We start from the raw sequence: 195,361 nt of genomic DNA, 5'->3' as shown, positions 1-195,361 counted from the left end.
CCGGAGCAATCCGGGAGGAGTCGCGTGAACGAGTTGAAAGCACCGGGCAAGTCGTTTGAGATTTCGAAACGTGCTGTCCAGATGGCGTGGGAGAAAGTCAAGGCGAACAAGGGCGCGTCCGGGATGGACGGAATGTCCATCGGGGAATTCGAGAAAGATCCGAAAGGCAACCTGTACAAGATCTGGAATCGGATGTCCTCGGGGACCTACTTTCCGCCTCCGGTTCAGGCTGTGGAGATTCCCAAGGCCCACGGCGGTGGCACGAGAACGCTCGGCGTGCCGACCGTGGCCGGCCGGATCGCGCAGACGGTGGTGGCCGGGGTCCTGGAGGCGAAGGTCGAGCCGATCTTCCATCCGGACTCCTATGGCTATCGTCCGGGCCGCTCGGCGCTGAGGCGGTCGAGGCCTGTCGGCAGCGGTGCTGGAAGTTCGACTGGGTGGTCGAGTTCGACATCCGCACGTTCTTCGACTCCGTGCCGTGGGACCTGATCGTCAAAGCGGTCCAGGCGCACTGTGACCTGCCGTGGGTGGTTCCGAACACGACCTCGCGCGGCTGATCAACCCGGTCGTGCGGGGCTGGATGCGGTATTACGGGGCGTTCTACCGTTCCGCGCTGTATCCCCTCCTGGCCCGCATCAACGCCTACCTGATGCGGTGGTCGCGCAACAAGTACAAACGGCTCCGGGGCCGCAGGAAAGCCCGGGCCCAATGGGAGATGGTCGTGAAGTCACGGCCGAAGTTCTTCGCCCACTGGATCTGGGTGAACACGGTCCCGACAGTCTGGTGACCAGGACGACAAGAGCCGTGTAACGAGAGATTGTTACGCACGGTTCTGTGGGAGCCCCGGGCTGAGACGCCCGGGGCGACCCGACCGGTGGCGTCCCTTCAGTGAGGTCGCGGAAAAGCGAAAGCCCTCCGGATTAGGCCCGGCGCTCGGGTCCGTCAGACCAGCGCCTGATCCCGGCCTACGGGTGCCGGACGATGAGGACTCTACGTAGATCAGGGGCGACCACAAGAGAGGCCCGGTTACTCGCCCGCTTCCCCACTTGACCTCATATGCCAGACTTCCTCCCGTATATGGCACAGATAGGCGAAATGGGCTTATGGAGCTACGGGACATCGAGATCTTCCTGACCTTGGCTGAGGAGCTGCACTTCGGCCGCGCCGCCGAGCGGCTGCATGTCTCTGTGGCCCGAGTCAGCCAGGCGATCAAGAAGCAGGAACGCGCCATCGGTGCCGAGCTTTTCGCGAGGAACAGCCACAGCGTCCGGCTCGCCCCGCTGGGCGAGCAGCTGCGGGACGATCTGCGCCAGCTGCACCAGGGCCTGGCGCAGAGTCTGGAGCGGGCACGGCTGGCCGCTCGCGGCAAGACCGGCACGCTCCGGGTGAGCCTGTTCCCCCTCAACGTCCAGGAGCTGCGCCGCTACTGGGAGACCTTCCGCACCCGGCACCCGCAGTGGGAGTTGCGTCTGCGGCAGTCGCCATTCCAGGATCCGTTCGCCCAGCTACGCAACGGTGAGGTCGACATCCTGGTCACCTGGCTGCCGGTCGAGGAGCCCGACCTCACGATGGGTCCGCTGCTGTTCGCCGACCCGAGGGTGCTGGCCGTGGCCGACGACCATGCGCTCACCCGATGGTCGTCGGTCTCCCTGGAGGCGGTCAGCGACTTCCGGCACGTGATGGCCGATCCTGCGCCCGGCTACTGGAAAGACCGCTACGTCCCGGAATTCACCCCCAAGGGCCGGTCGATCGATCGCACCGCCGTGGTGAACAGCCTCCAGGACATCTTCATGCACACGGCCCTGGGGGAGACCGTCACCCTCTTCCCGGTCCACGTGACCCGGTACTTCCCCCGCCCCGACATCGCCTATCTGCCCGTCAATGACATGGATGCGCTGCCGTACGGGCCGGTGTGGCTCAGCGCCGCGGAGAACGACATGATCCGCGCCTTCGCCCGCGTCGTCGGCGACCTGGGACCGCTGCCCGGCTGAGACCGTCCACAGTCCTCGTCAACAGTCGTGTTGTTGCCGACCATGCTGATGCGCGGCACGTCGGTCTTCCCCTGAGCGGCTGATCGGGCGAGATCCATGCTGAGGCGAAGCCCTTCGTAGACCGGCCGGAGGTCCTGGCGAAGGTGTTCGCCGACTGGTGTGAGCCGTACGGCCGGCATGCGGCTCCTCGGCGGGCGTCAGGAAGCTCTCGATGTCGCGGATCTCCAGCGTGTCCTGCCCGGCGTGAAGTCTGCGGTTAACGCAGCGTTGCAAGATCCGGCGTTGCCCCGGCCAGGCCATACCGGCAACCTTGATCCAGGACGAATCAGCGCATAGGAGGGAAGCCGTGGAAGAAAATCGCATACGAGCAGAATCATGAACATAGTCGCCTCAACGGTCGTCTTCACCGTCGACGATCCGGCAGGCTCCCGCCGCTTCTTCACCACCCATCTGGGCTTCCGCGAGGTGCTCGACACCCCGGATTTCACCTGGCTGAGCCGCGACGACGCGGTCGCCGACATCCTGCTGCACCAGCGCGACCTCGAACGGCCGCAAGAGCGGATCGCCCAGCCGGTGATGACGTTCGCGGTCACCGATCTGGCCAAGGAATACACGCGCCTGCGCGCCGAAAGCGCACCCATCACCGGGCAGTTGTGGCGCAACCCGTGGGGTGAGCGGCTGGTGCGCCTGACCGACCCCAACGGCATCGTGGTCGAGCTGACCGAATGGATCGCGCCCAGCGGCGCCTGATCCACCCTCCTTCGGGATGGCGCTTGGACCGCGCCGCCCACAATCGATCACTTTCTGTGCATGAATGGAAGCTAGAAGTATGCAGCCGCATCCCCGTCGGTGGCTGATCCTGATCGTGCTCTGTCTGAGCACGCTGGTGCTGATCATCGACAACATGGCACTCACCGTCGCCGTGCCCTCCCTGGCCGCCGATCTGGGCGCGACCTCGCAGGACATCCAGTGGATCCTGGAGTCATACATGCTGGTCTTCGCCGGCCTGCTGCTCACCGCCGGATCCCTGTCCGACCGGTACGGCAGACGCAAGCTCATGGTCATCGGCCTGGTGCTGTTCGGCGTCGCCTCCGCGGCCGCCACCCTCGCCACCGACCCCGGCCAGCTGATCGCCGCCCGCGTGGCGATGGGCGTCGGCGGCGCGATGATCATGCCCAGCACCCTGTCGCTCCTGATCGTCGTCTTCCCCGACGAGGCCGAGCGGCGCAAGGCGATGGCCGCCGGGGCCGCCTTCGCCGTGCTCGGCCTGGTCGGCGGCCCCGTCGCCGGCGGCGCCCTGATCGCCTCCCTCGGCTGGGAAGCGGTCTTCTGGATCAACGTCCCGATCGCGGCGCTGGCCATCCTGGCCGCCCTGACCCTGATGCCCGAATCCAAGGGCCCCGCGACCAAGCCCGACCCCCTCGGCGCCGTCCTGTCCATGATCGGTATGACCGCCCTCGTGTGGACGATCAACGAGCTCGCGCACGGCATCGCCTGGACCCCGCTGGCCATCGCCGTCATCGCCCTGGCCGCCTTCATCGGCTGGGAACTGCGCACCGAGCACCCGATGGTGCCGCTCCACCTCTTCCGCGACCGCGACTTCGCCGGCGGCAGCCTGTCGCTCACCCTGGTCCAGGTCGGCAACGGCGGCCTGCTGCTGGTGCTGACTCAGTACATGCAGTTCGTCCTCGGCTACACCCCCACCCAGGCTGGACTGGCCTTCATCCCGATGTTCATCGCCTCGGTGATCTTCAACGGCGTCGGCGCGGGCCTGGGCGCCAAGCTCGGCAACCGCACCACCGCGGTTCTCGGCATGATCGTGATGGCCGCCGGGTTGGCCCTGCTCGGCTTCTCCTCCCCCGACAGCTTCCTGGCCCTGGCCATCGCGCAGGTCGTGCTGGGCGCCGGTGGCGGCCTGGCCGGGCCCACGGCGATCGCCGCGCTGATGAGCGCCATCCCGACCGAGCAGGCCGGTGTCGGTTCGGCTTTGAACGACACCATCCAGCAGGCCGGCGCCGCCCTCGGCGTGGCCATCCTGGGCAGCCTGGCCAGCAGCAGCTACGCCTCGGCCATGCCGGCCACCGCGTCGGAGGAGGCTCGCCGGTCGGTCGCCGCCGCCGTGGCAGACCCGTCCCTGGCCGCGATCGCCCGCGAGGCCTACGACGCGGCCATGTCGACGACCTTCCTCGGCGCCACCGTCGGCGTGGTCGCCGCAGCCGTGGTGGCCCTGCTCCTGCTGCGCGGCCGCAAGACCGGCGCGCCTGCCGCCAGCGAGCCCCGGACCCTCGTCAACGCTTAGAAAGGAACCGCTCTGGCCTCTGGTGCGGTGTCGTGTCAGCGGCGACGTCAGGAAGGCAACGGCCCGGTATCAGAGCGGTCGGCGACGGTAGATGCCATGAACGGTTCAGCGATCACGGCCTCAGGGCTGCGAACCGGGCCACGCCGAGCTCACCCCCGGCCCTCGTGCGTCGCTCATGGAAGCCCATGAGCGCCACGCCGGGACGGGCTTTCGCAAGATCGAACACTGAAGGTAAGGAAATTGATAATGGGAACTGGCAACAGCGGCTTCTCCGCAACGGGGCTGCGCAGACTGCGTGAGGTGCTGGCTCGGCATGTCGAGTCCGGGAAGATCCCCGGGCTTGTCGCGCTGGTCGGCCGGGGCGAGGAGACGCATGTCGAGGCGATCGGGACGCTGCGCCATGACGGTGGCGCGCCGATGCGCCGGGACACCATCTTTCGGATGGCCTCCACGTCCAAGCCGGTCACGATGGCGGCGGCGATGGTCCTGCTGGATGAGTGCCGGCTGCGGCTGGATGACCCGGTCGATGAGTGGCTGCCGGAGCTGGCCGACCGGCAGGTGCTGGCGCGGGCCGATGGCCCGCTGGACGACACCGTGCCGGCGCGGCGGCCGATCACCGTGCGGGACCTGCTGACCTCCACGTTCGGGCTCGGGGTGGACCTGACGTTGATGGGCTCCCCGATCATGGCCGCGGTCCTGGAGCGGGCCAACTACAGCGGGGGAACCGGGCCGGCGCCCGAGCCGGATGAGTGGATGCGCCGCCTGGGCGAGCTGCCGCTGTCCTACCAGCCCGGGGAGCGCTGGCAGTACGACATCAGCCACGATGTCCTCGCCGTACTGGTCGCCCGGGTCACCGGCCAGTCGTTTGAGAAGTTTCTGCGCGATCGCGTCTTCGATCCGCTGGGGATGACGGACACCGCCTTCCACGTGCCCGCAGACAAGATCGACCGGCTGCCGCCCAGCTACGCCCCCGACCCGCAGACCGGAGAATTCCACGTGTGGGACGAGGCGGCGAGCGGACGCTACAGTCAGCCTCCGGCCTTCCAGCATGGCGGCGGCGGGCTGGTCTCCACCGTCGACGACTACCACGCCTACTTCCGGATGCTGCTGAATGGCGGGATGCACGGCAGCGAGCGGATCCTGTCGCGGCCCGCGGTCGAGTTGATGACCACCAACCGGCTGACGCCCGAGCAGAACGCCGCCCGCAACGCCCTGGCCACCAACAACGTCCACATCTCCTTCGGCCAGGGGCAACAGGGCGGCTGGGGCTTCGGGATGGCGGTGCGCACCTACCGCGGCGACTACGCGCCCATCGGCCAGTTCGGCTGGGACGGCGGAACCGGCACCACGGCCTACGCCGACCCGGCCAACCGGCTCACCGGAATCCTGCTCACCCAGGTCGGGCTGTCCATTCCGGATCCGGCGCGGCTGATCCACGACTTCTGGACCACGGCCTACCAGGCGATCGACGCCTGACACCGAGCCCGCGCCCGGTACGCCCGCGCCCTCGGGCGACCCCGGCCTCAGCCATCGAGATATCCCGGGCACCAGCAGGACCGCAGTCCACCCTCCGCCCGTTCAACTGCATTTCGTAACAGATGTATAGGAGCACACCACCATGTCCGTCACCCTTGCCGACCAGGACAAGACCACCCTGCGTACCGCCGCCTACGGCGCCGTCTCGCTGATGTCCGCCGCCGGTGCCGCCGGCTCGGCGCATAAGGTCGCCACCGAGGGCTCCATCGCGCTGACCTCCGCGACCGGTCTGGTCGGGCACGTGCTCGCCGCAAAGAGCAGGGACATCAAGCTGAACGGCAAGTCCACAGCTGACCTTGCCGACCAGGTGCTGCCGGCCCTGACGGCGGCCATGAGCCTGCTCAAGCAGCAGGAGCCGGCCGAGGCCGACAACTTCCGCAGCACCGTCATCGTCGCCATCGACGCCGCCGCCCGCACCCACCAGGGTGAGCCCAGCCCCACCCTGGCCGACATGGCCCGCAAGATCACCGAAGCCCTCGACGCCGCCTGAGGAGATCTCGACCTGCGCAGCTACCGCGTGTCACGGGGGTCTGTCCGGCCCCCGGTGACGCGGCGGCGAGGGCGGGTCAAGCAAGGGGTCGAGCCCTGCCAAGGAGGCCAAGCCGGGTCGTAGCCACCGTCCTGCACCGGACCGGCCGCCAGGCCCGGGCACGCGACCTTGGCCTGAACGCCGCTCACAAGATCCAGCCGGGCGCAGCTCAATCTGGCCTATCCCGACAGTTCTCTGTCGCAAGGGCCGCGCGGCGGGCAGCGGGCGGCTGTTCGACGCGATGCGAGGGCCCACTTCACGAAGGCCTGACCACCTATCTCAAGCGTGTTGTGTTGTCGACGAAAGACTGTGAGGGGAATAGCCAGTGATGGACGCCGATGTAGTTATTGTGGGTGCCGGCCCGACCGGTCTCATGCTGGCTGCTGAACTGCGTTTGGCCGGGGTGCGGCCGCTGGTGCTGGAGCGGAAGCCGAAGCGCCGAGACACTCCCAAGGCCGGCGGTCTCGGCGGCCAGATCCTCGAACTGCTGCGCTGCCGAGGCTTGCTGGAACGATTCGAAGCAGCCTGTACCGACCCTGTCCCGGCTCCCCGGTTCCCGTTCGGCGGTGTGCATCTGGACTTCACCCAGCTGGCGGACCCCCCGATGCACGCCCTGCCGCTCCCGCAGCCACGGCTTGAGCGGCTGCTCGACGAACGCACCGACGAACTCGGCGTCGACATCCGCCGCGGACACGAGGTGATCGGGGTGAGCCAGGACGATGCCGCGGTGACCGTGGACGTGCGGGGCCCGGACGGGCCGTACCGGATGAGCACCCGCTACCTCGTGGGTTGCGACGGCGCGCGCAGCCAGATCCGTGACCGGGCCGGCATCGGTTTCCATGGCACCACCTATCCGGAGGTCAACCGGCTGGCTCAGGTCACCTTGCCCGAAACGGTGACCATACTCGGCAACGGCGATCTCGACGTCCCCGGCTTCGGCACGATCCGCGCGGGTTTCACCCGGACGGATCATGGTCTCCTCGGAGTCGGCGCGTCGCCCACCTCCAAGGTCGTCTCCCTCTACACCATCGAAGACGAGACCACCGAATACGACGACGACACACCGATGACCGTGACCGAACTCCAGGGCAGCCTCCGCCGCGTGCTCGGCGTGCATCTGCCGGTGGGAGAACCGATCCGGCTGTCGCGGTTCACCTTCAAGGCTCGGCAGGCCGAGCGCTACCGCCATGGGCGGATCCTGCTGGCCGGTGATGCGGCGCATCTGTTCCCGGCCACCGGTGTGGCACTCAATGCCGGCATGCTCGACGCGGTCAACCTGGCCTGGAAGCTGGCCGCCGACGTCCACGGCCGGGCGCCGGCCGGCTTGCTGGACACCTACCATGACGAACGCCACCTCGCAGGCGCCCGCACCATGCTGCACACTCGAGCCCAGGTGGCATTGCGGCGCGGGCACGACCCGGCCGCCGAAGCGCTCCGGGAGGTCTTCCAGGAACTGCTCGCCGACGAGCAGCCGTTGCGCCGCATGGGAGCCCTTGTCGCCGGCACTGACATCCGCTACCCGATGCCCGGCACGAGCCACCACCCGTTGGCCGGCACCTTCGCCCCCGACCTCACCCTGCACACCGACCACGGCATGACCAGTGTCGCGGAACTCATGCACACCGCACGGCCCATCCTCCTCGACCTCGCCGACCGCCCAGAGCTCCGCCAGACCGCCCGAGACTGGCGGCATCGCGTCGATGTCCACACCGCCAAAACCGATGATCGGCCGGCCGACGCCCTACTGATCCGCCCGGATGCCCACATCGCCTGGGCCGCGACCATCGATGAACCCGCCGACAGCGCCGTGCCCGCGCTGCGAGAAGCACTCACCGGTTGGTTCGGCACACCCTGAAACCGACGCCGGATCGCCACGCCGATGTGTGCGGCTGGAATGGCCGGCCGACGCCGCCAAGGACGCCTCCGCCGCCTCGGGAGCGGTCCGCGACGGTGATGACTTCACCGTTCTTGGGGTTGACAGCGTCGACCGGGCTACTCGCGTTAAGCAAGGTGTCGTGTCGGTCGAGGCACGCGGACAAATAGCTCCGAAGATTCTCGGCCATTTGCCGCCCAAACTCACACCTCGACCTAGCCGGCCGGCCCTCGCGCTCGCCGTCGGCCATGCGGTGTCGTGTCAGCGGCCGCGTCAGGACGGCGACGGCCCGGTATCAGAGCGGTCGGCGATCGTGGACGCCATGAACGGTTCAGCGACTGCGGCCTCAAGGCCGGGTGAGATCCCCTCGGGCGACCCGACCTGAGCAATCCAGATACCCCGGTCGCCAACAGGACCGCAGTCCACCATCCGTCCATTCAATTTGAATTTCGTAACAGATGTATAGGAGCTCACCGTCATGTCCGTCACCCTTACCGATCAGGACAAGCTCACCCTGCGGATCGCCGCGTGGGGCGCCGTCTCGCTGATGTCCGCCGCTGGTGCCGCCGGTTCGGCCCACAAGGCCGCCACCGAGGGCTCCATCGCTCTGACCTCCGCGACCGGCCTGGTCGGGCACGTGCTCACCAAGGCGCCCAAGGGCGTGAAGTACGGCAAGTCCACAGCCGCACTCGCCGACCAGGTGCTGCCGGCCCTGACCGCGGCCATGAGCCTGCTCAAGCAGCAGGAGCCGGCCGAGGCCGACAACTTCCGCCGCACCGTCATCGTCGCCGTCGAGGCATCCGCCCGCACCCACCAGGGCGAGCCCAGCCCCACCATGGCGGAGATGGCCCGCAAGATCACCGAAGCCCTCGACGCCGCCTGATCAGATGTCGACCTGCGCAGCCGTAGCCGGTCACCGGGGTCATGTCCGGCCCCGGTGACACGGCGGCGTGCCGGCCCCCATCCCCTGTCGGCCCCGAGTTGCTCGGCGAGCTGTTCGCCTGAGCGCGACACCAGAGACGAAGGAACCATGAAAACCCAATCCCCACCCGTGATCACGCGCACCTACGGCGTGCACCAGCGCCCGGTCATCCTTGGCAAGGTCTTGCGGCGAGTGGCGGTGCCGGCGCTGGCGGCCGCGCTGCTGGCCGGGGCGGCCGCACCCGGGGCGGCCGCCGCGGACAGCGGGGCCGTGTCGAAGGCCACTGCCGGGCAGGATCGCCCGGAGCTGCAGAAGGCCGTCCAGGCGTTCGTCGATGCCGGTTTCGCCGGGGTGCAGGTGCGCGTGCACGATGAGCGGGGCGAGTGGGTCGGCAGCGCCGGGGTGCGCAAGCTGGGCCAGAGTGCGAAGCCGCCGACGAACGGGCGGTTCTGGACGGGCAGCGTCATCAAGCCCTTCACCGCGACCCTGGTGTTGCAGCTGGTGGCCGAGGGCAAGATCGGGCTGGACACGCCGGTGGCCGACTACCTGCCCGCCTACAAGCTGGACCGGCGGATCACGGTGCGGATGCTGCTGCAGCACACCAGCGGGTTGTTCAACTACACCGGCGAGTACTACCCCGACGGGAAGTTCGTGCCGGGGATCCCCGCCGCCGGCGACGCATGGCTGAACAACCGGTTCCACAGCTACCGGCCGGAGGAGCTGGTACGGCTGGCGTTGTCCAAGCCGGCGCGGTTCGAGCCGGGGACGGACCAGCTCTACTCCAACACCAACTACACGCTGGCCTTGCTGCTGATCGAGAAGGTCACCGGCCGCTCGTACGCCGAGGAGATGCAGCGGCGGATCTTGGGGCCGCTTGGGATGCGGGGCACCATGGTGCCGGGCACCCGGACGCAGCTGCCCGGGCCGCACGCCCACGGCTACTACCGCATCCAGGACGCCGGCCAGTGGAAGACGGTCGACGTCTCCCGCCAGAACCTCTCGCTGCTGGCCGGCGCCGGGGACCTGATCTCGACCACCGAGGATCTCCAGACGTTCTTCTCCGCGCTGATGGGCGGCAAGCTCCTGCCGGCCCCGCTGCTGGCCGAGATGCGCAAGCCGCACCCGAAGATGGGCTACGGCCTCGGGCTGTTCGTGCAGGACCTGGGCTCGAACTGCGGCACCGTCTACCAGCACAACGGCAGCCCCCCGCACGCCTACGGGGCGCTGATGTACAGCTCGCCCGACGGCAAGACGACCCTGACCGGCTCGGTGACCTGGGTGGACGAGGCCACCAGGGGCCCGGCAAAGAATTTCCAGAAGCTGCTGGACGGGCTCGTCAAGGAGGTGTTCTGCGACGGGCAGGCCGGATCGGCCGACGAGGAGGCCGAGCCGGCTCAGTAGACGGCGATGTCGCGCAGGCTGACGTCACGGTCGCGCAGGTGCAGGGCCATGGAGAGCATGGCCTCATCGGTGCCCGTCACGTCCAGGTGAGCCGCGATCTCGGCCAGCAGTTCGTCCATGGCTCCCGACTATCGACGGCCCGCTCGGTGCGGATCAAGGCTTCGCGGCCGGGACCCGTCTTTCGCCACGGAGGTTCCTCCTTTCGTACGGTCGCCGGCCGTACCGTCGTCGGAAGGCGGGACCGCCGCGAGGCTCCGGAACGGCGCCGCGGGAGGGCCGGAAACGGGGGGCGGCACTTCGAAGCCGGCTCTCCCGGATGACTCAGCGTCCGTTCCCGGGAATCGGCCGGTGCCATTGGGGGAGTTCCTGGACCGGGTCGGGTGTGGAGAGGGATTTCCACATCCGGAAGCCGGTGGTGGGGGTAAACCCCAGCAGTTGCTTCTGCATCACCGGGCTCAGCCATGACGCCTGGGGCACGAGCCCGACCAGCGTGTTCCGGGTCGCCACGAAGCCACCGAACCACGCGGCGGACTCGGCGACATCCCACCCCGATTTCACCAGGGTCGCCGCCCAGGCCGAGCCGGAACTCCCCTGAAGGACGCCGGAGCCGAGGTTCCACAGATGCTTGTGGTTCTTGACGAAGGCCAGGCCGCTCTGCCCGGCGACACCGACCGAGGCGGCCGCCGTGGAAATGCGTGCCGCCTGGGCGAACGTGGTGATGTCGAAGTTGAAGATGCTGTTTCCGGACAGCCCCTGGGCGGTCATCTGGGTGCCCATGACCGCCGGCCCGAACGCGACGAGCCAGGTCTTCTTGTATGACGCGAGCGTCGAGACGAAGCGCGTGTTGAACACGTCGTCGAAGTTCTTGAGCGACTTCGTCAGGGCGGGGCTGCGCGTGAGCGCGGGGCCGCTCCGCGTGGCGAGCTTGGCCAGCGGGCTCAGGATCCGGCTGATCCTCGGCAGGTTGTTGATGGCGAGCCCGAGGCTCCTGAAGGTGAGCATGATCCACCGGAGCAGCCCGACCGCCGTTCCGGCGGCTTTGATCGCCCGGTAGTAGGCGAACGCCGCGGACAGGCCGGCCGACACCCAGGAGAGCGCGATACCGGTGCCGATCGCGATGACGATGCTGCGGATCAGCTCGTACAGTCCCCTTTTGGTCTCGCGTGACGCGTCCACGCAGGCGTCGAGGATCTCCGCGACCTTCTCGCAGCTTTCGATGAGCTCCTCTCGTGCCTGCTCGTCGACGACATCGCCCCATTTCTTCCGGAACGCCTCCGCGGTCTGTCCTTGCCAGTCCCGGAGGACATGGGAGACATATGGATCGATGGCCTTGTGGAGCTGCCTCAGGTCCCGGGCGAGCTGCCGGTGTGCTTCCGCCATGCCTCTGAGGCGCTGTTCGTCGGAGTCGTCGCCCAGGCTCAGCAGCGCGTTCTTGAGCGTGACGACGAAGTCCAGCAGAGGCCGCGGGTCGAAGGTGTTCAGTTCGACCGGCCAATCGTGCTGGCGTGCTGCGCGTCGGCATAGTTGCGCTTGGAGGCCCGCAGCGCCGCGCCCGCCTCGGCGAGGGCCGTGGCCAGATCCTCGAGATACAGGCGGACCTCGTTGTAACGGCCGTCGTCGTGGCCCGCCTGCCCCGGGTGAGCACCGCCGTACGCGGCGGCCAGTTCGTCCGATCCGGGAACGAGACCGAAGCAGGTGGAGGTGGGGCTCGCGTTCTGCGCGAAGGCCGTCGCCATCCTCCGGACCGTTTCGGCCTCGTCGTCGCAGGCGGCCATGGCCCGGCGCAACCCTTCGGATATGTAGGCGGTTTCGTCACGGGGACTCCGTGCCGCCATGTGATCGCCTCCCTTCTCGTACCGTGTGATCAGTTCGGCCGAGGCGAGGCAGACACCCGCGAAAGACGCCCGCGAACCGGCGTCCGCGAACCGGTGCCTGCCTCGCCGGCCGTTCACGACGCGGTAGTCGCCTTCGAGTGCTGGCGGTCGATGTGGGAGCTCCGGGAGGTCTCCCACATCCGGACGTACACGATGAGGGAGATCAGCACGCACCCGGCGACGTACCAGAAGAACAAGGACTCGTTGCCGGCCTGCTTGAACCACAGGGCCACGTATTCGGCGGTGCCGCCGAAGAGCGCCACCGTGACCGCGTACGGCAGGCCGACCCCCAGCGCCCGGACGTGGGTGGGGAACATCTCCGCCTTCACCACGGCGTTGATCGAGGTGTATCCGGTCACGAAGAACAGGGCCGCCAGCATCAGGAAGAACGCGCCCACCGGGCTCTTGGTGCCGGACAGGAACGTGAGGATCGGCACGGTGAGCAGCGTCCCGCCGACGCCGAAGAACATCAGCAGCGCGCGGCGTCCGATTCGGTCGGACAGCGCCCCGGCGATCGGCTGCAGGCAGATGAAGACGAGCAGGGCCAGGAAGTTGATCCAGGAGACCGTCTCCTTCTCTATGCCCGCCGTGTTCACCATGAACTTCTGCATGTAGGTGGTGTAGGTGTAGAAGGCGACGGTCCCGCCGAGCGTCAGGCCGACGACGGTGAAGACCTCCTTCGGATACTTCATCAGGGTGCGGAGCGTGCCCTGCCCCTGTGTGGGCTCTCCGGCCTGATTCTGGTTGGTGAAGCTCTCCGACTCCTCCATGCCGCGGCGCAGCCACATGACCGCCAGCGCCCCGAGCGTGCCGATGCCGAAGGCGATGCGCCAGCCCCAGTCCTGCAACTGCTCGGCGGTGAGCACCTGCTGCAGGATGATCTGGATGGTGAGCGCGACCAGCTGTCCCGCGACGAGCGTGACGTACTGGAAGCTGGAGTAGAAGCCGCGCTTGCCCGGGGTGGCGACCTCGGACAGGTAGGTGGCGGAGGTGGAGTACTCCCCTCCGACGGACAGGCCCTGCAGCAGCCGGGCGGCCACGAGGAGCACCGGGGCGAGGATGCCGACGGAGGCGTGGCCGGGAGCCACCGTGATGATCAGTGATCCGGCCGCCATCATGAGGACCGAGAGCGTCAGCCCGTTGCGGCGGCCGTAGCGGTCGGCGTACCGGCCGAGCAGCCATCCGCCCAGCGGTCGCATGAGGAAGCCGACCGCGAAGATGGCGGCGGTGTTCAGCAGCTGCGCCGTCGAGTCCCCCTTGGGGAAGAAGACGGGCGCGAAGTAGATCGCGAAGGCGGCGTAGGTGTACCAGTCGTACCACTCGATGAGGTTGCCGACGGATCCTCTGAGGATGTTGGCGACGACCCGCCGCTCTCCCGACGACCGCTCCGACGGTCCAACCCTGCCGAGGTGAGGACCCGTATCCATCGTGCTCACAGTCCATCTCCTTCGTTGTGATCGGGGGGTTGCCGTGACCTTATGGACGGCGCCGCGATCGGGCGAGAGGGAGGGACGCAGATCTGAGCTACTGTTGAGCATTCGCTTTCCCCTGGAGATAAGACATGCGGGTCCTGCTCGTCGAGGACGACGACAGGTTCGCCGACGCGCTGATGACGGCTCTGCGGCGGCACGGTTACCAGGTCGAACGGGCCCGGTCGGGCGGTGAGGCGCTGGCCGCGGGCGCGGCGGAGGTGGTGCTCCTGGATCTCGGCCTGCCCGACATGGACGGCGTCGACGTGCTGCGCCAGGTCCGCGCGGACTCCCAGATCGGGATCATCGTCGTGACGGCGCGCGGGGAGGAGGCGCAGCGGGTTCGCGGTCTGCGCGCGGGCGCGGACGACTACATCGTCAAGCCGTTCGGGATCGCCGAGCTGGAGGCGCGCATCGAGGCGGTCATGCGGCGGGTCAGGAGCCATCGCCACGCGCCGGCCGAGTCCGCCTGCGTCGGCCCCCTGGAGGTGGATCACGTCCGCCGTTCGGTCTGCCGGGACGGTGTGGAGATCCCGCTGACGCGCAAGGAGTTCGACCTGCTGGCGACCCTGGTCCGGGCGGAGGGGGCGGTGGTCACCCGGGAGAGCCTCCTCGCGGAGGTGTGGCACACCACCTGGGGCGGCACCATGCGCTCCCTGGAGGTGCACGTCGCCAGCCTCCGCGCGAAGCTGAACGAGCCGGGGCTGATCGAAACCGTGCGGGGGATCGGCTACCGCATGCGGAAGTCCTGACAGTGCGCCGCCGCCTGCTGATCATCTACATGTCGCTGCTGGCTCTGTCGCTGGTCGCGCTCACGGTTCCGCTGGCGGCCAACGTGGCGGCCCGCTACACCCAGACCGCGTTCATCGAGCAGCAGGGTGACACCCTGCGGTTCGCCTCGCTGGCCGAGCCCGCGCTGAGCACGGGGCAGACCGAACGGCTGAGCGCCGAACTCACCCGCTATCACGAACTGTTCGGCATCGGCGCCGCGGTGGTGGACCGGGACGGGCGGGCGGTCACGGTCTCGCCGCGCGCCCTGTCCCTCACCGGCGCGCGGACCCGGAAGCTGATCGAGCGGGGGCTCTCCGCCGACCGTCCCGAGCTCGGGACCATCTGGCCGTGGCGGAACGAGCAGCTGGTGATCGTCGAGCCGGTGATCCGTGAGGGGGAGGTGGTGGGGGCGGCGGTCACCGCCGGACCCACCGATCGGCTACGCCGCCGGATCGCCGAGATCTGGGTGATGATCGCGCTCGGGTGCCTGGTCGCGCTCAGCCTGACCTGGCTGGCGGCCAGGCGTCTGGCGCGCTGGACGCTCCGCCCCGTGCACGAGCTCGACGCGGTCACGCACGACATCACCGAAGGACGGCTGGACGCCCGGGTCGCCCCCACCACCGGGCCGCCGGAACTGCGGCGCCTGGCGGTCTCCTTCAACGTGATGGCGGACACCGTGACCGACATGCTCGACCGGCAGCGGGCCTTCGTCGCCCAGGCCAGCCACCAGTTGCGCACCCCGCTCGGCGCGCTCCGGCTGCGGGTGGAGAACCTCACGGACCATCTGGACGAGAGCGGACGGCGCGAGCATGAGCTCACCCTCGAAGAGACCGACCGCCTCACCCGCACACTGGAGGGGCTCCTCGCGCTCGCCCGTGCGGAGAAGCACGAGAACGAGACGGCCGGGGCCGGTGTGGTCGCGGTCGACGCCGACGACATCGCCGACCGGCGGGTGGACGTCTGGCGTCCCCGGGCGGCGGAGCTCGGGGCGACGCTCCGCCGTACCGGCGCCGTCGGCAGGCATGTCCTGACGGTGCCCGAGACGCTTGACCAGCTGCTGGACGCTCTGATCGACAACTCGCTGAAGTTCGGGGCCGACGAGGTGACGGTGCACGTCGAGCGGGTGGGCGATCTCGCGGAGATCCACGTCGTCGACAACGGCCCGGGCCTTGCGGCAGAGGACCGGACGCGGGCACTGGAGCGGTTCTGGCGATCTCCCGCCCACCAGAACGTGGACGGCTCGGGACTCGGCCTGTCGGTCGTCGCGGTGCTGGTCGCGGCGTCCGGCGGCTTCGTCGACCTGCTCGCGCGGGAGCCGCGCGGCCTGGACGTCAGGGTACGGCTGCGCCTGGAGCCTCAGGACCGGGTGTCGCGGTAGTAGCGGACCGCCCCGGGGTGCAGGATGACCGGATCCGTCGAGAACGCGGCGCGCACGTTGAGCCTGCGAGCCTCCGGATGCGCCAGCTCCAGGGCCTCACGATGGGTGAACAGCAGCTCGGTCAGGTCGTGGGCGAGCGCGTCGTCCATGTCCTGCCGCACGATCAGGTAGTCGGGCACGCCGATCGTCCCGCTTTCCGGCAGGCCGTAGGTGGAGGCCGGGATGGTGCGCTCGCTGTAGAACTCGCCGTAGCGCCGCCTCATCGGGCTCGCGTAGGACCGCAGATCGACGAGGCGGATGAGCTTCTGGCCCGCGAGCTCGCTGATCGTCTTGGTGGGCAGCCCCCCGGAGAAGAAGAACGCGTCGATCGCTCCCGCGCGCAGCGCCTCCGCGGAGGTCCCCAGGTCCATGCTGCGAACCGTCAGATCCCGGTCCGGGTCGAGGCCCGTGACGCCCAGCAGCCGCTTCGCGATGACCTCCGTTCCCGACCCGGCCGCACCGCCGGAGATCACCCTGCCACGCAGATGGGCCGGCGATGTGATGCCCGAATTGGCCCGGACGACCAGATGAACATAGTTGTCGTACAGCCGGGCGAGCGCTCGCACCGGCTGGGGGCGGTCGAAGGGCGGCTCACCCCGTACGGCGAGTGCCGCCGAGTCGGCCAGGGTGAACGCGACGTCGGCCCGCCCGGAGGCGATCATCCGCAGGTTGTCCACCGACGCGCCGGTGGTGAGCACCTGCGGGCGGACACCGGGGAGTTCGGCGGAGATCGCCTTGGCGAGACCGGTGCCGTAGTCGAAGTAGACGCCCCCGCGCTGGCCTGTGGCGATCAGCAAGGGTGACGACCGGGGCGCGTCGGCGCCGCACGCGACCAGGACGGCCATCAGTGCGGACAGGACCGTCAATGCCCTGACCGCGGTCAGACGACACCGCATGCGCGTAAGCTCCCGTGACTGGTAGTGAAGCAGCCTACCGAGAGTGATCGACGGAGTCGACCGTCATGCGCCGGCGTTCAGCTCCTCCCGCGGAGATAGCCGAGCTGGGGAAGTTCGCGCTCGTAACGCCCCAGCAGCCGTCTGGCGAGCGTGACGGAGTCAATGAGCGGGTGGACGGCCAGGGCGAGCAGCGCGGCCCGCCGGGAACCGGTGGTGGCCGCCTCGATCACCGCGCGGTCGGTCGCTTTGATGCCGGTGACCAGGCTCCGGGCGTGGCTGGGGAGGGGCTCCGCGGCCAGCGGCCGTGCGCCGCCGGCGCCGACGGAGCAGGGCACCTCCACGACGGCGTCGTCGTCGAGGGCGGCGATGGAGCCGCGGTTGCGGACGTTGAGGATGAGCGTCGCGCGCTCGTCCAGCGTGATCGCGCGCATGAGGGCGAGGGCGACCTGCTCGTATCCGCCGGCATCCAGGTCGCGGGACTCGCGCTCTCCGGCGCCGGCCGCCTCGCGGTTCTCCGCCATGTAGGTGCTCTCCCGCGCGAGAAGGGCGCTGTTCCACAGGGCCAGCGCGGAACCGCCCGGGTGCGCGTAGAAGCGTCGCTGCTGCTCGGCGAGGAAGGCTCCCCGGGTCTGCCGCGCCGCTCGCGCGGCGGCCACCGTCTCGTCGTGGAAGTAGTAGTAGTGCAGATATTCGTTGGGGATCGCGCCGATCGCGCGCAGCCGTTCGGCGCCGAAGAGCCGGCCCTCCTCGAAGGAGACCAGCGCGGCGTCGTCGTGAAGCAGGCCGGGCAGCAGATCGCGGCCGTCCACGCGTACGGCGCACAGCCAGCCCAGGTGGTTGAGGCCCGCGTAGCCGAGCGAGACGGCCGCCGGGTCCACCCCGAGCACCCGCGCCACCCGGCGGCCGAGCCCGGCCGGGGTGTCGCAGATGCCGATGACCCGGTCGCCGAGGTGGCGGGACATCGCCTCGGTGACCATGCCGGCGGGGTTGGTGAAGTTGATGACCCAGGCGCCGGGGGCGAGCGCGGCCACCCTGCGGGCGATGTGGTCGGCGACCGGAACCGTGCGCAGGCCGTAGGCGATGCCGCCGGCGCCCACGGTCTCCTGGCCCAGCACGCCCTCCTCAAGGGCCACCCGCTCGTCGACGGCACGGCCCTCCAGCCCGCCGACGCGGATGGCGGAGAAGACGAAGTCGGCCCCGGTGAGGGCCTCGTCGAGGTCGGTGGTGACGCTCACCCCCGGGGCGTCCGGAACGCCCGCCGCCTGCTCGGCGAGGACCCGGGTGATCGTCGCCATCCGGGAGGCGTCCAGGTCGTGCAGGGTGACGTGGGTGACGCGGCCCTCACCCCGGTCGTCCAGCAGTGCCCGGTAGATCAGCGGGATCCGGAACCCTCCGCCGCCGAGAACGGTCAGCCTCATACGTCGATTCTCGCCGTCTTCTCGCGGTCTTCTCGCCGTCTTTTCGCCGTCAGGAGCCGAGCGCGTGCCCTGTCGTCGCGTCGATGTGGCCGGGGATCTCATCGTGGCGGTCGCCGACCGTCGGTGTCCCGGTGGGCTCGAACATGAGGATCGCGGCACCGGTGGGAGCGTACGGCCTGTGCTCCGTACCTCGGGGGACGGTGAACACCGCGCCCTGAGGGAGCCGGACCGTGCGCTCCCCGCCGGGCTCCCGCAGGGAGATGTGCAGTTCCCCGTCGAGCACCAGGAAGAACTCGTCGGTGTCGTCGTGGACGTGCCAGATGTGCTCGCCCTCGACCTTGGCGACGCGTACGTCGTAGTCGTTGACCCGCGTGACGATGCGGGGGCTCCACAGGGCGTCGAAGGAGGCCAGGGCTTCGCTGAGGGCGATGGGTTCGTTACTCATGGGTGAATTCTCACCCGTTGAGCCTGGCCGGTGTGAGTGCTAGAAATCGCACATGGCGAAAGAATCCTCGCATTCTGTTCAGGGGGCGGGCCCGCACCGGGTCGTCGTGATCGTGGACGAGAATTCCAACCCCTTCGAGCTCGGCTGCGCGACCGAGGTCTTCGGCCTGCGCAGACCCGAGATCGGGCGCGTTCTCTACGACTTCCGCCTCTGCTCTCCCGAGCCGCGCACGCTGATGCGGGACGGGTTCTTCACGCTCACGGGGGTCGCCGGCCTGGAGGCGGCCGAATCGGCGGACACCCTGATCGTTCCCAACCGTCCCGACGTGGAGGTGCCGCGCCGCCCGGCCGTACTCGACGCCGTACGGCGGGCGCACGCTCGCGGTGCCCGCCTGGTCGGCTTCTGCAGCGGTGCTTTCACCCTGGCCGAGGCCGGGGTCCTCGACGGGCGCCGCGCCACCGCGCACTGGCAGTGGGCGGACTCCTTCCGTGCCCGCTTCCCTTCCGTCCACCTCGAATCGGACGTGCTGTTCGTGGACGACGGTGACATCCTCACGGCCGCGGGGAGCGCGGCCGCGCTCGACCTCGGGTTGCACATCGTCCGCCGCGACCACGGCGCGGAGGTCGCCAACTCCGTGAGCCGGCGGCTCGTCTTCGCCGCGCACCGGGACGGCGGGCAGCGGCAGTTCGTGGAGCGGCCCGTGCCCGACGTGCCGGACGAGTCCTTGGCGCCCGTCCTGGCATGGGCTCAGGAGCGGCTGGACACCCCGCTCACGGTGTCCGACCTCGCGGCGCGCGCCACGGTCAGCCCGGCGACACTGCATCGCCGCTTCCGGGCACAACTGGGCACGACACCGCTGGCCTGGCTCACGGGTGAACGGCTCGCCCTGGCATGCCGGCTGATCGAGCGAGGCGAGTCGCGCTTCGAGACGGTCGCACGGCACAGCGGGCTGGGCACCGCCGCCAACCTGCGTGCGCTGATGCGCCGCGAGACCGGGCTCACTCCGTTGGCGTACCGGCGCCGGTTCGGCCCGGAGACAGGCCAGGAACCGGTCTCCCCGGGCCGCCCGGACGAGCGCACGATCCCGAGTCCTTGACCGATGCGGACCTGGTTGAGGTTCTTCATCGGCCTCAAGTGGTTAGGAAAGCCTTATGAGAGATGCCGACGTGGATGTGTTCCTGTCCGGGTTGATCTTCTTCGACCTGGTCTTCACCGGCCTGGAAGACGCGCCGAAGCCGGGGAGCGAGACCTGGACCAAGGGCATGGGATCGGGTCCCGGCGGCATCGCCAACTTCGCCGTCACCCTTGGCCGGCTCGGCTTACGCACCTGCCTGGGAGCCGCCTTCGGCGACGACTTCTACGGCCGGTACTGCTGGGACGTCCTCGAATCCGAGGGCGTCGACCTCTCCCCGTCGCGGCGCCTGGCGGGGTGGAGCACGCCGGTGACCGTGTCGCTGGCCTACCAGGACGACCGGGCCCTGGTGACCCACGGGACGGAACCGCCGGTAAGCCCCGCCGAGCTGATCGGGGAGCCGCCGCGAGCCCGCGCGTCGATCGTGCACCTCGAAGCCGGGCCTGCCCGGGGCAGCGGCCTGATCTTCGCGGACCTCGGCTGGGACCCGTCGCAGGAATGGTCGGCCGAGGTGCTGCACCGGCTCGCCGGATGCCACGCCTTCATGCCCAACGCCTACGAGGCCATGAGCTACACCCGCACCGACACCCCCGAAGCCGCGCTGTCGCGCCTGGCCGAGCTGGTGCCGCTGGCGGTCGTCACCTGCGGCGTCGACGGGGTGATCGCCGTCGACGCCACCACGGGGGAGACCGCCCGGGTCCGGGGGCTCGCCGTGGACGCGGTCGACCCGACCGGGGCAGGCGACGTGTTCGGGGCGAGCCTGGTCGCCGCCACGCTCGCCGGATGGCCGCTCGCCGAGCGGCTGCGGTTCGCCAACCTGTCGGCCGCGCTGTCGGTGCAGGGCGTCGGCGGATCGCTGTCGGCCCCCGGCTGGGCCGGAATCACCCGCTGGTGGCGCATGGTCAGCGATCCGGACCTCCGCCGCGACTACGCCTTCCTCTCCGAGATCATCCCTTTCGCCGATTCTTAGTGTTTCTCTGTGAGTTGCCGGGCGCGGTGTCCCCCGAGGGGAGATGGAGTGCCACAAAGTCGATCTGACCTCGATCTTTCTCGATCTTGATGTGGTCGGTTGAAGGTTTCGGCTGGAGGACGTTTCCTCGCAGTGGCCAGCGCGGGTGCCCGGCTGTCGCGTCGGGCGGGCGGGGTTCCGCGATCGCCCGGGCCGACCTATAGGGCCCGTAACGGATGGGGCCTATTTACCTATGCGCTGACGGATTCCCTGTCCGGGAATCGTGCGTAGCGTCTTGATCGATGACAGCGGAGACTCGGCGGCGAGTGGAGACATGAAGATGACTGCCTTTGAGGGACAGGTTGAGATCCGGGGCACCAAACTGGCCTACGACGACGCGGGCCAGGGTGCGCTGACCGTCTATGCCCACGGCATGATGCAGAGCCGGCGTAATGAGGACCGGCTGGGGCTGTTCGACTGGACGCCGCTGGTCGCCGCCGGGCGGCTGGTCCGCTATGACGCGCGCGGTCACGGGCTCTCCGGGGGCCGGCCGGACGAGGGCGACTACACCTGGGCGAACCTCGCCGGAGATCTGCTCGCGGTGGCAGACCACTTCGGCTCCGGGCTGCCGGTCAACGCGGTGGGCGCGTCCATGGGATGCGGCACGCTGCTCCATGCGGCGGTCACGGCGCCCGATCGCTTCAACAAGCTGGCGCTGGTGATCCCGCCCACGGCGTGGGAGACCCGGGCCGCGCAGGGTGCGACGTACCGCGGGGGCGCCGACCTGGTGGAGAGCAAGGGCAAGCAGGCGTTGCTTGAGCTCATGGGCGGTGCCGCCACCTCGGCGATCTTCGCTGACAGCTCACTGACCATGGATCTCGACGTCACCGAGGAACTCCTGCCTTCGGTGCTGCGCGGGGCGGGCTCCTCCAACCTTCCCGAGCCGGAGGCGATCGCCAAGCTGGAGCACCAGGTGCTGGTCCTGGCCTGGGACGCCGACCCGATCCACCCGCTGTCGACCGCGGAGCGCTTGGCCGGGCTGCTGCCCAATGCGGAACTGCACGTCGCCCGGACCAGGGAGGAGATCGCCACATGGGGGGATCGGATCGCCGCCTTCCTCTGATCCCACCCAATGTGCACAGACGAAAGCAGCGCCGGTTGTGGGGCGCGAACACGTCAGGCAGCCGGGCGGGGGAGGAACCGACACATGGCGGCTGACGGTCGACGTCTCCCGACCCGAGATCAACATGCAGTGGACGGATAGCGGGGACGTTCATGCGGATTCTCGCCCTCACTCCCACCCAGGTCGCACTCCCCTCGGACGCCTTCGCCCGGTTCATGAAGGCATGTGCCCTTCTGGACGGCAATGGACAGCGGGAGGCAAGCAGGAGGTTCAGCTTCTACGGGACATGGCGCTGAGTCGTCTGGGATCTAGCACCACGATGACGCCGGGCTCGATACGGATGGCGCCTGCCTCGGCGAGAACTCGCAGGGCGCGGTTGACCGTGACCCGCGACAGACCGATCTCCTCGCCGAGTCCTTGTTGCGCCCCTGGCAGCGTGATCCGGCTCCCTTGTTCACGCATGGACTCGGCGACCCAGCCTGCGATCTGGACGACCGGCCGCGGCGCGGCCCGGCGGACGTGGGCCCGCCGGTCACGGTTCACCTGCCCCGACAGATGGCGCAGTACGTGGTCGCGTAGCGTCGGCACTTCATCGATGAGACCTCGAAGGAGGCTTACCGGCAGGAAGCGAACCCGGCAGGCGGCCGAGGCGGTCCAGGTGGCCGTGTGCGCTCCGCCGTCCAGCACCGCGGCTTTGTCGATCACGCAGGGCCCCGTCACCGTCGCGAATCGAACCCTCGAGCCGTCACCAGTGTCGTAAGTGGCAGACAGGGTCCCCCCCTCAAGAATGACCAGATGCTGAGCCGGGTCACCGAAACGCGCGACAGTGGCGCCCGCGGGGACTTCCCGCGGCGGGCACTGCTCGGCGAGCCGCTCGAGGCGCGCATCCTCGAGCATGGAGAACAGAGGCACCGCCGCCAGTTTCCCCTTGTCCACATCTGGGAGAGTATCTCGCGATACAGACGCGCGGGCGAGGAGTCCGTACCGTTCCCCTCCATGATCTGCGTAGAACTGTCCTTCACCAACGACCGCGCGCGTCTGGCGGCGCGGCCCGCTCACCGGGAACGGTTGCGCGCGCTGCACGAGCAGGGTGCGCTGCTTCTGGCCGGCCCTTGGGAGGACGACTCGGGAGCATTGCTGGTCTTCACCGTTGACCGTGCGCGGGTGGATCGGATTATGGCCGAGGACCCGTACTACACCACGGCGGGTGTCGACGTCGTCTCGCTGCGCGTGTGGTGTCCCATTCTGAAGCCTGAACATGGTTGAAAAGAACTGATCTGGTGATATCCGCAGATCTTCTGGCAATGCCGGTGATTGTCATGGTGGCGGCCTTCGCTCAGGGAATCACGGGGTTTGGGTTCGCACTGGTCGCTGCGCCCCTGCTCGCGGTGGTCGCGGGCCCCAAGGAGTCGGTGGTGGCGCTGTGCCTGATCGCCCTGCCGATAAACGCCTGGTCGTCGCTACGTCACCGCCAGGTCGCCTGCCGCGGTGTCGCGGTCCGGATGGTGGCGGCTGCCGCGACAGCCGCGCCAGCCGGGGTGTGGTTGCTGTCGGTGCTGAGTGACCGGGTCTTGCAGGGGGTCGTTGGGGTCGTGGTCCTCTGCCTGACGGTGATGCTGATCAAGGGCATCAGGGTCAGCCGTCGTGGACGTCTCCTCGATCTGCTCGGCGGTGCCTGTGCAGGAATCCTGTCGACGAGCACGGGAACGAACGGGCCTCCGCTGGTGATCGCAATGCAGATGCGAGGCATTTCCGGGCCTCGACTGCGAGCGACTCTCGCGTGGGTGTTCTTCGCCAGCGGGCTCGTCAGCCTGGCCCTGCTCAACGCTGCCGGGTCGGTGAACACGGAGTCCCTGATCAGTGCCGGAATCGGCTGGCCGTTCGCCTTCGTTGGCCGTCAGACCGGTGAGCGAGTAGCTGGACTACTGGCCCCTCGTTGGGGCGAAGGTTTCGTGGCCATCCTGCTGTTCGCCAGTGCTGCCACCGCGATCGTCACTGCGATGAAGAGCTGACAGCGTGGGTCACGTCCAGCGGAGTGGTGTATGAGTTGATCTCCGCGTGATCCTGTTTCTGCAGGTTAAGTGGTAAGTGTCTGCCGAAGTGGGTTGTGCTGCGGTGTGTCGCCCACGATGACCCGCATCCGGGCCTTGGCGAGGATGTCCAGGCCCATGTAACGGCGAGCCCCGGTCCACTCGTCGGTCTGCTCGGCCAAAACCGCACCGACGAGCCGGACAATGGAACCACGATCGGGGAAGATCCCGACCACGTCGGTACGGCGGCGGATCCCCTTGTTCAACCGCTCTTGCGGGTTGTTGGACCAAACCTGCTTAAGAGGTTCGACTGTGCCGAACAATGGTGGGGTGGCCGAGGGGTGAGATTCCTCCCGGCCGCCCCGACCACTGGGCTGGCTGCGATCCCTTCGGCCCGCGGCGCCTACAGCCGGAAATCTCAGAGGTTCGGGTCGGTGTGGACGGCCTCGCCCTCGACGTACGTCGCGAGCACCCGGGTCGTGTGGATCTCCTCGGTGGGCAGGCCGTACGGGTCGCGGTCGAGCACCACCAGGTCGGCGAGCTTTCCGGTCTCGACGGTGCCGGTCTCGTGGTCTTGGTGGTTCAGGTAGGCGGTGCCGACGGTGTAGGCGGCCAGTGCGGCGGTGAGGTCGAGACGCTGCTCGGGGATGAAGACCTCCCGCGCGGGCTCGCCCGGGTGCTGGAACGCGCGGTTGACCGCGACGTGGATTCCCCACAGCGGGTCAGGGCTGCTGACCGGCCAGTCGCTGCCTGCGGCGAGAACGGCGCCGCTGCGCAGCAGGCTGCCGAAGGGGTACTGCCAGCCTGCCAGCCGCGGGCCGAGGAAGGGGATGGTGAGGTCGTCCATCTGGGGTTCGTGGGCGGCCCACAGCGGCTGCATGTTGGCGGTGACCTGCAACTGAGCGAACCGCGGGACGTCGTCGGGGTGCACGACCTGCAGGTGGGCGATGTGGTGCCGGTGGTCGCCGGGCCCGTTGGCCGCGAGCGCCTGGGCGAACGCGTCGAGCGCCTCGCGCGCCGCGCGGTCGCCGACGGCGTGCACGTGCACCTGGAAGCCTTCCGCGTCCAGGAGCGTCACGTATGAGCGCAGCGCCTGGGGGTCGACGAAGCTCAGGCCGCTGTTCTCGGTGGGGCACCCGCAGCCGTTGAGGTAGGGCTCGGTGAGGGCGGCGGTGAAGTTCTCCGCCACGCCGTCCTGCATGATCTTCACGCTGGTGGCGCGGAACCGGCCGACGCGGCAGCGCTCACGCCGCTCCACCAGCTCGGGCACCTGCTCGGCGCCGCGATCGCGGTCCCACCACAGGGCGCCGACCACGCGGGCGGTGAGCCGGCCGGACTGGGCGGCGGCGAGATAGGAGTCGAGAGGGTCGAAACCGCCGTGCGGGGAACCGACCATGGCGTCCTGCCAGGAGGTGACGCCGAGGGAGTGCATGCGCTGCTGCCCGGCGAGCAGGGCGCGCAGCCCGTCCTCGGCGGTCGGGGCCGGCAGGTGGCGGCCCACCAGGTCGGTCGCGCCCTCGTGCAGGGTGCCCTGCGGCGTGCCATCCGCCTCACGCTCGATGCGGCCGTCGGCCGGGTCGGGGGTCGAGGCGTCGATGCCGCACATCCGCAACGCACAGCTGTTCACCCACGCGCCGTGGCCGTCGGCGTTGACGAGGTAGACCGGGCGATCGGGCACGACGGCGTCGAGCAGGTCGCGGCTTGGGGTGCCACCGGGAAACCACTCCATGGACCAGCCCCCGCCGCTGATCCACTCCAGGTCGGGGTGCGCGTCGGCGTAGGCGCGGACTCGCGCCACCGCGTCCTCGGCGCCGGTGGCCTCGGACAGGTCACAGCTGATCAGGGTGAGCCCGGCGAAGGCCGGGTGCACGTGGGCGTCCTGGAATCCGGGAAGCAGCGCCCGGCCGCTCAGGTCGACGACCTCGGTGCGCGGACCGGCGAGATCGCGAACGTCGGCGTCGTGCCCGACCGCGATGATGCGCCCGTCGCGCACGGCCACGGCGGTGGCCCGTCGGCGGACGGCGTCGAGGGTGTACACCGGGCCGTTGCGGAATATCAGGTCGGCAGGGGCTGACATGGAGTTCCTTGGAAATCGTGGGGCGGCCGATGAGGCGGCGGGCCCCGGGTCATGGGGAGGGCGAAAAGCGAGCGGGTGAAACCGGCCGGCCCGAGTCACGGGGACGTGAATCGGGCAGGAGGAATCGACCGGTCCCGAACCGTGGGGGCGGGGGAAACCGGTCGGTCTTCAGCCGAACGGGAGAAACCGGCCCGGCCCGGGGTTACGGCAGCGGCCGGTTCTGCGCGGTGAACTCCCACGGCCGCACCCGCTCCAGAGCGGAGGCCACCCGGAAAACGGTCGCGTCGTCATAGGTGCGGCCGACGATCTGCACGCCCGTCGGCACCCCGCTCGTGGAACGGCCGGACGGCACGCTGAGCACCGGGCAGCGGCTGGCGATGTTGAAGACGGTGGTCAGGACGGCCTCCATGTAGTCGTCGAGCTCGACCCCGTTCACGGTGATCTTTGTGGTGGTGTAGTCGTCGTCGGCGCGGAAGGCCGGGATGGCGGTGGTCGGGCACAGCAGGACGTCGTAGCGGTCCAGCAGTGTCCCGATCTGGGCCTGGATCGCGGCCTCGTGCTCAAGCCCTTCGAGGAAGCTGCCCGTGCCGGCGGAGGCCAGGGCCCGTTCGGCGAACCTGTGCGCGTACGGCGTGAGCTGGTCGGGATACTCGGCGGCGATCGCGGCGACCGAGGGACCGAAGATCGCGCCGAAGTGGATCCAGGCCGTCTCCATGACGTCCTGGCGCCGCAGGCCGACCTCGACCTCCTCGACGATCGCCCCCGCCTCGCGCAGCGCCTCGGCCGCGGCCCGGGTGTTGGCCTCGACCTCGGGATCGATGGGCCAGTCTCCGAGGTTCACGGACAGCGCGACGCGCATGCCCTCGACGCTCTGCGGGTGCTCGGGGATGATCACATGGGGGCGCAGCGAGACGGCGTCGAGCGGGTGCGGTCCGGAGATGACGTTCTGCAGCAGCGCGCAGTCGGCGACGGTGCGGGCCATCGGGCCGTCATGGCAGTAGGTGTCGAGGTTGAACGGCGGCAGCGCCGGGACCCGGCCGTAGGGCGGCTTGAAGCCGACCGTGCCGGTGAAGGACGCCGGGATGCGGATGGAGCCGCCGATGTCGGAGCCGGTGGCCAGGGTGGCGGTGCCCGCGGCGAGCGCGGCGGCGGATCCGCCGGAGGACCCGCCGGGCGAGTAGTCGAGGTTCCACGGGTTGCGGGTGATGCCCCACAGCCGCGACTGGGTGAAACCGGCGCAGGAGAACTCCGGGGTCGTGGTGCGGGCGTGAATGATCCCCCCGGCGGCCAGGATGCGGTCGATGATGGGGTGGGTGACGCTGGAGATGGTGTCGGCGTAGGGGAGTGAGCCCTCGGAGTGGGTACGGCCGGCGATCGGCTGCTCTTCCTTCGCCGCCACGGCCAGGCCTTCCAGGGGGCGCGGCGGTTCGCCCTTGCCGGCGTAGCGGTCCTCGGCCTGGCGCGCCGCGGCCAGCGCCTCGTCGAACATGCGCTCCGTGAAGGCGTTGACGTGCGGCTCGACCGCCTCGGTTCGCTTGATCACCTCTGTCATCAGCTCGACGGGTGACAGCGTGCGGTCACGGAAGCGCCGGAGCGCCTCGGTGGCGGGAAGGTAGGCGAGGTCGGTCATCGGTATGTCACTTCCTGGCGTGCGTGAGCGATCGGAGCGAAGGCTGGGGTGTTCATGCGGGTGTGTCGGAGGCCGCCAGCGCGCGGCGATCCTCGGCGATCCGCGCGGGGTCCCACCCGGGGCGGGGAACGGAGTCGAGCAGCAGCCGGGTGTAGGCGTGCCGGGGCTCGGCCAGCACCTGTGCCGTGGGACCGGATTCGACGACGCGCCCGCGATTCAGGACGACCACGTCGTCGGTGATGTGCCGGATGACGGCGAGGTCGTGGCTGACGAAGAGGAAACCGACGCCGGCGTCGCGGCGGATGGCGGCGAGCAGGTCGAGGATCTGGGCCTGGATCGACACGTCCAGCGCGGCCACGGCCTCGTCGAGGATGAGCACGGTCGGCTCGGCGGCGAGCGCCCGGGCGATGGCGACGCGCTGGCGCTGGCCGCCGGACAGTTGCTTGGGCAGGGCCGAGGCCTCGCGCGTGCCGAGGCCGACCTGGTCCAGCAGTTCCTCCACCCGGCGTCGCCGGTCGGCGGCGCCGAGCGGGAAGTGCAGGCTCAGGACCTCTTCGATGCAGCCGCGGACGGTGATGCGGGGATCGAGCGAGAGATACGGGTCCTGGAAGACCATCTGGATCTCGCGGGCGCGGGAGAGCCGTTCGCGCCTGCCACGCGGGCGCCGGGCCCGCTCGTGGCCGCCGACGCGGATGCTGCCGGCGTCGGGGGTCTCAAGACCGACGATCATGCGTGCGGTGGTGGTCTTGCCGCAGCCGGACTCCCCGACGATGCCGAGGGAGGCTCCGGCCCGCAGGCTGAACGACACGTCGTCGACCGCCACGTTGTCGCCGAAGACCTTGCGCAGGCCCTCGACCTGCAGAGCGGTCTGCGCCGCCGGTGAGTTCACAGGAGGACCTCCTCGTCGGCGCGCAGGCACGCGGCGAGGCCGTCGCCGTACTCCCGCAAGGTGGGCGTCTGGGCGGAGCACTGAGGTTCGGCGAGAGGGCATCGAGCGGCGAACGCGCACCCCGACGGCGCCTCGGCCAGCGAGAGGGGCTGGCCCGGTATCGGCCGGGGCGGTGCGGCGCCGGGTTCCAGCCGGGGTGTCGAGGCGAGCAGACCGGCCGTGTACGGGTGGCGCGGGTTCTCGAAGAGCCGCGTGGCCGGCTGTGCCTCGACGATGCGCCCGGCGTACATGACGTAGATCCGGTCGCAGATCGCGGCGGCCAGTTCCAGGTCGTGGGTGACGAAGAGCAGTCCCGTGCCGCGCTCGGCCTGCAGGCGGGTGAGGATCGAGATCACCTCGGCCTGGGTGGTGACGTCCAGGGCGGTGGTCGGTTCGTCGGCCAGCAGCAGCTCCGGTTCCCCGGCCAGGGCTCCGGCGATGACGACGCGCTGGAGCATGCCGCCGGAGAACTGGTGCGGGTAACGGCGCAACGCGCCTCGCGGATCGCGGATGCCGACCGCCTCAAGGAGTTCCTCGGCGCGGGTTCCGGCGGCGGCGGACGGCACCCCGGCCGCCCGCAGGCCCTCGGTGAGGAAGTCCCCGATGCGGCGCATCGGGTTGAGCGAGGCCCGCGGGTCCTGGAAGATCATGGACACCTGGTGGGAGCGGAGCCGGCGCAGCTGCGCGCGGCTCGCCGTGAGCACGTTGGTCCCGGCGACGTTCACCTCCCCGTCCGCGCGGGAACGCTCGGGCAGCAGTCCGAGCACCGACCGGCAGGCGACCGACTTGCCGGAGCCGGACTCGCCGACGAGGCCGACGGTTTCGCCGCGGTCCACGCGCAGCGAGACGGAGTCGAGGATCGGGCGGGCGGCGTGCCCGTCGGGAAGGCGGATGCTCAGGTCTTTGATCTCCAAAATCGCCATGTCTACCGCTCCCGCTTCGCGACCCGGTCGGCGAATCCCTCGCCGACGACACTGAACGCCACGACGGCGACGACGATGCACGCGCCCGGCGCGAGCGCCGGCAGCAGGTCGCCCTGGAGCAGCGCCGACTGGCCTTCGTTGATCATCGCCCCCCAGTCCGCGGTCGGGGGTTGCACGCCGAATCCGAGGAAGGAAAGCGCCGCCAGGTCCATCAGCGCGTACCCGAAGTTGATCGCCGACTGGGCGAGCACGACCGGGGCGATGTTCGGCACCAGGTGGCGAAGGCAGATCGTCCAGCCCGACCAGCCCTGCACCCGGTACGCCTCGATGTACGGCCGGGCCTTCTCCTGCAGGGCGATGTTGCGCACAAGCCGGCCGACGTAGGGCGTGTACGCGATGACCATCGCGATCACCGGGGCCAGCAGGCCGGGGCCGAACGTGGCGACGAGCAGGATCGCCAGTAGCAGGCCCGGCAGGGCGAACACCATGTCCATGGACCTGGACAGCAGGGCGTCCGCCCAGCCGCCGCGCCAGGCGGCGGCCACCCCGACGACGATGCCGAGCAGGGTGGAGCAGCCGACGACGGCGAGCGGGCCGAGCAGACCGGTCCGCGCGCCGAACAGCAGCCGGGAGAGGATGTCACGCCCGGACTGGTCGACGCCGAGCGGATGGGCGGGTCCGGCCCCGGCGAGGGTGGCCGACAGATCGACCGCGTCGGGATCGTAGGGGGCCAGCAGCGGCGCGAGGAGTGCCACGACGACGAACACCCCCAGTACGGCGAGGGCCGCGAGAAACAGCGGGCCCTGGCCGAGGACGCGCATGCCGCGCATTCCGGGACGGCGCCGGAGCCCGGCGACCACCGCGGGAGAGGTCACGACGCACCTCGCTTCATCAGGGACAGGCGGGGGTCGATGAGCGGCTGGACGAGGTCGACGACGAGGTTGGCGAGGACGAACGCCGCGACCGTCAGCAGGGTGACGGCCTGGACCACGGGGAAGTCCTTCACGGTCACGGACTGCACCAGCAGCGAGCCGACGCCCGCGGCGCCGAAGGCCGTCTCGACGATCGACGTGGTCACCAGCAGGCCGGCGAACATGGTGCCGCCCACGGTGGCGATGGGGCCGAGCGCGTTGCGCAGCACGTGCTTGCGCACGAGCGTGCCCTCGGGCACACCCCGGGACCGGGCCACCTCGACGTGTTCCCGGGACAGCTCGTCGAGCATGGCCGACCGGGTGACGCGGGCGAGCAGACCGGCGAGGGTCACCGCCAGCGCGATCGCGGGCAGGGTGAGGTGGTGCAGCCGGTCGGTGAAGCCCTGGCCGCCGCCGAAGGCCGGGAACCAGCCGAGCTTGACCGAGAACAGGGAGATCAGCCCGATGGCGGCCACGAACGACGGGGTGGCCGTCGCGACTCCCGTCCCGAGCAGCACGAGCCGGTCGACGACGCCGGGGCGCAGCGCGGCCAGCACGCCGAGGAGGATTCCGCCCACGGTGATGAGCAGCGCGGCATAGCCGACGAGGAAGGCGGTCGTCGGCAGCCGTGCGACGATCAGGGAGCCGACGTCCTGCCGGAACTGCACGGACCGGCCGAAGTTCCCCGAGGCGACGTCGACGAGCCACTTGCCGTACTGGGTGAGGAACGGGTCGTCCAGGTGATACTGGGCCCGGATGGCGGCCATGGCCTCAGGAGTGGCCGGGCGTCCCTTGAGCAGGAACGTCGCGGGATCTCCCGGGGCCATGTGCACGGCGCTGAAGACCACGAACGAGGTGACCAGCAGGACCAGGACCAACCCCAGGAGACGACCGGCGACGAAGCGCCCCATCAGCCTGCCGATCCGATCGTGGCGGCCCACGGCCAGTACAGCTGGGTGATGCTGGTCGGCGCGCCGGTGATCCGCTGGTTGAGGAACATGGTGTGCGGCATCTCGTACAGCGGGATCCACGGCAGGTCGCGAACGGCGATCTCCTGCAGCTGGGCGGTGACGTCGGCGCGGGCGGCGGGGTCGGCGGTCTGGAGTGCCCGCTCGACGATGGCGTCGTACTCGGGGTTGGAGTAGCCGCCGTAGTTGGCGAACTCGCCGGTCAGCAGGTTCGCGTAGAACTCCAGCGGGTCAGGGGTGTTGTTGTACCAGTTGGTGATCATGAGGTCGAGGCCCTGGCGCGCGCCCGGGTCGGAGAACAGGGCCGAGTAGGCGTCCGGGGCGACGCTCTTCAGCTCGACGTCGAGGCCGATCTCCTTGCCCGCGGCCTGGACGGCGTTGGCGACGACGCTGATCTCCGGCCCCAGGGAGCTGGTCGCCATGACGACCTTCTTGCCCTTGGCGCCGGCCTCTCCGATGAGCTTCTTCGCCGCTTCCACGTCACGGGTCAGGGCGGGGAGCTTGGCGTAGTAGCCGGCTGTCTTGTCCGGGACGGTGGCCCACGCGCCGGTGGCGGCCGGTGCCTTGGCCGGGACGCCCGCACCACCGGCGGCGGCCTTGATGATGCCTTCGCGGTCGAGCGCCAGGGACAGTGCCTGACGCACCTTCAGATCGCCGAGGGTTCCCTTGAGGTTGGTGACGATGAGGGACGAGGCGGTGGTGTTGGGACCGAAGTAGAGCTTGCCGGCAGGATTCGATCGCAGCCGGGCGTAGGAGTTCGTCGGCAGCATGTAACCGCCGTCGACCGAGCCGGACAGCATGGCGTTGACGCGCGCGGCCGGGTCCTGGATGAAGACGACCTTGAGGGTGTCGGCCTTGGGCGTCAGGGCGGTGTCCCAGTAGCGGTCGTTCTTCTTCAGCGTGATCGAGTCGCCCTGGGACCACTGCTGCATCGAGAAGGGCCCGGTGCAGTTGACCCCGCCCTTCGGGCTGCCGTAGTCGCGCCCGGCCTTCTTCAGGAAAGCGGCGCTCTCAATGGTGCCGGGGGAGGCCGCGAGGAGCTGGTTGACCAGGGCGTTCGGCTTGGAGAGCCGGATGGTGACCTCCATCGGCCCGGTCTTGTCGATGGACTTCACGTCGCGGAAGGCCGTGGCCCAGTATGAGCCGATCTTGGAGTCCATGTGGCGCCGGAGGCTCGCGACGACGTCGGCGGCGGTCAGCGGTGTCCCGTCGTGGAAGCTCACGCCTTCGCGGATGGTGTAGACCCAGGTCCGCGGGTCGGGGTTGGCGAACTTCGTGGCGAGTCCCGGCTCGATCTTCATATCCGGCGTGATCCGCAGCAACTGCTCGCAGATGTTCGCGAGCACGGTGTTGGGCGGGTAGTCGTAGGCGTAGACGTAGTCGAGTGACTGCGGCTCGGCAAACAGCGACCAGGTGAGCGACGGTACCGGGCCTTTGGCCTGGGGTGTGTCCTTGGAGATCTCGTAGGCGGCGCCGGGACTCTTGCTTCCTTGGCCGGAACCGGAAGCGGAGCAGCCCGCGGCTGTGACGGCAAGAACGGTCAACAGGGCAGCGGATCGGAGCAAGTTCAGCAGACCCACCCCTTTCAAAAGTGTTAACGGGGCGTTTCCTTTTGGGCGAGTATCAGTGAAGGAACGTTCCCGCACAAGGGTTTGCGGGAACGATTTTCTGCAGGTCAAAGCCTCGTGACGACCGGGCCGTCACCATGGCAACATCGAGTCCATGAATGAATCACTGTGGCAAGGCGACCGCAGCCGCCCTGCCCAGCCCCGGGTGCGTCTGGTCGATGTGGCCCGCGAGGCGGGCCTGTCGAAAACCACCATCTCGGCGGCGCTGAACGGCACCGGCCGCCTGTCTCCCGCCGTGCGGGAGCGGGCGCGGGAGACCGCCCGCAGGCTCGGCTACCGCCCGAACGCCACCGCCCGGATGCTCCGGGCCGGGCACGCGAGGCTGATCGGCTACGCGGTTCGCGAATATGTCGAGGCCCCCTGGGCGTACACCGAGTTCGCCTACTACGCCCAGCTCACCAGCGCGGCCTGCACCACCGCGCTGGCCCACGGCTACGCCATCGTCATCCTGCCCACGCGCACCCCGCGCGACGCGTGGCTCGACCTCCCGCTCGACGCCGCCGTGGTCGCCGACCCGGTCGCGGACGACCCCCTGGTGGACGACTTCCTCGCGGCCGGCATCCCGGTGGTCTCCGACCGGCGGGTGAAGGGGCGCCCGGACGCCTTCTGGGTGGACAACGACCATGACGCGGCGACCCGCGAGGTCCTGGACCACCTCGCGGACGCGGGCGCCCGGCGCATCGGCCTGCTGACGGCCAGCTCCACCGCGCTGTTCTACGAGCAGGTCATGGAGGCCTACCTCCGCTGGTGCGCCGAGCACGACATGGCCCCTCATGTCACTCTCAACGAACGCCCCGGAAACGGTCCCGCCGTGGAGGCCGTCCAGCGGGCGCTCGGCGGCCCGGACCGGCCCGACGCGCTGATCACCCTCGTCGACGTGAGCCCGCCACTGCTGATCGACGCCGCCCGGCGGCTCGGGCTGTCGGTGCCCGAGGACCTTCTGCTCGTCTGCGTGACCGAGGATTCCGCGGCGGAGTTCTCCGACCCGCCCATCACCACCCTGAGCCTGCGGCCCCGAGCCATCGCCACGGCAGGCATCGAACTGCTGGTCAACGCCCTGGAAGGGGAAGACAGCCGGCCGTCCGGCCTTGTCGTGCCCACTCACCTCGAGATCCGCGCCTCCTCTCGGCGGTGTTCCCCCGTGCCTTCTTCCCGGCGGTGATCCGCTCCTAGCGGTCGGCGGTCTTTCGCGGCGCAGGGAAGCGCGGCCCTTCCGCCGTGTCAACCCGGCGGATCAGCCCGCGTTCTCCGGGCGGGCGGCGACGACGTGGGTGAGCAGATCCGTGAGCCGTTGCCTTTCGGAGGCTTCCAACGCGGCGAACCATTCCTGCTCCCGGAGGGTCTGCTCGGTGAAGGCCTCCCGGACCATCCGCTCGCCCTTGGCCGTCAGCGCCACGGCCACCGCGCGCTTGTCGTCCGGCACGGCCCTCCGCTCGACCAGGCCGTCGCGCTCCAGGGTGTTGACCGCGTTGGTCATCGCCGAGCGGGACATCGCGGAGATCTCCGCGAGCCGGACCGGCTGGGTGGGTCCGAGCAGCCAGAGCTTGAACATCAGCCGGAAGCCGGCGAGCGTCCACCCGCGTGGCCGGTGGATGCGCGTCTCCAGGTCGGTGACCAGCAGATAGGCGAGATGGAGCAGGTTGTAGGCGAGCGCGAAGGCCTCCGGATCGGCCGGTGGCGGCATCTCCGCCACCCGTTCCCGCGCGTACGCGGCGTATCGGAGGTCCGCTCTGTCCATGCCCCAAGGAAACCAGAGTCTTGTGTCCTCGCGGTCCGGGCGCCATATTGTTATGGCCATAACAATATTGGGAGGGATCGTGCGGATTACCATCGCGGGCGCCGGCATCGGCGGACTGGCCGCGGCGCTGAGCCTGCACGCCGCAGGATTCGACGACGTCGTCGTCCATGAGTCCACCCCGGAGATCCGCCCTCTCGGGGTGGGCATCAACCTGCTGCCGCACGCCGTGCGCGAGCTCACCGAGCTCGGCCTGGGGGACCGGCTGGCGGAGATCGGTGTGGCCACGGCCGAGCTGGCCTATTTCAACCGGTACGGCACGGCCATCTGGTCAGAACCCCGGGGACGTGACGCGGGATATCACTGGCCGCAATACTCGGTGCACCGTGGACACCTCCAGATGCTGCTCCTCTCGGCGGTCGTCGAGCGGCTCGGGGCGCGGGCCGTACGGACCGGGGAGCGCGTGACCGGGTTCACCCCGGAAAGCGTCCTGGTGAACGGCGCCGAGGCCACCGGATACGACCTGCTGATCGGTGCCGACGGCATTCACTCCGCGGTGCGGGCGCAGCTGTTCCCCGATGAAGGGCCGCCGCCGTGGAACGGGCTGGTGCTGTGGCGCGGGACGACCTACGGCCCGTCGTTCCTGACCGGGCGATCAATGATCATGGCCGGTGACGGGACGCAGAAGTTCGTGGCCTATCCGATCGCGCGCGACGGAGACCGGACGCTGATCAACTGGATCGCCGAGCGGCCGCTGGACGGCGACGCCCCGGACCGGGGGAACTGGAACCGGCCCGCCGACCTCGGGGAGATCGGCAGGCACTTCGCCGACTGGCGGTTCGACTGGCTGGACGTGCCGTCGATCATCGCCGGGGCCGAGGCGGCCTACGAATACCCGATGGTCGACCGGGAGCCGCTGCCGTACTGGAGTCAGGGGAAGGTCACCCTCCTCGGGGACGCCGCGCACGCGATGTATCCGATCGGCTCCAACGGCGCCTCGCAGGCCATCCTTGACGCCCGGGTGCTGGCCCACGCGCTGGCCACCGCCGACCTGGCCGCCTACGAGCAGGCCAGACGGCCCGCCACGACCGCCTTGCAGCTGTCCAACCGGCGGATGGGCCCGGAAGTCGTGATGAGGCTCGCCCACGAGCGCGCGCCGGACGGCTTCACCGACATCGAGCAGATCGTTCCGTACGAGGAGCGGGCCGCCATCGCCGCCGAGTACAAGCGCACGGCGGGCTTCGACCCGGTATCGCTCAACGAGCGCGAATCATGGAGCGTGCGATGAGCACCGGCACATCATTCACGGAACGCGGGACGAGTTCGGGCGTCCCCGCGGAACCGGCCATGAGACTGGAGCCGCTGGCATCGTTTCACGTGAAACTCAGCCCGATCCTGGACCTGGGCGACTCCCACTGGGGGCGTCGCCGGATCATCGACATCGCCGGGGGCTCGTTCGAGGGCCCCCGGCTGTCCGGAGACATCCTGCCCGGCGGGGCGGACTGGCAGGTGCTGCACGCCGACGGCATGGCCAGCATCGACACCCGCTACACCCTGCGCACCCACGACGGCGCGCACCTCTACATCTCCACCAGCGGAGTACGGCACGGCCCGCCGGAGGTGCTCGCCCGCCTGGCGGCCGGGGAGGTCGTGGACCCCTCGGCCTACTACTTCCGGCTGTTCTGCCGGTTCGAGACCGGCGACGAGCGCTACCTGTGGCTGAACCGCACTCTCGCCGTGGCCTCGGGAGCCCGTACGGCCGACGCCGTCCGCTACGACGCCTACGCCCTGACGTAGGAGCCCTGCCGCTCACTCCGATCGACGCGCGCGCCGGATCCCTGACCGGACCGGCGCAGTGCGGATCATTTCGCCATGGGCCGGTGATATCCGGAGGACTCATGACACCTATCCAGTAGACGGTGCAAGTCGCGCCGGGGCGCTGATAGGAGATGGAGCTTGAGTGATGAAGCGAACTTCACCCGCATGTTCCACGAGCATTACGAGTCGGTTCTGCGGTACGCGTGGCGGCGGGTCGGTCCCGCGGACGCCCCGGACATAGCCGCCGAGACATTCAAGATCGCCTGGGAGAAGTACGGCCGGTTTCCCCCCGATCGGCCGTTGCCCTGGCTGTACGTCACCGCTCGGAATCTCGCGTTGAACCTGATCAGAAGGGAGAAGCGCCGAGACGGGCTCGTCGACTGGCTGAGCGAGGACATGGCGTGTCACGGCGTCGAAGACGACCACGCCGGTGCCGTCGCCGCTCGCCACGTGGCGCTGGCCGCGCTGAACGGCCTCAGCGAGGACGACCGGGAACTGGTGCTCCTGGTGTGCTGGGAGGGACTCGACCTCCGCCAGGCCGCGGCGGTCGTCGGCTGTTCAAGGCCCGTGGCGACGATGCGACTGCACCGCGCACGCAAACGACTCCGGCACCTGTTCGCCGACGAACCGCAGCCCGCCGTCACCCGCAGTCCGTCCTATGGGAAGAGCGTCATATGAACAACGATCTCAAGCAGCTCAAGATCATGCTCGAAGCGCACGACCCGGCCAGGCAGGTGCGCGCGGACCCGTCGACGCTGTCCGCCACCCTGCAGAAGATCATCGACGACACCCCGCGATCGTCCCCGGCGGTCACCCGGCGGCAGCGGCGGTGGTCCCGGCCGCGGTGGCTCATCACCATTCCGGCCGTCGCCATCCTGGCGGGTGCGGCGCTCGCCGTGACGGTCGTCGTACGGCCCGGCGCCGTCGGCCCCGTCCACGTGGGGCCGGCCGAAGCGCTGGCGTTCACCAGGAACGGCGACTACATCGACGTCCGGATCATCGACCCGGACGCCGACCCCGAGCGCTACCGCAGGGAATTCGCCGCGCACGGCCTGAACGTCGACTTGAAGATGGAGCCCGCGTCACCGAGCCTCGTCGGCAGGATGATGCACGTGTCGATCGAGGGGGAAACGACCGTCATATCCAACGGAAGCCTCGCCTCGAAGGTCAAAGAGATCGACGACGAGTCCGACTGCGGCGACGTGCGGTGCAAGGCCGGGGTGAGCATTCCCGTCGATCTGAAAAAGCGTGTCGAGGTCATCTTCGGCCGGGCTCCCCGGCCCGGCGAACGGTATGAAATGGGGGGTGACCCGACCGCGCGCGGCGAGGTTCTCGAGGGAATGAGCCTGAAGAACAAAACGGTCGGCGAGGTCAAGCGCATGGCGCAGGAACGGCACGCCATGATCCAGGGTTATTACGGCGCCGACCCCGGGGATCAGCCCGGGGCGCCCCGAAGCTCCGGCTGGGATTACAGCGAGCATGTCCTGCGGCCGGAGAGCGTCCCCGACACCTGGTACGTGCACGAGGCGTGGGGCGGCCACGACAAGAACACGATAGAGCTGGTCGTGGCCTCCTGGCCTTCGCCGTTCTGACCGGCCCGATCTCGCAGTGAAGTGTGCCCAGCGGCCGGGTTCCGGTGGCGGCAAATAACGATCACTCGGGGGTCGCCGGCCGGTGCGTGGAGCGGTATCGGCCGGGAGGCATGCCGTGACACCGGGAGAAGGCCCGGGAGAAGGCGAACTCCGAGGCGTACCCGACGCTTCTGGCGATGACCGCCACCGGCTCACCGGTGGTGCGCAGCCGCTGGGCGGCCAGTCCCATCCTCCACCGTGTCAGGTAGGCGAGAGGGGCCTCGCCGACGAGGGCGGTGAACCGCCGGGCGAAGGCCGCACGCGACAACCCCGCGGTGAGGGCCAGCTCGTCGACCGTCCACGCTCGTCCGGGATCGCCGTGCAGATGCGAGATCGCCGTCGCGATCGGGGGATCGCGGAGTGCCGCCAGCCACGAGGCCCGCTGCTCCGCGTGGGAGTCCAGCCATTCGCGGACGATGTGGACGAACAATACGTCGACCAGCCGGTCGACCACGGTTCGCGCGCCCGGCCGCCCGCCGTCGAGCTCGGCGGCCAGCATCTCCAGGGTCGCGCTCAGGGCACCGTGTTCCCGGGACCGGTCGGCGGGCAGATGCAGCACCGGCGGCAGGACCGCCAGCACCGGATGCGCCACCGAATCCTCGTACGGATAGGCACCGCAGATCAGCCGGGTTCGCGGTCCGGCCCCGGCCAGCTCCACGTAGGCGCCCGGCATGCTCGCGCCGCTCGCTTTGAGGATGTCGTCGTAGGAGACGAGCGGGCCGGAGGGGTCGCTGGCCAGCGCGTGGCCTCCGCCCATCGGCAGCAGCACGATGTCACCGGCGACCAGCCGGAGCGGCTCGGCGTCCGGGCGGCGCAGCCAGCACTCTCCCCGGGTCACCGCGTGGAAGGCCGCGAAGGGAACCTGATCCAGCCTGAAGCCCCAGGGCGCGTCGGCCCGGAGGTGCGAGGTCAGCACGCCACCGATCTTGGCGGCGGCCAGCACGTCGGTGAGCACGTCCATGGAGGCAGCCTATTCACCTCGCCCCGCCGGGCCCGAGGACGAGCGGCCGGGTCCGAGGACGAGCGGCCGGGTCCGAGGACGAGCGGCCGGGTCCGAGGACGAGCGGCCGGGAAACCGGGAAAGACGAACGGGCAGGAAATGGAGATGAGCGGTCATGGAGCCGGGCCGGCGGCGCCCATAGCGTCGGCCATGTCGATATTCCTCCGCTGACTTGGGAAATCTCCATGAAGATCAATGACTCTGTCGTTCTCGTGACCGGTGCGAACCGTGGGATCGGCGCCCGGCTCGTCGATGAGCTCCTGCGTCGCGGAGCCGCCAAGGTGTACGCCGCCGCGCGGCGCCCGGAGTCACTCGGCGTTCACGACGATCGCGTCGTCCCGGTCGAGCTGGACATCACCGACGACGTTCAGATCGCCGCCGCCGCGAAGCTCGCCGGGGACGTGGACCTCCTGGTCAACAATGCCGGAGTGCTGGGGTTCGGCGGGATCCTGGACATCGGCCTGGACGTGCTCGAACGTGACCTGGCCGTCAACTATCTCGGCACGCTGAAGACCACCCGGGCCTTCGTCCCGGTGATCGAGGGCAACGGCGGCGGGGCCATCGTCAACGTGCTCACCATCATCGCGCTGGCGCCGATGCGGGCGATGGCGGGTTACTGCGCGTCCAAGGCCGCCGCCGACTCCATGACGCGGGCGCTGCGAGCCGAGGTGACCGGGCGGGGCATCGCCGTCCACGGCGTCTATCCGGCAGGGGTGGACACCGAGATGCTCGCCGGGGTGGTCGGCCCCAAGGCGGATCCCGCCGAGGTGGCCCGGCTGATTCTCGACGGGGTCGAGGCCGGAGCCGAGGACATCACTCCCGACCCGGTCTCCCAGGCCGCGTGGGCGACCTGGGCCGCCGAGCCCAAGGCGCTGGAGCGGCAGCTCGCGGAGGTGTGAGCGGACCCTGATCATTCTCGGGACACCTCGCCGGGCACTCGCCGAGACCGCTCGGCGAGGCAGCCCCGGTCCGCGGAAAGATCCGGGTGGTGTCCCACTCTCCACAGTGGTCAGGCCAGGGACGGCGTCGCGGTTGATGTCCGGTCAGTCACAACAATGGGGAATTTCCCCATGCGTAACTATCTGTCACTACGATTTCCGCCTGTGAACGACAGGCAACACCCCACCGGCACCGCTGTGTTCGTTGATCAGACGGGCAGACGCAGACAACTTCTGAAGATCACCGGGATCGTCGTCGGCACGTTGGTGCTCGTGTCGGTGGTCACCGTGGTCGGCGGGTTGTTCACCGGCACGCCGCTGTCGGTGGTCGGCTGGCCCGGCGACACTCCCTCGCGGCCGGTCCCCGCCACCACCACGACCAGACCCTCGAAGTCGGCGAAGCCCACTCCGACCGTGGAGGCCACCACGGTTCCCGCCCGGCAGAGCCCGGCGCCGGAGGCCCGCCGTACACCTCGGCCGACGACGTCCTCCTCGTTCCAGGTGTCGCCCTCGCCCGCGCGCCCGCGGAAGCCGAGCGCGTCGCCGACCAAGGCCCCTTCGGCCACCCCCGCGCCGTCGCAGAGGCCGACGGGGTCCGAGCCGTCCTCCGAGCCGACCTCCGAACTGACCCAGCCGCCGGGTCTGGGCAAGACCCCGCCCGGCCATGATCCGAACAAGAAGCCGGGGCCGAAGAATTGAGCCCGCAGGAAGTCCCCGGGACACGGGTGTGGCCGCCGGCTCCGGCGGCGGGGGAGACGGGACCCGGCACCGCAGGCACCGCCACCCTCACCGACCTGACGCTGCCCCTTCCCGAGCAGCCCGGGGGCGGAGAGAACCGCCCGGTCATCTGGCGTCGCCGGCGCCAGGCCGACCCGCGAGGGCACTGGTTCCTGGTCGCGGTCGGTCTCGTGCTGATGGCCGGGGCGCTGGTGCTCAACGGGTACGCCACCAACGTGGTGGGAGAGACGCACGCCGTCCCGGCCCCGGCCGACCCGCCCTCCGCCGAGCTCGACCGCGTACGGCGCGGCGGCCCGGTGCTCAACCTCACCGGTGACAAGCCGGACAGCGCCCGCCTCCCGGCCCGAACGGTGGCACTCACCTTCGACGACGGCCCGGACCCGCGCTGGACCCCCCAGCTGCTCGACGTGCTCGCCAGGCACGGAGCCAAGGCGACGTTCTTCACCGTCGGCACGCGGATCGCCGAGAACCCCGAGCTGACCCGGCGGATCATCGCCGAGGGGCACGAGATCGGCAACCACACCTACGCCCACGCCGATCTCTCCGCCGTGCCGGACTGGCGGCTACGGCTGGAGCTGTCACTGACCCAGAAGGCGCTGGCCGGCGTGGCGGGCGTGCACACGCGCCTGGTGCGCCCGCCGTACTCCTCCTCGCCGGCGGCCGTCACCGGTCCCCAACTGCGGGCGCTGCACACCATGGCGAAGGAGGGCTATCTCGTCGCGCTCACCGATCTGGACACCAAGGACTGGGCCAGGCCCGGCATCGAGCAGATCGTCCGAGGCGCTCTTCCCCGCGGGGGCAGAGGCGCGGTGATCATGATGCACGACTCCGGGGGCGACCGCGGTCAGACGGTCGCCGCGGTGGACCGGCTGCTCACCCAGCTCGCCGGCCAGAAGTATCGGGCGACGACGCTCACCTCCGCGCTCGGCATGCCCTCGGCGCACACTCCGGCCGGAGGGCTGGACCGCTTCGTCGGCACCGGGCTGAGCCTCGCCCAGCGTGGAGCGAGCGGCTTCACCGTGGTGATGTCATGGGTCCTGGCCGCCGCCGGAGTGCTCACCCTGCTGCGGCTCGTCTTCTTCCTCGTCCTGGCCTGGGTGCACGCCCAGCGCGTGCGGGGCGGTAAGAGGCGTGCCGGGCGCGCTCCGGCCTGGCCCGCGCCGCCCGCCGTCACCGTGATCGTCCCGGCCTACAACGAGGAAGCCGGAATCGAGGCCACCGTACGCTCGCTGGTGAACACCGACTACCCCGGTGCGCTGGAGGTGATCGTCGTGGACGACGGCTCCTCCGACGGCACCGCCGCCATCGCCGCCTCTCTCGGCCTGCCCGGGGTGCGGGTGATCCGCCAGGAGAACGGCGGCAAGCCCGCCGCGCTCAACACGGGCATCGCCCACGCCTCGCACGACATCCTGATCATGGTGGACGGCGACACCGTCTTCGAGCCCGCCACCATCGGGCACCTGGTCCGGCCGCTCGCCGATCCGGCCGTGGGCGCGGTCAGCGGCAACACCAAGGTCGGCAACCGGCGCGGCATGATCGGCCGCTGGCAGCACATCGAGTACGTCATCGGTTTCAACCTCGACCGCCGGGCCTTCGACCTGCTGGGCTGCATGCCCACCGTGCCGGGGGCGATCGGGGCCTTCCGGCGCTCGGCGCTCCAGGCGCTCGGTGGGGTCAGCATCGACACCCTGGCCGAGGACACCGACCTGACCATGGCGATGTGCCGGGACGGCTGGCGGGTGGTCTACGAGGAGAACGCGCTGGCCTGGACCGAGGCGCCCACCTCGCTCAGGCAGCTGTGGCGCCAGCGTTACCGGTGGTGCTACGGCACGCTGCAGGCGATGTGGAAGCATCGCCGCGCGATCGTGGAGCCGGGCCCGTTCGGCCGCCGCTGCCTGGGGTACCTGACGCTCTTCCAGGTGCTGCTGCCACTGCTCGCTCCCGTCGTGGACATCATGGCCGTCTACAGCGTGGCGGTGGGAGATCCGCTGCCGGTGGTGGCCGTCTGGGCGGGGTTCGTGCTGATCCAGGCGTTCACCGGCTGGTACGCGCTGCGGCTGGACCGCGAGCGGGCTTCGGTGCTGTGGGTCCTGCCGTTGCAGCAGTTCGTCTACCGGCAGCTGATGTATCTGGTGGTGATCCAGTCGGTGGCGACCGCCGTGCTCGGGGTGCGCCTGCGCTGGCAGACGATCCGCCGGGAGGGCACTTTCGCGGCTTGAGGCGGTCTTCCGGGGCCGTCCGGCTGAAGCAGGGGCCGACGCCATCCGTGTCGGCCCCGGCTTCACCGGGCGAAGCGCGCCGCCACCTGCTCTTCGGCGGACGCCCTTGAAGGGCCATCGGCCCTTACCTCGTCGGCCGCCGGGCACCCGTACCCGCGCCCGGGGCCGGATCCACGCCCGCACCCGTGCCCGCACCCGCACCCGTGCCCGTGCCCGTGCCCGCGTCCGCGCCCGTGCCCACGGTCGGGGCTGGAGCCGGAGCCGGGGCTGTCTCCGGTGAGAGCAGCCGGTCGGCGAGTACGGCCAGGCAGAGCGCCCAGCCGCTCCAGGCCAGGTAGCCGACGAAGTTGACCAGATCCGCGCCGGGCAGCTCCAGCGGCACCAGCAGCCCGGCCAGGATGGCCAGTGCCGCGCCGGTGCCCAGTGCCCTGAACCAGAGCGGCGGCGCGGGCAGGGCCGCCAGGAGCAGGAGGGTCCAGGCGGCGGTGAACAGGTAGCCGAGAGTTTCGCCGACTCCGGTGCCGAGATAGCCGTGCAGGACGGCGAAGACGGTCTCGGCCGTCGCCCGATCGCTCGCGTGGGCCAGCGCGGGCACCGCGAACGGCCAGCGGATCAGGCCGATGATCTGGACCAGCCCGGCCAGCACCCCGGCCTGCGTCGCCAGCGCGGCGACCGGCCGGTCCGGCAGGCGGCGGCCGAGCAGCACCGCGACCGGGATCAGCGAGCCGGCGCCGAGCGCCAGCAGCAGGAACCAGGCGGAGACGGCCGTCTGGTTGGCGGCGAACCTGGCCAGGATCATCGCGGGCGGTTCGGCGAGCACGTCCGGATAGCCGAAGACGGCGCCCAGGCCGATGAAGGCCGCGTTGGCCGCGATCACACCCAGGGCGAGGATCGATCTCATGGGACTCCTTAACTCTGAACGGTGTTTAATATTAAACACCGTTCAGAGTTCTTTGGGAAGACTAGAGTTTCCCCCGTGAAGAGAGGACCTCAGCGCTCGGTCGATCCGCGAGCCGTGCTGGATGCGGCGCTAGAGCTGGTCGACGGCGGAGGGCTGACCATGCGGGCGCTGGCCGCGCGGGTGGGCCTGACCCCCGGTGCGCTTTACACCTACTTCCCCGACCGGGCCGCCATCATGAACGCGCTGGCCGACCGGCTGCTCGCCGAGGCCGACCTGGGTGTGCTGGAGGACCGCGCCAGGCCGCCGCACCAGCGGATCGAAGACTTCGCGCTGACGCTGCGCGAGGTACTGCTGCGCCACCCGGCGGCGGTGCCCGTGATCCTCGGCGCCGCCTACAGCGGGCCGGTCGCGCTGCGGGTCGGTGAGAGCATGCTCGGCGTGCTGCCGGACCCGCGCGCCTGCTACGCCGTGATGGTCTACGTGCTGGGCGCCATCGCCCTGGAGGCGGCCGAGCTGGTGGACTCCGGGGGCAAGGACGGCAAGGACGGCAAGGACGGCAAGGACGGCAAGGACGGCAAGGAAAGCAAGGAAAGCAAGGACAGCAAGAGCGGCAAGGACGGCAAGAGCGCGGAGGCACGGGGGGCCCTCCCCTCCGAGGCCGAGCGGATCGCCGTGCGCAGGGCGGCTCTCGTCGTCGATCCCGAGGCCTTCCCCCGAACCCATGCCGCGGCCGACGCCATCGCCGCCTACATCTCGACCGACCAGTTCCGCTGGGGACTGCGCCGCCTCCTGGCGGGTCTGTAGCGGTCGCCGACGCGACACTGCGCGAAGCGGACGCGTCCCCCTGTCGCATTGCGTCGCGTGTACTTCGTGGCAGCCTCGTTTGCCCTCTGACAGGCACACGAGATTCGTGTTAGTGCGCCATCAGAGTGCTGTCAGCGGCGATGGCCATTGTCCGTGTGCAACGCCAGATGCACGAGGCCGCCGAATCCGCGACCTCGGCATCACGCCCGAAGAAAACGCGAAAGGGGAAATGAGATGTCGCACGAGACGCTGCCCGAACTGGTCGACGCCCGTATCAAGCAGGTGCGATCGAAGGCAGAGCAGGCCATGACCGCGGCAAGCCAAGCCTGCGAGCAGGCGGCTCTCAGGGGGGCTGAGGCCGAGCGCGGCGCTGCCCTCGCCAAGCAGGTTGACACCAAAGCGTTGGTCGAGCAGATGCGAGCCGGCGCGTTCGCGCAGGGGCAGGCGCTCGCCGATGACCTCACCGCCAAGGCGGATGCGATCAAGGCCTGGGCCGCCGGCGCCGGGTACTAGTGGGCCGTCCACCGGCGATCAGTGAGCAGGTGCGCGAGCGCATCCGCCTCATCGCCAAGACGGTCCCCGCCGAGTGGGGCATCACCGGGCACTCCACGTGGAGCCTGCGCACCCCGGCGGGCACCGCATCACCCGAGGGGTGGTGGCGGCGATCGCGCTGGCACCAGTGGAGATCCTCGGCCGCCGTGGACGTCGCCCGGACGGCCGTTGACCGCCTGCTGGATCCACAGGCCGACTGGCGCTGGTCGTGGTGCCAGATGGCCGGAGGGGTAGGCCTTGTCGTGATCTCCTACGTGGTCGGCTGGTAGTCGTAATATGCCAGGAACATGTCCACGCCGGTGTTGATGAGGGCGTCGGTCGTCGCCGGGGGCAGGGTTACGCCGTAGGCGCTGTGGATCAGGTGCGGGTACAGCACGAGGGCGTAGAACTGGATGATGGCGAGGTCGACGTCGGGTATCTCCAGTCGGCCTTCGGCGTTGAGCTTGCGGAACGTGTCGCTCAGTGCGGGCTTGGCGCGGTCGGGCCCGTGAAGCTGCCAGGCTCGGCCCAGTTCGGGGAAGCGGCGGACCTCGTTCACCACCAGGTGGCGTAGCGAGAGCACGTCCGGTTGGATCATGCCCTTCACCCAGGATCGTGCGGTCCAGGCCAGGGCGGTGCGCAGGTCGTCTGTGCTGCTGAGCCGTGTGGTGGTGCCCTCGACCGCCGCGCCGAGCGCGTCTTCGAGCGCGTCCCCGATGACCTCCAGGAACAGTGTTTCCTTGTTGCCGAAGTGGTTGTAAACCGTCACCTTGGACACGCCGGCCTCGGCGGCGATCGTGTCCATGCCGACGGTGAAGCCGTCGCGCACGAAGGCCGCCCGTGCGGCCCGAATGATCGCCAGCCGCTTGCGGGCGGCCCGCTCGCCTGTCGGCACCCGTGATTCCATGCTGCCCCTCCCGGTCGATGTCAGCCTAGCAAATCACTGAACTGCACAGTTGAGTTCATGTGTACAGGTCTGTACAGTTCGACTTGCGGCGATGCCCGATCTGGGCAGAGAGTCGCATTTCCACTGTTCAACGGCCCTCGTAGCGCGGGGCCGCTGCCGACCATCCTCGATTCGGCTCGAGGAAGGAGGGGACCATGACTGAAACCGACACCGGTCTCCACGGCATCGACGTCACAGCACTCGTCGGGGCCGCAGAGCCGCCTTCCCCGGTTGGTTTCACCCGGTCGTCATCACGCGCTTCGTCCTGACGACCACAGGATCCCCGCTCACGCTTCCTGCGGGTGCCGCCCGGCCCGCACCATCAACAAGCCGTTCGGCCCGGTATCACGATGAGCCCGATCCGAACGGCTCCAGGTGAAACTGGAAGGTCATTTTGATGCGAATTATTCTGCTTGGTCCTGTTGAGGCTTTTGCCGACGACGCCACACCGATGGAGATCAGCGGTGTCCGGCTGCGGATGTTGCTGGCCAGGCTCGCCCTTGAGGCGGGTCGTCCGGTCTCCGCCGACTCGCTGATCGATGACCTGTGGGGCGAGGAAGCGCCGTCGGGAGCCACCAGTGCGTTGCAGGGGTTGGTGTCCCGGCTGCGCAAGGCGCTGGCCGGGGCGGCGACGTTGGACCTGGTGGCGGGGGGCTACCGGCTGTCGGTGCGCGCCGAGGATGTGGACGTGCATCGGTTCGAGGAACTGGCCGGGCAGGGGCGGCGCGAGCTGGCGGCGGGCCGGCCCAAGGAGGCGGCTGCGATGCTGGGCGCCGCGTTGGGGCTGTGGCGGGGCGCGGCACTGGCCGACGTATTGGAGGCACCGTTCGCCCGCCCGACCGCCACGAAGCTGGACAACGTGCGGGCCGCGGCCGCCGAGGACCGCTTCGAGGCGGAACTGCGGCTGGGCCGGCACGCCGAGGTGCTGGCCGACCTGAGTACGGCCGGCGCCGCACATCCGCTGAGCGAGCGGCTGGCCGAGCTGCGGATGCGGGCGCTGGCGGCGGCCGGACGTCAGTCCGACGCGCTGGCGGTGTACGAGGAGATCCGCGGCAGGCTGGGCGAGGAGCTGGGGGTCGACCCCTCGGCCGAGTTGCAGCAGGTTCACCTGGCGCTGCTGCGCGGGGAACTGGAACGGTCCTCTCCACAGGCCGAGCAGGCCGCGCCGAGCCGGCTGCCGGCGCGGCTGACCAGTTTCGTCGGCCGCGAATCCGAGCTGGACCAGCTCGCCGAGCTGATGGCCGCTTCTCGGCTGGTCACCATCGTGGGACCGGGCGGCGCGGGTAAGACCAGGCTGTCGTTGGAGGCGGCGATCCGGGATCGGGCTTACCCGCGGGGCCGGGTGTGGCTCGTGCCACTGGCCGGAGTGAGTGCACCGGACCAGCTGGCCGACGCGGTACTCGGGGCGCTCAGCGCCAGCGACGGTCGTCTGTATGACGGCAGTCAGCAGGCCGCACCGGTGGATCGGATGGCCGAACTGCTCGACGTCGGTGATGCGGTGCTGCTGCTGGACAACTGCGAGCATCTGGTCGAGGCGGCCGCAGAGCTGGCCGATCAGCTGCTGGAGCGGCTGCCGCAGCTGAGGATCCTGGCCACCAGCAGGGAACCGCTGGCGATCACCGGGGAGGCGTTGTGCCATCTCGGCCCGCTCGAGGTGCCCCAAGGATCACCGGATCCCACCGAGGCGGCCGAGGCGGCCGCGGTGCGACTGTTCGTCGACCGGGCCGCCGGTGTCCGGCCGGGCTTCGCGCTCGACGACTCCACGGTGGACGCCGTGGTGGAGATCTGCTGGCGGCTGGACGGGATGCCGCTGGCCCTGGAACTGGCCGCGGCCCGGCTTCGCTCGATGAGCGTGGAGCAGATCGCGCGGCGGCTGGACGACCGGTTCCGGCTGCTGACCTCGGGCAGCAGGATCGCGCTGCCGCGCCAGCGCACACTGCTGGCGGTGGTGGAGTGGAGCTGGGACCTGCTGGACGAGCCCGAGCGGGTGCTGGCGCGCCGGTTGTCGGCCTTCCCCGGCGGGGCGACGCTGGCCGCGCTGGAGGCGGTCTGCGCGGACGGGTCGCTGCCGGCCGAGGACGTGTTGTATGTGCTCGGCTCCCTGGTCGAGAAGTCCATCGTCCAGCAGGCCGATGACCGGTATCGGATGCTGGAGACGATCCGCGCGTACGCGGCCTCCCGGCTCGCCGCGTCCGGGGACGACGTCTCCACGGGGTTCGCGGACTACTTCCTCGCGTTGGCCGAGGAGCACGAACCGCTGCTGCGCACTCGTGCGCAGTTGGAGGCGATCGCGCTGTTCGACGCCGAGCACGACAACATGGTCTTCGCGCTGCGGGCGGTCCTGAACGCCGGGGACGCGCTCAGGGCGTCCCGGTTCGCCAGGGCGATGTTCTGGTACTGGGGCATCAGAGGGATGAGCACCCAGTTCCAGACATACCTGACCGAGGTGCTCGCGTTCGGCGATGCTCTGCCCGACCAGGCCCGCGCCGCCTTCCGCGTGGTGCGACTCGCCGCGGCCAAGTCGGCCTCCCCGGCCGAACCCGCGGACGTCGACCCCGCGGGAGCGATGGAGTTCCATCCTGCGCTGCCGTTGCTGCGCATGTCGCAGCTGGCGGGCAACCTTGAGGAAGGGCCGCTCCAGCAGGCGTTGAACTCGCCCGACCCTTGGGTGCGGGCCAGCGCGCACTGGGCGCAGGACTTCGTTCTCACCGAACAGGGCGACCTGCAGACCGGCGTCCACTCACGGCGGGAGGCGTTGCGCGGATTCGAGGAGGTGGGCGACCGCTGGGGGCTGGTGATGAGCCTGCTCCCCCTCGGCCGGGATCATTCCCTGCGAGGTGAGTACGGCCAAGCCATCGCCGCCTTCGAGCGGGCGGTCGCGATCGCCTCCGAGCTCGGCACCGAGGAGCACCTGTATTACACCAAGGCCGCCCTCGCGGCGGTGCGGAGGCGCAGCGGCGACTTTGACGGAGCTCTGCGGGACATCCTGGCCGCACAACGCCAGGCCAGGGAGCGGGGCCACCGGCGCCTGGAGACCGACATGCTGGGCTACCTCTCCGGCGTGCACCGCTGCTCCGGCGACATCGAGCAGGCCGACCAGGTCCTGGATCGGATGGAAGCACTCGTCCACCGCCTGCCGTACCCCGAGGAGATGGCCAGGGACCTGGTCTCGGGCTACCGGATGGCCAACCGGCTCGCGGAGGGAGCGCCCGAGCAGGCACGGGAGCTCCTGCCCCGGGCCGTGCGCGGCTTGTTCGCCTACGGCAACGCCAACGGCGTGGCCTGGGCCGCGGAACTGCTGGCCAGGCTGCTCGAGCTGGAGGAGGACCCGGTCGGCGCCGCCCACGCGCTGGGGATGAGCCATGTGATCCGCGGGGCGTTCTACCACGGCGACCCGGACCTGCGTGAGCTCGCCGCCAGGCTCACCGAGCGACTCGGCGAGGACGGCTATCGCGAGGCCTATCGCCGGGGCGCGGAGCTGCCGAGGCAGGACGCGCTGAACCGGCTGGCCGAGATATCCGGCCAGCCGGTGGGCTCGTGAGCGCGACTCAGGCCGCGTTCTTGGGTGAAGCGAGGCTCCGCCGCGTTCTCTCGGGGCGTGTGCCTCAGGCCGCGTTCTTGCGGTAGGCGCGCATGGCCAGCGGGAAGAACACCGCGACCACGCCGACCATCCAGGCCAGGCTGCCGAGCAGCGGTCCGGCGACCGGACCGCCGTTCAGCAGGCCGCGCACCGTGTCGGCCATCAGGCTGACGGGGTTGATCTCGGACCAGACCTGCAGCCAGCCCGGCATGGTCTGGGAGGGGACGAACACGTTGCTGGCGAAGGTGAGCGGGAGGACCAGGATCGTCATCAGGCCCTGGACCGAGCCGGGCGTCTTGACCAGCATGCCGACGTAGACCGACATCCAGGAGAAGCTGAGCGCGAAGCCGACCAGCAGCGCGAGCGCGGCCAGGGCGGCCACCGGACCGGTTCCGATCCGGTAGCCCATGACCGTCGCGAGCGTCACCAGCACCGCCAGGCTGACGACATAGCGGACGAAGTCTGCCAGTACGGCGCCGACCAGCGGCGCGGACCGGGCGATCGGCATGCTGCGGAACCGGTCGAACACGCCCGTGCTCGCATCGGCGTTCAGGGAGACGCCGATGCCGATGCTGGCCTGGAAGACCGTCATCACCATGATCCCCGGCGTGACCATCTGCAAGTAGCCGTCGACGTCCCCGCCGGCGATGGCGCCTCCGAACAGATAGACGAACATCAGCAGGAACACGACCGGAGTCAGGATGACGTCCGTGAGCTGAGCCGGAGACTTGCCGATCTTGATGATGCCGCGCCGGGCCAGGGCCAGCCCGTGCCGGAAGGCCTTGGCCGGGCCGACGCGTAGCGGGGACGGCTGCCTGTGGGTGGTGGTCGGGACAGTACGGGGGATGGTGGTGGTGCTCATGCCACGTTCCTCTCGGCAACGATGTCCTGCTTGGCCTGTGCGGCGGGCCGTCCGGTCAGCGCCAGGAAGACCTCATCCAGGCTGGGCAGGCGCAAGCCCAGTTCATCGGCGGCGATACCGGCCCCGTCCAGCCTTCGCACCAGCGCGGACACCAGCATCGGGTCGGCGGCCGGTACGGTCAGCAGGCCGGTGTTCACATCACGGGCCGGGGTGAGGCCGGTCAGCTCGAACAGGATCCGGCCCACCTCGTCCAGATCGGCGGGAAGGGTCGGGCGTACGTGCAGGATCTGGCCGCCGACTCTCCGCTTCAACTCTCCGGGCCTGCCTTCGGCGACCACGCGGCCGTGGTCGATCACTGTGATCCGGTCGGCCAGTTGGTCGGCCTCCTCCAGGTACTGCGTGGTGAGCAGGACCGTGGAGCCGTCGGCCACCAGCCGCCGGACCACCTCCCACATCTCGTTGCGGGTATGCGGGTCGAGCCCGGTGGTCGGTTCGTCCAGATACAGCACCTGCGGCCTGCCGACCAGGCTGGCGGCCAGGTCGAGCCTGCGGCGCATGCCCCCGGAGAAGGTGCTGATCGGGCGCGTGGCGGCGTCGGTGAGCTCGAACCGCTCCAGCAGTTCGGCGGCTCGCGCCTTGGCGTCCCGCTTCGACAGGTCGAGCAGACGGCCCAGCAGCACCAGGTTCTCGGTGCCGGACAGGGTCTCGTCCACCGAGGCGTACTGTCCGGTGATCCCGATCAGGCCGCGGACCCGCACCGGGTCCCTCACCACGTCATGGCCCCCCACCGTGGCCCGGCCCCCGTCGGGCCGCAGCAGGGTCGCCAGGATCCGCACGGTGGTGGTCTTGCCCGCGCCGTTCGGGCCGAGCACACCGACCACCTTGCCCGCAGGCACCTCCAGGTCGACGCCGTTCAGCGCGACCATGTCCCCGTACCGCTTGACCAGCCCCTCGGCCCGGATCGCGTACGACACCGTGTTCCTCCCGCCCTCGCCGTTCTCGATGACGACAACGATGCCGACCACCGCTAACAGCACGCAGATCGCACGCTGACAGTGCCTCACAACGGCTGTCAGCCCGGATCAGCGGCGATCATCCGTGGAGGTCCGATGCTCGGGTCGGAACCACCGCTCGCTCGGCTCTGCGTTGACAAAACTAATACGGTCGTCCATATTGAATTCATGGCAAGAGCTTCCAACAAAGAGCAGATCCTTCGCGAAGGACTCGAAGTAGTACGAAAGCGAGGGTTCAACGCGGCCGGGGTCCGTGACATCACCGCCGCCGCGGGGGTGCCGCAGGGATCCTTCTCCAACCACTTCGCCTCGAAGGAGGCGTTCGGACTGGAGATCCTCGACCGCTACTTCACGGACGTGGGCTCCGTGATCGACGCGACGCTGCGCAACGGCGAACTGCCGCCGCTGGACCGGCTGCGGGCATACTTCGACGCCATCGGCGACCGCTTCGAGGGGCGTGGCTGGCACGACGGATGCCTGATCGGCAACCTGAGCCTGGAGACGGTCGAGCAGAGCGATGCCCTGCGCACGCGCCTCGCGGAGGTCTTCGCCCAGTGGCGCAAGCCGTTCGCCGACTGCCTCGACGAGGCCGCCGCGGCCGGGCAGATCCGCCTCGTCCTGCCCTCGCTCGACCTCGCCGACTTCCTGCTCGCCTCATGGCAGGGCGCGATCCTGCGAATGAAGATCGAGCGCAGCGCGGAACCGCTGGAGCGGTGCAAGACGGTCATCTTCTCGACCGTCCTGGCCTGAGACCCGGACCCGCATCCCCCGGGGCAGCCCTGCCCCTCCGAACAACCTGAGGAGATCCCCGCCATGACGCACACCGACGTCCAGCCGTCCCCCGCGATTTCGGCCTCGGACCCGCACCCGCGTAAGCGGATCGCCGTGTCCGGCACGGAGATGAGCTACGTCGACACCGGCACCGGAGACCCGATCGTCTTCCTGCACGGCAACCCCACCTCGTCCTACCTGTGGCGCAACGTCATCCCGCACGTCGCCGACCTCGGCCGCTGTCTCGCCCCCGACCTCGTGGGGATGGGCGCCTCGGGTGCGGCGCCGGACGGGGCCTACCGGTTCGCCGACCACGCGCGCCGCCTCGACGAGTGGTTCGACGCCCTGGACCTCGACCGCGACGTCACCCTCGTCCTGCACGACTGGGGCTCGGCCCTCGGTTTCCACTGGGCCGAGCGGCACCGCGAGCGGGTCAAGGCGATCGCCTACATGGAGGCCATCGTCCAGCCCCGGCGCTGGACCGACTTCCCTCCCGGCAGGGACACGCTCTTCCGCGCGATGCGCTCTCCCGAAGGGGAACGGCTCATCCTGGAGGAGAACTTCTTCATCGAGACCGTCCTGCCCAAGAGCGTGCTCCGCCCGCTGAGCGACGCCGAGATGGACGTCTACCGGGCCCCGTTCCCCACCCGCGAGTCCCGGATGCCGACCCTGCTGTTCCCCCGTGAGCTACCGATCGACGGCACCCCCGAGGACGTCGCCGAGATCGTCGAGACCTACGGGCAGTGGCTCGCCGGAAGCCCGCTGCCCAAGCTCCTCATCTCCGCCGAACCCGGCGCCCTGCTGGTGGGCCGCGCCCTGGAGTTCGCGCGCACCTGGCCCAACCAGCACGAGGTCACCGTGGCAGGCAGCCACTACATCCAGGAGGACTCACCGCACGAGATCGGCGCGGCCCTGCGCGACTTCGTGCTCGGCCTTTGAACCGGCCTGTGAGGCCGGCCGGTCAGGAACCCGGCGCGGTCCGGTGGTCGACCAGCATGGCGATCCACACGGTCAGCAGGCAGGCGAGGGTGGTCATCGGCGCGATGCCGAGGCGGTCGGGATCGGGTGAGAGCGCCGAGAGCCCGAGCGACACCGCGATCGCGCCGACGAGTAGAACCGTCCAGCCGTGCAGGATACGGCGGGCTCGCGACTTGGCGCGGCCGGCCTCCTGGATCGGCGTCACAAGCGCGAGCGTGGCGACCCCGGCGGCGCCGACCTCGGGTTGACCGAGAACGACGCCGAGCACCAGGATCACCAGGCCGGCTCCGAGCGTCCCGGCGCAGACCCGTGCCGCTTGGAGGGCGTCCCGGCGCAGCAGCAGCCGGTGGTAGGAATCGCGGGACAGCCGGAGCGTCAGCAGCGCGTCGGCCACCCAGAGCATCCAGAACCCCACCAAGATCACCAGGAAGAGAAGGAACCGGAAGGCGAGCGGAAGCCGCACCCTCCGCTTTCCGAACCCCTTGAGCCCCCGGAACAGCACCCGGTAGATCGGGTTGCGGTGCTTGAGCGCCTCCACGAGCAGCTCACCGGCCTGATCCATGTTCGGTTCGAGCCGGAGCGTCTCGCGAAAGGCCTGTACGGCGGTCGCGGGGTCGCCGGTGGCCAGCGCGGCGTAGCCGTACGCCAGGTGGGCGAGCGGTTCCTCGGGGCCGAGCCGTACGGCCTGCGCGGCGTTGACCAGCGCGTCGGGGGCTCCGGCGATCTCCGACAGGGCGAGGGAGAGCAGGCTGGCCAGGTCGCTGTCGTTCGGGTCGAGGGTCAGCCCCTGCCGGGCGGCCTGCGCGGCCGGCCACCACTCGTTGCGGGCGAAGTGGGCGCGGGCGAGCTGCTCCCACGGCCCGGGAACGCTCGGGTCGCACGCGATCGCGGCCGAGGCCGCCCGTATGGCCTCGGCGTTCCGGCCCGCCTTGCGCAGCGCCCAGGCGGCGGCGTAGTGGGGGAGCCAGTGGTCGGGGGCCAGGCGTACGGCCTCGTTGGCCTCGGCGATGGCCTCGGCCTCGTCGTCGAGGACCGTGGCGAGCAGCGCGTGCGCCATCGTGTGCTCGGGGGAGCGGGCCAGCACACCGCGCAGTTCCCGCTCGGCTGCGTCGGGGCGTCGCAGCTGTATCAGCGTGCGGGCCCGCGCGACGGCCGCGTCCAGCTCGGCGTCCGAATCCGGGATGCTCATCGCAGGTCGCGCAGCCACGGCAGGAGCTCGTCCCAGACACCGCTCTCGTTGGAGTGCAGCACGTAGTTTCGGGCGGTGCCCAGCCACTCCCGCACGGCGGTCGGCCTGATCGTCTGCGCGGCCGTCATCAGATCCCAGGTGCCCAGCGGGACCGGGCGGCCCGCGCGGATCGACTCGTGCAGCTTGGCCTCGACGGCCCGGTCCACCAGTCCCTTGAGATCGGCGCCAACGAACCCCTCGGTGGCCTTCGCCACCTGCGCGAAGTCCACCTCGCCCAGCGGCTTGTCCCGGCACAGGAGGAACAGGATCGCCGCTCGCGCCGTGGCGTCCGGCGGAGGGACGAACACCAGCTGGTCGAATCGGCCGGGACGGCGGAAAGCCACGTCGACGTACCAGGGCGCGTTGGTGGCGGCCAGCACCAGCACACCCTCATTGGCGTGCTGGTCCACCCCGTCCAGCTCGGCGAGGAACTGGTTGACGATCTGGCGGCTGTGCGCCTGGCGCATGTCGGAACGGCGGGCGGCCAGCGCGTCGACCTCGTCGAAGAACAGGATGCACGGCCGGTTGCGACGGGCCAGATCGAACGTCGCCCGCAGGTTGCGCTCGCTGGAGCCGGTCCACATGTCCAGGATGTCGGCCAGGCCCACGTTGATGAACGCCGCGCCCAGCTCCCCGGCCGTCGCCCGCGCCAGGTGCGTCTTGCCCGATCCCGGCGGGCCGTACAGCAGCATCCCGCCGCCGGAGCGCTTGCCGAACGCCTTGAACAGCTCCGGCTGCTGGATCGGAAGGAGCAGCTTCATCCGCAGCGCCTCCTTGACCGAGTCCATCCCCGCGACGTCGGCGAAGGTCGTCCTGGCCCGCTCGACCTCGGCGGTCGGTTCGGCGGACGCGGGACCGTGCCCCCAGCCACCGGCGGGTTGCGGCGGGGCGGCCGGTCCGGGGTAGGCGGGTCCCGGGGTGCCACCGCCTGATGGGGTGGCGGGTCCCGGGTAGGCGGCGGGTCCGGGGTAGTAGGTGGGTCCCGGGGCGCCACCGCCTGGAGGGGTGGCCGGTCCGGGGTAGGCGGGTTCCGGGGCGCTACCGGTGAGCCGGGCGGCCAGTTCGGGGTCGGCGAGAGCGGGATCGCGGACGATCGCGTCGCGATAGTGCCGGGCGGCGGCCTGCAGGTCACCGTCACCGAGCAGTGCCCTGGCGGCGATCACCGACGCCTTCGGCGGGTATCCAGGGGTGGCCAAAATCCTGTCCAGCGCGGCCATCGCCGCGCCGTTCTTGCCCTGCCGGACGAACGTCTCGGCCAGGCCGATGCCGGTTCCCGGGTCGCCGGGGGCGAGCAGCAGCGTCGCCTGGTACTCCGCCTCGGCCTCGGCCAGGCGCCCGGCCGCCAGCAGCAGGTCCGCCAGATGCCGTCGCAGCGGGAGGTTGTCAGGCGAAAGGCGAGCCGCCTCGCGCAGCGCATTGAGCGCAGCCTCGTCAACCATGGGTAGGCCCCTTTCTACCGCCGGACAGATCGCCGGATAAGGCTACAGAAAATGGCATCCCGGCCTGATCTCTCGCGCCGCCCTCCTCAGAGGAGCTGTGTCCGTAGCCTCGTGACCAGCTCGTCGTCGACGCCGAGCCGACTGGCGGCGTAGCCGCGCACGGAGCCGTACCCGGTGGTCAGATCGGCCAGGAAAAGCCGCATGACCTCGGCCGGAGCCCGGCCGTACGCGGGCCACCGCGGCGACCGCCCGTCATGGTCGGCCCGCCAGTCGGCGACCAGCCGGTCTGCCGCCAGATCGGTGAGGGCGAAGTCGGCGACGATCTCCTCTTCCGACACACCGAGCAGAGACAGGACGAGCGCGGCCAGCAATCCGGTGCGGTCCTTGCCCGAAGCGCAGTGGAACACGACCGGGGCACTGCTGTCAGCGGCGATGACCTCCAGCGCCTGCTGGAGCTCCTTGGCCCCATCAAAGGCGACCTCGGCGTACCGGTCGGCGAGAAACCGCCCGGGCTCGACGCTCGGGTCGAGCTCCGCCTGCCGGTAGGGCCGATGCTCGACGCTGAGGTTGTGGTAGACCAGCCCGTCGCTCTCGGGTACCCGGCCTTTGGCGTCGATCTCCCAGGGATAACGCAGGTCGATCACGGTGCGCACGCCGAGCGCGAGGAATCGGTCCAAGTCCTCACCCCGGAGCTTGGAGAGCGAATCGGACCGGTACAGCCGGCCCCACCGCACCGTGCGGCCGTCGTCGGTGAGGTAGCCGCCCAAGTCACGAAAATTGTGCACACGGGTGAACTCGATATGTCTTGTCACGAGGGCAACTCTACGATCATGGTCTTGGTGGAGGGGATCTTGCTGCCTGCGGCCGTGCTTCTCGCCCCCGGCCGTTCTTCGTGACCGGCATCTTTACACATTCACTCCCGCGAATCATCGCCTGTAATTCTTTTTCCGTATACGTACGGATATCAATACGGATGTTCATCGTCCAGTTATGGATCTAGCGTCACGGGACAGGTCTGTTCACATTCATACGGTCATCGCGGGGAGATCGGCGCGCTCTCCGGAAGCGGAGACATCTGGATGCGAACCGGCCGCGGTCGGTAGCCCGGGAAATACCCACCGCGCTCGCGCAGAGTAAGGAGCACAATGCAGCGACCTCCCGCCTTCCCTCCCTAATCCCACTGCGCCGGTGGTGACATCGGCACCGTCGACCGTGACCGCAACGGCAGCTCGAATGTGAGCATCCGGTCACGGTGCGCGCTTTTCGCCCCGGCTGGAAAAGCCATGCCGAGCCGGTGGCCGAGGGCGCTCCTCGCCATGGGAACCATTTCTGCCGGACGACGAGGCGGCTTTTCCGGGCCCATTTTCCGCCCTCTTCCGGTGAACTCCGCCATTCATTTCTCCCATCACCCCCCAATTCCCGCTGTGCCCGCTTCCGGGTGATCCTCGGTGGCGCGGCCGCCGCCGCTCGCGCACATGGCGAAACGCGGCGTGGGAGACCAATGAAAGGAACACGTGTGAGACGCAGAGCTGTACTCGCGGCGGCCTTGGGTTTGGCCGTCGTGACCGCGGTGGCGCCTTCCTCGCCCGCGATCGCGAAACCTCCGCCCGGATCCGCGGGCTACGACAAACCTCCCGCTGACCCGTCCGCGCTGGTCGCGGCCGCCGCCGACCAGGCTGTCGCGAGCGGTCTGGATGATCTGCGGAAAAGCCCGGACGAGACGTACCGGCGCGCCGCGGTGACCGCGGGTGCCGGAGGCATGTACTACGTCGCCTACGAGCGCACCTACAAGGGACTGCCCGTGGTGGGCGGCGACGCGGTCGTGGTCACCGACGCCGCCGGGAACGTACGCGACACCGCGGCGGCGACGACCGGTATCACCCAGAACGTCTCGACCTCGCCGACGGTGACCGCCGACGCCGCCCGCACGAAGGCGAAGACCCGGCTGTCCCGGGTCGACGACAGCGCGGATCCGCGCCTGGTGGTCCTGGCCTGGGGTGAGAAGCCACGCCTCGCATGGGAGGCGCTGGTCTCCGGCATCGCCAACGGCAAGCCGAGCAAGCAGCACGTGTTCGTCGACGCGCGCACCGGAAAAATCGCCGACTCCTACGACGAGGTCCGGGCGGGCACCGGGAACGGCTTCTACTACGGCCAGGTCACCATCAACACGAGCGGCTCCGGCAGCTCGTTCTCGATGGCCGACCCGACCCGTAACGGCCTCCGCTGCGGCGGGCAGAACGGCGCCACGTTCACCGGCCCCGACGACGCATGGGGAAACGGCTCCGGGACGAACCTGGAGACCGCCTGCGTGGACGCGCTCTACTCGGTCCAGAAGGAATGGGACATGCTGCGCGACTGGCTCGGTCGCAACGGCATCAACGGCAGCGGCGGCGGCTTCCCGGCCAGGGTCGGGCTCAACGACGTCAACGCCTACTGGGACGGCAGCATCACCAACTTCGGCCACTCCCAGGACAACCAGCGCCAGGCCACGCCGATCGACGTGGTGGGACACGAGTTCGGCCACGCCATCTTCCAGACCACGCCCGGCGGCGCCGGTTCCGGCAACGAGAACGGCGGCATCAACGAGTCCACCGGTGACATCTTCGGCGCGCTCACCGAGGCCTACGCCAACAACCCGAACGACCCGCCGGACTACGAGGTCGGCGAAGAGGTGAACCTCGTCGGCGACGGCCCGATCCGGTTCATGTACGACCCGTCCCGCGTGGGCGACCCCAACTGCTGGTCCACCTCGATCCCGAACACCGAGGTGCACGCCGCGGCCGGTCCGCTCAACCACTGGTTCTACCTGCTGTCTGAGGGTTCCTCGCCGGGCGGAGGCAAGCCGAACAGCCCGATCTGCAGCGGCGGCCCCTCCTCGGTGTCCGGCCTCGGCGTCCAGAAGGCCGGCCGGATCTTCATGGGCGCGCTGATGCGCAAGACCTCGTCCTGGCGGTACGCCAACGTCCGGTCGGCGTCGCTGGCGGCGGCCGTGGAACTGTACGGCGCGGGCAGCGTCGAGTGCGCCACCACCAAGGCGGCCTGGAACGCGATCAGCGTACCGGTGCAGTCCGGCGAGCCGACCTGCGCCGCGACGGGCAACGACTTCTCCGTGACGCTGAACCCCACTGCGGGCACGGTGCAGCCCGGCCAGCAGGCCACCTCGACCGTCGGCACGCAGACCACCTCGGGCAGCGCGCAGACGATCACCTTCACGGCCTCCGGCCTGCCGTCCGGCGCCACCGCGAGCTTCAACCCGTCCTCGGTGACCTCGGGCAACTCCTCCACCCTGACCATCAGCACCGCCGGGTCGACGCCGGCCGGGACCTACACCGTCACGGTGACCGGCTCCGCCACCTCCGGCACGCACACGGCGGCATACACCCTGACGGTCGGCGGCGGACCCAACCCGGGTGACCCGCCGAACATCAACGTCGACAACGTCAAGGCTCACCTGCAGCAGCTGCAGAGCATCGCTACCGCCAACGGCGGCACCCGCAGGTCCACGGGCGCCGGTTACACCGGGTCGGTGTCGTACATCGAGCAGCGGCTCACCGCCGCCGGTTACACCGTGGTGCGGCAGCCCTGCACCTCGGGCTGCACCAGCGGGGCCGGGCCGAACCTGATCGCCGACTGGCCGGGAGGCGACACCAACCAGGTCGTCATGGCCGGTGCCCACCTGGACAGCGTCTCGGCCGGTCCGGGCATCAACGACAACGGCTCGGGCTCGTCGGCGCTGCTGGAGGTCGCGCTGACGCTGGCGGCGAGGAACCCGACGATGGCCCGGCACGTACGGTTCGGCTGGTGGACCGACGAGGAGCAGGGCCTCAACGGCTCGCGGTTCTACGTCAACTCGCTCAGCTCCACCGAACGAAGCAGGATCACGGTCTACCACAACTACGACATGGTGGGCTCGCCCAACGGCGGCTACTTCATCAACAACATCACCACCGCGGCGGCCACGCATCTCAAGGCCTTCTACGACAGCCTGAACCTCCAGCCTGAGGAGAACACCGAGGGCGCCAACCGGTCCGACGACGCGTCGTTCCGCAACGCGGGCATCGCCACCTCGGGTGTGGCGGCCGGCGCCAGCGCCACCAAGACCTCGGCACAGGCCGCCAAGTGGGGCGGTACGGCAGGCCAGGCATATGACTCCTGCTACCACCGGGCATGCGACACCACGAGCAACATCAACGACACCGTCCTGGACCGCGCCGCCGACGCCTCGGCGTACGCGATCTGGAGACTCGCGGTAGGCACGCCCACAAGCCGGGACTTCTCCATCTCCACGAACCCGACGTCGGGGACGGTCCAGGCGGGCCAGTCGGCGACCTCCACGGTCGCCACCGCCACCACGGCGGGCACCGCGCAGAGGGTCAACCTGTCCGCGTCGGGTCTGCCCAGCGGCGCCACGGCCGGGTTCAACCCGTCCTCGGTGACCTCGGGCGGCTCGTCCACGCTGACCATCGCCACCACGGCCTCGACACCGGCCGGCACCTACCAGGTGACGATCACCGGCACCGGCGAAACCGCCACCCACACCGCGGTGTACACGTTGACCGTGCAGGGCACCTCGCCCAACCGCACGTTCCGCAACGACACCAACTACACCATCAACGACTTCGACACGATCCAGAGCCCGATCAACTCCACCGCGACGGGCCCGGCGGTATCGCCCGTCAAGCTGACGGTCACGATCAACCACACCTGCGCCGAGGACCTGGAGATCTGGCTCCGCGGCCCGAACGGCCAGTGGTACTTCCTCGACAGCAGCGGCGGATCCACCTGCACGTCGTACGGCACGCGGACCTACACGGTCCCGGTCACCCAGCAAGCAGCCGGCCAGTGGCTGCTGGAAGTCACCGACAACTACTCCATCGACACCGGCTACCTCGACTGGTGGAGCATCACCGTCTGAGCACGAGCCAGGCCCCGTCCCTGAAGGACAGGCCTGAACGCTAGACGCCCCCGGGACCGCTTGACCGCGGCCCCGGGGGTTCGTCGTATGACGGAACCGCTGAAAGACGGGCTGCGCCAGGTTGGCCACTTCCGGCCCACCCGTGAAGCGAGTGCTTCGGCAGAGCACCTGATGCCCACCCAACCCCGCACTCGGCCCGCTCCCCATGAATCAAAAGACCACCACCAGGCCGCATCCGTATACGCGATCTTCCAAACTGATGCTGTACAGCAGCGGAGTACGGCAATCACCATGACCGCATCCGGCGCCCACGTCGACCATGGGGCGGAAGCGCTCGACCATAGCGGCACGCACGGCGAAGACGCGTACCGCGTCCTACCTGTCGTCTTCGTCCCGGCCGTCCTCGAAGACGAAGAGCGGTTTTGCGCCATGTGCGGGTGCTTCGGCGAACGAGATGGCTTCAGTGAAGCGTTCGAGCGGGAACGGCTCGCCTTGGGGGATGCTCAGCACTTCATCAGCGACGAGACTGCGAACCTCGGACAGCGCGCGCAGCGCATCCGCAGGTGAGGTGGTGCCGAACCAGCGGTTCAGCCAGAAGCCACGGACTGCTTTGGCCTCGTAGATAACCGAGCGTGCCAGCAGTGGGATCGTCAGCGCTGCCGGGTCGGTCTGCCGATGGGTAGAGAGCGCGCCGTAGATCACGAGCTCTCCTCCCGGAGCCAATGCCTGGGATACCTGGGCACCCACGTGGCCCGCGACACAGTCGATGGCCTTACGCACGCCAGCCGATCCTGCAATCTCGGCCACACGCTGCAACAGGTCCTCGTCCTCAGTGCAAATGACCTCGTCACCACCAAGCGCCTTGATCTCCTCGACGGCATCGCGCCGCCGCACGACATTGATCGTGCGAATACCCAGATGTCTGGCCAGCTGAATGACAAGCCGGCCGACGGTGGAGCCCGCGGCCGTCTGCAACAACCATTCACTCGGCTGTACGTCGAGTTCACGAGACACGAGGAGCAGCGCGGTCAACGGGTTGACGGCGAGTTGACAGGCGCTGGAGTCGCTCAGACGGTCGGGGACCGGCAGGAGCCTTCGGGTGTCGGCAACAAGGTATTCCTGCCAAGTGCCGGCCACATGCGGCCCGGGTACAGCCGGGACGGCAACAACCACCACGCGCTCGCCGATCTTCAGTCCCTCGGTATCCGGGCCCAGGGCCTCAATACGGCCCACGCATTCCATGTGACCCCCGACAGCGGGAAACTCGGGGGAGAAACCGTAGCGGCCACGCAGCATGTGCAGATCACTGGCGTGAATCGGAGTCGCCTTCACGCGGATCAACGCCTGACCGGCCTCTGGCGTGGGAATAGGCCGGGGTTCCAGCCGCAGGACATCGGCCGGCTCGCCGACCTTTCCGGCTACGAGCGCGCGCATGGATTGTGGCATGGGCATGAGATCCCTCCTTCAGCCGCGCTCAGTGTCGCCTTGTCAGTCATTTTCCAGCCGTTCCAGTAGAGAATCACCTCCTGCGAGCGGCCCCAACGAGTCCGATGAAATAACCGTAACGCGTTTACCTATGTTTCTTCTTGACTTTGCGACGATTATCGAACATTCATTCGAAGTCACCGCGTTCACTGTGTGCAGCCTCGTCGGCGCCCTGCCTGTCTGGAAGGCCTGGTGGCGAATCGGCACGGCCGGGCGGTGTCGAAGTCGCCCGGCCGGCTGGAGTTGGGTCAGTCGGTCTTGAGCGCCTTCCTGAGCACGTGGATGGCCTGCTCGATCGCGCCCGTTGCTGCCTGCGTGGGCCGAACGGGGTTGAGCATCATGAAGTCGTGGATGATGCCGTTGTACCGGACGCTGGTCGTGGGAACACCGGCCTGGGTCAGCCGGCGTGCGTAGGCTTCGCCCTCGTCACGCAGAACGTCGTTCTCGTCCACGATTAAGAACGCCGGGGGTAGTCCGCGCAGATCGTCCAGTGTGGCGCGCAGCGGCGACGCCGTGATCTCGTTGCGCTGCTCGCCGTTGTCGGGGATGTAGGCGTCCCAGAACCACGCCATGGCGTTCGCTGTGAGGAACGGACCGTCGGCGAACTCCCGGTAGCTCTCGGTGTCCTGGGCGGCATCCGTGACCGGGTAGTACATCGACTGGTGCACGAAGCTCACGTCGCCCCGCCGCTTGGCCATGATCGCGACGGCGGCCGTCATGTTGCCTCCGACCGAGTCGCCGGCCACCGACATGCGGCTCGCGTCGAGGCCTTCGCTCGCCCCATTCTTGGTGATCCACTGCGCGGTCGCGTACGCCTGCTCGATCGCCACGGGATAGCGGGCCTCCGGGGAGCGGTCGTACTCGACGAAAGCGACTGCGGCCTTCGCGCCGTCGCACAACTCGCGGATGAGCCGGTCGTGCGTGCCCGAGTTGCCGAGAATCCACCCACCTCCGTGGATGTAGAGGATCACCGGCAGAGGGCCTGTAGCTCCCACCGGCTTGATCAGGCGGACCCGGACGTCACCTACGTCGGCCGGCACCGTGATCCACTTGTCTTCTCCGACCTCGGCCTTCTCGACCGGGGCGGCCTGAATGTCGTCGAGCACCTTTCGGGCGCCCTCCGGACCCAGTTCGTACAGGAAGGGCGGCCTCGCAGTCGCATCCGCGATTTCCTGCGCCTCTGGCTCAAGGACGTTCTTTCCCATTTCTTTCCCCTTTCGGCAGTGGAGTTTCGCACTCACTTGAAACCGAGCTTTTCAGTCAGGGTGAGTTGCACCATGGTGGACACTCCACAGTTCCTTCCGCATCCACGTGGGGTTTTCCGCACACGGCTGGCCGGAAAACCATCGACCATTCCGCTCGGCCGTATCGCGGTCACCGCCACTGCGCCCGACCATGGCGCGTATTGACAGCCACTCCGCGCGTCATCGGCTGAGAATTGATTGCCGCGCCACGTGAATGTATGGCAACGGTGGATCAGCAAATCAAAAAGTGGTGGTCAGCTATTGAGGGGTTCCCCCACAGCTCTTGATGTCACCCAGCGGCGGTCGACCAATCAACCCAGTCCACGTCGAACTGGTCCGGCCCAAGGCAAGCAAGCCCATCGCCGCCGGAGGCCCGAAGGACGAGCGCCCTGCCTCGCTGGAGATCTGCTCCAAGATCGCACTCGGCCCCGCGCAGAGACCTGTGACGGCCTCATCGGTCGCTTCCCGGGTAAGGCCGCCTAAAACCTGTCTACCAGGGGAAACGTCTCAGATGGCGGCTGATGGTGCCAACCTTTCCGACACCCCGGCTGGAGCGACGCCCTGAGGATGGTCACTCCACTCGCCCCGACCTGGACAGTCTGAAATACAGCTAACGAATGGCGGCTGCCGTACTAGATCGCTTCGGCGCCGTGACCGGTAGCGATCGCATCAATGTGGTGCGCGAGCTCGAAGTCCTTGGCCGTGAGGCGGTCTCCGGCGTCGTGAGTGGTGCTCACGAAGCGGATCCGTTGCCAGGTGATGTGAACGTCGGGATGGTGGCCGATCTCTCGAGCCTTGGCCGCGACATACATCGCCATGTGCACACACTCGTGATACGTGTGCTTGAAGGTGCGGGCAATGGTGTGGTCCTTGCGCTCCCATCCCGGTAGCTCGGCCAGATGAGCGGTGATCTCCTCTTCGGGCAACGGCTGAGGGGGCATCGGCATCTCCACGTCGATGGGTCAGGCGATCTAAGCGATGATTTCAGTCAGCGAACTTTGGATCGTCGTCGATGAACCCGACATGCGGCACTCGAACGCCTCCATGGCTTGCTCCGGTCACCAGGGGTTCTTCCCTGTGGGCATCGGCCCTGGCTGTTCACGATCGCCACTAAGACCTTGTAGAACACGGTCGAGTGTGACCGCAAGTCTCCTGCTCAGCAGTCCTACGGGCAGTTGTCACGCCCGCGCTACGAACGGCAACGAACTGGCTTACTCTCCCAAGTGTGGTTAAGACCGTGGTGTTCGATATAGGGGAGACTCTGGTCCGCGATGACCGGTACTGGGGCTCATGGGCGGATTGGCTGAACATTCCCCGCCACACCTTGTCCGCTTTGGTGGGGGCAGTGACAGCCCTAGGTATGGATAACGCAGAGGCGATACGCCTCCTCCGGCCGGGCATCGATCCGCACGCGGCACGTCGGGCCCGTGAGGAAGCCGGCCAGGGCGAGTACCTCGAGGAGACCGACCTGTATCCCGACGTCCGGCTCGGATTGCAGGCCCTGCGCGACACAGGATTTCGCGTCTGCGTCGCAGGGAACCAGACACGCAAAGCCGGTGATCTCCTGCGAGGACTGTCGATTCCCGCCGACGCAATCGCTACGTCAGAAGAATGGAACATCGCGAAACCCGACCCTGGATTCTTCAGCAAAGTCATCCAGCTTGCCGAGGCCTCTGCTCACGAAACGGTTTATGTAGGCGATCACCCTGCAAACGACATCATCCCCGCAAAAGCTTCCGGCCTGCGCACCTGCATAATCCGGCGAGGCCCCTGGGGGTACCTGTGGGGAAACGATGCGGCCATTCTGAATGCAGTTGATTGGCATATTGACAGCATCACGGAGTTGCCTTCTCTTCTGTCAGGAAGTTAATCGGAGCCGACATGCCCCGTGAAACCCTCAGGAACGGCCTCGGAGGTCGCGTAGCCGCAATTCGCGGCGCGCGCCGTATGACTCAGGGTGATCTCGCCCAAGCGGCCAATGTCTCCCCCAGTATGCTCCGAAAGATCGAGCAGGGTGCGCGTATGCCCAGTGACCGCGTTCTGGACGCCATCGCCACGGCCCTGGGCGTAGATCCGTCTCGTCTCCTGGGGAACTCCGGTCGTCTCGACGGCCGCGTCCACGACGCAATCCCTGCACTGCGTGAGGTCATCGCCGCCTACGATGTTCCCGACGAGGGCCCGGTGCGTCCAATGCCCGAGCTTCGAGCATCCGTTACCGGCGCGATCCAAAAGCGCCTGAGCGCCCAATACATGCGATTAGCGCAGACCCTGCCCGATCTACTCGGCGAACTCATCCGCGGGGTCCACACAGCGGCCAATCCTGACGACATCGCGGCGTTGCTCGTGGCCGCCTACCGCGCAGCCGACGCGGTCGCCTACAAGTACGGCTACCTGGATTTGTCGGCCCGGCTGATTGAACTGATGCGTCAAACCTCAGCCACCACAGAGGATCCCCTTCTCAGCGCATCAACGGCGTATGTGCGAACCGAAGTATTCTTCGCGGCACACGCATACCACGCAGGTTTACGCGCAATCGAATCTGCGATCGACCGCCTACCGGAAAAAGCAGAGCGCTTGCCTCTGGGCGTCCTGGGATCTCTGCATATGCGGGCGGCCGTCATCGCAGCACGAGCGGCCAACGCCGACGCCGCCATGAATCATCTGAGTGAGGCACGGCGGCTCGGTGACCTGGTTCCCGAGGACATCTACTATGGGACCGCGTTCGGCCCCTGCTCAGTCCGTGTCCACGAGATGTCCGTCGCTATCGGCCTCGGAGGCTGTCACCTCCAGTTCGCCCTCGCCCTGGGCGAGAACTGGTCACCGCCTCCCGAGATGCCAGCCGAGCGCAGGTCCGGCTTCTTCATCGATTTGGCCAGGGCGCAACTGTGGACTGGCCTGAAGGACGCAGCTTTCGAGTCGCTGAAGACAGCTCGCCGGATCGCGCCGCAGCACACACGAGAGCACCCGTGGGTTCGTGAAGACGCCGAGACTCTGCTGCGCCTGCACCGTGCCAACAGTGAAAGCCTGATCAGCTTTGCCGAATGGGTCGGCGTGGTCTGACGACCACTCTGGAGTGACACAGCGTGTGTCACTTTCCCGATGCTCCGCGAAGCACCATGGCATCGTCCGAATCACAGCGTAGGCGAACGGTGACGATCCGCTTCGTCGCGCAAAGGGCAGGACCCGTAGGCGCTGTCACGCCGTACGGGCCCCTTGATCAGGAAGTGAGTCCTGACCCATGACCAACCCTAGTGCTCCGGCCCTCGACCGGATCACAGCGAGCGGCTGTGGCTGCTTCGCCGACACAGCACCGATGCCGATGGGCTGCGCTGTTTGCGGACACGCGCCCTACGCGCACGGCTGCCCTGACCGGCCCGCCGATCACGAGTACGCACAGCCCTCTGGCCCGCTGATGGCCGCGCGCCTGGAGGCCTGCCGTACCGGGTCGCGCCACCTGGCCGTCTTCGAGTCGCCCGTCACCGTGGCCCCGGCTGAGACGATTCCGCTGGTGCCCGCACAGCACCACCCCGAGCAAGCCCTGATCACCGTGCCCGCCGTACCGGCGCCGCTGCCTCGGAGGGTGCCGCGTCCCACACGACGCCCGGCATCTACGCCCCGGCCCGTCGCCACCTCCCGGCACAAAGACAAGCGACGACCGACACCCTGTGGTGCGCATGGCCTCGGCGCCGCTACACCCCTACGGCGGTCCGCCTCGTACGGCGGGCTCCAGAAACCTCTTCCTCATCACATAAGGCGGACCCGTCCGGTCGTTCTCGGCGACGGACGGGTCCTTGATCGGATGGAGGTCCGATCCATGGAGGATGGTAAATCCGCAATGCCCGACTCCGCGATCCCCGGCTGGCGGGTGATCCGCAGCGACGCCGGACGCTACTGGGCCAGCCGCGAAGAGCCTTTCCCCGGCAGTTCGGTGAAAGATACGGGCCTGAAACAACCGCCCTACCGCACGGTGGACGCCGACACTCTCGACGAACTCCGGGCCGAGGTCGAGCGGCAGGAGAGCGTCGCCCGGGAGACGGCCGAAACCGGCCTCCCGTGAGCAGGCGCGGCGGCACCGCTTCCCAGGCGCGCGCCGTCGTGCCGCAATTAGCGCACGGCATGGCGCGGAGGGGCGCCGGTGTTGTGCGTGACGCGGGCGGGCGGAGTCGTTACCCGGCCCGCCCGCGTCGTCCAGATGGGAGCGCGCGATGACCGATCCCGAGACGGACGCCGGGGTCGAGCGGGTCCTCATCCGTCCCTCGCCCGAAGCGCTCGCCTCGACGATGGCCGTCCAGGTCGAGCTGACGCACAGGTCGCGAGCCCGGCAGACCTTCACCCCATGAGCTGGCGCGGCGGCACGGTGGCCCCCGTCCCGCGCTGCCGCGCCGTCCCATCCCTCGGGCGGCTCCCACTTCCCAGAGCCGCCCGAGGGGCAGACGCGATCGCACGACCCTGTGGGCGAAGGGGGTCGATGCCTGTCGGTCGCGGCGGTGCCCCCGCTTGACGTCTTCCATCCTCAGGCGAGGGCACCGCAACGGCCGGTACGGCATCCGCGAGCTGGGCGATATCTGCCTCGTCGCCCAGCTTGAGCTGTGCCGCAACGCCCGGCAGACCCCTGACCTTGCTTACGTCACCAGCCAGGCACGCGCCCTCGGCGCGGTCGGCGAGGCGGAAATCACCGAGCGAGCCATCATTGTCGAGGGCCTGGACGAGCCGCCGCGCTCCTTCCTGCAACACACCCACGGCCATCAGATCCGCGACCGCGGCAAGCCCCACCACTACCGTCGGCACGGCAGGGCAGACATCGGCCGGCCGGTCACCTAGGAGGACCCGTGGACTTCGGCGCCTGGCCTCGTCTGCTCGTCATCGACGTGGAGAGCAACGGGGCCAACCCGCCCGACCTGGTAGAGGTCGCCGCCATCCCCATCGTCGCCGGTCGGCCGGTGCCGCAGTCCGCGCGATCCACCCTGGTCCGGCCCCCGCAGCCGATCAGCGCGTTCGCCACCCGTGTCCACCACATCACCAACCGGGCCGTAGCCGACGCCCCCCGATGGGAGTCGATCGCCTCAGCCGTCCATGCACACCTTCACGGGGCCTGGATCGCCGCTCACAATGCGCACGTGGACTACAAGGTGCTGCGCCGCCACCTTCCGGCCTGGCAGCCCGCCGGAGTCATCGACACCCTGCGCCTGGCCCGCGCCACCTACCCTGACGCCCCCGGCTACAACCTGGACGTCCTGCTGGCCTACGCCGCCGTCCCTCTGACCGGCATCAGCGGCCAGCGCCACCGGGCGGGATTCGACGCCCATGCCGCCGCGCTGTTCCTACTCGACCTCGCCGGTCACTACCCGACCTGGAAAACCCTCACCGCAGCGGCGGTCCCGCCGGGTCTGCTCGGTGGGACCGCCCTCGACCACGAAGAACGAACCCTATGGTGACCACCCCCGTGGACCCGGTCGGTTGGTGGGGCGGGCATCGGTCGCATCACCGAAGCGCGTGCCTCACGGCGGGCGGGAAATGGCCCACCTCGCGCAGCTCGTCATGGCATGGACCGGGAACGGACGGCCCCGCACCGGGCCGGTGCATCCAGCGCGTCCCCGCCAAGCGTGATGGCGCAGGTCAGATAGAGAGCTCGTGGCCCTGGTAGGGGCGGCTGTCCAGGCAGCAACGGACGAAGTTCTGGATGACGGGGTCACTGCCGGTGGTGGCGGGCCAGGCGACGCCGACGTGGCTGGGACTGAGGCCGGTGACAGGCCGGTAGGTGACGCCGGGGCGGCGGTAGAAACGAGCAGAGGCCGCCGGGGTGAGGCTGACTCCGTATCCGCCGGCGATCGCGATCAGCCATTCATCGGTGTTGCGGGCGACGGCGCCGATACGTGCGGGGCGGCCCTCGCGTTCGTCGTTGCCCATCCAGTAGTCCCGCCACGAGCCCGTTTCGGGTGGGGCTGCCACGAATGGCTCATCCCACAGGTCCTGGAACGGGACCTGTGGGAGCGTGGCCAGGGGGTGTGCGTCGCAGAGCGCGACCCAGCGGGGCTCGGTGAACAACACCTCCACACAGAAAGCCTCCTGACCTGGGAACGGCAGGCGCACCAACGCGGCGTCCACGTCGCCGTCGGCGAGACCGGCGGTGGGATCGGTCCAATCGGTGTGTCGCATGGCGACCTGCCAGCCGGGGCAACGCTGTGCGAATGCGGCGATGATGCGTTGTGTGGACTCGTTGGCGGCACTGGCAACGAATCCGATCCGCAGCACTTGGGTTTCCCGGCTCGCCGTGTTTCGGGTCTCCCGCAGCACCCGGTCCCAGTCGGATAGCAAGGTGACCGCCTGGCCCGCCAGGACCCGGCCTGCTTCGGTGATGGTCATTCCGGCCCGGGACCGTACGAACAACTCCACCCCCAGCTGGCTCTCCAACTGCTTGATCTGCTTGGTCAAGGTCGGCTGAGCCACGAAGAGCCGCTGTGCGGCGCGGGTCAAGTTTCCCTCTTCGGCCACCGCGGCGAAATAGCGCAACAACCGAGTGTCGATGTCCATGCCGTCAGGCTATGGAAGCAGCTATTGGACGGGGAAACGGGGCTTGCGCAAAGGTTGACCGTGCGTGAGAAACACCAGCTCATGGTCTTCCTCGTGTGCCTCCGCGACAGTAACCCATGATCACGGAAGTGTTCCCATGTTCACGGCCTACCTCGTTGTCACCCTCCTGGCCGCTGCGGCCAGCGCCTACTCAGCCACCAACCATTACACCCGCCCCAAGTGGATCCTCGACAGTCTGACCAAGTACGGCGTGTCGCATTCGTGGCTGCCCTGGCTGGGCGCCCTCAAAGCGGCCGGTGTGCTGGGGCTGCTGGTGGGCATCGGCGTGCCCGCGATCGCGGTTGCGGCCTCGGCCGGTCTCATCCTGTACTACGTCGGCGCCGTCGGCACCATTCTGCGCGCTCGCTGCTACTCGCACCTCCTTGCCCCGATGCCGTTTCTCCTGCTGGTCGTGGGCTCCCTTGTGCTGCGGCTCGCCTCGTCCTGAGCGGGGTCTTCACGCCACCCGGGACGCGCCGCGGCGCCGTCCCCCTCCCTCTTCTGTGAGGCTTTGCGGACACGGTCGGGCGGTGGGCGAGCATCGGTCGCATCACCGAAGCGCGTGCCTCATGGGTGGGTCACTTCCAGCCCACCCCGCGCAGCTCGCCATCGGCGCCACCGTCGCCTGGTGAGTTCGTGACCCGTGATCAGGCGGGCAGGCTTCCGGCCTTACTCGCGTCACGAGGGCAGGAGGTATCAGGCCAGGACGGAGGAGAAGCTGTCCAGCTGGACCCAGGTGATCTTGCTGGTCGGCGTGGCTCCCAGGACGATGACCTGTCCATGGATGTCCGCCTCCACCCGGCAGGCGGTGACGCCGTTGACGTTGTTGCGCGGGCAGACTCCGCGGGTGAGCTTCGGAACGGCCAGCCCGGCGGGCAGCGAGCCCAGCGGTGCGTCGCCGGTGAAGCTGCACCCGGCGCCGCCCCGCATTTGCAGGAAGTCCGTCCCGGCGATTCTGACGACGCGTGCCTGGGGCACGTCGTCGGGGAAGGCTTTGACACCGGGTCGCAGGGTGAGGGGGCGCCAGTCGTACACAACATTGAATCCGCCGGCGCTTTCGGCCGCGGCGGCCGGGGCGGTGAGAAGGGGAGCGGCGGCGGCCGAGACCGGTAGGGCGACGGCCGCGGTGAGGAGTGAGCGGCGGCCGGGCTGGGGGGTGGGCATGGCTGATTGCTTTCGGGTGGGGCGGAGCGGGGGTGTGGCTGATTGCTTTCGGGTAGGGCGGAACGGGGCGTGGTCGTCAGCGCCAGGCGGCTGAGAAGCTGTCGAGGTCGATCCAGGAGATGACGCTGCCGGCGGCGGCGCCGAACGCCCACAGCGCGCCTTCGGCGTTCACCTCCACCCGGCACGTGCCACGGCCGTTGTACATGCTGCAGGGCACGTTCGCCCTGATCGTGCGGCTGGGTGTCAGCGCGGGTGGAAGCTGGGCGATCTGGCCGTCACCGGACAGGTCGCAGGTGAGGGTGCCGCGAAGCTGGAGCAGGGCTGAGCCGGCGACGCTGACAACGCGTCCGCGCGGGCGCCGCTGTCCCGACGCCATGGTGACGCCCGGGCCGGGAGTGAGGTCGATCCAGTCCGACAGGACCTTGACCCCCTGGACCGGTTCGTCCGTCGAGAAGAAGCAGACGGTCGCCCTGCGCGGGCTGGTGGCGCTGCCGCTGAACCCGAACAGCAGCCGAGCCTCGCCCGCCACGGGCTCGACGGCCAGGCCTTCCGGCTCCCGGCGTTCCAGCCCGGAGACCGCGGTGATCGGCGTCGGCCCGGCGATCACCCTGCCATCTGCCCATGAGACGGCCGTGATGTGGGTGTTGCTGTCGGCAGGGGATTCCTGCGGGTCTCCCGTATACAAGTAGAGGACCTCTCCGAGCGAGGCGAAGCCCTGGAAGGTGTCCCACGCCCGGGGGGCCTGCGCCCTGGACGGGTGCGGGATCGTTTTCGCCGCCGTCCCGGTGACCTTCCCTGTCTGGCTGTCGATGGGGTACCGGCTGTAGAAGTATCCCTGGGCGGTGCGGTACCTGATGGTGACCCAGTGGTGGATCGGATCGACGTTCGGCGCGCAGTTGTCCGCGTCGGGCCCGGGTTGGAACGGCCGGGAGAGCACGGCGGAGGTCATGTCGATCGTCTGGCCTGCGAGGAAGGGGAATCGGGTGACATGGGTGCCGAATCCCCCGCGAACGGGGCCGGCTTCCGTCCACAGGTACGTCTTGCCGTTGATGTGCTGCGCGCCGATCTGATACCCGTGGCCGAAGCCGTCCAGATGCATGTACTCGCTGGACAACCCGGTCTTCTGGCTGACCCGGTTCACGCACAGGTTTCCCTCGGCCGGCGCCGTCGTCGCGTCCCTGAGCTGGATGACGAAGAGATCGCGCGTGACAGGGTCCACCGCCATCGCCTGCATCGCCTGAGGGTGATGCAACCGGGTCCCGCTGAGCACCCGCCCCCAGGGACCCGACAGATCAACAAGCTCTGAGCCCGCCATGGGTCCCCTTCCATTTTTTGATCTAGAAACTCTAACGTTCCTCAAGGCCGGATCAACTGGCGAATTCCAGACCATGTGGTCGTACGGCATCAGCCTGTGCTGGCCGATGGCCAAGATGCGGCGCACGCCGCACCTGTCGAGGGCTCGCGCGGGTGAGGTGCGTCCCCCTGGGCGAACCTAAAAAGTGCGTGACACGAAAGATTGCGTATCACGCACTTTTCTGTAGAGTGGTCTCATGGGGTTGAGAGAGCGCAAGAAAGAAGAGCTACGCATCGCGCTCAGCTGGGCGGCGATCCGGCTGACCGTCGAGCGCGGCTTCGACAACGTCAAGGTGGAGGACATCGCCGCCGAGGCAGGCGTCTCGCCCCGCACGTTCAACAACTACTTCTCAAGCAAGGCGGAGGCGATCGCCGCGCGGCAGTATGAGCGGTTCGCCCAGATCGCGCAGGAGTTGCGTGCCAGGCCAGACGACGAGCCACTGTGGGAAGCCATCGGCCACGCCGTCCAGGCCCGCTTCGCCCTCGGCATGACCGAAGACGAGGCGCCCTTCGACGAACGCTGGAGCGCCGGGGTCAAGCTGATGCTGCAGCACCCGGCGATCCAAGGGGAGCTCCTGCGGGCCGGCCGGACCGCGCAGGAGGAACTGGCCGCCGCCGTGGCCGAGCGAACCGGCACCGATCTCGACCGTGATCTCTACCCGCACCTGGTCGCCGGGTCGGTCACCGCCGCTCTGTCGGCGGTGGCGGAACTGCTGCTGCGTGCCGACTCGCGGCCCCCGGCCGCCGACCTGCTGCGCGACGCCTTCCACCAGGTCACCGCGGGCCTCCCCACGCTCTGACCCCAACAGGAGAGATCAACCGGCCGCGCGCCGGTCGATCCGTCATGCCCTCAAACACCCGAAGACCCTCAAACACCCGAAGACCCTCAAACACCCGAGGAGAGGTGTCATGGTCACAGATGTCGTCATCTCCGGAGCAGGCCCGAACGGTCTGATGCTGGCCTGCGAGCTCAGCCTGGCCGGAGCACACCCGCTGGTCGTGGAACGGCTCCCCGAGCGCGCCCTGGAGAACCGGGCCAACGGACTGGTCGGTCAGGTGGTGCGGATGCTCGACCGGCGCGGCCTGTACGAGCGGCTCACCGGAACCACGGACCCGCCCGCGCCGACCCCTGGTTTCGTGTTCGGTGCGATGCCGCTGAACCTGAGCGCGCTTGAGAACAACCCGCTCCACACCCTGCTGGTCCCACAGCGCAGGATCGAGCAGGTGCTGGAGGAACGGGCGATCGAGCTCGGCGTGGAGATTCGCCGGGGCCAGGAGGTCACCGGCTTCACCCAGCACGAGGACCGCGTCGTCATTGAGGTCTCCGGTACGGCCGGGCCGTACCAGATCGAAGCCCGCTACCTGGTCGGCGCGGACGGCGGGCACAGCATCACGCGCAAGCTCGCCCAGATCGCCTTCCCCGGGGTGACCACCGACCACACGATCTCGCGCACCGCCCACGCCAAGGTGCCCGCCGAGCTCGTCGACCCGGTCGGCGGCGGGCTGAACGTCCCCGGATACGGCCCGATCCCGCCGATGGTGCATCAGCGCACCGAGCGCGGCATGTTCGTTTACGCGCCACTGCCCTCCAGCCCGTGGCCGCTGGTCACGACCATCGAATGGGGCCAGGAGGACGCAGAAGGGCCGCTGACCATCCCTGAGCTGCGGGCCAGCATCCGCCGGGTGCTCGGCGCCGACATCGAGCTCGGTCGGCCCGAGGGGGAAGGGCCGCACCTGCTGCGCAAACTCACCGGCGGCAACACCCGGCTGGCCGAGCGCTTCCGCGACCGGCGTGTGCTCCTGGTCGGGGACGCCGCCCACGTGCACTCCGCGATCGGCGGCCCCGGGCTCAATCTCGGCCTGCAGGACGCGATCAACCTCGGCTGGAAGCTGGCCGCGGTCATCAACGGCCGGGCCGGGGAGGACCTGCTGGACACCTACGAGACCGAGCGCCGCCCGGTCGCCGAGCGAGTGATCATGTCCACGCGAGCCCAGGCCGCCCTCGTCGCCCCCGGCAGCGAGGTCACCGGGCTGCGTGCGCTCTTCGCCGAACTACTCGCCGACCCGGGCAACCTCCGGCGCATCGCCGATCTCATGTCGGGCAACGACATCCGCTACGCCGCAGGAGACCATCCACTGGTGGGCCGATGGGCACCCGATCTGATCCTCGACGACGGAGTACGGCTGGCCGAGCTGACCAGAGACGCCAGGCCCCTACTGATCGACTTCACCGGTGAGGACTGGGGGTATCCCCAGACGCAGGGCCGTTCCGCCGTACCGTGCACGGCCCTGCTGGTGCGGCCCGACGGGTATGTGGCCTGGGCGACCGATGCGCCACAGCCGGACGAGAAGTCGCGCGCATCGCTTGAGGCCGCCCTCGCCCGATGGGCACTGACGCTCGCCGTCACCTGGTGAGTTCGCGGCCGGTGGTCAGACAGGCGGGGCGATCTCGGTCCGGGACCGGACGCCGAGTTTGCGCAGCACGGTGGCGACGTGGGTTTCGACCGTGCGCGTCGACAGGAACAGCACGTCGGCGATCTCCCGGTTGGTACGGCCGAGCGTGACGAGCCGGGCCACTTCCTTCTCCCGCGGAGACAGCGCGCCGGAGTGGCCCTTCCGGCCGCGTGGCAGGGGGAGCTCCGCGCCGATGTCGCGCAGCGCGCGACGGCAACGAGCGGCGTCGTAGGTGGCGCCGAGCGAGGCGAACCGCTCCGCCAGCTCGGCGAGGGCCGGGGCGGCGGTGCGGTCGCCGAGGGCGAGCCTGGCCCGTGCCTCGCCCTCGCGGGCCCGCGCCGCCGCGTAGGGCTGGGGCAGCGCGGCGTACGCCTCGCAGGAGCGGGCGAAGAAGGCGGAGGCGTCAGCGTGCCGCTGGGCCGCCGCGGCCAGCGCGCCCCGGGCGGCGTCGAGGGCGGCATGGGCGGCAGGTGCGAGCCGATCCGCGATCCCGTCGGCGAATTCGGCCACCAGGCCGGCCGCCTCGTCCACGCGTCCGGCCTGGGCGATCGCGGTGACGGCGGACGGGACCAGATAGGCACCCCACACCCATACGCCCTTGTGGCGCAGCCGGGCCACCGCCTGCTCGGCCTCCTTGACCGCGTCCTCCACGGTGCCGCGAGCGAGATGCAGCTCGATCAGACCGCCCGAGGCCGCCGTCACGATCGGGAGGAAGCGGGCGTCCGGTGCGTCCAGTCCCGCGTCGTAGAGGTGCCCGGCCGCCTCCTGCCACTCACCGGTGGCCAGGGCGAGCAGTCCCAGCACCAGCCAGACGTCCACCGCGATCAGCGGTGTCTCCGTGGCCAGCTCCGCCAGGGCGGTCGCCCGGTCGCGGAGCCCGTCCCATCGCCCGGTCAGCCACTCCCTGCGGATCGCCGAGACCTCGATGAGGTAGGCCGGGTACAACGCGCCGGTCTCCGCCGCCAGCCGCAGGCCCTCCCGGCCGAACTTCTCGGCCGCGGCGTAGTCGCCCAGCGTGATCGCCGAGTCGTGCAGGTTGCAGTACGCCCGGGCGGCTTCGCGCCGGACCGCCGTGGAGGGGTCGGCGACCGGCAGCGCGGCGGCGACGGCGAACGCGTCCGGGGAGCCGATCATCATCTCGAACGAGGCCCGGTTGGCGAGGACCGCGGCGGCCGGCTCCGGGCTGTCGGCGGTCGCGACGAGTGCCTCGGCGCGGGCCATCCACTCCCCGTGCGTCGCCAGCGGCTCGGTGCTCCACCCCGGCATCGCGAGGCTGGCCCAGCCGCGGGCGGCCAGCGTCGGCCGGTCGTCCAGCTCGGCGACGGCGGCCATGATCTCGGAGCGTCCGGCGGCGATGTCGCCCGCCTGGTTGCACAGGACCATGCCGAGGTTGAGCCGTGCCTCGCCGCGCACGCCGCGGGAGAGGAAATCGTCTTTCAGCAGACGGCGCAGCAGCCGTACCACGCGCTGGTGCGACAGCCCGGTCGCCGCGAGGCGGCTCAGCATGAGCACGAGGGGTCCGCGGTCCGGCGCCGGCAGGTCGGGGTCGGCGAGCATGCTCTCCAGCACCTCGACCGCCAGGGCGGTGTCGCCGAGCGCGGCGGCGCGGTCGGCGGCGGCCGTACCATGACGCAGCCAGGCGTCCGTGTCACCGGCCTGGCGGGCGTGGAAGGCGAGCTGGACCAGCGGCGGGGGGTCCATCGCGGCGAGCGCGGTCATCGCGTGCTCGTGCGTCAGCCGCCGGTCCGGGCCCGGGATCGCGTCGTACACGGCCTGCTGGGCCAGGGCGTGGCGGAAGCCGTACCGGCCGCCGGGGTGCTCGTGGAGCACACCCGCGCGCAGCGCCTCGCCCAGCCCCGCGGAGTCACCGCCGACCGCGGTGATCAGCCGTTCGCTCATGGGGAGCCGCAACACCGCGGCCGCCTGTACGGCGCTCACCGCCGCCGCGGACAGACCGGCCATCTGTTCGGCCATCGCCTCGCGCAGCAGCAGCGGCACCCCGACGCGGTCCAGGGCGTCGGGTCCTTCCTCGTCGGGGAGGGACCGGATCACCTCCTCCACCACAAAAGGGATGCCTGCCGTGCGCTCGTGGAGTCGTGTGATGAATGCGGGCGACAGCTCGGACCGGTTCAGCAGCGCGTCGGCCAGGCTCCGCACGTCCGGCACGTCCAATGGCGTCAGCGGTATCACCACGCTGGTCGTGCCCGGCGGATGCCGGTAGGCGCGGCCCAGCGGCAACCCGGCCGCGCCCAGGTTCTCCCGCCGGTACGTCGCCACCATCGTCAGCCCCTCGGGCGGCTGATCGCTCAGGAAGCGCAGCAGATCCCGGGTTCCGTCATCGGCCCAGTGCAGGTCCTCGATCACGAGTACGGCCGGCCCGACGGCCGCCAGCAGGGCGTGCACCGCGCGGAACACCCGGTGCCGCTCGGCTCGCGGATCGTCCAGCGGCTGCGGTGACGGCGGCAGCGCGCAGGCCAGCTCGGGAAGGTAGCCGCGGAGCGCGCCGGTGACGGGGTTGAGGGCTTTGACCGTGGGTAATCGGCCCGCGATCTCCCGTAGCGCCTCGAACACGGGCCCGTACGGAAAGGGTTCGCGGATCTGGTGGCAACAGCCGAGAAGGACGGACCTGTCGCCGGACGGAAGACGACCGAGGGCGGCGCGGACGAGCCGGGTCTTCCCTATGCCCGCCTCTCCCTCCACCAGCACCACCGCCGGTGGGTGGGTCATCGCGTCGATCAGAACCTGTAGCTCTGAGGCGCGTCCGACCAGTACAGGCGAGGCCACGCTGCTCATCGGCGGCTCCGAAGGGTTCGGGTTGCGGGACCCCCAACGGACAGTTATCCACATACCTCCACACAAGGTCAACCCTTGGGCATAACAGGCTTGTTGCGGCTCAGAGTCAAGCGTGCGCGTCAGATAGATATGATCTTTTGGATCCGGCGGCTCTCATGGAGTCAGGAATTCCGTGCGGCGGTGATGAACTGGGGCTTCTGAGCAGGTTCGTCGGCGAACGGCGAGATTGTGATGATCCGGTTCGCCCCGGCGTCCGGCGATATTCTGAGGCCCGTGGGAAGGCCGCCTCAGCATGACGTCGATCGACTCCTCGACGCCGCCGCGCGACTGGCCGCCGAGGCCGGACCGCGAAACGTCACCGTGACGGCGGTCGCCCGTGAGGCCGGTGCTCCGAGCGGCTCGGTCTACCATCGGTTCCCGAGCCGCTCCGCTCTGCTCTCCGGGCTGTGGCTGCGCACCGTCGAGCGGTTCCAGGAAGGCTTTCTGGCCGCCGCGAGCGAGGAACCGCCCGCGCAGGCCGCCCTGGCCGCGGCCGGTCACGCCGTCGGCTGGTGCCGCGAGAACCCGGTCGAGGCGCGAATCCTGCTGTACGGCCCGAAGGACTTCGACGAGCCCAACTGGCCGGCCGAAGCCCGCGAGCGGCTGAAGCAGAGCAACCGCCGGATCGAGGACGCCATCCACGAGCTGGCCGGGCGTCTCGGGCGAGACACGCCGAGAGACGTGGAACTGCTGGTCCTCGCGATCGTGGACCTGCCGTACGCCACGGTGCGCCGCCACTGTCGAGCCGGAACGCCGATCCCCGGCTACGTCGAGGATCTCGTCGCGCAGTGCGCCGCCACCCTGATCGCCCAGCTGACGGTGGCCGGCCGGTAGAACCGTCGCCGCCGAGTTCCTGACCGCGACTCCACTGCGGGCGGTTTCACCTGTCCACCATGGAGTCCTCGAAAAGCGTCGGGGTGGTGGCCTCGCTCGCCCGTTTCAACTCGCCGGGCTCGAAGAACCGGATCACGCCGTACTCGCCGTCATATCCGGGATCCCGGATCACCTCGCCCCGGCGCAGCCGGTCGATGGCCTCCCCGAGCAGTGGCGAGCGGGCCGCGATGTCGCCGATCGGTACGGTCTCCAGGATCGCCAGCTCGGGCCCCAGGGCGGCGATGAGCTTGTCGATCTCCCCGAGGACCTTTTTGCTCTTCGGCCCCGTGTCGAGGACCTCGCTCATGATCTCCGGTAGAGGGACGAGGTTGCGGAATCCGGCGGCGCCGTCCGGCCGGACGCCTTCCGGCCGGTCGGCCAGCTCCTCGACCCGGCTCAGCACGCCGACGGTGAGCGGTTTCCCGCACACGGGGCAGATCCCGTCGTGCTTGCGTGTCTCCTGTGGTTCCATCCGGACGCCGCACCTGCGATGCCCGTCGACGTGGTATTTGCCCTCCTCGGGGAAGAACTCGACCGTCCCCGCGTGCCCGGCGCCGGTCTGAAGCGCCCGCAGAACCGCGAAATAGTCCACATCGGTCTCGAACATCGTGGTCTCACGACCCAGCATGGGCGGCGAGTGCGCGTCGGAATGGCTGACCAGACGGTAACGGTCGAGGCCGGAGACCCGCCAGTTCATGGCCGGGTCGCTGGACAGCCCGGTCTCCAGCGCGAAGATGCGGTCGGCGAGGTCGCCGTAGCACTCCTCGATCGTGTCGAACCCGGACTTGGAGCCGAAGACGCCGAACCACGGCGTCCAGACGTGGGCGGGCACCAGATAGGCGCCGTCGCCGCTGTCCAGGGTGATCTCCAGCAGGTCGCGGGAGTCGATGTTGAGGATGGGCCGGCCGTCCGAGCTCAGGTTGCCGAGCTGCCCGAGCCTGCGGTTGAACGCCGCGGCCGCGTCGAAGTCCGGCATGTACACCAGATGGTGAAGCTTGCGGGTGCGCCCGCCGCGGCTGTAGATCGTGGAGATCTCCACGGAAAGCATGAACCGCACCCGGCTGGAGGCCACGCTGGACGGCAGCATGCGGACGATGTCCCGGTCCAGCTCTTCGCGCAGCCGGAACAGCCCCGGCTCCGACTCCGACGGCAGGAGTTTCTCGCGCAGCTGGTCGAACCACAGCGGATGCGTGAAGTCGCCGGTGCCCACCACCGTGATGCCCTTGCGCCGCGCCCACCACGTCAGATGCTCCAGATCGCTGTCCTTGCTACAGGCCCTGGAGTATTTCGAATGGATGTGCAGATCGGCATGGAAACGCACCTCTACCATTTTGCCACAGGCCCGATCGGATCAAGGGAGGCCCGAGGGGTGCCCGGCTCGCACCTCGGCCGAGGACCCTGCGGGGAAGGTCAGAACACCGACCAGCCCGTGAGCGAGGTGAACGCGTCGAGTGCGGCGACCCCGGCGACCGAATTGCCCTTGGCGTCGAGCCCGGGGCTCCAGACGCAGAGCGTGCAGCGGCCCGGGATGACGGCGAGAATGCCGCCGCCCACCCCGCTCTTCCCCGGAAGGCCGACGCGGTAGGCGAACTCGCCGGCCTCGTCGTACGTTCCGCACGTGAGCATCACCGCGTTGATCCGCTTCGCCTCGCTGCGCGAGATGAGGCGCGAGCCGTCGGCGAGCAGGCCGTGGCGGGCCAGAAAACCGGCCGCGAGGGCCAGATCAGCGCAGTTCATCGTGAGCGAGCACTGCCTCACGTAGTGGTGCAGGAGATCCTGGACGGGATTGTCGATGTTGCCGTAGCCCGCCATGAAATGGGCGAGGGCGGCGTTGCGATGCGAATGGGCCTCCTCGGAGGCGGCCACCTCGGTGTCGACGTCGACGGCCGGGTTCCCGCTCGCCTCGCGCAGGAACGAGCGCAGCTCGCCGCTGGAGTCCCCGGTCAGGGTGAGCAGCCGGTCGGTGACGACGAGCGCCCCGGCGTTGACGAACGGATTGCGGGGGATCCCGTTCTCGTACTCCAGCTGGACCAGGGAGTTGAACGGGTTGCCGGACGGTTCCCTGCCGACGCGGCGCCAGATCGTGTCGCCGTCGCGCGCGAGCACCAGGGCGAGCGTGAACACCTTGGAGACGCTCTGCACCGAGAACGGGGTCCGCCAATCTCCGACGCCGTGGACCTCACCGTCGCAGGTGGCCAGCGCCAGGCCGAACCGGCCGGGGTCGACCCTGGACAGCGCGGGGATGTAGTCGGCCACCCGGCCCCGGCCGATGTGATCTTTAACGAGGTCGTGGACCTGGGCGAGAACCCGGGCGTGGTCCACGGTCGTTACCTGGCCTGCCCTGCGGGACGGGCGCCACGTGCCCACGCGGTGGCCGCGCTTCCCGCTCCCGCCTCCGTGAGCAGCCACTGCACCTCACTGGGGTGGTAGAGGGCGACCACCGGATCGCCGTGGACGTGGTCCACGATCGGGGCGAGGCCGAGGCGCCTGGCGGCCGTCGCCAGCATCTCGGCCACCATGGGCGTGCCGGTGTGCAGGTAGATCATGTTCTGGCTGGGACCGAGCCCGGCGACGAGGATGCCCATGCGCCACAGGGCGACGGCCGCGTCGGCGCTCATCCTGGTGTTCGGGGTCTGCGGATCGAACTGCCGGCGGGCGTCACGCCACGCGGTCGTCAGCGCCCGCAGAACCCGGCGGTGCAGCGTCGTCGGCACCTCGACGCGTGCGGCCGGCGGCTGCCCGAGGCCGGCGCCGGCCTCGCACGGGGTGACGATGGCCCAGGCCAGCCCCGACAGCAGCCGGGCGATCCGTGCCGCCACCGCCTCGCTGTGCGTCTCCACGATGGGCAGATGGCGCGGCGCCGGGGTGCACGCGTCCTCGCCGGTGTTCCCGCGCTCGGTGGGCCGCAGGTGCTGCCAGGCGAGCGCGGCTTCCAGCATGGCGTGCCCGCCGATCGGAGCCTCCGCGAGCGTGCGGTGGATGGTGCCGCTCATGTAGTCGGAGCGCCCGGCGGACGGTGATCGCGTCGGTGCCGCGGGTGCGCGTGAGGTGTTCCTGTGAGGGGTACGGCTGGCGGTCTGAATGGTCGTCATGGTCTTGATCTCCTGGACGGTCAGTTTCTGGGAATGGGCCTGTCGTCGGCGACGATCTGGCCGCCGCGGACGCGATAGGCCCACACCGCGACCGATGAGTTGACAAGCTCGCCGTTGCCGGTGAACTGGATTTGCGTGGTGATGCCGGTACCGGAGTAGTCGTCGACGAACTTCTCCATGTCGGGACGCCGTGTCCGGCCCGCGGCGATGCCGCGGAGGAAGACGGCCGCGGAGTCGTAGGCCTCCGCGCTGTAGGTGCCCGGCTCGTGGCCGAAACGGGCCCGGTACCGCCGGGAGAACTCGGGATCCTGCTTCGGCGGCCGGCACGGGCAGGTGAGGACCGCGCCCTCGGCGGCCTTGGCCCCCGCCGTACGGACGAACCCGTCCTCCTTGACCGCGTCACCCGAGACGAACGTGGCGGTCACGCCCGCGGCGCGCAGCTCGCGCAGCAACCGGCCGGCCTGGGCGTAGTAGCCGCCGAAGAACACCACGTCGGGTGCGGCCGACTCGACCTCGGCGACCACGCCGTGGAAGTCGGTCATATTCGGCTGGGCCGAGGCGCTCTGCGCCACCAGCGGGCCGAGCTCCTTCATGACCAGCTCGCTGAGGCCGCGCCCGTAGGAGCTGGTGTCGTCGATGACGAACACCTTCCGCGCGCGCAGCGTCTCCCTGATGTACCGGGCCGCGGCCGGCCCCTGGGCGGCGTCACTGCCCAGCATGCGGTGGAACGTCGACGGTCCCCCGCCGCTGAGGCTGGGGTCGGTGGCCGCGGGGGTGATGGTGCTGACCCCGCCCTGGTTCAGGATCGGATTGCCTGCCTGCGACTCGCCGGAGAACGCCGGGCCGACGACGCCGATGATCGTCGGGTCGGCGACGACCTGCTGGGCGAGCTCGGGCGCCTGTTTCGGGTCGCCCTGGGAATCGAAGTCGACGAACCCGACGGTGCAGGCCGGGTTCCTGGCGTTGTGCTCCTCGATGGCGAGCAGCGCGCCCTCGTGCATGTTGCGCCCGAGGTTCATCGACTCGCCGGTGAGCGACCCGAAGAACGCGACGCGCAGGCCGCAGCGGCCCGGGTCGGGGCCGTGCGCGTCGGTGCCGGCGCAGCCTGGCGTCGTTGCCAGCAGAGCCGTCATGGTGAGGGCGGTCAACCAGCGGGCGCTACGCATCGATCACCTCCGGGCGCCTGATCTATCCGGTCACCATCTGTCCGGTCACCGCGTGAGGGGTGCCGCGGTGGCGGGGTGCGCGTCGCACTGCGGGCACCCTGAGACGGATTCTGCGATGATGATCATGAGGATTCGATGAAGATTGGGTGAAGAGCGGGAAGATGGCGCGCGAGGGGCGGAAACGAACTCGATCTACGAATGGGAGTTCGCCACTTCATGGGCCCCGCGCGAACTTTACGATACTTCATGGTTACATGTGGTAATCGAGTATGGTGAACGATGGTCGATGTACGGCTGGGCGGCGAGGCACCCGCCCGATTTATCTCGCATGTGCTGGTTGAATCTTGTGACGGGTCGCTACCCTCACCCCATGCGCGTCATCGTCGTCGAGGATGATCCTGACGTACGCGGTGCCGTCGTCGCCGCGCTACGTTCGGCCGGCTTTGCCGTCGACGAGGTGGCCAACTGGAGCCAGGCCGATCTCAGCATGAGCGTCAACGACTACGACTGCCTGATCCTCGACCGGGTGCTCCCGGAAGGTGACTCGGCCGACCATCTCTACCAGCGCCGCCAGGCGGGCATGGCCGTACCCGCGATCATGCTGACCGCGCTCGACGACATCAGCCACCGGGTGGAGGGTCTGGAGGCCGGCGCCGACGACTACCTGACCAAGCCGTTCTCCACGGACGAGCTGGTTTTGCGGGTGCGCGCGTTGTGCCGGCGCCGTACCACGATGGTGCCGCCGATCCTGCGCGTCGATGACGTCACGCTCGACGTGGCCCGCCGGGAGGTCCGCCGCGCCGGGGTGTTGCAGATGCTCACGCCCAAGGAGTTCGCGGTCCTTGAGACCCTGCTGTCCCGCCAGCCGGCCGTCGTCACCCGCACCGAGCTGATCGAGCACTGCTGGGACGAGCGGGCCGATCCGGCGTCGAACGTGGTGGACGTCGTCGTCAACCAGCTGAGACGTAAGCTCGGCGAGCCCGCTGTGATCTTCACGACGCGGGGCACCGGCTACTGGATCGGGCCCCCGGCCGGGCCTCCGTAACCGTGAACCCGCTACGTCTCCGCGGCCGGGATTCCGGCGCCAGAGGCCAGAACCGGACGCAGCCCGCGCAGTTGCAGACGGCCGGACGCCTCAGCGCGCTGCGGGTGCGCCTGACCCTGCTGCTGATCGCCCTCAACGTGGTCGGCCTGGTCGGCATGGGAGCCGTCGCGATGGTCGTCGACCAGCAGCAGCGTGACGGCCTCGTCCAGGCCGAACTGGATCGCACCGCCCGGACCGCGAAAGCCCTGCTGTACTACGAGTCCGGCGCGCTGCGGCTGGACCGCCTCTTCGCCGACCCGGCGGCGAAGGGCCCGACCGCGGTGCACGTGTACGAGGGCACCCGCACCAGTGTCCGCCTCGTTTTCGCGCACCCGTCGAGCCTGCCGGTGATCGCGCCGGAGAACCTGCGCGGCCTCGCCCGGCTCGTGTGGCAGGGCCAAGGCGAACTCGCCACGACCATCACCACCGAGGGGCGTCACGCGCGGTTGCTCGCGGTTCCGTTCACACATGCCGTCACCGGCGCCGTGTCGGGCACGGTCGTGGTCTCGGTCGATCTCGGGCCCGTGCAGCAGGCCCACTGGCGGCTGGGGTGGACCCTGTTCGCCGGGGGAGCGGTGTTCACGCTCCTCGTCGGCCTGGGCGGGCACCTGCTGGCCCGCCGGGGCACCCAACCCGCCGTCGAGGCGTTCGGCCAGCAGGAGCGGTTCGTCGCCGACGCGGCGCACGAGCTGCGCACCCCCCTGACGGTCATCCGCGCGCTGTCGGAGGGCGCGCTCAAGGATCCGAGCCAGCAGCCCCAGGCGTTACGGCAGGTGCTGCGCTCCGCCGAACGGCTGGCCGACTCGGTCGAGGCGCTGCTCATGCGGGCACGGCTCGTGGCCGGACTGCGGGAGCTGCAACGGCAGCCGTTCCGCCTCGACCAGCTGGCCGAGGAGGTGGTGGCCGAGACCGTGCAGCCGCCGCACACGACGACGGTGTCGGTCTCACCCACGGTGGTGAGCGGCGACCCGACCCTGGTCCGCATCGCCATCCGCAACCTCGCCCACAACGCCGTACGGCACGGCCGGATCGGCACCGAGCCCGCGGCGATCACCCTCGTCGTCGAGACCGGCAAGATCATGATCAAGGATGCCGGTCCGGGCCTCGGCGACCAGCCCGCGCAGCGTTTTCGCAGCAATGCGGCGGACGGCACCGGCCTCGGGCTGACCATCGCGCAGTGGGTGGCGGAGCTGCACGGCGGAGAGCTGCAGCTTTACCCGGACCCCGAAGGGGGCACCGCCGCGGTCATGACCCTGCCCGACCCGCCGCCGGACGGGCGGTGATCTTCGGGCCTCAGGGCCTGGAGCGACCGGCCTTGGCGCCGGCGGGGGAGATCGCGGACCAGCCGTCCAGGCCGTGTCCGTTGGTGTCGCCGGGCATGAGGTCACCGCTGTAGCCGTACAGCGGCCACCCCGAAAGGGTGAGCTGCTCGGTGCCGTCGGGTCTGACGACCTTGCCGACCTTTGCCCGGTCTATGCCGACGATCCGCAGGTTCGTGATGTTGCCGGCCGGTATCGGGCGCCATGTCTTGGCGCATCCGCCGACGCAGGCGGAGCGCGACGGGTGCGCGTCGTCGGCGTCACTGCGATAGAGAACGTATCCCTGGACGTCGATGACGATGGGACCACCGAGCCGCTGCGAGTTGACGGCGAACAGGCCGGGATCGCGCGCGGGATCGGTGGGACCCGACACGCTGGTCACCTTCTCGTCGGGCTCGTCGAGCCGGGAGGTTCCGTCGCCGGCGGTGCAGCCCGTCGCCATCACCAGGGCGGCGACGGGCCCCGCCAGGAGTGCCGCTCGCCGCGACCGTCGACTCATGGGCACAGTGTGCCTGGTCAGTACGACGGTCGCGAATTTCGGGCTTTCATATGAACCATTTGAGGTCGCGACAGTATGTACCGGGGTGGTCTATGCGGTGAGGTCCGGGCCGGGGTGGGTTTGCGCGGTGAGGTCCGGTGCCGCGGCGGCGATCCGTTCTCGCATGGGACGCCGGCGCAGGGCGTCGAGTGCCTCGTCGACGAGCCGGCTCAGGGGGAACGACAGCTCGGCCTCGAGCGCGGTGGCCGCGGCGGTGGTGGCCGTCCATTCCGCTTCCAGCGGCGGCAGGAGCGATTCGGCCTTCGGGGTGAGGTGGACGATCCGCTGGCGTGCGTCCTCTCCCGGGGTGAGGGTGACCAGGCCCTCCTTGGCCATCTGGGCCACCGTCTGGCTCGCCGCGGAGTGGGTCACCCCGAGCGCGTGCGCCAGGTCGCGGATGGAACCGGGGCCGGAGATGGCCAGCACCCGGACGACCGGGGTGAACCTCGGGCGGAACCCGTGCAGCCCGAGGTCGGTGTAGACGGCCGCGATGTCCGCGTCCAGCAGTTCGAGCAGGTGCCGCAGCCGCGTGCCGAGCAGTCCTGGTCCAGATGTGGGAAAGCTCATGCCCATAACATAACAGCACTGTTAGATCTTCGGCCAAAGGAAACGCGACGTGGTCGTACGGCTCCGCCGGTCAGTACTCCCAGGTGTCGGTGCGGTTCTCCCCGCCGATGCAGAAGACGGCGGAGCCGTGCCCGCCCTGGACCAGGTCCACCCGGATCCAGCCGTCGGCCTGGGAGACCTTGGTCTCGTAGCCCGCATTGGGTGCGGCGGTGACCAGGCGGCAGGCGCCGCCCTCGATGACGAACGAGGCCGAGCCGCCCTTGACGCGCACCACCCGCACATCCTCCCCGGCTTCCGGCACCTGGGTCGAGGAAGGGACGGGGCCGGTGGAGTTCTCCGGCGGGGCCGGGGTGCGGGTGGTCTTCGACGGGGAACGGGCCGGCTCCGGCTCGGCGGTGGTGCGCGCGGGCTCGGGGGTGGCCGTACGGTGGGCTCGCCCGCGCTTGTCCGGCGCGGCCGGTGTGCTTGGCAGGCCTGATGGGCCGGACGGCGCCCCGGAGGGAAGCGGCGCGGCTCCCGTCCGGGTGATCGCGGCGCTGAGCGGTTCGATCTTCGCGTCGTCGAAGACCTCGCTGCGCAGCACGTCGCGGACACCGAACCAGGCCACCGAGACGGCCAGGGTCGTGGCCCCGCACCATACCGCGATGTATCTCAGCGCTTGCCGCATGCGGTGAATTATTACCTCACATGTCTCTTTGTTCACTACGGTTACGACCCATGGCAACGGTTCTGGTGGTGGAAGACGACGATTACGTGCGCTCCGCGATCATCCAGGAACTGGGCAGGCGCCAGCACGCCGTGCGCAGCGCCGCACGCGCCCTCGACGCGTTGCGAGAGATCACCCAGAATCCCCCGGACGCCGTGGTCCTCGACCTCGGCCTTCCCGATCTGGACGGATCGGAGGCGCTGAAAATGGTCCGCAGTGTCTCCAGCGTCCCGGTCATCGTGGCCACGGCCCGCGACGACGAGGCGGAGATCGTCCGGTTGCTGGAGGCCGGAGCGGACGACTACCTGGTCAAACCCTTCTCCGGGGACCATCTCAACGCCCGGCTGGAGGCCGTGCTACGCCGGGCGCGGGCCGCGACCCCACCCCCGGTGCTGTACGTCGGCACGCTCATGGTGGACCAGAACCGGCGCGAGGCCACCGTGGACGGCACACCGCTCACCCTGACCCGGCGGGAGTTCGACCTGCTGGCCTACCTCGCCGCGCGGGCAAACCGGGTCGTCTCCCGCAAGGAACTGCTCACCGAGGTGTGGCAGCAGTCCTACGGCGACGACCAGACCATCGACGTCCACCTGTCATGGCTGCGCCGCAAGCTAGGGGAGAGCGCCTCCGCCCCCCGTTACCTGCACACCGTGCGAGGCGTCGGCGTCATGTTGTCCGCACCTTCATGAGACGCACCCTGGCTCTGCTCGCCGTCGCCGGAGCCTCGATGATCGCCCTGGCCTTCCTGATCCCGCTCGGGATCATCGTCAGGGAGATCGCCCACGACAGGGCCATGGCCGAGGCCGAACGGCAGGCGTCGGCGCTGGTCCCGGTGCTCGCCATCACCGTGGACCCGGCCCGGCTGACCCACGCGCTGGCCAGCACCGGGGCACGAGACCGGATCGCGGTTCACCTGCCCGGCGGCGGCTCGGCGGGCACCGTACGGGCGCCCGCGCAGGTGGTGGCCGCGGCCGGTCGGCTGACGCGGGCGGTGACCGCGAAAACCGGCACCGGCTACCTCCTGCTGCGCCCGGTCGCCCTGGACGGCGACCGGACCGCGGTCATCGAGATCTTCGTGCCCGCCGGGAGCCTCACCCGGGACGTCGCCGCCTCGTGGGCGGTGCTGGCAGGGCTCGCGGTGGTGCTCGTCGCGGGTTCGGTGCTGGTCGCCGACCGGCTGGGGGTGCGGGTGGTGCGCTCGGCCCAGCGCCTGGGCCGGGCGGCCGCCTCTCTGGGGGCCGGGGACTTCAGCGTCCGCATCGAGCCCACGGGCCCACCCGAGCTGGTCGCCGCCGGGGAGGCGTTCAACGCCATGGCCGACAGGATGGTCCAGTTGCTCGCCGCCGAGCGGGAGATGGCCGCGGACCTGTCGCATCGGCTGCGCACTCCGCTCACCGCGCTCCGGCTGAGCCTCGATCACCTGGGTCCGCAGGCCGAGCAGAGCCGTCAGGCCCTGACCCGTCTGGAGTCCGAGGTGGACAAGATCATCACAGCGGCTCGGCAGCCCTCCCGCGCGGTGGAGTTCGTCTCCTGTGACGCCGCCCACGTGCTGCGCGAACGGCTGACCTTCTGGTCGGCCCTGGCCGAGGACCAGCAGCGGCCGTGGGAGCTGGTCGGAGCCTCGGAGCCGGTCCGGGTCCCGGTCGCGGCCACCGAGCTCAGTGCCGTGGTGGACGCGCTTCTGGGCAACGTCTTCCGCCACACCCCCGAGGGCGCGGCGTTCGCCGTGACCCTGCACCAGGGCTCCGGCACGGTCGGCGTGCTGATCGCCGACGCGGGCCCGGGCATTCCCGACCCCGAGGCGGCGCTGCGGCGCGGCGCCAGCGGCTCGGGATCCACCGGGCTGGGTCTGGACATCGCCCGCCAGCTCGCCGAGGCCTCCGGCGGCACGCTGCGGATCGACGTCTCCGCTCTCGGCGGCGCCAGGGTGCAGCTGTGGTTCCGCACCGATCAGCGCGATCGCGCTCCGCGCGCGGCCCGGCGGCTGGTCGGCAACCGCTGGTCACGCAAGAATCCGGCGCCCTGAAGCACGCGTTGGCGCAAGCCACTGAAGATCGACATAAGTCGACCTTAAGCAGAGTTAAAACGCATTTTTCGGCCATCTCGGCTCCGCAAGGGTGGGGGTCATCCAATCGCCACCCCTGGAGGAGTCATATGAACGCGCGTCGCAAGGCCATGGCCACCGCTGTGATCGCCGCCCCGTCGGTCCTGCTTCTGACGCTGATCCCCGGCTCGGCCCACGCGCACGGCACGATGAACAACCCGCCCAGCCGCGGCCTGGTCTGCTACACCGAGAATCCGGAGAACCCCAGGTCCGCCGCCTGCAAACAGGCCGTGGCGATGGGCGGCACCCAGCCGCTCTACGACTGGAACGAGGTCAACATCGCCTCCGCCGCCGGTCGCCACCGCGAGCTCATCCCGGACGGCAAGCTGTGCAGCGCCGGCCGTGACAAGTATCGGGGCCTCGACCAGGCCCGCGTCGACTGGCCCGCGACCTCCCTGCCGTCGGGTGGCAAGTTCACCTTCACCTACCGAGGTACGGCCCCGCACCGCGGCATGTTCGAGCTCTACGTCACCAAGGACGGCTACGACCCGTCCAAGCCGCTGAAGTGGTCGGACCTTGAGGCCAAGCCCTTCCTCACCCAGGCCGACCCGAGCATGTCCAACGGCTCCTACGTGATGAACGCGACCCTCCCCGCCAAGAAGGGCCGTCACCTCATCTACTCGATCTGGCAGCGCAGCGACAGCCCCGAGGCGTTCTACTCCTGCTCCGACGTGGTCTTCGGCGGCGGCACCGGCACCAACCCCACCCCGGCGCCGACCCCGCCCTCCAAGCCCACCGCCACCCCCAAGCCCACCCCGACGCCCACCCACGGCGGCGGTGACCACGGCGGCCACGGCGACCCCGGCGATCTGTCCGCGATCAGCGCGGGCGTCGGGGTCAGCCGGCGTACCGTCGCCCGTGCCCAGACCGTCACCGTGACCGCGGTCTGTTCCGACAGCGCGGTGATCCAGGTCTACTCCAGCGCCTTCGCGAAGCGCTCGAACTACCCGCCGGCCGGCACTGTCGCCTGGTCCCCGACGCTCGCCGTCTCGGCCAACGCCCCGTCCGGCCGGTACCAGGTCACCGTCCGGTGCACCAACGGCTCGTTCGCCCGCACCCCGATCACGGTCAACTGACCTCGTCCGCCGACCGGTTCCGTCCGCTCAGGCTCCGCGCTTCTCGGAATCCGCCTGCGCAGGTTCGGGAGCGGCCGCCGCCCGGCGACCGCTCCCGGCCGCGTTTCCACGTATGCTTCCGCCCCTGCTCCCGTCGGTGCTCCCGGCCGCGTTTCCATCCGCTCCATCCGTGCCGGTCTCGGCGTGCGGTGAACCGGCGTAGCCGAGGAGCATCATCGCGTCGTGATCGGGCGTGCCGGGCTCGGCCTGGTACACGACCAGCCGGTGCCCATCGTCGCGGGTCACGGTGAAGACCTCGTAGCCCAGCGTCATCCGCCCGACGCTCGGGTGCTCGAAACACTTGCGCCCGTTCGTGCGGGTCCGCACGTCGTACCGCTCCCACATCGCCGCGAACTCGCGGCTCTTCACGATGAGCTCACCGATCAGCCCGGTGACGTCGGGGGCGTCCTGGTTCGCCCCGGCGACCGCCCGAAGGTGGGCCACGGTCGCCGCGGCGACCTCGTCCCAGTTGACGTACAGCCGCCTGGCGTCCGGATGCAGGAAGGTGTAACGCGCCGTGTTCCGCGCCTGCGCCGGCCACTGCTCGATGCCCGGCAGCAGCCGCAGCCCCTGAGCGTTGGCGCCCAGCAGGTCATTGGCCCGGCTGAGCACATAGGCCGGATAGGGCTGGACGATGTCGAGCATGCGGCGAATCTCCGCCCGCAACGCTCGTGCCGGCACGGCGGGCGCCGCCCCACCGGCAGGACCGGCTGTGTGGCCGAGTTCGAACAGGTGCCGGCGCTCGTCGTCGTCCAGTCGCAGCACACCGGCGATGGCCTCCAGCACCGACGGGCTCGGCCTGCTCTGCTTGCCCTGCTCCAGACGCGTGTAGTACTCGATGCTCAGCCCCGCGAGCATCGCCACTTCCTCCCGGCGCAGGCCGGCGGTGCGGCGCCGTCCCGTGGTCGCCGGCAGACCGGCGTCCTGCGGGCTCACCCGAGCCCGTCGCGACCGCAGGAACTCTCCAAGATTCATCCGACCGTCCACCTCACAAGTATGACCCGCACCCGGATCGCCGTGGGGTGCCCTGCCAGGGCCCCCCTTGAGAAGGTCTGCCTCGTGCCGGATCCGCGCCGCAGACTGTTCTGCGTACCGAATGAAGCGAACCGACAGGAGAGCAGTGATGGGGAAAGTCGCCGTTGTGGGTCTGGGCATCATGGGCCGGGGCATGGCCGACAACCTGCTCAAGCACGGGCATGACGTGACAGTGTGGAACAGGACCGCTGGCCGCGCCGACGACCTGGTGGAGGCCGGGGCCGTCCGGGCCCAGAGCCCGGCAGAGGCCGCCGCCGGCGCCGATGTCGTCTTCGAAGTCACCGCCAATGACGAGTCCTCCCGCGAGGTGTGGCTCGGGCCCGACGGCATCGTGGCCGCCGCCTCACCCGGGACGGTGCTGATCGCCTCGGCGACGCTGTCGGTGGGCTGGGTGGAGGAACTCGCCGCCGAATGCGAGCGCCGGGGTCTGATCTTCTTCGACATGCCGCTCACCGGTGGCAGCGCCGGAGCCCAGACCGGCAACCTCGTGATGCTGGCCGGTGGCGATCGTTCGAGGCTGGCCGCGCTGGACCCGGTGCTCGGCTCGATCTCCAGGGAGGTCAAGTACTTCGGCCCGGCCGGTTCGGGCACGCGGTTCAAGCTCGTGCTCAACGCCCTTCAGGCGGTCCACCTGGCCGCCTTCGGCGAAGCGCTCAAGCTGGCCGCCGCGGCCGGGCTGGACCCCGCGCAGGTCGGCCCGGCGCTTGTGGACCGTCCCGGCGGGGTCATCACGGAACTGGCCTGGAAGAGCTTCGGCGCCCGGCCCGAGCCGATCAACTTCTCCGCGGAGTGGGCGCTCAAGGACCTGAGCTACGCGGCGCTCATGTCCGAACAGGTCCACCACCCGATTCTGGACGGGGTTCTGTCGATCTTCACCGAGGCCGTCGAGCAGGGTCGCGGCCACGAGGACTGGAGCACCGTCAACGAGCAGAGGGCGCCTGGTTCCCCGGCGTGACCCGCGAGGCGGGCCGCCGGCCTCAGGTGGGGCTCTCGAAGCGGCCGCCGGAATCTCCTTCAGCGCTGCCCCGAGTCGCTCGCGTGAGCGACCCGATCGGGGGCGGGCGGGGCGTCGGGGTGCACGACGGTCAGCAGCGAGCCCGTGACCAGGGCGGCGGCGGCCAGGGCGGCGGCGATGCCCAGGCGGTTGAGCAGTGTCATTCGCGAAACCCTCTGAACTCTTCAGAACTCGAACAACTCGAAGTGGATGCGGCGCCGGGGTATCCCGGCCCGGCGCAGTACCCCGATCGACGCGGCGGTCATCTGGGGAGGACCGCACACGTAGGCGTCGTGCTCGGCGATGTCAGGCACGACCTCGCGGAGTTTGGCGGGGGTGAGCGGGTTGCCGATGCCCCTGGAGGAGCCCAGGAGATAGTGAAGGCGGCGATGCCGGCGCCGGGCGATGGCCTCCAGCTCCGCGGTGAACACGAGCCGATCGGCCGAGCTCGCCCGGTACAGCAGCGTGATGTCGCCCGGCCCGCCGGGCAGCGTTTCGAACAGCGCCCGCATCGGCGTGATGCCCACCCCTCCTGCCAGCAGCAGCACCTTTCTGCGGGTACGGCTCCGCCCGGTCATCGCCCCGAACGGCCCGGTCGCCAGCACCCGCGTTCCCGGGCGCAGCCGCCGGATCCGTCGGGTGTGGCCGCCCACCACCTGCACCGTGATGCGTAGCGTGTCCTCCCAGATCGGGGCGGACAGCGAGAACGGCAGCGCCGTACGCCACAACCGCCGGGTCATGAAGCGCCAGCGGAAGAACTGGCCGGGCTCGACCTGGAGAGCGTTCAGGTCCTTGCCGACCATGTAGACCGAGACCACGCCGGGGCCCTCGGCGAAAACCCCGGCCACGCGCAGGGAATGGCGCAGGGCCTGCCGTACCGGCACTATCAGGCGATACCACACCAGCAGAACCGCGACCTGGGCGTGCATGATCGACCAGATCCAGGCCAGGACGGGAATTCCCGCCAGGTCCGGGCCGGCGGGCTGATGGGCGAAGGCGAGGGCCGCGCCGAGGTAGGCGAGCAGGTGGACCGAGCGCCAAGCCTCGTAGGTCACCATCCTGCGTACCGCCCTGGCCGAGATCACGCCCACCGCGGCGAGGATCAAGATGCCCACCGTGGCCGCCGCGAGCGCCGGGTAGCCGACCAGCCCGCGTACCGCTCCGGCGGCGCCCGTCCCGGTGTGGGCGGCGAAACCCCACAGGGCCAGCAACGTGTGCGCCACGGACAGGCCGAGCACCCACCGCCCGCCGAAGGCGTGCCAGCGTGCCAGCCGGTCGGCGCCCACGCCCAGTTCGACGGCGGGAATCCGGGCCATCAGCAGCAGGGCCACCCAGATGCCGTAGCCCGCCAGGAGCCCGGTCAGGTGCGCCCCGGTGGCCAGCAGCGCCGAGGCTCGCAGCGACGGTACGACCTGAACCGCCCAGAGCCCGATGACGAGCCCGCCCCCGGCGATGACGCTCCGCAGGAACACGCGAGGGCTCACCTTCGGCGGAGTCGTGGTGTGCCAGCGCGAGCGTCTGGAACGGTGGCTCACCGGCGGCCCATGCTTGGCCGGGGGTTTCGTCACGATCAGCACGATCAGCACGGTAGGACGCGTTTTCGCTGATCATTCGTGTCTTATGGCGACGTTAAGGGTCGCTTGTGTGATCTTTGAAAAAGGGACACGTTGGTGCGAATCCGATCAGAGCCAGCCTCTGCTCTTGGCCAGGAGGCCCGCCTGGAACCGGTTGGCCGCGCCCAGGTGGGACATCAGATCGGCCACGTGCTTGCGGAAGGTCCGGACCGACACCCCCATCTCCCGGGCCCCCGCCTCGTCCTTGCCGACACGGGAGAGGATGTCGAGCACCTGTCTCTCGATCGTGTTCGGCGGCTTGTCGTCGAGCACGGCGAGGAGGTCGTCGGCGGAGTTCCAGGTGCGTTCGAACAGGTCGACCAGGGTGATGACCGCGCCCGGATGGCGCAGGACGAGCGCGCCGCGGGCGGGGTTGTCCGGCTCGACGGGCAGGAGGGCGACCGAGCGATCGAAGATCATCATCTTCTGGACGGGGTCGTCGATGACGCGTATCTGGTCGCCCGCGTCATGCAGCTTCCGGTAGTAGGGGATCGCCTGCACCTTCAGTGCCGTCCGGCGGATGATCGTGCGCATGGTGATGTTCCTGCTGAGCGCGCGGATGTTCTTGGGCAGTAGCTCCTCGTTGGGGACGCGAGGGTGCATGGACAGCACCTCGTGCGCGTAGTAGAGCAGGTCGTCGATGTAGTTGTTGACCTCTGCCAGGCCGTAGATGTGCTCATCGGCCCTGTCCCTCGCCATGACGCACTGATGCGTGACGAGGTCGGGGATCGCGCCCCTGGCCGCGGCGATGTCTCGCAGGCTCTGGCTGATCTCGTCCTGGCGGCGCTGGACCAGGCGTTCCACGGCGACGGTGGGGTTGGCGGGCCAGGCGGTCGCGGTGGCGTCCAGCCGTGCGAGCTCCATCGCGTACAGGCGCTTCAGCCCGGCACTCACCGATTCCGGGTCGAGGGCGAGTGAGGCCGCGATGGCCTCGGCGGGGCTGCCCGGGTGCTGGAGGAGGAAGCGGTATATCCGCTCCTCGTCGGCGGATATGCCAAGGCTGGAAAGGTTCACGTGCTTCCGTTCAGTCTCGCTGCAGGAAGCTGAAGTCTCCCGCTACAGCTTCCTGAGGTCAGGATCGCTGGTTTTCGCATGGGCCACAAGCCAGATTATTGACATCCGTTTCACCGTGAAGGGACTGCTTGTGCTCACTCTCAGCGACCCCAGCCGCATCATCGCGGGCCTGATCCTCATCAGCATCGTCACCATCGAGTTCGGTGGTACGTTCCTGCTGCGCATTGTGAGTGGCGCCATACCGATGACCGATTTCCAGAAATCCTTCGCCCGGGCGGGTCACGCGCACGCGGGCGTCCTGGTCACCCTGAGCCTGGTCGGCCTGATCCTGGCCGACGCGACGGGTCTGGCCGGCCTCACCGGCTGGGTCGCCCGGCTGGGGGTGCCCGTCGCCGCGATCCTGATCTCGGCCGGGTTCTTCCTGTCCTCCCTCGGCAAGGACGTCACCCGTCCCAACGGGCTCATCGCCCTGCTGTGGGCGGGCGTCGTCAGCCTCGCCGCCGGGGTGCTGGCGTTGGGCATCGGGCTGCTGACCGCCTAGGACCGTGCCGTCCCGGGCGCCGGAAGGCAGCCGTTCAGGGAGTGGGCGTGTTACCGGGCCGCTGTGTGGGCTGGTGGGTGTGGCGCCAGAACTGCCGTTTCTTCTCGTCGCGGACGACGATGCCGAGCGTGGCCAGTTCGTCGCGCAGCTGCGTGATGTCGTCCACGTCGTTCTTGTCGAGTGCCCGGGCGCGGGCCTTGAAGAGCGCGTTGGCGGCCGGGGGCAGGCCCGGCATGTCCTCCACCCAGCGCCGGTATTCGTCCTTGTACGGGTCGCCGCCGGGCAGCCACGGGTATCGGTGGGCCGTGAAGGCCTCCGCGAGCCCCTTCGCGTCGGGCAGGTCGGCTCCGTGATGAGCGCTGTGCCCGGCGAGCTCTTCCGCCGCGTGGCCGAGCAGCACCAGCCGCTTGTCCTCAAGGAACACCCCGCTGATCGACGCGCGGGGCACGGTTCGCGAGGAGCCGCCTCGGGTGAGCGTGACCTGGTCGTCCTCGACCTTGACGGTCACGTAGTCCTTCTCGGCGAGAAACACGAGCACCACGCCCGCGAGCACACCGAGGGCCAGGCTTCCGATCAGGGCCACCTGGTCGGGAAGGGAGGCGAAGAGTTTGAGCGGGCCATGGAAGGGCACCCACGGCAGCGAGACCGCCCAGAGGGCCAGCGCCTTCAGCGCCCAGCCGCCCGCTCCGCCCAGGAGCGGAAACCCGATCCACACGAGGGCGCGCTCCGACGTCGTCGGCCCTACCACGGTCGCGTTCTCCTGGGAACCTGGTTCAGGCGGCATGACCAGAAAAATAGCACCGGCCTCTTCGCGCCCATGAGCCGTGCGGACGGCCGCCCGATGCCGGTGACCGAACGGCTCCATGATCGCCGCCGAGACGTTCTCCCTGGTGAAGCGGATAATCTGGGCCTGCCTACCGCCGCCGGGTTCGCCGTCGGCCGGTATCGCCGCGCAGGGAGAGCGGCTACCAAAGTCGCGGAAATCAAGACTTTGGTCGAAGCTCCGCACACCTTCCCGTGGCCGGTAACCCCGGTGTGGGGCCGCCGTCAGCTCTCCAGGCTCAGGGCGAGCCGGAAGGACAGGCCGGTGTTCCTGCGGTAGCCGAGCCGGTGCACCGCCAGTTCCAGAGCCTCGCGCTGGCCGACGAGGACCACCCACGACTTCGCCCTGGTGACCAGCGTGTACAGCAGCTTGCGGTGCAGCATCACGCCGCCGGCCTCGGCCACGATCGGCGCCACCACGAACGGGTATTCGCTGCCCTGGGAGCGGTGCACGCTGATCGCGTAGGCGTGGGTCAGCTCGTCCAGCTCGTCGAAGGCGTATTCCACGCTCTCGCCGTCGCCGGTGCGGATTTCGATCATCCGCTCCTGCGGGTTCACCGCCGTGACCGTGGCGGTCTCCCCGTTGAACACGCCCTTGTCGTAGTTGTTGCGGATGGGCATGACACGGTCGCCCGCTCTGAAGACCGACGGGCCGGACCAGTGCTCGGCCGCTTCCTCGCGCGCGGGGTTCAGTCGCTCCTGCAGCTTGCGGCCGAGCTCCACGGTTCCCGTCGCTCCCTTGCGCATCGGGCACAGCACCTGGATCTGGTCCCTGCCGATGTTCTGCTTGCGGGGGATCGCCTCTGTCGCCAGATGGACCACCCGCTCTGCCACGTGGTCGGGATCGTCGAGCTCCTCGAACCAGAAGCCGCCCCGGCCGGGCAGCGCGGGCAGTTCACCCGCCCGGATCCGGTGGGCGGCCTGGACGATTCCGCTGTCCTGCGCCTGCCGGAAGACGCGGGTCAGCCGGATGCGTGGAATCTCCTCCACACGGAGCAGGTCGGCCAGCACGCTGCCGGGCCCGATGCTGGGGAGCTGGTCGCTGTCACCCACCAGCAGCAGGTGGCTGCCCGCCGGAATCGCGGCCGCCAGCCGGGTGGCCAGCTGAAGGTCCAGCATCGAGGCCTCGTCCACCACGACCAGGTCGGCCTTCGCGGGGGACTGCTGGAACAGCGTGCCCTCCTCCGGCTCCGGCTGCTGGGCGAGCATCCGGTGCACGGTCATCGCGGGCAGACCGGTGAGCTCCGACAGGCGCTTGGCGGCCTTGCCCGTCGGCGCGGTCAGGGTGACCGTGCCGCCCATCGCCCGCACGGTCGCGGCGATCACCTTCAGCGTGTGGCTCTTGCCGCAGCCGGGCCCGCCGGTCAGCACGGAAACGGTGCTGGTCAGCGCCAGGTTCACGGCCGCCCGCTGGTCCTCGTCCAGCCCCTCGTCCTCCGCGAACGCGCGCAGCGGCAACGTCGAGCGGGCCCGGCAGAGCCTGACCAGGTGCGCCGTCAGCATGACCTCCCGGCTGTGCTGCTCCTTGGCGTACACCGCCGCCTGGTCCTGGCCGGACGGCGACGCCTCGACGACCACCCGGCGCTCGGCGACCAGCGCGTCGACCGCGCGGTGGATCAGGTCTTCCTCCTGTCCGACCAGGTTCGCCGCCGCGGCGACGAGGGCGGGCAGCGGCAGGAAGCAGTGCCCGTCGCGGGCGGCGGCCGTCTCCAGCCTGTCCAGGACCGCCGCCTTGATCCGCTGCGGGCTGTGCTCCGGCACCCCCGATCGCAGCGCGATCCGATCGGCGGTGGCGAAGGCGATCCCTCTGACCTGGCCGATCAGCCGGTAGGGGTCGGAGAGGAGGACGTCGCGCGAGTCGTTTCCGTACGCCTGGTAGATCTTGGCCGCGAGCAGCGGGCTGATCCCGAAGCCTTGCAGGACGACCATCAGCGCGGCGACCGCCTTCTGCTCCGCCCACGCCTGAACGATCTGCGCCTGCCGCGTGGCGCCGATGTTGACGACTTCCCTGAGGCGTTCCGGCTCGGTGTCGATGACCGTGAGCGTCTCCTCGCCGAAGTGGCTGACGATGGCGTGGGCGAGCCGCGGCCCGATCCCGCGGATCAGGCCCGAGCCGAGGTACAGCATGATGGCGCGCACGGTGGAGGGGACCACCCGCTCGCACTGCTTGACCATCAGGCGGCTGCCGTGGCGGGGGTGTTCGTCCCACTCTCCGGTCAGTCGCAGCGTCTCGCCCGGCTGCACCCCGGCCAGCGCGCGGCCCGCGGCGACGAACCCGGTCAGGCCCTCGGCGCTCATGCGCGCGACCGTGTATTCGTCTTCGCGGACATACACCAGCTGCTCGACGGAGACTTCCACGTCCGCCGGGTACGGCTTCGCGAGCACGGTCACCGTACGCTCCCCGGGATCATGTGCGGCACCTCATCGCAGGACACTAGCGGGCGCGTACGACAGTTCAAGTCACGTCCGCGGCTTTTGAGAAGGTTCTTGAGGTGCGCAAACCCGGGACGGCCGCTCTCTGGAGGCCTGGCCGCCGGTTCGGCGGGGTCCGGCGGTGAATCTCATGAATTTGCCAAAAAGATCCGGTTCACTTCCGGCTGTCATTCACCGAGCGATGGGAGTGCAGGCATGCGAGTGATCCGTACGAGCGCGGCGGTGGCGCTCGCCGTATCGGCCGTGGCGTACGCGGTGGGGGGCGGCACTGCGGCGTACGCCGAGAGGAACGGTGCCCCGGCGAGTGCGGCGAGTGCGGCGAGTACGGCGGGCGGCGGTGTGGCGGCGAGTACGGTGGGCGGTGTGGCGGCGAACGCGGTGAGTACGGCGGGCGGCGGCGTCGCGGTGGCCGGGGGCAGGACCTCCGTTCACACGATCATCGTCGACGGGCTGGAACGCCGCTACCGGGTCCACCGGCCCGCGTCGCTCCCGGCGAAGGCGCCGCTGGTGGTGATGATGCACGGCGGCTTCGGCTCGGCGAGGCAGGCGGAGGAGTCGTACGGCTGGAACGCCGAGGCCGACCGGCGGCATTTCGTCGTCGCCTACCCCGAGGGGTACGGCAGGGCCTGGAACGTCGGCGACGGCTGCTGCGGCAAGCCGGGCCGCCGTCAGGTGGACGACGTCGCCTTCATCAGCCGGATGGTCGCGCGGATCGGCCGCGAGCTGAGGATCGACCCCCGGCAGGTGTACGCGACGGGGATGTCCAACGGCGGCATGATGGCCTACCGGCTGGCCTGCGACACCACGATCTTCGCGGCGATCGGGCCGGTGGCCACGACCCGGCTCGGCGACTGCCCCGGGCCGGAGCCCGTTTCGATCGTCCACATTCACGGCCTGGCCGACCAGACCGTGCGCTTCGACGGCGCCCCCGGCACCGGAGCCGCCAGGATCGACGGGCCGCCCGTGCCGGAGGTCATCGCCGGCTGGCGCAGGGTCGACCGGTGCGGCCGTCCTGCCGTCTCCCGGTCGGGCCCGGTCACCACCGAGCTCGCCGGCTGCCGGGGAGGCCGAGCCGTCCGCCTGACCACCATTGACGGGGCAGGTCACCAGTGGCCGGGGGGCGAGGTCGTCCGCGAACAGGCCGACCCGCCGTCCCGGGATCTCGACGCCACCGCCGTCATCTGGGACTTCTTCGTCACCCACCCCAAGTCCTGAGCCCTGTGGCGGGTGACGGGAGCGGTGGCGCCATCGTCCTGGGGCCGCCGGATCTCCTCCCGGAGCGCCGAGCGGCTCGCCGGGCCGAGGCCCGGACCCGGCCCACCCGGAAGCACGGTCAGGGGCGTGTCCCGTGAACGGGCTGATCGGCGCCGTGGCGGGCCACCAGGGTGGCGAGGCCCGCGCGGGAGGACACGCCGGTCTTGCGATAGATCCGGGAGAGGTGGGTCTCGACCGTACGGGGGCTGAGGTAGAGCTTGATCGCGATCGCCTGGCTGGTGAGGCCTTCGGCGACCAGCCGGGCGATCTCCCACTCGCGGGCAGTCAACGTGGCAAGCTCGTTCAGGGGCTCGAACTCGTCCTCGACCACCACCGGCCGCGCACGTTCGGCCAGGCCGGTCAGTAACCGCGCGCCGCCGAAGGAGGCGAGGCGATGGGCACGCCGCCACATGGCGGCGGCGCGGGAGGGATCTCCGGCGGCCTTCGTCAACCGAGCAGCGAGCAGCAGGGCGTGGGCCTCCCGGAGCGACGAGCCTGAGCGCGCGTATTCCTGCGCGGCCTCGGCCATCATGCGCGCCGCCGCCCCGGTGTCGCCCCGGTGGGCCGCGAGCGCCGCCGTGCCGCGCAGCACGGCGGCGCGCTGGGTCGGCAGGTCCAGCCGACCGGCTTCCTCCCGGGCCCGCGCCGCCCAGCGCTCGGCGTTCTCCAAGTCGCCGGTGGCGATGGCGGTGCTGACGAGCAGGTCCAGATAGCCGGGGCGGGCTGAGGGCTGCAACCGTCGCAGCTCGCTCCCGCCGCCCGCGCGCAGCATGGCTTCCCTGGCCCGCTGCGGGTCACCGGCGGCCATCGCCGAGTAGGCGAGCGCGACCCAGGCGAGGGACGCCCACCAGCTGTCGCTCGTGCCCACCAGTGCCACCGCCTCCTCACCGGCGGCCAGGGCCCTCGGGTCGCCCGGCAGGTGCGCGTACAGCAGGATCAGGGACTTTATCCCGAGAGTGAAGGCCAGGAGCTCGCCGCTGCCGACGGCCCGCGCGATGGGCTCGGCCTCCTCGGCCAGCTCCAGCGCGGACGGCACCCGGCAGGTCTGGAGGTGGGCGTATGCCTTGCATATCAGAAGGTAGGGGATGAGGTGGATCTGACCGCTCCGGCGGGCGATCTTCACGCCGCGGTCGGCGTGCCGTTCCGCGTCGGCGTAGGCCTCCAGGAACACCTCCGTCCAGCCCAGCCGGGCCAGCGACTCGCACAGGGTGAAAAGGTCGTTGTCGGTCAGCGCGTCCGCCATCGCCGCTGCGCGGCCGGCGAACGCCCGCGCCGCGGCGATCTCACCCTCGTAGGCCTCTCCCATCGCGGCCAGCGCGAGGGCGCTCGTCTCGCCGATCTCGTCGCCGAGCGAACGCGCGGTCGAGAGAGTATGTGCGACCTCCTCGCGCGCGTCCGGATAGCAGGCGGTGGACAACGCCGACAGACCCAGTTCCAGCCCAAGGGAGACGGCGTGCCGGGGCGAGGGCGGGGGTCGCCGGGACAGTTCGCGGCGCAGCAGCGCGGTGGCCTCCCGCGGGCGTCCGAGGTGCCGTTCCATCACCGCGCACAGCGCGATCGCGTCCGTTCGGACGGAGGCGTCGTCCGGCCCCGACGCGCTGATCACCTCGTGCAGCAGGTCACGGCTCTCCCTTAGGGCGCCACTCGCACCGAGGGCGCGGGCGCGCAGCAGCGTCAGTTCGCCGCGCCTGGCCGCGTGCTCGCAGGTGTCCGGCAGCAGCCGGAGCACTGCCTCCAGCCAGTGGGCGCAGGTCGCCGGGGCGGTCGGCTTGACCTGTTCGGCCGCCTCGATCAGCACGGCGATCGCGTCCGGATCCCAGCCGGTCAGCGACTGTTCGATGTGATGTGCTCGCTCGCCGGCGGACGCGCCCGCCCGGGCCAGCTCGGCCGCCGCCCGCCGGTGGATCCCGATCCGCCGCTGGGGGGCGATGCTCTCGTAGACGAGCGCCCGGATCACCGGGTGGCGCAACGTCAGCCGCCCGCCCGAACACGTCCGGACGAGGTCACGCCGGATCAGCGTGAGAATGTCGCCGTCGAGTTCCGTCTCGCCGTGCTCGCCTATCTGACCGAGCAGCGCGGGTGTGGCGTGGTCGCCGAGCACCGCGATGTCTTCCACGATCCGGCGCTGGGACGGCGTCAGCGGTGTCAGCTCGTCGAGCGGCAGCGACCCCAGCCTGGTCGGCAGGCCGCCCGAGCTGCTCCCGGTGGCCGGGCCGTACGGCAGGGCCGAGCCGCGCCGGACCGGCGCGCCGTCGCGGTGGGCGTGCAGGAGGGCGAGGAAGTACAGCGGGTTGCCCTCGCTGGCGGCGTACAGCTCCGCGGCGTGGCCGCGCGGCAGGTCCGGGGCGAGTCTCTCGACGCACTCGCGCTCGGCGAGCGGTCCCAGCTCCAGGCGCAGCACCGCTCCGGTGTCGACTCCACGGGTGAGTGCCGCGGCCAGGGACGTCGCGGTCTGCCGGTCGCGGCGCGCGATGACCAGCAGCACCGGGGCGCGCACGGGGTGCCGGATCAGGTAGTCGAGGAGTTCCAGCGAGGACGGGTCGGCCCAGTGCAGGTCGTCCAGTGCCACCACGAGCCCCTCACGGCCGAGGTGCGCCAGCAGCGCCGCGGTCGTCCGGTACAGGCCGAAACGGTCGGCATGGAGCTGCGCGGGGGAAGAGGCCGGTCGGCCGAGAACGGGGGAGGCCGCCTCGGCCAGCTCCGAGACCGGGCTCAACGCAAGAGGGTCGAGATCGGCGAAGGCGTCGGTGAACGGCTGGAACGGGGTGTGCCGCTCATACTCCGTGGCCTGGCCGTACAGCACGGTCACTCCCTGCTCCCGGGCCCGCCGGCGGAACTCGCCCATGAGCCGGCTCTTGCCGATCCCCGCCTCGCCGGTGATGTCGACGATCACGGGGGCGTCTCCCCGGTGCAGGCGGTCGATCACCGCGTCGAGCTGTTCGAGCTCGGCGGACCTGCTGACCAGCGGTGTCCCGCTCGCGTTCCGTGTCAGCCCGCTGTACGGCACATTCACCACCGTGCTCCTTCGGATGGCTTGCCCCGCATGCTCGCGCATGTGCTCTCGCGTGGTGCCGGACGGCCGCCCGGCAGGCCTCCCCAACCGGGCGCGGGACGACATCGGAACGGCTTACGGCCATTGTTGCTCATTAATAGCACGACCGTATTCAATGTGATCGGTTTCCATGCGTCCAGAGTGATTCCCGATCTCGGCTGATTTCGCCTGGATCGAATACAGCGAACGGTGTTGCGGGAGAAGTGTGGCCTGCCGGTTCGCCGTGCTCAGCCGGTTCCTGCCGCGACGAGATGCTCGACGAACAGCGCGGCGGCCGCGGTGGGGGTCGGCAGCGGGTTCCACGCGAGACCGATGGGGCGCTGCTTGGCGGGGGCGAGGGGACGGTAGGCGGGGTCATCGTGCTCAAGCACGGCGGGCCGGGGCAGGATGCCCACGCCGAGACCCGCTCCGATGAGGCCGCGCACGGTGGCGATCTCCTCGCTCTCGAACGCGATGATCGGCTCGAAGCCGGCCTCGTGGCAGAGCCTGTCGATGACCCGGCGCAGGTCGGTTGTGGAGGCGAAGGCGATGAACGGCTCGTCGCGCACGTCCCTGAGCGTCAGTCCTGGGACGGTGGCGAGCGGGTGCTCGACCGGCAGGGCGATGCAGAGCTGCTGCTCCCGCAGCCGGTGCCAGCGCGCGCCGTCCCCCTCCGGCGGCGGGGTGACCAGGGCGGCGTCGATGTCCCCGCGGTGCAGCCAGGCGAACAGCTCCCTGGCGAAGCCCTGGTGCAGCTCGAACCGGATGCCCGGGGTGACGGTCCGGTAGTCGCGGAGGATCTCGGGGACCAGCCAGCGGCCCACCGAGTGCAGGAATCCGAGCCTGATCAGACCGGTGTCCGGGTTGGCCAGCGCGTCGATGCGGCGACGCGCGCCGTCCAGCTCGCTCACGGCCCGGGCGGCGTGTTCGCGGAACAGCGCGCCGAACCGGTTGACGGCGAGCCTGCGCCCGTGCCGGTGGAACAGCTCGACACCCAGATCCGCCTCCAGCCGGGCGAGCGCGCGCGACAGCGTGGACTGGTTGACGCCCTCGATCGCTGCGGTGTCACGCATGTTCTCCGTGTCACACAGCGAGAGGAACCAGTGCAGAGTTTGCAGGTCCATCCAGTCATGATGCGTATTCAGCATCAGTTCCGGCAAATTATGCATTTTGAGCATCAATGATGCTGGGACAGCATCGAACGGTGACCTCGACCCTCGTGCATCAGGTCGCCGCGACCGGATACCGGCCGGGTGATCGCGCCTACAGCCGGATCAGATACGGGCTGATGCTCGGCGGACTGGCGAACTTCCTGGCTCTCTACTACGTCCAGCCGTTGCTGCCCGGCATCGCGGAAGGCTTCCGGGTGTCGGCGTCCGAGTCGACGGCGGTGCTGTCGCTGTCCACGATCACCATGGCCGTCGCGCTCCTGTTCGTCGGCCCGATCTCGGACGCGGTGGGCCGCGTGGTGATCATGCGGGTCTCCCTGGTCGGCTCGGCGGTCCTGGGGATCGCCGCCGCGTTCGCGCCCACCTGGAACGGCCTGCTGATCCTCAGAGGTCTCGAAGGCGTGGCGCTGGCCGGACTCCCGGCGGTGGCTCTGGCCTACCTGCGCGAGGAGGTGCATCACGGGGCCCACCTACGCGCCAACGCCACCTACATCATGGGGACGGCCCTCGGCGGGGCCGCCGGACGCCTGCTTCCCGGGCCGCTCGACGCGCTCTGGGGCTGGGCGGGTGCCAGTGCCGCCATCGGCGGCATCACCCTGCTCTGCGCGATCGGCCTGTGGGTCCTGGTGCCGCCGTCCCAGCGGTTCGAAAGGTCCGGCGGGCGGTCGCGGGGCCTGCTGCGCAACACCGGGCTGACCCTGCGGGACCCCGCCCTGGTGGCCCTGTGCCTGGTCGGAGCGGCCACGATGGGCGCGTTCGTCGGCCTCTACAACGCCCTGGCCTTCCGCCTCCAGGCGGCTCCCTACCTGCTGGGCGGTATGGCCACGCTGGTGTTCGCCGCCTATCCCGTGGGCGTCGCGGCGCCACTCGCCGCCGGACGCCTGGCCGTACGGCGAGGGCGCGGCCCGGCCGCTTTGCTCGGCGTCACACTCCTGCTCGCGGGCGTGTCGCTCACCGCCGCGCCGCAGCTCCCCGCGATCATGATCGGCCTCGGCATGCTGACCTTCGCCTTTCTCGGCGTCCACTCGCTGGTCAGCGGTTGGGTCTCCGACCGGGCCCACCGGATCGGCGTCGGGGTCGGCCAGGCCGCGGGACTGTATCTCCTCGCCTACTACGCCGGGAGTTCGATATTCGGCGCGCTCGCCGCCCACCAGTGGCAGGCGGGAGGGTGGCCCGGCGTGATCGCCGTCTCCGCGACCCTGATCATCAGTGCCGGGCTCCTCATACTCCTGGCTCGCCACTTCGACAAGCAGTGAAAAATTAAAAGTATTGATGTACGTTGACTTCAGATTTCATCGCGACAATGGGCTAAAGCGATTTTTTTCTGAGGTGTGACGATGTTCGATCATGCTCGTCTGGCTGCCCTGCTCGATCGGGAGCGTCGCGAGTTCCGCGAGCGCAACCCGCGTTCGGCGTCCGCGTACGAACAGGCGCGGGCTCATCTGTTCGGCGGCGTGCCGATGACCTGGATGAACAAGTCCGCCGCGGGCTTCCCGCTGTACCTGGCGGAGGCCCGGGGAGCCCGGGTCACCGATCTGGACGGCCACGAGTACGTGGATCTCTGCCTGGGGGACACCGGCGCCATGGCGGGGCACTCGCCGCAGGCCACCGTGGACGCGGTCAACGAACGCTTCGCGCGCCGTGGCGGTGCGACGGTGATGATGCCGACCGAGGACGCGGCCTGGGTCGGGGCCGAGCTGGGCCGGCGCTTCGGCGTGCCGTACTGGAGCTTCTCGCTGACCGCCACCGACGCCAACCGGTGGGCCATCCGCCTGGCTCGGGCGATCACCGGACGGCCCAAGATCCTGGTCAACAGCTACTGCTATCACGGCAGCGTCGACGAGGTCCTCCTCGTGGTCGGCCCGGACGGCGGGCAGGTCTCACGAGAGGGCAACGTCGGCGCTCCCGTCGACCCGACGGTGACCTCGCGGGTGGTGGAGTTCAACGACCTGCCTTCGCTGGAGCGCGAGCTGGCGCACGGCGACGTCGCCGCGGTCCTGATGGAGCCCGCCCTCACCAACATCGGCATCGTGCTGCCCGAATCCGGCTACCTGGACAGGGTGCGCGAGCTGACCCGCCGGTACGGAACCCTGCTCATCAACGACGAGACGCACACGTTCTCGGCCGGTCCCGGCGGCTGCACCGGAGCATGGGGGCTCCAGCCCGACATCGTGACGATCGGCAAGGCGATCGGCGGGGGCATCCCCAGCGGCGGATACGGGCTGTCCGCCGAGGTGGCCGCCCGGATCGAGGGGATGAGCGGTCTCGACCTGGTCGACATGGGCGGAGTGGGCGGCACGCTCGCCGGTAACGCGCTCTCGGTCGCCGCCATGCGGGCGACCCTGGAGCATGTGCTCACAGACGAGGCCTTCACCGGCATGACACGGCTGGCGACCCGCTTCACGAAGGGGGTCCAGGAGGTGATCGACGCGCACGGGCTGCCCTGGTCGGTCACCCAGCTCGGAGCGCGGGCGGAGTACCGGTTCACCAGCCCGGCCCCCCGCGACGGCGGGGAGTCCAACGCGGCCGGTGATCCCGACCTGGACGACTATCTGCATGTCTATCTGGCCAATCGGGGGGTCCTGCTCACGCCGTTCCACAACATGGCGTTGATGTGCCCGGCCACCACCGAAGCCGACGTGGACCTGCACCACGAGGTGTTCGCGGCCGCGGTGGCCGACCTGGTCAGGTGAGCGGGTGGGCGGCGACGGAGGATGATGTGCCGGTGAGCATCGATGAGATCGATCGGATCCTGTTGCGCGAGCTACAGCAGGACGGCCGGATCTCCTACACCGCGCTGGCCGAGATCACCGGGCTGTCCGCGCCTGCCGTACGGCAGCGAGTGCAGCGCCTGCGGGACGAGGGAGTGGTCCAGATCGTCGGGGTCACCGACCCGATGGCACTCGGCCTGCCCGTCATGGCGCTGATCGGCCTGCGCGTCGACAGTGACGTGCACACCGTCGCCGACCGGATCAGGGACCTGACCGGTGTGATCTACGTGGTGCTCACGTCCGGCTCGTTCGACATGTTCGTGGAGGTGGTGTGCAAGGAGCCCGCCGAGTTGCTGGCCATCCTCAACGACCACATCAAGCGGGTCCCCGGCGTCACCCGCGCCGAGGTGTTCACCTATTTCGGGATCCACACGCACCGCTTCGCCTGGCCCGGCTGAGAACCTCCCACGCCTTCACCCGGCCCGGCTGATGATCAAAGCTGCGGCTGTCCCGCTCCGTACGGCGAGGCGCGGGTGAGGGGCCCCGCCTCGCCGTTTCGTCCGGCGTCGTTCCGACGTCGTTCCGACGTCGTTCCGGCGTCGTGCTGTCGGGTGGAACGGGAGCCGGTCATCTCTCGCAGGTGATCAACCGGACGGCCGGGGCCGAGACGATCTGCACATGCTCGACGCCGGGCACCTCGATGTTCACGAAGCCGCCCTCGATCGCGAAGCGGATCGATTCGACCCGGCCCACTCGCAGGCCCTTCCCGTCGATGACCGTGTAGCCGTCCACGAGCTCGACGGAGCCGGTCCTCCACTCCCGGTTCACGCGCGCACCTCGGGGAAGTCGAGCTCGGGCTGAGCCAGGTGGTTGAAGTAGTTCGACAGCGTGTTGAGCGCGACGTGGGCGACGATCTCGGCGAGTTCCGCGTCGGTGACGCCCGCCGAGCGGGCGGCGGCGAGCGTCTCGTCGTCGACTCGTCCCGCCGTGCGCATGATCTCCCGGGTGATCCGCAGTATCGCGTCGGCGTGCGGGTCGGTGTCACGGGCGTCGCGGGTCTGGGTGAGCTCCTCGTCCGTCAGGCCCAGACGCTTGCCGCGCATCGTGTGCGCGCTCACGCAATAGGTGCATCCGTTGTCCTGCGCGACCAGCAGCGCGATCTGCTCGCGGAGCCGGACCGTGAGGACGCCCTTGGTGAGGTGATCGCGCATGGCCAGATAGCCGGACAGGGCGGCCGGGCCGTTGGCGAGCGCCGCGTAGAGGTTGGGCACCCGGCCAAGCTGGCGTCGTGTTTCGTCGAGCAATCCGGTGGGCTCGTCAGTGAGCTGGGGAAGGCGAGGCATCACATCTCCAAAACGGTACCGATCGGTTCCTTGTCGAAGACGGTACCGATCGGTTCCATTTTGGTCAAGGGGCGGATAACATGGGCACATGCCGACCAACGCTCGCGAGCGGCTGCTCGTCACCGCAGAGGAACTCTTCTACGCCGAGGGCATCCGGGCCGTCGGCGTGGAGCGCATACTGAGCGCCTCCGGGGTCGGGCGCGCCTCGCTCTACCGGCATTTCCCGGGTAAGGATGATCTGGTCGTGGCGGTCCTGGAGCGGCGCGACCAGCAGTGGCGCGCCTGGCTGGCCGAGCGGGTGGCCGCACTCGGCGGCGGGCCCCTGAACGTCTTCGACGCGCTGGCCGAGCGCTTCGCCCGTGCCGACTTCCGGGGCTGTGCGTTCATCAACACCATCGTCGAGACCGCGGATCCGGACAGCGCCGCGCACCGGGTCGCCGCCGGCCACAAGGAGCGGGTCACGGCCTACGTCGCCGGGCTTCTCGCCGAGGACGGTCACCCGGACGCCGACGAGCTGGCGCGGGAGCTCGTCCTCCTCGCGGACGGTGCCATCGTCACCGCCCTGCGCGAGCGCACCACGGCTCCCGCCCACCGGGCTCGCGCCGTGGCCGCCGCGCTGCTCGACCGGGGACCGGCGCGCCCGGAGCCGACTCCTGATTCGTGACCTGGCGGGCTCTGGAGTTCTTCTCGCCGATCAGCGGCGGATCGCGTAGTCGCCGAGTGAGGGGCGCAGCAGGTCGAAGCCGCGGCGAGCGGGTTCGGCGAGCTGCCGGGAGATCGACTCGTTGTCCTGCCCGGCCAGAGTGCGGCGAAGGACGTCGTTGAACAGGGTGCGGTGGACCGTGAGGAGCTGACCGGCCGCGAGGCGGGGCGTGAGGTCGTCTCCGGCGGTATGTGTCTCGGCGGCGAGGGTGTCGGCCAGTGCGTCTTCGCGCTGCTCGTGGATCTCCCGGAGCCGGGCCAGCAGCGCGGGACTGCCGACCAACATGGCGGCGAACTCGGGGCCGGAGAAGCCGAGGGCGGGATCGCGGCGCTCAAGTGCCTCAAGGAGGTGGCGGCGGAGCGCGTCAAAGGCGGACTCTCCGGGAGAGCGTCCGGCGACGATCCTGCCGGGGCCGGCGATGAGGTCTTCGTGGATGTCGAGGACCAAATCCTCCTTGCGGGGGAAGTGATTGGTAACGGTCATCTTGGCCACTCCGGCGGCGGTGGCCACCTCGGCGATCGTGGCCTTGTCGAAGCCCCGCTCGATGAACAGCCTCGTCGCGACGTGGGAGATCGCCTCGCGGGTCCGCAGCTTGTTGAGCTGGCGCAAGCTCTGTGTTCCTTCCGTCACGGAACCCACCATACCTCATTGCTTAGGTTCAACCCATATAGTGGGTCTGTAATAAAAATTAGGTTTGACCTAACTAATGTGCTTGACCTAACGTTCTGAGTCTCAGGTTGCCTGCGAGAAAGGAAAACCATGAACTTGCGCATCACCCGAGGCGAAACGCTCCGCCTGTTGAGCGTGCACGCCCACCCCGACGACGAGTCGAGCAAGGGCGCGGCGACACTGGCCCAATACACGGCCGAGGGGGTGGACGTCATGGTCGCCACCTGCACGGGCGGTGAACGCGGCTCCGTGCTCAACCCGCGCATGGACCGGCCCGAGGTCCGGGCGAACCTCGCCGAGCTACGCCGGGCGGAGATGGACGCCGCCCGGGAGATCCTCGGCGTACGGCAGCGCTTCCTCGGCTTCGTCGACTCCGGCCTGCCCCCTGACGGCGAGCCGCTGCCCGAGGGCTGCTTCGCGCTCCAGCCGCTGGAAGCGGCGGCCTTGCCGCTGGTCGCGCTCATCCGGGAGTTCCGCCCGCACGTGGTCGTCACCTACGACGAGACCGGTGGTTACCCGCACCCCGACCACATCAAAGCCCACCAGATCACCGTCGAGGCGTTCGAGGCGGCGGGAGACCCGGATCGTCACCCCGGAACGGGCGCGCCGTGGCAGCCGCTTAAGCTCTACTACCAGGGTGCCTTCTCCCGGCAGTGGTTCCAGGCCATGCACGATGCGATGACCGCCCGCGGGATCGACTCGGGGATGGACGCCATCCTGGCCGACTGGCCCGCCGCCGCGCCCGCCCTCGACATCACGACCCGGGTCGAGTGCGCGGACCACTTCGCCGTACGGGATCGGGCGCTCCTCGCGCACGCCACCCAGATCGACCCGGAGGCGGGCTTCATGGCCCACCCCCGCGAGATCGAGCGGCAGGTCTGGCCGACCGAGGACTACCACCTGGCCCGCAGCCTCGTCGCCGCCCCCATCCCCGAAGAGGATCTCTTCGCGGGCCTGCGTCCCACCTCGTCGGCGACCCGTTAGTCATACTTGATGTGGGTAAGGAAGAAGTCCCGGCACGCTTGCCGGAGGGCGGACGGACCGCCGTGTCATGTTGATCGTGCTGATCGGCCTGATGGCCGTCGCGAACCTTGCCTGCGCCGTGGCGCCGAGCTTCGCCGTCGTGCTCGTGTCGCGGCTCGCGGTCGGGGTGAGCGTCGGTGGGTTCTGGGCGATCGCGGGTGGCCTCGCGCTCCGGCTGGTGCCCGAAGAGCATGTCGCCCGCGCCGCCGCCGTGATCTTCGGCGGGGTGTCGACCGCCTCCGTCGTGGGCGTGCCGGCCGGAACGCTCATCGGAGAGGTCAGCGACTGGCGGTTCGCGTTCGGCGTGGTGGGAGCCGTGGGACTGGTCGCCCTGGGGTGCCTGGTCTTCCTCGTGCCCGGGTTGCCGTCCATGCAGACGATCGCTTTCGGCGAGCTGCCACGGCTGCTGCGGGTGCCTGCCGTACGGATCGGCCTGATTCTGACGTTCTTGCTGATCACCGGGCACTTCGCCGCCTACACCTTCGTCCGCCCGATCTTGCAGGAGGTGTCCGGGATCGAGCCGGGCCTCATCGGCTTCCTCCTGTTCGGCTACGGCATGGCGGGGATCGCCGAGAACTTCGTCGCCGGAACCCGCGTCGCCCGCGATCTGCGGGGCACGCTCCTCGGCATCACCCTCGCCCTCACCGCCGTCATCGCGCTGCTGGCCATGGCCGGGGGGAGGCCCGTCACCGGGGTCGTCCTGCTGGTCGCCTGGGGCCTGTCCTACGGGGGCGTGTCGGTGAGCCTGCAGACCTGGATACTCAGGGCCGCACCCCAGGCGACCGAGGCCGCCTCATCCCTGTTCGTCGCCATCTTCAACCTGTCCATCGCGCTCGGAGCGCTGCCCGGCATGCTGTTCGAGATCGACGCCACCGCCGTCCGCTCCTGACGGTGACACCGGGCCAGAAGGGGGACACGTTCGTCGCGGGGGCGAGGTCAGCCATGACGGCCATGAGAGCCGGCGGCCCCGTCGGCCTCCCGCGCGGTGTCGCGGCGTTTTCACTGTTCGAGCAGGGACTTCCGCAGGTGGGCCGTCTTCGCGGGTCCGAGGCGGCTTCAGATTGGGCATTGACGAAAATTAATTACCTGTTATTCATGGGACAGGTCAGAAAATTTCATGACAGTTCCATCATCAGATCGGGGGATCGTCGGGGCTCACCCTAGGAGGACGCGCATGGCGCGCAGCCAGTCCGCTGAACCGCCCGTCGACTTACTCGGACCCGTCCAGGGAGAAGTTTCCTGGTTCTGCTGCGGCGCGGCATGGGGGCCGTGCAGCAGCACCGGCAGGGGAGCCTGCGGCACATGCAACTCCGGGAACCTGCAGCATGCCTGGCCCAACACCTCCGACGCCTGCTGGGCGATCACCCGGCCGGACAGCTGTGGCGTCGGACTGTCCCGGAGGACCTGCGGTTTCCGTCACCGGACCACCGCGTTGTGCGGCGGCGCCAGCGTCATCACCTCCATCGCCGACTGCGGCCCGCAGACGGACCTGTTCTGCGGCGAACGCAGCTGCTGCGGCGCGACCTGCGCCAGTAACCGGCTGATCGACCTGACCCCTGCGGCCTACAGCCGGATCGCCAGCCTCTCGACCGGCCTTCGCCCCTGCGAGATCTCGACCCCCTAGGAGGCCGCCGATGACCAGCAGAAGGCAACTGCTCAAGTCCGCCGTGCTCGGGGGCGGGGCCGGCGTCGTCGCCGCGACCACGCTGGGATCGCTCGGTCCGGAGGCGGCCTTCGGTGACGCGGCACCCCAGGTCGAGCCCGGCACGCCCGACCCCGACTTCGCCGAGGGCCGCATCCGCGCCATCAGGGGCAACACGCTCCTCGTCCTGGGATCGAACTGGGTGTTCCATCGCATCAGGGTCGTCGACGGCACGAGCCTGTGGAAGCTGGGTCCCGTCGCCTTCGACCAGGCCAAGCCCGGTGACGGGCTCTACGCCCGGGGTGTTCGCATGCCGGACGGGGTGCTCGCCGCCGAATCGGTGTGGCTCAACATCGTCAACGTCAAGGGCCACGTCCGGAACATCACCAGCGAGAAGATCCACCTCGACCACGGCGGGCAGGAGATCCTCTGCCACGTCGTGGCGGGCACCTCGGTCGCAATCTATTCCGACTCACCGCCCTCCGCCGACCTGTCGCCGCTGCGCGTGGGACAGCACGTGCAGATCCTGGGCGCCTGGCGGCCGGATACCAACGAGGTCGACATCGCCACCGTCTTCTCCCCTCACTAGGAGCGACAGATGCATGGGGTCGCCGCGCTGCAGCCGTACGTGATCGGTCCCTTCCTGCTCTGGGCGGCCCTGATGAAGCTGCTCAGCCGGCGGACGCGGGCGCAAGCCGGGCGGACGGCCCTGGCCCGGCTGGTCGGCTCGGCGCGTGCGGTCCCCGCGCTCCGGCTCGTCGGGGTGGTGGAGCTCGCGGTGGCGGCCGCGTTGCTGCTGCCTCCGGCCCTGCCCGTGGAGGGTGCGGCCGCCGCCGGGCTCTCCGCGGGATTCCTCGCGTATCTCACCTACTCGCACCTGGCCGCGCCCGCTTCTTCGTGTGGCTGCCTGGGCGCACACTCTCGTCCCGTGAACTGGCGCGGCTTCGTCCGGGCGGGCCTCATGCTCGCCGCGAGCATCGCGGCGGTCTGGGCGCGGCCGTACGCGATGGACCCGCCACTCGTGATCCTGGGCCTGGTGGAGATCGCCGCCCTGCTGGGGTTCTCGGCGGAGCTGGACCGCCACTGGCTCACGCCTCTGCGCCGGCTTCTCGTACGGCTGCGCGAACCGCTCGCCGTACCCCTGCCGCAGGAGATCCCGCTGGAGGTCTCGCTGCGCCTGCTATACCTCAGCCCCGCTTACTGCTCGGCGTCCGCGCAGCTCACCTCGGACATCCAGGACGTATGGGACGAGGACGGCCTGCGGTTCGTGGTCTACGCGGCTCACGGGCGGACGGCGGTCTTCGCCGTTCCCCTCTCCGGCGGCGACCCGTCGGCCGTCCGCGTCGCCGTCATCGACGAGCCCGCGCTCGCCTGACGTCTCATACCGGTCATACCGGCTCGACGCCCGTGAACGACCACGCCCGTGAACGACCACGCCCGTGAACGACCACGCGCCTCCGCTCGCAACGCCGGTTTCACGTGCGCGTGTCGCGCCGGTCGACGCGGTGGGCGGCCAAGCGGTCGGGGCTCGGCCAGTGCACGCCGTACGCCCAGCGCGCCCGCTCGAACCAGCGGATCAGCCGGGCGCTCGGGTCGAGCTGGCCCCTGAGCACCCCGTGCCGGGCGCAGGTCGGCTCCATGTGGTGCCAGTTGTGCCAGCCCTCGCCGAGCGTCAGCATCGCCACCCACCGCACGTTCGACGAGCGGTCCCTGGTCCGGAACGGGCGCTCGCCGAAGGTGTGCGCGACGGAGTTCACCGACCACGTGACGTGGTGCACCACGGCGTAGCGGACCAGCCCGCCCCAGAAGAAGGCGGTCCACGCGCCCGCCCACGACATCGACCACAGCCCGCCCGCCGCGGCGGGCAACGCGAACGACAGCGCCACGACGGCCGGGTAGGCGGCGTCGAACCGGCGCACGTCCGGATCGGCCAGCAGGTCCGGCACCCAGTGCCGGCGGCTGGAGCGCCGGCGCGCGGTGTAGAACCAGCCGACGTGGGCGTGCGCCATGCCGCGCAGCAACGCCAGGCCGCCGTCGCCGTAACGCCACGGCGAGTGCGGGTCGCCGTGGCGGTCGGCGTACTTGTGGTGACGGCGGTGTTCGGCCGCCCACAGCGTGAGCGGACCCTCGACCGCCATGCCGCCGGCCAGCATGAGCGCGACGCGCAGCGGTCTGCGGCACTTGAAGGCCCGATGGGTGAAGAGCCGGTGGTAGCCGATGGCGATCCCGAAGATGCTGACCAGGTACATCACGACCGCGATGACCACGTCGCGCGGGCCGATGCCCCATCCCCAGGCGGCGGGCACGGCCAGGGCCAGGAGCAACACGGGAAGCACCACGAGGACGACCAGGTAGGCGGTGCGGCGACCGGTGGTGACCGTCACCGTCTCCGCCGTGCCTGGCCTGGGCTGCGGGATGGGCGACGAGGTCACGCTACCTCCCATGATCGGCGGAGACGATTCGGCTCCTCATTCAACGGCCGTGTCCCCCGATCGCGGCAATGGCCTCGAAGTGACGAACCCATCACTCAGAGGAAGCAAAACAATCCGCACGGTAGTCATCAGGAAACGGGTACGGCGTGCCTAGATTGTGGCTACACAACGTGACGATCAACGTGGCGATCTCTGTTCGCCACGGTTTCAGGTGGAGGGGCCTACGGCATGGGTGCTGTCGATCAGGCGACCACGGGCGGCTATCTGGAGAGATACGACGAAGCCCTGGCCCGCGACCCGATGTCCGCGTTCGGCCTCGTCCGCGAGTGGATGCGCACCGACTGGCGCGCCCTGTTCGCCGAGCTCCGCGAGCGACGCCCGATCTTCGTCACGCCCGCCTTCACGGTCGTGACCCGCTTCGCCGACGTCACCGAGGTGCTCTCCCGCGAGGAGGTCTTCTCGGTCCGCGCCTTCGGCCCGCGCCTCGACGCCGCGCTGGGCGGCCCGTTCATGCTGGGCTGGGACGCCACCCCGATGAACTGGCGGGACAAGGGGCTGATGCAGGTCATGCTCGACCCGCGCGACGCGGCCGACGTGCGCGGGCTGGCGGGGCGCCTCGCCGACGAGGCGCTCGACGCCGCCTGGCCGTACGGCCGCGTCGAAGCGGTTCACGAGCTGTTCCGCCACGTCGCCCTGGGCGTGTGCGCGGAATACTTCGGCTTCCCCGGCCCCGATCCGCAGACCCTGTCGCGGTGGACGCGGGCCATCGTCACCGACGGCTTCGCCAACTTCCTCGGCGATCCGGAGATCCAGGCCGCATCGGTCCGCGCGGGCTCGGAGATGGTGGAGCACCTGCGGGGGCGGCTCGCCGAACGCAGGGCCGCGCTGCGGGCGGGGCAGGACCCGCCCGACGACGTCTTCGCCCGGCTCGCCGGCACCGCCCTGCCCGCCGGGATCGGCGTCGACGACGAGCGCATCGTGATCAACATGGCCGGACTGCCCCTGGGGTTCGTGGAGAGCGCGCCCGGAGCCATGACCGAGGCGACCGAGCAGCTCCTGCTGCGCCCGCAGGTGCTGGCGCGGGCCGTCGAGGCCGCCGCCGGCTCCGACCCCGCGCGCTTCGACCACTACGTCTGGGAGGCGCTGCGGTTCAACCCGTTCTTCAAGCTGCTTCCCCGGCTGTGCGAGCGCGACCACATCCTGGCCGCCGGCACCCCGCGCCGCACGGCGATCCCCGCGGGCACGCTCGTGCTCGCCGCACCGGCCTCGGCCATGTTCGACGCTGACGTGGTGGCGGAGCCCGGCGAATTCCGCCTCGGCCGCCCGAGCCACCACCACCTGTTCTTCGGACACGGCCACCACGCCTGCCTCGGCGTGCATCTCGCCAGGGTCGTCATCTGCGAAACCGTACGCCGCCTGCTGCTGCGTCCCGGCGTGCGCCTGCTCCCGCCGCCGGAAGGGCGGATCGTCCGCGCCGCCGGGATCTTCCCCGACCGGTTCGTCCTCGGGCTCGGCTCCCAAGGCCGGGAGGGATGACCATGCCGGGCAGGGTGAGGGCGCGGAGCATCGCCACGGACGGGGCCGCCAACCGGCTCAGGTTCCTGGCCCTGACCAGCGGCCGGCCGTTCTGGGATCTCGTCCAGGCCGTCCAGCCGGTACGGCGTCGCCTCAACGCCTCGCTGATCGACCACGCGATCCGCGAGATGCCGCCACGGCCCGAGCCGTTGAGCACGATGGCCGACTACACCTCGTGGGCCTCGCTGACCGACCGCACCTACAGCGGCCGGCATGTGCCTCCCGTCGCCGCGGACGAGAGCGGCAGGCCCACCCCCGAGTGCGCCGCCGACCTGTTCACCCGCGGCGAGACCATGATCCCCTGCCCCCGCTCCACGGTGCTGTTCGCCTATTTCGCCCAGTGGTTCACCGACGGCTTCCTGCGCGGTGACACCAACACCCCGCGCGACCCCCGTAAGAACAGCTCCAACCACCACATCGACCTGAACCAGGTCTACGGCCTCCACAAGGAGGCGACGGCCGCGCTGCGCGCGTTCGACGGCGGGCTGCTCAAGAGCCAGCTCATCAACGGCGGGGAGTTCCCGCCCTACCTGTGCGAGAACGGCAAGATCAAACCGGAGTTCGCCCCGCTGCGCGTCGTGCGCTTCGCGGAGCTCACCGAGGCGCAGCGCGACACCCTGTTCGCGACCGGAAGCGACCGGGGCAACATCCAGATCGGCTTCACCATGCTCACGGTGCTGTTCCTACGCGAGCACAACAGGGTGGCCCGCCTGCTCGCCGAGCATTACCCGCACTGGGACGACGAGCGCTTGTTCCAGACGGCGCGCAACATCCTCATCGCGCTGCTGATCAAGCTGGTGGTCGAGGAATACATCAACCACATCACCCCCTACCACTTCCGCTTCACCCTGGATCCGCGGCTGTCGGCGATGCTGGCCGGCGCGCCCTGGCACCGGGAGAACTGGGCCTCGGTGGAGTTCAACCTCGTCTACCGCTGGCACGGCCTGATCCCCTCCCGGCTGTCGGTGGGCGGGCGCGAGCTGCCGATGGCGCAGACCCTGACCGGCGGCGCGCTGATCCCCGAGCCAGGCCTCGGCCGCCTCTTCGAGGACGCCTCCCGGCAGCGCGCCGGGCGCATCGGCCTGTTCAACACCGACCCCCTCCTGCGGGAGGTCGACGTGGCCAGCATCGCCGACTCGCGCGCCCTCCACCTGGCCCCCTACAACAGCTACCGCGAGCACTGCCGCTTCCCCCGGGTGCGCGCCTTCGAGCAGGTCTCCGGCGACGAGCGGGTCAGCGGCGCGCTGCGCGAGCTCTACCGCGGCGTCGACGACCTCGACCTGTACGTCGGCCTGTTCGCCGAGGAGCCCGGGGCGCCCAACGCCATACTGCCGCCGCTGCTGACAAAGATCATCGCCATCGATGCCTTCTCCCAGGCACTGACCAATCCGCTGCTGGCCCCGCGGGTGTTCAACACCGCGACCTTCTCCCCGCACGGCATGCGGATCATCGCGACCACGCGAACGCTCTCGGATGTGCTGCATCGCAACATCCCGGAGGACCCGCGCCCCCGTTTCGTCAGCATGACCCGGCGAGCGGAGCCGTGAGAGGGGAAACCGGCTCGGTCGCCGGACTGCTGCGCACCGCGGCCCGCGAGCTGGTCGACGTCGGGGTCACGATCCAGGAGGCGGCGGCCCACGCCACGGCCGCGCTCACCGACGGCGCCGCGCTCGGCGCCCTGCCACGCGCCCCCTCGGCGGGCTACCTGGCCCACCGCGCGCTGCTGCGCGCGGTCACGAACGGCAAGGGGCTCGGACACGCGTTCGCCGGTGGCCGGTTGGGCACCCTGGCCGCCAAGCTCGGCGTCATGGCGGGTGCGGAGAGCCTGGCCGTCCGCGTGCTGGCCACCTCACTGCGGCTGCGGATCGCAGCCGTCGCCGCCGACCACCCCGAACTGGCCGGCGACCCCATGATCGGCCGGCTCATCGAGGCGGCCGCCGCCGACCGCGACCTGGAGGCCGTCCGCGCGCTGCGCGCCTTGCTGAGAGACCGCGGCGGGGTGCGCACCCTCAGCGAGCTCGCCCCGGTCTTCGGCGAGGTCCTCGCCCTGCGGGCGCTGCTGGACGAGAACCCGCTCAACGACACCGCCGCCTGGCTGATCGCGACGGGAAAGGGTTACGCCACCGCCGACCCGGTCATCGGCATGAGCAACAGGGCCGTCGCCGTCCTCGACACAGGAGAGGGGGCCGCGCGGCGGGCCGACCTGGTCGCCGCCGAGTCCGCGCGGCTGAGCTCGCAGGGGTCCCTACTCGGGTTTCTGCGCAACATCGGTGTGATCGGCACGACGGGACGGGTGCTCGTCCAGAGCGTCGAGGGCCCCGACGGAGTGGTGCGCCACGTCGTCCAGGCCCCCGGGATGCGGGCGGGACGGCCCGACGGCGACTCGCCCCAGGACCTGCTCGGCGCCTTCAGCAGCGCCGTGCTGGCCAGCAGCCCCTACAGCCGCGCGCTGGCGAAGGCCGTCGACGACTACGGCCTGCCCCAGGGGGCCGAGCTGGCCCTGGTCGGGCACAGCGCGGGCGGCGCGGCCATCATGAACCTGGCGCAGGACCCGGAGTTCTGCGCCCGCTACACCGTCACCCACGCCGTCGCCGTCGGCTCGCCCGTCGACTTCAAGAAGCCCGCCGACCCGCGCACCTGGGTCGCCAGCGTCACCAACCAGCACGACATCATTCCCACCCTCGACGGGCAGGGCGCGGGCGGCTGCTTCGACCTGCACCCTGACTGGTACGTGGTCGACTACTTCGACTCCACCCACCTGTTCCCGCTCTGCCACAGCATCGAGCACTACATCGCCAACCTCGCCGACGACCTGCCCGAGGCCTGCGAGCGGATCGACGGGCGGCTCGCGCCGTACCGCGGTCCGGTCGTGCGCTCGCAGGCATACCTGCTGTCCGACCGGGCCCCCCGCGCCGAGGGCCGCTCCTTTCTCACCGTGCCCACCTCCACGGTGGACGGCGCGGAGGGAACGGTCGAGCTGCCGATCAGGTGCCGGCCACCTGACCGGAGGGACCGGATGCCGGCCGAACCCGCAGCGATCATCGTTCACGCCACGGTCATGCGGTCTGACGCCGGCGCACTCGCCGAGTGCGCCGAACGCCTGCGTGAGATCGAGGCCAGGCTGGAGGCCGGCGGCGCCGCGCCGCCATGGCTGCGCGAGTCGGTGAACGCTCACCGCACCGCCTGCGACGCGGCCGCCGCCGATCTGGCGGAGGCCGCGGCACGGCTGCGTCACTTCGCCGAGCGGGCACGCCTCTGACGCGTCCAGCGCCTGCTCGGACCGTCTCCGCTCTCGGACCGTCTCCGCTCAGGCGTCGGCGCTCAGATCGTCGCCGTTTCTGCTCAGGCGTCGGCGCTCAGGCCGGCGCCGGTGAGCTCGCCGCTCGGACCGGCGCCAGACTGCTGCCGCTGTTCGGACGGGTGCCGGTCAGCCCGCCTCGTGCACGGCCCGTGCCGCGCTGAGCCCCGACTCCAGCGCGCCCTCGATCCACGCGTGCCACAGCGAGCAGTGTTCGCCGGCGAAGTGCACGCGGCCCTCCGGGGCGATGATCGCATCGTGCAGGCTGGTCTGCTGATGCGGCTCGAACAGGGCGAAGGCGCCGGCCGCGTAGGGGTCGTCGTACCAGGCGTGCGTGACGCCGAACTCGAAGTGGTCGTGGATCTCAGGATGGATCTTGGCGACGTCTTCGAGTGCCTGCTCGATCCGCTTCTGCGGCGACATCGCGCCCCACCGCAGCGCGTCCTGTCCCCAGGTGTAGCTGGCCAGCAGGACCGAGCGGTCGTCGGGGGCGGGGTGCGAGGGGTAGCAGATGCGCCGGATCGGCAGGTCGGTGACCGTGGTTCCGCCGACGATGCCGTCGCTCTGCTCCCAGAACGGCCGTCGCACCTGGAAGAGAATCTTGGTGGAGGCGTTGTAGTTCAGCTCGCGGATGGCACGCTGCTTGCGGCGGGAGAAGGCGGGCCTGGTCTCGACGTCGCGCAGCACCGAGAAGGGAATCGTGCAGATGGCGTAGTCGCCGGTGAACGTCGTCTTGCCCGAGGCGGTTCGGACGTGCAGGGTGACCGAGTGGTCGTCCTGCTCGATGGCGGTGACCTCGTGGCCGAACCGGATGTGGTTTTTGAGCTCCTGGTAGAAGGCGGCCGGCAACCGGTCGGAGCCGCCCTCGATCTCCTGCATGTCCTCGAAGGCCCGCCCGATGATCTCGCGGAACTGCTCGATGATCGCCGCGTTGAGATTGGTCTCGCGGAAGCTCATGACGCCGTAGAGCTCGATGGCCCCTTCGGAGAAGCCGCGCTCGCTCAGGAAGCTGCGGATGGAGTAACGGTCGTACTCGGCGCAGATGCGGTCGAGCGCGCCCTCGCCCTCCTTCGCGTAGAGGTCGTGGATCTCCTGCGTGGCGCTGCGCCACAGATCCTCGTAGGTGCGGCCGCGCTCGTGCTCGGCCAGACCGAAGTCGATGATCTCGGGGTTGTCGTTCAGCTCTTTGATCGTGGTCCTGACACCCTGGATGTAGGCCAGGGTGCCGGGGTTGCCCATGACGAACGGGCGCAGGGCCAGCCCGAATCGCCGGCAGTAGGCCAGCGTGAGGTCGTGCACGCGCGGGATCCGCATCGCGCCCGCTTCGGCGTACAGGCCGGGCGCGAAGCCGCGCAGGGTGAGCACGCGCCCGCCGACCCGCTGCTGGGCCTCCAAGACGACGGGCTCATGGCCCTGACGCATCAGCTCGTAGGCGGCGACCAGGCCGGCCATCCCGCCGCCGATGATCAGCACGCGCTTGCGGGGCCGGCCACCGGCGGCCAGCCCGTGCTCGGCCGTCGCGACCAGGTCCGCCGGCACTCTGAGGTCGTGGCTCGGTTTGGGCGCTCCCGCGTCCGCTGACTCGGGGGGCATGGCGGAGCCGAGCGCCGCCGACATCGACCGGTTCTCTTTCAGGACGTCACACTCCTTAATGATTACTCAAAGCAACTATATGATTGCTTTAAGTAATGCTGCTTGCCAAGAGGTGACCCGGGTTTGTTCGGACCGGTGTCGCGTCGAACTCTGGACAATGCCCACGAAATGGGGCTTCTCGCGGCTGCGCGGCCTGGATGACCGGGGCTTGTGTCCCCGGCCGGTCATGGTCCGGCCGCCCGGCGACGGTGTCGTGGCGTCCGGTGTGATGGCGCTCGGTGTCGTGACGCCTTGAAGGTGCCGTGATGTCTTGAAGGCGGTCGAGCTGCCAGTGCCGTGGCTGAGGCCGGGGTGTCGCGGCTTGGGATGAATGGGAGATTTAACCTATCTATTTTCATAAATGAGCGCTAGCCTCCTCTCTGACTCGCATCGACTGGAGGTGGGAGCGTGGTGTCACCCACTGCGCCCTTGATGGTGAAGACCATGCGGGAGAAGCGGTCCGCCGTAGCCGTACGGTGCGGTAATCCGCCGTCTCGGCTCGGATGCGATCGCACGCCGCCGCCCCGCGTGCCGTGCGGGCCGGGCTTCGTGATCCCTCCTCATGCCCTTCGGGAACGCGATCGCGTTCGGGGGCCACGGGTCGTTCCTGGGCGTAACCGATGCCCCATGGGGAGATTCGTTAACTCAATTTCATTATTGGAGGAAGGGGCGGGGGCTCAAGAGCCTCGACGGCGGCACTGTGGCGGATCAGGCATGGAGGCGCTGCCCGGCCGGCCGTGTCGTCGCCCTCGCGGCGCCGGAGGTCGAGGGCGGACGTGGCGGCGTTCCGTACGGCCTCCCCGCGCTTGGGCCGCAGGGCGATCGCCTTCTTCGGTCGAGCTCAATACCGTGTCTGACCTGTAGAAAGTCGTCGGCATGGGCACGGCGAGGCGCCCGTGCCGCCCCTCCGGCCCGAGAACCGCCTCCGCGGCGCCCTCCGGAGAGCGGGTCGTCGAACGGCCGGTCCGTGTTCACCTGTTCGTTCGCCCCATTTTAAGGAGCAGTAAAATGTCACGCACTACATTTACTAAAATGTCCAACATTAAATTAGTTTCAGCTGTCCTGTCCGCTTTCCTGGTCGCCGCCGCGACTCCGCCCGCGCACGCCGCGTCCAAGGCCGACGACGTCAGGGTCCTCGCGTGGAACATCTGGCACGGCGGCAAGGACCCGGCCGTGGGCGGGGAGGCCAACCTGCCGCTGCTGATCGACCAGCTCGCCGACATCGCGCCTGACGTCTTCCTGTCCATCGAGACGTACGGCTCCGCAGAGGACCTCCGTGCGGGGCTGAGCGCCGAAGCGGGCAAGGGCGAGTACACCGCGACCCGGATCACCTCCAGGACGAACGACAACCTGTGGATCTTCACCCACTACCCGATCACGCAGGTGTACCCCAAGCCGGTCGGCGGCATCATCAACGACTTCTACTTCGGAGGCATCCGGGTCAAGCTGCCCAGCGGGCGGGAGGCCAACTTCTTCGACACCTGGCTCAACTACTCCGACCCGTGGGTCGGCGACATGATCGACGCCAACGCCGCGGCGATCCAGAAGGGCGAGGCGCAGCCGTACACCGCCGAGCAGGTCGTCAAGGGCGACACCCAGGTGCAGCTGCCCCAGATCACCGACATCATCCACAACCACCTGCCGGCCATGCTCGCGGGCAACACCGACCCGGTGATCCTCGGCGGTGACTTCAACACCCTGCCCGCCGCCGACTGGACCCGGGGCGGCGCCCACTGCCACTACGGCCTTTCCTACGATCTGCAGGCGACCGACGTGGTCACCGACGCGGGCTTCGTCGACACCTACCGTGCCGCCAACCGCAACGTGTGCAAGTCGCCGGGCAAGACCTGGAGCCCTCAGCCGGACTACGACTACATGATCACCAAGGACCGGATCGACTTCATCTTCGCCAAGGGCACGGGCGTGAAGGTGCGTGACTCCTTCACCGTCGACCAGCGGCTGGCGAGCCACGGGCCGGGCAAGTTCTACTCCGACCACGCGGCCATGGTCACCGACCTGCGGATCTCGCGCTAGGGCGGAGAAGCGGAAGTCCTGCCGGGGCGGTGGTGACCCGGCAGGACACGGTGACCCGGTCTCGTCTCAGGCGGATAATCGGATAACGCAGATAGGATGACGCGGCAAGAAGGCCTCTTATCGGGGCAAACAGCGGCTCTTTACGGCAAGAACCGGTGGCCTGCTGCCGCCGGGGCGCGAGAGAAGGATCGTGGACCTGCACGGCGTGGACATCTCGGCGGGCGGCGAGCGGGTCCGCCGCGCCGGGGAGCGCGGATGGATCTGATCCGGGTGCTGGTGGCCGAGGACATGCGCATCCTGCGGGAGGCGCTGGTCGGGCTGCTGGAGTTGGAAGACGGCATCGAGGTCGTCGCCGAGCTCGGTTCCGGCGACGACATCGTCAGGGCCGCGCTGGAGCACCGGCCTCAGGTGGCGATCATCGACATCGAGCTTCCCGGGCTGGACGGGCTGTCGGCGGCGGCCCAGCTGCGCGACCTGCTGCCCGGCTGCCGGGTGCTGGTGCTGACCGGGGTGGGGCGGCCGGGCAACCTGCGCAGGGCCGTAAACGCGGGCGTGGCCGGGTTCATGCTCAAGGACTCCCGGCCGCAGGACCTCATCGCGGCGGTGCGGACGATCGCGGCGGGCGGCCGGGTCATCGATCCGCACCTGGCGTACGCGGCGCTGGACGTCGCGGAGAGCCCGTTGACCGACCGCGAGCTGGACGTGCTCAGGCTGACCGCGTCGGGATCGGAACCGCGCGATATCGCCCGCCAGCTCAGCCTCTCCTACGGCACGGTGCGCAACTACCTGGCCTCAGCGGTCACCAAGCTGAACGCGCGCAACCGGGTGGACGCCATCCGCATCGCCACCGAGGCCGGCTGGCTCTGAGCACGGGACCTCGGCGGCCAGCGTGAACCAGTCCGCCTCCCGCCGTACGGCCAGGTGACCGCCCGCCTCCTCCAGCCGCCGGGTGAGGTTGGTAAGGCCGTTGCCCTCCCGCTCCGGTGAGCCGGTCGCGCCGTCGTTGGCGATGGTGAGGCGTACGGCTCCGCAGCCGGTCGTGACGCTGATCGTGCATCCGCGGGCCCGCGCGTGCCGTACCACGTTGGTGACCGCCTCGCGGAGGACGACGGCCAGCAGCGTGTCGATCTCCGACGGGAGCCGTACGGGGAGGGGGTCCAGCGTGACCTCGACCCCCGCGGCCGCGAGCATCGAGCGGGCCGTCGCCGCCTCCTCCGGCAGGGAGAGTGGTGTGGGGTCGCCGGTGATGGAGCGCACGTCCACCAGCGCCTGCCGGGCCACCTCCCGCAGGTCGGCCAGCTCGTCCGGCGTCCGGCCGGGGTCGGCGATGAGCAGCTCGCCCTTGACGACGAGCGCGGAGAGCCGGAAACCGAGCAGGTCGTGCAGGTCGCGGGCGACGCGCAGGCGCTCCTGGAGCGCGGCCATCCGGGCCAGCTCGCGGTGGGCGTCCTCAAGCTGGAAGGCGGCGACGGGGAGCCTGCTCAGCGCGTACGCCATGGCGGCGAAGCCGATCATGACCATGGTGTATTCGATGACCGACAGGACCCCCGAGGCATTGGGCACCCAGAAGGCCGTCCCGCAGATGATCGGCGCCGCGGCGATCACCCAGGCGAGGCGCGAGCGGACCAGGAACAGGGCGGTTCCGGCGGTCAACCCGGTGTAGGAACCGGCGTTCGGCCCGATGACGGCCATGGCCGCGAACAGGAGGAGGATCTGCGCGCTCAACGTCCATCGCCAGGCGCGCGGCCGTGCCCCTCGTCTCGGCAGGCCGTTGTACAACTGCAGGGCGCTGACCACGGGCAGTGCCACCGCGGCGACCACGATCTGGGTCGTGGTCACCGGATCGCTCCAGATCATGTTGATGACGGTGGTGCCCATGGTGTCCACCTCAAGGACCACCAGCGTCAGCCAGGCCAGCCAGGGCGCGCCCGCCAGCGGTCCCCATATCGGTCGCGGCGGTGCCGGGGCGGGCGTGACGGGCAGCGCGACCTCCACCCACCCGGTGCCTGTCGTGAGGTCGCCGCCCAGCTCGGCGATCTCGCCCGTGAATTCGCCGAGGCCGGGGGCCTGCCCCTGGGCGCGGGTCGCGCGGAGCCGTACGAAGCCGGGTTCAAGGTCGACGTCGACCCGGGGGTGGTGGGGCGGATCGGTGCTCAGCCAGGTGAGCACCGTCTTGCGCACCACCCTGGCCAGCAGGTCGTCGACCGGCGTGGGCAGCCGGTGCCGACGGGTGGTGATCTCGGCGTCCACCCCGGCCGCGGTGAGCACCGAGCGAGCGGCTTCCAGTTCGGCGGCCAGGGTCCGGTCCCGGTGGTCGTCGGCGACCGCCCGCACGTCGGTCAGGGCCTGCCGGGCGGTCCGCACCACCTCGGCGAGGTCGGCGTGGTCGAAGCGGTGGATCAGGGCCGAGAGCTTGTCGTGGAGTGTGTCGCACAGGTCACGGGCGACACGCAGCCGTTCTCGAGCGGCCTCCAACCGCGCGATCTCGGCTCGGGCGGAGTCCGTCTGCCGGATGAGGGCATAAAGCCAGCAGACGGCGTAAAAACCTACGCCGGGGCCCAGGGTCGCCAGCACGGACCAGGGCACGATGGAACCGATTTCGGGAAAGAACCACGCCCTGATCGTGAACTCGCCGACGAGGACCAGGAGCACCAGGGACCAGGCCGTCCTCGGTCTGCAGGTGAGCAGGATCGAGGCGGCCAGCGTGGCCATGACCGGCGTCCACGGTGACTGGACGAGGTAGAAGGAGTAGGCCAGGACGGCCTGGGCGAGGAGCAGCCGGTGGGCGGTGGGCCGCGAAACGCGCCTGAACGCGATCGGGATGAACAGCGCTTGCAGGGCGATGAGGATGAGCAGGCCCGGGACCAGGGCCACCCGGTCACTGACGATCGCCGCCTGGATCAGCTGATCGATCTTGATGGGCAGCTGGACGGCCAGGCAGATCAGGATGAGCAACCAGGCGAGCCTGAGCTGGGGTGTCGCAGGGCCTCCCGCGCCGGCTCTCCAGGCCGGTTCCGCGACCACGCGCGTGCCGTGTTCGTCGGTGCCCTCGCTTCGCTCGGTCACATGGCTTCCTTCCGCAATGTCCCGCAGATGTGCATTTTGCATGATTCACCGGGGTGACGTGCAGATGGGCCGATGCGCCAGGCACTATTCGCGTCTTCTTGATTCCGCGAAGCTTTCAGACATGACAGACATGAAGCCTTTCAAGATTGAAGTCTCCCAAGAAGACCTGTACGACCTGCAGGCTCGCCTGTCCAGGACGTTGTTCACCGACGAGATCCCCGGCTCGGACGGCGCCTACGGGGTCGGCGTCGAGCGAGTCAAGCGGCTGGTCGACTACTGGCGCACCGGCTTCGACTGGCGGGCCGTCGAGGCCAAGATCAATGCCTACCCGCAGTTCACCACCGAGATCGACGGGCAGAACATCCACTTCCTGCACGTCCGCTCCCCGAAGGAGAACGCACTCCCGCTGATCCTCACCCACGGCTGGCCGGGGTCGATCGCCGAATACCTGAACGTGATCGAGCACCTGCTGCCGGAGTTCCACCTGGTCATCCCCTCGATCCCCGGGTTCGGCTTCTCCGGGCCGACCACGGACCGAGGCTGGGGCACCGAGCGCACGGCCAAGGCCTGGGTGGAGCTGATGAGCCGCCTCGGGTACGACCGCTACGGCGCCGTCGGCAACGACGGCGGCTCGCTGATCTCTCCCGAGGTCGGACGGCTCGACCCCGAGCACTGCGTGGGCGTCCACGTCACGCAGATCTTCTCCTTCCCCTCCGGTGACCCGGCCGAGATGGAGGGCCTGACCGAGGAGGAGGGCGCCGCGCTGGGCATCCTGAAGTGGTTCTGGGAGGAGAAGGGGGCGTTCAACATGCTCCACTCCCAGCAGCCGCAGACCCTGGCGCACGCGCTGGCCGACTCGCCCGTCGGGCTGCTGGCCTGGAACGGCCAGCTGTTCGACGAGACGGTCGACGACGACTTCGTGCTCACCAACGTCGCGATCTACTGGTTCACCAGGACCGCGGGCTCGTCGATCCGGTTCTACTACGAGAACGCGAAGGCGGGGCACGGCGCGGCGGAGCCGACCACCGTCCCGCTGGCGCTCGGCGCCGCCTCGTCCGGTGACTTCGCGTCCATCCGGCGGTTCGCCGAGCGTGACCACCGCAACATCGTGTCGTGGAACACGCTGGACGGGACGGGGCACTACCTGGCGCACAGTGCCCCGAAGGTGGTGGCCGAGGACGTGAGGCAGTTCTTCGGCAAGATCGCCTGATCAAGGTCCCGGTTTCGTGGTGGCGGATGCAGCCTGCCACCACGAAACCGGGAGCGGGACTCCGCGGGGCTTTCGGCGAGCATGCCCCGGCGCGAGGTCACCCACGGTCGCGGGGCAGGCGCACGGCGATGGACAGGCCGCCCTCGGGGCGGGCCAGGGCGGTGACGGCGCCGTCGTGCGCGTCGACGATCGCGCGCACGATCGACAGGCCCAGACCGGCACCGCGGGCCGAGCGCACGCGCTCCCCCTGCCGCCTGAACGGCTCGAACAGGTCGTCCACCTCGTACGGCGCGACCTGCGGTCCGGTGTTGTTCACCGTGAGCAGCACGCCGTCGTCCTCCTCGCGGACCGTGACCCGGACGTCGCCGTCGCGCACGTTGTACTTGACCGCGTTCTCGACCAGGTTGAACACGCACCGTTCCAGGAAGAGCGGGTCGCCCTGGCAGACGGCGCGGCGCAGGTCCTGGTGGATCGTGACCTGCCGCTTCGCGGGCTGGGTGCCGAGCTGCTCCACGACCGTGCGGACCACCTGCCCGAGGTCGACCGGCTTGCGCACGGTGAGCTCCTGCTCCGACTGCGCGAGCAGCAGCAGCCCCTCGATGAGCCGCTCGTAGCGGGCGTTGGTGCCGAGCAGCGCGCGAGCCAGCGCCTTCAGATCCTCCGAGGCGGCAGGCTCCTCCAGTGACACCTCCAGGATCGTGCGGTTGATCGCCAGCGGGGTGCGCAGCTCGTGCGAGGCATTGGAGATGAACCTGCGCTGCCCGTCGAACCCCTTGTGCAGCCGGTCCAGCATCGCGTCGAACGTGTCGGCCAGCCGCTTGATCTCGTCGTGCGGTCCCTGAAGCGCGATCCGCTCGTGCAGGTTGCTCTCGGAGAGCCGCTCGGCCGTCTCGGTCACCCGGTCCAGGGGCCGGAGTGCGCGGTCGGCGACCAGATATCCGAGGAGCACCGCGACGAGCCCGATCAGGACCATGATGATCAGCGACGAGCGCAGCATCTCGTCGAGCACCTGGGATGTGCGTTCTCCGACCTCCGAGGTGAGGCCGTACAGGAGGTCCTTGGGCGGGACCTGGCCGGGCGCAATCTGGCCGGGCAGGATCTGGCCGGGCAGGCCCAAGGTGAACTTCCCGACGAGCCGTATCTCCAGCGCCCTGGCAGTGATCAGATAGGTGGACCAGAGCAGCGCGGAACCCGCGGCGAAGAACAGCACGCCGTACAGCAGGGTGAGCCGCATGCGCAGCCCGAGCCTCTTCACAGCCGGTATCCCCGGCCCGGCAGGTTCTCGATCACCGGAGGAGCGCCGAGCTTCTTGCGCAGCGAGGTGATCGTGACCCGCAACACGCTCGTCCCGGTGTCCGCGTACTCGTCCCAGACGGCCCTGAGCAGCTCGGCCGAGGTGAGCAGGGTCCCACCGGCCTTCATCAGCGCGTGCAGAAGGTCGAACTCCTTGCGGTTGAGTGTGATCGCGCGCCCGTCCCGGTGCACGGAACGGCGTGCGGGGTCGAGCGTGATGCCGGCCCGTTCGAGTACGGGCCGCGCGGCCCGGGGAGAGCGGCGGGCCAGGGTCCGCACCCGGGCCACCAGCTCGGCGAACGCGAACGGCTTGACCAGGTAGTCGTCCGCGCCCAGCGACAACCCGCCGACCCGGTCACGCACCTGCCCGGCCGCGGTCAGCATGAGGATGCGGCTCGCCGCGCCGTTGCTCCTCAGCTCGCGGCAGACGTCGTCGCCGTGCACCTCGGGCAGGTCGCGGTCGAGCACCACCACGTCGTAGTCGACGTACGCGGTCATCTCCAGCGCGTTCCTGCCGTCGTGGGCCGTGTCCGCGGCGATCGCGTGCAGCCGCAGGCCGCGCGCGATGGCGTCGGCCATGAGTTCCTCGTCCTCGACGATGAGCACCCGCATCCCCTGAGAATGCCGTGTTGCGTGTTAATCCCGGGTAAGGCGGCTTATCCGGGTTTAGCGCCGGACCCGGTGAAGTTCCCCGTATGAACGACAACCTCACCAGAGCGCTGCCGGCCGTCCTGCTGCTGGCGCTGTCGCTGACCGCCTGCGGCGGCACGGACAGGACCACCACCGCCTCCTCCTCTTCCTCCTCGGCCTCCGCCTCCGCCTCGAAGGACCCGCAGGAGGCGCGGCTGAAATTCGCGCAGTGCATGCGCGAGAACGGCGTCCAGATGGACGACCCGGACGCCAACGGCGGCATACGCATCAAGGGGGACAAGGGTCAGCAGGCCAACATGGAGAAGGCGATGAAGGCCTGCCAGCCTCTTATGGAGGGCGCGATCGGCAAGCCCGACCCGCAGACCGACCAGAAGATGCGCGACCAGATGCTCAAGTTCGCCCAGTGCATGCGGCAGCACGGCATCGACATGCCCGACCCGGAGCCGGGCGGCATGGTCAAGGTCCAGGTTCCCGAGGGCGTGAACAAGCAGCAGGTGGAGAAGGCGCACGAGGCATGCAAGGAGTTCGCGCCCGGGGGACTGCGATGAAGAAGCTGCTCGCCGCCGCCGTGCTGGCGGCGGCCGGGGCGTGGGCGGCCATCACCTTCCTCGGTGAGGCGGACACCGGTACGGCGGCGCCGAGCGCGCCCGCCGTACCGGCGACCGCGCCGGTCACCCGGCAGGATCTGGTGGACACCAAGACGGTCGAGGGCAGGCTCACCTATTCCGGCGAACGGCAGGTCGCGGTCGAGGCCGGCGGCACGGTGACCTGGGCGCCCGCGGACGGATCGGTGATCCGCCGCGGCCGCCCCCTGCTGAAGGTGGACAGAAAGCCCGTCGTGCTGATGTACGGCTCGCTGCCGCTCTACCGGTCGCTGCACCGGGGCGTCTCGGACGGCCCCGACGTCGAGCAGCTGGAACGCAACCTCAAGGCGCTCGGCTACGGCGACGACCTGACCGTGGACGACGATTTCACCTACGCCACCCATCTGGCCGTGCTGGAGTGGCAGGAGGACCTCGGCCTGCCGGAGACCGGCCGGGTGGAAGCCTCGCAGGTGGTGTTCCTGCCGGGGGCGGTCCGGGTGACCGACGCGAAGCTGTCGGCCGGTGACAAGGCCCAGCCCGGACGGCCCGCGCTCACGGTCAGCGGCCTGCGACGGCTGGTCCATGTCGACCTCGACACCGCCGACCAGGAACTGGCCAGGAAGGGCACCAAGGTGACCGTGGAGCTGCCCGGAGGCGAGCGGGTCGGCGGGAAGATCACCTCGGTGGGCACGGTGGCCGAGCCCAAGGGCGATGAGGGCACCACCACGATCGACGTCGACATCACGCTGAGGAAGCCGCCGAAGTCCAGGCTGGATCAGGCCCCCGTCGAGGTGGAGCTGGTCAGCGAGCGGCGTGCGAACGTGCTGACCGTACCTGTGGAGGCGCTGCTCGCGCTCCGCGAGGGCGGCTTCGGCGTGGAGGTGGTCGAGGGTTCGGCCACCCGCGTGGTACCGGTGAAGACCGGCGCGTTCGGCGGCGGTCAGGTGGAGATCACCGGGAACGTGTCCGAGGGCATGAAGGTCGGGGTGCCCGCATCATGATCATCGCGGAGCTGTGCGGCGTGACCAAGGTCTACGGCGGCGGGGTTCAGGCGCTGCGCGGCGTGGATCTGACGGTCGAGCGGGGTGACCTGGTGGGCATCGTGGGCCCGTCGGGCTCGGGGAAGTCCACCATGCTCCAGATGCTCGGCACGCTGGACCGGCCGACGTCGGGAACCGTGCGCATCGCGGGCCACGACGTCGCCGGACTGTCGGACCGCGAGCTGTCGGCGCTGCGCGCGCGGTATCTGGGGTTCGTCTTCCAGCAGTTCCACCTGGCCCCCGGTGTGAGCGCGCTGGACAACGTGGCCGACGGCCTGCTCTACACCGGCACCCCGCTGCGTGAGCGGCGCGAGCGGGCCGAGGTCGCGCTGCGGCGGGTCGGCCTCGGCCACCGGCTCGGCCACCGGCCGAACCAGCTGTCCGGCGGTGAGCAGCAACGCGTGGCCGTCGCCAGGGCCGTGGCGGGCGATCCGCCGTTGCTGCTGGCCGACGAGCCGACGGGCAACCTGGACTCCGTCGCGGGAGCCGACGTTCTGAAGATCCTGGCCGACCTGCACGCCGCCGGCACCACGATCGCGATCATCACGCACGACGTGGAGATCGCCGAGTGGTGTCCCCGGCAGGTCAGGGTCCGTGACGGCCGGATCGTCGCCGAGACCGCGAAGGAGGTGCGCGTATGACCCGCCCGACACCGGACCGGCTGAGGCCGGCCAGGCTGGGTCCGGCCGACGTGCTGCGGGTCGGCGCGGCCGGGCTCAGGTCCAGGCCCGCCCGGGTGTTCCTGTCCGCGATCGGCATCGCGATCGGCATCGCCACCATGATCGCGGTGATCGGCATCTCCTCGTCCTCGCGCGAGCAGCTGCTGCGCCAGCTCGACAAGCTGGGCACCAACCTGCTCACGGTCTCGGCCGGGCAGACCATGTTCGGTGAGCCCGCCGAGCTGCCCACCGGCGCGCTCGCCATGGTCAAGCGGGTAGGCGCGGTCACCACGGCGTCCGCCACCGGAACCGTGAAGACGAGCGTCCGGCGCACGCCGCACATCGACAAGGCGGTCACCGGGGGCATCGCCGTACAGGCGGCCACCACCGAGCTGCTCACCACGCTGGAGGGCGAGATCCGGCACGGCACGTGGCTGAACGCGGCCACGGAACGCGAGCCCGTCGTGGTGCTCGGTGCGAAGGCGGCGGAACGGCTCGGCATCACCAGGGTCGGCGTGCGGGTGTGGATGGGCGAGCGGTGGTTCACCGTGATCGGCGTCCTGGGCCCGATGCCGCTGGCCCCGGAGATCGAGCGCGCCGCCCTCGTCGGTTTTCCCGCCGCGGAGGAGCATCTCGGCTTCGACGGGCACCCGACCACGATCTACGAGCGGTCGTCGGAGGACGCGGTGGAGGCCGTGCGCGAGGTCCTGCCTCGCACGACCAACCCGGAGAACCCCGAGGAGGTCAACGTCAGCAGGCCGTCGGACGCGCTGGCCGCCCGGGCCGCCGCCGCCGGCGCGTTCACCAATCTGCTGCTGGGGCTGGGCGCCGTCGCGCTGCTGGTCGGCGGGGTCGGCGTGGCCAACACCATGGTCATCTCGGTGCTTGAGCGCCGGAAGGAGATCGGACTGCGCCGCTCGCTCGGCGCCACCCGGGGGCAGGTGCGCATCCAGTTCCTGGCGGAGTCGCTGCTGCTGTCCGCTCTCGGCGGGGTGGCGGGAGCGGTGCTGGGCGCGCTGGCCACCACCGGCTACGCGCTGTCGCGGGACTGGCCGCCTGTCGTGCCACCGTGGGTGATCGCCGCGTCGGTCGGCGCCACCCTCGTCATCGGCACGATCGCCGGAATCTATCCGGCCATGCGCGCCGCCCGCCTGTCCCCGACGGCTGCCCTGGCCACCCAGTGAGGGGGACCTCGCGCGCGGTGGCGCGGGTCCGCGAAAGGTGGGAACGCATGCTCGGCCGATCACCTGCAAATGGGTAGGAATAGGGCATTGACCTCGGCAAACAGGACGGGAGGTGCGGCAGCGATGCCCCACTACCTGGACAGGGATCGCATCGCGATCCTGGCCGCCCTGGTGGCCCCACCGGCCATCGCGGCGGCGCTTCTGCCGTTTCGCACCGGCCTGCCGAACACGAGCGTCGCCCTTGTCATGGTCGTGATCGTGGTCGCGATCGCCGCCAACGGGAACCGCGTCGCCGGAGCGCTCGCGGCGATCTCGGCCGCGGTGTGGTTCGACTTCTTCTTCACCCAGCCCTACCACCGCTTCGCCGTCACCAAGCCCGCGGACGTCCAGACCGTGATTCTTCTGCTCGTCGTGGGTCTGGCGGTCTCGCAACTGGCCGCCCGTGCCCGGCGGCTACAGGTGATCGCCGTCACCGACGCCGGTTACCTGGCGCAGATTCACGACACGGCCGAGCTGGCCCAGTCCACGAAATCGTCCGGCGCGGTGGTCGATCACGTCACGGCCCAGCTCGTCGACCTGCTGAACCTGCGCGGGTGCCGCTTCGAGTACGGCACCCTGATCGGCCATCCGCCCCGCCTCGAACAGGACGGCACCGTGGTGTGGGGGCGCAAACGCTGGGACGTCGACCGGCTGGGCCTGCCGGACGAGGAGGTCGAACTGCGTGCGTTCGGCAACGGCCGCTTCCACGGCCGGTTCATGCTCGATCCCACGCCGGGGAGCATCCCGCCCCTGCAGGCACGCCTGGTCGCGGTGACTCTCGCCGACCAGGCGGGTGCCGCGCTCGACACCGCCGGTGGCGGCTGAGGCGGTCCCTGGCATGGTCGCTTTCTTGACGTTTTTTTAACGCCATGATCGCGTTGGTCACCCCTTTGACCTCAGTAGTGTGCTTTTCGTCTTTACGAGTGGTTGATGTGGGGGTGGCCGGAAATGGCCAGTGTCGATCAGTCTGTCGTGCCCAAGGAAAGGGCACTTCAGACGTGGCTCCTCCAGGGCTTGCAGACCGACCGCAAGGAGATCGAGCACGGCCCCCACAAGAAGCACTCGTGGTGGCAGGTCATGTGCCTCACCGGTGTGGACTACTTTTCGACGCTCGGCTACCAGCCCGGCATCGCGGCGCTCGCCGCAGGTGCGCTGTCACCGGTGGCCACCCTGCTGCTCGTCGTTCTCACCCTGTTCGGGGCACTGCCGGTCTACCGGCGGGTGGCCGAGGAGAGCCCGAACGGCCAGGGCTCCATCGCCATGCTGGAGAAGCTCGCCCGGCAGTGGTGGGGCAAGCTATTCGTGCTGGCGTTGCTGGGCTTCGCCGCCACCGACTTCGTCATCACGATGACGCTGTCGGCGGCCGACGCGACGGCCCACATCCTGGAGAACCCCTTCGTCCCCGACGCCCTGCACGGCCAGCGGGTGCTGGTCACGCTGGTCCTGCTGGCCATGCTCGGCGGGGTGTTCCTGATGGGCTTCAGCGAGGCGATCGGCATCGCCGTACTCCTCGTGGGCGTCTACCTCGTGCTCAACGGGGTCGTGGTGGTCGTCTCGCTCATCCACGTGCTGGAGACCCCTGACCTCGTCGTGAACTGGCAGAACGGCCTGACCACGACCTACACCAGCCCGCTCCTGATGGTCGGGCTGTCGCTGCTGGTCATGCCGAAGCTGGCGCTGGGCCTGTCCGGGTTCGAGACCGGCGTGGCGGTGATGCCGGTGGTCAAGGGAGACCTCCAGAAACGCATCAAGGGCACGAAGCGGCTGCTGACCTCGGCGGCCATCGTCATGAGCGTCTTCCTGATCTTCAGCAGCTTCGCCACCACCGTGCTGATCCCGCATGAGGAGTTCGAGGAGGGCGGCAAGGCCAGCGGCCGGGCCCTGGCATACCTGGCCCACGGTTTCCTCGGCGACTGGTTCGGCACGCTCTACGACATCAGCACGATCGCGATCCTCTGGTTCGCCGGGGCGTCGGCCATGGCGGGCCTGATCAACCTGGTGCCGCGCTACCTGCCGAGGTACGGCATGGCTCCGGACTGGACGCGAGCGGTCCGGCCTCTGGTACTGGTCTTCAGCGTGATCGGGTTCGCCATCACGATCATCTTCGACGCCGATGTGGATGCGCAGGGCGGCGCCTACGCCACCGGCGTGCTGGTGCTGATCCTGTCGGCCGCGGTCGCGGTGACGCTGTCGGCACGGCGACGGGGCCAGCGTGCGGCCACGGTCGCGTTCGGGGTGATCTCGGCGGTGTTCGCCTACACCCTGGTGGACAACGTGATCGAGCGCCCCGACGGTGTGAAGATCGCCTCGTTCTTCATCGTGACGACCATCGCGACCTCGCTGATCTCCCGGGCGACGCGCTCCACCGAACTGCGGGTCACCGAGGTTCACCTCGACCCGCTGGCCGAGCGGTTCGTCAACGAGGCGTGCGGCGAGATCCATCTGATCGCCAACGAGCCGAACGCGCGTGACCAGGCCGAGTACCACGAGAAGCGGCGCGAGCAGTGGCTGAACCACCGGCTCCGGAGCCAGGAGCCGATCATGTTCGTCGAGGTCACGGTCGTGGACGCCTCGGAGTTCGAGACCGAGCTGCGTGTCCAGGGCGAGGAGCGTTACGGTCACAGGATCCTGAAGTTCGAGAGCCCCACCGTGCCCAACGCCCTGGCCGGGCTCCTGCTCTACCTGCGGGACCGGACCGGCGAGGTGCCGCACATCTACTTCCACTGGACGGAGGGCAATCCGGTCGCCGCCATGCTCCGCTACCTGCTGTTCGGCGGTGGAGACGTGCCTCCCCTCACCAGGGAGGTGCTGCGCAAGGCCGAGCCGGACCTCGAACGGCGCCCCCACGTCCACGTCGGGTGAGCACGGGCCGTATGGAGCGGGCTCGGGCCTCTGAGGATTCCGTCGTGTTCGACGAAGACCGTCCAGGATCGGCCACTCGACGGTAAAGCACTGGCTCTGACGGCCGGGGTGACGCTGGAGACGGCGACGGATCCCTCGATCCTTGTGGGGACCCGGCACGGGCGCGTCGTAGGGAACGCGTCAATACTCGGCTTCGGGACGTATGAAAGCCGTCAAGAACGACAAAATTCACCAAATCTCCCGCTTTGCTTGCCTTGAGGCCGTCTGGCCGTGAAAGCAATGTCCGGACATGAGGAGTGGGGATGGCTGACGTCATCTTCGTCGTCCTGACGATCGCGATCTTCGTGATCTTCGGGTTTGTCGTTAAGGCGGTGGAGCGCCTGTGAGCGCGATCAACGCCACTGGTCTGGTGGTGGCCGTCGGCCTGGTGATCTTCATGGTCGCGGCCCTGCTTTTCCCGGAGCGCTTCTAGATGAGTACAACCGCAGCCGGGATCGTGTTCATCGTTTCCCTGATCATCGCGCTGGCCCTGGTGCACAAGCCCTTCGGGGACTACATGTACCGGGCCTACACGAGCACCAAGCACACCGTGGTGGAGCGCTTCATCTACCGCCTGCTGGGTGTCCGAGCCGACGCCGAGCAGAGGTGGGGCGTCTACGCGCGCAGCCTGCTGGCCTTCTCGGTCATCTCGATCCTGTTCGTGTACGGCATGCAGCGCCTGCAGGACAAGCTGTGGCTGTCGCTCGGCTTCGACCCGGTGCCCGACCACATCGCGTGGAACACCGCGATCAGCTTCGTCACCAACACCAACTGGCAGGCCTACTCCGGCGAGTCCACCATGGGCCACCTGGTCCAGATGGCGGCGCTGGCCGTACAGAACTTCGTGTCCGCCTCGGTCGGCATGGCCGTGGCGATCGCGCTGGTGCGCGGGTTCGCCCGCAGGAACTCCGACACCATCGGCAACTTCTGGGTGGACCTGGTGCGCGGCATCGTCCGCATCCTGCTGCCGATCGCGTTCGTCGGCGCGCTGGTGCTGGTGGCCGGCGGCCTGGTGCAGAACTTCGTGGGCCCGCACGAGGTCACCACGCTCACCGGCGGCACGCAGAACATGACCGGCGGCCCGGTGGCCAGCCAGGAGGTCATCAAGGAGCTGGGCACCAACGGCGGCGGCTTCTACAACACCAACTCGGCTCACCCGTTCGAGAACACCACGACGTGGACGAACTGGTTCGAGATCTTCCTGATCCTGGTCATCCCGTTCTCCCTGACCCGCACCTTCGGCAAGATGGTCGGCCAGGTCCGCCAGGGATACGCGATCCTCGCCGTGATGGCCACGATCGCCATCGTCAGCATCACGCTCACCAACGTCTTCGAGCTCCAGGGCGCCGCCACCGTTCCGCAGGCGGTCGGCGCGGCCATGGAGGGCAAGGATGTGCGCTTCGGCGTGGCCAACTCCGCGACCTTCGCCGCGTCCACGACCCTCACGAGCACCGGCGCCGTGGACTCCTTCCACGACTCCTACACGCCGTTCGGCGGCATGATGGCGCTGTTCAACATGATGCTGGGCGAGGTCGCCCCCGGCGGTGTCGGCGCGGGCCTGTACGGCATGCTCATCCTGGCCGTGATCACCGTGTTCGTCGCCGGGCTCATGGTCGGCCGGACGCCGGAGTATCTCGGCAAGAAGATCGGCGCCCGTGAGATCAAGCTGGCCTCGATGTACTTCCTGGTCACCCCGATCCTGGTGCTGGTCGGCACGGCCGTCGCGATGGGCAACCAGGCGGGCCTGGCAGCCATGCTGAACACCGGGCCGCACGGCTTCTCCGAGATCCTCTACGCCTTCACCAGCGCCTCGAACAACAACGGTTCGGCCTTCGGCGGCGTCACCGTCAACACCCCGTGGTACGACGTGGCACTCGGCCTGTGCATGGTGCTCGGCCGGTTCCTGCCCATCATCTTCGTGCTCGGCCTGGCGGGCTCGCTGGCCAAGCAGACGCCCGTGCCCGAGTCCACGGGCACGCTGCCGACCCACCGGCCGCTGTTCGTCGGCATGGTCGTCGGCGTGACGATCATCCTCGTCGCCCTGACCTTCCTCCCGGCGCTGGCGCTGGGGTCGCTCGCAGAAGGACTCTCGTAATGACGACCCAATCGGTCGAAGCGCCGGAGACCGCTCCGGAGCCCAAGAAGAACGGCAGGGTCGGCGGCGGTCTGCTCGACCCGAAGCAGCTCGTCAGGTCGCTGCCCGACGCGATGGTCAAGCTGAACCCGGCCACGCTGTGGCGTAACCCGGTCATGCTGATCGTGGAGATCGGCGCGGTGTTCACCACCGTCCTCGCGGTCCTCGACCCGTCGTTCTTCGCCTGGGCCATCGTGGTGTGGCTCTGGCTGACGGTGATCTTCGCCAACCTGGCCGAGGCCGTGGCCGAGGGCCGGGGCAAGGCGCAGGCCGCGACGCTGCGCGCCGCCAAGCGCGACACCACCGCCCGCCGCCTCAGGAGCCGGGACGACCACTCCCGGTGGGACGTCGTCGGCGCCCCCGAGCTGAAGCAGGGCGACTTCGTGATCGTCGAGGCCGGGGAGACCATCCCGGGCGACGGCGACGTCGTCGAGGGCATCGCGAGCGTCGACGAATCGGCGATCACGGGCGAGTCCGCGCCGGTGATCCGCGAGTCGGGCGGTGACCGGTCCGCCGTGACCGGCGGCACCAAGGTGCTCTCCGACAAGATCATCGTGCAGATCACCCAGAAGCCCGGAGAGAGCTTCATCGACCGGATGATCGCTCTCGTTGAGGGCGCGAACCGGCAGAAGACGCCCAACGAGATCGCCCTGAACATCCTGCTGGCCGCGCTGACCATCATCTTCCTGGTCGCGACCATCACCATGCAGCCGCTGGCGATCTACTCCAAGTCGGTGAACCCGGGCGTGCCCGACTCGCTCGCGCTGACCGCTGACGGCGTCACCGGCGTCGTGCTGGTCTCGCTGCTCGTCTGCCTGATCCCGACCACGATCGGCGCGCTGCTGTCCGCGATCGGCATCGCAGGCATGGACCGCCTGGTCCAGCGCAACGTGCTGGCCATGTCGGGTCGCGCCGTCGAGGCCGCGGGCGACGTCAGCACCCTGCTGCTCGACAAGACCGGCACGATCACCCTGGGAAACCGGCAGGCGTCGGAATTCATGCCGGTGGCCGGGGTGCCGGAGATGGAGCTGGCCAAGGCGGCGCAGCTGTCCAGCCTGGCCGACGAGACCCCCGAGGGCCGCTCGATCGTGGTCTACGCCAAGAAGACGTACGGCCTGCGGGAGCGGGAGCCCGGCGAGCTGGACCACGCCGAGTGGGTGCAGTTCACCGCGCAGACCCGCATGTCGGGGGTGAACCTGGACGGCCGTGAGGTCCGCAAGGGCGCCGCGACCGCGGTCATGAAGTGGGTGCGCGACCACGGCGGGCACCCGACCGACGAGGTGGGCCACCTGGTGGACGGGATCTCCGGCTCCGGCGGCACCCCGCTGGTGGTGGCGGAGAAGGGCCGCGTGCTCGGCGTCATCCACCTCAAGGACGTCGTCAAGGAGGGCATGCGCGAGCGCTTCGACGAGATGCGCCGCATGGGCATCCGCACCGTCATGATCACCGGTGACAACCCGCTGACCGCCAGGGCGATCGCCGACGAGGCCGGGGTGGACGACTTCCTGGCCGAGGCCACCCCCGAGGACAAGCTCGCCCTGATCAAGAAGGAGCAGGAGGGCGGCCGGCTGGTCGCCATGACCGGTGACGGCACCAACGACGCCCCCGCGCTCGCGCAGTCGGACGTCGGGGTGGCCATGAACACCGGCACCTCGGCCGCCAAAGAGGCCGGCAACATGGTCGACCTGGACTCCAACCCGACCAAGCTCATCGAGATCGTCGAGATCGGCAAGCAGTTGCTGATCACGCGTGGCGCGCTGACCACGTTCTCGATCGCCAACGACATCGCCAAGTACTTCGCGATCATCCCCGCGATGTTCGCCGCGGTGTACCCGGGCCTGGACGCGCTGAACATCATGCGTCTGGCCAGCCCGCAGTCGGCGATCCTGTCGGCGGTCATCTTCAACGCGATCATCATCGTGGCGCTGATCCCGCTCGCGCTCAGGGGCGTGCGCTACCGGCCGTCGAGCGCATCGAAGCTGCTCAGCCGCAACCTCTACGTCTACGGCCTGGGCGGCATCGTCGCCCCCTTCGTCGGCATCAAGATCATCGACCTACTGATTCAGTTCCTTCCGGGGATGTCGTAAATGGACCGTCTGCCAAGCTGGATCCGCCAGCATCTCGCCGCCGTCCGCGCGGTCATCGTGCTGACCCTGATTACCGGTGCGATCTACCCGCTCGCGGTGACCGGTGTCGCCCAGGCCTTGTTCAACGACAAGGCCGACGGCTCTCTGGTCGAGAGCGGAGGCAAGACCGTGGGCAGTGCCATCATCGGCCAGAACTTCACCGACAAGGACGGGAACCCGGTCAAGAAGTACTTCCAGAGCCGTCCCTCGGCGGCCGGTGACGGCTATGACATGCTGTCCACCGCCGCGAGCAACCTCGGCCCCGAGGACGTCCTGGACGTCCTGCCGGTGCCCGGCGCCAAGGACGAGGAGGGCAACCCCGACGAGGGCAAGCAGTCGCTGCTCACCCAGGTCTGCGCCCGCTCCAAGGCGATCGGGGAGCTGGAGGGCGTCTCCGGCGCCCGGCCGTACTGCACCTCGGACGGTGTGGGCGCGGTGCTGAAGGTCTTCCCGGCCGTCGGCACGCCGACCAAGGCGGTCAGCGTCAACCAGGCCTGCCCCGCCCAGCCCTTCGTCGCGACCTTCGAGGGCGTCAAGGTCGAGTGCGGCAAGCCCGGGGAGGATTACGCGGCCGGCCGTACCGTCCCCGTCCGCGGTGACGCCAAGGCCGTGGTGCCCGCCGACGCGGTCACCGCCAGCGGCTCCGGCCTCGACCCGCACATCTCGGTCGCCTACGCCGAGCTCCAGGCCCCTCGCGTAGCCAAGGAGCGCGGCGTCGACGTGGCGAAGATAAAAGCCCTGATCCAGGAGAATACGACTGGCCGGGCGCTCGGCTTCATGGGCGAGCCGGCGGTCAACGTGCTCAAGCTCAATCTGGCCCTGGACAAGGAGTAGCAAGATGCCACGCGGGCGGCTGAGGGTCTACCTGGGTGCGGCGCCCGGGGTGGGCAAGACCTTCGCGATGCTCGGCGAGGGCCGCCGTGGACAGGAGCGTGGCAGGGACGTGGTCGTGGGTTTCGTCGAGACCCACGGCCGCTCCCGCACCGCCGAACTCCTCGAAGGCATGGAGATCATCCCCCGTAAGACGCTCGTCTATCGGGGGACCAGCTTCACCGAGCTTGACGTGGACGCCGTCATCGAGCGCGCGCCGAGGATCGCGCTGATCGACGAGCTGGCCCACACGAATGTGCCGGGGTCGAGGAACGCCAAGCGCTGGCAGGACATCGAGGAGATCCTCGACGCCGGCATCGACGTCATCTCGACGGTCAACATCCAGCATCTCGACTCGCTCAACGACGTCGTCCAGCAGATCACCGGCATCCCGCAGCGCGAGACCGTCCCCGACGAGGTGGTGCGCCGCGCCGACCAGATCGAACTGGTCGACATGTCGCCGGAGGCGCTCAGGCGGCGGATGGCGCACGGCAACGTCTACGCTCCGGAGAAGGTGGACGCCGCCCTGTCCAACTACTTCAGAGTCGGCAACCTGACCGCCCTGCGCGAGCTGGCCCTGCTCTGGGCGGCGGGAAAGGTCGACGAGCAACTCGACCGCTACCGCGCCGACCACGGCATCGCCGCGACCTGGGAGGCACGGGAGCGGGTGGTGGTGGCGCTGACCGGCGGCCCCGAGGGCGACACGCTGGTACGGCGGGCCGCCCGCGTCGCGGCCAGGACCAAGGGCGCCGATCTGCTGGCCGTCCACGTCACCAGCGCCGACGGCCTGGCCGGAGGCGATCCGGCCAACCTGGCCAGGCAGCGCGCGCTGGTGGAGAGCCTGGGCGGCACCTACCACCAGGTGGTCGGCGACGACATCCCGCGGGCGCTGCTCGATTTCGCCCGCGGCGTCAACGCGACCCAGTTGGTGCTCGGCGCCTCCCGGCGAGGCCGGTTCGCCCAGATCTTCTCCCGCGGCGTCGGCGTGGAGACCACCGCGCTGTCCGGCCCCATCGACGTGCACATGATCACGCACGACGAGGCGAAGAAGGGCCGCCGTCCCAGGCAGACCCGCGCGGCTCTGACCAGAACGCGGCGGCTGGCCGGATGGGCCCTCGCCGTCGCGGGGATGCCCGCGCTCACCGCGGCGCTGATCCCGTTCAAGAACGACCTGTCGCTGCCGAGCGAGATCCTCTTCTTCCTGGTCATGGTGGTCGGCGTCGCTCTGATCGGCGGCATGTGGCCGGCCATCACCGCCGCCGTCGGCGGCTCGCTGCTGCTCAACTACTTCTTCACCCCGCCGGTCGGCGGGTTCACCATCGCCGATCCGGAGAACCTGTTCGCCCTCATCGTGTTCGTGCTGGTCGCGGTCATGGTGAGCGCGGTCGTCGATCTGGCGGCCCGCCGTACCAGGGAGGCCGCCAGGGCAGGTGCGGACGCCGAGCTCCTCGCCACGCTGGCCGGGCACGTGCTGCGCGGCGAGGCCGCGGTGCCCTCGCTGCTCGCCCGTATGCGCGAGACGTTCGGGCTGGTCTCGGTCACGCTGCTGGAGAGGCGGCCCGGCACCGGCAGCATGCCGGACGACCAGACGGATCCGGACGCCTGGCGGATCATCGCCACCACGGGTGGCGCGCCGTGCACGTCCCCGTCCGTCGCGGACACCGACGTGGTCGTCGACGAGAATCTGGTCCTCACCGCGCGGGGCCGGTTGCTGGACGCGTCCGATCGCCGGGTGCTGGAGGCGTTCGCCGCGGAGGCCGCCGTCGCGTTGCGCCAGCAGCGCTTGGAGGAGGAGGCCGAGCAGGCCAGGCCGTTGGCCGAGGCGGACAGGATGCGCACCGCGCTGCTCGCCGCCGTCAGCCACGACCTGCGCACCCCGCTCGCCTCCGCCAAGGCGGCCGTGGAGAGCCTGGGCAACACCGAGATCGACTGGAGCGAGGAGGACCGCCGCGAGCTGACGGCCACGGCCGAGGAGTCGCTGAACAAGCTGGACCGTCTGGTCGCCAACCTGCTCGACATGAGCCGCCTGCAGGCGGGTGTCCTGGGCGTGGTTTTGCAGCCGGTGGCGCTGGAGGAGGTCGTGCCCCGGGCGGTCGACGACCTCGGCCCGCTCCGCGACCGTGTCGAGGGCGACATCTCCATCGAGCTGCCCGAGATCATCGCCGACCCGGCGCTGCTGGAGCGGGTGCTGGTCAACCTGATGTCCAACGCGGTGCGCTACAGCCCCCCGGAGGAGAAGGTTCTCATCACTGCGAGCTGGCACGGCGATCATGTGGAGATCCGTGTGATCGACCGGGGACCGGGCATCCCGCCCGACGCCCACGACCGTGTCTTCCTGCCCTTCCAGCGACTGGGTGACCGCGACAACCACACCGGTGTCGGCCTTGGCCTCGCCCTCTCGCGCGGACTGGCCGAGGCGATGGGCGGCACTCTCGTACCCGATGAGACACCAGGGGGAGGTCTCACCATGATCCTGACGTTTGCCATCTCCTCGCGGGCGCATGCTGTACAGGCGGAGGAGCTCGCGTGACGCGCATCCTCGTTGTCGACGACGAACCGCAGATCCTGCGGGCGCTCCGCATCAACCTGGTCGCGCGCCACTACGAGGTCGCGGTGGCGACCGACGGCGGCTCGGCGCTCAGGGAGGCCGCCGACTGGCACCCCGATCTGGTCATCCTCGACCTCGGGCTGCCCGACCTGGACGGCGTCGACGTCATCCACGGCCTGCGCGGATGGACGTCGATACCCATCCTCGTGCTTTCCGGCCGGACCGGTAACCAGGACAAGATCGAGGCGCTGGACGCGGGTGCCGACGACTACGTCACCAAGCCCTTCAACATCGAGGAACTGCTGGCCCGCATCCGTGCCGTCACCCGCAGAACCGGCCTGCACGAGGCCGAGCTCGCCCGCATCCAGGTCGGGGACCGCTTGATAGACCTGACCAGCAAGACGGTCTCCGACGGGATACGGCTGACGCCGACCGAGTGGCACATCCTGGAGCTCCTGCTGCGCAACCCCGGCAAGCTGGTCAGCCAGCGGCAGCTGCTGGCCGAGGTCTGGGGAGAGAAATACCTCAAGGAGACCCACTACCTGCGCCAGTACATGGCCCAGCTGCGCCGCAAGCTGGAGAAGGACCCCGCACATCCGGCCCACCTGATCACCGAGCCCGGAATGGGCTACCGGTTCAAGCCCTGAGCCTGTCGGCCGCCCAGGGTCGCCCGGCCGCTCAGGGTCGCCCGGCTGCCGTTCCCGCCGTACCCGCCGTGGGATATGCATAGTTATTTAGAGCCAAGGCATCAAAAGTCCATATAGATGGACAAATGTCACCCGTGTCGGGGGTGACGATGAAGCGTAATCCCCGACGCAGGAGTGACCCGATGTCCTCGCTACTGACCCCCGCTCGCGCCCAGGAGCCTCCTGATACCGGTGACAGGCACCGGCTGACGGTCGTCGGCGGCCTGGCGGCCCTCTCACTGGACGCGATGGCCTCGGTGGCCTACGGTCCCGAGGCCATCGTCCTGGTTCTGGCCCTCGCGGGTGGCGCGGGGCTCGGCTTCACCATTCCGGTCACGCTGACCATCGCGGCGCTGCTGGGTGTGCTGACCTTCTCCTACCGGCAGGTCATCGCCGCCTTTCCCGATGGAGGGGGCGCGTACGGCGTGGCCAAGGCATACCTGGGCCGCCGCGCCGGCCTGGTCGCGGGCGCCTCGCTCATCGTGGACTACGTCCTCAACGTGGCGGTCTCGGTGGCGGCCGGAGTCGCGGCGCTGACCTCGGCCTTCCCCGCGCTGCTGCCGTACACCGTCTGGATCTGCCTGGCGGTCCTGGCCCTGGTCACCGCGATCAACCTCAAGGGCATCGCGCACAGCGCCCGCGCCTTCATCGTGCCCACCGTGATCTACATCGGCGCCATCCTCCTGGTCATCGTGGCGGGTCTGGTCCGCACCGAGCCCGTGACGGCCGTCGAACACGCCGCGCAGGCGCAGAACCTGCAGACCGTCGGCGTCCTCCTGCTGCTCAAGGCCTTCGCCAACGGCTGCGCGTCCCTCACCGGCGTCGAGGCCATCGCCAACGCCGTCCCCTCGTTCAGGAAGCCGCGCGTCAGGCGGGCACAGCACGCCGAGGTCGCCCTCGGCGCGCTGCTCGCGGTCATGCTGATCGGCATCGCCGCGCTGATCGAGAAGTTCGCCATCGCCCCGGTCGACGGCGTGACCGTGCTGGCTCAGGTCACCCAGGCCTCGCTCGGCGACGGCCCGCTGTTCTACCTGGTGCAGTTCTCCACCGTGATCCTGCTCGCCCTGGCGGCCAACACATCCTTCGGCGGCCTGCCGGTGCTGGCCCAGCTGCTGGCCACCGACAACAACCTGCCGCACTTCTTCGCGCTGCGCGCGGACCGGCACGTGCACCGCTACGGCATCGCCTTCCTGACGGTCACGAGCGCCGTGCTGCTGATCGTCGCCCAGGGTGACATGAACCTGCTGGTGCCGCTGTTCGCGATCGGCGTGTTCGTCGGCTTCACGCTCTCCCAGGCGGGCATGGTCAGGCATTGGATCACCGACAGGCCCGCAGGGTGGAAGTGGCGCGCCGCGCTCAACGGTTTCGGCGCACTGCTGACCTTCGTCGCCGCCATCGTGGTCACGATCTCCAAGTTCACCGAGGGCGGCTGGCTGATCGTGGTCACGATGCCGCTGATGGTGCTGGCCATGGAGTGGGTCAACCGCTCCTACGCCCGCATCGGCGAGCGCCTGGAACTGGGCAGGACTCCCGTCCCGCCGCGGCCGCGTCGCTCTCTGGTGGTGGTCCCGGTGCACGCGGTCAACCGCCTCACCTGCGAGGCGCTCGCCGCCGCGCTCTCGCTGGGCGACCGGGTGGTCGCGGTCAACGTCACCTACCCGGGGGACGAGCGGGAGGCTCAGAGGTTCGTCGAGGACTGGGAGCGCTGGCACCCCGATGTCGAGCTGGTGCAGGTCTTCGACGCGCACCGGCGGCTGGACGCCCCCCTGATCGAATACATCAGGAGCGTGCCCGAGGCGCACGTGTTCGTGCTTGTCGCCGAGGTCGAGCCCGAGCATGCCTGGCAGCGGGTGCTGCAGAACCAGCGCGGTGCCGTGCTGGCCCGGGCGCTGCGCCGCCGTACCGACACGGTGGTGTGCCGGATGCGCTTCCGCGTCGGAGCGCGTACGGCGAGCGCGGCCTGACGGTGCGAAGCGCAGGCCAGTGGTTCGTTCCCCTTGAGCACCCGGAAGGAGGGAAAGGCTTGCCGTCAGGGTGGTGGGACAAGACGTTCGTGGCAATAGCCGCCTTCTCCTTTGTCGTGAGCTGCGCGGTGGGGTTCACCGCCTATCGCGCTCTCTCCCGCGACGTGGACACCTACCTGGCAAGCCACCGGCAGGTCACCGCCGAGGTTCTCGACGACCACCGTGGCGTGCCCAAAGGATTCATCGTGAAGGTCGCCTGGTTCGACGAGAGAGGCATGCGGCACAGCGGGACGGCACGCCTGCCGTCGGCCCAAGCCCCCGGGGAGCGCACGCGGATCTGGGTCGGCCCCGACGACAAACCGGCCCCGCCCCCGCTGGGGACGCCGGAGATCCTCGCCGGTTCTTCGATCATCGGGCTCATGGCGGGTGGCGTCAGCTCGGTGATCATCCTGCTGCTCCAGGCGGCTCGGGGAGTATGGATCGCGCGCCGGGCCATGGCGCGCTGGGATCAGGAATGGCGGAGATACGCGGACGTGGAGGGAGATTCCCAACGATGATGAGGCCCGGAATCCTCATGGATTCCGGGCCTCATCCGGGATGTCAGGTGCCGGGTCGTTCCACGGCGTCTCGAGGGCCGGAGAAGTCGCCCTCGAACCGGGGCCGGTCACCGGACCGCATGGGTAGGGCCGGTCAGAACGGCCAGGCGGCGGTGCGGGCCATCTCGATGTGCGGGATGGCTGTGAACCAGCCCGCCGACACATCCGTGATGACGTGCTCGTGGCCGGGCATCGTGATGGCTTCGGCGGCCTCGGCCGCGCTGCCGGGGTGGGTGAGGATCACGATCCGGTCGTAGCCGTCCAGGTGATGGCGCACGGCTGTCGCCGGGCTCGCCGAGCCGCCGACCGGGTGGAAGCGCTCGACCACCTCGGTGAGCGCATCTCCCTTCCTGATCGGAATCCTGGCGGTGGCCGTACCGAACTCCACCAGATCCACCGACGGGGCCCGCAGCGCGAGCGCGGCGCGGCCCCGAAGGTCGCCGTGTCATCGGCCCTGGATGACATGAGGTCGGTCCGGTCGACGAGTACCAACGTGCGGCCGGGCAATGCGGGGACGTTGGCCAGCGAAAGCTGCAACGCCTCGCGAAGCGCCCATGACCAGCGGGAGCCGGGCACCGAGCGCATGGCCGCCATGATCTCCAATGGGGTCACTCCCGAGCGGATCACCGCGGCCGGCTCGGCCAGCAGGGCCGCCACGCGGGCGGCGACCTCGTCGGACACCCCGGTCCGGTCGAAGTCGGGCAGGTGAGTGAGCCTGTCCTGGTAGGACATGGTGGGCAGCACAGCCGTCCAGGCGGCACCCGTCATGCCGCCCAGCAGCCAGCGCTGGACCGTCTGCCAGGTCATGGCCGCTCTGCTCAGGGTTTCGGCGGCATCGTGCCGCTCCAGGAGGGTGGCCCGCTTGTCGGCGGCGATCCAGTACAGCGAGCGGCGGGCGCGCAACAGCGGAAGTGCCTCGGGGATGCGGCTCGTGTCTCCGCGCCTTCGAGCCACCGCGTGACCGAACACGGCGGCCTGCGTGATGTCGCGCGGGCTCGGGTGGGTGAGCGCGAGCACGTCGGCGAACCGCAGCTGAGCCGCCGAGTTGTCGTAGGTGGCCAGGGCGGGTTCGTCGTAGAGGCGGATCACCGCGTCGGCGACGCCGCGCTTCACCGGTTTGGGTATGGCTCGGCCGTACCTGCGCAGCCAATAGGCGAGCAGTTCGCCGGGCTCATCGGCGCGCTGGAGCGCTCCCCCGACGAGCGACCTGCTCGCCGTACCGGCCAGCAGACAGGCGTGCGCGAGTTCAGAGACGGCGGCCAGCCGCAGATGGCGAAGCGCGTCATGGCGGCTCATCCAGCCGATCAGCCTGGTCAGCCAGGCGTCGTCGACCGTGGCGAGCCGGGTGGCGAGATCGGCGAAGCGTTCTGTGGGAATCCGGGCATGGCCGTCGGCGAGCGCGCGGGCGACGAGCAGGAACATCTCCTTCCTGCTGGTCTCCACGACGGCTGGCGCGCGGGTTGCCATGGCAGCTCAACTCCTTGAGGGTGATCGTTGAAGGGGCCGCCCGAGAAGGGAACCGGCTGTGTCCGGGGGTCGCAGCAAGCCGGTGGTGCACCGGGGGCCCCGCGTGCCGCGGATGGCACGCCGCAGGCCGCCTGGAATCCGCTGATTCGCCGAGGCGGCCCGCCGTCTATATATCCAGGAGTTCCTGGACTATGGACGGCGACATCGACTGCCCGCGGGCGGGCGCCGATGCCGGACGGCGGAGCGACGAAGCCGCCGCATCGGTCTCCTCTCCGCTGGCCGTGTCGAGTTATTCCACTATGCGTTTCACGGATTTCCGCCGCAAGTATCCTTTGCCCACAATCGGCGTGTGGACCGTAGAAAAGACGTTAATAGAGAATTCGCGTAAAGATGTGTCAGGATGTCTATGCGCGGCTTCCCTTCAGAGGGATATTCGGACTATGGACGGCAAAGTTCTCGACCTGATCCTCTTCGGAGCCTGGGCAGTGATTTTCCTGCTCGTCTCGCTGTTCGTCCCCGGCCTGGCCAACCTCGTCGTGTTCTGGGTGGGCTTCGCCGCCTTCCTCTGGTACGACGACCTGGTGCGCCACGATCACGACAGGCTACGCCCTCGGTGGGCCGGCGGTGGTCGTCGAGCGTGACGGTGAACGTGGCTACGCCTTTTCCACGCGGACCCCATGCCGCCGGAGCGTGTGAACGAAGGCGTGTTCGTCGGCGGGCGTGATGCCGTAGCGAGCACCGCTTTTCGTCTCCACCAGGAACACGTCATGCATGACGCGAGTGGCACACATACGGACCCGGCCCAGGCCGAGGTACCGCACGCCGTACAGGGCGATGCCAGGCATGACCAGCGCGGATAGGAAGCTGGGCGCCAGCTCGACGCGGGACACCTTGGCGATGTCGTCAAGCGGGACGCGGAAGCGGAGCATGGGGCCGTACTCGGCGCTCAGCGTGGTCCTGGAGACGGTGTAGCGCATCAGGGGGAAGCACAGCGCCAGAGCGAGCAGGTAGGCGGTGACCATGGTGAGCGCGATCCCGATGACGAACCGGGCCGTGCCCCCGTCGGCCAGATGGACGGCGGCCGCGAAGCCGAGGATCGCGGTCGCGGCGTAGAGCGACAGGTACCCCCTGGACGGGCGGGGGTGGAAGGACGCGGGGAACACCGGAAACCTCCTGGAGAAAGGCGCAGGCTCCGGCACATGGGGTGCCGGAGCCTTGGGGCTCAGCGCTGACCTGGCCTGCGGCCGCGGTTGGCGGCCTTCTTGCGGCGGGTCCGCTTCTTACGGGCGCGCTTGGACATGTCTCTCCTGTTCAGAACGGCCAGGCGCCGGTGCGCGCCAGCTCGATCGCCGGGATGGCGGCGAACCAGCCGTCATTGACCTCGGTGATGACGTGCTCGTGGCCGGGGGCGGTGACGGCCTCGGCGGCCTCCACGGCCGCCGCCGGGTGGGTCAGGACGATGACCCGGTCGTGTTTCTGGGCGTGCTCCCGTACGGCTTGCGCCACGGTCTGGCCGCCGCCCGGTCGCCGGAACCGGCCGAGGGTGCCCAGCAGCGTGGTTTCCATGGTCACCGGCTCGATCGCGGGACCGAACTGCACCAGCTCCACGGAGGGCGAGCGCAGCGCCAGCGCGGCGGCGAAGACGGCGGCGGCGTCGGCCTGCCTGGCCATGGCCGCGCTGCGGTCCACCAGGACCAGCGTGCGTCCGGACAGCACGGGCACCTGCGTCAGGGAGTGCTGGAGCGCCTTCTCCAGTGCCCAGGACCAGCGCGAGGAGGGCACGGAGCGGTAGGCCGCCCAGATCTCCATCGGCATCGCCCGGCCACGGGTCACCGAGCTCTCCTCAGCCAGGTCGGCGATGACCCAGTCGGCGATCTCGGAGGCGAGGCCGGCCGACTCGAAAGCGGGCAGCTGCGCCAGACGCTCTCTGACGCTCATCGATCGCAGGACGGCGGCCCACGCCTTCTCGGTCATCTCGCCACCCAGCCAGACGGCCACATCACGCCAGGTCATCGCGGCCGTAGCGAAGAGTTCGGCGATGTCGGGGCGGTCCAGCTGGCGCGGCCGCTTCTCGGTGGGTACGGCATGCAGCTCCGCGCGGGCCTTGAGGGCGGTCAGCGAGCCGGGGACAGGGGTGGGGCGCTTCAGCCGCAGCGCCGCGTACTGGAACACGTCGCTCTGCTTGCCGACCGGCTTGGGATGGGTGAGCCCGATCACCTCGGAGAAGCGCATGGGCGCGTCCTCGGCGTCGTGAACCGCGATGGCATGCTCGTCGTAGAGGCGCTCAACGGCCTTGGCCACGCCGTCCCTGATCGGCTTGGGGAAGGAGCGGCCGAGCCGGTGGATCGCATAGGCGAGCAGTTCGCCGGGCTCGTCCGCGCGCACCAGGACCTCGTTGATCAGCTGGCGCGCTTCGGCGGCGGTGCCCAGCTTCGCCGTCAGCCTGGCATGGACGAGTTCCACGGTGGCGGCGAGCGTGAACCCGCGCAGGGCGGGCCGTTCACGCGTCCAGCCGAGGAAGCCGCGCAGCCACGCGTCATCGGTGACGAGGCCGCCGACCAGGGAGGCGAGTCGGTCGCCCGGCTCCTGGGCCCCCTTGTCGGCCAGAGCGCGCGCGGCCAGCAGGAAGAGTTCCTTCCTGGCGGTCTCCACGGCTGCGGGCGCGAGGAACTGCGGTGTGGTCATGGACCTTTCTCCGTTGATCGAGAAAGGGACCTCCCGAGATGGAGAGGCATGTCTCTGAAAGGCCGCGAACATGGCGGAGGGAGCACGGCATGCCCGAGCCTGCTCTCCTCCGCCGGGCGCGGCGCGCACCGGGAGGCCCCTTGAGCGCGTGATCACGTAGTCGCGATCACGGCATGAATGATCGTCCCCGAATCAGGGGATCCGACATCGAGCAGTGCGGGCCGGGGAAGCGAAAGCGGCTGTGCGGTCATCCTGCCGGATCATTTCTTCCCCTCCTCTCTCTGCTCGGCTGACATCACTATCCATGCCGGAAAACGTGATGGCAAGTAGCCTTGACGGACCCTTGATGAGCAGGTCGGCCGAATGGCATAAATATCGCGTCAGGACTCGTCAGAGAGCTGTAGGGATGTCATATTCATTCGCCCCCCGCTTCCCGGAGTGCGATTTGATGAATTGTGGAATTCTCCCGTCAGAGGCCGCCACTGGAGTTCCTGCTCTCCGGTGGGTTCGTGGTGACCGTCATGGCCTGCGTGAGCGTCGCCGTTCTCGTTCCAGAAGGCGCGCCGAGCATCGTCGCGATGACTGTCGTGGCGGGAGCGTTCGCGGTCTGGTCGCGGAACCTGCTCGCCTCGTCGGTCACGGCACTGATGGTGTGGCTCTTCACGACGGGTTTCCTGGTGAACACCGCCGGGGAGCTGACCTTGAACCGGCCTGACGCGCTCAGGCTCGGGGTGTTCGCCGCCGCGGCGCTCCTGGGTCATGTGAGTGGATCGTTGCGGACACGTCTGCGTCGTAAGCGCCGGTTGATGAGGGCACGCAGCCATCCGCGCCGTCCCCCGGTGCTGCTGGGGCGCCTGCACCAGCGGCAGAGGGTGTGACTACTCGGGCCGGGCGGCGCCGAGGACGTGGTCGACGTGGTGGAAGGGGAAGCGCTCCAGGCGCTCGATGCGGAATCCCGCTCGCCGGATGGCAGAGAGTACGTCGCGCGAAGGACGGCAGCCGCCGGAGACTCTGGACCAGATCGGTGTCACGAGGGTCTCGGCCAGGGCGGCCAACGGGTTGCCGGAGCGCTGGTGCTCGTAGAACCGTAGCTCGCCACCGGGCCGGAGAACCCGCTTCACCTCTGAGAAAGTCGTCTCCAGCCGGGGTGCGCTGCACAGGATCAGCGAGCAGACGACGGCGTCGCACGACCTGTCGGGAACAGGCAGCCGCGTCGCGTCGCCGTCCATGATTTGCGCGGGGATCGAGGTCCGCTCGGCGGCGGACCGCGCCGCGGCACGGAGGAACGCGTCGGGCTCGACGAGGACGACCTCCTCCACGGCGGCCGGGTAGCAGGTGAGCTTGACCCCGTCGCCCGCTCCGATCTCCAGGACACGCCCGGTCAGACCGGCGAGCAGCAGCTCGCGCTGCGGCGTCGAACGAGAGTCGCCTTCGCGTCCCGTGCATACAGGGCGGGGATGATGGAACTGCTCCATCCCGCGCCCCAGCCGCTCACCGGTGCTCGAAGGTTCGCCCAGCTCCTGAAAAGCGCTCACGACCGTGGTTCCTCCTGATCCCGATATCTCTTGACACCACTCACTCAATGTCGCCCACTCCGTCTCCGAACGGAGCGATCGATACAGGACTCGTACGGATCGCCCGCTGATTCATACGTGTTCCTTACGCAATTTCCACTTTCGCCAGAGACGAGACGGATACCGTGCGCCACCTTGTGCCGGAAGTGATCCGGCGGCTCTTCTCATCCTGTGCTCGACCCGGGGGACGACCAGGCCCGGTCGCACGGCTCAAACGGTTCCGCCGGGTCGCCCGAAACGGCGGAAGGCGTCGGTGTGCCCGTCGAGCGACCGGGCGAAGGTTTCCTCCGCCGCCTGGAGCTGATCGCGCAGGGCGTCCAGGTCGAAGGGGTTTCGGGCATCGTCGCCCAGCACCGATGCCAGGAGCTCCTGTCCTTTGCGGAACGCGTCGTCCTGGGCCGCCTGTACGGCTTCGGTGATCGATTCTGCGAGCGTCCGGCTGTCCTGACGCAACGCCCTCGGGTCCAAGGCGATGTCCCGCAGCCGCCCGCCGTGATCGACGGTCGCCCGGATCAGACCGTCGGCGGCCTGTCCCTCGCCGGTGATGGCCTCCAGTTCCGATGTGGCCTCGTGGAGCCGACGGAGCGACTGCTCGCTCTCGCTGAGCATCCGGTCGAGGTCGCTGGGGCGCAGAGCGGAAGGATCGAAAGCCGACATGCGATCAGATTTAGCGGTTGGTGGGCGAGGGGAATCCATTATTGACGCGCTGACTACGCTTTACCATTCATTTTTAATGCGAAATATATGGATTGCGGTGAGATTCAAACTCGTGGCTGCAGGAAGATTGATCGGTCGATGATCATTTGAGGAGGGGGTCTCATGGCGGCCGGCGACAAGCACATCAGCTCCACCGCGATCGGGAGGACCGAGGAGGCGGTCGGCCTGCATCTCACGATGCCGCTCAAGGGCTACAAGACCAATATCAAGCCGCAGACCGACCTGCCGGCCGACGCGTTCGGCACGATCGGCGACATGATTCTCGGTGACGCCTACCGGGGGATACAGGAGGCCACGGAGAAGCTGATCGGGGACGCCGTCGAGGTCACCGAGGCCTGGGCGCGGACGCTGGAGTACGCGAGAAGGAACTGGCGAACCGCCGAGGACCTGAGCACCATGGACATCTTGGCCATGAGGATGTTCGTATGACGACGCCGCCCGGCTTCGGGCCGCCGGTTCCCCCGGGAAGTCCCGGATCCCCTTTTCCGCCGCCGCAGGTGCGCCCGCCGACCGGACAGTTCGGGCCGCCGGTTCCCCCTGGGAGTCCGGGGTCTCCTTTCCCTCCGGCGCAGGTGCGCCCGCCGGTGGGGCAGTTCGGCCCGCCGCACCCCGGCTATTCCGTAGCCCCGCCATCCCCGTCGTCCATCCCCAAGAGTCCGTCCCCAGCCGTGCGCACCTGGCGGATCGCGTCCGGCATGAGCGTCCTGGCCGTCGCCACCTGTCTCCTGGTGGAAGGGGCGCAGGGCAACGAGGAGGCGATCCGTCGAGCCAAGACCAGCTGGATCAACGCCCTTGGCGGCACACTCGGCGTGGAGGGGCAGATGATGCCCGGCGTGGAGACCGTGCGCAGGGCGATGACCGGATGGGACGCCGATGATCAGGACGCCTTCGAGGCCGCGCTCAACATCTTCAACAGCCAGATGGGCGCTCTGAAGACGTCGATGGAGTACATGGGTGAGGGGCTGGGTCACCTCGCGGACGCCTACGCGGAGTTCGACATGTCCCTGAGGATCACGGGGGTTTCGCTCATCACCGCATTGGTCGGGCTGATGGTCGCACGGCGGTTTCCCGCCACCGCGGCGGCGGCGGTGTTCGGGGAGGCCGTCGCGGTCAGGACCGCGAACATCACGGTGATCGCACTCCTCGGTCAGCTCGGCGCCTTCGTCGCGAACGCCGCGATGAACCTGGCCAGTCTCCGCAGTTCCCTGCTGAACATCAAGACCGTTCTCCCCACCGGGCCAGGAGCGATCAACTTCCCGTCCGCGAAGATCAACACAACGGGGCTTCCCCCCTTTCAGCCGCCTCCGGAGCGCGAGCCGGGCGAGCCACGGCAGCTCCCGCCGGGGAGCGAGGACTTCGACTGGAACATGCCCGAGCCCGACCGCTGAAAACACGGGCTCGGGGACATCGTCTCTTTTTCCTGATCGCCGAGCTGGTGGCGTGGCCGGGCCGCGGCAACGGCCGCGAGCTTTGAATCCGCCGGGGAAACCCGGCACCCGTCCCTCAGGATTTCGAGCGGCCCCAGGGAGTGGGTGCATATGGGGTTGTCCATGTCACCGTCGGTAGCGCACGCACGGGTCTACAGCGTCTCTACGGCACTTCTATAGTATTTCAACATCCGCCGCCAATAATGTGGTTATGTCGTATTTAATTCCTCGGATTAACTCCGACCGGCGGAGCCTTTTTCATCCCGCTTCGTGGGGCTGAAGAGCAAGGATCGCGCTGACGGGCCGATGTGGCCGAGGAGGGCGGCGGGTGCGGCGCGACGGAGTGACACCGAAGTCACCGAATGCAATGGTTGATCTTGGTTGACGCCCTTCCGGGAGCTTTCCTGTCTGCAGGTCATGTCCAGTGACCTGGCATCGGCCGGTGAGCTGCGATGTCAGGAAGTGGGCCCGCCGTTCGGCACTGTTCGGCACTGTTCGGCACAGTTCGGACCCTTTAGAGGTCATGTCTCAGCCCCTTAGATGGGGACGCGGTGAAAGCCCTTGGGGATGGAAAAAGGCTCGCGCCTCCGGCCAGGAGGTGTGAGCTCGTGATGAGCGGCGGATCGACAGGCGAGTCCACGTCCTGCCGGTCTGGGCAGGAGGTTACGTCGGATGATCGAGCTGGTCTACTCGGATATGGAGGAGGAGCAGGGGCTTCTCCTCCTGCTGGCGAATGGCTTTTCCGACCATATGATTGCCCGCCACCTCTGCGTGAGCCTGCGAACGGTGGAACGCAGGGTTGCCAAGCTCCACGCTCTCCTGGGGGCGAAGACCCGATTCCAGCTGGCCGTCCTGGCGTTGCGGGGCGGCCTGATCAAGCCGGGCGAGCTGGATGGCCCCTGCCCCTCTTCGAACCAGGCCCGAAAGGGCTCGAACCGCCCGCTGGAGTGCGTGTGCAATATGTAGCGCTTGGCTGCCGTGTCTTTCTGGGCATCACATTCGTCATCGCCGCGTTCGGAAAACTCCGCAGCAGGTCCGCGCTCGCCGAGTTCACGGATTCGCTCTCCGCCTGGGGATGGGCCTTCCTACCGGTTCACGGTCACAGGTTCGTGGCGCTCGCCGTGGGATTGGTGGAGGTCGCCGTCGTCGTGCTCCTCGCCTTCGATGTCACCGCACGTGTGGGTTTCATGCTCGCGCTGGCCGTTCTGCTGGTGTTCACGACCGCCCTGGGATCGGCGCTCCGCGGGAACCGCAGGATCAGGTGTAACTGCTTCGGCCGCTCAGGTGCTGACATAAGTGCCGTGCATCTGGTGCGGAACGTGATTCTCACGGTGACCGCGGGACTGGGCGTCACCGCATATGTTTCCGAGGGCGCATCCATTGCCGTCGAATCAACCCTTGTCACTCTGGCGGTGGCGGTGATCGGAGCGGTCGTTGTCACCCGCCTGGACGATCTCGCCTTTCTCGCCGGACGCTGACAAGCCTCCTGGCGAACATCACTGAACCGCCGCGACCGCCTTCGGCGACGACGGTCACGGATCTGTGCGTGAATCCGGTGCGCACAATTCTTCGAACGAGTCCCGGATCTTTTATGGGCGCCATGTGAAGACGACCCGAAATCTGGTATGCGAATCGTGGCGGGGGCCGTACCGGCGGCTTCCTGAACTCCATGGCTCGCTATGTCCACGATCGAGCCCTGGAGAGGACCAGCGGTGCGAAAAATCCATGCCGTTTTAACGGCCTTCGCTACTTTTGTGATGGCATTACCCGCGACCGTCTCCATCGCACACGCGGAGGCGGTCGCCACGCGGAACCAACTCCTGTCGCAACCATCGATCAGAACGAGTGCGAACACCTCGGCGGCGAAAGCGGCGACTTTCGAGGGGTTACAGGTCGCCGACATCGCGATCGCACTGAGCCAGGACGGGCGTACTGTGACCGTGAGCGTCACCGCCACGGCTCCGGTCCCCAACGCGTCGATCCGGGTGACCTTCTACCACGGCGGCCAGGCCAGTTCCCTGGGAACCCTGTCTCTCGGGCAGCTCGCCGACAAGCAGTCCGTTCAGCGGTCCTTGGCACTGCCGTCGCCGCCCGCCGGAGACAGCGGGATCGTGGCGCAGGTGTTCAGGGGTTCCGAGGCGGCGGATTCCCGTTTCATGGCGGTGCGCAGCGGAACCCACGGCATCGTCACGGCAGGCAGCTTCGACGCCCTGGCGGAGGCCGAACTGCAGCGGGAGCGGGAACTGGGCCGCTTGTCCGAGGGTGAGTTCCGCACGCGGGTTCTCAAACTCCACGAGGTCCCGAGCTCCGGCCCCTCGACCATCAAGGTCACGCCTCGCGACGGTGGGAAGGAGCCCTCTGCCGCCGCGGCGGGCGTGACGATCAGCGGGAAGATCACCTATCACGATTTCTCGAACACGCAGCGCGGGGTGCGAAACGCCCTGCTGGAGCTCGTCCAAGCCAACGGCCCACTGGTGCTCTCTCTTGGGAGAACGACGGACGCCGGGGACTTCAACGCGACCATCGCCGACTTCAGCGCCGGCGACTACAAGCTGAAGATCACCGCGGACAACGGTGCGGGACTCATCGAGTGGGCGTCTCTTCGGCCGTATTACGTGACATCCGGGTCCTACCGCTGGTCGCCGGGTAACGCGTATTCCGGGGTGGACGTCGACATCGTCAACAACAACGACGTCGGAAGAGCGTTCGCGCTCCTGGACGCCCTCCGCACGGCCAGCGCCTACTACCAGAGGATCCGCCAGGCCAGCTGGAAGCCGCAGCTCAGGGTGGATTACCCGGCCACCGGATCCCGGTCGTCCGACGGGCGCATCTCGATCTCCGGTAGTTCCGTGATCTGCCCCGACACCGGCACGAACTGCAACGAGGACGCCTTCGACTGGACCGTCCTCGCGCACGAGTCGGGGCATGTGGTCGCCAATGAGGGAGGTTTCGCTTCCAGCCCCGGCGGGTCGCACAATATCTGCGCCAACGCCTGGCAGGGCGGGACGTCGAAGCAGGACGCCAACGCCCTCGCCTTCAGCGAAGGCTGGGCCACGTTCTACGGGCAGGTGGCCCTCCAAGAACAAGGAGTGCCGTCGGGCATCCCGAACTATTCCCCGACGAGATACTTCGACGGCCCTCTCACCCCTCCGAATCCGGCGGGAAACCCGTTCTTCTACGACATCGAGACCGCGAGTGCGGCCACCGGCCCCGGCTCCGAGACGTGCACGCCGGAAGGTGAGGACAGCGAGCTGGCGGTTCAGCGGACGCTCTGGGACCTCTACGACACGCACGCCGACGCCGATTCCGGGGAGACCGCCGCCTGGGGCGCGCTGGCAGGCATCCTCGGCACGCTCGTCTCCAGCAGTCCCTCCTCGCTCTCGGCGGCCTACCAGGCGCTCAGCTCCGGCCGCAGCTGGCCGGATCGCAAGGCCGGGCAGAAGGTCCTCGCCGCACACGGCATCGGCCCGACCATCAAGATCAGTAACAATTACCCGCCCACGATCAACTGGGGAAACGGCGGGAACGGCAAACCCGGTGGGCCACCCACGCACAACAACAACAGCTTCGACGTGCAGTACGTCGACCCGGCCACAGGCACCGTCGTCAAAACCGTGGCGGCGGGCAGCGCCCAGACCTACACCCCGACCCCGGACGTCTGGAACCAGATCATCAACGGTCGTTCCAGTCTGGAGGTGCAGGTCGCGGGCCGTCAGACGGACTCCCCGGGGAGCGGCCCCTACCTCAGCCCGCCATCTGCCCTCTCGGTCGTCGGATTGAGCGTCAGGTCCGCCACGAGCTGGGACAATCTTTGGCAGAACTACGGCGACAAGGGCGGTGACTGGAACGGCGGCGACGGCGTTCAGTCCACGAAACTGCCCGATGGCAGCACCGCGTGGTTCTACAACGATTCATTCTGGGGGAATGTTTCCCCCGACGGAACGCGGCCTCTGTTCCTGAACACCAAACCCCGGAACATGGTGGTCGTCCAGAAGGGCACCGGCAGCACCCTGAAGAGTTTCGGCGGACCGGCGGATCCGTTCCTGAACCCGCTGAACCTGCCCGGCACCCTGGTGGCCAGCCCCGCCCCCTACAACAACCAGTCGCGCTATCACATATTCGGCGGCGACGGCATCATGGTGGGCGACACCCTGCACAAGTTCTACGTCATCATGGACGGCCAGGGTGGCAACGTCGCCTTCCCTGACTTGCCGGTCGGGAACGCACTGGCCACGTTCACCTGGGACGGTTCCAAGCTGACGGCCTCCCCGGCCCAGACGCTGGGAGTGCCGTGGACAGGCGTCCAGTGGGGGATCGCCGCGCTCAACGAGGGCGGCCACACCTACATCTATGGCGACGAGGACGTGGCCGGCCCACCGGTCGCGAAATATCTGCACCTGGCTCGGGTCCCCCAGGGAAGCATTACCGACTGGGGTAAATGGGAGTATTGGACCGGATCTTCGTGGTCGTCGTCAGCCTCGGCGTCTATCAGAATGATGCCGGGTGTTTCCAACGGATTCTCGGTAACCAAGATCAACGGTAAGTACGTGCTGCTGACCAATGACTCCAATGGCAACCAGCCCTGGTCGGCGGTGGCATATTATGCCGACCAGCCCTGGGAGTTCACCTCCACCCTGCCCAAGAACACGATTTACACTCCCCCGGCCAAGCCCGGCCAGATCCAGTACGAATATCGGATCCACCCGCAGTTCTCCAACGGCAGTCGTGTGCTCGTCGGATACTCCACCAATACTCTCAGGCTCGACAACGCGTGCATGGGAGAGAACGACTACGACGCCCGGATCTACCGCCCGCGGTTCCTCGATGTGCAACTGCCCGGACTTCCCGGCTCTTCGGGAGCCCTGCCCACCACTGGCGCCCCCGCTCCAACCCCCTATCCGAACACCCCGCCCGTCCCCCCTGCCGAGCAGACATGGCACATGGTCGATTCCGCCTACAGCGCGAGCCATTGCAACCCGAGCAGTCCGGCGGCCGCGCCGGCTCCCGCGCTGACCGCCACCCCCACGGCCAACACGGGTGTCGCCCTCAAGTGGACGATCAGTCCGGCGGCCATGTGGATCTACCTCGTCCAGTACCACGACGACACCGCCGATCCGAACTGGAACAACCCCCCGGCCGGCGACCCCAACTGCAAACAGGCCGCTTCCCAAGGCGGCTGGTGTCAAATGGTCTATCCCATCAACGGCTTGCGGGCCTTCACCATGGAGAACCTGACGGCCTACCACAAGTACCGGTTCAGGGTTGCCGCCGGTCCCTGGCGATCGGGCGGCACGACCTGGTCCAGCGCCGTCCAGGCCACACCCGTCATTCCACCTCCGACCGGCACGCCCGCCAACGTGACGGCGACGCCCGGCCGTGGAAGCGTGAAAGTCACCTGGACCGACAACAATCCCAACGTCTGGTTCAGAATCATCCGCAGCGACGGGACGACTGTTCTGAAAACAGATCCGACGCCCAACAAATCCTTCACCTGGTACACCTCCCTGGAGGGAGATCCCGAGCATCCACGCGAATACGAATTCTGGATCGTGGAGAGCAACCAGGGCGGCGACGGGCCTGACTCGGCGCACGTCCGAGTCAAGCCGCTTCCCTGCGGCCTGCTCGTCGGGGTAGCTTGCGATCAGCCATGACACATCCGGTCCGCTCCCTTTCCCGGGAGCGGACCGGACCGCGTTGTCGCGTGTTCCGCTGACTCCGGTGCCGAACGTGGATGGCCGATGGCGACCATGTCGTGCTCGCGAGCAGTTCCGTCAGGGTGTCCGGTACGGTCTTTCCCGTTGAAATTTGACGCAACAAGGTGAAGGAGCTCGACACCGTGCGAAAGGCGTCTCTCATCGCCGTCCTGGTAGGGAGCCTCACCGGTTGCGGCCTCGTGTCCAGCCCCTTCGCCCAGCCGACCGCCTCGCCCGGGACGATTTCCCCCTCCCCGTCCACCGCGGCTCCCGTGCCGACACCCTCGCCCTCTCCCACGTCCGAGAGCATCCGGCTCACCATTCCCGACGCCAAGAAGGCCGCGGCGTCCTGGGTGGCCGAGCACAACAGAACGATCAAGGATCGCGACTGGTGGGATGACTCGTCCAAGCGGGACGAACTGTTCTGGGACGGCACCCGGCACGAGGTGGTCATCGATCAGGGCCATGTGGAGGACGGCGACAAGAGCAAGATCCGCAAGCCGATCCGGCTGACCGGCAGGCAGACGTACTACGTGCCCCGCCGGCAGCCGCCCGGCGGAGAGTGGTTCATCCTCCAGGCGACCTACAGGGGACAGGACCGGCCACATGTCCTGGCCTTCTGGCGGCCAGAGGGCGAATCCTTCAAACTGGCCGCGAAGACCCCGCTGCACTACGGCCGGCGGATGCCCAGGCCGCGCCTGGACGCCGAGGGGTACGTCACCGCCGCGTCACGCGTGGACGGTACGGCCATCGCCCTGGAGTACATGACCTTCTGGAACTATTCCACGAACAAGGGGGCGGGAAAGAACGGCTACAGGCTGGCCAGGGACAACTACAGCCGCCGCGCCTACGCCAAGGTCTCCAAGGGCGCGTACGCGGGTTTCCGGTCGTTCACCGCCTCCTACGGCTTCCGCACCGGGGACGGCGGCTCGTTCTACCTCTTCAGCCTGCTCAACCACCCACGGTCGATCTGGCAGGTCCTCACCATCGGCGGATTCGTGCCACGAGGTGACAAGGCGATTCAGGAGATCGCCGGGGACTGGTACGCCTAGGACTGCTTTGCCGGGTGGTCAGGGCGGTCCACGGGACCACGACCGCGTCACAGCCCTGGAAGACCGATACCTGAGATCGCGAAGCGGCCGCGAGCGACCACGCGAGATCAACTTATGGGCGGTGGCCCAGGTGCGTGCCGGCATCGGATGACCCGGGCCTCAGCCTTCGTCGGCGGGGGCCGCGTCCGGTCCCGTGTCGCCGAGGGAGACGAGCAGGCGGCGCAGGAGCACGATGAGCTGGTCGCGGTCGGCGGTGTTCAGATCGTCCAGAAGCCGCCGCTCGTTGGCGACGTGCTGCTCGACGAGCGTGTTGACCAGGCTCAGTCCTCGGTCGGTCAGGGAGATCAGGACGCGGCGCCGGTGGGCCGGGTCGACGGTGCGGTCGACCAGGCCCTTGTCCACGAGCCGGTCGATGCGGTTGGTCAGGGCGGCCGAGCTGACCATTGCCGCCGTGCTCAGCTCGCCCGCGGTGAGGACGTGGGGCGGGCCGGAGCGCAGCAGGGTGGCCAGCACGTCGAACTCCCAGGATTCGACGCCGTGGACTGAGAAGTGCTCCTTGATGGCGCGTTCGAGGAGGCGGGAGGCCCGGGACAGGCGGCCGACGACCTCCATCGGCGAGCAGTCCAGATCGGGGCGTGCCGCCTGCCACTGGCAAATGATCATGTCTACTCCGTCGCGAGGTTCGGCGGTCGTCATGGCGGTTCCTGTCCTGGGCTGGGGCTTTGTACAGAGGCTAACACTTCGACATCGAAGTGTTTGACTCTTTCGGCCATCGTGGTCTAAATTTTCGACATCGAAATTTTCGAAGGAGACCATGATGAAGGTATTGCTCATCGGCGCCACCGGCTACCTTGGCTCGGCGGTCGCAGACAGCCTGACCGAGGCCGGCCACCAGGTCGTCGAACTGGCCCGCCCCGGTGATGATCGGCCGGGTCAGGGGCGTGAGCGGCGCGTCGGCGACCTGACCGATCCGCGTTCGCTCACCCAGGCGGTGACGTCCGACATCGACGCCGTGATCAACATGGCGACGCCCTCCGGTGACGCCGAGACCGACGCCGCCGCGGTCGCCGCGCTGACGGAACCGCTGCGCGGCACCGGGAAGGTCTTCCTCTACACCAGCGGCGTCTGGGTGCTGGGGGCCACCGGGCCCGACCCGGCCGACGAGAACGCCCCCACCAACCCCGTCCCGATCGTGGGATACCGGCCGACGATCGAGCGCCAGGTGCTCGCCACCGCCGAGGACGGCGTGCGCGCCCTGGTGATCCGCCCGGGCATCGTGCACGGCCGGGGCGGCGGCATCCCCGCCCTGCTGGTGAACCTGGCCCGCGAGCACGCGGCGCCGAGGTTCGTCGGGGAGGAGGCGGTGCGCTGGCCCATGGTGCACGTCGACGACCTCGCCGACCTGTTCGTGGTGGCGGTGGAGCGGGCGCCCGCCGGAACGCTCTGGCATGGTGTGACCGAGCCCGCGGTCGCCGTCCACGACCTCGCCTCCGCGGCCGGACGCGCCGCCGGTGTCTCCGCGGAACCGCGCGGATGGCCGCTCGACCAGGCGAGCGAGACGCTCGGCGCCGCGTTCGCCGACGCCCTCACCCTCGACCAGAGCGTCAGCGGCGACGCGGCGCGCGACAAGCTCGGATGGAGCCCCCGCCGCGAGGGCGCAGTCGCCGATCTCCTCGAAGGCTCCTACCGGTAAGACGGCGACGTCCCCCTATCGGACATATCAACCGCATTGACAGCACAACAACGACCGACCATAAGGAGAAGACAATGAGCATCGAGGTTTTCGGCACCACCGAGGCCCGGCAGGACGAGGTCGATGCGATCGTCCGGCTCGTCGCCGGCGTCGAGCACGCCCAGCAGAACGAGCTGCCCGAGGCGTTCATGAGCCTGTTCCGCACCCAGGACCCCGTCTGGACCACCGCCCACGGCAAGCGCCTGTCGGGCTGGGAGGAGATCAACGCCTTCACGCACAAGGTCCTGCCCGGCGCGATGAAGCACTCGACCGCCAGCTACGAGGTCGTCCGCATCCTGTTCGTCCGCCCGGACGTGGCGGTCGTCAACGTCCGCCAGCGGCCGGTCCGGCTCGACGGCAGCCCCCGCGACGACTACCCCGAGGGCAGGCCCTTCTACGTCCTGGCGAAGGACGACGGCGAGTGGAAGATCGCCGCCGCGCAGAACACCCAGGTCGTGGAGGGATAAGCGAAGCAGGCCGGTCCGGCAGGGCATGTATGCCGGTTCCGGCGCGGCGGGTCAAACGGTGACATAGGTGCGGCGACAACGATCCGAGCCTAGTCTGGTTCTGTTGGCTCGGTCCTGGGGCGTGGGGATCCTGAGGGTCTGAGCCGGTGGAGCATCCATGACTGCGGTGGCATCGAACGTTTCGAACGTGTGCGGGCCGTCGGCGGGGCTGACCGGTCTCGCAGGCCGTCGGCATGAAACGGCCGAGGTCGAACGGCTTCTGACCGGTTCCAGGCTGGGCTGGTCACTCCCGGAAGTTCTCCGCGACTCAGACGGAGCACGGTCGTATGACCAGGGCTGATCCTTCGACGGAGGCGTCCAGCTTTGTCGGACGCAGGCATGAGCTGTCCGCGGTCAGGAGGGTGCTGTCCCAGGCGCGGTTGCTGACCTTGACCGGCACGGGCGGTGTCGGCAAGACCCGGCTGGCGCTCAAGGCCGCGGAGACTCTTCGGGGCAGGTACAGGGACGGCGTGGAGGTGGTCGAGCTGGCCACGCTGGAGGCGGGCGACCTGCTGGAACCGACCGTTGCCGCGGCACTGAGCCTGCGTGAGGCAGGACCTGACCTCATGGTCACGTTGGTGGACTACCTGTCGGACAAGCGGATGCTGCTGATCCTGGACAACTGCGAGCATCTGCTCGAAGACTGCGCCCGCTTCGTGGACCGGCTGCTGCGTGGCGCTCCCCGGCTGCGGGTCCTGACGACCAGCAGGCAGACGTTGGGGGTGTACGGCGAGCAGGTGCTGGCGGTTCCGTCGCTGTCCGTGCCGGACCCCGGCGGTCCTACCCGGTACATCGTCCGGCACGATTCGGTGCGCCTTTTCGTGGAGCGGGCGGCGAGCGTGTGCCCTGGCTTCTTCTTGGACACCGGCAACGCGGCGTGCGTGGCGCGGTTGGCCCAGCGTCTGGAGGGGATCCCGCTGGCGATCGAGCTGGCCGCGGCGCGGCTGCGCACCTTGCCGTTGGAACAGCTGATGCGAGAGCTGGACGGGTGCTTCGAGGTGCTGGAAGCCGCGGCCCCTGCCGCGTTGCCACGCCATCAGACGCTGCGCGCGACCATGGACTGGAGTTTCCGCCTGTGCTCACCGGTGGAGCGGCGGCTGTGGGCCCGGCTGTCGATGTTCCCTGGTGGGGTCGATCTGGAAACCGCCGAGGCGGTCTGTTGCGGCGAAGGAATCGACCCTGCCGAGATATTTGATCTGGTGGCCGGGCTGGTGGACAAGTCGGTCCTGGTCGGCGAGCGGCGGGAGGCCGGGATCAGGTACCGCATGCTGGAGAGCATCCGCGCGTACGGTTCCGAGCAGCTGGCGCCTTCCGACGAGCGAGTACTGCGCCGGCGTTACATCGACCACTACCGGGATCTGGCTGAGAGGAATCGGATCGACCGGAATGTTCCGGACCAGCTTGAGCGATACCGGCTCCTGCAACGGGAACTTCCCAACATGCGCGTCGCGCTTGAGGTGTGTCTGGGTGAACCGGGCATGGCTCCCGTGGGGCTTGAGACGGCGTCGGCGATGTGGTGTTTCTGGCTCCTCGCCGGTTCCCTCACCGAGGGCCGGTACTGGCTGGAGCGCGGCCTGGAGCTGGTGCGGGAAGCGGGCAGCGCTCGGGCGACGGCACTCTGGGTGGACAGCATGCTCGCCCTCCGCCAGGGCGATCTGGCGGCGGCGACGCCGAGGCTGGAGGAATGTCACACCATCGTGCGGCAGATGGGGGATGAGGACGTCCTGCCGTTCGCCATCCGGACCTCCGGCGTCGCCGCGTTCTCCACCGGTGACGCCCAGCGTGGTCTCGCGCTCTTGGAGGAGTCGCTCGCCCTCCACCGGGCCGCCGGCGACCTTGACGGCGTCGTCTTCAACCTCTACTACGCGGCCACATACGGTTCGATCGAGAATCCCGACCGAGCCGCTGTGTTCGGCGAGGAGATGTTGGAGCTGTGCGAGGCTCATCACGCGCTGGTGTCTCGCGGGTATGCCCAGTTGGCGCTCGGTCTCGCCGTGTGGAACCTGGGTGACTGCCGCCGGGCCGAGGCACTGGTGCGGAGGGCCGCCGAGTTCACCGGAGAGATCAACGACCGATGGTGCCTCACTCAGTGCCTGGAGGTGCTGGCGTGGGCCGCCGGTGCGAGAGAGGACCACGAACGCGCCGCCCGGATGCTGGGTGCGGCGCACGCGTTGTGGCAGGCGGCGGATGCCTCACCGGCCCGGCTGTGGTACCACGCGAGATGGCACGAGCGCTGCGCGGAGCAGGCCCGCCGCACGCTGGGGAACCGGGCGTTCGCGGCGGCCTTCCGTGACGGGGCGAGGCTGGGTCCGGAGCGCGCGGCCGCCTATGCGCTTGAGGGATGACCCAGGCCGGCGGGGACGGACCCGGAGATCGGGAGTTCAGTACGGCAGCGGCCGCCCTGAAGGAATTCGAACCGGATGGTCTTCCCCCGGGCGTGCGTTCGCTGCCCCAGCAGCAAGCCAGCCAGCCGAGTATGCCCAAGTGGATGACCTGGTTTACACAACCGGCCCGCAAATCCTGACATTTCTCGCTATGGTGCTGAAGATCGCCTAACAGCCGTCACGGGAGTCCCATGCCGCACGTCGAGCCCCTCCGGGAAGGCGACCCCACGGCCGTGGGGCCCTACCGGCTTCTGGGGCGCCTGGGCGCGGGCGGGCAGGGGGTCGTCTACCTGGCCCAGGGGCGCGACGCCAGGCCGGTCGCCGTCAAAGTGCTGCGGGACGGGCTGGCCGACGAGCGCTTCGCCAGGGAGATCGACGCGGCGCGGCGGGTGGAGCCGTTCTGTATCGCTCAGGTGCTCGACGCCTCGCAGAGCGGCCGGCCGTACATCGTGACGGAATACGTCGAAGGGCCCTCGCTCCAGCAGGCGGGGCGTCACAGCGGCGCCGACCTGCAACGGCTCGCCGTCGCGACCGCGACCGCGCTGACGGCCATTCACCAGGCGGGCATCGTGCACCGCGACTTCAAGCCCGCCAACGTACTGCTCGGGCAGGGCGGGCCTCGGGTGATCGACTTCGGGATCGCCCGATCCGTCGAATCGGGGCTGACGGCGAGCAGCGGCATCATGGGGACGCCCGCTTACATGGCGCCCGAGCAGCTCGCCGGGGCGATGGTAGGACCCGCCACCGATGTGTTCGCATGGGCATCGGTGATCGTGTTCGCCGCGACCGGGAGCCCGCCTTTCGGCGAGGACTCGCTTCCCGCTGTGATCAACCGGATCCTGCACAACGAGCCACAGCTCGGCGACCTGCCACAGCCTTTGCGCACGGTCGTGCTCGGGTGCCTGGCCAAGGATCCGGCGCGCCGCCCGTCCATGCAGGACGTGCTGCTGCGACTGCTGGGCGGCCAAGACGCCGGCCGTCCGGGAGATCCCGGCCACAGCGGCCCGTCCACGGTTCCCGGAAGGTCGCGGCGGGGGAACAGGCCGGAGAAGACGCGCCGAGGGGGCGGCGGCCGGATCGTCGCAGGAGTCTCCGGTGCGGTGGCGCTGGTGGCCGCGGGGACCGTCGTCTGGGGCGTCACGAACAGCTGGGGCGCCAAGACACCGGGTCCGAGCACGGAAGCACTGGCGATCACCGCGACTGGAAAGCCCAGCCCGACGGCGTCCCGGCGTCCGAAGCGGACCAGGAAGCCGGCCACGGCCAAACCGACCAAGAAGCCGACGGCCAACCCGACGGCCAACCCGACAAGGGAACCCACCACCGGCCCGAGGGAACCCACCACCGCTCCGACGACCCAATCGGCGAAACCCACCAGGTCCGCTTCGCCGGGTGGCGGGGGGTCGTTCCGGATCGTGTGGGTGCACGCCATGGGCGCCAGGAAGGCCAATACCCAGGATTGCGAGATCGGCCAGTCCAACACCTTCGGCCTGGTCGAGGGGACCAAGCTGAGCACCAGGTTCCACTACCAGTGGATCCTGGACGGCCGGGTGGTGGAGCGTTCGGAGTCCGTCATCGCCGAGTCCCACACTCAGCAGGTCATCGGCCCGCTCGTCACACCGAACGGCCCGCACCGCATCACGCTCCGCCTGACCTCGCCCGCAACGGCGTCGAAGACCCTCTCGTTCACCATCTGCCCGGTCGGCACCGAGTGACGGCCCCGCTTCTGCCCGAGGATCCCCCGGCCGTCGGCCCTTACCGGCTGCTCGGGCGGCTGGGCGAGGGCGGCCAGGGCGTGGTCTATCTGGGACAGGCGCCCGACGGGCGGCGGGTCGCCGTCAAGGTCCTGCAGGACGGGCTGGCGGGTGACCACCACTTCGCCAAGGAGATCGACGCGGCGCGACGGGTGGAGCCGTTCTGCGTCGCCCAGGTGCTCGACGCCTCGCTGGGCGGCCGGCCGTACATCGTGACCGAGTACGTTGAGGGCCCCTCGCTCCAGCAGGCGGGCCGCCATGGCGGCGCCGACCTGCAACGGCTGGCGGTCGCGACCGCGACCGCGCTGGCTGCGATCCACCGCGCGGGGGTGGTCCATCGCGACTTCAAGCCCGCCAATGTGCTGCTCGGCCGCGACGGGCCGCGCGTCATCGACTTCGGCATCGCCCGCGCCGCCGGCCATTCGCTGACCGTGACGAGCAGCATCGTCGGCACACCCGCCTACATGGCGCCCGAGCAACTCGCGGGCGAGCCGATCGGCCCGGCGGTGGATGTCTTCGGCTGGGCGTCGGTGATCGTGTTCGCCGCGACCGGGACGCCTCCGTTCGGCAACGACTCGCTGCCCGCCGTGATCCGCCGCATCCTCCACGACGAGCCGTACTTGGGCGACCTGCCGGGGCCGCTGCGCCCGATCGTGCTGGCCTGCCTGGCCAAAGACCCCGCCGCACGGCCCACGATGCAGGATGTCCTGCTCCGGCTCATCGGCGCCCAGCCCAACACTGTGACAGACCACACCACGAGCCGTCGCGGAGGTACGGCGGGTCGTCACGCGGACCACCGGGGCGATACGGCGGGCCGTCCCGTGAACCGCCGGCTTGGGAAGGCGATGCTCGCGGGCGCCGCGGCCCTGGGGGTGTCCGCCACCCTGGTCGCGGGGGTGATCATATGGATGCCCGCTCCGGCGACGACCGCCGCCCCTGCCTCAGCCACCACGGCCTCCCCTGGTGTCGCGGCAAAGAAGCCGGATCCGGCGGCCAAGAAGCCGGGTTCTGCCACGACCGCCCGCCCGAAGCCCACAACTGCCCGCCCGAAGCCCACGGTCTCCCGGCGGCAGCCGACGGCCGAACCCACGACCTCCGGACCAGAGACCTCCAAACCGGCGACCTCCAAGCCCACGGCCTCCCCATCGAAGACCACGACCGCGGCCGCGGGCGGAACCGTCCGTCTGGCGTCGTTGACGCTGGACGGACTGAAGACCGACAAGGGCTGCTGGTCGTCCAGCCTCTTCCCGGTCGCCCTGCTCAAGGGGCCGACGGGGAAGCAGACGGAATACGGCTACAGATGGATCGTGGACGGCGAGGACGAGGGGTGGAAGACGAGCTGGGTGGCCACCAACGGCACCGACAAGAACCAGCGCAACCCGTTCGGCGCGTTCTCACCGGGCAGGCACACGATCGTCTTCCACCTCCTGACCCCTGCCAAGGACACCGAGAGCGTCTCGTTCACGGTGTGTGAGCCGTACTCCTGAGTGCCGTAGGAGCCGGAGAGCGGCGGAGCTCGTCAGGCGGCGGTCAGCCCTGAGAACAGCAGGACGGCCAGGGCGAGCGCGACGAGCACGTTGACGACCGTGGCACCGGCGAACACGACGACGGGCCGCCAGCCCGCCTCGCGCAGCGAGGAGACGCGGAACTCCAGGCCGATGCTGACGAAGGCCAGGATGAGGAACCAGACGCGCAGGTCGTTGGCGACGCCGATGACCTCCTTGCCGTGAGCCGCGGTGACCGTGGTCAGGTACCAGGTCGCGATCACCGAGGCGGCCACGAAGCCGAGCACGAACTTCGGAAAGCGCCGCCACAGCTCGGCCGGGCCGGGCTGGGACGCGTCGGGGCGCCGCTCGATCCGGAAGGCGAACCAGGCGGTCAGCGCGACCACGACGACGCCGATGAGCGCGTTCTGGGTGACCTTGACGATCGTGGCGATGGCCAGGGCGTTCTCGCCCACGATCGTGCCCGCGGCGGTCACCGCGGCGGTCGTGTCGATGTTGCCGCCGATCCAGGCGCCGGCCACCTCCGGGCTCAGCCCGAGGAGGGAGGCGAGCGCGGGCAGGATGAAGATGGACGGCAGCGCGAAGACGATCACCAGGCTGGCGCTGTAGGCGAGTTGCTCGCGCCTGGCCTGTACGGCCCCGGCCGCGGCGATGGCCGCGCTGACCCCGCAGATCGACACGGCGGCCGACAGCAGGGCGCGCAGCTTGTCGTCCAGCCCGAGCCGGCCGCCCAGCCACCAGGTGAACGAAAACACCGTGCTGATCAGCACGATGCCCTGGATGACGGCGGGCCCGGCCGCTGTCACGATCACCTTGAGGTTGATCGACGCGCCCAGCAGGACGAGCCCTGTCTTGATGAAGAACTCGGTACGGAAGCCGCCCGCCAGCCGGTCCCGCAGCCCGGAGCCGGTGAGTACGGCGTTGCCGAGCAGGCCCAGGGCGATCGCGTAAATCGGGAACTCGACGGCCTTGGCCAGCGCGGAGCCCTCGAACCAGGACGGAACCCCCTTCTCCAGGAATCTCGTGGCGGCGCCGAGGAGCAGGACGGCAAGCACGCCGAGCGCGCTCCACTGCCAGGTGCGTGGGGTGGTGGAGGTCTGGACGGTCATCACGGCACCAGCCCTGGGGGGATGACACCGGCGAGGACCAGCACGAGCAGGACCAGGCCGAGGACTGTGGCGGCCCAGTCCTCATTGAACGCGGTGCGGCTCTCGGGGGGTTCTTGCGTGCTCATGAGATGCCCTTCTGTGACGCCCGATCTCAGTCGGGATCCTCCGCAAAATTCCCCATGAAATCAATAGGGAAAGCATGAAATCGGCGCCCGTGGCCCAGGTCGTAAGCCTTGACGGGATCCGTCCGCCGAGTGTGGCCATCGCGCCACCCCCGTCGCCCCTGAGTGGCGAGATCGCGTCGATCCCGCCGCCCTGGAGTGGCGAGCCGGCCTTCATCTCGGCCTGCCCGTGGCCTCCGGCCCTCGTTCTGGACGGGGAGACGTGCATGTCAGCGACAATAACATGTATATCCAGTAGGAAATGTTGACTTTATCTGTGCGGGCTCGTAGCTTCATGGTCATGAGCCAGGGCCCCTACCTGACCCGGCGCCCGCACGTGGACTACGGCCACGTCGCCAGCGCGCAATGTCACTGATCACGAGAACTCGCCGCCTATCCCTATGCCTCCCGTGGAGGAGTGATTCGTGATCAAGATCATTCATGTCCTGTCCGCCGCGCCGTACGCGATCGGGGGCGGCTCGTGACGCTGCCCGAGGTGCAGGCGCCATCCCTCCCGGATGAGCCGTCGCTCCAGGAGGAGGAGCGGCCATCGGACGTGGTGACGGCCCGTCATCCACTGCGGTGGCTGGCCGGTGCCGCCGTGCTCGTCCTGCTGGCGATGGCGGCCAACGCCCTGGTCACCAATCCCGCCTGGGAGTGGGCGGTGGTGGGGGAATATCTGTTCGCCCCGTCGGTGGCGCGTTCGGTGCTGCTCACGCTGGAGCTGACCGCGATGGGCATCGTGCTCGGCTTCGCGCTCGGCACGGTGCTGGCGCTGATGCGGCTGTCGGCCAATCGGCTGCTGTCGTCGGTGGCCTGGGGATACGTCTGGCTGTTCCGGTCGGTGCCGCTCATCCTCCAGCTGCTGTTCTGGTACAACCTGGCGCTGCTCTACCCCCGGCTGTCGGTGGGCGTTCCGTTCGGGCCCGCGTTCTTCGATTTCGGCACCATGGACCTGATCGGGCCGTTGACCGCGGCGGTGCTCGGGCTGGCGCTGCACCAGGCCGCGTACGCCGCCGAGATCGTCCGGGGCGGCCTGCTGTCGGTGGACCACGGGCAGCGGGAGGCCGCCGCCGCTCTGGGACTGCCCCCGGCGCGGCGACTGTTCCGGATCATCCTGCCGCAGGCCATGCGGACCATCGTGCCCAATGCCGGCAACGAGATCATCGGCCTGGTCAAGGGCACCTCGGTGGTGTACATCATGGCGCTGCCCGAGCTGTTCTACCAGGTGCAGGTGATCTACAACCGCAACGGCAGGGTCATGGCGCTGCTGCTGGTCGCGGCCATCTGGTATCTCATCCTGACCACCGCCCTGTCGGCCGTCCAGTACTACGTGGAGCGCCACTACGGCAGGGGGCGCGCGTGAGCCACATGGTGGAGCTGCGTGGCGTGCACAAGAGCTTCGGCGCCCTGCATGTGCTGCGCGGCGTGGACCTGAACGTGCGTCAGGGGGAGGTCCTGGTGATCCTGGGTCCGTCGGGATCGGGGAAGTCCACGCTGCTGCGCACGATCAACCACCTGGAGAAGGTGGACCGCGGCTCGGTACGGGTCGACGGGCAGTTGCTCGGCTACCGCCAGGTGGGCGAGCGACTGCACGAGCTGCCAGAGCGCGAGGTGCTGCGGCAGCGCACCAGGATCGGGTTCGTCTTCCAGTCGTTCAACCTGTTCCCGCACCTCACCGTCAGACAGAACCTCATGGAGGCACCGCTGTCCGCCCAGCGCCGGTCGCGCGCCGAGGTCGAGCCGCTGGCCGAGCGGCTGCTGGAGCGGGTGGGCCTCGCGGACAAGGCCGACGCCTACCCCCGCACGCTCTCCGGCGGGCAGCAGCAGCGCGTCGCCATCGCCAGGGCGCTCGCGCTGGAGCCCAAGCTGCTGTTGTTCGACGAGCCGACCTCCGCGCTGGACCCCGAACTGGTGGGAGAGGTGCTGGACGTCATCAAAGATCTCGCCCGAGGCGGCACCACGATGATCGTGGTCACCCACGAGGTCGGATTCGCCCGTGAGGTGGCCGACACCGCGGCGTTCATGGACGGCGGCCGCATCGTCGAGCTCGGCCCGCCCGCCCAGGTCCTCGACGCCCCCATGCACGAACGGACCCGCGCCTTCATCGGCAAGGTCCTCTGATTTCAAGGAACAACCACATGCGTGCTTCATCCGCGCGGGCCGTCATCCTGCCCGCGCTCCTGCTCCTCGCCGTCACCGCGTGCGGCGCCGAGCCCACCCTCGACACCCCGGCGGCCGGTGGCACCACGGTGCCCGTGGTGGCCGGCAAGAAGATCAGCCTCGACCCGGACCAGCGCCGTGTGCGCGCCTCGAAGGTGGAGGCCATCGCGGCCCAGGTGCCGCCGGCCATCGCCGCCGACGGCAGGCTCACCGTCGGTTTCAGCGGTGAGGGCTCGCCCCCGCTGGTGTTCCCCGCCACCGACGACACGACCCTGATCGGCGTCGAGACCGACATCGCCCAGCTCGTGGCCGACGTGCTCGGCCTGGAGCTCGTCCCGCAGACCAGCTCGTGGGAGAACCTCTTCCTCGCCACCAAGTCCGGCAAGTACGAGGTCGTCTTCAACAACGTCACCGTCACCGAGGAGCGCAAGGACACCTACGATTTCGCCACATACCGGGTCGACCAGCTCGGCTGGCAGGTCCCCGAAGGCAGCCCCGTCAAGGCGATCACCAAGCCCGCCGACATCGCCGGGCTGCGCGTCTCGGTCGGCTCCGGCACGAACCAGGAGAAGATCCTGCTCGACTGGGACAAGCAGAACCGGGCCGCCGGGCTCAAGCCCGTCGAGATCCAGTACTACCAGAAGTACGGCGACGTGCTGCTGGCCCTCAAGTCGGGCCGCGTCCAGGCGTACTTCGGCCCCAACCCGTCCATCGCCTACAACATCGCCGTCAGCGGCGGATCCAGGATCGCCGGCACGTTCTCCGGCGCCGGGCCCGGCCTGCAGGGACTCATCGCGGCCATGACCAAGAAGGACAACGGCCTGGTCAAGCCGCTCAACGAGGCACTCAACACGGTCGTCAAGAGTGGCAGGTACAAGGAGGTCCTCGAACGCTGGGGCCTGGCGAACGAGGCGGTTCCCGAGTCGCTGATCAACCCGCCCGGCCTGCCTCGGCAGGCGTCATGAGCGAGGTCGCCACCGACGTGCGCCTCGTCGGCATGTCCGACCCGTCCGCCGCACCGCTGCTGGCCGGGCTGCACCTGGAATACACCTCGCGGTACGGGCCCAACGACGAGCTCAGCAGATATCCGGAGGCCGAGTTCGCGCCGCCGTACGGCGCGTTCCTGATCGTGGCGGCCGACGGCGAGACCGTGGCCGGCGGCGCCTTCCGCCGCTACGACGCCGCGACCGCGGAGCTCAAACGCCTCTGGACGCACCCGCGCTTCCGTCGCGCGGGGCTCGGCCGTCTCGTGGTGCGCGAACTGGAGCGGGAGGCGCTGCGCCGCGGGTACCGCCGTATCTACCTCACCACCGGGCCACGCCAGCCCGAGGCCGTACGCCTCTACCTGTCCAGCGGATACGAGCCGCAGTTCGACGTCGCCAACCGCCCCACCGAGGGCCCGCTCGCCTTCGTCAAGGAGCTGGAAGGCCTCGACGACCGCTTCCTGGCCCATCCCGAGTCCTGAACCTGGAGGATCTGTGACCACATCCACGCAGGCGCCGGTCTACGCGACCCCCGTCGACCACGTCTCCTACGGTCAGTACGGCCCGGGCCGCCTGCACCTGTCACCGGACTGGAACCGCCCGATCTACCCGTTCCGGGGCCGGGTCACCGCCGACGGCTCCAGCGGTTTCCGCGCCGAGCCCGGCCGCTACCACCTCTACGTCGCCTGGGTCTGCCCCTACGCCCAGCGGGCGGCGATCGTCCGCAAGCTCAAGGGGCTGCAGGACGTGGTCTCGCTGTCCTACGTGGACGACGAGCGCGACGGCCGAGGCTGGGCGTTCCGGGAGCGCCGGGGCCCCGACCCGGTCAACGGGTTCACCCTGCTGGAGCAGGCCTACCACGCGACCGAGCAGGGGTACGGCGGCCACATCTCGGTGCCCGTGCTCTGGGACCGGCAGACGGGCGGGATCGTCAGCAACAACTTCCCCGACATCACGATCGACCTGGCCACCCAGTTCGAGCGGTGGGCCGACACCTCCGTCGACCTCTACCCCGACGCGCTGCGTCCGGAGATCGACGAGCTGAACGAGTGGATCTACCGCGACGTCAACACCGGCGTCTCCCGCGTGGCCCGTGCCGCCACGGAGGCGGATCGCGAGCCGGAGCGCCACCGGGTCGTCTCGGCGCTGGAACGCCTGGACGAGCGGCTGGCCGAGCAGCGTTTCCTGACCGGCGACACGATCACCGAGCCGGACGTCCGGCTGTGGGTGACGCTGGCCAGGTTCGACTCGGAGCACAACCGCGACCATCTCATCAGTGGGCGGGAGTTGAGCGACTTCGAACACCTGTGGCCCTACGCCCGCGACCTCTACCAGCGCCCCGCCTTCCGGGAGACGATCGAGGGCCTGCCCGCCGTCTGGGACGCGCCGCACGGGCGGGGCCGATGACCCGCAAACAGATTCACCTGGCGGCCCACTTCCCCGGCGTGAACAACACCACCGTCTGGGCCGACCCCCGCTCCGGCAGCCAGATCGACTTCGCCTCGTTCGTCCACCTGGCCAGGACGGCGGAGCGCGGCGGGTTCGACTTCTTCTTCCTCGCCGAGGGCCTGCGACTGCGCGAGCTCAAGGGCCGCATCCACGACCTCGACGTGGCGGGGCGGCCCGAAGCGCTCACCGTGCTCAGCGCCCTGGCCGCGGTGACCGATCGGCTCGGTCTCGCCGGCACCGTCAACGCCACCTTCAACGAGCCGTACGAGCTGGCCAGGCGCCTGTCCACGCTCGACCACCTGAGCCAGGGCCGGGCCGCCTGGAACGTGGTGACCACCTCCGACGCCTTCACGGGCGAGAACTTCCGCCGCGGCGGCTTCCTCGACCCCGCCGACCGGTACGAGCGTGCCGCCGAGTTCGTCCGCCTGACCCGTGAGTTGTGGGACTCCTGGCGACCGGACGCGATCGTCGCCGACCCGGCGACGGGCGTTTTCGTACGGCAGGGCGCCATCGGCACCGTCGAGCACCGGGGCGGCCACTTCTCGATCGAGGGCCGGTTCACCCTGCCCCGCAGCCCTCAGGGACATCCGGTCATCATCCAGGCCGGCGACTCGCAGGAAGGCCGGGAGTTCGCCGCCGCCACCGCCGACGTGATCTTCAGCCGGCACAGCGGGCTGGAGGACGGCAAGGCCTTCTACACCGACGTCAAGCGGCGCCTGGCCAGGTACGGGCGGGAGCCGCGCGAGCTGAAGATCATGCCCGCGGCCACGTACGCGCTGGGCGACACCGAGCGGGAGGCCGAGGAGAACGCCGCGGAGATCCGCCGGCAACAGGTCGGCCCGCAGACCGCGATCGCGTTCCTGGAGCAGGTGTGGGGCCGTGACATGTCGGCCTACGACCCGGATGGACCGTTCCCCGAGGTCGAGCCGGAGCTGTCACAGGAGGTCTCGCAGGGCCGGGTCCCGGTCAAGGACCGGGCCGCGGTGGCCGCCAAGTGGCGGGCGCTGGCCGAGGAGAAGCGGCTCACGATCCGGGAGCTGGTGATCGAGGTCACCGGGCGGCAGACGTTCGTCGGCACCCCGGAGAGCGTGGCGCGGCGGATCGACGAGCACGTGCAGGCGGACGCGGCCGACGGCTTCATCCTCGTGCCGCACCTGACCCCGGGCGGGCTGGACGAGTTCGTGGACCGGGTGGTGCCGCTGCTGCAGGAGCGCGGCGTCTTCCGTACCGGTTACACCGGCGGCACCCTGCGCGACCACCTTTTCGAAAGCGAGTTGTCATGACGTTGCACCTGGCCGTGGCGCTGGACGGCGCGGGCTGGCATCCCGCCGCATGGCGGGAGCCGGCCGCCACACCTCGGGAGATCTTCTCGCCCCGCTACTGGGCGGGGCTGGTCGCCGAGGCCGAACGCGGGCTGCTCGACTTCGTCACCATCGAGGACGCCCTAGGGCCGCAGTCCACGCTGCCCGACGGCCCGGACGACAGGACCGACCAGGTGCGCGGCCGGTTCGACGCCGTGCTGCTCGCGGCCCGGCTGGCGCCGCTCACCAGCAGGATCGGGCTGGTGCCGACGGCCACCACCACGCATACGGAGCCGTTCCACGTGGCCGTCGGCATCGCCACGCTCGACCACGTCAGCGGGGGCAGGGCGGGATGGCGGCCGCAGATCTCGGCGCGTGCCTCCGAGGCGCGGCACTTCGGCCGCAGGGAGTTCCCGCCGCTCGACCGGCTCCTGAACCGGCCGGGCGGTGTGGACCTGTCGGAAGACCCGCACGCGCGCGACCTGTTCGCCGAGGCCGCCGACGCGGTGGAGGTGGCGCGGCGGCTCTGGGACAGCTGGGAGGACGACGCGGAGATCCGCGACGTGCCCACCGGCAGGTTCATCGACCGGGACAAGCTCCACTACGTCGACTTCTCCGGGCGGTTCTTCTCGGTGCGGGGGCCGTCGATCACGCCCCGGTCGCCGCAGGGCCGGCCGGTGGTGACCGCGCTCGCGCACGCCCGGCTGCCGTACGAGTTCGCCGCGAGCGGCGCCGACGTCGTGTACGTCACCCCGCACTCCGCCGAGCAGGCCCGCGCCATCGTCGAGGAGGTCAGGGGGTTGTCCGGCGAGCTGAAGATCTTCGCCGACCTGGTCGTCTTCCTGGGGGACGACGCGGCCCGGCGCAAGGACCGGCTGGACGACCTGGACGGGGCCGAGCTCGCCTCCGACGCCGCGATCTTCACCGGCACCGCCGCCGCGCTGGCCGACGTGCTGCTGGAGTGGCGGCGGGCGGGAATCCAGGGTTTCCGGCTGCGGCCCGGCGCGGTGCCGTACGACCTGGAGCAGATCACCCGAGGGGTGACGGCCGAGCTGCGGGCGCGCGGGGCGTTCAGACGTGAGTACGAGGCCGGGACGCTGCGCGGTCTGCTCGGCCTGCCGCGCCCGGCCAGCCGCTACGCGGAGGTGTCATGAAATTTCTGGCTATCACGTTGATCGTGCACAACGACGACAGGTCACCCACCGAACGCTTCCGCGAGGTCGTGGAGAACGCCGTGCTGGCCGAGGAACTCGGCTTCGACGGGTTCGGTGTGGGGGAGCGGCACGAGCGGCCGTTCATCTCCTCCTCGCCGCCCGTGGTGCTCAGCCACATCGCGGCCAGAACGTCCAGGATCCGCCTGTTCACCGCGGTCACCACGCTGAGCCTGCTGGACCCGGTGCGGGCGTACGAGGACTACGCCACGCTGGACCACCTGTCGGAGGGCAGGCTCGAACTGATCATCGGCAAGGGCAACGGCGCCGCGCAGGCCCAGCTCTTCCATGTCACGGCCGAGGACCAGTGGGAGCGCAACCGGGAGGCGTACGAGCTGTTCCGCCGCCTCTGGCGAGAGGACAAGGTCACCTGGCAGGGCCGGTTCCGGCCGTCGCTCACCGAGGCCGAGACCTGGCCGCGGCCGCTACAGCGGCCGATCCGGGTCTGGCACGGCAGCGCGACGAGCAAGGAGTCGGTGGACCTGGCCGCCCGGTACGGTGACCCGCTGTTCTCCGCCAACGTCACCCACCCCGTCGCCCCCTACGCCGACCTGGTCGACCACTACCGGGAGCGCTGGGCGCACTACGGGCACGACCCGGCCGACGCGCTGGTGGGAGCCGGTACGGCGGGCTACTACGCGGCCCGGACCTCCCAGGAGGCGATCGCGACGTACAAGCCGATCTACGACGCCCGCGTGGCGTTCCAGCGGAAACTCGGCGTGCCGGTGGTCTTCCCGACCCTGGAGGACGCCATCGAGCGCAGCTCCATCCTGGTCGGCAGCCCGCAGCAGATCGTCGACAAGGTGCTGCGCTACCACAAGCGGCTCGGACACGAGGTCATGCACCTGCACGCCGACGCCGACGGACTGACCCCCGGTCAGCACCGGGACGCCCTGGAGCTGTTCCAGGCCGAGATCGCGCCCGTGCTGCGGGCGGAGATCCCCAGCAGGCCGTTCCCCGTCGCCGGAGGAGTCTCATGACACTGTCCATCCTGGACCTCGCCCCGATCGTGTCGGGGGGCACCGCCCACGGCGCGCTGAGCAACACCCTCGACCTCGCCCGCCGGGCCGAGGAGTTCGGCTACCACCGCTACTGGCTGGCCGAGCATCACTTCGCGCCGGGCGTGGCCAGTTCGGCCCCGGCCGTGCTGGTCGCGCTGGTGGCCGCGGCCACCTCCACGATCCGGGTCGGGTCGGGAGCCGTGCAGCTCGGGCACCAGACGCCGCTGTCGGTGGTCGAGCAGTTCGGGCTCATCGACGCCCTGTACCCGGGACGCGTCGACCTCGGGATCGGCCGCTCGGGGCAGCGCCGGTCCGAACCGGCGGAACCGGCCGAGCGGGCGGGGCTGGAGCCCAAGGTCGCCGAGCGGGCGGGATCCGAGCCCGGAGCAGCCGGGCGGGCCGGGTCCGAGCCCGAGGTCGTAGAACGGCCGCGCGCGCGGACGGTGGGCGGGCTGCTCATCCCGCCGCCGTTCGACTGGTCGCACCTCGCCAAGCATCCGCAGCTCGTCTACCAGGCCTCGCTGCTGCAGCAGCCGGGCGCCCGGACGCCGGACTTCGCCGGCCAGATCGACGACGTGCTCGCCTTCCTCAACGGCACGCACGAGGCGCGTGCCGTACCGGGCGAAGGCGCCGACGTGCAGGTGTGGATCCTCGGCAGCAGCGGCGGGCAGAGCGCCCAGGTCGCCGGTGAGCGGGGGCTGCCGTTCGCGGCGAACTATCACGTCAGCCCGTCCAGCGTGCTGGAGGCCGTCGAGGCGTACCGGGAGGCGTTCAAGCCGTCGGACGCGCTGGCCGAGCCGTACGTGATCGTGTCGGCGGACGCGGTCGTCGCCGAGGACGAGGCGAAGGCACGGGAGCTGGCCGGGCCGTACGGGCTGTGGGTGCGCAGCATCAGGACGGGGGCCGGGGCGATGCCGTATCCGACGCCCGCCGAGGCCGGCGCCCACGTCTGGACCGCGGCAGACCGGGAGCTGGTCAAGGACCGCGTCGACACCCAGTTCGTCGGCGCGCCGGAACAGGTGGCCGAGCGACTGCGCGTGCTGCGCCGCGTGACCGGGGCCGACGAACTGCTCGTCACCACCATCACCCACGACCACGTCGACCGTGTGCGCTCCTACGAGCTGCTCGCCGAAGCCTGGAACCGCCAGTGAAGCGCCTGACCCCCGCCCTGCTGACCCCCGCCCTGCTGGCCCTCGCGCTCGCCGCCTGCGGCACGCAGTCCGTCCAGAACGCCCAGAGCGCCCCGAACACCACGCTGACCTGGGCCATCGAGACGCAGCCCGTCACGCTCAACCCCCAGCTGTGGGCCCAGAACAAGGTCAGGCTGCTGGTGTTCAACCAGTTCGACGCGCTCATCTCGCGCGGGAAGGACGGCTCCTTCCAGCCCTGGCTGGCCAGATCATGGAAGGTGTCGGACGACGGGCTGACGTACACCCTCGACCTGCGCGACGACGTCACCTTCCACGACGGCACGAAGTTCGACGCCGCCGCGGTCAAGGCGAACCTCGACCAGTTCCGCGTGCCCGGCTACAACCCTGCGGTGGCCTCGATCCAGCTGAAGGCCTTCGACAGGGCCGAGGTGGTGTCGCCGACCACGGTGAAGATCACGCTGAAGGAGCCGGACGCGCTGTTCCTCGACTTCCTCGCCTCGCCGTACGCCGGGCAGGTGTCGCCGAAGTCACTGCGGACCGCCAAGGACCTCAAGTTCGGCGGGCCCGACCTGGTCGGCACCGGGCCGTTCGTCCTGGACAGATACGTGCAGGGCCAGGAGATCCACTACCGCCGCAACCCCGCCTACGACTGGCCGCCCGCCGGGGCCGGGCACCAGGGGCCCGCCCACCTCTCGGAGATCACCTACCGGTTCCTGCCCGAGGCCGCGGTCCGCGTCGGCGCGCTCACCTCCGGCCAGGTGCAGGTCATCGAGGGCGTCCCCGCCACCGAGGTCACCCTCATCAAGAAAGACCCGAACCTGGTCCTGCGGACCGCCCTGAACTCGGGCACCTCCTACTCCTACTACTTCAACACCTCGCACGCCCCCTTCGACGACCAGCGCGTACGTGAGGCGTTCCGTGAGGCCGTGGACGTCGACGCCGTGCTGAAATCCGTCTACCAGGACACCGCCACCAGGGCGTGGAGCATCGTCGGCAAGAAGAGCCCCTTCTACGACGCGACGCTGGAGAGCGCCTACGGCGGCGACGCGGCCAAGGCCAACGCCCTGCTCGACGCGGCGGGCTGGAAGGAGCGTGACTCCGAGGGCTTCCGCGTCAAGGACGGCAAGCGGCTCACGGTCCGCGAGGTCGCCTCGGCGCCCTTCGTGCGGGACCGCCGCGACATCCTCGCCCAGGCGATCCAGGCGCAGGTCAAGCAGAGCGCCGGCATCGACTTCCAGGTCAGGATCGTGGATCAGGGGACGGCGCAGAAGGCGATCGACGGCGACCAGTACGAGCTCTTCGGCAACTCCCGCGGCGACTCCGACGCGGGCGCCGCGCTCAACCTCATCCTGCCGACCGGGGGTGCGATCAACCGCACCCGCTTCTCCGACTCCCGCGTGGACAAGTGGCTCGCCGCCGCCTCGGCCACCTCCGACCAGGCCGAGCGCAAGGAGCTCTACGCCAGGGTCCAGCGGGCGGCGGTGCTGGAGAAGGCGATCGTGTTCCCGATCTACGTTCCGGCCGACCAGATCGCCGCGCACACGAGCGTGCAGGACCTCGGCTTCGACCCCGCCTCGGGCACCCCCGCGAGCGCGTACGACGTGCGGATCGGCACATGATCAAGAGGCTGGGCGCCGGGCTGGCCGTTCTGTGGGCCGCCGCCACCGCCTCCTACCTGGCGCTGCTCCTCGCCCCCGGCGACACCATCGACATCCTGGTCGGCGACGGCCCCGACACCCCGGAGATCCGGGCCAGGATCGTCGCCGAATGGGGCCTTGACCGGCCCGAGACCGTCCAGTACCTGTCCTACCTGTGGCGGCTGCTCCACGGCGACCTCGGCCGCTCCTACCAACTCCAGCGAGGCGTCGGCGAGATCCTGGCCACCCAGGTCGGGCCGACCGTCCAGCTCACGCTCGCCGCCTCGGTGACCGGGGTGGCACTCGCCGGGATCATCGCCGTCGCCACGGCGGGCAGGGGACGGTGGCTGCGCGGCACCGCCTCGGCCGCCGAACTGGTGTCGGTGTCGGTGCCGCCGTTCCTCATCGGGATCGTGCTGCTGTCGGTGTTCTCGTTCACGCTGGGCTGGTTCCCCGTCTCCGGGGCGCAGAGCCCACAGGCGCTGGTGCTGCCCGCGCTCGCGCTGGGCCTGCCGATCGCGGGCGTGCTCGGCCAGGTGCTGCGCGGCGGGCTCGAACGGGCACTGGAGCAGCCGTTCGCGGTGACGGCCAGGGCGCGCGGGCTCACCGAACGCGCCCTGGTCGCCCGGCACGCCCTGCGGCACGCGCTGATCCCCGCCGTGACGCTGGCCGGGTGGTTCACCGGCACGCTGCTGGGCGGCGCGGTGATCACCGAGGTGCTGTTCGGCCGTCCCGGGCTCGGCCAGGTGGCGATGCAGGCGGTGACGGGCAGGGACATGCCCCTCGTGATGGCCGTCGTCCTGTTGTCGGCCGTCGTGTACGTGAGCATCAGCACGCTGCTCGACCTGGCCTATCGCGTCATCGACCCGCGGATCAGGGGTTGACGATGCGCGCGTACACGCCTGCCGCCCCTGCCCGCCTGCCCGCGCCGGCGGCCCTCCTCCGCCTGCTCGCCCCGGCCTCCGTCCTTGTTCTGCTCGCGCTGGCCGTGGTCGCGCCCGGCCTGCTCACCGGCGTGGACCCGCTGGCCGCCGACCCGCTGAACGCGCTCGCGCCACCCGACGGCGCCCACTGGTTCGGCAGCGACCACCTCGGCCGCGACGTGCTCGCCAGGGTCGTGTACGGCGCCCGCCACTCCATCAGCATCGGCGTCGCCTCCACCACCCTGGCCGTCACCTCGGGCGTGCTGCTCGGGCTGGCCGCCGGGCTGTCGCCGAAATGGCTGGACGAGGCGCTGGCCCGCTCGTTCGACGTGCTGTCCACCCTGCCCGAACTGCTGCTCGCCCTCCTCATCGTGGCGATCACCGGACCCGGCACCGGCAACGTCATCTTCGCCATCGCCGTCGCGCAGATCCCGAACTACGCCCGCGTGATCCGCGCCCAGACCTTCGTGGTCCGCCGATCGGGCTACGTCGAGCAGGCGCTCACCTTCGGCCGCTCCCGCCTGGCGATCACCGCCGGGCACGTGCTGCCGAACGTTCTCGGGCCGATCCCGGTGCTGGCCACGATCGGGCTCGGCCAGGCCGTGATCGCCAGCTCGGGGCTCAGCTTCCTGGGCATGGGGCCGCAGCCGCCGGCCGCCGAGTGGGGCGCGATGCTCTCCGAGGCCCGCAACTACCTGCGGGTCGCCTGGTGGGAGGCGCTGTTCCCGGGCGTCGCGATCACGCTGACCGTCGTCTGCCTGACCGTCGCCGGGCGGCGCCTGCAGCGCCGCTTCGAAGGGAGGACACCATGATCACCTACGCGGCCCCTCCGTCGGTCACCACGCTGGTGGCCGTGGAGGACCTGCGCGTGAGCTTCGGCGGGACCGAGGTCGTGCGGGGTGTCTCCCTGTCGGTCGCGCCCGGCGAGTGCGTGGCGATCGTCGGGGAGTCCGGCTCCGGCAAGAGCGTCACGGCGCGGGCGCTGCTCGGGCTGGCCGGGCCCGGCTCCGCCGTGCGGGCCTCGGCGTTCCATGTCGCCGGCCGGGACGCGCTCGCCTTCGGGGCGGCGGACTGGCGGCGGCTGCGCGGCGGGTTCGCCGGGCTGGTGCTGCAGGACGCGCTGGTCTCCCTCGACCCGCTGCGCACCGTGGGGGCCGAGATCGCCGAGGTGCTGGCCGTCCACGACGTGGTGCCGCGAGCCCGCCGCCGGGACAGGGTGCTGGAGCTGCTCGAAGCGGTGGGCGTACCCGATCCGGCGGTCCGGGCCGGGCAGTATCCGCACCAGCTCTCCGGCGGGCTGCGGCAGCGGGTGCTGATCGCCTCGGCCATCGCCGCCGACCCCGAGCTGATCATCGCCGACGAGCCCACCACCGCGCTCGACGTCACCGTGCAGGCCCAGATCCTGCGTTTGCTCGCCGAACGCAAGGCCGCCGGGACCGCGCTGCTGCTGATCAGCCACGATCTGGCCGTCGTCGCCTCGATCGCCGACCGCATCCTGGTCATGAAGGACGGCCGCGCCGTGGAGGAGGGCCCGGCGGGGGACGTGCTGGCCGCGCCCGCGCACGACTACACGAGGGCGCTGCTGGCCGCCGTACCCTCCACGGCCTCCCGCGGTACCCGCCTCACCACCGGCACCCCGCTAGCCCGCCGCGACCCGAACCCCTCCGCCCAGGTGCTGGCCGGGACCGGTCTCACCCGCTCGTACGGCCCGCGCCGCGTGGTCGACGACGTCTCCTTCACCCTGCACGAGGGCGAGACCCTCGGCATCGTGGGCGAGTCCGGCTCGGGCAAGACCACGCTCGCCCGGCTCGCCCTCGGCCTGCTCGACCCCGACGCCGGCCGCGTCAGCCTGCATCAGCGGCAATGGAGCCGCCTGCGCGAAAGCGCACGCCGCCCCCTGCGGCCCAGGATCCAGCTCGTCTCCCAGAACCCTCTCGACTCCTTCGACCCCCGCCTCACCGTCGGCCGCCTGGTCGCGGAACCGCTGCGCCTGCCCGGGGCGGAACGCCGCGAGCGCGTGCTCGACCTGCTGACCCGCGTCGGCCTGCCGCCCGAGGTGGCCGCCCGGCACCCGAGGGAACTGTCCGGCGGCCAGCGCCAGCGCGTCGCCATCGCCCGCGCCCTCGGCCCCCGCCCCGACGTGCTCGTCTGCGACGAGCCCGTCTCCGCGCTCGACGTCTCCGTCCAGGCCCAGGTGCTCGACCTGCTCGCCGACATCCAGGCCGAGTACGGCACCGCGCTGCTGTTCATCTCCCACGACCTGGGCGTCGTCCACCACCTCGCCGACCGCGTGCTGGTCATGAAGGACGGCCGGGTCGTGGAGGAAGGCGACGTGGGGGAGGTGTTCTCCCGCCCACGGCACCCCTACACGCAAACCCTGGTCGCCTCCGTACCCCGCCTTCCATACCGAACCGGCGAAGCGCCAGGTCGGGGCTTCTTGGTATCAGGCGACGTTCGCCGCCGCGACGCGCCGGCGAACCGGACCTCCAACGAGCAGCGCGCCCAGGGCTGAGGCGGCGCCGACGAGGCCGATGCCGGTCCACAGAACATCCGGTCCCAGGGGGAGCAGCGCCGTGCCGATCACCGGTGCGAGGATCGCGCCGGCCGACCAGCTCATGCCGGAGACACCGGCATAGGTGCCCTGCAGCGCCTGGGGCGCCAGTGCCGCCACGATCGTGGGAACGGTGCCCGCGATGACGATCTCCCCCGAGGTCCAGACCGCCACCGTGAGCGCGAGCCCGCGCGCGTCGTGCACGAACGCGGTGAGTGCGAAACCCGCTGCCACGACGGCGGTTCCGGCGGCAAGCACACGGTTGGGATCCTGCCGGGCCACCCACTTGCCGGTCAGCGGCTGGACGGCGACGATCAGGACACCGTTGAGCGCCATGGCCAGACCGAAGTGTGTCCGGTTGACACCCTGCTCGGCGACGGCCAGCGGCAGTGTGGTGAACGCCTGGGCGTACAGCGCGCCATATCCAGCCGTGACGGCGCAGACCCCGAGCATCAGCCGGTCCCGCAGCACCGCACCCAGCCTCGCCCCGGTGAGAGAAGTGCCGGCCGGGCGGGACTCGGGCACGGCACGCCACACCACCGCGGCGAACGCCACCGCGACGGCCGCGTTCACGCCGAACATCGCATGAGCGCCATGATCGGCGAACCAGCCGCCGGCGACCATCGCGACCGAATAGCCGAGGTTCACGCCCCAGAAGAGCAGCCCGTAGGCTCTCGGACGCAGCGTCGGCGAGACGAGATCGGCGACGATCGCCTGAGAGGTCGGCCGGTAGGACTCGATCGTGAGCCCCAGCAGGAACGCGGTCGCTGTCACGGCGGGGAACCCGCTCGCGGCGCCGAGGACGACCATCGCGGCGGAGGCGGCGAGCATGCCGCCGGTGAGGGTCAGTCGGCGGCCGAACCGGTCGGCCAGCCATCCGGCAAACACGTGAGAGAGCAACGACCCGACGCCGAAGACGGTCATGACGGCACCGGCCTGCGAGAGCGTGAAGTTCTGGACCTGAACCAGATACACCGACAGGAACGGCTGCACGACGGCGCCGGTGCGGTTGATGACGGTACCGAGCCAGAGCATCCAGAACGGGCGCGGCAACGACAGCCGGTCGGCAGGTGCCACGGACGGCTGGGAAGTGAGGACTGCCATGCCGTTCATGGTTGACCGACGCTTCCCGGACTCCTAAATGTTTAATCTGTGGCTGAATCCTCATTTGCCGAGTTCGACTTCACCTCTGCCGACCTTGCCCGGCTGAGGTTCGCCTTCTCCCCGGCATCCGAGGCGGTCGCGAGCCTGCGAGTGCTGCAGGACCCTGACCGGCAGGCGCTGCACCTGCCGTGGATCCGAGCCGTACGCCCTCGGCTCGCCGGGCTGGACCTGCGGCTGCTGTTCGCGTTGGTCCCGCTTGGCCCGTACTTCGTCGACTTCCTGACGCCGCCGCCGACCAGCCCGCTGCCGGACATCGAAGCCGAGCTGGAGCTCGTCGCCGCGGCCGACCTGGACGAGGCCGTTTCCGAGGTGGCCCGGGTTCCTGGCGCCGACACCCCGGTCGTGCGGGATTTCCTCGTCGACCCGGCCGCCGGTGTCGCCCGCGCGGCCGCCGAGCTGCGCCTGTACTGGGACACGGCGGTGGAACGGTTCTGGCCGCAGATCCGGGGGTTGTTCGAATCGGAGGTGCTACGCCGTTCCCGGCAGCTGACCCGCGACGGCGCCGGTGCGATGTTCAACGACCTGCACCCGAACATCACCTGGAACGAAGGTCGCCTGCGCGTGCGAACCCGCGCGTGGCAACGCAGGGGACCACTCGGCGGCGACGGCATGATCCTGATTCCGAGCGTCTTCCACTGGCCGGACACGACCGTGATGGCGGAGCCGTACCAGCCGAACCTGGTCTACCCCGTGCCCGGCGTCGGCACGGTCTGGTCACACGGGGTGGTGCCCACCGCCGACGCGCTTGACGCCCTCATCGGACGAACCCGTGCCCGGATCCTCGTCTCCCTCGCCGACACGGCCACGACGAGCATTCTCGCGCGGCGGCTGTCCATGGCGCCCGGCGCGGTCAGCCAGCACCTGAAGGTGCTGCGCGAGAGTGGCCTGGTCACCCACCGTCGTAGTGGTCGCGAGGTATTCTACGAACGCTCCCAGCTGGGCGACACGTTGTGCGCGGCCTCGTGAGACGTGTCGCATGTCGGCTGGACGGGCCGTCACGGGCTCTTCTCGCGGTCGTGTTGCCAGAGCTGTTCGCCGTCGTTGAACAGGCCGGTGGGTGACAGGCCCACGCGGCGGGCAACGGCGGCGGAGGCGGCGTGGTCGGGGTGGATGTGCGCTTGGACGGAGACGACGCCACGCGAGCCGAGCCGGTCGACCATGGCTTGCGCGGCCTCGGACGCGTATCCCCGCCCTTGCCACGGCAGGCCGACCACCCAGGCGATCTCGGCCCGCCGTCCTTCGTCCATGACCGTCGCCTGCACGTAGCCGACCGCCTGCCCGTCGTCCCTTACCCGGATGATCCAGTTGTGCCACTCCTGGAGGCCGTCCGCGGAGCGGCCGAGGACCTGGCGGGTGTAACGGGCGCGCAGTTCGTCAAGGGTGGGCGCGGAGCCACCGGTGAAGGTGTAGAGATCCTCTCCGTCCAGGACCTTCACCATCTCGTCGGCATCGGATACGGCCAAGGGAGTGAGGTAAATCCGGTCAGCCACTATTTCCGTATTCATCGCTTCGCATCCGTGTTGAGAGTGCGGACGGGATCCATGCACCGCTTCAAAAGTTCAAATTTGTCTGAGGTGACATGAGGACGGGATCGCGGGTCAGGGGTCGGGGCCGCCGTGCGGGTCATCGGATCAGGGTTCGTCGGCCGCGAGGTGGTGCAGCACGGTGTCGGCGATGTCGCCGAGAGTCTGGAGCTGCTCGTCGGTGAGCAGGTCGATCATGTTCTGGCGGACGGATTCCACGTGAAACGGCGCGGCCTCCTCGATGGCGCGCAGGCCGCCCTGGCTCAGCACGACGACCGCGCCGCGGCCGTCGGTGGCGCACTCCTCCCGGGTGACCAGGCCGCGTTCCTCCATCCGGCCGATGTGGCGCGACAGGCGACTCTTGGACCACAGCATCCGATCGGCCAGTTCCTGGAGTCGCCAGCGCCGGTCGGCTCGGGAGGTGAGGGCCGACAGCACGTCATAGTCGGCGTCGGACAGGCCGGAGTCGCGGTGCAGGTCGCGAGAGATGCGAGCGTCGAGCAGCAGGCGCATGCGGCGGTAGCCGAGCCACGCCCGGAACTCGCGGTCGTCAAGCCAGCGTGGATCGGCCATGCCCCACACACTAGCGTTGGTTGACATGTAAACGAAACTGGGACAATGTGTGGTTTACATGTAAACCACATGCCGAGGAGCCGGTCATGCCCACCCTGAAGATCATTGTCGCGAGCACCCGCCCCACCCGCATCGGCCGCACCATCGGCGACTGGGCGGCAGCACACGCGGTCAGCCACGGCGGTTTCGGCGTCGAGCTCGTCGATCTGGCGGAAGTGGGCCTGCCGTTTCTGGACGAGCCGGAAGACGCCACCACCGGCCGTTACGTCCACCAGCACACCAAGGACTGGAGCGCGACCATCGACACGGCCGATGCTTTCGTGTTCGTGATGCCCGAGTACAACTACGGCTTCAACGCGCCGCTGAAGAACGCCCTGGATTTCCTCTGCCGGGAATGGCGCCACAAGCCGGTCGGGTTCGTCAGTTACGGTGGCCTGTCCGGAGGGCTGCGCGCGGTCGAGATGATCAAGCCAGTGATCGTCAAGCTGGGGATGATCCCGGCAGGGAACGCGGTGACTGTCTTCCGGCGCCAGATGATGGACGGTGACGGCCGGCTGATCGTCGACGGCAACCTGGCCGCCTCGGCGGATCACATGCTCGACGAACTCCGGCAACTCACCGAGGCGATGTCGGTGATGCGCGCTCGGGTATGAGTGCTCCCAGTTGTGATGTTTCGGCTTTTGAAGCGGCAGAAGTCCTTCACGAGTACACGCATGCCGCTTGAACTGCTTGGATGAGGTTTTCGGCAGGCGTGATGCCGAGCGATGCCGAACACTCGCTCTTGTCTCAGGGGGTCAGGGGAGCGCAGACGGCGCTTCGGTCCGCTCGGCCCGCCGCGGAGAACTCGCGGTAGCGACCGGAATGGAAGACCAGCGGCTCGCCTCCTGAGCGCTGGAAGTGCTCGACCTCGCCGATGAAGATGCGATGATCGCCGCCCTCGTACGTGGTCACCGTACGGCAGGCGAAGGAGGCCAGGGTTCCGGTGAGCATCGGCAGGCCGGTTGACGTGAGGTAGGTCTTCACTCCGGCGAACTTGTCCGACGACGGTGTGGCGAACCGCCGCGACAGATGGTCCTGGCCCGCGGCCAGGACGTTGACCGCGAACCGCCCCGCCCGGAGGAAAACCGGGGTGCTGGGAGCCTGCCCGGACAGGCACCACAGCACCAGAGGGGGGTCGAGCGAGACTGAGGTGAAGGAGTTGACGGTGACGCCGGCACGCTCCCCGCCCGGGGTCGCGGTGGTGATCACCGCGACCCCGGTCGCGAACTGCCCAAGGGCCTCGCGCAGCGCCCTCATGACGTCCCCCGGGCTTTGGTCTCCGCCAGGTAGGTGTGCGTCTTGACGGGGTCCAGGAACCACTCGGCGTAGTCCGACGGGTCGTCGAAGCCGTTGACGAAGCGGGAAGCCACCTCGGGCATCTCGCCGGCGGCACCCAGGATCTCCAGTACGTGCGGCGGGGGAGGCGCGAGCAGGGCGTTCGTCCAGTCGGTGACGTGCCTGGCAGTCGCCCAGTAGTGCTCGAAGGTCCGCTCCATCCAGGCCGCGTCGAACGGCAGCTCTCCCCGCTCCAGGATGGCGGCGAGGTAGGAGGCGGCGCACTTGGCGGCGTTGTTGGCACCCTGCCCGGTGATCGGATCGTTGAGCACGACAACGTCGGCGACCCCGAGCACCGTGGCGCCTGAGGGAAGGGTGGCGACCGGCCGGCGGACAGTGGGGCTGAAACGGCCCGACAGGACACCGAGCTCATCGGTGAGCTCGACATCTGCGCAGCGCTCCGCCTCCCACGGCAGGAAGGTCTCCAGAATCCAGCGGCTCCTGGCCAGGTGCTCGGCTGGGGTGCGGACGTCGCTCCAGCAGTCCATCGGCCCGCCGGGAATCCCCTCGAACACCATGATCTCGCACTGGCCCGTGACGGTGAGTGCGGGAAAGACGAAGTACTCGCCCACTCCGGGGATCAGGTTGAAGCACACCGCGGAGTACCCGGGCCGGGGTGCGAGACCGTTGACGTAGGTGAGGGCCAGAGCCCGCTGCGGGGTGGCGTACGGCGAGCGTGAGGCGTCCCGCTCGAACAGCGAGGCGATCTGCCCCTTCCCCGCGGCGACCAGGACCAGGTCGTGCTGGGCGGCGTACGCCTCCAGATCGTCGGCCGTCGCGTCGTGGATGACGATCTTCCCGCCGAGCCGTTCCACCTCCGCCATCCACTCGGGCATCTTCAGACGCTGGTCGACCGAGCGGGCCGGAGTGTTGAGCCTGGCGGCCCAGTCGATCGCCTTGCCGCCGTCGGGGCCGGGAACCGTGAACTGGATCCCGTCGATCGGTGGGCAGCTGTCCGCCCACCGGTCCAGCCCGAGGTTTCGCTCGTGGCCGAGAGCGATGCCGAACATGGCCTGGCTCGACATCACCCGGCCGTCACGGATCTCTTCGGGAGTTCGGTTGGAGACCACGGTGACGTCGTAGCCGTTCTGCAGCAGGCCGAGTGCGAGGTGCAGGCCGGCCTGCCCGGCGCCGACGATCAGGATTCTGCGCATGGCGGTGTTTCCTTTCAGAGAACTTTCAGAGAAGGGAAGGATCGAACGGCGCCTGATGAGAAGGTACGGCGCGCGGTACCGTACGGACTATCCGCTCAGCGCGGATCTCATCCACCTGGCGCAGTCAACCCCGGCGCAGTGTCTCCGACGGAGCCTGCCCGTACCTGGCCCGGTAGGCCGCGGCGAAGCGTCCCTGGTGCAGGAAGCCCCAGCGCGTGGCCACCGTGGTCACCGTGCACCTGGCAGGGTCCCCGGCCGCCAGGTCCTTGTGGACCCGGGCCAGCCGCACCTCCCTGAGCTGGGCCATCGGGGTCAGGCCCAGATGGCTGCGGAAGCCCTCCTGCAGCGAGCGGCTGCTGACCGCCACGGCGCGTGCGATGTCGTCGGTGGTGAGCGGCAGGTGGGCGTGCTGCTCGATGAACTCCACCGCCCGGCGCACCACCTTGGGCACCGCGGGCGGCCGGGGCGCGGTCAATCTCGCCAGATAGTTGGACGGCTGCATGGTGAGCAGCGAGGCGAGCAGCGCGTTCTCCAGGTGGGCGACGGCCAGCGGCTGTGCGGTGAGCCCGTCGTCGTGCTCGGCCTCCCTGACGATCAGGTCGACCATCGCCCGCCAGGCCCGCGCCCATCCCGCGGTCAGGTTCATGCCCAGGTCGAAGACGATCGGCTGGTCGAGTTGCTCCCCGAGCATCTGCTCCAGCGCGCGCTCGACGGCCGTCCGGTCGAACTTGACGATCAGCTGGGCGCAGCCCGCCGCCCATCGCATGTCGAGGTGCCGCGATGGCGACGGCAGCGAGGCCAGCGACGGAGTCGACACGATCTCCTGCTTTCCGCAGCGGATCAGACTGTGCCCGGTGAGGGGGATCTGCACCAGGAAGAAGGACTCCAGGTCTCCCGGCTCGATGTGGACATCCGCCCCGTAGTCCAGGTAGCTCACCCGGACGGCACCGAGCTGGGCGGAGTTGAACCGTCCGGACAGCAGCGACGGGTCACCGGTCAGATCCAGCCGATGCGGGCAGAACACCCGGGCCACCAGCTCGCGGATTTCGTCGAGGTCCGTGCTCGCGAAGAGCGGCCTGTTGTCAAGGAGGACTGCTCGCCGCATCTCAGCCATCGATGCTCCGATTCCGAGTCTCCGCCGCACGTTCCCGCCGCTACCAGATCATCGTTGAACCGTGCCACGGCGTTCCAGGTAAAAGTGCGCAGAGCCTCTTCGGGGCGTGCTCAGCCGAGCGGGCTTCCTCGCCGGGCGTGTAGGCGACCGACTCGAAACTCTCTTCCCATCCCACCGACTCAAGCACGGTCCCTGAGAGATGTGACTACGCCGAGAAGCTCGACTGGTCGTTGACGACAGGAAGCGGGGCCGGTTCCACACCCAGCTCGTCCATCGCCTCGACGTATATTCGATACCGCCTGCGGGCTTCCCCGTGACGGCGAGTCAGAGTCAATGTCCGGACCAGATCCAGATGCGCCCTCTCGTCAAAGGCGTCTCGTTCGAGCAGCCGCAAGAGGTAGCGGACCACCCTGTCGTGTTCTGCGGCCTGCTGCGCGTGGGACGCCAGCGTCCTCAGCAGTGCCTGGTAGACGGCTCGCGCCTCCTCGCGCAACGGCTCCAGCCATTCGGAGTAGGGGGAGTCTTCGCAGACGTCGCCCGCGTATCGCGCCTCGGCGAAGGCAAGCAGATCATCATTCTGCGTGGCGAGCGCTTCGGTGGCAGCGGAGAGGAACTCCTCGACGTCCACTCGAAGGCCGACGAGCTGGATGGTGTGCTTATCCCCTCGAACGAACTCCGCGGCGCTGAACTTCCGCTGCGGATCAAGGACGGAGCGGACGGTCGACAGGGCGACCGAGAGCCGGTTGGCGCATCGGACGGGGTCTTCCCCCGGCCAGAGAGCCTCCATCGCCGCCTCTCGGGCAACGGGACGCCCTCTCTGGCAGACCAGCCAGGTCAACAGATCCCGAGCCTTCCGTGACTGCCACTCGGCGGCGGGGACGGGACGTCCGTAGCGGCTCAGCCGTACCCCACCGAGCACGCAGAAGCGCACCGCGCCGGGGTCCATGAGCGCGACCGCCCGCAACAGCCCCGCGCCGGAGTCGTGCGGACCACGGATCCCGGCGCGACGCAGCTCAAGCTCCGCCTCGCGGAGGCCGTCACGCCGGCCACCGTGACCGGTGCAGCTGAGAGACGCCCGGGCGAAGCCGTTGCGCGCCAGCCCCAGCGGGCTGCCGATCTCCGTCCAGATCTCGCCGGCGGCCGCGAGCAGTTCCGCACGATCCTCAGGCGAGCCGGCCACTGTGATGGCCGACAGTTCCAGCGCCTCGGCCGTGGCCGCCCGATCTCGCCGGTTTGCGGCGGCCACACGGGCGGACCGCGCGTAGGCGGCGGCCTTGGCCCGATCACCGGCTTCCGCCCAGACCCAGCCGGCGGCCAGAAGCGCCCCGACCTGGCTGGATCCACCGCCTGTGGCCACCGCGCGCTCGGCAAGCCGAACGGCCCGCTCGGGGTCGTCGACGACATGGACTCGGGCCAGCCCGGCCAGGGTGGATTGGATCAGGTGCACGTCCTGGAGCTGATCGGCGTGCTTCAGCGCGTTCTCATAGCTGAACTTGGCGCGCAGCAGGTCTCCGCGCTCCAGGTAAACCTTGCCGAGGCCGGCCAGCGGATGGCCCAGCTTGTCGCTGCCGACCCGTCCGAGGATCTCACCCGCCTCTTTGAAGTCGGCCAGGGCTTCGTCGAGCCTGCCGAGCCCCATGAGCGCCTCCGCGCGGTTGTGCAGGGAGATCGCCGCGTTGACCGGAGCGCCTGCCAGCTCCGCTCGCCGTACCGCAAGCTCCAGGTCGGCCAGAGCTTCCGCGTACCGTGCCTCCTCGGTGCGGTGCGAGGCCCGATTGGCCAGGACGCGTACGGCCAGCAGCAGTTCACCCGAGCTCTCCGCGGCGGCGAGCGCGAGCGTGCTGTGCCGTTCGCTCGCGGCTCGGTCGCCCTCATCATGGGTGGTCATGGCCAGCGCGGTGTGCGCGCACGCCGCCGACCGTTCATCGCCACAGACCGTCGCGATGGAAAGGGCACGCTCCGCCAGATGCGCCGCGTCCGAGAGGTCGCCGACGAGCCAGCGGGCGCTGGCGGTCCAGGCGAGAAGCATGGCCTCGTGAGGGGAGGCTTCTTCGGTGAGGACACCGCGCTCGAACGCCTTCAGTGCCGCTCGGTAGTCGCCGCGATGATAGTGAATCATCCCGATCCGCCATGCCACGGCGGGATCCGCGGCCGTGGCATGGCGGAGACAGTCCAGCGCTCCCGCCCAATCGCCCTGAACCTGCCGAGCCTGGCCTTCGGCCAAGTCGACAGTGGACGTCCGCAGCTCCTCCGGAACGGCGCGGCAGGCCCGCACCACCTCCACGGGACGTCCCTCGGCCAGCAGCGTGTCCCACCAACGTTCGATCATCGCGACGAGGTGGACGGGGTCGTTCAAGACGGCCAAGGCCTCCCTGATGAACCCGTGTTCCTCATACCAGCGGGCTGCCCGCGACGCGCGTTTCCGGTCGGCACCTCCGACGCATTCCCGGACGAGGGTCGTCGCGGCATAGCCGTCCTCACACTGTGTGATCAAGATGTGCTGGGCGGCCAGGATGCCGATCTCGCGGCGGGAGATGTCGAGGCCGATCGCCGTGCACAGCTCTGGGGTGAACCAGGGCAGTGCCGCGGCCGCGCGGAGAAACTCGTTCATTCGCGCATCACCGTCATTGAGCACCTCTTCGACCAGATAGTCGAAGAGCGGCCCGGCGGGCGCGGCGAGGCGCCTCAACCGGTCTTCGGCGGGCAGGCCGCGGAGCCAGCTCAGTGCCAGGCGCACGGCGACCGGCCAGCCGGTGGTGAGCTTCTGGACCTCCTTCGCCAGCACGCCGGCGTCTTCCTCCAGCACGAGCCGGGCCAGCGATCCCGTCTCCTCAAGCGTGAAGGCCAGGCGCTCCGCCGAGACCCGGAACACATGACCAAGGCCGCAGAGCCGCTGAATCGGAAAGGGCGCCTCCGAACGCGAGATCAGCACCAGGTGCAGGTTGTCTCCTCCG

Annotated in this window: 176 protein-coding genes and 2 pseudogenes (1 of these 178 cut by a window edge); 106 read left to right on the top strand and 72 right to left on the bottom strand. The window is 69.5% G+C overall.

Annotated features, from left to right (window positions below; all coding sequences use genetic code 11):
- Nucleotides 1–24: 24 nt before the first annotated feature.
- The 10 genes from ACFY2X_RS25240 (at nucleotide 25) to ACFY2X_RS25195 (ending at nucleotide 10,551) form a co-directional block, all read left to right on the top strand.
- Entirely contained in the window at nucleotides 25–489 is a 465-nt protein-coding gene (locus ACFY2X_RS25240; RefSeq protein ID WP_389941807.1) for a hypothetical protein, read from the top strand.
- Nucleotides 490–523: 34 nt separating this feature from the next.
- Nucleotides 524–787 carry a group II intron maturase-specific domain-containing protein gene (locus tag ACFY2X_RS25235; RefSeq protein ID WP_389941805.1) on the top strand — a complete coding sequence of 88 codons (264 nt, stop codon included), beginning with the start codon at nucleotides 524–526 and terminating at the stop codon, nucleotides 785–787.
- Between the two features lie 316 nt (nucleotides 788–1,103).
- On the top strand, nucleotides 1,104–1,991 hold the full coding sequence (locus ACFY2X_RS25230; RefSeq protein WP_389941802.1) for a LysR substrate-binding domain-containing protein: 888 nt from the start codon (nucleotides 1,104–1,106) through the stop codon (nucleotides 1,989–1,991).
- A gap of 375 nt (nucleotides 1,992–2,366) precedes the next feature.
- Nucleotides 2,367–2,741: a VOC family protein gene (locus ACFY2X_RS25225; RefSeq protein WP_389941799.1), complete on the top strand. Its 375-nt coding sequence runs from the start codon at nucleotides 2,367–2,369 to the stop codon at nucleotides 2,739–2,741.
- A gap of 79 nt (nucleotides 2,742–2,820) precedes the next feature.
- On the top strand, nucleotides 2,821–4,290 hold the full coding sequence (locus ACFY2X_RS25220) for an MFS transporter (RefSeq protein ID WP_389941796.1): 1,470 nt from the start codon (nucleotides 2,821–2,823) through the stop codon (nucleotides 4,288–4,290).
- A 246-nt stretch (nucleotides 4,291–4,536) separates the two neighbouring features.
- Nucleotides 4,537–5,766 carry a serine hydrolase domain-containing protein gene (locus ACFY2X_RS25215; RefSeq protein ID WP_389941793.1) on the top strand — a complete coding sequence of 410 codons (1,230 nt, stop codon included), beginning with the start codon at nucleotides 4,537–4,539 and terminating at the stop codon, nucleotides 5,764–5,766.
- A gap of 142 nt (nucleotides 5,767–5,908) precedes the next feature.
- A complete protein-coding gene (locus tag ACFY2X_RS25210) occupies nucleotides 5,909–6,316 on the top strand; it encodes a hypothetical protein (RefSeq protein WP_389941790.1) in 408 nt (135 codons plus the stop codon).
- Nucleotides 6,317–6,683: 367 nt separating this feature from the next.
- Nucleotides 6,684–8,210, top strand: a complete 1,527-nt coding sequence (locus ACFY2X_RS25205; RefSeq protein ID WP_389941787.1) for an FAD-dependent monooxygenase — start codon at nucleotides 6,684–6,686, stop codon at nucleotides 8,208–8,210.
- Nucleotides 8,211–8,706: 496 nt separating this feature from the next.
- Complete coding sequence (locus tag ACFY2X_RS25200) at nucleotides 8,707–9,111, top strand: hypothetical protein (protein WP_389941783.1); 405 nt, start codon at nucleotides 8,707–8,709, stop codon at nucleotides 9,109–9,111.
- Nucleotides 9,112–9,258: 147 nt separating this feature from the next.
- Nucleotides 9,259–10,551 (top strand): serine hydrolase domain-containing protein, encoded by a 1,293-nt coding sequence (locus ACFY2X_RS25195; protein WP_389941780.1) that lies wholly within the window; start codon nucleotides 9,259–9,261, stop codon nucleotides 10,549–10,551.
- Here the strand turns inward: ACFY2X_RS25195 and ACFY2X_RS25190 are convergent.
- The 4 genes from ACFY2X_RS25190 to ACFY2X_RS25175 all read right to left on the bottom strand — a co-directional run bounded on the left by ACFY2X_RS25190 (nucleotide 10,545) and on the right by ACFY2X_RS25175 (nucleotide 13,852).
- Nucleotides 10,545–10,670 (bottom strand): hypothetical protein, encoded by a 126-nt coding sequence (locus ACFY2X_RS25190; RefSeq protein ID WP_389941777.1) that lies wholly within the window; start codon nucleotides 10,668–10,670, stop codon nucleotides 10,545–10,547. The two genes, ACFY2X_RS25195 and ACFY2X_RS25190, sit on opposite strands and share 7 nt — an antisense overlap.
- 202 nt (nucleotides 10,671–10,872) lie before the next feature.
- A complete protein-coding gene (locus ACFY2X_RS25185; RefSeq protein WP_389941774.1) occupies nucleotides 10,873–11,931 on the bottom strand; it encodes a hypothetical protein in 1,059 nt (352 codons plus the stop codon).
- 98 nt (nucleotides 11,932–12,029) lie between these two features.
- Nucleotides 12,030–12,386 (bottom strand): hypothetical protein, encoded by a 357-nt coding sequence (locus ACFY2X_RS25180; RefSeq protein ID WP_389941771.1) that lies wholly within the window; start codon nucleotides 12,384–12,386, stop codon nucleotides 12,030–12,032.
- A gap of 113 nt (nucleotides 12,387–12,499) precedes the next feature.
- Nucleotides 12,500–13,852: an MFS transporter gene (locus ACFY2X_RS25175; RefSeq protein WP_389941832.1), complete on the bottom strand. Its 1,353-nt coding sequence runs from the start codon at nucleotides 13,850–13,852 to the stop codon at nucleotides 12,500–12,502.
- A gap of 134 nt (nucleotides 13,853–13,986) precedes the next feature.
- Here ACFY2X_RS25175 and ACFY2X_RS25170 point away from each other — a divergent pair, with 134 nt between their 5' ends.
- Together ACFY2X_RS25170 and ACFY2X_RS25165 are read left to right on the top strand one after the other, a co-directional pair.
- Nucleotides 13,987–14,646: a response regulator transcription factor gene (locus tag ACFY2X_RS25170; RefSeq protein WP_389941768.1), complete on the top strand. Its 660-nt coding sequence runs from the start codon at nucleotides 13,987–13,989 to the stop codon at nucleotides 14,644–14,646.
- A gap of 2 nt (nucleotides 14,647–14,648) precedes the next feature.
- Nucleotides 14,649–16,043, top strand: coding sequence for a sensor histidine kinase (locus tag ACFY2X_RS25165; protein WP_389941766.1), 1,395 nt, complete (start codon nucleotides 14,649–14,651; stop codon nucleotides 16,041–16,043).
- Here ACFY2X_RS25165 and ACFY2X_RS25160 read toward each other — a convergent pair.
- From ACFY2X_RS25160 to ACFY2X_RS25150, 3 genes are all read right to left on the bottom strand, one after another.
- On the bottom strand, nucleotides 16,022–16,978 hold the full coding sequence (locus tag ACFY2X_RS25160; RefSeq protein WP_389941763.1) for a TAXI family TRAP transporter solute-binding subunit: 957 nt from the start codon (nucleotides 16,976–16,978) through the stop codon (nucleotides 16,022–16,024). The genes ACFY2X_RS25165 and ACFY2X_RS25160 overlap by 22 nt on opposite strands.
- 77 nt (nucleotides 16,979–17,055) lie before the next feature.
- Nucleotides 17,056–18,396 (bottom strand): 6-phospho-beta-glucosidase, encoded by a 1,341-nt coding sequence (locus tag ACFY2X_RS25155; protein ID WP_389941761.1) that lies wholly within the window; start codon nucleotides 18,394–18,396, stop codon nucleotides 17,056–17,058.
- Nucleotides 18,397–18,445: 49 nt separating this feature from the next.
- The gene (locus ACFY2X_RS25150) at nucleotides 18,446–18,841 is read right to left on the bottom strand and encodes a cupin domain-containing protein (RefSeq protein WP_389941757.1); all 396 of its coding nucleotides are present in this window, start codon (nucleotides 18,839–18,841) and stop codon (nucleotides 18,446–18,448) included.
- A gap of 52 nt (nucleotides 18,842–18,893) precedes the next feature.
- Between ACFY2X_RS25150 and ACFY2X_RS25145 the strand changes: the two genes are divergently transcribed.
- From ACFY2X_RS25145 to ACFY2X_RS25135, 3 genes are all read left to right on the top strand, one after another.
- Nucleotides 18,894–19,937 carry a GlxA family transcriptional regulator gene (locus tag ACFY2X_RS25145; RefSeq protein WP_389941754.1) on the top strand — a complete coding sequence of 348 codons (1,044 nt, stop codon included), beginning with the start codon at nucleotides 18,894–18,896 and terminating at the stop codon, nucleotides 19,935–19,937.
- Nucleotides 19,938–19,992: 55 nt separating this feature from the next.
- Nucleotides 19,993–20,943 carry a carbohydrate kinase family protein gene (locus ACFY2X_RS25140; protein WP_389941751.1) on the top strand — a complete coding sequence of 317 codons (951 nt, stop codon included), beginning with the start codon at nucleotides 19,993–19,995 and terminating at the stop codon, nucleotides 20,941–20,943.
- 319 nt (nucleotides 20,944–21,262) lie between these two features.
- On the top strand, nucleotides 21,263–22,045 hold the full coding sequence (locus ACFY2X_RS25135) for an alpha/beta fold hydrolase (protein WP_389941748.1): 783 nt from the start codon (nucleotides 21,263–21,265) through the stop codon (nucleotides 22,043–22,045).
- Between the two features lie 270 nt (nucleotides 22,046–22,315).
- On the opposite strand, the gene ACFY2X_RS25130 is transcribed toward ACFY2X_RS25135, so the two are convergent.
- On the bottom strand, nucleotides 22,316–22,942 hold the full coding sequence (locus ACFY2X_RS25130; RefSeq protein ID WP_389941745.1) for a Crp/Fnr family transcriptional regulator: 627 nt from the start codon (nucleotides 22,940–22,942) through the stop codon (nucleotides 22,316–22,318).
- Here ACFY2X_RS25130 and ACFY2X_RS25125 point away from each other — a divergent pair.
- Entirely contained in the window at nucleotides 22,841–23,311 is a 471-nt protein-coding gene (locus ACFY2X_RS25125) for a YciI family protein (protein ID WP_389941742.1), read from the top strand. The genes ACFY2X_RS25130 and ACFY2X_RS25125 overlap by 102 nt on opposite strands.
- A complete protein-coding gene (locus tag ACFY2X_RS25120; protein ID WP_389941739.1) occupies nucleotides 23,308–24,057 on the top strand; it encodes a sulfite exporter TauE/SafE family protein in 750 nt (249 codons plus the stop codon). Before ACFY2X_RS25125 ends, ACFY2X_RS25120 begins: the two co-directional genes overlap by 4 nt.
- Nucleotides 24,058–24,122: 65 nt before the next feature.
- On the opposite strand, the pseudogene ACFY2X_RS25115 reads toward ACFY2X_RS25120, so the two are convergent.
- The 8 genes and pseudogenes from ACFY2X_RS25115 to ACFY2X_RS25080 form a co-directional block, all read right to left on the bottom strand.
- Nucleotides 24,123–24,371: pseudogene (locus tag ACFY2X_RS25115) on the bottom strand (transposase); the annotation flags it as partial.
- A gap of 122 nt (nucleotides 24,372–24,493) precedes the next feature.
- Complete coding sequence (locus tag ACFY2X_RS25110; RefSeq protein ID WP_389941736.1) at nucleotides 24,494–26,152, bottom strand: amidohydrolase; 1,659 nt, start codon at nucleotides 26,150–26,152, stop codon at nucleotides 24,494–24,496.
- Between the two features lie 202 nt (nucleotides 26,153–26,354).
- Entirely contained in the window at nucleotides 26,355–27,782 is a 1,428-nt protein-coding gene (locus ACFY2X_RS25105) for an amidase (protein WP_389941733.1), read from the bottom strand.
- A 52-nt stretch (nucleotides 27,783–27,834) separates the two neighbouring features.
- Nucleotides 27,835–28,671, bottom strand: coding sequence for an ABC transporter ATP-binding protein (locus ACFY2X_RS25100; RefSeq protein WP_389941730.1), 837 nt, complete (start codon nucleotides 28,669–28,671; stop codon nucleotides 27,835–27,837).
- Complete coding sequence (locus tag ACFY2X_RS25095) at nucleotides 28,668–29,633, bottom strand: ABC transporter ATP-binding protein (protein ID WP_389941727.1); 966 nt, start codon at nucleotides 29,631–29,633, stop codon at nucleotides 28,668–28,670. The genes ACFY2X_RS25100 and ACFY2X_RS25095 overlap by 4 nt, the downstream gene beginning before the upstream one ends.
- 2 nt (nucleotides 29,634–29,635) lie before the next feature.
- Entirely contained in the window at nucleotides 29,636–30,508 is an 873-nt protein-coding gene (locus tag ACFY2X_RS25090) for an ABC transporter permease (protein WP_389941723.1), read from the bottom strand.
- Nucleotides 30,505–31,455 (bottom strand): ABC transporter permease, encoded by a 951-nt coding sequence (locus ACFY2X_RS25085; RefSeq protein ID WP_389941720.1) that lies wholly within the window; start codon nucleotides 31,453–31,455, stop codon nucleotides 30,505–30,507. Before ACFY2X_RS25085 ends, ACFY2X_RS25090 begins: the two co-directional genes overlap by 4 nt.
- Nucleotides 31,455–33,056, bottom strand: coding sequence for an ABC transporter substrate-binding protein (locus tag ACFY2X_RS25080; protein ID WP_389941717.1), 1,602 nt, complete (start codon nucleotides 33,054–33,056; stop codon nucleotides 31,455–31,457). The genes ACFY2X_RS25085 and ACFY2X_RS25080 overlap by 1 nt, the downstream gene beginning before the upstream one ends.
- A gap of 178 nt (nucleotides 33,057–33,234) precedes the next feature.
- Here ACFY2X_RS25080 and ACFY2X_RS25075 point away from each other — a divergent pair, with 178 nt between their 5' ends.
- Nucleotides 33,235–34,302, top strand: coding sequence for a LacI family DNA-binding transcriptional regulator (locus ACFY2X_RS25075; protein ID WP_389941714.1), 1,068 nt, complete (start codon nucleotides 33,235–33,237; stop codon nucleotides 34,300–34,302).
- Nucleotides 34,303–34,374: 72 nt separating this feature from the next.
- Here ACFY2X_RS25075 and ACFY2X_RS25070 read toward each other — a convergent pair whose 3' ends face one another.
- Complete coding sequence (locus tag ACFY2X_RS25070) at nucleotides 34,375–34,878, bottom strand: MarR family winged helix-turn-helix transcriptional regulator (RefSeq protein WP_389941711.1); 504 nt, start codon at nucleotides 34,876–34,878, stop codon at nucleotides 34,375–34,377.
- A 79-nt stretch (nucleotides 34,879–34,957) separates the two neighbouring features.
- On the opposite strand from ACFY2X_RS25070, the gene ACFY2X_RS25065 reads away from it, so the two are divergent.
- The 4 genes from ACFY2X_RS25065 (at nucleotide 34,958) to ACFY2X_RS25050 (ending at nucleotide 38,285) form a co-directional block, all read left to right on the top strand.
- Nucleotides 34,958–36,163, top strand: coding sequence for a flavin-dependent oxidoreductase (locus ACFY2X_RS25065; protein WP_389941709.1), 1,206 nt, complete (start codon nucleotides 34,958–34,960; stop codon nucleotides 36,161–36,163).
- Between the two features lie 59 nt (nucleotides 36,164–36,222).
- Nucleotides 36,223–36,672 (top strand): DUF3237 domain-containing protein, encoded by a 450-nt coding sequence (locus ACFY2X_RS25060; protein WP_389941706.1) that lies wholly within the window; start codon nucleotides 36,223–36,225, stop codon nucleotides 36,670–36,672.
- Nucleotides 36,673–36,831: 159 nt separating this feature from the next.
- Complete coding sequence (locus ACFY2X_RS25055) at nucleotides 36,832–37,371, top strand: RNA polymerase sigma factor (RefSeq protein ID WP_389941702.1); 540 nt, start codon at nucleotides 36,832–36,834, stop codon at nucleotides 37,369–37,371.
- Nucleotides 37,368–38,285 carry a hypothetical protein gene (locus ACFY2X_RS25050; RefSeq protein WP_389941699.1) on the top strand — a complete coding sequence of 306 codons (918 nt, stop codon included), beginning with the start codon at nucleotides 37,368–37,370 and terminating at the stop codon, nucleotides 38,283–38,285. The genes ACFY2X_RS25055 and ACFY2X_RS25050 overlap by 4 nt, the downstream gene beginning before the upstream one ends.
- A 61-nt stretch (nucleotides 38,286–38,346) precedes the next feature.
- Here the strand turns inward: ACFY2X_RS25050 and ACFY2X_RS25045 are convergent, their stop codons facing one another.
- Nucleotides 38,347–39,285 carry an AraC family transcriptional regulator gene (locus tag ACFY2X_RS25045; protein WP_389941697.1) on the bottom strand — a complete coding sequence of 313 codons (939 nt, stop codon included), beginning with the start codon at nucleotides 39,283–39,285 and terminating at the stop codon, nucleotides 38,347–38,349.
- Nucleotides 39,286–39,509: 224 nt separating this feature from the next.
- On the opposite strand from ACFY2X_RS25045, the gene ACFY2X_RS25040 reads away from it, so the two are divergent.
- Nucleotides 39,510–40,223 (top strand): SDR family oxidoreductase, encoded by a 714-nt coding sequence (locus ACFY2X_RS25040; protein ID WP_389941694.1) that lies wholly within the window; start codon nucleotides 39,510–39,512, stop codon nucleotides 40,221–40,223.
- Between the two features lie 248 nt (nucleotides 40,224–40,471).
- Here the strand turns inward: ACFY2X_RS25040 and ACFY2X_RS25035 are convergent, their stop codons facing one another.
- Nucleotides 40,472–40,912 carry a hypothetical protein gene (locus ACFY2X_RS25035; protein WP_389941691.1) on the bottom strand — a complete coding sequence of 147 codons (441 nt, stop codon included), beginning with the start codon at nucleotides 40,910–40,912 and terminating at the stop codon, nucleotides 40,472–40,474.
- Between the two features lie 45 nt (nucleotides 40,913–40,957).
- Here ACFY2X_RS25035 and ACFY2X_RS25030 point away from each other — a divergent pair, with 45 nt between their 5' ends.
- Nucleotides 40,958–43,219 carry a bifunctional polysaccharide deacetylase/glycosyltransferase family 2 protein gene (locus tag ACFY2X_RS25030; RefSeq protein ID WP_389941688.1) on the top strand — a complete coding sequence of 754 codons (2,262 nt, stop codon included), beginning with the start codon at nucleotides 40,958–40,960 and terminating at the stop codon, nucleotides 43,217–43,219.
- A 124-nt stretch (nucleotides 43,220–43,343) separates the two neighbouring features.
- On the opposite strand, the gene ACFY2X_RS25025 is transcribed toward ACFY2X_RS25030, so the two are convergent.
- Complete coding sequence (locus ACFY2X_RS25025; protein ID WP_389941685.1) at nucleotides 43,344–44,120, bottom strand: DUF4386 family protein; 777 nt, start codon at nucleotides 44,118–44,120, stop codon at nucleotides 43,344–43,346.
- Nucleotides 44,121–44,195: 75 nt separating this feature from the next.
- On the opposite strand from ACFY2X_RS25025, the gene ACFY2X_RS25020 reads away from it, so the two are divergent.
- The 3 genes from ACFY2X_RS25020 to ACFY2X_RS25010 all read left to right on the top strand — a co-directional run bounded on the left by ACFY2X_RS25020 (nucleotide 44,196) and on the right by ACFY2X_RS25010 (nucleotide 45,745).
- On the top strand, nucleotides 44,196–44,924 hold the full coding sequence (locus ACFY2X_RS25020; protein WP_389941682.1) for a TetR/AcrR family transcriptional regulator: 729 nt from the start codon (nucleotides 44,196–44,198) through the stop codon (nucleotides 44,922–44,924).
- A gap of 234 nt (nucleotides 44,925–45,158) precedes the next feature.
- The gene (locus ACFY2X_RS25015; RefSeq protein WP_389941679.1) at nucleotides 45,159–45,437 is read left to right on the top strand and encodes a hypothetical protein; all 279 of its coding nucleotides are present in this window, start codon (nucleotides 45,159–45,161) and stop codon (nucleotides 45,435–45,437) included.
- 29 nt (nucleotides 45,438–45,466) lie between these two features.
- Nucleotides 45,467–45,745: a hypothetical protein gene (locus tag ACFY2X_RS25010; protein ID WP_389941676.1), complete on the top strand. Its 279-nt coding sequence runs from the start codon at nucleotides 45,467–45,469 to the stop codon at nucleotides 45,743–45,745.
- Here the strand turns inward: ACFY2X_RS25010 and ACFY2X_RS25005 are convergent.
- The gene (locus tag ACFY2X_RS25005; protein WP_389941673.1) at nucleotides 45,727–46,362 is read right to left on the bottom strand and encodes a TetR/AcrR family transcriptional regulator; all 636 of its coding nucleotides are present in this window, start codon (nucleotides 46,360–46,362) and stop codon (nucleotides 45,727–45,729) included. The two genes, ACFY2X_RS25010 and ACFY2X_RS25005, sit on opposite strands and share 19 nt — an antisense overlap.
- A 436-nt stretch (nucleotides 46,363–46,798) precedes the next feature.
- On the opposite strand from ACFY2X_RS25005, the gene ACFY2X_RS25000 reads away from it, so the two are divergent.
- Nucleotides 46,799–49,942 (top strand): BTAD domain-containing putative transcriptional regulator, encoded by a 3,144-nt coding sequence (locus ACFY2X_RS25000; protein ID WP_389941670.1) that lies wholly within the window; start codon nucleotides 46,799–46,801, stop codon nucleotides 49,940–49,942.
- A 64-nt stretch (nucleotides 49,943–50,006) separates the two neighbouring features.
- Here the strand turns inward: ACFY2X_RS25000 and ACFY2X_RS24995 are convergent, their stop codons facing one another.
- Together ACFY2X_RS24995 and ACFY2X_RS24990 are read right to left on the bottom strand one after the other, a co-directional pair.
- Nucleotides 50,007–50,843 carry an ABC transporter permease gene (locus tag ACFY2X_RS24995; protein ID WP_389941668.1) on the bottom strand — a complete coding sequence of 279 codons (837 nt, stop codon included), beginning with the start codon at nucleotides 50,841–50,843 and terminating at the stop codon, nucleotides 50,007–50,009.
- The gene (locus tag ACFY2X_RS24990; RefSeq protein ID WP_389941829.1) at nucleotides 50,840–51,817 is read right to left on the bottom strand and encodes an ATP-binding cassette domain-containing protein; all 978 of its coding nucleotides are present in this window, start codon (nucleotides 51,815–51,817) and stop codon (nucleotides 50,840–50,842) included. Before ACFY2X_RS24990 ends, ACFY2X_RS24995 begins: the two co-directional genes overlap by 4 nt.
- Nucleotides 51,818–52,024: 207 nt before the next feature.
- Here ACFY2X_RS24990 and ACFY2X_RS24985 point away from each other — a divergent pair, with 207 nt between their 5' ends.
- Entirely contained in the window at nucleotides 52,025–52,606 is a 582-nt protein-coding gene (locus ACFY2X_RS24985) for a TetR family transcriptional regulator C-terminal domain-containing protein (protein ID WP_389941666.1), read from the top strand.
- 63 nt (nucleotides 52,607–52,669) lie between these two features.
- A complete protein-coding gene (locus tag ACFY2X_RS24980) occupies nucleotides 52,670–53,566 on the top strand; it encodes a haloalkane dehalogenase (RefSeq protein ID WP_389941664.1) in 897 nt (298 codons plus the stop codon).
- A 22-nt stretch (nucleotides 53,567–53,588) separates the two neighbouring features.
- Here the strand turns inward: ACFY2X_RS24980 and ACFY2X_RS24975 are convergent, their stop codons facing one another.
- The 3 genes from ACFY2X_RS24975 to ACFY2X_RS24965 form a co-directional block, all read right to left on the bottom strand.
- Nucleotides 53,589–54,812, bottom strand: a complete 1,224-nt coding sequence (locus tag ACFY2X_RS24975) for a tetratricopeptide repeat protein (protein WP_389941661.1) — start codon at nucleotides 54,810–54,812, stop codon at nucleotides 53,589–53,591.
- A complete protein-coding gene (locus ACFY2X_RS24970) occupies nucleotides 54,791–56,272 on the bottom strand; it encodes an AAA family ATPase (RefSeq protein ID WP_389941658.1) in 1,482 nt (493 codons plus the stop codon). The genes ACFY2X_RS24975 and ACFY2X_RS24970 overlap by 22 nt, the downstream gene beginning before the upstream one ends.
- A gap of 86 nt (nucleotides 56,273–56,358) precedes the next feature.
- Nucleotides 56,359–57,084 (bottom strand): tyrosine-protein phosphatase, encoded by a 726-nt coding sequence (locus ACFY2X_RS24965; protein ID WP_389941655.1) that lies wholly within the window; start codon nucleotides 57,082–57,084, stop codon nucleotides 56,359–56,361.
- 704 nt (nucleotides 57,085–57,788) lie between these two features.
- Here ACFY2X_RS24965 and ACFY2X_RS24960 point away from each other — a divergent pair.
- Entirely contained in the window at nucleotides 57,789–61,187 is a 3,399-nt protein-coding gene (locus ACFY2X_RS24960) for a M28 family peptidase (protein ID WP_389941652.1), read from the top strand.
- 375 nt (nucleotides 61,188–61,562) lie between these two features.
- Here ACFY2X_RS24960 and ACFY2X_RS24955 read toward each other — a convergent pair whose 3' ends face one another.
- From ACFY2X_RS24955 to ACFY2X_RS24945, 3 genes are all read right to left on the bottom strand, one after another.
- Nucleotides 61,563–62,639 (bottom strand): zinc-dependent alcohol dehydrogenase family protein, encoded by a 1,077-nt coding sequence (locus tag ACFY2X_RS24955; RefSeq protein WP_389941649.1) that lies wholly within the window; start codon nucleotides 62,637–62,639, stop codon nucleotides 61,563–61,565.
- A gap of 281 nt (nucleotides 62,640–62,920) precedes the next feature.
- Complete coding sequence (locus ACFY2X_RS24950) at nucleotides 62,921–63,877, bottom strand: alpha/beta hydrolase (protein WP_389941646.1); 957 nt, start codon at nucleotides 63,875–63,877, stop codon at nucleotides 62,921–62,923.
- A 671-nt stretch (nucleotides 63,878–64,548) separates the two neighbouring features.
- Nucleotides 64,549–64,842 (bottom strand): 4a-hydroxytetrahydrobiopterin dehydratase, encoded by a 294-nt coding sequence (locus ACFY2X_RS24945; protein WP_389941643.1) that lies wholly within the window; start codon nucleotides 64,840–64,842, stop codon nucleotides 64,549–64,551.
- Nucleotides 64,843–65,141: 299 nt separating this feature from the next.
- On the opposite strand from ACFY2X_RS24945, the gene ACFY2X_RS24940 reads away from it, so the two are divergent.
- From ACFY2X_RS24940 to ACFY2X_RS24915, 6 genes are all read left to right on the top strand, one after another.
- A complete protein-coding gene (locus ACFY2X_RS24940; protein WP_389941640.1) occupies nucleotides 65,142–65,786 on the top strand; it encodes an HAD family hydrolase in 645 nt (214 codons plus the stop codon).
- An 11-nt stretch (nucleotides 65,787–65,797) separates the two neighbouring features.
- On the top strand, nucleotides 65,798–66,976 hold the full coding sequence (locus ACFY2X_RS24935; RefSeq protein WP_389941637.1) for a helix-turn-helix domain-containing protein: 1,179 nt from the start codon (nucleotides 65,798–65,800) through the stop codon (nucleotides 66,974–66,976).
- A gap of 754 nt (nucleotides 66,977–67,730) precedes the next feature.
- Nucleotides 67,731–67,973: a hypothetical protein gene (locus ACFY2X_RS24930; RefSeq protein WP_389941634.1), complete on the top strand. Its 243-nt coding sequence runs from the start codon at nucleotides 67,731–67,733 to the stop codon at nucleotides 67,971–67,973.
- A gap of 148 nt (nucleotides 67,974–68,121) precedes the next feature.
- A complete protein-coding gene (locus tag ACFY2X_RS24925; protein ID WP_389941631.1) occupies nucleotides 68,122–68,256 on the top strand; it encodes a hypothetical protein in 135 nt (44 codons plus the stop codon).
- Nucleotides 68,257–68,413: 157 nt separating this feature from the next.
- Nucleotides 68,414–68,737 carry a hypothetical protein gene (locus ACFY2X_RS24920; RefSeq protein ID WP_389941629.1) on the top strand — a complete coding sequence of 108 codons (324 nt, stop codon included), beginning with the start codon at nucleotides 68,414–68,416 and terminating at the stop codon, nucleotides 68,735–68,737.
- An 8-nt stretch (nucleotides 68,738–68,745) separates the two neighbouring features.
- Entirely contained in the window at nucleotides 68,746–69,351 is a 606-nt protein-coding gene (locus tag ACFY2X_RS24915; RefSeq protein WP_389941626.1) for an exonuclease domain-containing protein, read from the top strand.
- A gap of 181 nt (nucleotides 69,352–69,532) precedes the next feature.
- On the opposite strand, the gene ACFY2X_RS24910 is transcribed toward ACFY2X_RS24915, so the two are convergent.
- Nucleotides 69,533–70,447 (bottom strand): LysR family transcriptional regulator, encoded by a 915-nt coding sequence (locus ACFY2X_RS24910; RefSeq protein ID WP_389941623.1) that lies wholly within the window; start codon nucleotides 70,445–70,447, stop codon nucleotides 69,533–69,535.
- Nucleotides 70,448–70,583: 136 nt separating this feature from the next.
- On the opposite strand from ACFY2X_RS24910, the gene ACFY2X_RS24905 reads away from it, so the two are divergent.
- Entirely contained in the window at nucleotides 70,584–70,934 is a 351-nt protein-coding gene (locus ACFY2X_RS24905; protein WP_389941621.1) for a DoxX family protein, read from the top strand.
- Nucleotides 70,935–71,182: 248 nt separating this feature from the next.
- Here ACFY2X_RS24905 and ACFY2X_RS24900 read toward each other — a convergent pair whose 3' ends face one another.
- Together ACFY2X_RS24900 and ACFY2X_RS24895 are read right to left on the bottom strand one after the other, a co-directional pair.
- The gene (locus ACFY2X_RS24900; RefSeq protein WP_389941618.1) at nucleotides 71,183–71,650 is read right to left on the bottom strand and encodes a hypothetical protein; all 468 of its coding nucleotides are present in this window, start codon (nucleotides 71,648–71,650) and stop codon (nucleotides 71,183–71,185) included.
- A 76-nt stretch (nucleotides 71,651–71,726) separates the two neighbouring features.
- Nucleotides 71,727–72,965 carry a hypothetical protein gene (locus tag ACFY2X_RS24895; RefSeq protein WP_389941615.1) on the bottom strand — a complete coding sequence of 413 codons (1,239 nt, stop codon included), beginning with the start codon at nucleotides 72,963–72,965 and terminating at the stop codon, nucleotides 71,727–71,729.
- Between the two features lie 235 nt (nucleotides 72,966–73,200).
- On the opposite strand from ACFY2X_RS24895, the gene ACFY2X_RS24890 reads away from it, so the two are divergent.
- Both ACFY2X_RS24890 and ACFY2X_RS24885 read left to right on the top strand, forming a co-directional pair.
- On the top strand, nucleotides 73,201–73,803 hold the full coding sequence (locus tag ACFY2X_RS24890; RefSeq protein ID WP_389941612.1) for a TetR family transcriptional regulator: 603 nt from the start codon (nucleotides 73,201–73,203) through the stop codon (nucleotides 73,801–73,803).
- A gap of 109 nt (nucleotides 73,804–73,912) precedes the next feature.
- Nucleotides 73,913–75,418 (top strand): FAD-dependent monooxygenase, encoded by a 1,506-nt coding sequence (locus ACFY2X_RS24885; protein ID WP_389941609.1) that lies wholly within the window; start codon nucleotides 73,913–73,915, stop codon nucleotides 75,416–75,418.
- 15 nt (nucleotides 75,419–75,433) lie between these two features.
- Here ACFY2X_RS24885 and ACFY2X_RS24880 read toward each other — a convergent pair whose 3' ends face one another.
- The gene (locus ACFY2X_RS24880; protein WP_389941606.1) at nucleotides 75,434–78,250 is read right to left on the bottom strand and encodes an ATP-binding protein; all 2,817 of its coding nucleotides are present in this window, start codon (nucleotides 78,248–78,250) and stop codon (nucleotides 75,434–75,436) included.
- Nucleotides 78,251–78,523: 273 nt separating this feature from the next.
- Between ACFY2X_RS24880 and ACFY2X_RS24875 the strand changes: the two genes are divergently transcribed.
- On the top strand, nucleotides 78,524–79,123 hold the full coding sequence (locus ACFY2X_RS24875) for a TetR/AcrR family transcriptional regulator (protein WP_389941603.1): 600 nt from the start codon (nucleotides 78,524–78,526) through the stop codon (nucleotides 79,121–79,123).
- A gap of 46 nt (nucleotides 79,124–79,169) precedes the next feature.
- Here ACFY2X_RS24875 and ACFY2X_RS24870 read toward each other — a convergent pair whose 3' ends face one another.
- The 4 genes from ACFY2X_RS24870 to ACFY2X_RS24855 all read right to left on the bottom strand — a co-directional run bounded on the left by ACFY2X_RS24870 (nucleotide 79,170) and on the right by ACFY2X_RS24855 (nucleotide 83,420).
- Nucleotides 79,170–80,483: an endonuclease Q family protein gene (locus tag ACFY2X_RS24870; RefSeq protein WP_389941600.1), complete on the bottom strand. Its 1,314-nt coding sequence runs from the start codon at nucleotides 80,481–80,483 to the stop codon at nucleotides 79,170–79,172.
- Nucleotides 80,484–80,572: 89 nt separating this feature from the next.
- Nucleotides 80,573–81,484 carry a glutaminase gene (locus ACFY2X_RS24865; RefSeq protein ID WP_389941597.1) on the bottom strand — a complete coding sequence of 304 codons (912 nt, stop codon included), beginning with the start codon at nucleotides 81,482–81,484 and terminating at the stop codon, nucleotides 80,573–80,575.
- A gap of 5 nt (nucleotides 81,485–81,489) precedes the next feature.
- Nucleotides 81,490–82,254, bottom strand: a complete 765-nt coding sequence (locus ACFY2X_RS24860) for a hypothetical protein (protein ID WP_389941595.1) — start codon at nucleotides 82,252–82,254, stop codon at nucleotides 81,490–81,492.
- 20 nt (nucleotides 82,255–82,274) lie between these two features.
- On the bottom strand, nucleotides 82,275–83,420 hold the full coding sequence (locus tag ACFY2X_RS24855; RefSeq protein ID WP_389941592.1) for a branched-chain amino acid ABC transporter substrate-binding protein: 1,146 nt from the start codon (nucleotides 83,418–83,420) through the stop codon (nucleotides 82,275–82,277).
- Between the two features lie 370 nt (nucleotides 83,421–83,790).
- On the opposite strand from ACFY2X_RS24855, the gene ACFY2X_RS24850 reads away from it, so the two are divergent.
- Together ACFY2X_RS24850 and ACFY2X_RS24845 are read left to right on the top strand one after the other, a co-directional pair.
- Complete coding sequence (locus tag ACFY2X_RS24850; RefSeq protein WP_389941590.1) at nucleotides 83,791–84,465, top strand: response regulator transcription factor; 675 nt, start codon at nucleotides 83,791–83,793, stop codon at nucleotides 84,463–84,465.
- A gap of 2 nt (nucleotides 84,466–84,467) precedes the next feature.
- Entirely contained in the window at nucleotides 84,468–85,787 is a 1,320-nt protein-coding gene (locus ACFY2X_RS24845; RefSeq protein ID WP_389941587.1) for a sensor histidine kinase, read from the top strand.
- 10 nt (nucleotides 85,788–85,797) lie between these two features.
- On the opposite strand, the gene ACFY2X_RS24840 is transcribed toward ACFY2X_RS24845, so the two are convergent.
- From ACFY2X_RS24840 to ACFY2X_RS24830, 3 genes are all read right to left on the bottom strand, one after another.
- Nucleotides 85,798–86,322 (bottom strand): hypothetical protein, encoded by a 525-nt coding sequence (locus ACFY2X_RS24840; RefSeq protein WP_389941584.1) that lies wholly within the window; start codon nucleotides 86,320–86,322, stop codon nucleotides 85,798–85,800.
- Between the two features lie 90 nt (nucleotides 86,323–86,412).
- On the bottom strand, nucleotides 86,413–86,928 hold the full coding sequence (locus ACFY2X_RS24835; protein WP_389941581.1) for a MarR family winged helix-turn-helix transcriptional regulator: 516 nt from the start codon (nucleotides 86,926–86,928) through the stop codon (nucleotides 86,413–86,415).
- 70 nt (nucleotides 86,929–86,998) lie between these two features.
- Nucleotides 86,999–87,595, bottom strand: coding sequence for a hypothetical protein (locus ACFY2X_RS24830; protein ID WP_389941578.1), 597 nt, complete (start codon nucleotides 87,593–87,595; stop codon nucleotides 86,999–87,001).
- 50 nt (nucleotides 87,596–87,645) lie between these two features.
- Between ACFY2X_RS24830 and ACFY2X_RS24825 the strand changes: the two genes are divergently transcribed.
- The 3 genes from ACFY2X_RS24825 (at nucleotide 87,646) to ACFY2X_RS24815 (ending at nucleotide 90,814) form a co-directional block, all read left to right on the top strand.
- Entirely contained in the window at nucleotides 87,646–88,323 is a 678-nt protein-coding gene (locus ACFY2X_RS24825; protein WP_389941575.1) for a response regulator transcription factor, read from the top strand.
- Nucleotides 88,320–89,660, top strand: a complete 1,341-nt coding sequence (locus ACFY2X_RS24820; RefSeq protein ID WP_389941572.1) for a sensor histidine kinase — start codon at nucleotides 88,320–88,322, stop codon at nucleotides 89,658–89,660. The genes ACFY2X_RS24825 and ACFY2X_RS24820 overlap by 4 nt, the downstream gene beginning before the upstream one ends.
- A 128-nt stretch (nucleotides 89,661–89,788) precedes the next feature.
- Nucleotides 89,789–90,814 (top strand): lytic polysaccharide monooxygenase, encoded by a 1,026-nt coding sequence (locus tag ACFY2X_RS24815; RefSeq protein ID WP_389941569.1) that lies wholly within the window; start codon nucleotides 89,789–89,791, stop codon nucleotides 90,812–90,814.
- 27 nt (nucleotides 90,815–90,841) lie between these two features.
- On the opposite strand, the gene ACFY2X_RS24810 is transcribed toward ACFY2X_RS24815, so the two are convergent.
- Nucleotides 90,842–91,828 carry a helix-turn-helix transcriptional regulator gene (locus ACFY2X_RS24810; RefSeq protein WP_389941566.1) on the bottom strand — a complete coding sequence of 329 codons (987 nt, stop codon included), beginning with the start codon at nucleotides 91,826–91,828 and terminating at the stop codon, nucleotides 90,842–90,844.
- Between the two features lie 148 nt (nucleotides 91,829–91,976).
- Between ACFY2X_RS24810 and ACFY2X_RS24805 the strand changes: the two genes are divergently transcribed.
- Nucleotides 91,977–92,843: an NAD(P)-dependent oxidoreductase gene (locus ACFY2X_RS24805; protein WP_389941563.1), complete on the top strand. Its 867-nt coding sequence runs from the start codon at nucleotides 91,977–91,979 to the stop codon at nucleotides 92,841–92,843.
- A 59-nt stretch (nucleotides 92,844–92,902) separates the two neighbouring features.
- Here the strand turns inward: ACFY2X_RS24805 and ACFY2X_RS24800 are convergent, their stop codons facing one another.
- The 3 genes from ACFY2X_RS24800 to ACFY2X_RS24790 form a co-directional block, all read right to left on the bottom strand.
- A complete protein-coding gene (locus ACFY2X_RS24800) occupies nucleotides 92,903–93,046 on the bottom strand; it encodes a hypothetical protein (protein WP_389941560.1) in 144 nt (47 codons plus the stop codon).
- Between the two features lie 21 nt (nucleotides 93,047–93,067).
- Entirely contained in the window at nucleotides 93,068–94,459 is a 1,392-nt protein-coding gene (locus tag ACFY2X_RS24795) for a ferric reductase-like transmembrane domain-containing protein (protein WP_389941557.1), read from the bottom strand.
- Nucleotides 94,460–94,564: 105 nt separating this feature from the next.
- On the bottom strand, nucleotides 94,565–95,509 hold the full coding sequence (locus ACFY2X_RS24790; RefSeq protein ID WP_389941554.1) for a hypothetical protein: 945 nt from the start codon (nucleotides 95,507–95,509) through the stop codon (nucleotides 94,565–94,567).
- Nucleotides 95,510–95,624: 115 nt separating this feature from the next.
- Between ACFY2X_RS24790 and ACFY2X_RS24785 the strand changes: the two genes are divergently transcribed.
- The gene (locus tag ACFY2X_RS24785; protein WP_389941551.1) at nucleotides 95,625–96,050 is read left to right on the top strand and encodes a hypothetical protein; all 426 of its coding nucleotides are present in this window, start codon (nucleotides 95,625–95,627) and stop codon (nucleotides 96,048–96,050) included.
- 34 nt (nucleotides 96,051–96,084) lie between these two features.
- On the opposite strand, the gene ACFY2X_RS24780 is transcribed toward ACFY2X_RS24785, so the two are convergent.
- Both ACFY2X_RS24780 and ACFY2X_RS24775 read right to left on the bottom strand, forming a co-directional pair.
- A complete protein-coding gene (locus ACFY2X_RS24780; protein ID WP_389941549.1) occupies nucleotides 96,085–96,834 on the bottom strand; it encodes a hypothetical protein in 750 nt (249 codons plus the stop codon).
- A 263-nt stretch (nucleotides 96,835–97,097) separates the two neighbouring features.
- The gene (locus ACFY2X_RS24775; RefSeq protein ID WP_389941546.1) at nucleotides 97,098–99,263 is read right to left on the bottom strand and encodes an ATP-dependent RecD-like DNA helicase; all 2,166 of its coding nucleotides are present in this window, start codon (nucleotides 99,261–99,263) and stop codon (nucleotides 97,098–97,100) included.
- A gap of 237 nt (nucleotides 99,264–99,500) precedes the next feature.
- On the opposite strand from ACFY2X_RS24775, the gene ACFY2X_RS24770 reads away from it, so the two are divergent.
- Complete coding sequence (locus ACFY2X_RS24770) at nucleotides 99,501–100,520, top strand: alpha/beta hydrolase family esterase (protein ID WP_389941543.1); 1,020 nt, start codon at nucleotides 99,501–99,503, stop codon at nucleotides 100,518–100,520.
- Nucleotides 100,521–100,638: 118 nt separating this feature from the next.
- On the opposite strand, the gene ACFY2X_RS24765 is transcribed toward ACFY2X_RS24770, so the two are convergent.
- Both ACFY2X_RS24765 and ACFY2X_RS24760 read right to left on the bottom strand, forming a co-directional pair.
- Entirely contained in the window at nucleotides 100,639–103,572 is a 2,934-nt protein-coding gene (locus tag ACFY2X_RS24765; protein ID WP_389941540.1) for a helix-turn-helix transcriptional regulator, read from the bottom strand.
- A gap of 266 nt (nucleotides 103,573–103,838) precedes the next feature.
- A complete protein-coding gene (locus ACFY2X_RS24760; RefSeq protein WP_389941537.1) occupies nucleotides 103,839–104,714 on the bottom strand; it encodes a LysR family transcriptional regulator in 876 nt (291 codons plus the stop codon).
- A gap of 80 nt (nucleotides 104,715–104,794) precedes the next feature.
- On the opposite strand from ACFY2X_RS24760, the gene ACFY2X_RS24755 reads away from it, so the two are divergent.
- The 3 genes from ACFY2X_RS24755 (at nucleotide 104,795) to ACFY2X_RS24745 (ending at nucleotide 107,928) form a co-directional block, all read left to right on the top strand.
- Complete coding sequence (locus ACFY2X_RS24755; RefSeq protein WP_389941534.1) at nucleotides 104,795–106,015, top strand: MFS transporter; 1,221 nt, start codon at nucleotides 104,795–104,797, stop codon at nucleotides 106,013–106,015.
- Between the two features lie 81 nt (nucleotides 106,016–106,096).
- Nucleotides 106,097–107,452, top strand: a complete 1,356-nt coding sequence (locus tag ACFY2X_RS24750; protein WP_389941531.1) for a transaminase — start codon at nucleotides 106,097–106,099, stop codon at nucleotides 107,450–107,452.
- Between the two features lie 32 nt (nucleotides 107,453–107,484).
- Nucleotides 107,485–107,928, top strand: coding sequence for an Lrp/AsnC family transcriptional regulator (locus tag ACFY2X_RS24745; protein WP_389941528.1), 444 nt, complete (start codon nucleotides 107,485–107,487; stop codon nucleotides 107,926–107,928).
- A 169-nt stretch (nucleotides 107,929–108,097) separates the two neighbouring features.
- On the opposite strand, the gene ACFY2X_RS24740 is transcribed toward ACFY2X_RS24745, so the two are convergent.
- Nucleotides 108,098–108,298: a hypothetical protein gene (locus ACFY2X_RS24740; protein WP_389941525.1), complete on the bottom strand. Its 201-nt coding sequence runs from the start codon at nucleotides 108,296–108,298 to the stop codon at nucleotides 108,098–108,100.
- Nucleotides 108,295–108,813 (bottom strand): carboxymuconolactone decarboxylase family protein, encoded by a 519-nt coding sequence (locus ACFY2X_RS24735; protein WP_389941521.1) that lies wholly within the window; start codon nucleotides 108,811–108,813, stop codon nucleotides 108,295–108,297. The genes ACFY2X_RS24740 and ACFY2X_RS24735 overlap by 4 nt, the downstream gene beginning before the upstream one ends.
- 88 nt (nucleotides 108,814–108,901) lie before the next feature.
- Between ACFY2X_RS24735 and ACFY2X_RS24730 the strand changes: the two genes are divergently transcribed.
- Complete coding sequence (locus ACFY2X_RS24730) at nucleotides 108,902–109,477, top strand: TetR/AcrR family transcriptional regulator (RefSeq protein WP_389941518.1); 576 nt, start codon at nucleotides 108,902–108,904, stop codon at nucleotides 109,475–109,477.
- Between the two features lie 30 nt (nucleotides 109,478–109,507).
- Here the strand turns inward: ACFY2X_RS24730 and ACFY2X_RS24725 are convergent, their stop codons facing one another.
- Nucleotides 109,508–110,146: a TetR/AcrR family transcriptional regulator gene (locus ACFY2X_RS24725; protein ID WP_389941515.1), complete on the bottom strand. Its 639-nt coding sequence runs from the start codon at nucleotides 110,144–110,146 to the stop codon at nucleotides 109,508–109,510.
- A gap of 129 nt (nucleotides 110,147–110,275) precedes the next feature.
- On the opposite strand from ACFY2X_RS24725, the gene mca reads away from it, so the two are divergent.
- From mca to ACFY2X_RS24700, 5 genes and pseudogenes are all read left to right on the top strand, one after another.
- A complete protein-coding gene (mca, locus tag ACFY2X_RS24720; RefSeq protein ID WP_389941513.1) occupies nucleotides 110,276–111,169 on the top strand; it encodes a mycothiol conjugate amidase Mca in 894 nt (297 codons plus the stop codon).
- Between the two features lie 61 nt (nucleotides 111,170–111,230).
- Nucleotides 111,231–112,097 (top strand): annotated as a pseudogene (locus ACFY2X_RS24715) (MFS transporter); the annotation flags it as partial.
- 285 nt (nucleotides 112,098–112,382) lie between these two features.
- The gene (locus tag ACFY2X_RS24710) at nucleotides 112,383–112,832 is read left to right on the top strand and encodes a hypothetical protein (protein WP_389941510.1); all 450 of its coding nucleotides are present in this window, start codon (nucleotides 112,383–112,385) and stop codon (nucleotides 112,830–112,832) included.
- 10 nt (nucleotides 112,833–112,842) lie between these two features.
- Complete coding sequence (locus tag ACFY2X_RS24705; RefSeq protein ID WP_389941507.1) at nucleotides 112,843–113,439, top strand: cell wall protein; 597 nt, start codon at nucleotides 112,843–112,845, stop codon at nucleotides 113,437–113,439.
- A gap of 9 nt (nucleotides 113,440–113,448) precedes the next feature.
- Nucleotides 113,449–114,225, top strand: coding sequence for a MauE/DoxX family redox-associated membrane protein (locus tag ACFY2X_RS24700; RefSeq protein WP_389941505.1), 777 nt, complete (start codon nucleotides 113,449–113,451; stop codon nucleotides 114,223–114,225).
- A gap of 100 nt (nucleotides 114,226–114,325) precedes the next feature.
- On the opposite strand, the gene ACFY2X_RS24695 is transcribed toward ACFY2X_RS24700, so the two are convergent.
- Entirely contained in the window at nucleotides 114,326–115,294 is a 969-nt protein-coding gene (locus ACFY2X_RS24695) for an acyl-CoA desaturase (protein ID WP_389941502.1), read from the bottom strand.
- 216 nt (nucleotides 115,295–115,510) lie between these two features.
- Between ACFY2X_RS24695 and ACFY2X_RS24690 the strand changes: the two genes are divergently transcribed.
- The 3 genes from ACFY2X_RS24690 to ACFY2X_RS24680 are packed head-to-tail and all read left to right on the top strand — an operon-like array spanning nucleotide 115,511 to nucleotide 120,116.
- Entirely contained in the window at nucleotides 115,511–116,818 is a 1,308-nt protein-coding gene (locus ACFY2X_RS24690; RefSeq protein ID WP_389941499.1) for a cytochrome P450, read from the top strand.
- Nucleotides 116,819–116,820: 2 nt separating this feature from the next.
- Entirely contained in the window at nucleotides 116,821–118,404 is a 1,584-nt protein-coding gene (locus tag ACFY2X_RS24685) for a peroxidase family protein (protein ID WP_389941496.1), read from the top strand.
- On the top strand, nucleotides 118,401–120,116 hold the full coding sequence (locus ACFY2X_RS24680; RefSeq protein ID WP_389941493.1) for a hypothetical protein: 1,716 nt from the start codon (nucleotides 118,401–118,403) through the stop codon (nucleotides 120,114–120,116). The genes ACFY2X_RS24685 and ACFY2X_RS24680 overlap by 4 nt, the downstream gene beginning before the upstream one ends.
- A gap of 168 nt (nucleotides 120,117–120,284) precedes the next feature.
- On the opposite strand, the gene ACFY2X_RS24675 is transcribed toward ACFY2X_RS24680, so the two are convergent.
- Complete coding sequence (locus tag ACFY2X_RS24675; RefSeq protein ID WP_389941490.1) at nucleotides 120,285–121,772, bottom strand: flavin monoamine oxidase family protein; 1,488 nt, start codon at nucleotides 121,770–121,772, stop codon at nucleotides 120,285–120,287.
- A gap of 1,047 nt (nucleotides 121,773–122,819) precedes the next feature.
- Here ACFY2X_RS24675 and ACFY2X_RS24670 point away from each other — a divergent pair.
- Together ACFY2X_RS24670 and ACFY2X_RS24665 are read left to right on the top strand one after the other, a co-directional pair.
- Complete coding sequence (locus ACFY2X_RS24670) at nucleotides 122,820–123,821, top strand: endonuclease/exonuclease/phosphatase family protein (protein WP_389941487.1); 1,002 nt, start codon at nucleotides 122,820–122,822, stop codon at nucleotides 123,819–123,821.
- A gap of 261 nt (nucleotides 123,822–124,082) precedes the next feature.
- On the top strand, nucleotides 124,083–124,688 hold the full coding sequence (locus ACFY2X_RS24665; RefSeq protein WP_389941826.1) for a DNA-binding response regulator: 606 nt from the start codon (nucleotides 124,083–124,085) through the stop codon (nucleotides 124,686–124,688).
- Here the strand turns inward: ACFY2X_RS24665 and ACFY2X_RS24660 are convergent.
- Complete coding sequence (locus ACFY2X_RS24660) at nucleotides 124,614–126,887, bottom strand: histidine kinase (RefSeq protein WP_389941484.1); 2,274 nt, start codon at nucleotides 126,885–126,887, stop codon at nucleotides 124,614–124,616. The genes ACFY2X_RS24665 and ACFY2X_RS24660 overlap by 75 nt on opposite strands.
- Nucleotides 126,888–127,008: 121 nt before the next feature.
- Here ACFY2X_RS24660 and ACFY2X_RS24655 point away from each other — a divergent pair, with 121 nt between their 5' ends.
- Complete coding sequence (locus ACFY2X_RS24655; RefSeq protein ID WP_389941481.1) at nucleotides 127,009–128,097, top strand: epoxide hydrolase family protein; 1,089 nt, start codon at nucleotides 127,009–127,011, stop codon at nucleotides 128,095–128,097.
- 97 nt (nucleotides 128,098–128,194) lie between these two features.
- Here the strand turns inward: ACFY2X_RS24655 and ACFY2X_RS24650 are convergent, their stop codons facing one another.
- Together ACFY2X_RS24650 and ACFY2X_RS24645 are read right to left on the bottom strand one after the other, a co-directional pair.
- Nucleotides 128,195–129,352 (bottom strand): sensor histidine kinase, encoded by a 1,158-nt coding sequence (locus ACFY2X_RS24650; RefSeq protein WP_389941478.1) that lies wholly within the window; start codon nucleotides 129,350–129,352, stop codon nucleotides 128,195–128,197.
- On the bottom strand, nucleotides 129,349–130,002 hold the full coding sequence (locus ACFY2X_RS24645; RefSeq protein WP_389941475.1) for a response regulator transcription factor: 654 nt from the start codon (nucleotides 130,000–130,002) through the stop codon (nucleotides 129,349–129,351). Before ACFY2X_RS24645 ends, ACFY2X_RS24650 begins: the two co-directional genes overlap by 4 nt.
- Nucleotides 130,003–130,085: 83 nt before the next feature.
- On the opposite strand from ACFY2X_RS24645, the gene ACFY2X_RS24640 reads away from it, so the two are divergent.
- The 14 genes from ACFY2X_RS24640 to ACFY2X_RS24575 all read left to right on the top strand — a co-directional run bounded on the left by ACFY2X_RS24640 (nucleotide 130,086) and on the right by ACFY2X_RS24575 (nucleotide 147,333).
- Complete coding sequence (locus tag ACFY2X_RS24640) at nucleotides 130,086–130,589, top strand: hypothetical protein (protein WP_389941472.1); 504 nt, start codon at nucleotides 130,086–130,088, stop codon at nucleotides 130,587–130,589.
- The gene (locus ACFY2X_RS24635; RefSeq protein ID WP_389941469.1) at nucleotides 130,586–131,626 is read left to right on the top strand and encodes a peptidoglycan-binding protein; all 1,041 of its coding nucleotides are present in this window, start codon (nucleotides 130,586–130,588) and stop codon (nucleotides 131,624–131,626) included. The genes ACFY2X_RS24640 and ACFY2X_RS24635 overlap by 4 nt, the downstream gene beginning before the upstream one ends.
- The gene (locus ACFY2X_RS24630) at nucleotides 131,623–132,306 is read left to right on the top strand and encodes an ABC transporter ATP-binding protein (protein WP_389941466.1); all 684 of its coding nucleotides are present in this window, start codon (nucleotides 131,623–131,625) and stop codon (nucleotides 132,304–132,306) included. Before ACFY2X_RS24635 ends, ACFY2X_RS24630 begins: the two co-directional genes overlap by 4 nt.
- Nucleotides 132,303–133,508: an ABC transporter permease gene (locus tag ACFY2X_RS24625; protein ID WP_389941463.1), complete on the top strand. Its 1,206-nt coding sequence runs from the start codon at nucleotides 132,303–132,305 to the stop codon at nucleotides 133,506–133,508. Before ACFY2X_RS24630 ends, ACFY2X_RS24625 begins: the two co-directional genes overlap by 4 nt.
- A 123-nt stretch (nucleotides 133,509–133,631) precedes the next feature.
- Nucleotides 133,632–134,372 carry a DUF4118 domain-containing protein gene (locus ACFY2X_RS24620; RefSeq protein ID WP_389941460.1) on the top strand — a complete coding sequence of 247 codons (741 nt, stop codon included), beginning with the start codon at nucleotides 133,632–133,634 and terminating at the stop codon, nucleotides 134,370–134,372.
- 123 nt (nucleotides 134,373–134,495) lie between these two features.
- Complete coding sequence (locus tag ACFY2X_RS24615; RefSeq protein WP_389941457.1) at nucleotides 134,496–136,409, top strand: amino acid transporter; 1,914 nt, start codon at nucleotides 134,496–134,498, stop codon at nucleotides 136,407–136,409.
- A 382-nt stretch (nucleotides 136,410–136,791) separates the two neighbouring features.
- Nucleotides 136,792–136,881 carry a K(+)-transporting ATPase subunit F gene (gene kdpF, locus ACFY2X_RS24610; protein ID WP_184972245.1) on the top strand — a complete coding sequence of 30 codons (90 nt, stop codon included), beginning with the start codon at nucleotides 136,792–136,794 and terminating at the stop codon, nucleotides 136,879–136,881.
- The gene (gene kdpA / locus ACFY2X_RS24605; RefSeq protein ID WP_389941453.1) at nucleotides 136,882–138,543 is read left to right on the top strand and encodes a potassium-transporting ATPase subunit KdpA; all 1,662 of its coding nucleotides are present in this window, start codon (nucleotides 136,882–136,884) and stop codon (nucleotides 138,541–138,543) included.
- A complete protein-coding gene (kdpB, locus tag ACFY2X_RS24600) occupies nucleotides 138,543–140,669 on the top strand; it encodes a potassium-transporting ATPase subunit KdpB (RefSeq protein ID WP_389941450.1) in 2,127 nt (708 codons plus the stop codon). Before kdpA ends, kdpB begins: the two co-directional genes overlap by 1 nt.
- The gene (locus ACFY2X_RS24595; RefSeq protein ID WP_389941447.1) at nucleotides 140,670–141,542 is read left to right on the top strand and encodes a potassium-transporting ATPase subunit C; all 873 of its coding nucleotides are present in this window, start codon (nucleotides 140,670–140,672) and stop codon (nucleotides 141,540–141,542) included.
- Nucleotides 141,543–141,546: 4 nt separating this feature from the next.
- Complete coding sequence (locus ACFY2X_RS24590; RefSeq protein ID WP_389941445.1) at nucleotides 141,547–144,108, top strand: DUF4118 domain-containing protein; 2,562 nt, start codon at nucleotides 141,547–141,549, stop codon at nucleotides 144,106–144,108.
- The gene (locus ACFY2X_RS24585) at nucleotides 144,105–144,773 is read left to right on the top strand and encodes a response regulator (protein WP_389941442.1); all 669 of its coding nucleotides are present in this window, start codon (nucleotides 144,105–144,107) and stop codon (nucleotides 144,771–144,773) included. Before ACFY2X_RS24590 ends, ACFY2X_RS24585 begins: the two co-directional genes overlap by 4 nt.
- Before the next feature lie 182 nt (nucleotides 144,774–144,955).
- The gene (locus ACFY2X_RS24580; RefSeq protein ID WP_389941439.1) at nucleotides 144,956–146,776 is read left to right on the top strand and encodes an APC family permease; all 1,821 of its coding nucleotides are present in this window, start codon (nucleotides 144,956–144,958) and stop codon (nucleotides 146,774–146,776) included.
- Between the two features lie 59 nt (nucleotides 146,777–146,835).
- Entirely contained in the window at nucleotides 146,836–147,333 is a 498-nt protein-coding gene (locus ACFY2X_RS24575; RefSeq protein WP_389941436.1) for a hypothetical protein, read from the top strand.
- Nucleotides 147,334–147,466: 133 nt separating this feature from the next.
- Here ACFY2X_RS24575 and ACFY2X_RS24570 read toward each other — a convergent pair whose 3' ends face one another.
- A complete protein-coding gene (locus tag ACFY2X_RS24570; protein ID WP_389941435.1) occupies nucleotides 147,467–147,649 on the bottom strand; it encodes a hypothetical protein in 183 nt (60 codons plus the stop codon).
- Nucleotides 147,613–148,839: a TROVE domain-containing protein gene (locus ACFY2X_RS24565; protein WP_389941432.1), complete on the bottom strand. Its 1,227-nt coding sequence runs from the start codon at nucleotides 148,837–148,839 to the stop codon at nucleotides 147,613–147,615. The genes ACFY2X_RS24570 and ACFY2X_RS24565 overlap by 37 nt, the downstream gene beginning before the upstream one ends.
- A gap of 440 nt (nucleotides 148,840–149,279) precedes the next feature.
- On the opposite strand from ACFY2X_RS24565, the gene ACFY2X_RS24560 reads away from it, so the two are divergent.
- On the top strand, nucleotides 149,280–149,480 hold the full coding sequence (locus ACFY2X_RS24560) for a hypothetical protein (RefSeq protein ID WP_389941429.1): 201 nt from the start codon (nucleotides 149,280–149,282) through the stop codon (nucleotides 149,478–149,480).
- Nucleotides 149,481–149,492: 12 nt separating this feature from the next.
- Here the strand turns inward: ACFY2X_RS24560 and ACFY2X_RS24555 are convergent, their stop codons facing one another.
- Together ACFY2X_RS24555 and ACFY2X_RS24550 are read right to left on the bottom strand one after the other, a co-directional pair.
- Nucleotides 149,493–150,002 carry a PH domain-containing protein gene (locus ACFY2X_RS24555; RefSeq protein WP_389941426.1) on the bottom strand — a complete coding sequence of 170 codons (510 nt, stop codon included), beginning with the start codon at nucleotides 150,000–150,002 and terminating at the stop codon, nucleotides 149,493–149,495.
- A 148-nt stretch (nucleotides 150,003–150,150) separates the two neighbouring features.
- Entirely contained in the window at nucleotides 150,151–151,524 is a 1,374-nt protein-coding gene (locus ACFY2X_RS24550) for a hypothetical protein (protein WP_389941423.1), read from the bottom strand.
- A 455-nt stretch (nucleotides 151,525–151,979) separates the two neighbouring features.
- Between ACFY2X_RS24550 and ACFY2X_RS24545 the strand changes: the two genes are divergently transcribed.
- A complete protein-coding gene (locus tag ACFY2X_RS24545) occupies nucleotides 151,980–152,402 on the top strand; it encodes a hypothetical protein (protein WP_389941420.1) in 423 nt (140 codons plus the stop codon).
- Here the strand turns inward: ACFY2X_RS24545 and ACFY2X_RS24540 are convergent, their stop codons facing one another.
- A complete protein-coding gene (locus ACFY2X_RS24540) occupies nucleotides 152,403–153,059 on the bottom strand; it encodes a class I SAM-dependent methyltransferase (protein ID WP_389941417.1) in 657 nt (218 codons plus the stop codon). It abuts the gene before it with no gap.
- 249 nt (nucleotides 153,060–153,308) lie between these two features.
- Nucleotides 153,309–153,755: a YbaB/EbfC family nucleoid-associated protein gene (locus ACFY2X_RS24535; protein ID WP_389941414.1), complete on the bottom strand. Its 447-nt coding sequence runs from the start codon at nucleotides 153,753–153,755 to the stop codon at nucleotides 153,309–153,311.
- A 162-nt stretch (nucleotides 153,756–153,917) separates the two neighbouring features.
- Here ACFY2X_RS24535 and ACFY2X_RS24530 point away from each other — a divergent pair, with 162 nt between their 5' ends.
- From ACFY2X_RS24530 to ACFY2X_RS24505, 6 genes are all read left to right on the top strand, one after another.
- Nucleotides 153,918–154,244 carry a hypothetical protein gene (locus tag ACFY2X_RS24530; RefSeq protein WP_389941411.1) on the top strand — a complete coding sequence of 109 codons (327 nt, stop codon included), beginning with the start codon at nucleotides 153,918–153,920 and terminating at the stop codon, nucleotides 154,242–154,244.
- Nucleotides 154,245–154,510: 266 nt separating this feature from the next.
- Nucleotides 154,511–155,203: a WXG100 family type VII secretion target gene (locus ACFY2X_RS24525; RefSeq protein WP_389941408.1), complete on the top strand. Its 693-nt coding sequence runs from the start codon at nucleotides 154,511–154,513 to the stop codon at nucleotides 155,201–155,203.
- A gap of 711 nt (nucleotides 155,204–155,914) precedes the next feature.
- On the top strand, nucleotides 155,915–156,208 hold the full coding sequence (locus tag ACFY2X_RS24520; RefSeq protein WP_389941406.1) for a response regulator transcription factor: 294 nt from the start codon (nucleotides 155,915–155,917) through the stop codon (nucleotides 156,206–156,208).
- Nucleotides 156,190–156,720, top strand: a complete 531-nt coding sequence (locus ACFY2X_RS24515; protein WP_389941404.1) for a MauE/DoxX family redox-associated membrane protein — start codon at nucleotides 156,190–156,192, stop codon at nucleotides 156,718–156,720. The genes ACFY2X_RS24520 and ACFY2X_RS24515 overlap by 19 nt, the downstream gene beginning before the upstream one ends.
- Before the next feature lie 234 nt (nucleotides 156,721–156,954).
- Complete coding sequence (locus tag ACFY2X_RS24510) at nucleotides 156,955–160,893, top strand: DUF5005 domain-containing protein (protein WP_389941402.1); 3,939 nt, start codon at nucleotides 156,955–156,957, stop codon at nucleotides 160,891–160,893.
- Between the two features lie 185 nt (nucleotides 160,894–161,078).
- A complete protein-coding gene (locus ACFY2X_RS24505; RefSeq protein WP_389941400.1) occupies nucleotides 161,079–161,987 on the top strand; it encodes a hypothetical protein in 909 nt (302 codons plus the stop codon).
- Nucleotides 161,988–162,146: 159 nt separating this feature from the next.
- On the opposite strand, the gene ACFY2X_RS24500 is transcribed toward ACFY2X_RS24505, so the two are convergent.
- The gene (locus tag ACFY2X_RS24500) at nucleotides 162,147–162,650 is read right to left on the bottom strand and encodes a MarR family winged helix-turn-helix transcriptional regulator (protein WP_389941398.1); all 504 of its coding nucleotides are present in this window, start codon (nucleotides 162,648–162,650) and stop codon (nucleotides 162,147–162,149) included.
- Nucleotides 162,651–162,804: 154 nt separating this feature from the next.
- Between ACFY2X_RS24500 and ACFY2X_RS24495 the strand changes: the two genes are divergently transcribed.
- The 5 genes from ACFY2X_RS24495 (at nucleotide 162,805) to ACFY2X_RS24475 (ending at nucleotide 169,847) form a co-directional block, all read left to right on the top strand.
- Nucleotides 162,805–163,680, top strand: a complete 876-nt coding sequence (locus ACFY2X_RS24495) for an NAD-dependent epimerase/dehydratase family protein (protein ID WP_389941396.1) — start codon at nucleotides 162,805–162,807, stop codon at nucleotides 163,678–163,680.
- Between the two features lie 74 nt (nucleotides 163,681–163,754).
- Entirely contained in the window at nucleotides 163,755–164,186 is a 432-nt protein-coding gene (locus ACFY2X_RS24490; protein ID WP_389941394.1) for an SgcJ/EcaC family oxidoreductase, read from the top strand.
- Nucleotides 164,187–164,512: 326 nt separating this feature from the next.
- Nucleotides 164,513–166,570: an ATP-binding protein gene (locus tag ACFY2X_RS24485; protein ID WP_389941392.1), complete on the top strand. Its 2,058-nt coding sequence runs from the start codon at nucleotides 164,513–164,515 to the stop codon at nucleotides 166,568–166,570.
- 230 nt (nucleotides 166,571–166,800) lie between these two features.
- Nucleotides 166,801–168,321 carry a protein kinase gene (locus ACFY2X_RS24480; protein WP_389941390.1) on the top strand — a complete coding sequence of 507 codons (1,521 nt, stop codon included), beginning with the start codon at nucleotides 166,801–166,803 and terminating at the stop codon, nucleotides 168,319–168,321.
- On the top strand, nucleotides 168,318–169,847 hold the full coding sequence (locus ACFY2X_RS24475) for a protein kinase (protein WP_389941388.1): 1,530 nt from the start codon (nucleotides 168,318–168,320) through the stop codon (nucleotides 169,845–169,847). Before ACFY2X_RS24480 ends, ACFY2X_RS24475 begins: the two co-directional genes overlap by 4 nt.
- A gap of 32 nt (nucleotides 169,848–169,879) precedes the next feature.
- On the opposite strand, the gene ACFY2X_RS24470 is transcribed toward ACFY2X_RS24475, so the two are convergent.
- Nucleotides 169,880–170,974 (bottom strand): YeiH family protein, encoded by a 1,095-nt coding sequence (locus tag ACFY2X_RS24470; protein WP_389941386.1) that lies wholly within the window; start codon nucleotides 170,972–170,974, stop codon nucleotides 169,880–169,882.
- Nucleotides 170,974–171,099, bottom strand: coding sequence for a hypothetical protein (locus ACFY2X_RS24465; RefSeq protein ID WP_389941384.1), 126 nt, complete (start codon nucleotides 171,097–171,099; stop codon nucleotides 170,974–170,976). The genes ACFY2X_RS24470 and ACFY2X_RS24465 overlap by 1 nt, the downstream gene beginning before the upstream one ends.
- A 517-nt stretch (nucleotides 171,100–171,616) precedes the next feature.
- Between ACFY2X_RS24465 and ACFY2X_RS24460 the strand changes: the two genes are divergently transcribed.
- From ACFY2X_RS24460 to ACFY2X_RS24400, 13 genes are read left to right on the top strand one after another with little or no spacing between them, the layout of a single operon-like run.
- Nucleotides 171,617–172,501, top strand: a complete 885-nt coding sequence (locus ACFY2X_RS24460; RefSeq protein ID WP_389941382.1) for an amino acid ABC transporter permease — start codon at nucleotides 171,617–171,619, stop codon at nucleotides 172,499–172,501.
- A 5-nt stretch (nucleotides 172,502–172,506) separates the two neighbouring features.
- Nucleotides 172,507–173,259 carry an amino acid ABC transporter ATP-binding protein gene (locus ACFY2X_RS24455; RefSeq protein WP_389941823.1) on the top strand — a complete coding sequence of 251 codons (753 nt, stop codon included), beginning with the start codon at nucleotides 172,507–172,509 and terminating at the stop codon, nucleotides 173,257–173,259.
- A gap of 17 nt (nucleotides 173,260–173,276) precedes the next feature.
- Nucleotides 173,277–174,263 carry an ABC transporter substrate-binding protein gene (locus ACFY2X_RS24450; protein WP_389941380.1) on the top strand — a complete coding sequence of 329 codons (987 nt, stop codon included), beginning with the start codon at nucleotides 173,277–173,279 and terminating at the stop codon, nucleotides 174,261–174,263.
- Nucleotides 174,260–174,763, top strand: a complete 504-nt coding sequence (locus ACFY2X_RS24445) for a GNAT family N-acetyltransferase (RefSeq protein WP_389941378.1) — start codon at nucleotides 174,260–174,262, stop codon at nucleotides 174,761–174,763. Before ACFY2X_RS24450 ends, ACFY2X_RS24445 begins: the two co-directional genes overlap by 4 nt.
- A 13-nt stretch (nucleotides 174,764–174,776) precedes the next feature.
- Entirely contained in the window at nucleotides 174,777–175,688 is a 912-nt protein-coding gene (locus tag ACFY2X_RS24440; protein ID WP_389941376.1) for a glutathione S-transferase C-terminal domain-containing protein, read from the top strand.
- Entirely contained in the window at nucleotides 175,685–177,013 is a 1,329-nt protein-coding gene (locus ACFY2X_RS24435) for an NtaA/DmoA family FMN-dependent monooxygenase (protein ID WP_389941374.1), read from the top strand. The genes ACFY2X_RS24440 and ACFY2X_RS24435 overlap by 4 nt, the downstream gene beginning before the upstream one ends.
- Entirely contained in the window at nucleotides 177,010–178,185 is a 1,176-nt protein-coding gene (locus ACFY2X_RS24430) for an LLM class flavin-dependent oxidoreductase (protein WP_389941372.1), read from the top strand. Before ACFY2X_RS24435 ends, ACFY2X_RS24430 begins: the two co-directional genes overlap by 4 nt.
- On the top strand, nucleotides 178,182–179,222 hold the full coding sequence (locus ACFY2X_RS24425) for an LLM class flavin-dependent oxidoreductase (protein ID WP_389941370.1): 1,041 nt from the start codon (nucleotides 178,182–178,184) through the stop codon (nucleotides 179,220–179,222). Before ACFY2X_RS24430 ends, ACFY2X_RS24425 begins: the two co-directional genes overlap by 4 nt.
- On the top strand, nucleotides 179,219–180,394 hold the full coding sequence (locus ACFY2X_RS24420; RefSeq protein WP_389941368.1) for an MsnO8 family LLM class oxidoreductase: 1,176 nt from the start codon (nucleotides 179,219–179,221) through the stop codon (nucleotides 180,392–180,394). The genes ACFY2X_RS24425 and ACFY2X_RS24420 overlap by 4 nt, the downstream gene beginning before the upstream one ends.
- Nucleotides 180,391–182,013 (top strand): ABC transporter substrate-binding protein, encoded by a 1,623-nt coding sequence (locus tag ACFY2X_RS24415; RefSeq protein WP_389941366.1) that lies wholly within the window; start codon nucleotides 180,391–180,393, stop codon nucleotides 182,011–182,013. Before ACFY2X_RS24420 ends, ACFY2X_RS24415 begins: the two co-directional genes overlap by 4 nt.
- A complete protein-coding gene (locus ACFY2X_RS24410; protein ID WP_389941364.1) occupies nucleotides 182,010–182,915 on the top strand; it encodes an ABC transporter permease in 906 nt (301 codons plus the stop codon). Before ACFY2X_RS24415 ends, ACFY2X_RS24410 begins: the two co-directional genes overlap by 4 nt.
- 2 nt (nucleotides 182,916–182,917) lie before the next feature.
- Nucleotides 182,918–183,766: an ABC transporter permease gene (locus ACFY2X_RS24405; protein ID WP_389941362.1), complete on the top strand. Its 849-nt coding sequence runs from the start codon at nucleotides 182,918–182,920 to the stop codon at nucleotides 183,764–183,766.
- Complete coding sequence (locus ACFY2X_RS24400; RefSeq protein ID WP_389941360.1) at nucleotides 183,763–185,466, top strand: dipeptide ABC transporter ATP-binding protein; 1,704 nt, start codon at nucleotides 183,763–183,765, stop codon at nucleotides 185,464–185,466. Before ACFY2X_RS24405 ends, ACFY2X_RS24400 begins: the two co-directional genes overlap by 4 nt.
- Here ACFY2X_RS24400 and ACFY2X_RS24395 read toward each other — a convergent pair.
- Nucleotides 185,398–186,609 (bottom strand): MFS transporter, encoded by a 1,212-nt coding sequence (locus tag ACFY2X_RS24395; RefSeq protein ID WP_389941359.1) that lies wholly within the window; start codon nucleotides 186,607–186,609, stop codon nucleotides 185,398–185,400. The genes ACFY2X_RS24400 and ACFY2X_RS24395 overlap by 69 nt on opposite strands.
- Before the next feature lie 48 nt (nucleotides 186,610–186,657).
- Here ACFY2X_RS24395 and ACFY2X_RS24390 point away from each other — a divergent pair, with 48 nt between their 5' ends.
- Entirely contained in the window at nucleotides 186,658–187,635 is a 978-nt protein-coding gene (locus tag ACFY2X_RS24390) for a metalloregulator ArsR/SmtB family transcription factor (protein WP_389941357.1), read from the top strand.
- 29 nt (nucleotides 187,636–187,664) lie between these two features.
- On the opposite strand, the gene ACFY2X_RS24385 is transcribed toward ACFY2X_RS24390, so the two are convergent.
- Together ACFY2X_RS24385 and ACFY2X_RS24380 are read right to left on the bottom strand one after the other, a co-directional pair.
- Entirely contained in the window at nucleotides 187,665–188,174 is a 510-nt protein-coding gene (locus ACFY2X_RS24385) for a GNAT family N-acetyltransferase (RefSeq protein ID WP_389941355.1), read from the bottom strand.
- 126 nt (nucleotides 188,175–188,300) lie between these two features.
- A complete protein-coding gene (locus ACFY2X_RS24380; protein ID WP_389941353.1) occupies nucleotides 188,301–188,765 on the bottom strand; it encodes a MarR family winged helix-turn-helix transcriptional regulator in 465 nt (154 codons plus the stop codon).
- Nucleotides 188,766–188,851: 86 nt separating this feature from the next.
- Between ACFY2X_RS24380 and ACFY2X_RS24375 the strand changes: the two genes are divergently transcribed.
- On the top strand, nucleotides 188,852–189,418 hold the full coding sequence (locus ACFY2X_RS24375; RefSeq protein ID WP_389941351.1) for an NADPH-dependent FMN reductase: 567 nt from the start codon (nucleotides 188,852–188,854) through the stop codon (nucleotides 189,416–189,418).
- A gap of 133 nt (nucleotides 189,419–189,551) precedes the next feature.
- On the opposite strand, the gene ACFY2X_RS24370 is transcribed toward ACFY2X_RS24375, so the two are convergent.
- From ACFY2X_RS24370 to ACFY2X_RS24355, 4 genes are all read right to left on the bottom strand, one after another.
- On the bottom strand, nucleotides 189,552–190,061 hold the full coding sequence (locus tag ACFY2X_RS24370) for a flavin reductase family protein (RefSeq protein ID WP_389941349.1): 510 nt from the start codon (nucleotides 190,059–190,061) through the stop codon (nucleotides 189,552–189,554).
- Nucleotides 190,058–191,293, bottom strand: a complete 1,236-nt coding sequence (locus tag ACFY2X_RS24365) for a styrene monooxygenase/indole monooxygenase family protein (protein ID WP_389941347.1) — start codon at nucleotides 191,291–191,293, stop codon at nucleotides 190,058–190,060. The genes ACFY2X_RS24370 and ACFY2X_RS24365 overlap by 4 nt, the downstream gene beginning before the upstream one ends.
- 124 nt (nucleotides 191,294–191,417) lie before the next feature.
- The gene (locus tag ACFY2X_RS24360; protein ID WP_389941345.1) at nucleotides 191,418–192,407 is read right to left on the bottom strand and encodes an AraC family transcriptional regulator; all 990 of its coding nucleotides are present in this window, start codon (nucleotides 192,405–192,407) and stop codon (nucleotides 191,418–191,420) included.
- Between the two features lie 205 nt (nucleotides 192,408–192,612).
- Nucleotides 192,613–195,361, bottom strand: the 3' portion of a protein-coding gene (locus ACFY2X_RS24355; RefSeq protein WP_389941343.1) for a tetratricopeptide repeat protein. Its footprint extends 395 nt past the window's final position; only the last 2,749 of its 3,144 coding nucleotides appear in the window; its start codon lies off the right edge, out of view — the gene reads right to left on this strand; its stop codon occupies nucleotides 192,613–192,615.

It is taken from the genome of Streptosporangium sp. NPDC000396 (assembly GCF_042898655.1).
Taxonomy (GTDB): Bacteria; Actinomycetota; Actinomycetes; order Streptosporangiales; family Streptosporangiaceae; genus Streptosporangium.
The sequence above is the reverse complement of the archived record's forward strand: the minus strand, read 5'-3'. Positions and strand labels throughout refer to the sequence as shown.

Coding starts and splice junctions, on each gene's coding strand:
- ACFY2X_RS25230 (WP_389941802.1), top strand. CDS start 1,104: ATGGAGCTACGGGACATCGAGATCTTCCTGACCTTGGCTGAGGAGCTG.
- ACFY2X_RS25225 (WP_389941799.1), top strand. CDS start 2,367: ATGAACATAGTCGCCTCAACGGTCGTCTTCACCGTCGACGATCCGGCA.
- ACFY2X_RS25220 (WP_389941796.1), top strand. CDS start 2,821: ATGCAGCCGCATCCCCGTCGGTGGCTGATCCTGATCGTGCTCTGTCTG.
- ACFY2X_RS25215 (WP_389941793.1), top strand. CDS start 4,537: ATGGGAACTGGCAACAGCGGCTTCTCCGCAACGGGGCTGCGCAGACTG.
- ACFY2X_RS25210 (WP_389941790.1), top strand. CDS start 5,909: ATGTCCGTCACCCTTGCCGACCAGGACAAGACCACCCTGCGTACCGCC.
- ACFY2X_RS25205 (WP_389941787.1), top strand. CDS start 6,684: ATGGACGCCGATGTAGTTATTGTGGGTGCCGGCCCGACCGGTCTCATG.
- ACFY2X_RS25200 (WP_389941783.1), top strand. CDS start 8,707: ATGTCCGTCACCCTTACCGATCAGGACAAGCTCACCCTGCGGATCGCC.
- ACFY2X_RS25195 (WP_389941780.1), top strand. CDS start 9,259: ATGAAAACCCAATCCCCACCCGTGATCACGCGCACCTACGGCGTGCAC.
- ACFY2X_RS25190 (WP_389941777.1), bottom strand. CDS start 10,670: ATGGACGAACTGCTGGCCGAGATCGCGGCTCACCTGGACGTGACGGGC.
- ACFY2X_RS25185 (WP_389941774.1), bottom strand. CDS start 11,931: ATGGCGGAAGCACACCGGCAGCTCGCCCGGGACCTGAGGCAGCTCCAC.
- ACFY2X_RS25180 (WP_389941771.1), bottom strand. CDS start 12,386: ATGGCGGCACGGAGTCCCCGTGACGAAACCGCCTACATATCCGAAGGG.
- ACFY2X_RS25175 (WP_389941832.1), bottom strand. CDS start 13,852: ATGGATACGGGTCCTCACCTCGGCAGGGTTGGACCGTCGGAGCGGTCG.
- ACFY2X_RS25170 (WP_389941768.1), top strand. CDS start 13,987: ATGCGGGTCCTGCTCGTCGAGGACGACGACAGGTTCGCCGACGCGCTG.
- ACFY2X_RS25160 (WP_389941763.1), bottom strand. CDS start 16,978: ATGCGGTGTCGTCTGACCGCGGTCAGGGCATTGACGGTCCTGTCCGCA.
- ACFY2X_RS25155 (WP_389941761.1), bottom strand. CDS start 18,396: ATGAGGCTGACCGTTCTCGGCGGCGGAGGGTTCCGGATCCCGCTGATC.
- ACFY2X_RS25150 (WP_389941757.1), bottom strand. CDS start 18,841: ATGAGTAACGAACCCATCGCCCTCAGCGAAGCCCTGGCCTCCTTCGAC.
- ACFY2X_RS25145 (WP_389941754.1), top strand. CDS start 18,894: ATGGCGAAAGAATCCTCGCATTCTGTTCAGGGGGCGGGCCCGCACCGG.
- ACFY2X_RS25140 (WP_389941751.1), top strand. CDS start 19,993: ATGAGAGATGCCGACGTGGATGTGTTCCTGTCCGGGTTGATCTTCTTC.
- ACFY2X_RS25135 (WP_389941748.1), top strand. CDS start 21,263: ATGACTGCCTTTGAGGGACAGGTTGAGATCCGGGGCACCAAACTGGCC.
- ACFY2X_RS25125 (WP_389941742.1), top strand. CDS start 22,841: ATGCTGAGCCGGGTCACCGAAACGCGCGACAGTGGCGCCCGCGGGGAC.
- ACFY2X_RS25130 (WP_389941745.1), bottom strand. CDS start 22,942: ATGCTCGAGGATGCGCGCCTCGAGCGGCTCGCCGAGCAGTGCCCGCCG.
- ACFY2X_RS25110 (WP_389941736.1), bottom strand. CDS start 26,152: ATGTCAGCCCCTGCCGACCTGATATTCCGCAACGGCCCGGTGTACACC.
- ACFY2X_RS25105 (WP_389941733.1), bottom strand. CDS start 27,782: ATGACCGACCTCGCCTACCTTCCCGCCACCGAGGCGCTCCGGCGCTTC.
- ACFY2X_RS25095 (WP_389941727.1), bottom strand. CDS start 29,633: ATGGCGATTTTGGAGATCAAAGACCTGAGCATCCGCCTTCCCGACGGG.
- ACFY2X_RS25085 (WP_389941720.1), bottom strand. CDS start 31,455: ATGGGGCGCTTCGTCGCCGGTCGTCTCCTGGGGTTGGTCCTGGTCCTG.
- ACFY2X_RS25075 (WP_389941714.1), top strand. CDS start 33,235: ATGAATGAATCACTGTGGCAAGGCGACCGCAGCCGCCCTGCCCAGCCC.
- ACFY2X_RS25070 (WP_389941711.1), bottom strand. CDS start 34,878: ATGGACAGAGCGGACCTCCGATACGCCGCGTACGCGCGGGAACGGGTG.
- ACFY2X_RS25060 (WP_389941706.1), top strand. CDS start 36,223: ATGAGACTGGAGCCGCTGGCATCGTTTCACGTGAAACTCAGCCCGATC.
- ACFY2X_RS25050 (WP_389941699.1), top strand. CDS start 37,368: ATGAACAACGATCTCAAGCAGCTCAAGATCATGCTCGAAGCGCACGAC.
- ACFY2X_RS25045 (WP_389941697.1), bottom strand. CDS start 39,285: ATGGACGTGCTCACCGACGTGCTGGCCGCCGCCAAGATCGGTGGCGTG.
- ACFY2X_RS25040 (WP_389941694.1), top strand. CDS start 39,510: ATGAAGATCAATGACTCTGTCGTTCTCGTGACCGGTGCGAACCGTGGG.
- ACFY2X_RS25025 (WP_389941685.1), bottom strand. CDS start 44,120: ATGAGATCGATCCTCGCCCTGGGTGTGATCGCGGCCAACGCGGCCTTC.
- ACFY2X_RS25015 (WP_389941679.1), top strand. CDS start 45,159: ATGTCGCACGAGACGCTGCCCGAACTGGTCGACGCCCGTATCAAGCAG.
- ACFY2X_RS25005 (WP_389941673.1), bottom strand. CDS start 46,362: ATGGAATCACGGGTGCCGACAGGCGAGCGGGCCGCCCGCAAGCGGCTG.
- ACFY2X_RS25000 (WP_389941670.1), top strand. CDS start 46,799: ATGCGAATTATTCTGCTTGGTCCTGTTGAGGCTTTTGCCGACGACGCC.
- ACFY2X_RS24995 (WP_389941668.1), bottom strand. CDS start 50,843: ATGAGCACCACCACCATCCCCCGTACTGTCCCGACCACCACCCACAGG.
- ACFY2X_RS24985 (WP_389941666.1), top strand. CDS start 52,025: ATGGCAAGAGCTTCCAACAAAGAGCAGATCCTTCGCGAAGGACTCGAA.
- ACFY2X_RS24980 (WP_389941664.1), top strand. CDS start 52,670: ATGACGCACACCGACGTCCAGCCGTCCCCCGCGATTTCGGCCTCGGAC.
- ACFY2X_RS24970 (WP_389941658.1), bottom strand. CDS start 56,272: ATGGTTGACGAGGCTGCGCTCAATGCGCTGCGCGAGGCGGCTCGCCTT.
- ACFY2X_RS24955 (WP_389941649.1), bottom strand. CDS start 62,639: ATGCCCATGCCACAATCCATGCGCGCGCTCGTAGCCGGAAAGGTCGGC.
- ACFY2X_RS24950 (WP_389941646.1), bottom strand. CDS start 63,877: ATGGGAAAGAACGTCCTTGAGCCAGAGGCGCAGGAAATCGCGGATGCG.
- ACFY2X_RS24935 (WP_389941637.1), top strand. CDS start 65,798: ATGCCCCGTGAAACCCTCAGGAACGGCCTCGGAGGTCGCGTAGCCGCA.
- ACFY2X_RS24930 (WP_389941634.1), top strand. CDS start 67,731: ATGGAGGATGGTAAATCCGCAATGCCCGACTCCGCGATCCCCGGCTGG.
- ACFY2X_RS24925 (WP_389941631.1), top strand. CDS start 68,122: ATGACCGATCCCGAGACGGACGCCGGGGTCGAGCGGGTCCTCATCCGT.
- ACFY2X_RS24910 (WP_389941623.1), bottom strand. CDS start 70,447: ATGGACATCGACACTCGGTTGTTGCGCTATTTCGCCGCGGTGGCCGAA.
- ACFY2X_RS24905 (WP_389941621.1), top strand. CDS start 70,584: ATGTTCACGGCCTACCTCGTTGTCACCCTCCTGGCCGCTGCGGCCAGC.
- ACFY2X_RS24900 (WP_389941618.1), bottom strand. CDS start 71,650: ATGCCCACCCCCCAGCCCGGCCGCCGCTCACTCCTCACCGCGGCCGTC.
- ACFY2X_RS24895 (WP_389941615.1), bottom strand. CDS start 72,965: ATGGCGGGCTCAGAGCTTGTTGATCTGTCGGGTCCCTGGGGGCGGGTG.
- ACFY2X_RS24890 (WP_389941612.1), top strand. CDS start 73,201: ATGGGGTTGAGAGAGCGCAAGAAAGAAGAGCTACGCATCGCGCTCAGC.
- ACFY2X_RS24885 (WP_389941609.1), top strand. CDS start 73,913: ATGGTCACAGATGTCGTCATCTCCGGAGCAGGCCCGAACGGTCTGATG.
- ACFY2X_RS24880 (WP_389941606.1), bottom strand. CDS start 78,250: ATGAGCAGCGTGGCCTCGCCTGTACTGGTCGGACGCGCCTCAGAGCTA.
- ACFY2X_RS24860 (WP_389941595.1), bottom strand. CDS start 82,254: ATGACGACCATTCAGACCGCCAGCCGTACCCCTCACAGGAACACCTCA.
- ACFY2X_RS24855 (WP_389941592.1), bottom strand. CDS start 83,420: ATGCGTAGCGCCCGCTGGTTGACCGCCCTCACCATGACGGCTCTGCTG.
- ACFY2X_RS24850 (WP_389941590.1), top strand. CDS start 83,791: ATGCGCGTCATCGTCGTCGAGGATGATCCTGACGTACGCGGTGCCGTC.
- ACFY2X_RS24840 (WP_389941584.1), bottom strand. CDS start 86,322: ATGAGTCGACGGTCGCGGCGAGCGGCACTCCTGGCGGGGCCCGTCGCC.
- ACFY2X_RS24835 (WP_389941581.1), bottom strand. CDS start 86,928: ATGAGCTTTCCCACATCTGGACCAGGACTGCTCGGCACGCGGCTGCGG.
- ACFY2X_RS24830 (WP_389941578.1), bottom strand. CDS start 87,595: ATGCGGCAAGCGCTGAGATACATCGCGGTATGGTGCGGGGCCACGACC.
- ACFY2X_RS24825 (WP_389941575.1), top strand. CDS start 87,646: ATGGCAACGGTTCTGGTGGTGGAAGACGACGATTACGTGCGCTCCGCG.
- ACFY2X_RS24820 (WP_389941572.1), top strand. CDS start 88,320: ATGAGACGCACCCTGGCTCTGCTCGCCGTCGCCGGAGCCTCGATGATC.
- ACFY2X_RS24815 (WP_389941569.1), top strand. CDS start 89,789: ATGAACGCGCGTCGCAAGGCCATGGCCACCGCTGTGATCGCCGCCCCG.
- ACFY2X_RS24810 (WP_389941566.1), bottom strand. CDS start 91,828: ATGAATCTTGGAGAGTTCCTGCGGTCGCGACGGGCTCGGGTGAGCCCG.
- ACFY2X_RS24805 (WP_389941563.1), top strand. CDS start 91,977: ATGGGGAAAGTCGCCGTTGTGGGTCTGGGCATCATGGGCCGGGGCATG.
- ACFY2X_RS24800 (WP_389941560.1), bottom strand. CDS start 93,046: ATGACACTGCTCAACCGCCTGGGCATCGCCGCCGCCCTGGCCGCCGCC.
- ACFY2X_RS24780 (WP_389941549.1), bottom strand. CDS start 96,834: ATGCCGCCTGAACCAGGTTCCCAGGAGAACGCGACCGTGGTAGGGCCG.
- ACFY2X_RS24770 (WP_389941543.1), top strand. CDS start 99,501: ATGCGAGTGATCCGTACGAGCGCGGCGGTGGCGCTCGCCGTATCGGCC.
- ACFY2X_RS24760 (WP_389941537.1), bottom strand. CDS start 104,714: ATGGACCTGCAAACTCTGCACTGGTTCCTCTCGCTGTGTGACACGGAG.
- ACFY2X_RS24750 (WP_389941531.1), top strand. CDS start 106,097: ATGTTCGATCATGCTCGTCTGGCTGCCCTGCTCGATCGGGAGCGTCGC.
- ACFY2X_RS24735 (WP_389941521.1), bottom strand. CDS start 108,813: ATGCCTCGCCTTCCCCAGCTCACTGACGAGCCCACCGGATTGCTCGAC.
- ACFY2X_RS24730 (WP_389941518.1), top strand. CDS start 108,902: ATGCCGACCAACGCTCGCGAGCGGCTGCTCGTCACCGCAGAGGAACTC.
- mca (WP_389941513.1), top strand. CDS start 110,276: ATGAACTTGCGCATCACCCGAGGCGAAACGCTCCGCCTGTTGAGCGTG.
- ACFY2X_RS24710 (WP_389941510.1), top strand. CDS start 112,383: ATGGCGCGCAGCCAGTCCGCTGAACCGCCCGTCGACTTACTCGGACCC.
- ACFY2X_RS24705 (WP_389941507.1), top strand. CDS start 112,843: ATGACCAGCAGAAGGCAACTGCTCAAGTCCGCCGTGCTCGGGGGCGGG.
- ACFY2X_RS24700 (WP_389941505.1), top strand. CDS start 113,449: ATGCATGGGGTCGCCGCGCTGCAGCCGTACGTGATCGGTCCCTTCCTG.
- ACFY2X_RS24695 (WP_389941502.1), bottom strand. CDS start 115,294: ATGGGAGGTAGCGTGACCTCGTCGCCCATCCCGCAGCCCAGGCCAGGC.
- ACFY2X_RS24690 (WP_389941499.1), top strand. CDS start 115,511: ATGGGTGCTGTCGATCAGGCGACCACGGGCGGCTATCTGGAGAGATAC.
- ACFY2X_RS24685 (WP_389941496.1), top strand. CDS start 116,821: ATGCCGGGCAGGGTGAGGGCGCGGAGCATCGCCACGGACGGGGCCGCC.
- ACFY2X_RS24675 (WP_389941490.1), bottom strand. CDS start 121,772: ATGTCGGCGGCGCTCGGCTCCGCCATGCCCCCCGAGTCAGCGGACGCG.
- ACFY2X_RS24670 (WP_389941487.1), top strand. CDS start 122,820: ATGTCCAACATTAAATTAGTTTCAGCTGTCCTGTCCGCTTTCCTGGTC.
- ACFY2X_RS24655 (WP_389941481.1), top strand. CDS start 127,009: ATGACAGACATGAAGCCTTTCAAGATTGAAGTCTCCCAAGAAGACCTG.
- ACFY2X_RS24645 (WP_389941475.1), bottom strand. CDS start 130,002: ATGCGGGTGCTCATCGTCGAGGACGAGGAACTCATGGCCGACGCCATC.
- ACFY2X_RS24640 (WP_389941472.1), top strand. CDS start 130,086: ATGAACGACAACCTCACCAGAGCGCTGCCGGCCGTCCTGCTGCTGGCG.
- ACFY2X_RS24635 (WP_389941469.1), top strand. CDS start 130,586: ATGAAGAAGCTGCTCGCCGCCGCCGTGCTGGCGGCGGCCGGGGCGTGG.
- ACFY2X_RS24630 (WP_389941466.1), top strand. CDS start 131,623: ATGATCATCGCGGAGCTGTGCGGCGTGACCAAGGTCTACGGCGGCGGG.
- ACFY2X_RS24625 (WP_389941463.1), top strand. CDS start 132,303: ATGACCCGCCCGACACCGGACCGGCTGAGGCCGGCCAGGCTGGGTCCG.
- ACFY2X_RS24620 (WP_389941460.1), top strand. CDS start 133,632: ATGCCCCACTACCTGGACAGGGATCGCATCGCGATCCTGGCCGCCCTG.
- ACFY2X_RS24615 (WP_389941457.1), top strand. CDS start 134,496: ATGGCCAGTGTCGATCAGTCTGTCGTGCCCAAGGAAAGGGCACTTCAG.
- kdpA (WP_389941453.1), top strand. CDS start 136,882: ATGAGTACAACCGCAGCCGGGATCGTGTTCATCGTTTCCCTGATCATC.
- kdpB (WP_389941450.1), top strand. CDS start 138,543: ATGACGACCCAATCGGTCGAAGCGCCGGAGACCGCTCCGGAGCCCAAG.
- ACFY2X_RS24595 (WP_389941447.1), top strand. CDS start 140,670: ATGGACCGTCTGCCAAGCTGGATCCGCCAGCATCTCGCCGCCGTCCGC.
- ACFY2X_RS24590 (WP_389941445.1), top strand. CDS start 141,547: ATGCCACGCGGGCGGCTGAGGGTCTACCTGGGTGCGGCGCCCGGGGTG.
- ACFY2X_RS24580 (WP_389941439.1), top strand. CDS start 144,956: ATGTCCTCGCTACTGACCCCCGCTCGCGCCCAGGAGCCTCCTGATACC.
- ACFY2X_RS24565 (WP_389941432.1), bottom strand. CDS start 148,839: ATGGCAACCCGCGCGCCAGCCGTCGTGGAGACCAGCAGGAAGGAGATG.
- ACFY2X_RS24560 (WP_389941429.1), top strand. CDS start 149,280: ATGGACGGCAAAGTTCTCGACCTGATCCTCTTCGGAGCCTGGGCAGTG.
- ACFY2X_RS24550 (WP_389941423.1), bottom strand. CDS start 151,524: ATGACCACACCGCAGTTCCTCGCGCCCGCAGCCGTGGAGACCGCCAGG.
- ACFY2X_RS24535 (WP_389941414.1), bottom strand. CDS start 153,755: ATGTCGGCTTTCGATCCTTCCGCTCTGCGCCCCAGCGACCTCGACCGG.
- ACFY2X_RS24530 (WP_389941411.1), top strand. CDS start 153,918: ATGGCGGCCGGCGACAAGCACATCAGCTCCACCGCGATCGGGAGGACC.
- ACFY2X_RS24525 (WP_389941408.1), top strand. CDS start 154,511: ATGAGCGTCCTGGCCGTCGCCACCTGTCTCCTGGTGGAAGGGGCGCAG.
- ACFY2X_RS24520 (WP_389941406.1), top strand. CDS start 155,915: ATGATCGAGCTGGTCTACTCGGATATGGAGGAGGAGCAGGGGCTTCTC.
- ACFY2X_RS24500 (WP_389941398.1), bottom strand. CDS start 162,650: ATGATCATTTGCCAGTGGCAGGCGGCACGCCCCGATCTGGACTGCTCG.
- ACFY2X_RS24495 (WP_389941396.1), top strand. CDS start 162,805: ATGAAGGTATTGCTCATCGGCGCCACCGGCTACCTTGGCTCGGCGGTC.
- ACFY2X_RS24490 (WP_389941394.1), top strand. CDS start 163,755: ATGAGCATCGAGGTTTTCGGCACCACCGAGGCCCGGCAGGACGAGGTC.
- ACFY2X_RS24485 (WP_389941392.1), top strand. CDS start 164,513: ATGACCAGGGCTGATCCTTCGACGGAGGCGTCCAGCTTTGTCGGACGC.
- ACFY2X_RS24480 (WP_389941390.1), top strand. CDS start 166,801: ATGCCGCACGTCGAGCCCCTCCGGGAAGGCGACCCCACGGCCGTGGGG.
- ACFY2X_RS24470 (WP_389941386.1), bottom strand. CDS start 170,974: ATGACCGTCCAGACCTCCACCACCCCACGCACCTGGCAGTGGAGCGCG.
- ACFY2X_RS24465 (WP_389941384.1), bottom strand. CDS start 171,099: ATGAGCACGCAAGAACCCCCCGAGAGCCGCACCGCGTTCAATGAGGAC.
- ACFY2X_RS24455 (WP_389941823.1), top strand. CDS start 172,507: ATGGTGGAGCTGCGTGGCGTGCACAAGAGCTTCGGCGCCCTGCATGTG.
- ACFY2X_RS24450 (WP_389941380.1), top strand. CDS start 173,277: ATGCGTGCTTCATCCGCGCGGGCCGTCATCCTGCCCGCGCTCCTGCTC.
- ACFY2X_RS24445 (WP_389941378.1), top strand. CDS start 174,260: ATGAGCGAGGTCGCCACCGACGTGCGCCTCGTCGGCATGTCCGACCCG.
- ACFY2X_RS24435 (WP_389941374.1), top strand. CDS start 175,685: ATGACCCGCAAACAGATTCACCTGGCGGCCCACTTCCCCGGCGTGAAC.
- ACFY2X_RS24430 (WP_389941372.1), top strand. CDS start 177,010: ATGACGTTGCACCTGGCCGTGGCGCTGGACGGCGCGGGCTGGCATCCC.
- ACFY2X_RS24425 (WP_389941370.1), top strand. CDS start 178,182: ATGAAATTTCTGGCTATCACGTTGATCGTGCACAACGACGACAGGTCA.
- ACFY2X_RS24420 (WP_389941368.1), top strand. CDS start 179,219: ATGACACTGTCCATCCTGGACCTCGCCCCGATCGTGTCGGGGGGCACC.
- ACFY2X_RS24410 (WP_389941364.1), top strand. CDS start 182,010: ATGATCAAGAGGCTGGGCGCCGGGCTGGCCGTTCTGTGGGCCGCCGCC.
- ACFY2X_RS24405 (WP_389941362.1), top strand. CDS start 182,918: ATGCGCGCGTACACGCCTGCCGCCCCTGCCCGCCTGCCCGCGCCGGCG.
- ACFY2X_RS24400 (WP_389941360.1), top strand. CDS start 183,763: ATGATCACCTACGCGGCCCCTCCGTCGGTCACCACGCTGGTGGCCGTG.
- ACFY2X_RS24395 (WP_389941359.1), bottom strand. CDS start 186,609: ATGGCAGTCCTCACTTCCCAGCCGTCCGTGGCACCTGCCGACCGGCTG.
- ACFY2X_RS24385 (WP_389941355.1), bottom strand. CDS start 188,174: ATGAATACGGAAATAGTGGCTGACCGGATTTACCTCACTCCCTTGGCC.
- ACFY2X_RS24380 (WP_389941353.1), bottom strand. CDS start 188,765: ATGGCCGATCCACGCTGGCTTGACGACCGCGAGTTCCGGGCGTGGCTC.
- ACFY2X_RS24375 (WP_389941351.1), top strand. CDS start 188,852: ATGCCCACCCTGAAGATCATTGTCGCGAGCACCCGCCCCACCCGCATC.
- ACFY2X_RS24370 (WP_389941349.1), bottom strand. CDS start 190,061: ATGAGGGCGCTGCGCGAGGCCCTTGGGCAGTTCGCGACCGGGGTCGCG.
- ACFY2X_RS24365 (WP_389941347.1), bottom strand. CDS start 191,293: ATGCGCAGAATCCTGATCGTCGGCGCCGGGCAGGCCGGCCTGCACCTC.
- ACFY2X_RS24360 (WP_389941345.1), bottom strand. CDS start 192,407: ATGGCTGAGATGCGGCGAGCAGTCCTCCTTGACAACAGGCCGCTCTTC.